The 224546-nt window shown below is 51.9% G+C and carries 247 protein-coding genes, 8 tRNA genes, 4 pseudogenes and 1 other annotated feature (2 of these 260 running past the window's edge); of the genes and pseudogenes, 106 read left to right on the top strand and 153 right to left on the bottom strand.

What is annotated here, in order from left to right; all coding sequences use genetic code 11:
* From sucC to sdhC, 7 genes are all read right to left on the bottom strand, one after another.
* Nucleotides 1–851 carry the 5' portion of an ADP-forming succinate--CoA ligase subunit beta gene (gene sucC, locus EHV07_RS06795; RefSeq protein WP_147196312.1) on the bottom strand. Its footprint begins 316 nt before the window's first position, so 851 of the gene's 1167 nt are visible here — the first part of the coding sequence; the start codon lies at nucleotides 849–851; its stop codon lies off the left edge, out of view.
* 106 nt (nucleotides 852–957) lie between these two features.
* Nucleotides 958–2187 (bottom strand): 2-oxoglutarate dehydrogenase complex dihydrolipoyllysine-residue succinyltransferase, encoded by a 1230-nt coding sequence (gene odhB / locus EHV07_RS06790; protein WP_147196310.1) that lies wholly within the window; start codon nucleotides 2185–2187, stop codon nucleotides 958–960.
* Nucleotides 2188–2201: 14 nt separating this feature from the next.
* Nucleotides 2202–5009, bottom strand: a complete 2808-nt coding sequence (gene sucA / locus EHV07_RS06785) for a 2-oxoglutarate dehydrogenase E1 component (RefSeq protein ID WP_147196308.1) — start codon at nucleotides 5007–5009, stop codon at nucleotides 2202–2204.
* Nucleotides 5010–5175: 166 nt separating this feature from the next.
* The gene (locus tag EHV07_RS06780) at nucleotides 5176–5892 is read right to left on the bottom strand and encodes a succinate dehydrogenase iron-sulfur subunit (protein WP_147196306.1); all 717 of its coding nucleotides are present in this window, start codon (nucleotides 5890–5892) and stop codon (nucleotides 5176–5178) included.
* An 18-nt stretch (nucleotides 5893–5910) separates the two neighbouring features.
* Entirely contained in the window at nucleotides 5911–7677 is a 1767-nt protein-coding gene (gene sdhA / locus EHV07_RS06775; protein WP_147196304.1) for a succinate dehydrogenase flavoprotein subunit, read from the bottom strand.
* Nucleotide 7678: 1 nt separating this feature from the next.
* Nucleotides 7679–8026, bottom strand: a complete 348-nt coding sequence (sdhD, locus tag EHV07_RS06770; protein ID WP_147196302.1) for a succinate dehydrogenase membrane anchor subunit — start codon at nucleotides 8024–8026, stop codon at nucleotides 7679–7681.
* Nucleotides 8020–8409 (bottom strand): succinate dehydrogenase cytochrome b556 subunit, encoded by a 390-nt coding sequence (gene sdhC, locus EHV07_RS06765; protein ID WP_147196300.1) that lies wholly within the window; start codon nucleotides 8407–8409, stop codon nucleotides 8020–8022. The genes sdhD and sdhC overlap by 7 nt, the downstream gene beginning before the upstream one ends.
* Before the next feature lie 618 nt (nucleotides 8410–9027).
* Between sdhC and EHV07_RS06760 the strand changes: the two genes are divergently transcribed.
* Nucleotides 9028–10308, top strand: a complete 1281-nt coding sequence (locus EHV07_RS06760; RefSeq protein WP_147196298.1) for a citrate synthase — start codon at nucleotides 9028–9030, stop codon at nucleotides 10306–10308.
* 43 nt (nucleotides 10309–10351) lie between these two features.
* Here EHV07_RS06760 and nei read toward each other — a convergent pair whose 3' ends face one another.
* From nei to seqA, 12 genes are all read right to left on the bottom strand, one after another.
* Entirely contained in the window at nucleotides 10352–11143 is a 792-nt protein-coding gene (gene nei, locus EHV07_RS06755; RefSeq protein WP_147196296.1) for an endonuclease VIII, read from the bottom strand.
* A 201-nt stretch (nucleotides 11144–11344) separates the two neighbouring features.
* The gene (locus tag EHV07_RS06745; RefSeq protein WP_147196294.1) at nucleotides 11345–12334 is read right to left on the bottom strand and encodes a DUF979 domain-containing protein; all 990 of its coding nucleotides are present in this window, start codon (nucleotides 12332–12334) and stop codon (nucleotides 11345–11347) included.
* Nucleotides 12331–13059 (bottom strand): DUF969 domain-containing protein, encoded by a 729-nt coding sequence (locus tag EHV07_RS06740; protein ID WP_147196292.1) that lies wholly within the window; start codon nucleotides 13057–13059, stop codon nucleotides 12331–12333. The genes EHV07_RS06745 and EHV07_RS06740 overlap by 4 nt, the downstream gene beginning before the upstream one ends.
* Nucleotides 13060–13104: 45 nt before the next feature.
* Nucleotides 13105–13842 (bottom strand): 5-oxoprolinase subunit PxpA, encoded by a 738-nt coding sequence (pxpA, locus tag EHV07_RS06735; protein ID WP_147196289.1) that lies wholly within the window; start codon nucleotides 13840–13842, stop codon nucleotides 13105–13107.
* Complete coding sequence (gene pxpC, locus EHV07_RS06730) at nucleotides 13832–14764, bottom strand: 5-oxoprolinase subunit PxpC (protein ID WP_147196287.1); 933 nt, start codon at nucleotides 14762–14764, stop codon at nucleotides 13832–13834. Before pxpC ends, pxpA begins: the two co-directional genes overlap by 11 nt.
* Entirely contained in the window at nucleotides 14758–15414 is a 657-nt protein-coding gene (gene pxpB, locus EHV07_RS06725; RefSeq protein WP_147196285.1) for a 5-oxoprolinase subunit PxpB, read from the bottom strand. The genes pxpC and pxpB overlap by 7 nt, the downstream gene beginning before the upstream one ends.
* 118 nt (nucleotides 15415–15532) lie before the next feature.
* Entirely contained in the window at nucleotides 15533–16276 is a 744-nt protein-coding gene (locus EHV07_RS06720) for a type 2 GTP cyclohydrolase I (RefSeq protein ID WP_147196283.1), read from the bottom strand.
* Between the two features lie 118 nt (nucleotides 16277–16394).
* Nucleotides 16395–17816 (bottom strand): deoxyribodipyrimidine photo-lyase, encoded by a 1422-nt coding sequence (gene phrB / locus EHV07_RS06715; protein ID WP_147196281.1) that lies wholly within the window; start codon nucleotides 17814–17816, stop codon nucleotides 16395–16397.
* Between the two features lie 12 nt (nucleotides 17817–17828).
* The gene (locus EHV07_RS06710) at nucleotides 17829–18785 is read right to left on the bottom strand and encodes a 2-thiouracil desulfurase family protein (RefSeq protein WP_147196279.1); all 957 of its coding nucleotides are present in this window, start codon (nucleotides 18783–18785) and stop codon (nucleotides 17829–17831) included.
* Nucleotides 18786–18908: 123 nt separating this feature from the next.
* Nucleotides 18909–19115 carry a YbfA family protein gene (locus EHV07_RS06705; protein WP_147196277.1) on the bottom strand — a complete coding sequence of 69 codons (207 nt, stop codon included), beginning with the start codon at nucleotides 19113–19115 and terminating at the stop codon, nucleotides 18909–18911.
* A 301-nt stretch (nucleotides 19116–19416) separates the two neighbouring features.
* A complete protein-coding gene (pgm, locus tag EHV07_RS06700; protein ID WP_147196275.1) occupies nucleotides 19417–21057 on the bottom strand; it encodes a phosphoglucomutase (alpha-D-glucose-1,6-bisphosphate-dependent) in 1641 nt (546 codons plus the stop codon).
* A 32-nt stretch (nucleotides 21058–21089) separates the two neighbouring features.
* Entirely contained in the window at nucleotides 21090–21638 is a 549-nt protein-coding gene (seqA, locus tag EHV07_RS06695) for a replication initiation negative regulator SeqA (protein WP_147196273.1), read from the bottom strand.
* Nucleotides 21639–21882: 244 nt separating this feature from the next.
* Here seqA and ybfF point away from each other — a divergent pair, with 244 nt between their 5' ends.
* From ybfF to fur, 4 genes are all read left to right on the top strand, one after another.
* Nucleotides 21883–22665 (top strand): esterase, encoded by a 783-nt coding sequence (ybfF, locus tag EHV07_RS06690; RefSeq protein WP_147196271.1) that lies wholly within the window; start codon nucleotides 21883–21885, stop codon nucleotides 22663–22665.
* A 129-nt stretch (nucleotides 22666–22794) separates the two neighbouring features.
* On the top strand, nucleotides 22795–23076 hold the full coding sequence (ybfE, locus tag EHV07_RS06685) for a LexA regulated protein (protein ID WP_147196269.1): 282 nt from the start codon (nucleotides 22795–22797) through the stop codon (nucleotides 23074–23076).
* A gap of 141 nt (nucleotides 23077–23217) precedes the next feature.
* Entirely contained in the window at nucleotides 23218–23748 is a 531-nt protein-coding gene (gene fldA, locus EHV07_RS06680; protein ID WP_147196268.1) for a flavodoxin FldA, read from the top strand.
* A 374-nt stretch (nucleotides 23749–24122) separates the two neighbouring features.
* Nucleotides 24123–24566 carry a ferric iron uptake transcriptional regulator gene (gene fur, locus EHV07_RS06675; protein WP_147196266.1) on the top strand — a complete coding sequence of 148 codons (444 nt, stop codon included), beginning with the start codon at nucleotides 24123–24125 and terminating at the stop codon, nucleotides 24564–24566.
* Nucleotides 24567–24632: 66 nt separating this feature from the next.
* On the opposite strand, the gene EHV07_RS06670 is transcribed toward fur, so the two are convergent.
* The 4 genes from EHV07_RS06670 to nagE form a co-directional block, all read right to left on the bottom strand.
* The gene (locus EHV07_RS06670; RefSeq protein ID WP_147196264.1) at nucleotides 24633–27293 is read right to left on the bottom strand and encodes a beta-N-acetylhexosaminidase; all 2661 of its coding nucleotides are present in this window, start codon (nucleotides 27291–27293) and stop codon (nucleotides 24633–24635) included.
* Between the two features lie 64 nt (nucleotides 27294–27357).
* Nucleotides 27358–28776, bottom strand: a complete 1419-nt coding sequence (locus EHV07_RS06665) for an OprD family outer membrane porin (RefSeq protein WP_147196262.1) — start codon at nucleotides 28774–28776, stop codon at nucleotides 27358–27360.
* A gap of 233 nt (nucleotides 28777–29009) precedes the next feature.
* Entirely contained in the window at nucleotides 29010–30677 is a 1668-nt protein-coding gene (gene glnS, locus EHV07_RS06660; protein WP_147196260.1) for a glutamine--tRNA ligase, read from the bottom strand.
* A 147-nt stretch (nucleotides 30678–30824) separates the two neighbouring features.
* Nucleotides 30825–32858 (bottom strand): N-acetylglucosamine-specific PTS transporter subunit IIBC, encoded by a 2034-nt coding sequence (gene nagE / locus EHV07_RS06655; RefSeq protein WP_147196258.1) that lies wholly within the window; start codon nucleotides 32856–32858, stop codon nucleotides 30825–30827.
* A 337-nt stretch (nucleotides 32859–33195) separates the two neighbouring features.
* Between nagE and nagB the strand changes: the two genes are divergently transcribed.
* The 12 genes from nagB (at nucleotide 33196) to EHV07_RS06595 (ending at nucleotide 40073) form a co-directional block, all read left to right on the top strand.
* Nucleotides 33196–33996: a glucosamine-6-phosphate deaminase gene (gene nagB, locus EHV07_RS06650; protein WP_147196256.1), complete on the top strand. Its 801-nt coding sequence runs from the start codon at nucleotides 33196–33198 to the stop codon at nucleotides 33994–33996.
* A gap of 54 nt (nucleotides 33997–34050) precedes the next feature.
* Nucleotides 34051–35199: an N-acetylglucosamine-6-phosphate deacetylase gene (gene nagA, locus EHV07_RS06645; RefSeq protein ID WP_147196254.1), complete on the top strand. Its 1149-nt coding sequence runs from the start codon at nucleotides 34051–34053 to the stop codon at nucleotides 35197–35199.
* Between the two features lie 7 nt (nucleotides 35200–35206).
* Complete coding sequence (locus EHV07_RS06640; RefSeq protein ID WP_147196252.1) at nucleotides 35207–36427, top strand: N-acetylglucosamine repressor; 1221 nt, start codon at nucleotides 35207–35209, stop codon at nucleotides 36425–36427.
* 32 nt (nucleotides 36428–36459) lie between these two features.
* Entirely contained in the window at nucleotides 36460–37212 is a 753-nt protein-coding gene (locus tag EHV07_RS06635; RefSeq protein ID WP_147200552.1) for an HAD-IIA family hydrolase, read from the top strand.
* Between the two features lie 283 nt (nucleotides 37213–37495).
* The gene (gene asnB, locus EHV07_RS06630) at nucleotides 37496–39163 is read left to right on the top strand and encodes an asparagine synthase B (RefSeq protein WP_147196250.1); all 1668 of its coding nucleotides are present in this window, start codon (nucleotides 37496–37498) and stop codon (nucleotides 39161–39163) included.
* A gap of 216 nt (nucleotides 39164–39379) precedes the next feature.
* Nucleotides 39380–39456: transfer RNA gene (locus EHV07_RS06625), tRNA-Met, on the top strand.
* A gap of 12 nt (nucleotides 39457–39468) precedes the next feature.
* Nucleotides 39469–39553, top strand: a tRNA-Leu gene (locus tag EHV07_RS06620).
* 25 nt (nucleotides 39554–39578) lie between these two features.
* A tRNA-Gln gene (locus EHV07_RS06615) sits at nucleotides 39579–39653 on the top strand.
* A gap of 34 nt (nucleotides 39654–39687) precedes the next feature.
* Nucleotides 39688–39762, top strand: a tRNA-Gln gene (locus EHV07_RS06610).
* 36 nt (nucleotides 39763–39798) lie between these two features.
* Nucleotides 39799–39875 (top strand) — tRNA-Met (locus tag EHV07_RS06605).
* 7 nt (nucleotides 39876–39882) lie between these two features.
* Nucleotides 39883–39957 (top strand) — tRNA-Gln (locus tag EHV07_RS06600).
* Between the two features lie 41 nt (nucleotides 39958–39998).
* A tRNA-Gln gene (locus EHV07_RS06595) sits at nucleotides 39999–40073 on the top strand.
* 150 nt (nucleotides 40074–40223) lie between these two features.
* Here EHV07_RS06595 and ubiF read toward each other — a convergent pair.
* Nucleotides 40224–41402 (bottom strand): 3-demethoxyubiquinol 3-hydroxylase, encoded by a 1179-nt coding sequence (gene ubiF / locus EHV07_RS06590; RefSeq protein ID WP_147196248.1) that lies wholly within the window; start codon nucleotides 41400–41402, stop codon nucleotides 40224–40226.
* A gap of 196 nt (nucleotides 41403–41598) precedes the next feature.
* On the opposite strand from ubiF, the gene miaB reads away from it, so the two are divergent.
* The 9 genes from miaB (at nucleotide 41599) to EHV07_RS06545 (ending at nucleotide 50790) form a co-directional block, all read left to right on the top strand.
* Nucleotides 41599–43023: a tRNA (N6-isopentenyl adenosine(37)-C2)-methylthiotransferase MiaB gene (gene miaB, locus EHV07_RS06585; RefSeq protein WP_147196246.1), complete on the top strand. Its 1425-nt coding sequence runs from the start codon at nucleotides 41599–41601 to the stop codon at nucleotides 43021–43023.
* Nucleotides 43024–43229: 206 nt separating this feature from the next.
* Nucleotides 43230–44291, top strand: coding sequence for a PhoH family protein (locus tag EHV07_RS06580; RefSeq protein WP_147196244.1), 1062 nt, complete (start codon nucleotides 43230–43232; stop codon nucleotides 44289–44291).
* Nucleotides 44288–44761, top strand: a complete 474-nt coding sequence (gene ybeY / locus EHV07_RS06575) for an rRNA maturation RNase YbeY (RefSeq protein ID WP_147196242.1) — start codon at nucleotides 44288–44290, stop codon at nucleotides 44759–44761. The genes EHV07_RS06580 and ybeY overlap by 4 nt, the downstream gene beginning before the upstream one ends.
* Nucleotides 44762–44834: 73 nt before the next feature.
* On the top strand, nucleotides 44835–45713 hold the full coding sequence (gene corC / locus EHV07_RS06570; RefSeq protein ID WP_147196240.1) for a CNNM family magnesium/cobalt transport protein CorC: 879 nt from the start codon (nucleotides 44835–44837) through the stop codon (nucleotides 45711–45713).
* Between the two features lie 7 nt (nucleotides 45714–45720).
* The gene (gene lnt, locus EHV07_RS06565) at nucleotides 45721–47250 is read left to right on the top strand and encodes an apolipoprotein N-acyltransferase (protein ID WP_147196238.1); all 1530 of its coding nucleotides are present in this window, start codon (nucleotides 45721–45723) and stop codon (nucleotides 47248–47250) included.
* Between the two features lie 397 nt (nucleotides 47251–47647).
* Nucleotides 47648–48547, top strand: a complete 900-nt coding sequence (locus tag EHV07_RS06560) for a glutamate/aspartate ABC transporter substrate-binding protein (RefSeq protein WP_147196236.1) — start codon at nucleotides 47648–47650, stop codon at nucleotides 48545–48547.
* 99 nt (nucleotides 48548–48646) lie between these two features.
* A complete protein-coding gene (locus tag EHV07_RS06555) occupies nucleotides 48647–49387 on the top strand; it encodes an amino acid ABC transporter permease (RefSeq protein ID WP_147196234.1) in 741 nt (246 codons plus the stop codon).
* Nucleotides 49387–50064, top strand: coding sequence for a glutamate/aspartate ABC transporter permease GltK (gltK, locus tag EHV07_RS06550; protein ID WP_147196232.1), 678 nt, complete (start codon nucleotides 49387–49389; stop codon nucleotides 50062–50064). Before EHV07_RS06555 ends, gltK begins: the two co-directional genes overlap by 1 nt.
* Complete coding sequence (locus EHV07_RS06545; RefSeq protein ID WP_147196230.1) at nucleotides 50065–50790, top strand: amino acid ABC transporter ATP-binding protein; 726 nt, start codon at nucleotides 50065–50067, stop codon at nucleotides 50788–50790. It abuts the gene before it with no gap.
* Between the two features lie 170 nt (nucleotides 50791–50960).
* On the opposite strand, the gene EHV07_RS06540 is transcribed toward EHV07_RS06545, so the two are convergent.
* Nucleotides 50961–51443, bottom strand: a complete 483-nt coding sequence (locus EHV07_RS06540; protein WP_147196228.1) for a zinc ribbon-containing protein — start codon at nucleotides 51441–51443, stop codon at nucleotides 50961–50963.
* A gap of 247 nt (nucleotides 51444–51690) precedes the next feature.
* Here EHV07_RS06540 and leuS point away from each other — a divergent pair, with 247 nt between their 5' ends.
* The 13 genes from leuS (at nucleotide 51691) to lipA (ending at nucleotide 65591) form a co-directional block, all read left to right on the top strand.
* Nucleotides 51691–54273, top strand: coding sequence for a leucine--tRNA ligase (gene leuS, locus EHV07_RS06535; RefSeq protein WP_147200551.1), 2583 nt, complete (start codon nucleotides 51691–51693; stop codon nucleotides 54271–54273).
* A gap of 14 nt (nucleotides 54274–54287) precedes the next feature.
* A complete protein-coding gene (gene lptE, locus EHV07_RS06530) occupies nucleotides 54288–54884 on the top strand; it encodes an LPS assembly lipoprotein LptE (protein ID WP_147196226.1) in 597 nt (198 codons plus the stop codon).
* The gene (gene holA, locus EHV07_RS06525; protein ID WP_147196224.1) at nucleotides 54881–55912 is read left to right on the top strand and encodes a DNA polymerase III subunit delta; all 1032 of its coding nucleotides are present in this window, start codon (nucleotides 54881–54883) and stop codon (nucleotides 55910–55912) included. Before lptE ends, holA begins: the two co-directional genes overlap by 4 nt.
* Nucleotides 55905–56564, top strand: a complete 660-nt coding sequence (nadD, locus tag EHV07_RS06520; protein ID WP_147196221.1) for a nicotinate-nucleotide adenylyltransferase — start codon at nucleotides 55905–55907, stop codon at nucleotides 56562–56564. The genes holA and nadD overlap by 8 nt, the downstream gene beginning before the upstream one ends.
* Before the next feature lie 388 nt (nucleotides 56565–56952).
* Nucleotides 56953–57270: a ribosome silencing factor gene (gene rsfS, locus EHV07_RS06515; protein WP_147196219.1), complete on the top strand. Its 318-nt coding sequence runs from the start codon at nucleotides 56953–56955 to the stop codon at nucleotides 57268–57270.
* 3 nt (nucleotides 57271–57273) lie between these two features.
* The gene (rlmH, locus tag EHV07_RS06510; RefSeq protein WP_147196217.1) at nucleotides 57274–57744 is read left to right on the top strand and encodes a 23S rRNA (pseudouridine(1915)-N(3))-methyltransferase RlmH; all 471 of its coding nucleotides are present in this window, start codon (nucleotides 57274–57276) and stop codon (nucleotides 57742–57744) included.
* A 27-nt stretch (nucleotides 57745–57771) separates the two neighbouring features.
* Nucleotides 57772–59676 (top strand): peptidoglycan DD-transpeptidase MrdA, encoded by a 1905-nt coding sequence (gene mrdA, locus EHV07_RS06505; RefSeq protein WP_147196215.1) that lies wholly within the window; start codon nucleotides 57772–57774, stop codon nucleotides 59674–59676.
* A 2-nt stretch (nucleotides 59677–59678) separates the two neighbouring features.
* Nucleotides 59679–60791 carry a peptidoglycan glycosyltransferase MrdB gene (mrdB, locus tag EHV07_RS06500; RefSeq protein WP_147196213.1) on the top strand — a complete coding sequence of 371 codons (1113 nt, stop codon included), beginning with the start codon at nucleotides 59679–59681 and terminating at the stop codon, nucleotides 60789–60791.
* Between the two features lie 11 nt (nucleotides 60792–60802).
* The gene (gene rlpA / locus EHV07_RS06495; RefSeq protein WP_147196211.1) at nucleotides 60803–61933 is read left to right on the top strand and encodes an endolytic peptidoglycan transglycosylase RlpA; all 1131 of its coding nucleotides are present in this window, start codon (nucleotides 60803–60805) and stop codon (nucleotides 61931–61933) included.
* Between the two features lie 130 nt (nucleotides 61934–62063).
* On the top strand, nucleotides 62064–63275 hold the full coding sequence (gene dacA / locus EHV07_RS06490) for a D-alanyl-D-alanine carboxypeptidase DacA (RefSeq protein WP_147196208.1): 1212 nt from the start codon (nucleotides 62064–62066) through the stop codon (nucleotides 63273–63275).
* A 141-nt stretch (nucleotides 63276–63416) separates the two neighbouring features.
* Entirely contained in the window at nucleotides 63417–63680 is a 264-nt protein-coding gene (ybeD, locus tag EHV07_RS06485) for a DUF493 family protein YbeD (protein ID WP_013201269.1), read from the top strand.
* 150 nt (nucleotides 63681–63830) lie between these two features.
* Nucleotides 63831–64403 (top strand): lipoyl(octanoyl) transferase LipB, encoded by a 573-nt coding sequence (lipB, locus tag EHV07_RS06480; protein WP_371419681.1) that lies wholly within the window; start codon nucleotides 63831–63833, stop codon nucleotides 64401–64403.
* Nucleotides 64404–64625: 222 nt separating this feature from the next.
* Nucleotides 64626–65591, top strand: coding sequence for a lipoyl synthase (lipA, locus tag EHV07_RS06475; RefSeq protein WP_147196204.1), 966 nt, complete (start codon nucleotides 64626–64628; stop codon nucleotides 65589–65591).
* Between the two features lie 135 nt (nucleotides 65592–65726).
* On the opposite strand, the gene tatE is transcribed toward lipA, so the two are convergent.
* The 6 genes from tatE to EHV07_RS06445 form a co-directional block, all read right to left on the bottom strand.
* On the bottom strand, nucleotides 65727–65933 hold the full coding sequence (gene tatE / locus EHV07_RS06470; RefSeq protein WP_147196202.1) for a twin-arginine translocase subunit TatE: 207 nt from the start codon (nucleotides 65931–65933) through the stop codon (nucleotides 65727–65729).
* A 129-nt stretch (nucleotides 65934–66062) separates the two neighbouring features.
* Nucleotides 66063–66830 carry an amino acid ABC transporter ATP-binding protein gene (locus tag EHV07_RS06465; RefSeq protein ID WP_147196200.1) on the bottom strand — a complete coding sequence of 256 codons (768 nt, stop codon included), beginning with the start codon at nucleotides 66828–66830 and terminating at the stop codon, nucleotides 66063–66065.
* The gene (locus EHV07_RS06460; RefSeq protein ID WP_147196198.1) at nucleotides 66827–67801 is read right to left on the bottom strand and encodes an amino acid ABC transporter permease; all 975 of its coding nucleotides are present in this window, start codon (nucleotides 67799–67801) and stop codon (nucleotides 66827–66829) included. The genes EHV07_RS06465 and EHV07_RS06460 overlap by 4 nt, the downstream gene beginning before the upstream one ends.
* The gene (locus EHV07_RS06455) at nucleotides 67798–68685 is read right to left on the bottom strand and encodes an ABC transporter substrate-binding protein (RefSeq protein ID WP_147196196.1); all 888 of its coding nucleotides are present in this window, start codon (nucleotides 68683–68685) and stop codon (nucleotides 67798–67800) included. The genes EHV07_RS06460 and EHV07_RS06455 overlap by 4 nt, the downstream gene beginning before the upstream one ends.
* A 19-nt stretch (nucleotides 68686–68704) precedes the next feature.
* Nucleotides 68705–69493, bottom strand: a complete 789-nt coding sequence (locus tag EHV07_RS06450) for a deaminated glutathione amidase (protein ID WP_147196194.1) — start codon at nucleotides 69491–69493, stop codon at nucleotides 68705–68707.
* 2 nt (nucleotides 69494–69495) lie between these two features.
* Complete coding sequence (locus EHV07_RS06445; RefSeq protein ID WP_147196191.1) at nucleotides 69496–70455, bottom strand: nitrate ABC transporter substrate-binding protein; 960 nt, start codon at nucleotides 70453–70455, stop codon at nucleotides 69496–69498.
* Nucleotides 70456–70585: 130 nt separating this feature from the next.
* Here EHV07_RS06445 and EHV07_RS06440 point away from each other — a divergent pair, with 130 nt between their 5' ends.
* Nucleotides 70586–71944, top strand: a complete 1359-nt coding sequence (locus tag EHV07_RS06440) for a PLP-dependent aminotransferase family protein (protein ID WP_147196189.1) — start codon at nucleotides 70586–70588, stop codon at nucleotides 71942–71944.
* Here EHV07_RS06440 and EHV07_RS06435 read toward each other — a convergent pair.
* The 3 genes from EHV07_RS06435 to pagP all read right to left on the bottom strand — a co-directional run bounded on the left by EHV07_RS06435 (nucleotide 71925) and on the right by pagP (nucleotide 73582).
* Complete coding sequence (locus tag EHV07_RS06435; RefSeq protein ID WP_147196187.1) at nucleotides 71925–72353, bottom strand: GNAT family N-acetyltransferase; 429 nt, start codon at nucleotides 72351–72353, stop codon at nucleotides 71925–71927. The genes EHV07_RS06440 and EHV07_RS06435 overlap by 20 nt on opposite strands.
* 320 nt (nucleotides 72354–72673) lie before the next feature.
* On the bottom strand, nucleotides 72674–72883 hold the full coding sequence (gene cspE, locus EHV07_RS06430) for a transcription antiterminator/RNA stability regulator CspE (protein ID WP_004156612.1): 210 nt from the start codon (nucleotides 72881–72883) through the stop codon (nucleotides 72674–72676).
* Between the two features lie 150 nt (nucleotides 72884–73033).
* Nucleotides 73034–73582 carry a lipid IV(A) palmitoyltransferase PagP gene (gene pagP / locus EHV07_RS06425; RefSeq protein ID WP_147200550.1) on the bottom strand — a complete coding sequence of 183 codons (549 nt, stop codon included), beginning with the start codon at nucleotides 73580–73582 and terminating at the stop codon, nucleotides 73034–73036.
* 553 nt (nucleotides 73583–74135) lie between these two features.
* Between pagP and EHV07_RS06420 the strand changes: the two genes are divergently transcribed.
* Both EHV07_RS06420 and EHV07_RS06415 read left to right on the top strand, forming a co-directional pair.
* A complete protein-coding gene (locus tag EHV07_RS06420; RefSeq protein ID WP_147196185.1) occupies nucleotides 74136–74384 on the top strand; it encodes a hypothetical protein in 249 nt (82 codons plus the stop codon).
* A gap of 465 nt (nucleotides 74385–74849) precedes the next feature.
* Nucleotides 74850–75095 (top strand): hypothetical protein, encoded by a 246-nt coding sequence (locus tag EHV07_RS06415; protein ID WP_147196183.1) that lies wholly within the window; start codon nucleotides 74850–74852, stop codon nucleotides 75093–75095.
* A gap of 36 nt (nucleotides 75096–75131) precedes the next feature.
* Here the strand turns inward: EHV07_RS06415 and EHV07_RS06410 are convergent, their stop codons facing one another.
* The 3 genes from EHV07_RS06410 to EHV07_RS06400 form a co-directional block, all read right to left on the bottom strand.
* Nucleotides 75132–76247, bottom strand: a complete 1116-nt coding sequence (locus EHV07_RS06410; RefSeq protein ID WP_147196181.1) for a hypothetical protein — start codon at nucleotides 76245–76247, stop codon at nucleotides 75132–75134.
* A 335-nt stretch (nucleotides 76248–76582) separates the two neighbouring features.
* On the bottom strand, nucleotides 76583–77899 hold the full coding sequence (gene gntT, locus EHV07_RS06405) for a gluconate transporter (protein WP_147196179.1): 1317 nt from the start codon (nucleotides 77897–77899) through the stop codon (nucleotides 76583–76585).
* A 308-nt stretch (nucleotides 77900–78207) separates the two neighbouring features.
* Nucleotides 78208–78513 carry a LysE family transporter gene (locus EHV07_RS06400; protein ID WP_168199601.1) on the bottom strand — a complete coding sequence of 102 codons (306 nt, stop codon included), beginning with the start codon at nucleotides 78511–78513 and terminating at the stop codon, nucleotides 78208–78210.
* Nucleotides 78514–79227: 714 nt separating this feature from the next.
* On the opposite strand from EHV07_RS06400, the gene EHV07_RS06395 reads away from it, so the two are divergent.
* The 5 genes from EHV07_RS06395 to EHV07_RS06375 all read left to right on the top strand — a co-directional run bounded on the left by EHV07_RS06395 (nucleotide 79228) and on the right by EHV07_RS06375 (nucleotide 84030).
* On the top strand, nucleotides 79228–80652 hold the full coding sequence (locus EHV07_RS06395) for a cytochrome ubiquinol oxidase subunit I (RefSeq protein ID WP_147196175.1): 1425 nt from the start codon (nucleotides 79228–79230) through the stop codon (nucleotides 80650–80652).
* Nucleotide 80653: 1 nt separating this feature from the next.
* Nucleotides 80654–81661, top strand: a complete 1008-nt coding sequence (gene cydB / locus EHV07_RS06390) for a cytochrome d ubiquinol oxidase subunit II (protein WP_147196173.1) — start codon at nucleotides 80654–80656, stop codon at nucleotides 81659–81661.
* A gap of 98 nt (nucleotides 81662–81759) precedes the next feature.
* Nucleotides 81760–81909 carry a DUF2474 domain-containing protein gene (locus EHV07_RS06385; RefSeq protein WP_147196171.1) on the top strand — a complete coding sequence of 50 codons (150 nt, stop codon included), beginning with the start codon at nucleotides 81760–81762 and terminating at the stop codon, nucleotides 81907–81909.
* Between the two features lie 161 nt (nucleotides 81910–82070).
* A complete protein-coding gene (locus EHV07_RS06380) occupies nucleotides 82071–82325 on the top strand; it encodes a CsbD family protein (protein WP_147196169.1) in 255 nt (84 codons plus the stop codon).
* Between the two features lie 364 nt (nucleotides 82326–82689).
* The gene (locus tag EHV07_RS06375) at nucleotides 82690–84030 is read left to right on the top strand and encodes a carbohydrate porin (RefSeq protein WP_147196167.1); all 1341 of its coding nucleotides are present in this window, start codon (nucleotides 82690–82692) and stop codon (nucleotides 84028–84030) included.
* A 57-nt stretch (nucleotides 84031–84087) separates the two neighbouring features.
* Here the strand turns inward: EHV07_RS06375 and fetB are convergent, their stop codons facing one another.
* From fetB to pqqU, 5 genes are all read right to left on the bottom strand, one after another.
* Nucleotides 84088–84855 carry an iron export ABC transporter permease subunit FetB gene (gene fetB / locus EHV07_RS06370; RefSeq protein ID WP_147196165.1) on the bottom strand — a complete coding sequence of 256 codons (768 nt, stop codon included), beginning with the start codon at nucleotides 84853–84855 and terminating at the stop codon, nucleotides 84088–84090.
* A complete protein-coding gene (gene fetA / locus EHV07_RS06365; RefSeq protein WP_147196163.1) occupies nucleotides 84842–85510 on the bottom strand; it encodes an iron ABC transporter ATP-binding protein FetA in 669 nt (222 codons plus the stop codon). Before fetA ends, fetB begins: the two co-directional genes overlap by 14 nt.
* A 94-nt stretch (nucleotides 85511–85604) precedes the next feature.
* Complete coding sequence (locus tag EHV07_RS06360) at nucleotides 85605–86711, bottom strand: ABC transporter substrate-binding protein (RefSeq protein WP_254446344.1); 1107 nt, start codon at nucleotides 86709–86711, stop codon at nucleotides 85605–85607.
* 170 nt (nucleotides 86712–86881) lie between these two features.
* Nucleotides 86882–89275, bottom strand: coding sequence for a glucose/quinate/shikimate family membrane-bound PQQ-dependent dehydrogenase (locus EHV07_RS06355; RefSeq protein ID WP_147196161.1), 2394 nt, complete (start codon nucleotides 89273–89275; stop codon nucleotides 86882–86884).
* A 150-nt stretch (nucleotides 89276–89425) separates the two neighbouring features.
* Entirely contained in the window at nucleotides 89426–91546 is a 2121-nt protein-coding gene (gene pqqU, locus EHV07_RS06350) for a TonB-dependent receptor PqqU (protein ID WP_168199600.1), read from the bottom strand.
* A gap of 489 nt (nucleotides 91547–92035) precedes the next feature.
* Between pqqU and EHV07_RS06345 the strand changes: the two genes are divergently transcribed.
* From EHV07_RS06345 to EHV07_RS06335, 3 genes are all read left to right on the top strand, one after another.
* Complete coding sequence (locus tag EHV07_RS06345; protein WP_174822355.1) at nucleotides 92036–92428, top strand: hypothetical protein; 393 nt, start codon at nucleotides 92036–92038, stop codon at nucleotides 92426–92428.
* A gap of 100 nt (nucleotides 92429–92528) precedes the next feature.
* Entirely contained in the window at nucleotides 92529–93665 is a 1137-nt protein-coding gene (locus EHV07_RS06340; RefSeq protein ID WP_147196157.1) for an iron-containing alcohol dehydrogenase, read from the top strand.
* 163 nt (nucleotides 93666–93828) lie between these two features.
* A complete protein-coding gene (locus tag EHV07_RS06335) occupies nucleotides 93829–94254 on the top strand; it encodes an RcnB family protein (RefSeq protein WP_147196155.1) in 426 nt (141 codons plus the stop codon).
* A 40-nt stretch (nucleotides 94255–94294) separates the two neighbouring features.
* Here EHV07_RS06335 and EHV07_RS06330 read toward each other — a convergent pair whose 3' ends face one another.
* The 8 genes from EHV07_RS06330 to EHV07_RS06295 form a co-directional block, all read right to left on the bottom strand.
* Nucleotides 94295–94504, bottom strand: coding sequence for a hemolysin XhlA (locus tag EHV07_RS06330; protein WP_147196153.1), 210 nt, complete (start codon nucleotides 94502–94504; stop codon nucleotides 94295–94297).
* A 336-nt stretch (nucleotides 94505–94840) separates the two neighbouring features.
* Nucleotides 94841–95314, bottom strand: coding sequence for an RcnB family protein (locus EHV07_RS06325; protein ID WP_147196152.1), 474 nt, complete (start codon nucleotides 95312–95314; stop codon nucleotides 94841–94843).
* A 265-nt stretch (nucleotides 95315–95579) separates the two neighbouring features.
* On the bottom strand, nucleotides 95580–95936 hold the full coding sequence (locus EHV07_RS06320) for a hypothetical protein (RefSeq protein ID WP_254446321.1): 357 nt from the start codon (nucleotides 95934–95936) through the stop codon (nucleotides 95580–95582).
* 284 nt (nucleotides 95937–96220) lie between these two features.
* Entirely contained in the window at nucleotides 96221–97480 is a 1260-nt protein-coding gene (locus tag EHV07_RS06315; protein ID WP_147196150.1) for a cytochrome c, read from the bottom strand.
* An 11-nt stretch (nucleotides 97481–97491) separates the two neighbouring features.
* Nucleotides 97492–99261: a GMC family oxidoreductase gene (locus EHV07_RS06310; protein ID WP_147196148.1), complete on the bottom strand. Its 1770-nt coding sequence runs from the start codon at nucleotides 99259–99261 to the stop codon at nucleotides 97492–97494.
* A gap of 30 nt (nucleotides 99262–99291) precedes the next feature.
* Nucleotides 99292–100017: a gluconate 2-dehydrogenase subunit 3 family protein gene (locus tag EHV07_RS06305; protein ID WP_147200546.1), complete on the bottom strand. Its 726-nt coding sequence runs from the start codon at nucleotides 100015–100017 to the stop codon at nucleotides 99292–99294.
* Nucleotides 100018–100422: 405 nt separating this feature from the next.
* Nucleotides 100423–100917 (bottom strand): DUF1198 family protein, encoded by a 495-nt coding sequence (locus EHV07_RS06300; protein ID WP_147196146.1) that lies wholly within the window; start codon nucleotides 100915–100917, stop codon nucleotides 100423–100425.
* A 127-nt stretch (nucleotides 100918–101044) separates the two neighbouring features.
* Nucleotides 101045–101908 (bottom strand): helix-turn-helix domain-containing protein, encoded by an 864-nt coding sequence (locus tag EHV07_RS06295; protein WP_147196144.1) that lies wholly within the window; start codon nucleotides 101906–101908, stop codon nucleotides 101045–101047.
* A gap of 178 nt (nucleotides 101909–102086) precedes the next feature.
* Between EHV07_RS06295 and EHV07_RS06290 the strand changes: the two genes are divergently transcribed.
* The gene (locus EHV07_RS06290; protein WP_147196142.1) at nucleotides 102087–102992 is read left to right on the top strand and encodes a DMT family transporter; all 906 of its coding nucleotides are present in this window, start codon (nucleotides 102087–102089) and stop codon (nucleotides 102990–102992) included.
* A 38-nt stretch (nucleotides 102993–103030) separates the two neighbouring features.
* Here EHV07_RS06290 and EHV07_RS24870 read toward each other — a convergent pair whose 3' ends face one another.
* The 3 genes from EHV07_RS24870 to EHV07_RS06280 form a co-directional block, all read right to left on the bottom strand.
* The gene (locus tag EHV07_RS24870) at nucleotides 103031–103255 is read right to left on the bottom strand and encodes a hypothetical protein (RefSeq protein ID WP_254446320.1); all 225 of its coding nucleotides are present in this window, start codon (nucleotides 103253–103255) and stop codon (nucleotides 103031–103033) included.
* Between the two features lie 36 nt (nucleotides 103256–103291).
* Nucleotides 103292–103594, bottom strand: coding sequence for a hypothetical protein (locus EHV07_RS24865; protein ID WP_254446319.1), 303 nt, complete (start codon nucleotides 103592–103594; stop codon nucleotides 103292–103294).
* 71 nt (nucleotides 103595–103665) lie between these two features.
* The gene (locus EHV07_RS06280; protein ID WP_147196140.1) at nucleotides 103666–104625 is read right to left on the bottom strand and encodes a chemotaxis protein; all 960 of its coding nucleotides are present in this window, start codon (nucleotides 104623–104625) and stop codon (nucleotides 103666–103668) included.
* Between the two features lie 451 nt (nucleotides 104626–105076).
* Between EHV07_RS06280 and EHV07_RS06275 the strand changes: the two genes are divergently transcribed.
* From EHV07_RS06275 to EHV07_RS06255, 5 genes are all read left to right on the top strand, one after another.
* Entirely contained in the window at nucleotides 105077–106495 is a 1419-nt protein-coding gene (locus tag EHV07_RS06275) for an amino acid permease (protein ID WP_147196138.1), read from the top strand.
* 320 nt (nucleotides 106496–106815) lie between these two features.
* Nucleotides 106816–108174, top strand: a complete 1359-nt coding sequence (locus EHV07_RS06270; protein WP_147196135.1) for a VOC family protein — start codon at nucleotides 106816–106818, stop codon at nucleotides 108172–108174.
* Between the two features lie 184 nt (nucleotides 108175–108358).
* Nucleotides 108359–109333 carry a glutathione S-transferase family protein gene (locus EHV07_RS06265; RefSeq protein WP_147196133.1) on the top strand — a complete coding sequence of 325 codons (975 nt, stop codon included), beginning with the start codon at nucleotides 108359–108361 and terminating at the stop codon, nucleotides 109331–109333.
* A complete protein-coding gene (locus EHV07_RS06260) occupies nucleotides 109327–109938 on the top strand; it encodes an alpha/beta hydrolase (RefSeq protein WP_174822378.1) in 612 nt (203 codons plus the stop codon). The genes EHV07_RS06265 and EHV07_RS06260 overlap by 7 nt, the downstream gene beginning before the upstream one ends.
* A gap of 184 nt (nucleotides 109939–110122) precedes the next feature.
* On the top strand, nucleotides 110123–110332 hold the full coding sequence (locus EHV07_RS06255; RefSeq protein WP_147196128.1) for a DUF1471 domain-containing protein: 210 nt from the start codon (nucleotides 110123–110125) through the stop codon (nucleotides 110330–110332).
* A gap of 177 nt (nucleotides 110333–110509) precedes the next feature.
* Here EHV07_RS06255 and EHV07_RS06250 read toward each other — a convergent pair whose 3' ends face one another.
* Together EHV07_RS06250 and EHV07_RS06245 are read right to left on the bottom strand one after the other, a co-directional pair.
* Nucleotides 110510–111619 carry an S-(hydroxymethyl)glutathione dehydrogenase/class III alcohol dehydrogenase gene (locus tag EHV07_RS06250; protein WP_147196127.1) on the bottom strand — a complete coding sequence of 370 codons (1110 nt, stop codon included), beginning with the start codon at nucleotides 111617–111619 and terminating at the stop codon, nucleotides 110510–110512.
* A gap of 356 nt (nucleotides 111620–111975) precedes the next feature.
* Entirely contained in the window at nucleotides 111976–112251 is a 276-nt protein-coding gene (locus EHV07_RS06245) for a metal/formaldehyde-sensitive transcriptional repressor (RefSeq protein ID WP_147196125.1), read from the bottom strand.
* 506 nt (nucleotides 112252–112757) lie between these two features.
* Here EHV07_RS06245 and EHV07_RS06240 point away from each other — a divergent pair.
* Nucleotides 112758–113078 (top strand): hypothetical protein, encoded by a 321-nt coding sequence (locus EHV07_RS06240; protein ID WP_147196123.1) that lies wholly within the window; start codon nucleotides 112758–112760, stop codon nucleotides 113076–113078.
* 221 nt (nucleotides 113079–113299) lie between these two features.
* Here EHV07_RS06240 and EHV07_RS06235 read toward each other — a convergent pair whose 3' ends face one another.
* Entirely contained in the window at nucleotides 113300–114367 is a 1068-nt protein-coding gene (locus tag EHV07_RS06235) for a mechanosensitive ion channel family protein (RefSeq protein ID WP_174822377.1), read from the bottom strand.
* A 909-nt stretch (nucleotides 114368–115276) separates the two neighbouring features.
* Here EHV07_RS06235 and EHV07_RS24860 point away from each other — a divergent pair.
* A pseudogene (locus tag EHV07_RS24860) lies at nucleotides 115277–115647 on the top strand (hypothetical protein).
* Between the two features lie 290 nt (nucleotides 115648–115937).
* A complete protein-coding gene (locus EHV07_RS06225; protein WP_147196119.1) occupies nucleotides 115938–116345 on the top strand; it encodes a hypothetical protein in 408 nt (135 codons plus the stop codon).
* A gap of 32 nt (nucleotides 116346–116377) precedes the next feature.
* On the opposite strand, the gene EHV07_RS06220 is transcribed toward EHV07_RS06225, so the two are convergent.
* From EHV07_RS06220 to EHV07_RS06210, 3 genes and pseudogenes are all read right to left on the bottom strand, one after another.
* On the bottom strand, nucleotides 116378–117256 hold the full coding sequence (locus tag EHV07_RS06220) for a S49 family peptidase (RefSeq protein WP_254446318.1): 879 nt from the start codon (nucleotides 117254–117256) through the stop codon (nucleotides 116378–116380).
* 33 nt (nucleotides 117257–117289) lie between these two features.
* On the bottom strand, nucleotides 117290–117490 hold the full coding sequence (locus tag EHV07_RS06215; protein WP_147196115.1) for a hypothetical protein: 201 nt from the start codon (nucleotides 117488–117490) through the stop codon (nucleotides 117290–117292).
* A 589-nt stretch (nucleotides 117491–118079) separates the two neighbouring features.
* Nucleotides 118080–118277 (bottom strand): annotated as a pseudogene (locus EHV07_RS06210) (terminase small subunit); the annotation flags it as partial.
* Nucleotides 118278–118302: 25 nt separating this feature from the next.
* Between EHV07_RS06210 and EHV07_RS06205 the strand changes: the two are divergent.
* Entirely contained in the window at nucleotides 118303–118740 is a 438-nt protein-coding gene (locus EHV07_RS06205) for a hypothetical protein (protein ID WP_147196113.1), read from the top strand.
* On the opposite strand, the gene EHV07_RS06200 is transcribed toward EHV07_RS06205, so the two are convergent.
* From EHV07_RS06200 to EHV07_RS06190, 3 genes are all read right to left on the bottom strand, one after another.
* Entirely contained in the window at nucleotides 118737–118949 is a 213-nt protein-coding gene (locus EHV07_RS06200) for a hypothetical protein (RefSeq protein WP_147196111.1), read from the bottom strand. The genes EHV07_RS06205 and EHV07_RS06200 overlap by 4 nt on opposite strands.
* A gap of 322 nt (nucleotides 118950–119271) precedes the next feature.
* Complete coding sequence (locus EHV07_RS25080; RefSeq protein ID WP_147196109.1) at nucleotides 119272–119463, bottom strand: HGGxSTG domain-containing protein; 192 nt, start codon at nucleotides 119461–119463, stop codon at nucleotides 119272–119274.
* A 198-nt stretch (nucleotides 119464–119661) separates the two neighbouring features.
* Entirely contained in the window at nucleotides 119662–119883 is a 222-nt protein-coding gene (locus EHV07_RS06190; RefSeq protein WP_147196107.1) for a hypothetical protein, read from the bottom strand.
* On the opposite strand from EHV07_RS06190, the gene EHV07_RS24470 reads away from it, so the two are divergent.
* Nucleotides 119882–120046 carry a hypothetical protein gene (locus EHV07_RS24470; protein WP_168199599.1) on the top strand — a complete coding sequence of 55 codons (165 nt, stop codon included), beginning with the start codon at nucleotides 119882–119884 and terminating at the stop codon, nucleotides 120044–120046. The genes EHV07_RS06190 and EHV07_RS24470 overlap by 2 nt on opposite strands.
* Before the next feature lie 43 nt (nucleotides 120047–120089).
* Here the strand turns inward: EHV07_RS24470 and EHV07_RS24750 are convergent, their stop codons facing one another.
* From EHV07_RS24750 to EHV07_RS06155, 8 genes and pseudogenes are all read right to left on the bottom strand, one after another.
* Nucleotides 120090–120350: a hypothetical protein gene (locus EHV07_RS24750; protein ID WP_217363424.1), complete on the bottom strand. Its 261-nt coding sequence runs from the start codon at nucleotides 120348–120350 to the stop codon at nucleotides 120090–120092.
* A gap of 18 nt (nucleotides 120351–120368) precedes the next feature.
* Nucleotides 120369–120524, bottom strand: coding sequence for a hypothetical protein (locus tag EHV07_RS24745; protein ID WP_217363423.1), 156 nt, complete (start codon nucleotides 120522–120524; stop codon nucleotides 120369–120371).
* A 50-nt stretch (nucleotides 120525–120574) separates the two neighbouring features.
* Nucleotides 120575–120754: a hypothetical protein gene (locus EHV07_RS06180; protein ID WP_371419680.1), complete on the bottom strand. Its 180-nt coding sequence runs from the start codon at nucleotides 120752–120754 to the stop codon at nucleotides 120575–120577.
* 120 nt (nucleotides 120755–120874) lie between these two features.
* Nucleotides 120875–120979, bottom strand: a pseudogene (locus EHV07_RS24855) (phage terminase small subunit P27 family); the annotation flags it as partial.
* 131 nt (nucleotides 120980–121110) lie between these two features.
* Entirely contained in the window at nucleotides 121111–121455 is a 345-nt protein-coding gene (locus EHV07_RS06170) for a hypothetical protein (protein WP_147196103.1), read from the bottom strand.
* A gap of 61 nt (nucleotides 121456–121516) precedes the next feature.
* Entirely contained in the window at nucleotides 121517–121870 is a 354-nt protein-coding gene (locus EHV07_RS06165) for an HNH endonuclease (protein WP_147196101.1), read from the bottom strand.
* Nucleotides 121871–121909: 39 nt separating this feature from the next.
* Nucleotides 121910–122449, bottom strand: a complete 540-nt coding sequence (locus EHV07_RS06160) for a hypothetical protein (RefSeq protein WP_147196099.1) — start codon at nucleotides 122447–122449, stop codon at nucleotides 121910–121912.
* A gap of 353 nt (nucleotides 122450–122802) precedes the next feature.
* Nucleotides 122803–123357, bottom strand: a complete 555-nt coding sequence (locus tag EHV07_RS06155) for a hypothetical protein (RefSeq protein WP_147196097.1) — start codon at nucleotides 123355–123357, stop codon at nucleotides 122803–122805.
* A 671-nt stretch (nucleotides 123358–124028) separates the two neighbouring features.
* Here EHV07_RS06155 and EHV07_RS06145 point away from each other — a divergent pair.
* Together EHV07_RS06145 and EHV07_RS06140 are read left to right on the top strand one after the other, a co-directional pair.
* Nucleotides 124029–124493 carry a hypothetical protein gene (locus EHV07_RS06145; protein WP_147196095.1) on the top strand — a complete coding sequence of 155 codons (465 nt, stop codon included), beginning with the start codon at nucleotides 124029–124031 and terminating at the stop codon, nucleotides 124491–124493.
* A 184-nt stretch (nucleotides 124494–124677) separates the two neighbouring features.
* A complete protein-coding gene (locus EHV07_RS06140) occupies nucleotides 124678–124884 on the top strand; it encodes a HEAT repeat domain-containing protein (RefSeq protein ID WP_147196093.1) in 207 nt (68 codons plus the stop codon).
* A gap of 16 nt (nucleotides 124885–124900) precedes the next feature.
* Here the strand turns inward: EHV07_RS06140 and EHV07_RS24850 are convergent, their stop codons facing one another.
* The 13 genes from EHV07_RS24850 to EHV07_RS06075 all read right to left on the bottom strand — a co-directional run bounded on the left by EHV07_RS24850 (nucleotide 124901) and on the right by EHV07_RS06075 (nucleotide 134396).
* Nucleotides 124901–125188, bottom strand: coding sequence for a peptidase (locus EHV07_RS24850; protein WP_254446317.1), 288 nt, complete (start codon nucleotides 125186–125188; stop codon nucleotides 124901–124903).
* A 96-nt stretch (nucleotides 125189–125284) separates the two neighbouring features.
* The gene (locus EHV07_RS24845; protein ID WP_254446316.1) at nucleotides 125285–125479 is read right to left on the bottom strand and encodes a hypothetical protein; all 195 of its coding nucleotides are present in this window, start codon (nucleotides 125477–125479) and stop codon (nucleotides 125285–125287) included.
* Nucleotides 125476–125892, bottom strand: a complete 417-nt coding sequence (locus EHV07_RS06125; protein WP_147196089.1) for a lysozyme — start codon at nucleotides 125890–125892, stop codon at nucleotides 125476–125478. The genes EHV07_RS24845 and EHV07_RS06125 overlap by 4 nt, the downstream gene beginning before the upstream one ends.
* A 293-nt stretch (nucleotides 125893–126185) precedes the next feature.
* Nucleotides 126186–128969: a TOPRIM and DUF927 domain-containing protein gene (locus EHV07_RS06120; protein ID WP_147196087.1), complete on the bottom strand. Its 2784-nt coding sequence runs from the start codon at nucleotides 128967–128969 to the stop codon at nucleotides 126186–126188.
* A complete protein-coding gene (locus EHV07_RS06115) occupies nucleotides 128962–129318 on the bottom strand; it encodes a hypothetical protein (RefSeq protein ID WP_147196085.1) in 357 nt (118 codons plus the stop codon). Before EHV07_RS06115 ends, EHV07_RS06120 begins: the two co-directional genes overlap by 8 nt.
* Complete coding sequence (locus tag EHV07_RS06110; RefSeq protein WP_147196083.1) at nucleotides 129315–129647, bottom strand: transcriptional regulator; 333 nt, start codon at nucleotides 129645–129647, stop codon at nucleotides 129315–129317. Before EHV07_RS06110 ends, EHV07_RS06115 begins: the two co-directional genes overlap by 4 nt.
* The gene (locus tag EHV07_RS06105; protein ID WP_254446315.1) at nucleotides 129640–130347 is read right to left on the bottom strand and encodes a host cell division inhibitor Icd-like protein; all 708 of its coding nucleotides are present in this window, start codon (nucleotides 130345–130347) and stop codon (nucleotides 129640–129642) included. Before EHV07_RS06105 ends, EHV07_RS06110 begins: the two co-directional genes overlap by 8 nt.
* Entirely contained in the window at nucleotides 130347–130934 is a 588-nt protein-coding gene (locus EHV07_RS06100; RefSeq protein ID WP_147196081.1) for a BRO family protein, read from the bottom strand. Before EHV07_RS06100 ends, EHV07_RS06105 begins: the two co-directional genes overlap by 1 nt.
* Nucleotides 130935–130947: 13 nt before the next feature.
* A complete protein-coding gene (locus tag EHV07_RS06095) occupies nucleotides 130948–131367 on the bottom strand; it encodes a hypothetical protein (RefSeq protein ID WP_147200544.1) in 420 nt (139 codons plus the stop codon).
* Nucleotides 131367–131564 (bottom strand): AlpA family transcriptional regulator, encoded by a 198-nt coding sequence (locus tag EHV07_RS06090; protein WP_147196079.1) that lies wholly within the window; start codon nucleotides 131562–131564, stop codon nucleotides 131367–131369. The genes EHV07_RS06095 and EHV07_RS06090 overlap by 1 nt, the downstream gene beginning before the upstream one ends.
* Nucleotides 131565–131781: 217 nt before the next feature.
* Complete coding sequence (locus EHV07_RS06085) at nucleotides 131782–132504, bottom strand: hypothetical protein (protein ID WP_147196077.1); 723 nt, start codon at nucleotides 132502–132504, stop codon at nucleotides 131782–131784.
* Between the two features lie 70 nt (nucleotides 132505–132574).
* Complete coding sequence (locus EHV07_RS06080) at nucleotides 132575–133789, bottom strand: tyrosine-type recombinase/integrase (protein WP_147196074.1); 1215 nt, start codon at nucleotides 133787–133789, stop codon at nucleotides 132575–132577.
* A gap of 349 nt (nucleotides 133790–134138) precedes the next feature.
* Entirely contained in the window at nucleotides 134139–134396 is a 258-nt protein-coding gene (locus EHV07_RS06075; RefSeq protein ID WP_147196072.1) for a hypothetical protein, read from the bottom strand.
* Between the two features lie 227 nt (nucleotides 134397–134623).
* Here EHV07_RS06075 and EHV07_RS06070 point away from each other — a divergent pair, with 227 nt between their 5' ends.
* Nucleotides 134624–135994: a DUF2142 domain-containing protein gene (locus EHV07_RS06070; RefSeq protein WP_147196070.1), complete on the top strand. Its 1371-nt coding sequence runs from the start codon at nucleotides 134624–134626 to the stop codon at nucleotides 135992–135994.
* Nucleotides 135995–136021: 27 nt separating this feature from the next.
* On the opposite strand, the gene EHV07_RS06065 is transcribed toward EHV07_RS06070, so the two are convergent.
* From EHV07_RS06065 to EHV07_RS06045, 5 genes are read right to left on the bottom strand one after another with little or no spacing between them, the layout of a single operon-like run.
* Complete coding sequence (locus EHV07_RS06065) at nucleotides 136022–136450, bottom strand: tail fiber assembly protein (protein WP_147196068.1); 429 nt, start codon at nucleotides 136448–136450, stop codon at nucleotides 136022–136024.
* Nucleotides 136450–137769, bottom strand: a complete 1320-nt coding sequence (locus EHV07_RS24675) for a hypothetical protein (RefSeq protein WP_174822354.1) — start codon at nucleotides 137767–137769, stop codon at nucleotides 136450–136452. Before EHV07_RS24675 ends, EHV07_RS06065 begins: the two co-directional genes overlap by 1 nt.
* The gene (locus tag EHV07_RS06055; protein WP_147196066.1) at nucleotides 137759–138433 is read right to left on the bottom strand and encodes a DUF2612 domain-containing protein; all 675 of its coding nucleotides are present in this window, start codon (nucleotides 138431–138433) and stop codon (nucleotides 137759–137761) included. The genes EHV07_RS24675 and EHV07_RS06055 overlap by 11 nt, the downstream gene beginning before the upstream one ends.
* Nucleotides 138430–139668: a baseplate J/gp47 family protein gene (locus EHV07_RS06050; RefSeq protein WP_147196063.1), complete on the bottom strand. Its 1239-nt coding sequence runs from the start codon at nucleotides 139666–139668 to the stop codon at nucleotides 138430–138432. Before EHV07_RS06050 ends, EHV07_RS06055 begins: the two co-directional genes overlap by 4 nt.
* Before the next feature lie 7 nt (nucleotides 139669–139675).
* On the bottom strand, nucleotides 139676–140035 hold the full coding sequence (locus EHV07_RS06045; RefSeq protein WP_147196061.1) for a hypothetical protein: 360 nt from the start codon (nucleotides 140033–140035) through the stop codon (nucleotides 139676–139678).
* A gap of 111 nt (nucleotides 140036–140146) precedes the next feature.
* Between EHV07_RS06045 and EHV07_RS06040 the strand changes: the two genes are divergently transcribed.
* Nucleotides 140147–140617: a hypothetical protein gene (locus EHV07_RS06040; protein ID WP_147196060.1), complete on the top strand. Its 471-nt coding sequence runs from the start codon at nucleotides 140147–140149 to the stop codon at nucleotides 140615–140617.
* Here EHV07_RS06040 and EHV07_RS06035 read toward each other — a convergent pair.
* From EHV07_RS06035 to EHV07_RS05935, 21 genes are read right to left on the bottom strand one after another with little or no spacing between them, the layout of a single operon-like run.
* Nucleotides 140607–141302 carry a Gp138 family membrane-puncturing spike protein gene (locus EHV07_RS06035; RefSeq protein WP_147196058.1) on the bottom strand — a complete coding sequence of 232 codons (696 nt, stop codon included), beginning with the start codon at nucleotides 141300–141302 and terminating at the stop codon, nucleotides 140607–140609. The two genes, EHV07_RS06040 and EHV07_RS06035, sit on opposite strands and share 11 nt — an antisense overlap.
* Complete coding sequence (locus tag EHV07_RS06030) at nucleotides 141302–142159, bottom strand: hypothetical protein (RefSeq protein ID WP_147196056.1); 858 nt, start codon at nucleotides 142157–142159, stop codon at nucleotides 141302–141304. Before EHV07_RS06030 ends, EHV07_RS06035 begins: the two co-directional genes overlap by 1 nt.
* Nucleotides 142156–142467, bottom strand: a complete 312-nt coding sequence (locus tag EHV07_RS06025) for a hypothetical protein (RefSeq protein WP_147196054.1) — start codon at nucleotides 142465–142467, stop codon at nucleotides 142156–142158. Before EHV07_RS06025 ends, EHV07_RS06030 begins: the two co-directional genes overlap by 4 nt.
* A complete protein-coding gene (locus EHV07_RS06020) occupies nucleotides 142467–143270 on the bottom strand; it encodes a hypothetical protein (RefSeq protein ID WP_147196052.1) in 804 nt (267 codons plus the stop codon). Before EHV07_RS06020 ends, EHV07_RS06025 begins: the two co-directional genes overlap by 1 nt.
* Before the next feature lie 2 nt (nucleotides 143271–143272).
* Nucleotides 143273–145123: a hypothetical protein gene (locus tag EHV07_RS06015; RefSeq protein ID WP_147196050.1), complete on the bottom strand. Its 1851-nt coding sequence runs from the start codon at nucleotides 145121–145123 to the stop codon at nucleotides 143273–143275.
* On the bottom strand, nucleotides 145123–145320 hold the full coding sequence (locus tag EHV07_RS06010; protein ID WP_147196048.1) for a transglycosylase: 198 nt from the start codon (nucleotides 145318–145320) through the stop codon (nucleotides 145123–145125). Before EHV07_RS06010 ends, EHV07_RS06015 begins: the two co-directional genes overlap by 1 nt.
* Before the next feature lie 14 nt (nucleotides 145321–145334).
* A complete protein-coding gene (locus tag EHV07_RS06005) occupies nucleotides 145335–145730 on the bottom strand; it encodes a hypothetical protein (RefSeq protein ID WP_147196046.1) in 396 nt (131 codons plus the stop codon).
* 8 nt (nucleotides 145731–145738) lie between these two features.
* Nucleotides 145739–146185: a hypothetical protein gene (locus EHV07_RS06000; protein ID WP_254446314.1), complete on the bottom strand. Its 447-nt coding sequence runs from the start codon at nucleotides 146183–146185 to the stop codon at nucleotides 145739–145741.
* A gap of 10 nt (nucleotides 146186–146195) precedes the next feature.
* Nucleotides 146196–147674 carry a DUF3383 domain-containing protein gene (locus EHV07_RS05995; RefSeq protein WP_147196036.1) on the bottom strand — a complete coding sequence of 493 codons (1479 nt, stop codon included), beginning with the start codon at nucleotides 147672–147674 and terminating at the stop codon, nucleotides 146196–146198.
* Nucleotides 147675–148214 (bottom strand): hypothetical protein, encoded by a 540-nt coding sequence (locus EHV07_RS05990; protein ID WP_174822353.1) that lies wholly within the window; start codon nucleotides 148212–148214, stop codon nucleotides 147675–147677.
* The gene (locus tag EHV07_RS05985) at nucleotides 148211–148588 is read right to left on the bottom strand and encodes a hypothetical protein (protein ID WP_147196034.1); all 378 of its coding nucleotides are present in this window, start codon (nucleotides 148586–148588) and stop codon (nucleotides 148211–148213) included. The genes EHV07_RS05990 and EHV07_RS05985 overlap by 4 nt, the downstream gene beginning before the upstream one ends.
* On the bottom strand, nucleotides 148585–149160 hold the full coding sequence (locus EHV07_RS05980; protein WP_147196032.1) for a hypothetical protein: 576 nt from the start codon (nucleotides 149158–149160) through the stop codon (nucleotides 148585–148587). Before EHV07_RS05980 ends, EHV07_RS05985 begins: the two co-directional genes overlap by 4 nt.
* Nucleotides 149161–149162: 2 nt before the next feature.
* Entirely contained in the window at nucleotides 149163–149606 is a 444-nt protein-coding gene (locus EHV07_RS05975; RefSeq protein ID WP_147196030.1) for a DUF4054 domain-containing protein, read from the bottom strand.
* A gap of 2 nt (nucleotides 149607–149608) precedes the next feature.
* Nucleotides 149609–149935, bottom strand: coding sequence for a hypothetical protein (locus EHV07_RS05970; protein WP_147196028.1), 327 nt, complete (start codon nucleotides 149933–149935; stop codon nucleotides 149609–149611).
* Nucleotides 149936–149938: 3 nt separating this feature from the next.
* Nucleotides 149939–150973, bottom strand: coding sequence for a DUF2184 domain-containing protein (locus EHV07_RS05965; protein ID WP_147196025.1), 1035 nt, complete (start codon nucleotides 150971–150973; stop codon nucleotides 149939–149941).
* Nucleotides 150973–151458, bottom strand: a complete 486-nt coding sequence (locus EHV07_RS05960; RefSeq protein ID WP_147196023.1) for a hypothetical protein — start codon at nucleotides 151456–151458, stop codon at nucleotides 150973–150975. The genes EHV07_RS05965 and EHV07_RS05960 overlap by 1 nt, the downstream gene beginning before the upstream one ends.
* A gap of 3 nt (nucleotides 151459–151461) precedes the next feature.
* The gene (locus tag EHV07_RS05955; protein ID WP_147196020.1) at nucleotides 151462–152775 is read right to left on the bottom strand and encodes a DUF2213 domain-containing protein; all 1314 of its coding nucleotides are present in this window, start codon (nucleotides 152773–152775) and stop codon (nucleotides 151462–151464) included.
* Between the two features lie 12 nt (nucleotides 152776–152787).
* Nucleotides 152788–153474, bottom strand: coding sequence for a phage minor head protein (locus EHV07_RS05950; RefSeq protein ID WP_147200541.1), 687 nt, complete (start codon nucleotides 153472–153474; stop codon nucleotides 152788–152790).
* Nucleotides 153475–153526: 52 nt separating this feature from the next.
* On the bottom strand, nucleotides 153527–155059 hold the full coding sequence (locus EHV07_RS05945) for a DUF1073 domain-containing protein (protein ID WP_147196017.1): 1533 nt from the start codon (nucleotides 155057–155059) through the stop codon (nucleotides 153527–153529).
* A complete protein-coding gene (gene terL / locus EHV07_RS05940) occupies nucleotides 155060–156718 on the bottom strand; it encodes a phage terminase large subunit (protein WP_147196014.1) in 1659 nt (552 codons plus the stop codon).
* A 1-nt stretch (nucleotide 156719) separates the two neighbouring features.
* Complete coding sequence (locus EHV07_RS05935; protein WP_147196011.1) at nucleotides 156720–157292, bottom strand: terminase small subunit; 573 nt, start codon at nucleotides 157290–157292, stop codon at nucleotides 156720–156722.
* A gap of 20 nt (nucleotides 157293–157312) precedes the next feature.
* Here EHV07_RS05935 and EHV07_RS05930 point away from each other — a divergent pair, with 20 nt between their 5' ends.
* On the top strand, nucleotides 157313–157759 hold the full coding sequence (locus tag EHV07_RS05930; protein WP_147196009.1) for a hypothetical protein: 447 nt from the start codon (nucleotides 157313–157315) through the stop codon (nucleotides 157757–157759).
* 127 nt (nucleotides 157760–157886) lie between these two features.
* Here EHV07_RS05930 and EHV07_RS05925 read toward each other — a convergent pair whose 3' ends face one another.
* The 9 genes from EHV07_RS05925 to EHV07_RS05875 all read right to left on the bottom strand — a co-directional run bounded on the left by EHV07_RS05925 (nucleotide 157887) and on the right by EHV07_RS05875 (nucleotide 162136).
* Nucleotides 157887–158267, bottom strand: coding sequence for a hypothetical protein (locus EHV07_RS05925; RefSeq protein WP_147196007.1), 381 nt, complete (start codon nucleotides 158265–158267; stop codon nucleotides 157887–157889).
* Complete coding sequence (locus tag EHV07_RS05920; RefSeq protein ID WP_147196005.1) at nucleotides 158257–158508, bottom strand: hypothetical protein; 252 nt, start codon at nucleotides 158506–158508, stop codon at nucleotides 158257–158259. The genes EHV07_RS05925 and EHV07_RS05920 overlap by 11 nt, the downstream gene beginning before the upstream one ends.
* Nucleotides 158509–158515: 7 nt before the next feature.
* A complete protein-coding gene (locus EHV07_RS05915; protein WP_147196003.1) occupies nucleotides 158516–159403 on the bottom strand; it encodes a hypothetical protein in 888 nt (295 codons plus the stop codon).
* 274 nt (nucleotides 159404–159677) lie between these two features.
* Nucleotides 159678–159914, bottom strand: coding sequence for a hypothetical protein (locus EHV07_RS05905; RefSeq protein WP_147196001.1), 237 nt, complete (start codon nucleotides 159912–159914; stop codon nucleotides 159678–159680).
* 3 nt (nucleotides 159915–159917) lie between these two features.
* On the bottom strand, nucleotides 159918–160214 hold the full coding sequence (locus tag EHV07_RS05900) for a peptidase (RefSeq protein ID WP_168199598.1): 297 nt from the start codon (nucleotides 160212–160214) through the stop codon (nucleotides 159918–159920).
* Nucleotides 160215–160502: 288 nt separating this feature from the next.
* Nucleotides 160503–160940 carry a lysozyme gene (locus tag EHV07_RS05890; RefSeq protein WP_147195994.1) on the bottom strand — a complete coding sequence of 146 codons (438 nt, stop codon included), beginning with the start codon at nucleotides 160938–160940 and terminating at the stop codon, nucleotides 160503–160505.
* Nucleotides 160927–161286, bottom strand: a complete 360-nt coding sequence (locus tag EHV07_RS05885; protein WP_371419667.1) for a phage holin, lambda family — start codon at nucleotides 161284–161286, stop codon at nucleotides 160927–160929. Before EHV07_RS05885 ends, EHV07_RS05890 begins: the two co-directional genes overlap by 14 nt.
* Before the next feature lie 219 nt (nucleotides 161287–161505).
* The gene (locus EHV07_RS05880) at nucleotides 161506–161913 is read right to left on the bottom strand and encodes a type II toxin-antitoxin system HicB family antitoxin (protein ID WP_147195992.1); all 408 of its coding nucleotides are present in this window, start codon (nucleotides 161911–161913) and stop codon (nucleotides 161506–161508) included.
* A 46-nt stretch (nucleotides 161914–161959) separates the two neighbouring features.
* On the bottom strand, nucleotides 161960–162136 hold the full coding sequence (locus EHV07_RS05875; RefSeq protein WP_147195990.1) for a type II toxin-antitoxin system HicA family toxin: 177 nt from the start codon (nucleotides 162134–162136) through the stop codon (nucleotides 161960–161962).
* Nucleotides 162137–162421: 285 nt separating this feature from the next.
* Between EHV07_RS05875 and EHV07_RS05870 the strand changes: the two genes are divergently transcribed.
* On the top strand, nucleotides 162422–162628 hold the full coding sequence (locus tag EHV07_RS05870) for a hypothetical protein (RefSeq protein ID WP_147195988.1): 207 nt from the start codon (nucleotides 162422–162424) through the stop codon (nucleotides 162626–162628).
* Between the two features lie 292 nt (nucleotides 162629–162920).
* Here the strand turns inward: EHV07_RS05870 and EHV07_RS05860 are convergent, their stop codons facing one another.
* The 16 genes from EHV07_RS05860 to EHV07_RS05785 all read right to left on the bottom strand — a co-directional run bounded on the left by EHV07_RS05860 (nucleotide 162921) and on the right by EHV07_RS05785 (nucleotide 170451).
* Nucleotides 162921–163535 (bottom strand): hypothetical protein, encoded by a 615-nt coding sequence (locus EHV07_RS05860; protein WP_147195984.1) that lies wholly within the window; start codon nucleotides 163533–163535, stop codon nucleotides 162921–162923.
* A gap of 169 nt (nucleotides 163536–163704) precedes the next feature.
* Complete coding sequence (locus EHV07_RS05855) at nucleotides 163705–164280, bottom strand: recombination protein NinG (protein WP_147195982.1); 576 nt, start codon at nucleotides 164278–164280, stop codon at nucleotides 163705–163707.
* Nucleotides 164281–164668: 388 nt separating this feature from the next.
* Nucleotides 164669–164839 (bottom strand): NinE family protein, encoded by a 171-nt coding sequence (locus EHV07_RS05845; RefSeq protein ID WP_147195978.1) that lies wholly within the window; start codon nucleotides 164837–164839, stop codon nucleotides 164669–164671.
* Nucleotides 164823–165110 carry a hypothetical protein gene (locus EHV07_RS05840; RefSeq protein WP_147195975.1) on the bottom strand — a complete coding sequence of 96 codons (288 nt, stop codon included), beginning with the start codon at nucleotides 165108–165110 and terminating at the stop codon, nucleotides 164823–164825. The genes EHV07_RS05845 and EHV07_RS05840 overlap by 17 nt, the downstream gene beginning before the upstream one ends.
* Nucleotides 165107–165694 (bottom strand): MT-A70 family methyltransferase, encoded by a 588-nt coding sequence (locus EHV07_RS05835; RefSeq protein WP_147195973.1) that lies wholly within the window; start codon nucleotides 165692–165694, stop codon nucleotides 165107–165109. Before EHV07_RS05835 ends, EHV07_RS05840 begins: the two co-directional genes overlap by 4 nt.
* Nucleotides 165695–165702: 8 nt before the next feature.
* Entirely contained in the window at nucleotides 165703–166077 is a 375-nt protein-coding gene (locus EHV07_RS05830) for an ASCH domain-containing protein (protein WP_147200539.1), read from the bottom strand.
* A complete protein-coding gene (locus EHV07_RS05825; protein ID WP_254446312.1) occupies nucleotides 166077–166397 on the bottom strand; it encodes a hypothetical protein in 321 nt (106 codons plus the stop codon). The genes EHV07_RS05830 and EHV07_RS05825 overlap by 1 nt, the downstream gene beginning before the upstream one ends.
* Before the next feature lie 129 nt (nucleotides 166398–166526).
* Nucleotides 166527–166706, bottom strand: coding sequence for a hypothetical protein (locus EHV07_RS05820; RefSeq protein ID WP_147195965.1), 180 nt, complete (start codon nucleotides 166704–166706; stop codon nucleotides 166527–166529).
* Nucleotides 166703–166981, bottom strand: coding sequence for a hypothetical protein (locus EHV07_RS05815; protein WP_147195963.1), 279 nt, complete (start codon nucleotides 166979–166981; stop codon nucleotides 166703–166705). Before EHV07_RS05815 ends, EHV07_RS05820 begins: the two co-directional genes overlap by 4 nt.
* Nucleotides 166978–167247 (bottom strand): DUF4884 domain-containing protein, encoded by a 270-nt coding sequence (locus EHV07_RS05810; protein WP_217363422.1) that lies wholly within the window; start codon nucleotides 167245–167247, stop codon nucleotides 166978–166980. Before EHV07_RS05810 ends, EHV07_RS05815 begins: the two co-directional genes overlap by 4 nt.
* Nucleotides 167244–167411 (bottom strand): hypothetical protein, encoded by a 168-nt coding sequence (locus EHV07_RS24740; RefSeq protein ID WP_217363421.1) that lies wholly within the window; start codon nucleotides 167409–167411, stop codon nucleotides 167244–167246. The genes EHV07_RS05810 and EHV07_RS24740 overlap by 4 nt, the downstream gene beginning before the upstream one ends.
* A gap of 1 nt (nucleotide 167412) precedes the next feature.
* A complete protein-coding gene (locus EHV07_RS05805) occupies nucleotides 167413–168174 on the bottom strand; it encodes a replication protein P (RefSeq protein ID WP_147195959.1) in 762 nt (253 codons plus the stop codon).
* Entirely contained in the window at nucleotides 168171–168989 is an 819-nt protein-coding gene (locus EHV07_RS05800) for a replication protein (RefSeq protein ID WP_147195957.1), read from the bottom strand. The genes EHV07_RS05805 and EHV07_RS05800 overlap by 4 nt, the downstream gene beginning before the upstream one ends.
* Nucleotides 168986–169816, bottom strand: a complete 831-nt coding sequence (locus EHV07_RS05795) for a DNA-binding protein (RefSeq protein ID WP_147195955.1) — start codon at nucleotides 169814–169816, stop codon at nucleotides 168986–168988. Before EHV07_RS05795 ends, EHV07_RS05800 begins: the two co-directional genes overlap by 4 nt.
* Before the next feature lie 34 nt (nucleotides 169817–169850).
* A complete protein-coding gene (locus EHV07_RS05790) occupies nucleotides 169851–170126 on the bottom strand; it encodes a lambda phage CII family protein (RefSeq protein WP_147195953.1) in 276 nt (91 codons plus the stop codon).
* Between the two features lie 109 nt (nucleotides 170127–170235).
* Nucleotides 170236–170451 (bottom strand): helix-turn-helix domain-containing protein, encoded by a 216-nt coding sequence (locus EHV07_RS05785; protein WP_147195952.1) that lies wholly within the window; start codon nucleotides 170449–170451, stop codon nucleotides 170236–170238.
* A gap of 99 nt (nucleotides 170452–170550) precedes the next feature.
* Between EHV07_RS05785 and EHV07_RS05780 the strand changes: the two genes are divergently transcribed.
* From EHV07_RS05780 to EHV07_RS05770, 3 genes are all read left to right on the top strand, one after another.
* Nucleotides 170551–171180, top strand: coding sequence for a LexA family transcriptional regulator (locus EHV07_RS05780; protein WP_147195950.1), 630 nt, complete (start codon nucleotides 170551–170553; stop codon nucleotides 171178–171180).
* Nucleotides 171181–171558: 378 nt separating this feature from the next.
* A complete protein-coding gene (locus EHV07_RS05775; protein ID WP_147195948.1) occupies nucleotides 171559–171801 on the top strand; it encodes a hypothetical protein in 243 nt (80 codons plus the stop codon).
* Nucleotides 171802–172474: 673 nt separating this feature from the next.
* Nucleotides 172475–172747: a hypothetical protein gene (locus tag EHV07_RS05770; protein WP_147195946.1), complete on the top strand. Its 273-nt coding sequence runs from the start codon at nucleotides 172475–172477 to the stop codon at nucleotides 172745–172747.
* Here EHV07_RS05770 and EHV07_RS05765 read toward each other — a convergent pair.
* Nucleotides 172740–173027 carry a hypothetical protein gene (locus tag EHV07_RS05765; RefSeq protein ID WP_147195944.1) on the bottom strand — a complete coding sequence of 96 codons (288 nt, stop codon included), beginning with the start codon at nucleotides 173025–173027 and terminating at the stop codon, nucleotides 172740–172742. The genes EHV07_RS05770 and EHV07_RS05765 overlap by 8 nt on opposite strands.
* Before the next feature lie 129 nt (nucleotides 173028–173156).
* Between EHV07_RS05765 and EHV07_RS05760 the strand changes: the two genes are divergently transcribed.
* The 12 genes and pseudogenes from EHV07_RS05760 to EHV07_RS05700 all read left to right on the top strand — a co-directional run bounded on the left by EHV07_RS05760 (nucleotide 173157) and on the right by EHV07_RS05700 (nucleotide 179512).
* The gene (locus EHV07_RS05760) at nucleotides 173157–173288 is read left to right on the top strand and encodes a protease FtsH-inhibitory lysogeny factor CIII (protein ID WP_147195942.1); all 132 of its coding nucleotides are present in this window, start codon (nucleotides 173157–173159) and stop codon (nucleotides 173286–173288) included.
* A 103-nt stretch (nucleotides 173289–173391) separates the two neighbouring features.
* Nucleotides 173392–173706 carry a hypothetical protein gene (locus EHV07_RS05755; RefSeq protein ID WP_147195940.1) on the top strand — a complete coding sequence of 105 codons (315 nt, stop codon included), beginning with the start codon at nucleotides 173392–173394 and terminating at the stop codon, nucleotides 173704–173706.
* Entirely contained in the window at nucleotides 173706–174641 is a 936-nt protein-coding gene (locus EHV07_RS05750; RefSeq protein ID WP_147195938.1) for a recombinase RecT, read from the top strand. Before EHV07_RS05755 ends, EHV07_RS05750 begins: the two co-directional genes overlap by 1 nt.
* Nucleotides 174641–175321, top strand: coding sequence for a lambda exonuclease family protein (locus EHV07_RS05745; protein WP_147200538.1), 681 nt, complete (start codon nucleotides 174641–174643; stop codon nucleotides 175319–175321). Before EHV07_RS05750 ends, EHV07_RS05745 begins: the two co-directional genes overlap by 1 nt.
* Before the next feature lie 39 nt (nucleotides 175322–175360).
* Entirely contained in the window at nucleotides 175361–176218 is an 858-nt protein-coding gene (locus EHV07_RS05740) for a phosphoadenosine phosphosulfate reductase family protein (RefSeq protein ID WP_147195936.1), read from the top strand.
* A 114-nt stretch (nucleotides 176219–176332) separates the two neighbouring features.
* Nucleotides 176333–176557 carry a hypothetical protein gene (locus tag EHV07_RS05735; RefSeq protein WP_147195934.1) on the top strand — a complete coding sequence of 75 codons (225 nt, stop codon included), beginning with the start codon at nucleotides 176333–176335 and terminating at the stop codon, nucleotides 176555–176557.
* A 65-nt stretch (nucleotides 176558–176622) separates the two neighbouring features.
* Nucleotides 176623–176790 (top strand): annotated as a pseudogene (locus tag EHV07_RS05730) (DNA polymerase III subunit theta); the annotation flags it as partial.
* Between the two features lie 4 nt (nucleotides 176791–176794).
* Nucleotides 176795–177037 carry a hypothetical protein gene (locus tag EHV07_RS05725; RefSeq protein ID WP_147195932.1) on the top strand — a complete coding sequence of 81 codons (243 nt, stop codon included), beginning with the start codon at nucleotides 176795–176797 and terminating at the stop codon, nucleotides 177035–177037.
* A gap of 69 nt (nucleotides 177038–177106) precedes the next feature.
* Nucleotides 177107–177316, top strand: coding sequence for a hypothetical protein (locus tag EHV07_RS05720; protein WP_147195930.1), 210 nt, complete (start codon nucleotides 177107–177109; stop codon nucleotides 177314–177316).
* A 221-nt stretch (nucleotides 177317–177537) separates the two neighbouring features.
* Complete coding sequence (locus EHV07_RS05710) at nucleotides 177538–178086, top strand: hypothetical protein (protein WP_147195926.1); 549 nt, start codon at nucleotides 177538–177540, stop codon at nucleotides 178084–178086.
* Nucleotides 178087–178124: 38 nt separating this feature from the next.
* A complete protein-coding gene (locus tag EHV07_RS05705; protein ID WP_147195924.1) occupies nucleotides 178125–178454 on the top strand; it encodes a helix-turn-helix domain-containing protein in 330 nt (109 codons plus the stop codon).
* Nucleotides 178349–179512, top strand: coding sequence for a site-specific integrase (locus tag EHV07_RS05700; protein ID WP_147195921.1), 1164 nt, complete (start codon nucleotides 178349–178351; stop codon nucleotides 179510–179512). Before EHV07_RS05705 ends, EHV07_RS05700 begins: the two co-directional genes overlap by 106 nt.
* Before the next feature lie 15 nt (nucleotides 179513–179527).
* On the opposite strand, the gene EHV07_RS05695 is transcribed toward EHV07_RS05700, so the two are convergent.
* Nucleotides 179528–179604, bottom strand: a tRNA-Arg gene (locus tag EHV07_RS05695).
* 182 nt (nucleotides 179605–179786) lie between these two features.
* Between EHV07_RS05695 and folD the strand changes: the two genes are divergently transcribed.
* Both folD and ybcJ read left to right on the top strand, forming a co-directional pair.
* On the top strand, nucleotides 179787–180653 hold the full coding sequence (gene folD, locus EHV07_RS05690; protein ID WP_147195918.1) for a bifunctional methylenetetrahydrofolate dehydrogenase/methenyltetrahydrofolate cyclohydrolase FolD: 867 nt from the start codon (nucleotides 179787–179789) through the stop codon (nucleotides 180651–180653).
* Nucleotides 180653–180865 carry a ribosome-associated protein YbcJ gene (gene ybcJ, locus EHV07_RS05685; protein ID WP_147195915.1) on the top strand — a complete coding sequence of 71 codons (213 nt, stop codon included), beginning with the start codon at nucleotides 180653–180655 and terminating at the stop codon, nucleotides 180863–180865. The genes folD and ybcJ overlap by 1 nt, the downstream gene beginning before the upstream one ends.
* Nucleotides 180866–180970: 105 nt before the next feature.
* Here ybcJ and cysS read toward each other — a convergent pair whose 3' ends face one another.
* Nucleotides 180971–182359, bottom strand: coding sequence for a cysteine--tRNA ligase (gene cysS / locus EHV07_RS05680; protein ID WP_147195912.1), 1389 nt, complete (start codon nucleotides 182357–182359; stop codon nucleotides 180971–180973).
* A 233-nt stretch (nucleotides 182360–182592) separates the two neighbouring features.
* Here cysS and ppiB point away from each other — a divergent pair, with 233 nt between their 5' ends.
* The 5 genes from ppiB to EHV07_RS05655 all read left to right on the top strand — a co-directional run bounded on the left by ppiB (nucleotide 182593) and on the right by EHV07_RS05655 (nucleotide 186709).
* Nucleotides 182593–183087 carry a peptidylprolyl isomerase B gene (ppiB, locus tag EHV07_RS05675; protein WP_147195910.1) on the top strand — a complete coding sequence of 165 codons (495 nt, stop codon included), beginning with the start codon at nucleotides 182593–182595 and terminating at the stop codon, nucleotides 183085–183087.
* Complete coding sequence (gene lpxH, locus EHV07_RS05670; RefSeq protein ID WP_147195908.1) at nucleotides 183087–183812, top strand: UDP-2,3-diacylglucosamine diphosphatase; 726 nt, start codon at nucleotides 183087–183089, stop codon at nucleotides 183810–183812. The genes ppiB and lpxH overlap by 1 nt, the downstream gene beginning before the upstream one ends.
* Before the next feature lie 146 nt (nucleotides 183813–183958).
* Entirely contained in the window at nucleotides 183959–184468 is a 510-nt protein-coding gene (gene purE / locus EHV07_RS05665) for a 5-(carboxyamino)imidazole ribonucleotide mutase (RefSeq protein ID WP_147195906.1), read from the top strand.
* Entirely contained in the window at nucleotides 184465–185544 is a 1080-nt protein-coding gene (gene purK / locus EHV07_RS05660; protein ID WP_147195904.1) for a 5-(carboxyamino)imidazole ribonucleotide synthase, read from the top strand. The genes purE and purK overlap by 4 nt, the downstream gene beginning before the upstream one ends.
* 421 nt (nucleotides 185545–185965) lie before the next feature.
* The gene (locus tag EHV07_RS05655; RefSeq protein ID WP_147200537.1) at nucleotides 185966–186709 is read left to right on the top strand and encodes a LuxR family transcriptional regulator; all 744 of its coding nucleotides are present in this window, start codon (nucleotides 185966–185968) and stop codon (nucleotides 186707–186709) included.
* Here EHV07_RS05655 and EHV07_RS05650 read toward each other — a convergent pair.
* From EHV07_RS05650 to ybbA, 3 genes are all read right to left on the bottom strand, one after another.
* Nucleotides 186671–187252 (bottom strand): acyl-homoserine-lactone synthase, encoded by a 582-nt coding sequence (locus EHV07_RS05650; RefSeq protein WP_254446311.1) that lies wholly within the window; start codon nucleotides 187250–187252, stop codon nucleotides 186671–186673. The genes EHV07_RS05655 and EHV07_RS05650 overlap by 39 nt on opposite strands.
* Nucleotides 187253–187488: 236 nt before the next feature.
* Nucleotides 187489–189906 carry a putative ABC transporter permease subunit YbbP gene (ybbP, locus tag EHV07_RS05645; RefSeq protein ID WP_147195900.1) on the bottom strand — a complete coding sequence of 806 codons (2418 nt, stop codon included), beginning with the start codon at nucleotides 189904–189906 and terminating at the stop codon, nucleotides 187489–187491.
* Nucleotides 189903–190589 (bottom strand): putative ABC transporter ATP-binding protein YbbA, encoded by a 687-nt coding sequence (gene ybbA, locus EHV07_RS05640; protein WP_147195898.1) that lies wholly within the window; start codon nucleotides 190587–190589, stop codon nucleotides 189903–189905. The genes ybbP and ybbA overlap by 4 nt, the downstream gene beginning before the upstream one ends.
* Between ybbA and tesA the strand changes: the two genes are divergently transcribed.
* The 5 genes from tesA to EHV07_RS05615 are packed head-to-tail and all read left to right on the top strand — an operon-like array spanning nucleotide 190560 to nucleotide 194342.
* Nucleotides 190560–191207, top strand: a complete 648-nt coding sequence (gene tesA / locus EHV07_RS05635) for a multifunctional acyl-CoA thioesterase I/protease I/lysophospholipase L1 (protein ID WP_147195895.1) — start codon at nucleotides 190560–190562, stop codon at nucleotides 191205–191207. The two genes, ybbA and tesA, sit on opposite strands and share 30 nt — an antisense overlap.
* Before the next feature lie 4 nt (nucleotides 191208–191211).
* Nucleotides 191212–192009 carry an SDR family oxidoreductase gene (locus EHV07_RS05630; RefSeq protein ID WP_147195893.1) on the top strand — a complete coding sequence of 266 codons (798 nt, stop codon included), beginning with the start codon at nucleotides 191212–191214 and terminating at the stop codon, nucleotides 192007–192009.
* 53 nt (nucleotides 192010–192062) lie between these two features.
* On the top strand, nucleotides 192063–192920 hold the full coding sequence (locus EHV07_RS05625) for a co-chaperone YbbN (protein WP_147195891.1): 858 nt from the start codon (nucleotides 192063–192065) through the stop codon (nucleotides 192918–192920).
* Nucleotides 192921–192975: 55 nt separating this feature from the next.
* Complete coding sequence (locus EHV07_RS05620; protein ID WP_147195889.1) at nucleotides 192976–193887, top strand: SPFH domain-containing protein; 912 nt, start codon at nucleotides 192976–192978, stop codon at nucleotides 193885–193887.
* Nucleotides 193887–194342, top strand: a complete 456-nt coding sequence (locus EHV07_RS05615; protein WP_147195887.1) for an NfeD family protein — start codon at nucleotides 193887–193889, stop codon at nucleotides 194340–194342. Before EHV07_RS05620 ends, EHV07_RS05615 begins: the two co-directional genes overlap by 1 nt.
* 42 nt (nucleotides 194343–194384) lie before the next feature.
* On the opposite strand, the gene cueR is transcribed toward EHV07_RS05615, so the two are convergent.
* A complete protein-coding gene (gene cueR, locus EHV07_RS05610) occupies nucleotides 194385–194795 on the bottom strand; it encodes a Cu(I)-responsive transcriptional regulator (protein WP_147195885.1) in 411 nt (136 codons plus the stop codon).
* A 143-nt stretch (nucleotides 194796–194938) separates the two neighbouring features.
* Between cueR and copA the strand changes: the two genes are divergently transcribed.
* From copA to ybaK, 3 genes are all read left to right on the top strand, one after another.
* Nucleotides 194939–197437 carry a copper-exporting P-type ATPase CopA gene (gene copA, locus EHV07_RS05605; RefSeq protein WP_147195883.1) on the top strand — a complete coding sequence of 833 codons (2499 nt, stop codon included), beginning with the start codon at nucleotides 194939–194941 and terminating at the stop codon, nucleotides 197435–197437.
* Between the two features lie 71 nt (nucleotides 197438–197508).
* Nucleotides 197509–198309 (top strand): TraB/GumN family protein, encoded by an 801-nt coding sequence (locus tag EHV07_RS05600; RefSeq protein WP_147195881.1) that lies wholly within the window; start codon nucleotides 197509–197511, stop codon nucleotides 198307–198309.
* A 181-nt stretch (nucleotides 198310–198490) separates the two neighbouring features.
* Nucleotides 198491–198970: a Cys-tRNA(Pro)/Cys-tRNA(Cys) deacylase YbaK gene (ybaK, locus tag EHV07_RS05595; RefSeq protein WP_147195879.1), complete on the top strand. Its 480-nt coding sequence runs from the start codon at nucleotides 198491–198493 to the stop codon at nucleotides 198968–198970.
* Nucleotides 198971–198983: 13 nt separating this feature from the next.
* Here the strand turns inward: ybaK and EHV07_RS05590 are convergent, their stop codons facing one another.
* Entirely contained in the window at nucleotides 198984–199853 is an 870-nt protein-coding gene (locus tag EHV07_RS05590; protein WP_147195877.1) for a LysR family transcriptional regulator, read from the bottom strand.
* Between the two features lie 86 nt (nucleotides 199854–199939).
* Here EHV07_RS05590 and EHV07_RS05585 point away from each other — a divergent pair, with 86 nt between their 5' ends.
* Nucleotides 199940–200383: a multidrug/biocide efflux PACE transporter gene (locus EHV07_RS05585; protein WP_147195875.1), complete on the top strand. Its 444-nt coding sequence runs from the start codon at nucleotides 199940–199942 to the stop codon at nucleotides 200381–200383.
* Nucleotides 200384–200419: 36 nt separating this feature from the next.
* Here the strand turns inward: EHV07_RS05585 and ushA are convergent, their stop codons facing one another.
* Nucleotides 200420–202132, bottom strand: a complete 1713-nt coding sequence (ushA, locus tag EHV07_RS05580) for a bifunctional UDP-sugar hydrolase/5'-nucleotidase UshA (RefSeq protein ID WP_147200536.1) — start codon at nucleotides 202130–202132, stop codon at nucleotides 200420–200422.
* A 434-nt stretch (nucleotides 202133–202566) separates the two neighbouring features.
* Here ushA and ybaL point away from each other — a divergent pair, with 434 nt between their 5' ends.
* The gene (ybaL, locus tag EHV07_RS05575; RefSeq protein WP_147195873.1) at nucleotides 202567–204249 is read left to right on the top strand and encodes a YbaL family putative K(+) efflux transporter; all 1683 of its coding nucleotides are present in this window, start codon (nucleotides 202567–202569) and stop codon (nucleotides 204247–204249) included.
* Nucleotides 204250–204267: 18 nt separating this feature from the next.
* On the opposite strand, the gene EHV07_RS05570 is transcribed toward ybaL, so the two are convergent.
* The 7 genes from EHV07_RS05570 to dnaX all read right to left on the bottom strand — a co-directional run bounded on the left by EHV07_RS05570 (nucleotide 204268) and on the right by dnaX (nucleotide 212735).
* The gene (locus tag EHV07_RS05570) at nucleotides 204268–205572 is read right to left on the bottom strand and encodes an inosine/guanosine kinase (RefSeq protein ID WP_147195871.1); all 1305 of its coding nucleotides are present in this window, start codon (nucleotides 205570–205572) and stop codon (nucleotides 204268–204270) included.
* Nucleotides 205573–205649: 77 nt separating this feature from the next.
* Nucleotides 205650–206612, bottom strand: a complete 963-nt coding sequence (gene hemH, locus EHV07_RS05565; protein WP_147195869.1) for a ferrochelatase — start codon at nucleotides 206610–206612, stop codon at nucleotides 205650–205652.
* Nucleotides 206613–206727: 115 nt separating this feature from the next.
* Nucleotides 206728–207372 (bottom strand): adenylate kinase, encoded by a 645-nt coding sequence (adk, locus tag EHV07_RS05560; protein WP_147195867.1) that lies wholly within the window; start codon nucleotides 207370–207372, stop codon nucleotides 206728–206730.
* A gap of 499 nt (nucleotides 207373–207871) precedes the next feature.
* A complete protein-coding gene (gene htpG, locus EHV07_RS05555; protein ID WP_147195865.1) occupies nucleotides 207872–209746 on the bottom strand; it encodes a molecular chaperone HtpG in 1875 nt (624 codons plus the stop codon).
* Between the two features lie 95 nt (nucleotides 209747–209841).
* The gene (gene recR, locus EHV07_RS05550) at nucleotides 209842–210447 is read right to left on the bottom strand and encodes a recombination mediator RecR (protein WP_147195863.1); all 606 of its coding nucleotides are present in this window, start codon (nucleotides 210445–210447) and stop codon (nucleotides 209842–209844) included.
* Nucleotides 210447–210776 (bottom strand): YbaB/EbfC family nucleoid-associated protein, encoded by a 330-nt coding sequence (locus tag EHV07_RS05545; protein ID WP_147195861.1) that lies wholly within the window; start codon nucleotides 210774–210776, stop codon nucleotides 210447–210449. Before EHV07_RS05545 ends, recR begins: the two co-directional genes overlap by 1 nt.
* 42 nt (nucleotides 210777–210818) lie before the next feature.
* A complete protein-coding gene (gene dnaX, locus EHV07_RS05540) occupies nucleotides 210819–212735 on the bottom strand; it encodes a DNA polymerase III subunit gamma/tau (protein WP_147195859.1) in 1917 nt (638 codons plus the stop codon).
* Nucleotides 211413–211474, bottom strand: a sequence feature (DnaX frameshifting element). It overlaps the preceding gene by 62 nt.
* A gap of 484 nt (nucleotides 212736–213219) precedes the next feature.
* Here dnaX and EHV07_RS24465 point away from each other — a divergent pair.
* Nucleotides 213220–216783, top strand: coding sequence for an autotransporter outer membrane beta-barrel domain-containing protein (locus EHV07_RS24465; RefSeq protein WP_168199596.1), 3564 nt, complete (start codon nucleotides 213220–213222; stop codon nucleotides 216781–216783).
* 77 nt (nucleotides 216784–216860) lie between these two features.
* Here EHV07_RS24465 and apt read toward each other — a convergent pair whose 3' ends face one another.
* Together apt and EHV07_RS05525 are read right to left on the bottom strand one after the other, a co-directional pair.
* A complete protein-coding gene (gene apt / locus EHV07_RS05530; RefSeq protein WP_147195857.1) occupies nucleotides 216861–217412 on the bottom strand; it encodes an adenine phosphoribosyltransferase in 552 nt (183 codons plus the stop codon).
* Between the two features lie 156 nt (nucleotides 217413–217568).
* Nucleotides 217569–217946, bottom strand: a complete 378-nt coding sequence (locus EHV07_RS05525) for a DUF454 family protein (RefSeq protein ID WP_147195855.1) — start codon at nucleotides 217944–217946, stop codon at nucleotides 217569–217571.
* A gap of 61 nt (nucleotides 217947–218007) precedes the next feature.
* Between EHV07_RS05525 and priC the strand changes: the two genes are divergently transcribed.
* The 3 genes from priC (at nucleotide 218008) to rsmS (ending at nucleotide 219051) form a co-directional block, all read left to right on the top strand.
* Nucleotides 218008–218538, top strand: a complete 531-nt coding sequence (priC, locus tag EHV07_RS05520; RefSeq protein ID WP_147195853.1) for a primosomal replication protein PriC — start codon at nucleotides 218008–218010, stop codon at nucleotides 218536–218538.
* A 66-nt stretch (nucleotides 218539–218604) separates the two neighbouring features.
* On the top strand, nucleotides 218605–218850 hold the full coding sequence (locus EHV07_RS05515; protein ID WP_147195851.1) for a GlsB/YeaQ/YmgE family stress response membrane protein: 246 nt from the start codon (nucleotides 218605–218607) through the stop codon (nucleotides 218848–218850).
* A gap of 33 nt (nucleotides 218851–218883) precedes the next feature.
* Entirely contained in the window at nucleotides 218884–219051 is a 168-nt protein-coding gene (rsmS, locus tag EHV07_RS05510) for a pleiotropic regulatory protein RsmS (RefSeq protein ID WP_147195849.1), read from the top strand.
* Here rsmS and acrR read toward each other — a convergent pair.
* Nucleotides 219048–219689, bottom strand: a complete 642-nt coding sequence (acrR, locus tag EHV07_RS05505) for a multidrug efflux transporter transcriptional repressor AcrR (RefSeq protein WP_147195847.1) — start codon at nucleotides 219687–219689, stop codon at nucleotides 219048–219050. The genes rsmS and acrR overlap by 4 nt on opposite strands.
* A 141-nt stretch (nucleotides 219690–219830) precedes the next feature.
* Here acrR and EHV07_RS05500 point away from each other — a divergent pair, with 141 nt between their 5' ends.
* The 3 genes from EHV07_RS05500 to EHV07_RS05490 all read left to right on the top strand — a co-directional run.
* On the top strand, nucleotides 219831–221015 hold the full coding sequence (locus tag EHV07_RS05500) for an efflux RND transporter periplasmic adaptor subunit (protein WP_147195845.1): 1185 nt from the start codon (nucleotides 219831–219833) through the stop codon (nucleotides 221013–221015).
* Between the two features lie 17 nt (nucleotides 221016–221032).
* Complete coding sequence (locus EHV07_RS05495; RefSeq protein WP_147195843.1) at nucleotides 221033–224182, top strand: efflux RND transporter permease subunit; 3150 nt, start codon at nucleotides 221033–221035, stop codon at nucleotides 224180–224182.
* A gap of 191 nt (nucleotides 224183–224373) precedes the next feature.
* Nucleotides 224374–224546: the 5' portion of a type B 50S ribosomal protein L31 gene (locus EHV07_RS05490; RefSeq protein WP_147195841.1), read on the top strand. It continues 79 nt past the right edge of the window; only the first 173 of its 252 coding nucleotides appear in the window; the start codon lies at nucleotides 224374–224376; its stop codon lies off the right edge, out of view.

Genomic DNA, 224546 nt, shown 5'->3' with positions numbered 1-224546 from the left:
GCTGGCTGGCCACCACTCAGCTTAACGATGTCCATGGTGCCCATTGCCAGGCCCGCGCCGTTAACCATACAGCCGATGTTGCCTTCCAGCGCCACATAGTTCAGTTCCCACTGTGCAGCGTGAGCCTCACGGGAGTCTTCCTGGCTTGGATCGCGCATTTCACGCAGTTCTGGCTGACGGAACAGGGCATTGCCATCGGCACCCAGTTTACCGTCCAGGCAGATCAGATCGCCCTGCTTAGTGATAACCAGCGGGTTGATTTCCACCAGCGCCAGATCGCGCTCCAGGAACAGGTTCGCCAGACCCATAAAGATTTTGGTGAACTGACCAACCTGCTTACCGGTCAGGCCCAGTTTGAACGCCAGCTCACGGCCCTGATAAGGCTGTGGACCGGTTAACGGATCCAGCGCCATTTTATGGATCAGGTGCGGCGTTTCTTCTGCCACTTTTTCAATTTCCACGCCGCCTTCAGTAGACGCCATGAACACCACACGACGGGTGCCGCGATCTACAACCGCGCCCAGATAAAGTTCCTGATCGATATCGGTTGCCGCTTCTACCAGAATCTGGTTAACCGGCTGGCCGTTGGCATCAGTCTGATAGGTGGTCAGGCGCTTGCCCAGCCAGTGTTCAGCAAAAGCACGAATCTCTTCCTTGCTTTTTACTACCTTCACGCCGCCCGCTTTGCCGCGGCCGCCAGCGTGTACCTGACATTTCACTACCCACGGACCGGCGCCAATTTTTGAGGCGGCTTCTTCAGCTTCACGTGGAGTGGTGCAGGCATAGCCGACAGGTGCCGGTAAACCATACCGTGCAAAAAGCTGTTTTGCCTGATATTCGTGTAAGTTCATGTTGTTAATCCATCCAGGTCGGAAAAGACTCGGCCGAATCCGGCAAATGCCGGCGTGTCGGCCACACATAGGGTTGGGTGCGGTAACCGCCCGCACCCGACAGGGATTAAACGTCCAGCAGCAGACGTGAAGGATCTTCCAGCAGCTCTTTGATTGCCACCAGGAAGCTGACGGATTCTTTTCCGTCGATCAGGCGGTGGTCATAAGAGAGTGCCAGATACATCATTGGCAGGATCACAACCTGACCATTCACCGCCATAGGGCGATCTTTAATGGCGTGCATGCCAAGGATCGCGCTCTGCGGTGGGTTGATGATTGGCGTGGACATCAGTGAACCGAAGACGCCGCCGTTGGTAATGGTGAAGTTACCGCCGGTAAGCTCGTCTACGGTCAGTTTGCCATCGCGGCCCTTGATCGCCAGCTCTTTGATTTTCTTCTCGATATCCGCCATGCCCAGCGCATCGATATCTTTCAGTACCGGCGTGACCAGGCCGCGAGGCGTGGAAACCGCAATACTGACATCAAAGTAGTTGTGGTAAACCACATCTTCGCCGTCGATAGACGCGTTCACTTCCGGGAAACGCTTCAGCGCTTCAACCACGGCTTTCAGGTAGAAGGACATAAAGCCCAGGCGAATGCCGTGGCGCTTCTCAAACGCTTCACCATACTGCTTACGCAGATTCATGATTGGCTGCATGTTGACTTCGTTAAACGTTGTCAGCATTGCGGTGCTGTTTTTCGCTTCCAGCAGACGTTCGGCGATACGCTTACGCAGACGAGTCATCGGTACGCGTTTTTCGCTGCGGCCCGCCAGTGAAGGTGCTGGCGCCGCTGTGGCAGCCTGTGGCGCCTTCGCTTCAGCCGGTTTGGCTTCTGGCGCTTTGGCCAGATGTTTTTCCACATCTTCACGCGTCAGACGGCCACCAACGCCGGTGCCTTTGATGGCAGCCGGATCAAGATTGTGTTCCGCAATCAGGCGACGAATAGCCGGGCTGAGCGCATCATTGCTCTCATCTTCTAACGAAGCGCTCTGACGCTGAGCCGGAGTAGACTCTTTCGCCTCCGGTTTCGCTGAACTCTCTTTACCGCCGCTGTTGCCTTCTTTCAGGCGGCCCAGCGTCTGACGAGAAGTGACGGTTGCGCCTTCGTCTTCCAGAATCGCTTCCAGCACGCCATCGGCAGAAGCAGGCACTTCCAGCACAACTTTGTCCGTTTCAATTTCTACCAGTACTTCGTCACGCTGGACGGTATCGCCCGGTTTCTTGTGCCAGGTTGCCACGGAGGCATCGGCAACGGACTCAGGCAGGTCGGGAACGAGGATATCTACGCTACTCATTATTTTTCCTTTAATTAATTAACGTTCAGCGCGTCATTTACCAGATCTTGCTGCTGCTGCTGGTGAACGGACATATAGCCAACTGCCGGGGAAGCCGAAGCGGGGCGACCGGCGTAACGTAATGAAGCACCAAATGGCAACACTTCGCGGAAATGATGCTGACTGCAGTACCAGGCACCCTGATTGAGTGGCTCTTCCTGGCACCAGACAAAATCATGCACGTGCGAGTATTGTTGCAGCTTGTCCTGTACCGCCTTATGCGGGAACGGATAGAGCTGTTCGATACGCACGATAGCCACATCGGTCTGCTCGTTTTTGCGGCGTTTTTCCAGCAGGTCGTAATACACTTTGCCGGAACACATCACCACACGCTTAACGCCTTGCGGATCCAGATCGTCAATTTCACCAATCGCCGGCTGGAAGCCGCCGTTAGCCAGCTCTTCCAGTGAAGAGATCGCCAGCGGATGACGCAGCAGAGATTTAGGCGACATCACTACCAGCGGACGGCGCATACCGCGCAGCGCCTGACGACGCAGCATGTGGTAAACCTGAGCGGGCGTGGAAGGCACGCAAACCTGCATATTCTGTTCTGCGCACAGCTGCAAATAGCGTTCAAGGCGCGCTGAGGAGTGTTCCGGGCCCTGACCTTCATAGCCGTGCGGCAGCAGCATCACCAGGCCACACATCCGGCCCCATTTCTGTTCGCCGGAGCTGATGAACTGGTCGATGACCACCTGAGCGCCGTTGGCAAAGTCACCGAACTGCGCTTCCCAAATGGTCAGCGTGCGCGGTTCTGCCGTCGCATAACCGTATTCAAACGCCAACACCGCTTCTTCAGAAAGAACCGAGTCCCAGACCTTGAACGTGCCCTGGCCGTTATGGATGTGCTGTAACGGCGTCCAGGTCGAACCGTTCGCCTGGTTATGAATAACCGCATGACGGTGGAAGAAGGTGCCACGGCCCATGTCTTCACCAGAAAGACGGCATGGAATGCCTTCATCTACCAGCGTGGCATAAGCCAGGTTTTCAGCAGCCCCCCAGTCGAACGGCTTGTCGCCTGCCGCCATGGCGGCGCGATCGTTGTAAATCTTCGCCACGCGCGACTGCATCTCAATTGCTTCTGGCACGGTACTGATACGTTTTGCCAGCTCCTGCAACCGTTTCAGATCCAGCGTGGAAGGATAGCTTTCATCCCAGTCATGGTTAAGATACGGCGACCAGGTAAAGGAGTGCAGGCTCATCGGACGCCATTCCGGCACCACGCATTCGCCCGCGTCCAGCGCGTCGCGGTACAGGTTGACCATTTCCGTGGCATCTTCCAGGCTGGCGATATGTTCACGTTCCAGCCTGTCGGCATAGAGCTTGCGCGGCGTCGGGTGTTTCTTGATTTTCTGGTACATTACCGGCTGAGTCGCGCTTGGCTCATCCGCTTCGTTATGGCCGTGACGGCGATAACAAACCAGGTCAATAAAGACGTCGCGTTTGAAGGTGTTACGGAAATCCAACGCCAGGCGGGTAACAAACGCCACCGCTTCAGGATCGTCAGCATTAACGTGGAAAATAGGAGCCAGTACCATTTTGCCGATATCGGTACAGTACTGGGTGGAACGGGCATCTTTCGGGTTGGAAGTGGTGAAACCAATCTGGTTATTGATCACGATACGCACGGTACCGCCCACTTCGTAGCCGCGCGCCTGAGACATGTTCAGCGTTTCCTGAACCACGCCCTGACCGGTCACTGCCGCATCACCGTGAATGGTGATAGGTAATACTTTATTGCTGCTCGGTTCATCCAGACGATCCAGACGGGCGCGGACCGATCCCATCACTACCGGACTGACAATCTCAAGGTGCGACGGGTTGAACGCCAGCGCCAGATGCACCATGCCGCCTTCGGTTTCCACATCGGACGAGAAGCCCATGTGATATTTCACGTCGCCGGTACCGAGGTGCTCTTTATGCTTGCCTGAGAATTCGTCAAACAGGTCCTGCGGCTTTTTACCCAGCACGTTAATCAGCACGTTCAGGCGGCCACGGTGCGCCATGCCCAACACCACTTCACGCGTACCGCTTTTACCTGCATGCCGAATCATTTCATTCAGCATCGGCACCAGTGCATCACCGCCTTCCAGCGAGAAGCGTTTCGCGCCCGGGAATTTGGCACCCAGATAGCGTTCCAGCCCTTCCGCTGCGGTCAGCTGTTTCAGGAAACCTTTTTTCTCGTCCGTCGAGAAAGAAGCCTGACCCGCCACCGATTCAATACGCTGTTGGATCCAGCGTTTTTCTTCGGTGTTGGTGATATGCATGTATTCTGCGCCAATCGAACCGCAATAGGTTTGCTTCAGCAAATCAAACAGATCGCCTAAACGCATGGTGTCTTTGCCAAACGCAAAAGATCCTACGTTAAAGGTTTCCTGAAAATCCGCTTCGGTCAGATCGTGAAAGGCAGGATCCAAATCCGGTACCGATTCCTGCTGCCACAGTCCCAGCGGATCGAGATTCGCCAGCTGATGCCCACGGAAACGGAAGGCGTTAATCAGCTGTAGGACTTTAACCTGCTTGGCATTGGTATCGGGATCGCTGACGGAAGAGGTATAGCGCGTGGCGTCTTTTGCCAGCCGCTTGAAATACTCGCGGGTTGTCGAATGGAATTGTTCAGGCCTGACTCCAGCGCCAGGAAGCTGCTGGAACAGCGATTTCCAGGCAACGTCAACAGAGTCAGGATCGGTTAGATAGTCCTCATAGAGCTGCTCTATGTAGGTCTGGTTCGCGCCGGCCAGCCAGGAGGAGTCCAGCCACGGTTTCATCGCGCTGTTCTGCATTGTGATCCCTTAAGCATTTTGTGCTTTTTTTCGCCGTGAAAATTTAACGGAACAAGCATGTCCCGCGCCGCATAAGCGACTTGCCGCAGGCCTTGCTCCGCATTTATCAGCGGGACTCAGCCTGATAAAACAGCCGGAGACCAGCAGGTCTCCGGGTGAGTTACGCTTACGCGCTTCTCTGTAACAGCATCGACTTAATATGGCCGATGGCGCGTGTCGGGTTTAGCCCTTTCGGACAAACGCTCACGCAGTTCATAATACTGTGGCAGCGGAACACGCTGAACGCATCGCTCAGATTGTCCAGACGCGGGCCGGTTTCCGTATCGCGACTGTCGATCAGGAAACGGTAAGCGGCCAGCAGCCCTGCCGGACCAATAAACTTGTCCGGGTTCCACCAGAACGACGGGCAGGAGGTCGAACAGCATGCACAAAGTATACATTCGTACAGACCATCCAGCTTTTCGCGTTGTTCAGGCTGCTGCAAGTGCTCGCGAGCCGGTGGATTTTCCCCATTATTCAACAAGTAAGGCTTAATCTTCTCATACTGAGTGTAGAACTGTCCCATGTCTACTACCAAATCCCGGATTACCGGTAAACCGGGCAGTGGTCGGATGACAATTTTGCGTTTTCCTGCACCCAGAGCAGAGACCGGCGTGATACAGGCCAGGCCATTTTTACCGTTCATGTTGATGCCGTCGGAGCCGCAAACCCCTTCACGGCATGAGCGGCGGAAAGCCAGCGTCGAATCCTGCTCTTTCAGCTGGATCAGCGCATCCAGCAGCATCATGTCCCGCCCTTCTTCCGACTCCAGGCTGTAATCCTGCATCCGCGGCGCGTCGTCCACGTCCGGGTTATAACGATAAACAGAAAATTCGATTTTCATGTTCTTATTCTCCGCAAACTAGTAAGTACGTGCTTTCGGCGGGAAGGCCGCGCGCAGTTTTGGCTGCATGTTCACCTCACGGCGAGTCATGCTTTCGGTTTGCGGCAGATACACGCTGTGGCATAACCAGTTTGCATCGTCACGTTCAGGGTAATCAAAGCGACTGTGAGCACCACGGCTTTCGGTACGATAGTTAGCGGCGACGGCCGTGGCGTAAGCGGTTTCCATCAGGTTATCCAGCTCCAGACACTCAATACGCTGGGTATTAAAGTCAGGCGAACGGTCATCCAGACGGGCATTTTTCAGGCGCTCGCGCAGGACTTTCAGTTCCTCAAGGCCTTTCGCCATTGCATCGCCTTCGCGGAACACCGAGAAGTTATTTTGCATGCAGGTTTGCAGAGCCTTACGCAGTTCAACAGGATCTTCACCGGTCTCGGTGTTGTTCCAGCGGTTGAGGCGAGCCAGCGACGCATCGATCTCGTCGTCGGTAGCGTCCAGCAGTTCGCCCTGCTCCTGGATAGACTGTTGCAGATGCAGACCCGCTGCACGGCCAAATACCACCAGATCCAACAGCGAGTTGCCGCCCAGACGGTTGGAACCATGCACGGAGACGCAGGCGATTTCGCCAACGGCAAACAGCCCCGGCACAACAACATCTTCGCCCTGCTCGTTGACCGTCAGCGCCTGACCGGTCACTTTCGTCGGAATGCCACCCATCATGTAGTGGCAGGTTGGAATAACAGGAATCGGTTCTTTTACCGGATCCACGTGAGCAAAGGTACGTGACAATTCAAGAATGCCCGGCAGACGAGCTTCCAGTACTTCGCTTCCCAGATGATCGAGTTTCAGTTTGATATGCGGTCCCCATGGCCCTTCACAGCCACGGCCTTCACGGATCTCAATCATCATTGAGCGGGCAACCACGTCTCGGCCTGCCAGATCTTTCGCGTTTGGCGCATAGCGTTCCATAAAGCGTTCGCCGTGCTTGTTCAGCAGATAACCGCCTTCACCACGACAGCCTTCCGTCACCAGCACGCCTGCACCGGCAATGCCTGTCGGATGGAACTGCCACATTTCCATATCCTGCACCGGCACGCCGGCACGCAACGCCATGCCTACACCGTCACCGGTATTGATATGGGCGTTGGTGGTGGATTGATAAATGCGGCCCGCGCCGCCCGTCGCCAGCACCGTCGCACGCGCTTTGAAATAGACGACTTCGCCATCTTCAATATTCAGCGCGGTACAGCCAACGATAGCGCCGTCAGCGTTTTTAACCAGATCCAGCGCATACCACTCGGAGAAAATGGTGGTCTTGTTTTTCAGGTTCTGCTGGTAAAGGGTATGCAGTAACGCATGACCGGTACGGTCAGCAGCAGCAGCAGTACGTGCTGCCTGCTCACCGCCAAAATTTTTCGACTGGCCGCCAAAGGGACGCTGATAAATGCGTCCATCGTCCAGACGGGAGAAAGGCAGACCCATATGCTCCAGCTCCAGAATCGCCTCCGGGCCGGTTTTACACATATATTCGATCGCGTCCTGGTCACCGATATAGTCGGAACCTTTGACCGTGTCGTACATGTGCCATTCCCAGTTGTCGTCATGGGTATTGCCCAGCGCAACGGTGATACCGCCCTGAGCAGACACAGTATGCGAACGGGTTGGGAAGACTTTCGATAACAGGGCGCAGGTTTGGCCCGATTGGGAAATCTGTAGCGCAGCACGCATGCCTGCACCACCAGCGCCGACTACAACGGCGTCAAACTCTCTGACTGGCAACTTCATTTTACGCACCCCACACAACTACAGTTCCATAAATCGCATAGACAAACAGCGCCACGACAATCGCCATCTGCAACAGCAAACGGGTCGCCAGATGTTTGACGTAGTCTGTCAGCACCTGCCACATCCCTATCCAGCCATGCATCAAAATGGAGAACAGCGTCAGCAGCGTGAAAACTTTAGTAACGGAGGAGGCAAAAAATCCGCGCCAGATCTCATAGGTTAGCGTGTCCGATATCACCACAAAACCGAGGATGTAGAGCACGTAGAGCGTCATAATAATTGCTGATGCGCGTACCAGCAGCCAGTCATGAACGCCGTTGCGTCCTAATGCAGAAGCGTTGCTTAACATACGAGGACTCCAGCCAGAATTGAAAGCACGACGGTGATACCAAAGCAGATTTGCGCTGAGCGCGTTCCCACCACTTGCGTCTCTGCCAGGTAGCCAAAATCCATTAACATATGGCGAACACCACCGACAATATGATATGCCAGCGCGGTAAGAATGCCCCACATAATGAATTTAACAAAAAAGCTATCCATCACGGCTGACGCCTGCAGGAAGCCTTCCGGCGAAGAGAGTGACAGGCCCAGTAACCAGAGCAGTATTCCAACGGCCACAAAGGTAATGACGCCGGACACGCGGTGGAGAATAGACGCTATTGCAGTAACGGGAAACCGGATCGTTGAGAGATCCAAGTTGACAGGTCTTTGTTTTTTCACGGTTTTGCCCACACAGCCTTTCTTATTTTGCTTCCTCCGGTCCTGAAGCTCAGAACCTTCCACGGGCGTGGTAAAGCTCTGTACCGGCACCAAAACAGCAACATCCAGTGTTAATTGACGCGGTAAAACAAACGCTGGGTGGCTCCTGGTGTCAGGGTATTCCGGAGACCTGGCGGCAGTATAGGTCGATCACAAACTCATTACAATTCCCCTACAAACATCTTGGGAACATTTCGGTGGAACAGTGATCCCACTCACATTTTTCACAATTTATACAAATTTAATTATCTGATTTGACAAAGTTTCAACATTCTTGTTACAAACTCTGCGTGAAAAGTTCTATGATGCACAAAAGTTATGGGGATACACTTTCACCTAAGCACAAGTTATGTAACATTGGTGTGATAGACACACTGAGTATCGGGTACTGATAAGTTACGACCAGACCGAATCTTTAACAACTGCGAAATGAAGCCCGATTATGCCCTCCCGGCCTGCACGTGCCCGTCACTCTGTACCCTGCACATTATAAGATGCCACAGAGTTGATGAATTTATCAGCACACAGCGGTGGGCATAATAGCTTTTCCGGTGTCATAGATTCATCGATAAGGCGCTAAGGAGACTGTAAATGGCTGATAAAAAAGCAACGCTAAACCTGCCGGGTGAAGCGGCTATTGAACTTGATGTGCTGAGTGGCACGTTAGGCCAGGAAGAGATTGATGTCCGTAGTCTCGGCTCTAAAGGATATTTCACCTTTGACCCGGGCTTCACGTCTACGGCGTCCTGCGAGTCTAAAATTACCTATATCGACGGTGACGAAGGTATTCTGCTGCACCGTGGTTTCCCTATCGATCAGCTGGCGCTGCACTCTAATTATCTTGAAGTGTGCTATATCCTGCTGAATGGCGAAGCGCCAACCAAAGAACAGTTTGACGAATTCCGTACTATCGTGACGCGTCATACGATGATCCATGAGCAAATCCACCATCTGTTCCGCGGCTTCCGCCGTGATTCTCACCCGATGGCGGTGATGTGTGGCGTGACCGGCGCGCTGGCGGCTTTCTATCACGATGCGATGGACGTCAATATAGAGCGTCACCGTGAAATTGCTGCCTTCCGCTTGCTGTCCAAAATGCCAACCGTTGCGGCAATGTGTTACAAGTATTCGATTGGCCAGCCCTTCGTCTATCCGCGCAACGATCTCTCCTACTCCGCCAACTTCCTGAACATGATGTTCTCCACGCCGTGTGAAGATTACGTGGTGAACCCGGTATTGGAACGCGCGATGGATCGTATTTTGATCCTGCATGCCGATCACGAGCAGAACGCCTCAACCTCTACCGTGCGTACAGCAGGTTCTTCCGGCGCTAACCCGTTTGCCTGTATCGCGGCGGGTATTGCTTCACTGTGGGGACCGGCGCATGGCGGCGCAAACGAAGCCTGTCTGCGAATGCTGGAAGAGATTAAAACCGTGGAGCACATTCCGGAATTCATCAAGCGAGCGAAAGATAAAAATGACTCTTTCCGCCTGATGGGCTTTGGTCACCGTGTTTACAAAAACTACGATCCACGTGCCACCGTGATGCGCGATACTTGCCACGAAGTGCTGAAAGAGCTGGGCATGAAGGATGATTTGCTGGAAGTGGCGATGGAGCTGGAACATATCGCGCTAAACGACCCGTACTTCATTGAGCGCAAACTCTATCCGAACGTCGATTTCTATTCAGGTCTGATCCTGAAAGCGATGGGCATTCCTTCTTCCATGTTTACGGTTATCTTCGCGATGGCGCGTACCGTTGGCTGGATCGCTCACTGGAAAGAGATGCACGACGACGGCATCAAAATTGCCCGTCCTCGCCAGCTTTATACCGGCTACGATCAGCGCGACTTCACGTCACACAGCAAATAACGCGTGTCGGAAAGATGAGAAGCGCCGCATTGCGGCGCTTTTTTTATTGCTGGCAGCCAGGACACCAGTAAAAAGGCCTTGAGGAGAGCGACGTTTTTTCAATGATCCCACCGCAGCGCTCGCAGGCTTTTCCGGCGCGGTGAAAAACTTTGAAGCTGAACAGTGCGCCATGATGCTTGTTCTCCTTTGCCACGCCGCGCGTTTGATAAGAGAGCCGGGGAATATCCAGCAGCGCCTGCGCCAATACCTCTAACTGCTCCGGTGAAAGATCCTGCGCTTTGTGCTGGGGTGCCAGCGCAGCCTGCCAGAGAATTTCCACTCGCAGATAGTTACCCAACCCCGCCAAAAATGCCTGGTCAAGCAGCAGGCCGCTAAACTGACGCCGCCGGAATTTAGCCGACAGCAGACGTTCTTTCACCTGCTCAGTCGTCAGCGTCATATCCAGCACGTCAGGCCCGACCCGTAGAAGAAACGGGTGCGCGCCCAGCGTATCCTGGTTATGCATTTCAATGTCAGAGGCGCTGTAGAGCAACAGCGTTTTATCTTCCGCGGCCAGCCGAACCCGTAATATTCGATTGCTTTGTGGTTCCGTTCCGCTTTTTACCACGCGCCAGACGCCGTACAGTTGGTTATGACTGTAAAGCGTCAGCCCATTGGAAAAGTGGGTCAAAATGGCTTTCCCCCGCGTTTCGATGGCCTCTACCCGCTCACCGATCAGCGAAGATTCGTACGTTTTCAGCTGCGGAAATGCAAACCAGACATCGGTCAGCGTTTTACCTTTAATCGCCGCTTCCAGTTTATCCGCCGCCCGGCGGATCTCAGGACCCTCTGGCATTTATCACATCCTTCATTATTCAGTGTGTTGCGCCACCTTCCAGCCGACGATCTTCTTCTACCGTTAGTGCAATGCTCAGCGCCATTTCCAGCGCCAGTCTTGTGGTCTGTAGCGGCATGCTGGCGACGCCAGGAAGAATTTATCAGTTCGCCATCAAAAGGTTCGAAGGCGGTGACCAGCACTGTTGTCAGCGCTGCCTCGTCAGAACATTAAAAACCAGAGCAGGAAAATATTCGCTATTAACAATAGCACGCCCGTTGGGATCTGGGCTTTGATCACCGCGTTACGATCCGGCAGCTCCAGCAATGCCGCCGGTACAAGATTGTAATTGGCGGCCATCGGCGTCATCAGCGTGCCGCAATAGCCGGAAAACATTCCGATCGCCGCCATCACGGCCGGATTGCCATGATGTTGTAAAACCAGGATGGGAATGCCGATCCCTGCCGTCACAATCGGAAAAGCGGCAAAGGCATTGCCCATCACCATGGTCAGCAGCGCCATGCCTATCGCATAGGTCGCCACCGCAGCGAAACGGCTGTCCACGGCCAGATACGTTTCCGTCAGATGAGTAATTGCCGTGCCGACGCCAGCGGTGGTGAACAGCAGGCCCAGCGTCGCCAGCAGCTGAGGCAGAATAAACGCCCAGCCGATAGCATCCAGCAGGCGGCGAGCTTCCTGCACCGATTGTGCCGGCCCTTCCCGCGTCAATTTCAATGCAATCAACCAGCTGACAAGACAGCCGATCGTCATCGAAAACAGCGTGATAAGCGTAGCGTGGTTGCCCGCCCCAAACAGTGCCAGTTGCAGACCAGGAAGATTATTGATTAACAGCACACCGGCTACCGTGACCACGGGAATAGCCAAAGCCGGAAGGAATAAGCGGTTACGCAACCGCTGAGCGCTGGCTTCGCGCTGTTCACGGCTGCGCTGGTGATAAGAACCCAGTTTCACACCGCCAAGCCCGGCGATCAGTGCCATCACCACAACAATGACGCCAATAATGATATGCAATGACCGGGCACCGATCAGTTCCGCCGTCCAGTCACCGACAAAGAACACCAGCGCATACAGCGCCCAGAAAAGCCCGGTGGTCAGGCGTCGGGGATTGGCTTTATCCCGCCAGGACATTACCGCCACCACCAGCATCAGCAGGCTGGCCAGCCAGAACAAATATTGCTGCTCAAACATCAGCGTTCCCCTTTTGCTTTCAGCGCCTGTGCGCTAAGCGCGGAGAGTTCGGCAGCCAGCGTTTTATCCAGCCGACGTAAGCGGAAAGCATGGATCAAAAAAGCACAAACGGCGGTGGGGATGCCCCAGATGGCAATTTGCAGCGGGTCGGTCTGGATGCCTGCGGCCTCCTGCATAAAATTATGCATAAAAATAATGGCGCCGAAGGCGACAAAAATGTCCTCGCCGAAAAACAGACCGACGTTATCCGTTGCCGCGGCCATCGCGCGCAGCCGATGACGAACCTCTGGGGGTAGATCGCCATAGCGATTCTCCGTTGTACCTTCCGCCATCGGTGCCAGCAGCGGACGTACCATTTGTGGATGGCCGCCCAGGCTGGTCAGTCCCATCGCCGCCGTCAGTTCACGAGCCAGCAAATAAACAATCAGCAAACGGCCCGCCGTGGCGCTTTTGATCTGCCCAATCCACGCCTGCGCGCGCTCCTTAAGGCCGTGACGTTCGAGCAGGCCAATCACCACCAGCGGCAGCAGCAGGATCAGCGGCAAATTACGGGTATTTAAAAAGCCGGATCCGAGTTTTTCCAAAATATCGCCAACCGGCATATACGCGGCCAGACCGGTAATAATACCGGAGACAATCACCACCAGCGCCGGGTTAAAACGTAACAAAAAGCCGATAATGATGGCGGCAATGCCTGCCAGCGGCCACAAATTTACTGCATTTTCCATGCATCCTCCGAAGTTGCGCGGCATTCTTCAGGCGTTGCGCCTGTTTCAGCGGCTGCTGACGTCAATTTTTTGCGCTGAAAATGCTTCGCGAAGCTGACGGGCAAAAGCCAGCGCGTGAGCGCCATCACCGTGCAGACAAACGGTGTCGGCCTGAACACTGACCCACTCACCCGTAATACTCTGCACTTTTCCCTGCTGGATCATGCTGAGCGTTTGAGAAATGGCCTGCTCATCGCTCTCAATCAGCGCGCCTGGCTGAGAACGTGGTACCAGCGTACCGTCAGCCTGATAGCCCCGGTCGGCAAAAACTTCTTGTTTAGTCGCCAGCCCCAGAGAACGCGCGGCCCGAATCGACTCGCTGTTCGCCAGCCCGACCAGAATCAGGCTGGCATCAACGGCCAGCACCGCTTGTGCTATCGCTTCTGCCAGCTGTGGCTCCTGCGCTGACTGGTTGTAAAGCATGCCGTGTGGCTTAACGTGCACCAGCCTGCCGCCTTCACTTTGTGCAATTGCCTTCAGCGCGCCGATCTGATAAATAACCTGCGCCCGTACCGTTTCTGCCGGAAGCTGCATTCGGGTGCGGCCAAAATTTTCACGGTCGGGAAAACTGGGATGCGCACCAATTGCCACACCATATTCCAGCGCCCAAAGCACGCTCTGCCTCATGGTTTGTGCATCACCCGCATGGAAACCACAGGCGATGTTGGCGGAGGAGACCTGCTGCAACAACGCCCGATCGTTACCGCAGCCCTCGCCCAGATCGGCATTAAGATCAACCTTCATGTTGTAACCCCCAGGCCATTTGCTCAATGACGCGTTGCTGTTCCCGCTTCGCCTGAAGCGCTTCTTCCAGCGAACAGTGGACAAAGTGAATCGGCTCCCCTAAACGGATCTGCGCCAGATGATAGAGATCGGCCTCAATTACGCAGGCGATTCGTGGATAGCCGCCCGTGGTATGGGCATCGGCCATTAACACGATGGGCTGACCGTTAGGCGGCACCTGGATGACGCCGGGAAGAAGCCCGTGCGATAACATTTCACGCTTAGCAGTACGCGTCAGTGCCCGGCCCTGCAAGCGATAACCCATACGGTTACTTTGTGGGTTAAGCTGCCATGACGTTCGCCAGAATATTTCGCGGCTTTCCGGACTGAACTCAGAGTATTCCGGCCCAACCATGGCGCGGACACGGTTGCCAAACAGCAGCTGACGCACGCCGGCGGGCTTATTGAAATGCTGCGCCGGATCGGCAAGCGGCAGGAGGTCACCGTCCTGAATGCGCTGGCCGTTAAATCCGCCAAAGCCCGCTTTAACATCGGTACTGCACGATCCCAACACCTCGGGAACCGCAAAACCGCCATCAACCGCAAGATAGCTGCGCATCCCGCGCTGCGGCATCTTCAGCGTCAGGCGCTGACCTTTTTTTACTGCGGTACGCCAGCCGGTCCAGACGGGTTTACCGTCCAGTTCCGCGTTGCATCCTGCGCCCGTCAACGCGATCCAGCCGTCGCGGCCGAACTCGGCGCAGAACTGCCCCAGGGTGATTTCCAGCACCGCACGGGTTCGCTGATTGCCCACCAGCAAATTGGCCGTTTCCATCGCAGGCCGATCCAGTACACCGCCACAGCTGATACCGTACTGACGCCAACCGGTGCGGCCCGCATCCTGTAGCGTGGTGCTCATCCCGGCACGTAAAATTTTCAGCATATCCCCTCCTTTTGCGGCACAAATCGCACGCTGTCGCCCGGCCGTAAATAGGTCGGAGGCTGCTGTTCCGGCGTGAAAAGCGCGACTGTGGTCAGGCCAATTAGCTGCCAGCCGCCCGGCGCGGAAAGCGGATAAACGCCGGTCTGGCTACCGCCAATACCCACCGATCCTGCCGGAACCGCAACGCGTGGCTCGGCGCGACGAGGCGTATGAATGCGTTCGTCAAGTCCGGCCATATAAGGGAAACCCGGCTGAAAGCCGATAAAATAAACGGTGTAGTGTGCCGCCGCGTGCGCTTCGACTACCTGTCGTGGCGTCAGGCCGCTAAGATGCGCAACTTCATCCAAATCCGGCCCGGCAGCGCCGCCGTAGATAACGGGGATCGCGATCTGCCGCGTGTCCAACTCAAGCGCTTCGCTTTTTTCCCACCCGTTCTGTAGCCATTCGATGGCGTCCAGCGCCGTGTTCTGCGGATCGCTAAGAATGACCGTGATGTTGTTCATACCGGGGATGACCTCGATCACTTCAGGTCGTTTTGTCAGGCGAGCCGACAATCCCCAGATACGCTGCTGGCTGTTGAGTGAAACAGGGGGTTCCAGCTCAAGCACTACCGCGCGTTCGCCTAAAAGGTAACAACGTGCTCGTTGCAAAACACTCCTCCGGGCCTGCTTATCGAGGCCACTCAATTGCTGGACAGCTAGTTATGCGGAAATGTAAGAGTTGTGTCAACAACAGTGATGGGCGGTGGTAAAAACCGCCCGTTCAGGATCAGGCAGGATTGGCAATATCGATAAAGCTGACATCAAGTCCATGATTTTCCGCCAGCCATTCACCCAGCGCTTTGATGCCGCCGCGTTCGGTAGCGTGATGGCCAGCGGCAAAGAAGTGCAGTCCCTGCTCGCGGGCGCTGTGGATGGTCTGCTCGGAGACTTCACCCGTGATAAACGCATCCACGCCAAAAGCGGCAGCGGCATCAATAAAGCCCTGTCCGCCGCCGGAACACCAGGCAATACGGCGGATCAGGCGTGGCGCATTATCACCGCAGTGCAGCGGTTCGCGTCCCAGCACGTTGCTGATACGTTCCGCCAGCTGCTCGCCGGTCAACGCCTCCGGCAGCTCGCCCCATGGCACCAGCGGCATCACCTCGCCCTTAACGGTAATGCCAAACATTTTTGCCAGCTGCGCGTTGTTGCCCAGCTCCGGGTGCGCATCCAGCGGCAGATGCCAGCCATACAAATTGATATCGTTCGCCAGCAGCGTCTTCAACCGGTTGCGCTTCATGCCTTTAATCACCGGCGCTTCGCTTTTCCAGAAATAGCCGTGATGTACCAGCACCGCATCCGCCTTCAGACGGACGGCTTCATCCAGTAAAGCCTGACAGGCGGTGACGCCGGTAACGATTTTCTTTATTTCTTCGCGTCCTTCAACCTGAAGCCCGTTTGGCGCATAGTCGCTGAAGGTCGCGGTATTTAATTGCTGATTAACGATTTGTTCGAGTTCGGTATTTCGCATAACTGTTCCTGAAAGTGCTGGCTGGAATAAATCAAAGCCTTAAGCGAGGGATAACGGCAACAATAGCAGACGGGGCAATCGATGAGAACGGGCGGAGAAAACCGCCCGCTGGGAACGGTTATTTTCTGGCAGCTTCATAAGCCGCGAGCGTTTGCTTACGGGCTTCTTTGTGGTCCACGATCGGATCGGGATAGTCCAGCGAGATTTTCTGCTGCTTTGCCCAGGCATGAGGTTGATGAATATGCTTATCCGGCACCGCTTTCAGCTCGGGCAACCACTGGCGAATAAACTCACCGTCTTTATCGAAACGCTCACCCTGCGTAGTCGGATTGAAGATACGGAAATAAGGTGCGGCGTCGTTACCGGTAGATGCGGCCCACTGCCAGCCACCGTTGTTGGCGGCCAGATCGCCATCAAGCAGCTGCGCCATAAAGTAGCGCTCCCCTTCCCGCCAGTCGATCAGCAGATCTTTAATCAGAAAACTGGCGGTGATCATCCGCAGGCGATTATGCATCCAGCCCAGGCTGTTCAGCTGTCGCATGGCGGCATCCACAATTGGATAGCCGGTTTTTCCCTGCTGCCAGGCCGTCAGATGTTCCTGATTGCGCTGCCACGCCACCTTTTTCGTCCAGCCGATAAACGGCTGGTGCTTACACAGCGACGGCCAGGCAACGAGTAGGTGGCGATAAAATTCGCGCCAAATCAGCTCGTTCAGCCAGGTGAAAATCTGCTGATTTTCCAGCGCGTCGGGATGTTCCCGCAGCAGCCGGTGCAAACACTGGCGTGGTGAAAGCACCCCGATAGCCAGATAAGCCGACAGACGGCTGGTACCATCAACCGCGGGAATATCACGGCGGCTGGAATAGTGGGTTACCGGCTGCTGGCTAAATTCACGCAGGCGATGTAGCGCCGCCTTTTCTCCTGCCGGAAATAGCTGCGGGTCGAACACTTCAAAGGGATAATCAAAAGGTTCGAGCGACGGTATTTTTGCCAGCGGCGCATCTTCGCGCGCGCGTGGCGCAGGCACGCACTCGGGTAATCCCTCGTTCAGGCGCTTAACAAAAGCCCGGCTGAAAGGCGTGAACACTTTGTACATTTCACGATTGCCGGTTTGTACGCTGCCAGGTGCCAGCAACAGGCTGTCATCAAAGCCCTGAACAACAATATCCAGCCCGGAGAGCGCCCGCTCGGCTTTCGCATCACGCTCGCGTTCATTAATTTCATACTGATAATTATAAAAAAGCCGGTCGACGCTGTGCTGCTGGCAAAAATCCGTCAGCGCACCGATAGAATCGGTAAAGTCTTTGCTGTGCAGACAGTGCAGCGCAATCCCTTTTTCAGCCAGCGAAGCCTGTAGTTCCTGCAAGCTTTGATAGATAAATGCCGCCTGTTTGGCTGCCATATGATGCGTCTGCCACTGGGCAGGCGTGGCAATGAACAAAGCAATGACGGTCGCTTTGGCATCCCGGCAGGCTGCGTGTAAGGCGTAGTTATCATGGATGCGCAGATCGTTGCGCATCCAGACCAGATGGGTGGCCATGAAACTCCAGAATTAATGACCGTAGCGCAGACGCAGCGCTTCCGGGTAAGGTTCGAAATAACGCTGCTGCGCCAGATAGGGATCGGGGTATTCCGACATGTAATGTTTAAGCAAGGTCATCGGCGCTAACAGCGGCTGCAATCCCTGACGATAGTGCTCGATCAGCGAGGTGAGTTCCTGCCGTTGTTTACTGTTCAGCTGCGGTCGGAAGTACCCCTGAACGTGCATCATAACGTTAGTGTGGTTGCCTCGCGTCGCTTTGTGCTTCAGCAAGTCCATCAGGCGCTGACGATATTCGATGGCATACTCCTCCAGCGAAGACCAGCTTTCGATGGCCGCGACGAAACGCCCTATTTCGCGATATTCAGGCTGTGAATGCGCCAGCAGTGAGAGCTTGTAACGACTGTGAAAGGCAATCAGCTTGCCGCGCGTTAAGCCACTGCGCCACATTTCATTAAATTCATGCAGCGTATAAACGCGTTCAACAAAATTCTCACGCAGAACCGGGTCGTGCAGGCGACCATCTTCTTCAACCGGCAGCCACGGCATTTGCTTCATCAGCTCGCGGGTGAAGATACCCTCGCCAGCCTTGCGATTGTTGTTGTTGTCGGGCTGATAAACGCGCACGCGCTCCATGCCGCAGCTCGGTGATTTGGCACATACGATGTAGCCGCAAAGGTGATGCAGAGAGGAGATTTTCTTCTCTGAAAAGCGCTGCATCGCGTCCGTTACCGGCTCGCCCTTACCATTGCTAAAGCACAGCTCGACTTCGCCATCAGCCATTTCGGTGAGGCGTAACGCAGGACGAGGCGTAGGTAATCCAATCGCCATTTCCGGACAAACAGGCTCATAACGCATAAACGGGGCGAGATCTTCGGCTGCAAACGCACAGCGCTTGTGACCACCGTCGAAACGGACATTATCGCCAAGCAGGCAGGCACTGATACCCACGGGAATTTTCTCGCTCATACTTGTACAACCTCCTACGTTTTGTAGAAGTTTAAGTGTAGCTGAAAAGTTGCCTTCAGGCCCAGTGATACTGAGAAAAAGTTGAAAGAAAGGCAAAAAAAATCCCGCCGGAGCGGGAGATTATCACCAGAAATCGCCACCTGCGGCTTCTGATTGCGCCAGCCAGACTGGCTGGGTACTGGTCTTTAACCAGACGCAGTGCAGATAGCTATAAAATTTGGCTCTGTCGTGGCGGAAAAGCATGATGGGTAATGCAGCGACACCGACCAGGATCACCGCAAGACGACGCATTAAAATACGGCGTACCGAATAAGGTTGATAAAGGTTCATACGTCCTCCGGGTAAATGGGCTGGGGTATTCTGGCGAAAATGATAACGCTTACGTTGTAATTTTACTACTCATCCGACCACTATTTTGTAGAAAAAATCGCCATTTTTGCCCGTCGGCCGTCATTAAGTTACAAAAAAGTTAACAGGGTGCTTTTGATCACTTTTCATTCACATAAATACCCTGTGCCGAACGTGCTGAATGGTTATCGAGTCGCGCAACGGATAAGGAAGCGGTGAGAAAGGAGGGTAAAAAAGACAAAAAAAAGGCGCTGGATTCAGCGCCTTTCCGTTAAACGGTCAATCAGGCGTTTTTCAACACTTCACTGACAATTTCTACTGCTTCTTTTTCGATCTTCTCGCGATGCTCAGCACCCAGGAAGCTTTCACAATAGATTTTATAGGCATCTTCCGTACCGGACGGACGAGCCGCAAACCAGCCGTTCTCGGTCATCACTTTCAGACCGCCGATTGACGCGCCGTTGCCAGGCGCGGCAGTCAGGCGTGCAGTGATCGGATCGCCAGCCAGCGTATCTGCGCTGACCATTTCTGGTGACAGCTTAGACAGCGCTGCTTTTTGCGCAGAAGTGGCAGAAGCCTGCAGGCGGTTGTAGCTTGGCGCACCGAAACGCTCAGCCAGCTCGTCATAATGCTGCTGCGGATTTTTACCGGTGACAGCCGTGATCTCTGCCGCCAGCAGGCACATGATGATGCCGTCTTTGTCAGTAGACCATGGCGAACCGTCAAAGCGCAGGAAAGACGCACCCGCGCTCTCTTCGCCGCCAAAGCCGAAGCTGCCGTCAAACAGACCATCAACAAACCATTTGAAGCCAACCGGGACTTCCACCAGCTTGCGGCCAATATCGTTCACCACGCGGTCGATCATCGCGCTGGATACCAGCGTTTTGCCGACGGCAACGTCTTTGCCCCACTGAGGACGATGCTGGAACAGGTAATTGATCGCGACAGCCAGGTAATGGTTAGGATTCATCAGGCCAGCAGGCGTGACGATACCGTGGCGGTCATAATCCGGATCGTTAGCAAAAGCGAGATCGAACTTATCACGCAGCGCCAGCAGGCCCGCCATCGCGCTCTCAGACGAGCAATCCATACGGATAACGCCATCTTTATCCAGATGCATAAAGCGGAAGGTCTGGTCGACAGAATCGTTAACGATAGTCAGATCCAGGTTGTAGAATTCTGCAATACGCTGCCAGTAAGCAATGCCGGAGCCGCCTAATGGATCGACGCCAATTTTCAGGCCGGCTTTCTGAATAGCAGGAATATCAATGATTTGCGCCAGGCCCTCAATATAAGGCTGGATCAGATCTTTCTCCTGCAAATGGCCGCTTTCCCAGGCTTTAGCCAGGGAGATACGCTTAACGTCTTTCAGGCCATCTTTGATCAGGGCGTTAGCACGATCTTCAACCACTTTAGTGACGTTAGTATCAGCCGGTCCGCCGTTCGGTGGATTGTACTTGATGCCGCCGTCTTCAGGTGGGTTGTGCGAAGGCGTGATGACGATACCGTCAGCCTGCGCGCCGCCTGCTTTATTATGCTCAAGGATGGCGTTGGAAATCGCAGGCGTTGGCGTATAGCCGTTGTCCTGCTGCACGATGACATCAACACCGTTGGCCGCCAGCACTTCCAGTACGGAAATGATTGCCGGTTCAGACAGCGCGTGCGTATCTTTCCCTACGTAGCAAGGGCCTGTAACGCCATTCTTTTTACGCTCTTCCGCGATTGCCTGAGCAATGGCCAGAATATGCGTCTCATTGAAACTATGACGTCCTGCACTGCCGCGATGGCCGGATGTGCCGAATTTCACCGCATGTTCTGCATTGCCTGGCTCAGGTTGCAGGACATAATACTGCGAAGTTAATTGTGCAACGTTAATCAAATCGCTCTGCTGGGCTGGTTGCCCGGCACGGGGGTGATTGGCCATTGGCGCTTCTCCCTGACGCTAAAGTTTATCAGTTAGAGGGTGCCGCAAACTTTGTCTGCCAGTTCCGTCGGGAACTGCATTGACGACATGATATGTTCAACCATGCTGCGTTTGCGACCTGTGTTGGTATTGGTGATCACCCAGTACGGCGTCCCAGGAATATGCTGTGGCTTGGTATGGGTGCCGTTTTGTACCAGGGTCTGTTGATTACCTGCAAAGTAAACGCGCGTGCGGCCCAGAAGTGATTCTGTCGCGGCGGCAAATCCCTTGGGATCCAGATTGTATAAAGTCGACAAAATCAGCATAAAGCGGTTAACCGCTTTTTTCTGTTCAGCATACTCATCCGACAGCAGCAGCTCGCGAACCGCGCGAACGCGATCCTGCGGACGTGCTTCCTCTTTTACAGGCGCTGCGACTTTCTCGCCAGTCGCGCTGGAAACAGCGACAGGCGCAGCCGGCGCGCTTTGGCCTGCGGAAAATTTAAGCATGCGGCGCAAAATGTCAGAGGCGCTTTCACCAATATGCTGAGTGTGGCTGGCGATATAACGGTAGAGCTCTTCGTCGACTTCAATAGTTTTCATCTTGATCCAGTACGATTATTGCTGATAAGAGCTGATTCGGGCGCACCTCAAGTGGGTAGCGATCGTTCAACTCTAACACGAGGATTATAAAGTTAAATCCTGCCGGGGTGTAGCGCCAGCCCTGTTTGCCAGCAAAAGTCAGAATATGCCGCAAAAAGAGGGTCATGATTCATCTGGTCAGTCCGGCAGAGAATCGTGATTCCATGATACCCTAACCCCTCGTTTCCACTGTAAGAACTTTGCCATGAAATTGAATGCTCGCTTGCAATCTGAACAATCTGCGGTTTCTGACTCGCCCGTCGTGCTGATTCACGGCCTTTTTGGCAATCTGGATAATCTGGGCGTTCTGGCCCGCAGCCTGAAAAACGATCGTCCGGTGATCCAGCTGGACGTCCGCAACCATGGACTTTCTCCCCGTTCTGAAAAAATGGACTATCTGGAAATGGCTCAGGACGTGCTGGAAACGCTGGATGACGCGGGCGTAGAGCAGTTTGCGGTTATTGGGCATTCGATGGGCGGAAAAATTGCAATGGCGCTGGCTTCCCTCGCACCAGAACGCGTTGAACAGCTGGTGGTAATTGATATTGCGCCGGTCGCCTACCCTACCCGTCACCATGATGAGATTTTTGCGGCGCTAAATGCGGTAAGCGAAGCCGGCGTCACCTCGCGTAGCGAAGCGGCTGCCCTGATGCGCCAGACAATCAATGAAGAAGGGGTGATTCAATTCCTGTTGAAGTCCTTTCATGAAGGCCGCTGGCGATTTAATGTCCCTGCGCTGTGGCAATGCTATGATCGAATTATCGGCTGGCAACCGCTGCCTGCCTGGCAACGCCCGGCGCTGTTTATTCGCGGTGAACTCTCCGCTTATCTGGCGGAGGAATATCGTGAAGCACTGCTGAAACAGTTCCCTGCGGCACGCGCACATGTGATTGCCGGCGCGGGTCACTGGGTGCATGCAGAAAAACCTGATGCTGTTTTACGCGCTATCAGCCGTTTTTTTGCTCAGCAGAAACAAAAAGGTTGTTAAAAAGCTAAATCATTGTCGTCACGACTTTCACTGGGGTATGATGGCGCGCTAAAATTTTGTCGCTGCCTCAACGACAGTGACATCATGGCTCAATCCATCAGAACTCCAGCCTTTCAGTATCACGATTCTATGGCAAAAGAAAACACGGACCGCACCACGATCGATCTGTTCGCAGATGAGCGTCGCCCGGGACGACCGAAAACCAATCCGCTGACGCGTGATGAGCAGTTGCGTATCAACAAACGCAATCAGCTTAAGCGTGATAAAGTGCGCGGGCTGAAGCGCGTGGAACTGAAAATGAACAGTGACGCGGTTGATGCTCTGAACCAGCTTGCCGAGCAGCGTAATATGAGCCGCAGCGAGCTGATTGAAGAAATGGTGATGGCCCAGCTGGCCCATCCTGAGCGCTAATACGCTCATACAGCGGCAAAGCACAAAGCGACAAATGCGGACGGATTACTGATTTATCCCCCTGAATCTGTCTGCTATCATTGCCGTTAACACAAGCAGGCTAGCCGCCTCCATTATAAGTTTTAAGAGGTTATTAACATCATGGCAATCGTAGGCATTTTCTTTGGCAGCGATACGGGCAATACGGAAAACATTGCAAAAATGATCCAGAAGCAGCTCGGTAAAGAGGTTGCGGAAGTTCATGATATCGCTAAAAGCAGCAAAGAAGACCTTGAAGCCTTTGATATTTTACTGCTGGGCATCCCAACCTGGTATTACGGCGAAGCCCAGTGTGACTGGGACGATTTCTTCCCTACGCTGGAAGAGATCGACTTCAACGGTAAGCTGGTTGCGCTGTTTGGTTGTGGCGATCAGGAAGACTACGCAGAATACTTCTGCGATGCGATGGGCACTATCCGCGATATCATCGAGCCTAACGGCGCGGTCATCGTCGGTCACTGGCCAACCGAAGGATATCATTTTGAAGCCTCTAAAGGGCTGGCGGATGACAATCACTTCCTCGGCCTCGCCATCGATGAAGATCGTCAGCCGGAGTTGACCAACGAACGTACCGAAAAGTGGGTCAAACAGATTTATGAAGAACTCCAGCTGAAAGAGATTCTTGAGGCATAAGGAAAGGGCCTGATGTGCGAGCTATCTCACATCGGGTCACTGTTTTTTCCTATAGAAGTAATAGGTACATATTTGTAACTTTCATCTGCAAAACTGTAGAATAACGCCATCGGTCACCCAGCTCATCAATATGCCTTACGCCCTGGCGGCGGCAGCGATGAGGCAGCGCGAAATGTTAACTCAGCGAAAATGGGTACTTGCTTTCCCGGACGTAACGACTTTTCATCCTTACTTCCCTCAACGGTTGCGCAATCCCGCTGTGGTTTCTATTTCGAAGCATCAGTTCTATAATGAGACGCTCAGCTTTTGCGTCGACCGATGCTCAGGGCTTTTCAGCCACTTAGTGACTAGCAAAGTAACAGGACAATATCCGCATGACTGACAATAACACCGCATTAAAGAAGGCCGGCCTGAAAGTCACGCTTCCCCGACTGAAAATTCTGGAAGTGCTTCAGGAACCAGAGAGCCATCACGTCAGTGCGGAAGATTTATATAAACGCCTGATCGATATGGGCGAAGAAATTGGTCTGGCGACGGTTTACCGCGTTCTGAACCAGTTTGACGACGCGGGTATCGTGACCCGTCATAATTTTGAAGGCGGTAAATCTGTTTTCGAACTGACGCAGCAGCATCATCACGATCATCTTATCTGCCTGGACTGCGGTAAAGTGATCGAGTTCAGCGATGAATCAATCGAAACCCGTCAGCGTGATATCGCCGAACGTCACGGCATCAAGCTCAGCAACCATAGCCTCTATTTGTATGGTCACTGCGCAACCGGCGACTGCCGCGAAGACGAATCACTGCACGATAAGTAAGCTGTGCAAGTAAAGAACCGGTGAAATTCACCGGTTTTTTTTCGTCTGCTGTTCAGATTTTGTAAATCAGTTTGTCAGCGTTTCACTCCGGCTAAAGCGCTTGCCGTCGCTGCTGACCGCTCTCACCATCGCCTTCCCCTTCACCTCAGGTTGCGCGGCCTGGTCATAGCGCTGCCAGCTTTTTCCCTCGTCAAGCGAGTAGTCGATAGCAATCCCTGGCAATGCGATGTTGGCTTCCAGCTTGCCAGCAACGATGCGTGCGCCCGGCACCGGCAGACGGTAGTGAATACCTGATTTATCCAGTTTTGCCAGCTCACGCTGCCCCAACAGATTAGCAAATCGCTGCCAGTCTTTTCGCTGCGCCTGGTGGTCAACATGCGCTGTTTCCCCACCGATATATTCTCTGCCCGGCTGATAATCCTGCTCCCATGCAGCCCGATGCCAGGCCCGCTCGGCAACCGAAACAACGCGAGGAAAGATCATATATTCCATCTGATCGTCGGTCCGCACGGTTTCGCTCCACAGCTGGGCGGATAAGCCATAAGCGCCCGGCCAGGCTTTATCCGATTTCGCGGAAAAAGGTTTGCCGTCGCGGTCTACGGAGGTTTCTGCGTTTTGTGGCAGGTTATTCGGCGCAAAGCTGAACATTTTACGCTCATCGCTAAAGCGCGTTCCCCAGTAGTAACCGCGCTCCAGCGGATTCACCTCATACGGAAAATCCATATAGACATAGTCCGGGTTAGAGACAATGACCTGATAACCTTTGTTCGCCCAGTCATTGGCTGAATCAAAGCCGCCCCAGTACAGCGTATCCCAGAAGTTAACCGCAACGTGCTCCGTGGCAAAGGCCTGAGAACTTTCGGCATCCTTCAGGCCATCCTGCCACGCCTGCATTCTGCCAATGCCGTGCTGTTTCACCTGCTGACTGACCTGTCGCGCAAAGTAGCTGGGCAAATGTTCCATGTCCTCGACTTTGCCATCTTTGATCATGGCCTGACAGACCTGTGATTTCGCCCACGGCTTATCCTCTTTACTCATGTCGAGCAGGCCGGTTCCCGCAACAGGTTTATTTATATCGGAATAGCCGGTGCCGAAACGAATATTTTTGGCCTCGTCACCGCCAAAGTGCCAGGTGTTGATCGGCTGCCCGGCTTCACGATGCATCGCCTGGATTTCACTGATGACTTTATCGGTGAAGCGCAGGGACGAAGCCAGGCAAGGATTAAGATAGCTGGTACGATCGTAGAGCTGTACTGAAGTCGTATTCGAATTATCGGTCGGATCGACCAGACGATACTGGGAGGCTTCAGCGGTTTTCCCTTGTGCCATTAGCCTGTTATAACGTGCCTCCATTGAGATGACGGCTGCGCGCGCGTGCGCAGGCATGTCGATTTCCGGGATCACTTCAATGCCACGCGCCGCCGCATATTTCACTATCGCGATATAATCCTGACGGCTGAAATAGCCGCTACCGTTGTTATCACTTTCCGGCCCTGAACCCAGCTGCGGCAGTAAACAGCGTTGCTCGCTGAGATCGTGACAGCGTTTACTGCCTACCTCGGTCAGTTCCGGCAAGCCGGGGATCTCAATTCTCCAGCCTTCATCATCACTAAGATGGAAATGGAACACGTTGATTTTCCAGGCCGCCAGCTGGTCTAACATGCGCATTATCGCGGCTTTGCTGTGAAAGTTACGAGCCACATCCAGGAAAACGCCACGATACGCAAAGCGTGGGGCGTCACTGGCTTGCAAAGTGGCGATTTTCGCACTGCCGTCGGCAGGAAGCAGCGAGAGGATTGACTGCAAACCATAAAACACGCCGCTCTGATCGTAACCGACCACTTCCGCTTTTTCTTTGCCGATGGTCAGATGATAACCACCCGCAACCGCCAGCGTTTTGCTCAACGTATCCCCCGCAATGCGGGTGGAAATTTTATAGCCCTTCTCCTGCTCTTTCAGTCCCAGTAGCTCAAAACGTTGTTTTACCGCCAGCGCTTTATCAGCAGAAAGCGCAGCCAGATCAAGCCTGACGCCCTTTGACAGATCGGCATCCTCAGGCAGAATGTTAACCTGTAATGGCGTTGGTACAATCTGCCCTCGCAACGCTGAAGCAGGAAGCGGGATCACATCACTGTTTTTCTCAAAGCGGCTGGCAGCGTCCATCAGTACATTTTTATCATCCGCAATACGCTTCCACCGATCGCCGAAAGGCTCGACAAAATTCGTTAGTGTTTCCGAATCAGTGCTGGTGATAACTTTTGGCCTGGCATCCCCCGACGTGACATACCAGCGCGGCATCACGTCAGTGATAAACAGCTGCCAGTATTCATTAATTATCGGGATTTCCACCGATTCACCCGCCGCAAAACCTTTGAATTTTTCTGTAGGTTCCAGTCGCGTTAAGTCCCCAACGATATGCACCATGCGGAACTGGTCGTTTTCCACCTTCAGCGTTTGATGAACGTTAGACATGTAAATTGCCCAGTCCCGACTGTTTATCGCCGGACCTGGATTCGTTAACGTAATGGTAGCCCGGTTACAGGAGGCCCAGTCGGCACCCAGTGCAGCACAATCCACCCCGTGCAGTGCGGCCTGATTATCGGTGACGTTATACTTCACATCGAATTGACTAATCCGATCGACAATTTTCTGGTCCGCAAGCGCGGCATGAGTTCCTGATACTGACATCAACGCTACTGCAACAAGACTGGCTTTGAACCTGTTCATCCGTATTCCTTGTCCGTGAGTAAGAGATTTATTCGATTTCCTGCGCAACATGCCGCACCGGCGCTTATGGCCTGCCCGGCTCAAAAATAGTGAAAGGTGCCATCACAATGAATTTAAGGTCTTTTTCATCCTGGAAAATGTTGCCGTAGCCGCCGCCCCAGCTTGGGATATCGGAATGATTTTGATAGCGGGTATAATGCAGCTTGAATGAGGTGCCTTTGATCGGCCCTTGCTGCACGTTATAGAGCAGATCCAGATTCCAGGCAGACTCTTTCAGCCGGCTGTGTTGGTCATAAAGCGGATTCGTTGAGGGTCGCGCATCCCAGCCGTAGGCATATGACGTTCCAACCGCCCAGCCCGGCAGCTGCCAGTTTTTCAGATCATACATCACGCCAGCGAACAGGGCTTTTTCACCATTGGCATTGAAATCCGAACGCGAGTCCCACCACACGTCAAGCCGTCCATTCGAGCTGGCATAACCGGGCGTCATGCGTTGCAGAAAAAACCCCTGATTGCCGTTGGCTTTGACCATCGTCCCTTCAAGACGAAAATCGAGCGGACCTGCCGTATAGCCCAGCGTCAGTGCCTGTAACCAGGCCAGCCCGTCATACACGTCGTTAGGGTTAGCCGCCCCGCCATGCTCTTTGTCCTGTGCGCCGTAAAATTGCCAGCTGGCGCGAAGATCGTTTCCTGCAACCGGGAAGGCCCAGGAAACCTTACTAAAATATTGATCCATGTAGTCAGCGGCCTGACCCAGTGCGCCTTCAATAATTAAATTGTTTTTAAAATCATATTTAGCGCCAATGGAGTGCAGATAAGATATGCCGGTTTTTCCGTCAGCTTTACGGAATTGATACATATTGCGATACCATGGCGCTTTATATTCATCGCTCCACATATAGGAAACAGACAGCGCGCCCGCTTCCGCGAAATCATATATTGCACCAGCTTCTATTCCCCGGTAAGTTCCGGGCAGAAAGCTCCAGTGCGGGGCCAGTAATGTTTGCCCAGCGGGCTGGATATAACCAGCACGTAACCAGTAATCCTGAATTTTAACTTTTACCGCCGCTTTATAAATAGTTGCGCCGTTTTTATCACCGCGCCACTTTTCATCCCAGCGGGTTTTGGCATCGCTAAACGCAATCTCGTTAGGTGCCGCTGGCCCCTTCCCTGACATTTCCATTACGCCAAATGCTGCCAGATCTAAGCCAATGACATCTGCTGCATAACCCGATGAGAAGTCGAGACTGCCATTAAAAGTAGAATGATGAAGATTCTGTTGATATTGCCCATAATGGTTACTGGCAGGATCCGTCTCTTTACGTTCACGATGACGTTGCCAGTAATAAAGATTTGCGTTCATTGTGCCATCATCAATAAATCCAGCAGCTTCTGCCTGAGTGGAATAGAGCGTTCCACTAAAAGCGATGACTGAAACGATAGCGATGCCCAAAGAATTTCGAAAAAAAACAGAATGCTGCATATAAAAATCCTTTTTCTTATAAAATATTTAACTAAAAAAAATATTTTAATTCCCATCATGAAAGCTTCCGACATACTATTTTTCGCGGCGCGAATTATCAATTAATAGTGATATTTTAATGAGAAAAATATGACCAAAAACATGTTATATTTTTATTGTAAGAGATGAGTTAATAAAATGAAGTGAAAAAAAACGCGACCCGAGGGTCGCGTTGTTCTGCTCAGCAAGAGTATTTACTCGCCGGTTTTTGTCCAGGTATCACGCAGGCCAACCGTACGGTTAAACACCAGCTTGCTGCTGGTAGAATACAGGCTGTCAGCACAGAAATAGCCCTCGCGCTCAAACTGATAAGGGCTTGAAGGCTGCGCCTGTTGCAGACCAGGCTCGACGAAGCCCTGACGGATAACCAGCGACTCCGGGTTAATGGTCGTCAGGAAATCTTCTGCCGCAGCCGGATTCGGTACGCTAAACAGGCGATCGTAAAGACGGAACTCAACGGGCAGCGCATGTTCAGCAGAAACCCAGTGGATCACACCTTTTACCTTGCGGCCGTCAGCCGGATCTTTACTCAGCGTATCAATATCGCAGGTGCAGAACAGGCAGGTGATATTGCCTTCTTCGTCCTTCGCTACGCGCTCTGCTTTAATCACATAGGCGTTGCGCAGGCGAACTTCTTTGCCCAGCACCAGACGCTTGTAATGTTTATTAGCTTCTTCACGGAAGTCAGCACGATCGATGTAAATTTCACGACTGAATGGCACTTCACGCGTTCCCATTTCCGGTTTATTCGGATGGTTCGGCATGGTGAGAATTTCTTCGTGATTCGCCGGCAGGTTTTCAATGACCAGCTTCAACGGATCGAGAACCGCCATCGCGCGCGGCGCATTTTCGTTAAGATCGTCACGGATGCAGGATTCAAGCGACGCCATTTCAACAATGTTGTCCTGTTTGGTCACACCGATACGGCGACAAAACTCGCGGATAGACGCGGCAGAATAGCCACGACGGCGCAAACCGGAAACGGTTAGCATGCGCGGATCGTCCCAGCCTTCAACCACTTTTTCCGTCACCAGCAGGTTCAGCTTACGCTTGGACATGATGGCGTATTCGAGATTCAGACGTGAAAATTCGTACTGACGCGGATGAGCAGGGATCGTGATGTTGTCCAGCACCCAGTCATACAGACGGCGGTTATCCTGGAACTCCAGCGTACAAAGTGAATGCGTAATCCCTTCCAGCGCATCGGAAATGCAGTGGGTAAAATCATACATCGGATAGATGCACCACTTGTTGCCGGTCTGATGGTGTTCAGCAAACTTGATACGGTACAGAACCGGATCGCGCATTACGATAAAGTTGGAAGCCATATCAATTTTGGCACGCAGGCAGGCAGTGCCCTCGGCGAACTCACCGTTACGCATTTTTTCAAACAGCGCCAGGTTCTCTTCAACGCTGCGATCGCGATAAGGACTGTTTTTACCCGGAGAAGTCAGGGTGCCGCGATATTCACGGATTTGCTCCGGCGTCAGCTCATCAACATAGGCCAGGCCTTTGTTAATTAACTCGACGGCGTAATTGTGCAGCTGATCAAAGTAGTCAGATGAGTAACGGACGTCGCCACTCCACTCGAAGCCCAGCCATTGCACATCGTGTTTGATTGACTCAACGTATTCCAGATCTTCTTTAACCGGGTTGGTATCATCAAAACGCAGGTTACATTGCCCCTGATAATCTTGTGCGATACCAAAGTTAAGGCAGATAGATTTGGCGTGGCCAATGTGCAGATAGCCGTTTGGCTCCGGCGGAAAACGGGTCTGCACGCTTGTGTGCTTGCCGGTCGCCAGATCTTCGTCGATGATCTGACGAATAAAGTTAGTTGGGCGGGCTTCAGCCTCACTCATCTCAATTTCCTCAGGAATGCTAAATTAGTGCGTGAAATAACGGAGTATGATCCACAAAGCCACGAAGGGAAACAACCGTTTGTTAGTATACAGGAAAAAAAAGGGCAGGAATCGCTTCCTGCCCTGGGCATTTCGTTAAATCAGGACTCAGTTTTTAACTTCATAAACAGGCGTTTCTCCGGCAACCACCGTGGTTCCGGCCAGCAGCCTGATTCCGCTGAAGTCGTCAATGTTACTGACCACCACCGGGCTGATCATTGAACGCGCATTTGCATTGAGGAAATCCAGATCCATTTCAAGGACCGGCTGTCCGGTTGTGACCTGTGCGCCCTCTTCAACCAGGCGACTAAAGCCCTTCCCTTCCAGCGCCACGGTGTCGAGGCCCATATGAACGACGACCTCAATACCGCTATCGGTTTCCAGGCAGAAAGCATGGTTAGTATTGAAAATTTTCACTACGGTACCGCTGGCGGGTGAAACCACAGTGCTGCTGGTAGGCTTGATAGCCAGTCCATCGCCTACAGCTTTGCTGGCAAACGCTTCATCAGGAACCTGTTCCAGCGCAACCACTTCGCCGCTAACTGGCGCGACCAGCGTAGCAACCACCCCCGTCACCTTGTTTGGTACAAAAGCGGGTACAACCGGAGCCGCCGCAACCCCGGCCGACACCGGCGCACTCGCTGCGCTAACCGGGCCTGTCGCCAGCACGGTTTTCATCGCCGAGGCAATGGTTTCGGCCCGCGTACCGACAATAATCTGCACGCTCTGTTTGTTAAGACGAATCACGCCCGACGCTCCCAACCGTTTGGCCAGTGATTCGTTAACCGCATTACTGTCCTTAACGTTCAGGCGTAAACGCGTAATACAGGCATCAATGGCAGTCAGGTTTTCGGAGCCGCCTGCGGCGCTAACATAGTGGCGAGCTAACGATTCTGTTTCTGATTCTCCATTGCCCGTCTTATCAACATTTACGTCATAACCATCGGTTTCATCGCCTTCAACAGCCAGCTCGCGGCCAGGCGTTAACAGGTTGAATTTTTTGATAGTAAAACGGAATACCACGTAATAGATAACAAAGAACACTAAGCCCTGCGGGATCAGCATATACCAGTGCGTAGCCAGCGGATTGCGCGACTGTAGCACCATATCCACCAAACCGGCGCTAAAGCCGAAGCCTGAAATCCAGTGCATGCTTGCAGCGATGTAAACAGAGAGACCCGTTAGCACGGCATGAATGAAATACAACACCGGAGCCACAAACATAAAGGAGAATTCCAGCGGCTCGGTGATACCGGTAAAGAAAGCGGCAAACGCAGCGGCCAGCATAATCCCGCCGACTTTGGCGCGGTTTTCCGGACGTGAGCATTGATAAATTGCCAGCGCGGCACCCGGTAAGCCGAACATCATCACCGGGAAGAAACCGGCCTGATAACGCCCCGTAATGCCTACCACGGCTTTACCGCTTTCCAGCGACTGAGCGCCGCCCAGGAAATTAGGAATATCATTAATACCCGCGACGTCGAACCAGAATACGGAGTTCAGCGCATGATGCAGACCAACCGGAATCAGCAAACGGTTAAAGAATGCATAAACACCCGCGCCCGCGGAGCCGAGCTTCTGAATATGCTCACCAAAGCTGACCAGGCCGCCAAAGATTAACGGCCAGACGTACATCAGGATAAAGGCGATTAGAATCATCAGGAAGGAGACCAGAATCGGCACCAGACGACGACCGCTGAAGAAAGAGAGCGCCTTAGGAAGTTCAACATGGCTGAAGCGGTTGTACATTTCGGCAGAAATGATCCCGACCATGATGCCTACAAACTGGTTTTCGATTTTACCGAAAGCCGCAGGCACCTGATCGACCGGGATTTTCTGAATCATAGAGACCGCAGCAGGTGAACACAGCGTCGTGACCACCAGGAAGCCGACAAAGCCGGTCAACGCAGCGGCACCGTCTTTGTCTTTTGACATTCCATAAGCCACGCCGATCGCAAACAGCACCGACATATGTTCAATGATTGCGGCACCGGACTTGATCAGTAAGGCCGCAAAAGCGTTGCCTGCACCCCATGCATCCGGGTCCAGCCAGTAGCCGATCCCCATCAGGATTGCGGCAGCAGGTAGCGTCGCTACCGGCACCATCAGTGCCCTGCCTACTTTTTGCAAATAACTAAGCATTTCCCTCTTCCCCCTGTGAGCCCCGTTGAAGCGTCAAAACCCGTTTCGTTTTTATCATGGTAAAAATGTCATATTGATAACGACAGAATAATGCGGTGGAGTGTAGTGAAAAATTAATTCGTTACGCAAATTAAAACCCTCACTTCTGTGATTTTTATCACCTAAAACCGCTTTTTTATTCGCCTGGCACTGGTCATGCATAGCAACTTATTTTATGATCTAAAAAATCATTACGGTTTTATCCCTCGCGGATATCAGCCCTGACGCGATACGCTTTATCTTAGCAGTAAGGGCACCGTCAGACGCTTTTCAAAATCTGTTTTTAATGAGGTAATACATGAGACTGATCCCTCTGGCAACGCCAGCCCAGGTCGGAAAATGGGCAGCACGTCATATCGTAAATCGCATCAACGCCTTCCAGCCGACTGCTGAACGCCCTTTTGTGCTTGGACTGCCTACCGGCGGCACGCCGCTGGAAGCCTACCGCCATCTGGTTGATATGCATAAAGCGGGCCAGGTTAGCTTTAAACACGTTGTGACTTTCAACATGGATGAATACGTCGGTTTGCCAAAAGAACATCCAGAAAGCTACCACAGTTTTATGCACCGCAATTTTTTCGATCACGTTGATATTTCACCTGAAAATATCAATCTTCTGAATGGCAATGCGCCTGATATTGACGCAGAATGTCGCCAGTATGAAGAGAAAATCCGCGCTTACGGCAAAATCCATCTGTTCATGGGCGGCGTAGGCAACGACGGTCATATCGCCTTCAACGAACCGGCTTCATCGCTGGCTTCACGCACCCGTATTAAAACCCTGACTCAGGATACGCGCCTTGCTAATTCTCGCTTCTTCGATGGCGATGTTGATCAGGTTCCAAAATACGCGTTAACCGTGGGTGTTGGCACCCTGCTGGATGCTGAAGAAGTGATGATTTTGGTGACGGGTCATGTAAAAGCTCAGGCGCTTCAGGCTGCGGTAGAAGGCAATGTGAACCATATGTGGACCATTAGTTGCCTGCAATTGCATGCCAAAGCGGTTGTGGTGTGTGACGAACCCGCCACGATGGAGCTGAAAGTTAAAACGGTTAAATACTTCCGCGAAATGGAAGCGGAAAACGTCAAAAATCTGTAAATCATCGACACACCGTTATCGGGCGTGATGCCTGATAACACCGGGAGAAAATGTATGTACGCTTTAACCCATGGTCGTATTTATACCGGCCACGAAGTACTGGACAATCATGCTGTTGTTATTGCTGATGGAATGATTGAGCGAGTTTGTCCTCTTGAGGCGCTTCCTGCTGGCACAGAAACCCGTGATGTTAATGGCGCGCTAATTGCTCCCGGTTTTATTGACCTGCAGCTAAACGGCTGCGGCGGCGTCCAGTTCAATGATGATATCAATGCCATCAGCGTTGAAACCCTGACCGTGATGCAGCGGGCAAATGAGAAGTCGGGCTGTACCAGCTTCTTGCCTACGCTGATTACCAGTACTGATGAATTGATCAAACGTGCCGTTGAGGTGATGCGTGCTTATCTTGCGCAAAATGCTAATCAGGCGCTTGGGCTGCACCTTGAAGGCCCGTGGCTTAATCCATTGAAGAAGGGGACGCACGATCCCGCGTTGATCCGCAAGCCGGATGCCGCGCTGGTCGATTTCCTTTGTGAAAACGCCGATGTCATTGCAAAAATTACGCTGGCACCAGAACAGGTCGACAGTGAGATCATCACGCGACTGAGCAAAGCGGGCATTGTCATTTCCGCCGGACATTCCTACGCCACCAGCGACGAAGCGCGTGAAGGGATTTCTGCCGGGATCAGTTTCGCCACCCATTTATATAACGCGATGCCGCCTATTACGGGTCGCGAGCCGGGCTTGATCGGCACTCTGTTCGATTCACCTGACGTCTGGTGCGGCATTATCGCTGATGGTTTACACGTCAACTACGTTAATATTCGTAATGCAAAACGCCTGAAAGGCGACAAATTAATTCTGGTTACTGACGCCACTGCGCCAGCAGGTGCAGCCATTGACCAGTTCATTTTTGCAGGAAAAACAATATACTATCGGGATGGTCTTTGCGTTGACGAACAGGGTACGCTCAGTGGTTCTGCCTTAACGATGATCGAAGCTGTGGCGAACAGCGTCGAACATGCGGGCATTTCACTGGAAGAATCACTGCGGATGGCAACGCTTTATCCAGCGCGCGCTATGGGTGTAGAGGATAAGTTAGGTTCAGTTACGGCCGGAAAAGTAGCGAATCTGACGGTTTTCACCCGTGACTATCAAATAATCCAGACTTTCGTTAATGGTGACGAAGTCTTAAGCGAGTAGAAACTGAATGACCACTGGCGGCCAGGCTCAAATAGGAAATGTCGATCTTGTAAAACAACTCAACAGCGCGGCCGTTTATCGGCTTATCGACCAGCAAGGGCCGATATCGCGCATTAAGATCGCCGAACTCAGCCAGCTAGCGCCCGCCAGCGTCACAAAAATCACTCGTCAGCTTATTGAACGCGGGCTGATTAAAGAAGTCGATCAGCAGGCCTCCACCGGAGGCCGCCGCGCTATCTCAATCATCACCGAAACGCGGGGCTTTAATACCATCGGCATTCGTCTGGGCCGAAATGACGCCACGCTCTCCCTGTTTGATCTCAGCGGTAAGTCACTGGCGCAGGATGACTATCCCCTCCCCGAACGAACCCAGGAAACGCTGGAAAATGCGCTGTTTAGCGCTATCGCCCGCTTTATTGAGCAGCACCAGCGTAAGATACGAGAGCTGATTGCCATTTCGGTGATCTTACCCGGCCTGGTTGACCCGGATAATGGCGTCATCCGTTATATGCCGCATATTCATGTGCATCACTGGCCGCTCGTCGCTAATCTGCAACAGCGCTTTAATGTCACCAGCTTCGTGGGACACGATATCCGTAGCCTGGCGCTTGCGGAGCACTACTTCGGTGCATCACGCGACTGTGCGGACTCTATTTTAGTGCGAGTTCATCGCGGAACCGGTGCCGGGATCATCGCAAACGGCCATATTTTTCTTGGCAGCAATGGGAATGTTGGCGAACTGGGTCATATTCAGGTTGATCCGCTCGGCGAGCGTTGCCACTGTGGCAATTTCGGCTGCCTGGAAACGATTGCCGCCAACGGTGCTATCGAAAACCGCGTCCGTCAGTTATTGACTCGCGGCTATCCCAGCATACTGAGTATGGATGACTGCCAGATCGCGAAGATTTGTAAGGCCGCTAACCGGGGCGATGCGCTGGCAGCTGAAGTTATTGAATATGTCGGCCGTCATCTTGGAAAAGCAATCGCTATCGCTATCAACTTATTCAATCCACAAAAGGTGGTTGTTGCCGGTGAGATAACGGAAGCAGATAAAATTCTGCTACCGGCGATTCAAGGCTGCATCAATACTCAGGTGCTAAAAGCCTTCCGAAAGAATCTGCCGGTGGTGCGTTCTGAAATCGATCATCGTTCAGCGATTGGCGCTTTTGCGCTGGCGAAGCGCGCTATGCTGAACGGCATCCTATTACAACATTTACTGGAAAGTTAATGAGCACTCTGACTCTGAATGACAGCGAAAAGATGACGATAAAAAACGTGATCTGCGATATTGATGGCGTGCTGATGCATGACAACACCGCAGTGCCTGGGGCGAATGAGTTTTTGCAGCGTATTCTGGATAAAGGTATGCCGCTGGTCGTGCTGACCAATTATCCTTCTCAGACTGCCCTTGACCTCGCTAACCGCTTCTCTTCTGCCGGTATCGAACTGCCCGAAAGCGTCTTTTATACGTCAGCGATGGCAACCGCCGATTTCCTGCGCCGTCAGGAAGGAAAAAAAGCCTATGTGGTTGGCGAAGGCGCGCTTATTCATGAACTTTATAAAGCCGGTTTCACCATTACCGATATCAACCCGGATTTCGTTATCGTTGGTGAAACCCGCTCGTTTAACTGGGATATGATGCAAAAAGCGGCCTGGTTTGTTGCCAACGGCGCGCGGTTTATTGCAACAAACCCGGACACCCACGCTCGCGGCTTTGTGCCTGCCTGCGGCGCGCTGTGTGCGGGTATTGAAAGAATTTCAGGCCGTACGCCTTTCTATGTTGGTAAACCCAGCCCGTGGATTATGCGGGCGGCACTGAACAAGATGCAGGCTCACTCGGAAGAGACCGTTATTGTTGGCGATAATCTGCGTACCGATATTCTGGCTGGTTTCCAGGCCGGATTGGAAACGATTTTGGTGCTGTCTGGCGTTTCAACATTAAGCGACATTGATGCGATGCCGTTCCGGCCCAGCTGGGTTTTCCCGTCCGTTGCGGATATCGATATCCTGTAAATTCCCGCCCGGCCACTGCGTCGGGTTTTTTTACCTTAACAAGCTGATTAATTATTAACCTGATTTGCAATAAATTTATCGATTCGATAATAAAAAACCCCTTTCATTGAATAATCACTAAAAATATCACCTGGGCAACAGCCTTTTTTCCAAAGAAAGGCTAAAACGCTTGCATCAGGATAGCGATATAGCGCATTTTCTTATCTATCGGGCGAACAAATCGCCGTTCATGATTCGTTATCATCACCATCACCGTTGCGGGATGTCGTTAGGGAGTAAGGCTATGTGTTCTATTTTTGGCGTTTTAGATTTGAAAAGCGATGCTGCTGAGCTACGTAAGGAAGCCCTGAAGCTTTCCTGTCTGATGCGTCACCGTGGTCCGGACTGGTCCGGCGTCTATGCGGATGACCACGCTATTCTGGCGCACGAGCGCCTGTCTATTGTCGATGTTAACAACGGCGCACAGCCTCTTTATAACGCCGCGCATACCCACGTGCTGGCAGTGAACGGTGAAATCTACAACCATCAGGCGCTGCGTGCAGAACTGAGCGATCGTTATACGTTCCAGACCGAATCTGACTGTGAAGTGATTCTGGCGCTTTATCAGGAAAAAGGCGTGGACTTCCTGGATGACCTGCAGGGCATGTTCGCTTTCATTCTGTACGACACAGAAAAGAAAACGTATCTGATTGGTCGTGACCATATCGGTATTATTCCGCTGTATATGGGCAACGATGAGCACGGCAACCTGTTTGTCGCTTCCGAAATGAAAGCCCTGGTGCCGGTGTGTAAATCAATTAAAGAATTCCCGCCAGGAAGCTACCTGTCCAGCACCGACGGCGAGATTCGCCGTTACTGGCAGCGTGACTGGTTCAGCTATGAAGCGGTTGAGCACAACAAGACCGATGCGGCGGCGCTGAAAGAAGCGCTGGAGGAATCGGTTAAAAGCCACCTGATGTCCGATGTGCCTTATGGCGTACTGCTCTCAGGCGGTCTGGACTCGTCTGTTATCTCTGCGATAACGAAAAAGTTTGCAGCAAGACGTGTTGAAGATCAGGACCAGAGCGATGCCTGGTGGCCACAGCTGCACTCATTTGCCGTCGGTCTGGAAGGCTCTCCCGATCTGAAGGCAGCAAAATCTGTTGCCGAGCATCTTGGCACCGTGCACCACGAAATTCATTTCACCGTGCAGGAAGGCCTGGATGCCATTCGCGACGTGATTTATCACATTGAAACTTATGATGTGACAACCATTCGCGCTTCAACACCCATGTACCTGATGTCACGTAAGATCAAAGCGATGGGCATCAAGATGGTGCTGTCGGGCGAAGGCGCAGATGAAGTATTTGGCGGCTACCTTTATTTCCATAAGGCGCCAAACGCGAAAGAATTCCATGAAGAAAACGTGCGTAAGCTGCTGGCTCTGCATATGTTTGACTGCGCTCGTGCTAACAAAGCGATGTCTGCATGGGGTGTGGAAGCGCGTGTGCCCTTCCTGGATAAAAAATTCCTTGATGTGGCAATGCGCATTAACCCGGCCGATAAAATGTGTGGCGCTAACGGCAAAATGGAAAAACATATCCTGCGTGAATGTTTCTCTTCTTACCTGCCAGAAAGCGTTGCATGGCGTCAGAAAGAGCAGTTCTCCGACGGCGTGGGCTACAGCTGGATTGATACGCTAAAAGAAGTGGCTGCAAAGCAAATTAGCGATCGGCAGCTGGAAACGGCTCATTTCCGTTTCCCATACAACACGCCTGGCTCAAAAGAAGGCTATTTGTATCGTGAGATCTTTGAAGAGCTGTTCCCGGTTCCAAGCGCAGCAGAATGCGTGCCGGGTGGCCCATCCGTGGCCTGCTCATCCGCTAAAGCCATTGAATGGGACGAAGCGTTCAAAACCATGGACGATCCTTCAGGCCGTGCCGTAGGCGTTCACCAGTCCGCTTATAAATAATCTGTCTTTTTCAACATCATCGGGCCGTCAGCGGCCCGTTATTGTTTTAAAAGAGCCGTTTTTTTAGCGGGTTTTGTTGATTTAGTCGCCATACTGGTTATAAGCCAGACAAACGAATCATTTAAGATAAAAAACGGGAAAAAACTTGTTGACGCTTTCAGGCCAACTTAGCATAATGCGCCCCGCAACGCCGATGAAGGTAACGCGAAAAAAGAAGGCTACTTAGCTCAGCTGGTTAGAGCACAGCACTCATAATGCTGGGGTCACAGGTTCGATTCCCGTAGTAGCCACCATCTTTTTTTAGCGCGGGAGTGGCGAAATTGGTAGACGCACCAGATTTAGGTTCTGGCGCCGCAAGGTGTGCGAGTTCAAGTCTCGCCTCCCGCACCATTTCTGACAGCGGTATTGCATGTGTTGGGGTATCGCCAAGCGGTAAGGCACCGGTTTTTGATACCGGCATTCCCTGGTTCGAATCCAGGTACCCCAGCCAGTTTTTCTGATGGGTTGTGCTTGTAAGCGGACATTGGGATATCGCCAAGCGGTAAGGCACCGGTTTTTGATACCGGCATTCCCTGGTTCGAATCCAGGTATCCCAGCCACATCAGATGTACTATAGTTGTAACGCAGTAAAATTAGGCTACTTAGCTCAGCTGGTTAGAGCACAGCACTCATAATGCTGGGGTCACAGGTTCGATTCCCGTAGTAGCCACCAATTTTATTGGGGTGTCGCCAAGCGGTAAGGCACTGGTTTCTGATACCAGCATTCCGGGGTTCGAATCCCTGCACCCCAGCCATAAAAAAGACGATCTGTTAACGCGGATCGCACCCAAGAAATTGGGGTGTCGCCAAGCGGTAAGGCACTGGTTTCTGATACCAGCATTCCGGGGTTCGAATCCCTGCACCCCAGCCAATAAGTAAAGAAGCCCGCTTTTGCGGGCTTTTTTACGTCTGTTGCTGGCTGAATATGTCTGGCGGGCTGACTTTTAACCTTTGCCCGGTGTCAGACTTTCCGGTAGCGGCCTCCATGCCGCCGGATCCTGGCCGTTTTATTTCAGCGTCTTTACAGTCCCAGCGCATAACGCAACGCCTGACGTTTTAACACGCCGGAACGTTCCGCAGCCATCAGGCCCAGATTGCGCAAAATACGTAAAGGCGCGGCAGGCGTACTGAACGCAAAATAAAACAGATCCATCCCTCCCTGCATTAACATATTATCTTTCAGCCGCTGGCGCTGGTAGCGTAACAAGACATTCTCCGCCGCCCAATCTTCAGCCCGATCGCGCGAGGCAGTAAGCGTATCGATTAACGCATCCACATCACGATAGCCCAGGTTAACGCCCTGCCCCGCTAAAGGATTGATGGTATGCGCCGCATCACCCACCAGAGCCAGACCGGGAAGAACGTAACGGGTAGCGTGACGCCGAACCAGGGGGAAGGATCCGGCGGTAACGGGCGTAACTCTTCCCAATCGTGCCGGAAAATGCTTTTTAATTTCCGCAGATAACTGAGGCATCGCCATCGTCTGGAGCTGGCGGATTCGGGCAGGACTGTCATACCACACCAGCGAAGCCCAGCCATCAAACAACGGCAGGAAGGCTCTTGGCCCTTCAGGCGTAAACTGTTGCCAGGTACAGTCGCCTGCATCCTGTTCACAGCGAACGCTGATAAGCATGCAGGATTGCGCATAATTCCAGCCATGAATCCCGATACCCGCCAGCTGCCGCACCTGCGAGCTGGCACCATCAGCGCCAACAACCAGGCGCGCGTGCAGATTTTCTCCGCTTTCAAGAGAGAGTTGCCAGCCACCGTTGCAAGGTTGCAGGTCCTTCAGCCGCGCCGGTGAGATCAACGTCACTTCCTGCTGCTGGAGTTGCTGCCAAAGAGCCAGTTGCAGCACGCTGTTCTCAACCATGTAGCCCAGCTCAGGCAATCCCAGTGATTCGGCATCAAAATTCACCTGTGCAGTATGCCACTCCCAAGTTTCCAGCTTGCGGTAAGGCGCGCTGCGCATCGCCTGTACACGAGACCAGACGCCCAGCTGGCGGAGAAGATCGACGGAAGCCGCGCCAAGCGCAGAGATCCTCACATCCGGCGTACTGTTGATATCGAATGCCGCCGGTTCCTGCTGTTCCAGCACGGCAACGCGGAACCCATGAGCTGCCAACCCACTGGCCAGCGCGGCTCCCACCATTCCGCCGCCTACGATAACAACATCCCATTTTTGCGTTTTTTCTGTCATTTTGTTTCCTGTCCATTGGACATTCGTGCGGCTTAGACCTACACACATCAAGGCTAATTCTGTTACCCTAAGTGTACCGGATTTTTGAGGGCTGACAGGCTGTTGCGAACAGAAAAGTCTGCGCACTGGTCACAACAGCAGCGAAACTTTACACTACGCGCCCTGCATTTCTTTCTGCATGACGAATGGCAACCAGATGACAAAAAAACTCTATATCAAAACCTGGGGCTGTCAGATGAATGAGTATGACTCATCCAAAATGTCTGACCTGTTAAACAGCACCCATGGGTTTACCCTGACTGACGTGGCGGAAGAAGCCGACGTACTGCTGCTCAACACCTGTTCAATTCGTGAAAAGGCGCAGGAAAAAGTTTTCCATCAGCTTGGGCGCTGGAAAACGTTTAAAGACACCCGGCCTGACGTTATTATCGGCGTTGGCGGCTGCGTTGCCTCGCAGGAAGGCGAACATATTCGGCAGCGTGCGCATTATGTTGATATCGTGTTTGGTCCGCAGACGCTGCACCGCCTGCCAGAGATGATCAATAGCGTCCGTGGTACCAAAAGCCCAATCGTTGATATCAGCTTCCCGGAAATCGAGAAATTTGACCGTCTGCCAGAACCGCGAGCCGATGGCCCTTCCGCTTTCGTCTCCATTATGGAAGGCTGCAACAAATATTGTACTTTCTGCGTGGTTCCTTATACGCGGGGTGAAGAAGTCAGCCGTCCTTGCGATGATATTCTGTTTGAGATTGCCCAGCTTGCAGCACAGGGCGTGCGTGAAGTAAATCTGCTGGGACAAAACGTTAATGCCTATCGCGGAGAAAGCTTTGACGGGGAAATTTGTACCTTTGCTGAGCTGCTTCGTCTGGTTGCCGCCATTGACGGTATTGACCGCATTCGCTTTACCACCAGCCATCCGATTGAGTTTACCGACGATATCATTGATGTTTACCGTGATACGCCAGAGCTGGTCAGCTTCCTGCATCTGCCGGTGCAAAGCGGTGCAGATCGTGTTCTGACGATGATGAAGCGTGCCCATACTGCGCTGGAATATAAAGCAATCATTCGCAAGCTGATTGCCGCCCGGCCTGATATTCAAATCAGCTCTGACTTCATTATCGGTTTCCCAGGCGAAACGCAGCAGGACTTCGAGCAGACGATGAAGCTGATTGGCGAAATCAATTTCGACACCAGCTTTAGCTTTATTTATTCGGCTCGTCCCGGCACGCCAGCCGCCGATCTGCCTGATGACGTGCCTGAAGAAGAGAAGAAGCAGCGCCTGTGGATCCTTCAGGATCGCATCAATCAGCAGGCGATGGCATGGAGCCGCCGCATGCTGGGCACCGTGCAGCGTATTCTGGTGGAAGGGACCTCGCGTAAAAACGTTATGGAGCTCTCTGGCCGCACTGAAAACAACCGTGTGGTGAACTTCGAGGGAACGCCGGAAATGATTGGCAAGTTCGTTGATGTTGAAATCGTCGACGTTTACACCAACTCCCTGCGTGGAAAAATTGTCCGCACAGAAGAACAGATGGGGCTGCGCACCATCGAAACCCCCGCTTCGGTTATTGCGCGTACGCGTAAAGAAAACGAACTGGGTGTAGGTCTCTTCCAGCCTTGATTCCCCGAAAAATTGCGGCATGCCTCGCAGGTATGCCGCTGCAAATCATCGTCCGACACTTGCTTTGTGCAGACCTCGCCCAAATATCATTTCTGATGCTTGCGCATTGGTGCACTGCCATAAATAATTCCGTTATGGCTACGCCTTTTGCAAAGCCCATACAAATGCCATCCTCAACCTGGCCCTGAGCGACCCAAAGGATTAGTTTGAATATTGAAACACGCGAAATCATCTTAGAACCTGCTGATAATCATCGTCTGCTGAGCCTGTGCGGACCGTTTGACGATAATATTAAGCAGCTGGAGCGCCGGTTGGGCATTGAAATCAATCGTCGCGACAACGCTTTCAAGCTGGTCGGTAAAGCGCTGACTGTCGATGCTGCCGTACGCATCCTGCGTGATTTATATGTCGATACAGCCCCTGTCCGCGGGCATATTCCGGATATCGATCCTGAACAGATTCATCTGGCGATTAAAGAGAGCCGGGTTCTGGAGCAAACCGCTGACAGCGTGCCGGAATATGGCAAGGCCGTGAATATCAAAACCAAACGCGGCGTTATCAAACCGCGCACGCCGAACCAGGCTCAGTATGTTGCTAACATACTTGACCATGATATTACCTTCGGGATCGGCCCCGCAGGTACGGGTAAGACCTACCTGGCGGTAGCAGCTGCGGTCGATGCGCTGGAGCGTCAGGAAGTACGGCGCATTTTACTGACCCGTCCGGCAGTAGAAGCAGGTGAAAAGCTGGGCTTCCTGCCAGGCGATCTCAGCCAGAAAGTCGATCCCTATTTACGCCCGTTATATGACGCGCTGTTTGAAATGTTAGGTTTTGAACGCGTGGAAAAACTGATTGAACGCAATGTGATTGAGGTTGCGCCGCTGGCCTATATGCGTGGCCGTACGCTAAATGATGCCTTCATCATTCTTGATGAAAGTCAGAACACCACCATCGAACAGATGAAGATGTTTCTGACCCGTATCGGCTTCAACTCAAAAGCGGTTATCACCGGCGACGTGACGCAGATTGACCTGCCGCGTAATTTAAAATCCGGCCTTCGTCATGCCATAGAAGTGTTATCCGAAGTCGAGGAAATCAGCTTTAACTTTTTCCACAGTGAGGATGTTGTGCGTCACCCGGTAGTTGCACGCGTCGTTATTGCCTATGAAGCCTGGGAAGCCGCCGACCAAAAACGTCGTGACGCTCAGGCAGAAGAACGTAAGCGTGAGTCACTTGCTCTACAGCAGGCCGCGCAGGAGCATAAATGAGTACCGTAATTCTTGATTTACAGTTAGCCTGCGAAAAGCCAGACGGCCTGCCAGCAGAAGCTGATTTCCGTCGCTGGCTGGAAGCAGTATTACCGCAGTTTCAGGAAGAAAGTGAAGTGACCATTCGTGTGGTTGATGAAGCCGAAAGTCATGAACTGAACCACACTTATCGCGGTAAGGATAAGCCGACAAACGTGCTCTCTTTCCCGTTTGAAGCTCCGCCCGGCATTGAGCTTCCTCTGTTGGGCGACCTGATTATCTGTCGGCAGGTCGTGGAGCAGGAGGCGATCGAACAGGAAAAGCCTCTGCTGGCGCATTGGGCTCATATGGTCGTGCATGGCAGCCTGCATTTATTGGGCTATGACCATATCGAAGATGACGAAGCGGAAGAGATGGAGTCCATCGAAACCGAGATAATGCTTGCTCTTGGGTATAACGACCCGTACATTTCGGAAAAAGATTTCCCGTAAACACCGTCCCTTTCGGCAATCCGTCGGAAGGGATACCCCTTCTCACAACATGAGTGACAGAAACAAAAACGCCATGAGCGATGACCATTCACAGAACAATGACAGTCCCAGTAGTAAAAAGGGATTTTTCACCCTTATCCTCAACCAGCTGTTTCACGGTGAGCCTAAAAACCGCGACGACCTGCTGGAGCTCATCCGCGATTCAGAGCAGAACGAGCTGATCGATCAGGATACCCGCGACATGCTGGAAGGCGTCATGGATATTGCCGAGCAGCGCGTGCGCGATATCATGATCCCTCGCTCGCAAATGGTGACGCTAAAGCGTAACCAGACGCTCGACGAGTGCCTGGACGTTATCATCGAATCTGCCCATTCCCGTTTCCCGGTAATCAGCGAAGATAAAGATCATGTTGAAGGCATTCTAATGGCGAAAGATTTGCTGCCGTTTATGAGCAGCGAATCTGAACCGTTCAGCATGGAAAAAGTGCTGCGTACGGCGGTTGTCGTGCCGGAAAGCAAACGCGTTGACCGCATGCTGAAAGAGTTCCGTTCACAGCGTTATCATATGGCGATTGTGATTGATGAGTTCGGCGGTGTTTCCGGACTGGTGACTATCGAAGATATTCTGGAACTGATTGTTGGTGAAATTGAAGACGAATATGACGATGAAGAAGATCGCGATATCCGTCAGCTGAGCCGTCATACCTACACGATCCGCGCATTAACGCCAATTGAAGACTTCAACGACGTGTTTGAAACGCACTTTAGCGATGAAGAAGTGGATACGATCGGCGGTCTGGTCATGCAGGCGTTTGGTCATCTCCCTGCGCGCGGAGAAAGCATTGAAATCGAAGGCTACCAGTTCAAGGTCGCTATGGCCGATAGCCGTCGTATCATTCAGGTCCACGTCAGAATTCCGGAAAATTCGCCGCAACCGATACTGGAAGAATAATTCCCTTATGGCTATTGCCTCTTTATACCAGCGCCAGCGGGTCCGCCTGCTTTTAGCGCTGCTGACGGGTGCCGCTGGCACCCTGGCGTTTTCGCCCTATGATTTTTGGCCTGCCGCCCTAATTTCTTTAGCGGGCCTGCTGGGCTTAACGCTTGACCGTTCAACTCGCCAGGCGACCGCCATCGGCTTTGTCTGGGGCTTTGGCCTGTTTGGCACCGGCGTTAACTGGGTCTACGTCAGTATTGCCACTTTTGGCGGCATGCCTGGCCCGGTCAATGTGTTTCTGGTTATTTTGCTGGCAGCTTATCTCTCACTTTACACGATGTTGTTTGCTGCACTGCTTAATCGCCTTTTCCCCAAAACTACCCTGTTACGCCTGACGCTCACTGCGCCCGTACTGTGGCAAATTACCGAATTCCTTCGGGGCTGGATACTGACAGGTTTCCCGTGGCTACAGTTTGGTTACAGCCAGATTGATGGTCCGCTGAAGGGGCTTGGCCCTCTGACCGGCGTGGAAGGCATTACGTTCGTGCTGACCATCGTGGCGGGGCTGGCCGTTTATGCCGCAGTGAAACGCAACTGGATTACCGCCGTCGCTGCCCTGGCTCTGCTGCTGCTTCCCTGGCCACTGCGCCAGATTAGCTGGTATCAGGAGATGCCGGAACGGGCAGTAAACGTTGCGCTGGTACAGGGAAACATCCCGCAGTCGCTGAAATGGGATCCAAACCAGCTGATTAACACACTCAGAACCTATACGTCGCTTAGCCGTCCTTACGTGGGTAAAGCGCCGCTAATTATCTGGCCTGAATCAGCAATTCCCGATCTCGAAACGAATCAGCAGCCTTTTCTACATGAAATAGACGAAGAACTTCGTTCACAGGGCAGCGGCCTGATTACTGGGATTGTCGATTCCCGTCTTGAGAATAATCGCTATCACGATTACAACTCGATTATCGTATTGGGTAATCAGAAACCCTACGATTACCACAGCGGCAATCGTTACCAGAAGAATCATCTGGTGCCCTTTGGCGAATTCGTCCCGCTGGAAACGTTGCTGCGTCCGCTGGCACCTTTCTTTGACCTGCCGATGTCTTCTTTTAGCCGTGGCGACTATCTACAGCCGCAGTTAGAGGTGGCGGGCTATAAGCTGACGGCCGCTATCTGTTACGAAATCGTGCTCGGCCAGCAGCTGCGGGATAACTTCCGTCCCGATACTGATTTTCTGCTGACCATTTCAAATGACGCCTGGTTTGGTCATTCCATTGGGCCATGGCAGCACTTCCAGATGGCGCGTATGCGTGCGCTGGAGCTGGGTCGTCCGCTGCTGCGTGATACCAATAACGGCGTGACGGCGGTTGTTGATGCAGCAGGTAACGCAGAAGAGATGATCCCACAGTTTAACGCTAACGTACTGGAGACGCAGGTGACGCCGACGCGAGGCCTAACGCCTTATGCCCGCGTTGGAAACTGGCCAGTATGGATAGCGACGCTGCTGTTTGGTGCCTTAGCTATCCTGTTGGGCCGCAAGCGCCGATAATCCCCTTAACGCTGAATCTCTCCGGATTCAGCGTTTTTTTCTCACCCTACGCTTTTCACCTCGCCGTTCTCTGTCTTAAGTTTATCGCGTGCATAAGCTGGCATGTCTATTGCAAAACATTACGGCGAATTCGCTGAAAAGTAAGCAAATAGCGCGTCAGCGTCCGCCATTGCACCGTTAGCAACCAGCACCTGCTTCACCATGGCGCAACGGTCTGTAAGCTGCGCTAATTTGGTGCGGCGCGGCTCGCAAAAAAGAAACTTTATTGTTTCATTACGTTAACAATCATCTATGTTAAAGCGTAATCAAGCTGTTGTATTTGAATAACGCGTTTGGCCATAAACACTACACCACACTCGGCGCACTATTATGGCGCCTTACAACGAAGGAGTTGGAGATGAAATTACGGAAACTGGGGCTGTGCCTGGCACTGGGCCTTGCCTCCGCGATTGCCCATGCAGAAGAGGCACCGCAAACTACCACGTTGGATAAAATTGCCAAAAATGGCGTCATTGTTGTGGGTCACCGTGAATCTTCGGTCCCTTTTTCTTACTACGATAATCAGCAAAAAGTTGTTGGCTACTCTCAGGCCTATTCCGATGCCATCGTTGCCGCGATCAAAGCAAAACTGAATAAGCCAGATTTGCAGGTAAAAATGCTGCCGATCACCTCTCAGAACCGCATTCCTTTACTGCAAAACGGCACCTACGATTTTGAATGTGGCTCAACGACCAATAACGCAGAGCGCCAAAAACAGGCGGCGTTTTCCGATACGATTTTCGTTATCGGCACCCGCCTGCTGGTGAAGAAAGGGAGCCCGATTAAAGACTTCCCGGATCTGAAAGGCAAAACCGTGGTCGTCACTTCTGGCACCACTTCCGAAATTTTACTGAACAAGCTGAATGACGAAAAGAAAATGGAGATGCGCATTATTAGCGCGAAAGACCACGGTGACTCCTTCCGTACGCTCGAAAGCGGCCGCGCCGTTGCCTTTATGATGGATGATGCCTTGCTGGCTGGAGAGCGTGCTAAAGCTAAAAAACCGGATAACTGGGAAATTGTCGGCACGCCACAGTCAAAAGAAGCTTATGGCTGCATGCTGCGCAAAGGGGATACCGGCTTCAAGCAGCTGATGGATGATACCATCGCTAAAGCACAAACCTCTGGGGAAGCGGAAAAATGGTTCGGCAAATGGTTCAGCCAGCCAATTCCGCCGAAGAACCTGAATATGAACTTCGCCCTGTCGGACGACATGAAGGCGACCTTCAAGGCACCAAACGACAACGTACTGAACTAATAAAGAAAATAAGGGCGGCCGTCGCTGCCCTCTGATTGTTGAAACCTCTCATCAATCTTCAGGGTAGCGTCGCTGCCCTTTTTTCTACCGGAGTTGAAAATGTCAATCGATTGGAACTGGGGAATTTTCCTGCAACAGGCCCCGTTCGGTAATACCACCTATCTGGGATGGCTGTGGTCTGGTTTTCAGGTCACTATCGCCGTCTCGGTCTGCGCCTGGATTATCGCCTTTTTTGTCGGTTCGCTGTTTGGTATTTTGCGTACCACACCTAACCGTCTGCTGGTCGCTATTGGCACCTGCTACGTGGAACTGTTCCGTAATATTCCACTGATTGTGCAATTCTTTATCTGGTATCTGGTGATCCCTGAACTGCTGCCGGAAAATATTGGCATGTGGTTTAAATCAGAACTGGATCCCAATATTCAGTTCTTTACCTGCTCGGTACTGTGCCTGGGGCTGTTTACCGCGGCTCGCGTCTGCGAACAGGTTCGGGCAGCCATCCAGTCTTTACCGAGCGGGCAGAAAAATGCAGGCTTGGCCATGGGCTTGACGCTACCGCAAACTTACCGCTACGTATTGCTGCCGAATGCCTATCGGGTCATCGTGCCGCCAATGACCTCTGAAATGCTCAACCTGGTCAAAAACTCCGCTATCGCTTCAACGATCGGCCTGGTCGACATGGCCGCGCAGGCAGGAAAACTGCTGGATTACTCGGCGCATGCCTATGAATCCTTCACCGCCATTACGCTGGCCTATATCGGCATTAACATCGTAGTGATGCTGTTGATGAGTCTGGTAGAACGTAAAGTCCGTCTGCCTGGCGGCATGGGAGGCAAATAATGTATGAATTTGACTGGAGCACGATTGCTCCAAACCTGCCTTACCTGGTTAACGGCATGATTATCACGCTGAAGATTACCGTTACCGCGGTGGTTTTTGGCATTATCTGGGGCACGCTACTGGCAGTAATGCGCCTGTCGAGCTTTAAGCCCATCAGCTGGTTCGCCAAACTTTACGTTAACCTGTTCCGTTCGGTTCCTTTAGTGATGGTGCTGCTGTGGTTCTATCTGGTTGTGCCCAGTTTTCTCCAGCAGGTGCTTGGCCTCTCACCGAAAACGGATATTCGCCTGATTTCCGCTATGGTGGCGTTTTCGCTGTTCGAAGCCGCTTACTATTCGGAAATTATTCGTGCCGGGATCATCAGTATTGCGCGTGGTCAGGGCAATGCCGCGCTGGCGCTGGGCATGACGCAGTGGCAGGCTATGCAGCTTATTATTCTGCCGCAGGCGTTCCGCGCCATGGTGCCTCTGCTGCTCACACAGGGCATCGTCCTGTTCCAGGACACCTCGCTGGTTTACGTGCTCAGCCTTGCTGACTTCTTCCGCACGGCTGACACTATCGGCATTAATAACGGTACCGAAATCGAAATGGTGCTGTTTGCCGGAGCTGTCTATTTTGTTATCAGCCTTAGCGCCTCGCTGTTGGTCAGCTATTTAAAAAGAAAAAGGACTGTTTAAATGATTACCCTGAAAAACGTTTCAAAGTGGTATGGTCACTTTCAGGTGCTGACCGACTGCTCAACAGAAGTGAAAAAAGGCGAAGTGGTGGTTGTGTGCGGGCCATCGGGTTCCGGTAAGTCCACGCTAATCAAAACGGTCAATGGCCTGGAACCGATCCAGGAAGGCCTGATTGAAGTAAACGGCACGCCAGTCAACGACAAGCGCACTAATCTGGCCCAGCTGCGGGCAAAAGTCGGCATGGTTTTTCAACATTTCGAACTGTTTCCGCATCTCACCATTATCGAAAACCTGACGCTGGCACAGGTCAAAGTCCTCAAGCGTAATAAGGAACAGGCGCGACAGAAAGGATTAAAACTCCTGGAGCGCGTGGGCCTTTCAGCGCATGCCAATAAGCATCCCGGCCAGCTTTCTGGTGGTCAGCAGCAGCGCGTGGCTATCGCTCGTGCGCTTTGTATGGACCCGATTGCTATGCTGTTTGATGAGCCTACCTCAGCCCTCGATCCGGAGATGATTAATGAAGTGCTGGACGTTATGGTTGAGCTGGCTAATGAAGGCATGACCATGATGGTCGTGACGCACGAGATGGGATTTGCCCGCAAAGTGGCGAACCGGGTCATTTTTATGGATGAAGGTAAGATTGTGGAAGATTCTCCGAAGGATGCTTTTTTCAACAATCCCCAGTCCGATCGGGCAAAAGATTTTCTCGCTAAAATCCTGCATTGAGGCCAAAAGCGGCGCAAAAATTCAAAATACAGGCAACGCAGGCACGTTAAGAAAGATTCTCGCGCCAAGGACGGCGCGAGTCAGGCTGTAACGTAATCTCTTTTACATCGTTATAATCGGCTCGTGTTTCTTATGCTGTCACCCGTTTTAGCCTTAAAGATTCAGGCATGCTAGGGCTCGAACGGTTGACGCTGAAACTGGTCGTTGCCGCACTTTGGGCAACGCGTAAGCGTTTCGGGCGTGTAAATGGCGCGCGTAAAATTGCATTGTTCACAGACCAGATTGCCTAATCCCACCACTTCACCGCTCTGATAGACGCCGTGATGATTCAAATCCTGAAACACCTCGCGCCATTCAAGCTGGCTCTTATCGGTAATATCCGCCAGTTCCTTCCAGATACTTTCCCGAATGACCCGCATAAATACGCTGTCGCTGGGTTCATCCTGATTTTCCGTATAGCTGCGGGCAAATTCTTCCAGATCGCGACGCACAGCGCGGGTTACATCATCAATCTGATCGCGGGTAAGTTCGCCACGGTTATTCATTCGCTGACGGGCGCTTTCAACCAGTGCATCAATATCATGCTCGCCTTTATTTATTCTCTCGGTCAGAGAGGAAACCAGTTCCCGATAATACTGAGCCACCTTGTTCATTTTTTCTCCTGTTTCTGCCGACATATGCTGCAATCAGTTTAGCGCTTAACAAATTAATGCGTGACGGCAGCGCTGAATTTTGCACGCTGTCTTCCAGCTTGCAGAGAAATGCCGCTTGTCAGGGCGGTTACTGTTGTTGCGCCGGGGGCGAATCAGCTATGCTATGCGGATCTGAACGAACAAAATGAACAAAAGCCCAGCGCTACTTCAGGTAGCAGGCGCTATTTACAAAGGACCACTGGCTGCCATGCAAGAGCAATATCGCCCGGAAGAGATAGAATCCCGTGTTCAACAGCATTGGGATGAGAAGCAAACGTTTAAAGTGACCGAAGAGGAAGGTAAAGAGAAGTATTACTGCCTCTCCATGCTGCCCTATCCTTCTGGCCGCCTACATATGGGCCATGTTCGTAATTACACCATTGGTGATGTCATTTCCCGCTACCAGCGCATGCTGGGCAAAAACGTGCTGCAGCCCATCGGCTGGGATGCTTTTGGCCTGCCTGCTGAAGGTGCTGCGGTCAAAAACAATACGGCACCCGCGCCGTGGACTTACGACAACATCGCCTACATGAAAAACCAGCTGAAACTGCTGGGCTTTGGCTATGACTGGAACCGTGAACTGGCTACCTGCCAGCCCGAATACTATCGCTGGGAACAGTGGTTCTTCACCAAACTGTACGAAAAAGGCCTGGTTTATAAAAAAACCTCGGCGGTGAACTGGTGCCCGAACGACCAGACCGTGCTGGCCAACGAACAGGTTATTGATGGCTGCTGCTGGCGTTGTGACAGCAAAGTTGAGCGTAAAGAGATCCCTCAGTGGTTTGTTAAAATCACCGACTACGCCGATGAGCTGCTTAACGATCTGGACACGCTGGAGAGCTGGCCTGAGCAGGTTAAAACCATGCAGCGTAACTGGATTGGCCGCTCTGAAGGTGTGGAAATCACCTTTGATGTTGATGCCAGCGAAGAGAAACTGACCGTTTACACTACCCGACCGGACACCTTTATGGGTGCAACCTACGTGGCCGTTGCTGCCGGACATCCGCTGGCAACGCAGGCTTCGGTAAACAATCCGGCACTGGCTGATTTTATCGCGGAATGCCGCAACACCAAAGTGGCCGAAGCCGAGATGGCGACGATGGAAAAGAAAGGCATGGCTACCGGCCTGTTTGCTATCCATCCGCTGACTGGCGAAAAAGTGCCGGTGTGGGTTGCTAACTTTGTGCTGATGGAATACGGCACCGGCGCTGTAATGGCCGTTCCGGCTCACGACCAGCGTGACTGGGAGTTTGCGACTAAATACGATCTGGCGATCAAACCTGTCGTGCTGAACCTTGACGGCAGCGAACCCGACGTGAGCGCTGCGGCGATGACCGAAAAAGGCAGCCTGTTCAACTCCGGTGAGTTCAACGGTCTGGATCATGAAGCGGGCTTCAACGCCATCGCTCAGGCACTGGCTGATAAAGGTGTTGGCGAACGTAAAGTGAACTATCGCCTGCGCGACTGGGGTGTTTCCCGTCAGCGTTACTGGGGTGCGCCAATCCCTATGGTCACGTTGGAAGACGGTACCGTAATGCCAACGCCAGAAGATCAGCTGCCGGTCATTCTGCCGGAAGACGTGGTGATGGATGGTATTACCAGCCCAATTAAAGCCGATGCTGAGTGGGCAAAAACCACTGTAAACGGCCAGCCGGCGCTGCGTGAAACCGACACCTTTGACACCTTTATGGAGTCTTCATGGTATTACGCGCGCTATACCTGCCCGGACTACGATAAAGGCATGCTGGATCCGGCTGCGGCTAATTACTGGCTGCCGGTGGATCAGTATGTTGGCGGTATCGAACACGCCATTATGCACCTGCTCTACTTCCGCTTCTTCCACAAGCTGCTGCGTGACGCAGGCCTGGTGAACTCTGATGAACCGGCTAAACGTCTGCTGTGCCAGGGCATGGTGCTGGCTGACGCCTTCTACTATCTGGGCGTCAACGGCGAGCGCAACTGGGTTTCACCGGTTGATGTTACGGTTGAGCGCGACGAGAAAGGCCGCATTACCAAAGCCACTGATAAAGCCGGGCATGAACTGGTTTACGCCGGCATGAGCAAAATGTCGAAGTCGAAAAACAACGGCATCGATCCACAGGTGATGGTTGAACGCTACGGCGCGGATACCGTACGCCTGTTTATGATGTTTGCTTCTCCGGCTGACATGACGCTGGAATGGCAGGAGTCTGGCGTGGAAGGCGCTAACCGCTTCCTGAAACGCGTCTGGAAACTGGTATTTGAGCACAGCGAAAAAGGCGCGACCGTAGCGCTCGACGTGGCCAGCCTGAACGACGATCAGAAATCGCTGCGTCGCGATCTGCATAAAACCATTGCTAAAGTTTCCGATGACATCGGCCGTCGTCAGACCTTTAATACCGCTATCGCGGCCATTATGGAACTGATGAACAAGCTGGCTCGCGCACCGCAGGAAAGTGAACAGGACCGTGCACTGATGAACGAAGCGCTGCTGGCTGTTGTCCGCATGCTTTATCCGTTCACACCGCATGCCTGCTTCACCCTGTGGGAAGCGTTAAACGGTGCTGGCGACGTAGACAATGCGCCGTGGCCGGAGGCTGACGATGCGGCAATGGTGGAAGATTCTCTGCTGGTCGTGGTGCAGGTTAACGGTAAGGTTCGCGGCAAAATCACCGTTCCCGCTGATGCTACGCAGGAACAGGTACAGGCCCGGGCCGCGCAGGAACATCTGGTCGCCAAATATCTTGATGGCGTCACTATCCGTAAAGTGATTTACGTTCAGGGCAAGCTGCTTAACCTGGTTGTGGGTTAATGTCAGGAGGAATTGTGCGACATCTGATAATGTCTCTGGTCGCTGGCCTGGCGGTGTTGATCACCGCCGGCTGTGGCTATCATCTGCGTGGGACGACTTCGGTCCCACCCGAAATGAAAACAATGATTGTGGATACGGGCGATCCTTACGGACCGCTGGCTCGCGCTGTTCGTGAACAGCTACGACTGAATAACGTAACCATTCTCGACAAGCCGGGCATGCGTAAAGACGTGCCGTCGCTGCGCCTCGGCACCGAAAGCCAGGGTCGTGATACCGCGTCAATTTTCCAGGACGGTAAAACAGCAGAATATTCACTGATGATGACCGTTTCCGCTCAGGTCCTGATCCCGAATAAAGGTATCTACCCGATTAGCGCAACCGTTTATCGTTCCTTCTTCGATAACCCGCTGGCCGCACTGGCGAAGGACTCTGAGCAGGATATTATTATCAGTGAAATGCGTACTCAGGCAGCACAACAGCTGGTACGCAAACTGCTGACTGTCCATGCGGCAGAGAACGACAGTTCGATCAATACGCTGGATGCTTCACCACCGGCTATCGACCAAACTTCGCCTCGCAACACTCTGCCTGATACTTCTTACGCCAAATGATCAGGATCTATCCTGAACAGCTTGGTGCGCAGCTCCATGAGGGGCTGCGCGCCTGCTACATTCTGACCGGCAACGAGCCGCTACTTTTGCAGGAGTCGCAGGATGCTATTCGGTCGAGCGCCCAACAGCAGGGCTTTACCGAGCATTTCAGCGTAGTGATTGATGCCCATACGGACTGGGACGCTATCTTTTCTACCTGCCAGGCACTCAGCCTGTTTGCCAGTCGTCAGACGCTACTGCTCACCCTGCCTGAAAATGGGCCCAATGCAGCCATTGCTGAACAGTTGCTGACCCTCTCTACCCTACTGCATGCCGATATCTTGTTGATGCTGCGTGCCAGTAAACTGACCAAAGCGCAGGAAAACAGCGCCTGGTTTAAAGCACTCAGCGCTCATGCCGTTGTGGTTCCTTGTCAAACTCCCGAGCAGGCACAGCTGCCACGCTGGGTAGCGACCCGCGCCAAAAGTATGAAACTGGCTGTCGACGATGCGGCGATTCAGCTGCTTTGTTATTGCTATGAAGGCAACCTGTTGGCTCTGTCACAGGCGCTGGAACGTCTTTCACTGCTGTGGCCTGACGGCAAACTGACGCTGCCCAGAGTAGAACAAGCGGTTTTTGATGCTGCGCATTTTACACCTTTCCATTGGGTGGATGCATTGCTGGCAGGTAAAAGCAAACGGGCACAGCATATTCTGAAGCAAATGCAGGCTGAAGATAACGAGCCGGTTATCCTGTTGCGAACGGTGCAACGAGAGCTGATGATGCTGTTAACGTTACAGCGCCAGATGACAACAACCCCGTTGCGAACGCTGTTTGACCAGCACCGCATCTGGCAAAACCGACGTCCGCTATTTAGTGATGCGCTACAGCGTCTGTCGGCCACTCAGCTGACGCAGGCCATTCATCTGTTGACCCGCATAGAGCTGACCCTTAAACAAGACTACGGGCAGTCCGTGTGGTCGGAACTGGAAACATTATCGCTGCTGCTATGCAGTAAATCTTTCCCTGAGAGTTTCTGCAATGTCTGAGCCACTAACATTCCAGGCCCTGTTTGGCGGCACCTTTGATCCGGTGCATTTCGGCCATTTGCGCCCCGTGGAAATGCTGGCCACTCAGCTGGGACTGCAGCAAATTACCTTATTGCCTAATAATGTGCCGCCGCACCGCCCTCAGCCAGAAGCATCTTCTGAGCAGCGGGTAAAAATGTTGTCGCTGGCCATTGCCGATCGTCCGCTGTTCAATGTTGATTGCCGCGAAATGGCCCGCCAAACGCCCTCTTACACCATTGAAACACTTGCTGAAGTGCGGGCCGAGCGCGGTGAACACCAGCCGCTGGGCTTTATTATCGGGCAGGATTCCTTGCTAACGCTGCACAAATGGCACCGCTGGCAGGAGCTGCTGAATTATTGCCATCTTCTGGTCTGTAAACGGCCAGGCTATGCCACAAAAATGGAAACGCCCGCCCTGCAACAATGGCTGGAAGACCATCAGACTCAGGATATCGATCGTCTGCATCAGCAGCCTGCCGGTTCGGTTTTTCTTGCCGATACGGCCTTGCTGCCCATTTCCGCAACGGAAATCCGTCAACGCTTTCACGCGGGCCTTTCCTGCGACGATTTGCTGCCCGCTTCGGTTATTAGCTGGATTAACCAACAGGGACTTTATCAGCGTCGCGGATAATTATTCTCCGCCAGATAAAATCGGACGTTCCTTTCATTAATCAGCCGTTACGGTTATTGCCGCGGCTCTGATTAACCCACCCGATTTTACTTTTATTCCGTTTTTTAACATCGATATCGCGCGGTCGCTTATCCCCTTTTATGACGACTTTACCCGGGATAGCCGCCTTTAGCCGCACCATGTAAAACTCTGTCAGGATAAGCGTGACGGCCATTGACACTCAGGCCAGGGCTGTTATTCTCCGCTGCCAGGTTTTTCCTTGATGCAAATTCAGCATTGATACACAGAAAGCCGGGAAGACGACTCACAGAATAGTTAAATGGTCGTGAATCTCAAACGCCGTCATGGGATAATGACGCGATAACTCATTTACTCAAAGGGGAACCTTTTGCAAGGTCAAGCACTCCAAGACTTCGTCATTGATAAGATTGACGATCTGAAAGGCCAGGATATTGTTTCTGTTAACGTTCAGGGCAAATCCAGTATCACCGACTGCATGATCATCTGCACCGGTACTTCAACCCGTCACGTTGCGTCTATTGCAGATCACGTGGTGCAGGAATCCCGTGCCGCAGGCCTTAAGCCGCTGGGCGTGGATGGTAAAGCAACGGCAGATTGGGTCGTGGTCGATCTCGGCGATGTCATTGTGCACGTTATGCAGGAAGAGAGCCGTAAGCTCTACGAACTCGAAAAACTCTGGAGTTAACCGGTGAAGTTGCAGCTGGTCGCCGTCGGCACCAAAATGCCGGATTGGGTGCAAACCGGATTTCTGGAATATCTGCGCCGCTTTCCTAAAGATATGCCGTTTGAACTGACTGAAGTTCCGGCTGGCAAGCGCGGTAAAAATGCCGACATCAAACGTATCCTTGATAAAGAGGGCGAAATGATGCTGGCAGCCGTTGGCAAGGGCAATCGTATTGTCACGCTGGATATTCCGGGTCAGCCGTGGGAAACCCCGCAGCTGGCCTCTCAGCTTGAACGCTGGAAACAGGATGGTCGCGATGTCAGCCTGCTGATTGGTGGACCAGAAGGCCTTTCTCCCGCCTGCAAAGCGGCGGCGGAGCAAAGCTGGTCGCTCTCCAAACTTACCCTGCCCCATCCGCTGGTTCGCGTGCTGGTGGCAGAGAGTTTGTATCGTGCCTGGAGCATTACCGCCAATCACCCCTATCATCGCGAATAAGCTCAAACGGATACACTTAAGCAGCGGATGAAATTACAACGTAACTCCTTTCGTGACTATACCGCCGAGCAAACGCTGTTCGTTCGCCGCGCGATGATCGCTTTTTTAGGCATTTTACTGCTTTCCGGTATCCTGGTGGTCAATCTGTACCACCTGCAAATTATTCGCTACAACGATTACAGTACCCGCTCAAATGAAAACCGCATTAAGCTGGTGCCTGTTGCACCCAGCCGCGGCATTATTTTCGATCGTAATGGCATTCCCCTTGCGCTGAACCGAACCATTTATCAGATTGAATTAGTTCCGGAAAAAGTCGATGACCTTGAAAAAACGCTGCTGGCGCTGCGGCCAATTGTCGATCTCACCGACGAAGATCTGGTCGCCTTCGAAAAAGAACGAAAACGCTCCCGCCGCTTTACCTCGATTCCGGTCAAAACAGGCCTGAACGATGTGCAGGTTGCCCGCTTTGCGGTTAATCAATACGCTTTTCCCGGCGTGGAAGTGAAAGGCTATCAGCGCCGTTACTATCCCTACAATTCTGCCCTGACCCACGTGCTGGGTTACGTCTCTAAAATTAACGATCGTGATGTCGACAGACTGGATAAAGCCGGAAAATGGCCAAACTACGCCGCCACTCATGATATCGGCAAGCTGGGCATTGAACGTTATTACGAAGACTTATTGCATGGCAAAACCGGCTATGAAGAGGTTGAAGTTAATAACCGTGGCCGCGTAATTCGCCAGCTGCATGAGCAGCCGCCGCAGGCCGGACAGGATATCTGGCTGACCATCGATCTAAAATTGCAGCAGTATATCGAAACGTTGCTGGCAGGCAGCCGTGCCGCCGTCGTGGTCACCGATCCACGCAGCGGAGAGGTTCTGGCGCTGGTCTCCATGCCCAGTTATGACCCAAACCTGTTTGTCGACGGCATCAGCAGTAAAGATTACAACATGCTGTTGCAGGACCCCAATCGTCCGCTAATCAATCGCACCACTCAGGGTGCCTATCCACCGGCGTCAACGGTCAAACCTTATATTGCCGTATCTGCACTCTCGGCTGGCGTGATCAACCGCAATACCAGCCTGTTCGACCCCGGCTGGTGGCAGCTGCCAGGTTCAGAAAAACGTTTTCGCGACTGGAAACATTGGGGCCATGGTCGTCTGAACGTGACTAAATCACTGGAGGAGTCGGCAGATACCTTCTTCTACCAGGTTGCTTACGATATGGGCATCGATCGTCTCTCTGAATGGATGAGCAAGTTTGGCTATGGTCATCTTTCCGGCATCGACCTGACTGAAGAAACGCCGGGCAACATGCCAACTCGCGAATGGAAGATGAAGCGCTTTAAAAAACCCTGGTATCAGGGTGATACCATCCCTGTCGGCATCGGTCAGGGTTACTGGACTGCTACGCCGGTGCAGATGAATAAAGCGATGATGATCCTGATTAACGACGGTATTGTTAAAACGCCGCATCTGATGATGGCGAGCGCAGAAAACAACGTGAAAGTGCCCTGGCGTGCGCCGGAGGTACCGCCGGTGGCCGATATTCACTCGGGTAACTGGGAAATTGCCAAAGACGGAATGTATGGCGTAGCGAACAGGCCAAACGGCACTGCCCGCAAAAGCTTCGACGATGCCCCCTATAAAATTGCGGCAAAATCAGGTACGGCTCAGGTGTTTGGCCTGAAAGCCAACGAAACCTATAACGCCCATAAGGTGTCCGAGCTGCTGCGAGACCATAAATTAATGACCGCTTTTGCCCCTTACGACAAGCCTCGCGTAGCCGTAACCATGATTCTGGAAAACGGCGGCGCAGGTCCGGCTGTCGGCACCATTATGCGTCAGATCCTCGATCACATTATGCTCGGGGATAACAATACAAACCTGCCAGATGCCGCCCCGGTGCCGTCTGGCTATGAAGGTGAATAACCATGAACGACCGTCATCAGAAGCGTACGATCTGGACCCGAATTCATGTCGATCCAACATTCTTTATTCTGATTTCTGCCCTGCTGGTCTACAGCGCGCTGGTTATTTGGAGCGCCAGCGGTCAGGACCCTGGGATGATGGAGCGCAAACTCGGCCAGATTGCGATGGGCATTGTCATGATGCTGGTAATGGCGCAAATCCCGCCGAGAGTTTACGAAGGATGGGCGCCCTATCTCTATATCCTTTGCGTGGTATTACTGATTGCGGTAGATGCATTCGGCCATATCAGTAAAGGCGCTCAGCGCTGGCTGGATCTTGGCGTGGTGCGCTTTCAACCCTCGGAGATCGCCAAAATCGCCGTGCCGCTAATGGTGGCTCGCTTTATTAACCGTGATGTCTGTCCGCCGACGCTAAAAAATACCGCCATTGCGCTGGTGCTGATCTTTATGCCAACGCTGCTGGTTGCGGCTCAGCCTGACCTGGGAACCGCTATTTTGATTGCGGCGTCCGGCCTGTTTGTGCTGTTTCTTTCCGGTATGAGCTGGAAACTGATCCTTGTGGCTGTGCTGCTGGTCGCCGCGTTTATTCCGGTACTGTGGTTCTTTCTGATGCATGATTACCAGCGCGACCGTGTCATGATGCTACTGGATCCGGAAAGCGATCCGCTGGGTGCCGGATATCACATTATTCAGTCAAAAATCGCTATCGGCTCAGGTGGCCTGCGCGGAAAAGGCTGGTTGCACGGTACACAGTCGCAGCTGGAGTTTTTACCCGAACGCCACACTGACTTTATCTTTGCGGTTTTAGCGGAAGAGTTAGGGTTAGTTGGCGTACTGGTGCTGCTGGTCCTGTACGTGCTGGTGATTATGCGCGGCCTGCTGATGGCGGCGCGGGCACAGACAACCTTTGGCCGGGTGATGGCCGGGGGTCTGATGCTGATTTTCTTTGTCTATGTGTTCGTGAATATTGGCATGGTCAGCGGTATATTGCCGGTGGTAGGCGTGCCGTTGCCGCTGGTGAGTTATGGCGGTTCCGCACTGATTGTTTTGATGGCCGGATTTGGCATTATTATGTCGATCCATACCCACCGTAAACTGTTGTCGAAAAGCGTATAAGAGGCTTATACATGCGTAAGGATTGGCTCTGGATTGGCCTGGCTACAGCGATGCTGGCAGCCTGCAATACTACTGAACAACAGCAGGCACCCGTGACTCAGCAACAGCCCGCCTATAACGGGCCTGTTGTTGAAATCGGCGGCGTGGAACCTCGCTATGAACCCCTTAATCCTGGCGCAAATCAGGATTATCGCGCCAACGGCAAAAATTATCGTGTCATGAAAGATGCATCTAACTTTAGCGAAACGGGGCTGGCGAGCTGGTACAGCGAAACGGCCAACGGCAGTCGTACCGCCACCGGCGAGCAATACGATCTTGAAGCATTGACCGCGGGTCATCCGACTTTACCATTGCCTTCTTATGTGCGGGTTACTAACCTGGCAAATGGACGTCAGCTGGTTGTACGCGTTAACGATCGTGGCCCTGCTCAGCCTGGCCGTATCATCAGCCTGTCAAAAGCGGCAGGCGATCGTCTGAATATTTCCAATAATACCCGCGTAAAAGTGGACTTTATCAACGTCGCACCCGACGGTTCCCTGTCGGGACCGGGAACAATAGGCACCACGGTTGCGAAACAGAGCTATGCCTTACCGGCGCGCCCGGACATTGCTGGCGGTATGGTCGTGATGGGTGCTGGCGCGGATCAAACTTCGGCACAGCCGACAATGAGTTCGCCGCAGGAATCTGAATCCCGCCCGGTTGATAACAGCAGCCTGAATAGTGATGACAATATGGGTGCGCCCGTACGTAGCAGCGGTTTCCTCGGTGCACCGCAGCCATTACGCAACGGCATACTGGAAGGCAACGAACCGGCTCCGGTTACCGCACCTGAGCCAGCACCTGCGGCGATATCCGCGCCGGCTGCCGCCTCGTCGCCAGTCGCATCCGAAGCAGCAACGGCTTCCGGTACAGGATATGTTGTGCAGGTCGGTGCCCTGAGCGATGCCAGCCGCGCTCATCAGCTAATGAATTCATTAAGCAAGCAGTTTGGCGTACCCGGTAAAGTAGACAGTCGGGGAAATGTTTACCGCGTCCAGCTGGGTCATTTCAGTTCGCGTCAGCAGGCCAGCGCGTTGCAGCAGCGGCTTTCCAGCGAAGCCAGCCTGACGTCCTTTATTACCGTCGCACCAGGCAAAATGTGATGCTGTCCCGGCCTTTGTCTTTTATCTGCAATGACTTGTCTGTCACTCAGGTAAAGACGGATGCCGGGCAGAACCGCTTTTGCTATAGTGAGTCACTTTTTTAACTTAGCCACGGATGTTGTAGTCCTACATGAACAATCTCACCTCTTTCCCACTGCTTAAACGCCTCACGGCAGGCTCGCTGATTGCCCTCAGCCTGACCAGCTTCGCTCACGCTGAAGACGTAAATATTAAAACAATGATCCCAGGCGTTCCGGATATTGATGCTGAAGCCTATGTCCTGATCGACTACAACTCGGGCAAAGTATTAGCAGAGAAAAATGCCGATGCGCGCCGCGATCCGGCCAGCCTGACTAAAATGATGACCAGCTACGTCATCGGTCAGGCGGTAAAAGCAGGTAAAATTCATCAGGAAGACGTTGTCACCGTGGGTAAAGATGCCTGGGCAACCGGAAACCCGGTGTTCAAAGGCTCTTCACTGATGTTCCTGAAGCCGGGCGACCGCGTGCCGGTTTCACAGCTGACCCGTGGTATCGTGCTGCAATCGGGTAACGATGCATGCGTGGCGATGGCGGATTATGTGGCGGGAAGTCAGGATGCGTTTGTTGGCCTGATGAACAACTACGTTAAAGCGATTGGCCTGCAAAACACCCACTTCCAGACGGTTCATGGCCTGGATGCTGACGGACAATACAGCTCCGCACGCGATATGGCGTTGATCGGTCAGGCACTGATTCGTGATGTGCCGGATGAATACGCAGTTTATAAAGAGAAAGATTTTACCTTTAACAATATCCGCCAGACCAACCGCAACGGCCTGCTGTGGGACACCAGCTTACAAGTTGACGGCATCAAAACCGGTCATACCGAGGCGGCTGGCTATAATATTGTCGCTTCTGCAACGGAAGGCCAGATGCGCCTGATCTCAGCAGTGATGGGCGGACGTACCTTTAAAGGGCGTGAAGTTGAGAGCAAGAAGCTCCTGACCTGGGGCTTCCGTTTCTTTGAAACCGTGGCGCCGCTGAAAGCAGGAAAAGAGTTTGCTTCCGAGCCGGTTTGGTTTGGTAACAGCGATCGCGTTCAGCTCGGCGTGGAAAAAGATGTTTATCTGACCATTCCTCGTGGCCGCATGAAGGATCTGAAAGCAAGCTACAGGCTGTCCAATACCGAACTGCATGCACCGCTGGCTAAAAACCAGGTGGTGGGTACCATCAACTTCCAACTGGACGGCAAAACTATTGAGCAACATCCGCTGGTGGTGCTTAATGAAATGCCTGAAGGTGGATTCTTTGGCCGCATCGTGGATTATATTAAGCTGATGTTCCATCACTGGTTTGGCTAAACCCTGACGCCATCAGCGGCAATATGCCTTGAAACAGGTTGTATTGACCTCTTGATTTCGGCGTTAATGCACCCCATATTGAGATTATCTGTAGGCTCCCGCGTACGCGGGAGTCTTTGTTTTGGCGTTACCGGAGCCCTTATGAAAACCAATCTTAAAGAACTACTCGAATTTCCAACTCCCTTTACTTATAAAGTAATGGGTCTGGCACAGCCAGAGCTGGTGGATCAAGTGGTTGAAGTTGTTCAGCGCCACGCGCCGGGTGACTACTCTCCGGACGTAAAACCGAGCAGCAAAGGCAACTACCACTCGGTTTCTATTACCATCACGGCGACGCACATTGAGCAGGTAGAAACGCTGTACGACGAGCTGGGTAAAATCGAAATCGTTCGCATGGTGCTGTAGGCGCCATGCCTGACAGGAGGCGACTGGTTGTCGTCCTCTGTCAGCGTTATACTGCCCGTCTGACTCCTTCACCGGACCGCCATTTTGCCGCACGAAACTCTGCTTATTCGCCAGCTTGGCCTACAGCCATGGGCGCCTGTCTCTCAGGCAATGCACGACTTTACCAATCAGCGCGACGAAGATACCCCCGATGAAATCTGGCTGGTCGAGCATCTGCCGGTATTCACTCAAGGTCAGGCCGGTAAAGCTGAGCATCTGCTTGGTCCAGGGGATATCCCGGTGATGCAGAGCGACCGCGGCGGTCAGGTGACTTACCACGGTCCAGGCCAGCAAGTTATGTACGTGTTGCTCAACCTTAAACGCAGGAAAACCGGCGTTCGCCAGCTGGTTACGGCTATCGAGCAGACGGTGGTTGAGACATTGGCGCATTTTGATATTGAAGCGGCAGCGAGGCCTGATGCGCCTGGCGTTTACGTCAGCGGCAAGAAAATCTGCTCATTGGGATTACGTATCCGCAACGGCTGCTCTTTCCATGGACTGGCGTTGAACGTTGATATGGACCTCTCCCCTTTTCACCGCATCAATCCTTGCGGCTATGCGGGCCTGGAAATGACTCAGGTTTCCGATCTGAAAGCAGGCACCACGCTGGCAGACATTCAGCCGTTACTGATTGAACATTTTGCCCGGCAGCTTTCTATCCCTGCCGTCCGCTGGATATCGTAATGAGTGCACGGGTGCGAAGCGGGCAGCAGAGTTATTGGACGCGTTGATATTATTGCGGGAAGAATGGCGTTAAATTTACAATTCTGTCACATTTTCTGCCTTCAGCAGGCTGAAACCTGGCACCTGAGATGATATAATTTTCGTGCTTTATCAAAAAAAGTTTAATACTACAGCTCGTTTTTGCGGATGATTAGCGCATGCCAACCTGGAACTTGCAAGATTATGAGTAAACCCATTCAGATGGAACGCGGCGTCAAATACCGCGATGCCGATAAAATGGCGCTGATCCCGGTAAAAACCGTGGTCACAGAACGCCCAGAGATCTTACGTAAGCCGGAGTGGATGAAAATCAAACTCCCTGCCGATTCCAGCCGCATTCAGGGCATCAAAGCCGCTATGCGTAAAAACGGTCTGCATTCCGTCTGTGAAGAGGCTTCCTGCCCTAACCTTGCTGAATGTTTTAATCACGGCACCGCAACCTTTATGATCCTCGGGGCAATTTGTACCCGCCGTTGCCCGTTCTGCGATGTGGCGCATGGCCGTCCGATCCAGCCTGATGCTAACGAACCCGAAAAACTGGGTCAGACGATCGCCGATATGGGCCTGCGTTATGTGGTTATTACTTCTGTCGATCGCGATGATTTACGTGACGGCGGCGCACAGCACTTTGCAGATTGCATTACGGCTATTCGGGCAAAAAGCCCCAATATCAAGATTGAAACGTTAGTGCCTGACTTCCGTGGCCGTATGGATCGTGCGCTGGATATTCTTACCGCCACGCCGCCAGACGTCTTTAACCACAATCTGGAAAACGTGCCGCGTGTTTATCGTCAGGTTCGGCCGGGCGCTAACTATGAGTGGTCGCTGAAATTACTGGAACGTTTTAAAGAAGCGCATCCGGATATCCCCACGAAATCAGGCTTGATGGTTGGGCTGGGCGAAACCAATGCGGAAATCGTCGAAGTGATGCGCGATCTGCGCCGCCACGGCGTCACCATGCTGACACTGGGGCAATATTTGCAGCCAAGCCGCCATCATCTCCCCGTACAGCGTTACGTCAGTCCGGCAGAATTTGATGAGATGAAAGAAGCGGCAATGGAAATGGGCTTTACGCACGCAGCCTGCGGCCCGTTTGTACGTTCTTCTTATCATGCAGATATGCAGGCGAAAGGATTGGAAGTGAAATAATGCGCGGCAAAACGGTTCATAGCGGACCGTTTTAATCCGACAGATCGTTTCAGAAGTTATAAAATTTTACATTTTGGTAACAGAAACTAAAAACGGATGACAGGTCATCCGTTTTTTTATGGTGCCAGCTGAGAATTACTCTTTGTGTGCAACTTGCTCAGCAGGTTTTTCTTCAGCGACCGGCGCTTTTTTCGCGGAAGTGTCGTCGTCGCTCATGGCCTTTTTAAAGCCCTTAATTGCTGACCCCAGATCGCCACCGAGAGATCGTAACTTGTTGGTTCCGAACAGCAATACGATCAGAGCACCAATAATCAGCAGCTTGGCAATACTGATACCTTCCATACACACCTTCTTTATTTTAACCTGACCCTAAAGGCCAATAACCATAAAGTGTATTAACGCGCAGATCGCTGGTCAATACAACCGCAATCTGTAACAGAGTAATATCTGCACAACGGCACACCGATCATATCAGATAAAACGGCTCAGGAAAGCCTGAAATCGCGGATGTTTTGGGGCAACCAGCACCCGATCCGGCGGCCCCTGCTCTACCACTACGCCCCCGTCCATAAATACCACCCGATCGGCAGCCTCACGGGCGAACCCTATTTCGTGAGTCACAACCACCATCGTTAATCCCCGATCCGCCAGCGTACGCATCGTTGCCAACACTTCACCGACCAGCTCGGGATCCAGTGCCGAAGTGGGTTCATCAAACAGCATCAGCTTAGGACGGATTGCCAGCGCTCTCGCAATCGCTACGCGCTGCTGTTGCCCCCCAGAGAGATGACGTGGCCAGGCATCAGCCTTATCACTCAGCCCGACCGTCGCCAGTAATTCTCTGGCGTAACGAATCGCCTCTTCCCGCGGTTGCTTGTGGACGCCTGTTGGCGCTTCAATGATATTCTGCAACACGGTCATATGCGGATAGAGGTTGAACTGCTGAAAGACCATGCCGATTTCCTGCCGCTGTTTAGCGATTTTGCGCGCAGAAAGACGATGCAACATCCCCTTTTTAAGCTCGTAACCCACCTGATGTTCACCGATCATAATCGACCCGGCATTCATATCTTCCAGATGATTGATGCAGCGTAAAAAAGTCGATTTTCCCGAGCCGGAAGGGCCAAGGATCACTACCACTTCGCCCGGCATTACATCAAGGTCGATCCCCTTCAGCACCTCATTATCACCGTAGCTTTTCTGCACATTTCTGGCACGTATCAGCGGCATCGGGTTCATACATCTTCCTTATGCAGTAAAGGACGGTTAACCAGCGGACTGGCTTTAGTCTCCGCCGAGGGCAAACGGCGTTTCGTTGCTGATGATGAACGACGTATCCCACGTGAGTAGTAGCGTTCAATAGCCGATTGCCCGATATTCAACACCGAGGTAATCAGCAGATACCAGATCACGGCAACCATTAGCATTGGGATCACTTCAAAAGTGCGGTTATAGATCGACTGCACCGAATAGAGCAGATCGCCCATTGCAATAACGCTGACCAGAGAGGTCGCTTTAATCATACTGATCAACTGATTACCGGTTGGCGGAATAATCGAGCGCATCGCCTGAGGGATAATGATACGGCGCAGTGCGCGAGCACGGCTCATGCCAAACGCCTGAGTGGTTTCTACCTGACCGCTATCCACCGACTGCAAACCTGCACGGATAATCTCGGCCATATACGCCGCCTCGTTGAGCGCCAGCCCGGCGATAGCCGCGGTTAAGGGTGTGATCAAATCGTTGGTGTTCCAGCTGGCCAGAATCGGGCCGCCTAAAGGAATACCCAGCGTAATAGTGGGAAACAGCGTAGACATGTTGTACCAGAAGATTAGCTGTACCAGCAGCGGCGTGCCGCGGAAAAACCAGATGTAAAGACCCGATAATCCTCTGAGCAGACGGTTTTCCGACAGGCGGGCAACGGCCAACAGCAATCCTGACAGCGTGCCGAGCACCATTGAAACGAGCGTCAGGCCAAGCGTGACCTGCAACCCCTTCAGCACCGAGGCTTCGGTAAACCATTTCAGCACGACCTGCCATTCGAAATTGGGATTGGTTGCCACCAGCCAGCTCGCGTTGGCGGCAATCAGCAGCACCACAATCCAGCTGGCCAGGCGACCGTAACGCGGTACGCTACGGGCAAAAGCCACGTCGCGCTGTTGCACGTCTGCCCTTTCCCTGGCCCGTGAATTCGTGGTACCCGTCGTCATTTTCCTGTCCCCTTAGCCAAATTGAATCCAGGCTGCGGGATAGTGTTGCCGTCCAGCTGCCATTTTTTCATGATTGCCGCATAGGTTCCGTTGGCAAACAGCACGTTGTAGCCGTCCAGCACCACCTTGCCCAGCGCTGAGTCTTTTGGCACTACGGTTCCCTGAAAAATATCACCAAAGCCATTTTTCTTGCCTTGCCCGGTGAGTTCCAGCTGGCCATGCGCCTGCTGAACAAAATACACCAGCGGGGCTTGAGAAGAGAAAAAGGCATCAGAGCGTTTTGAGCGGACGGCTAAAATAGAGGAAGGCTGATCGGTAAAAGACTGCACCGTGACGGCAGGTTTGCCTGCATCCGTACACACCAGGGACTGTTTGCGGATCACCTGCTCGGCAGAGCCTGCGGCCATAACGGCAATTCGTTTCCCGCAGGTATCTTCCAGCCCGTTAATGTGCGCCGGATTCCCTTTTTGTACGGCAAACACCACAAACTCCTGCACGTAGTCGATAAAATCGTTTTTTTGCTGCCTGTCGGGATAGTCGCCAACCGGACCGATGGCCAACTGATAGCGGCCCGATTTGATCCCCGCCAGTACGCCCGACAGACCGCTGACGGTTGCGTGTTCAATTTTGATGCCCAGCAGCTGGGCCAGCGCTTCGGTAAGATCCGCAGAAGCCCCACTCATCGACGTGGGTCCTTCGACGATCTCGTACGGCGGAAAAGATCCGTTGTTCACGGAAATCATCTTGCCAGCCTGTTTGATATCGGCCGGTAAACGGTCGTGCAGTGCAGGATCGACGTTCTGTACCGGAATGCTCTCTGTGGCCTGCGCGCTGCTTGCTATTAAGCCCATCGCCAAAGCAATAGCCGTTGCTTTCATCTTCATCAATAGTTTTCCCGCGGTTTTAGTTGAGTTCAGGGCGAGCAAAACGGCGATTTTCCAGTACCGGTAAAACCTGGCGCGCGTGCGCAATACGGGCGGGATCGACATCGGCGAAAACCAGCGCTGGCGCTTCGGCCGCTTTTGCTATCGCCACACCCAGCGGATCAACAACCAGGCTGTTGCCGATATTGCGCGGGCCACATTCTCCAACGGCAACCAGATAGCAGGTGTTTTCAAGTGCACGAGCGGTCACCAGCACTTCCCAATGCATCTCTTTTAGCGGCCCTTTTACCCAGGCGGCGGGCAATACCAGCACATCGGCACCGTCCAGTACTAACCGGCGCGCCTGTTCGGGAAAGCGCACGTCATAGCACGTCATCAGGCCGACTTTCATTCCTGCGACCTCAAGCAGCGGCGGAACCTCATTGCCTGCGGTGACGTTGCGGGACTCCTGCATGGCGAAGGCATCATAAAGATGCAGTTTGTCGTAACGGGCGACGATCTCACCATTGCGCACGGCGATGAGCACGTTCAGGGCTTTACCTTCATCCGTCGGTACGTGCACGGTCATAATAGTGGTCAGATTATTGCCGCGACTGGCCGCGTAAATGTCACTGAGGAATGGACCGTTCAGCGGCTGGGCAGCTTTCAGAACCAGGTCCGGATCGGCGATATCGCGTGCCAGTACGCCTTCCGGCAATACCAGCAGCTCTGCCCCACCCGCCTGTGCCTGCGTCATTAAACTGATGCAGGTTGCTGCGTTATCCTGCCATTCACGGCTGACCGCAAACTGTCCTAAGGCAACTTTCATCGTTATGCTCCTTTCAGTGCAGCCGGGAAGAGATCCTCCGGCGTAAGGCGTTGAGAAACAATTCCCTGCTCGAAAAGCTCGGTGGCGAAATCGCCAATCATCTTGCGATTGGCCTCAAGGCCATTAGCCTGCCAGTTCGCCGGTAAATCCTGCGCGGTACGGCGCAGATCGTCGAGCAGCCAGGGGGTGGTATCCGCGTATTTTTCCCGCTTCTCGTACCAGAGTCGGGCAGAACGATCGATAAGTTCGCTCAGCGCCTGGGGGACGTCAGGATGCGCCAGCGCCAGCTCAGGTTTGCATGCCAATACGTGATGACCGGGGATATAACCAACACGCTGAAAATAGGCTAGTTCTGCCTGGCGGAAATCGGTTTGTAGCTGACGCAGGCCGGAGTCTGGCAGGAAAAATCCCTGGGGCATAAAGGGCGTAAAGATAGCGTCCAGCTCTCCCGCTTTCAGCAGATCGATCAGGGGGTGCTCGCCCGGTGCGGCTTCGATACGTCCGGGACGACCAAAACCATTCAGACGGTCAACGATCGGATGTTCGGCGGTTAAACGTCCTGCGAACCAGTAAGCGGCGTTGATATCAACTCCCGCTTCACGCAGCAGCGCACGAGTCCAGGTATTACCGGAATCCTGCCAGCCTGTAACGCCAATATTTTTACCTTTTAGCTGTTCCAGCGAGACGATTGGGCTGTCTTCAGTAGTAATGATGCAGCGCTGACGAAACCCCCGCATTAAAAAATGCGGCAGCGCCAGTAATGATGTGTCCCCTTTTGCCCTGAGTTGAGCATAGCGGCTGAAGGAGACCTCCGCTGCGTCATAGTCCGGGCTGGTAGCTAACTCACCGACCAGCGTTCCTACGCGATGAACTTCCAGCGCAAAGCCTTCAGGCTTGATGTCACCCAGCGCCAACGGCGTGAAATAGTCCCAGTCCCGAACGGCCAGTCTGATCGTAACCATTTTTTCTCTCGTGTCAGTCAATGCGTTTGCAAGGCAACGCCGGTAAAAAATCATTTTGTACAATTTCGATACTACGACCAGGATATTATCTGTACAATAATTTCTTTGTTACTGAACAAATGGATTTCTTATGACCCCGACGCTGGACCCTGACTGGCTGGCAGCACGCATTAATGACGTTTCCATTAAAGGCATTGCCGCCGCGGTTGCTGAACTGATTCGATCTGGGGAAATCCCGCCAGGAACTTCTCTGCCGCCGGTACGCACGCTTGCAGAGATTTTAACGGTAAGTCCGGCTACGGTTTCAGCCGCGTGGGGGCAACTCAAGCGTCAGAAAGCGATTGCCGGAAAAGGCCGCAGCGGCGTCTGGGTATGTGGCGATAACCTCACGGCAAGACCGGTACGTTTTGAGAAGATTGGTAATTATGGCAGTAATATTCGCGCCGACCTTGCTATGGCTTCGCCCGATCCTGCCCTGCTACCGGACCTGCGAGAAGCGATGCTGCAAGGCATTCAGTGCCCTCAGTTGAACAGCTATCAGCGTGAGGCTATCGCCCCTGGATTACTGGCGGCAATCCAACCCGGCTGGCCTTTTCCGGCGGAGGCCTGGCTGGCGACGGATGGCGGATTCGATGCGATGAACTGTATCGCACAAACGTTATTTATGCCGGGAGACAAAGTCATTATTGAAGATCCAACGGCAACGAGGCTGCTGGATATGCTCGACAACATTGGCGCAGAAGTGATGCCGCTGGCCTGTGACGAACAGGGGCCGTTACCTGGCGCACTAAAAATGTTGCTGAATAAAGGCGCGACGGCGCTGATCTACCAGCCCGGCACCCATTCCGCAACCGGTCATGCTGTTAGTAAAACTCGCAGTGAGGAGCTGGCGCAGATCCTGGCGGGCAGCAATACGCTAATCATCGAAGACGACGGCATTGGTGAACTGGCAGCGAGGCCAGCACAAAGTCTGGGGCACCATTACCCTGATCGAACACTGCATGTGCGCTCCTACTCAAAAGCCTATGGCCCGGATTTACGTCTGGCCGTGCTTTCCGGCCCGCAGGCATTGATCAAACGCATTCACTCCTGGCGTAATTTTGGCGCCAGCTGGACCAGCCGCATTTTGCAACAGGCAGTGGCATGGATGATTAACGATAGCGGCACGCAGCAGCAAATCCAACGGGCCAAAGCAATTTATCGGCAACGTCGTCGCAGCCTGCTGGATGCGCTGGCTAAGCGAGGGCTTGATCTTCCCGATCGTGATGGTTTGAGCCTTTATATTCCGGTGCAGTCTGAGCAGTTTGCCATGATCACACTTGCCGCAAGAGGGATCGCCGTGCTGCCTGGTGAAAGGTGCCGCAGCGGCAGTAATCAGTTTATACGCGTCAGTACCGCCAGGTTAGCCAGCAACGAAATCGACAGCATTGCAGATGCGCTGGTGCTGGCAAGCGGACTGGACTCGAGCGCTATTCGCTCAGATCTTTAATCAGATAACGGGGGGACTCGCTGTATCCTTCCCGCTCATAAAAGGCATTGGCCTTGAGTCTGCGCTGGTGGCAATGGACTTCCATCCGGTCGCAGCCTCTTTCTTTAGCCAGCTGTTCCGCATGCTGTAGCAGCTGGTGGCCCATGCCTGCGCTTCGTTCTCCCTCAGCGATACAGAAGTAGCTGACACGCGCAAAATCTCCTGCCAAAGCCAGCTGTGGAATGAAATGCAGCGAGAGAAAGCCTAAAACGATACCGTTATATTCAGCCACAAGCAGCCTTTCAGTGCGATCGTTGATCAGCTGGGCCAGACGCCTTTCAATAAAGGTTTCGGTATTCTCATAGCCCAGTTCGGTTAACAGGGCACTCAGGGCAAAACTGTCCCCGGCCTTCGCCAGACGAATCTTCATTATTCCTCCTGTGGATTTAAGCCTGCGATCTCAGCGTTGGGCTTCACGACGTACAAAATTTATAGCCAGCCTGACGCAATAAGCAAACGCCTCATGTTACATAAAACGCTCAAGGAGATACGCGGCCAGCGGAAAAGCGAGTCACGCCAGCTATTGCGGAGAAACATTAATGTTTCTTGAATAATTTTTTGCCACAATCTTTACGCAAAGCGTGAAAGAAGAAAATAGCGTTCACAAAAAGCGGCGGGGAGCGCGAGGGGAGAAATTGAGGTTAAAAAAAACCCGCCATCAGGCGGGTTTTTAAAATTCTGTCTGATAACTTAAATAGCGGCAACGTTAGCAGCAGATGGGCCTTTGGCACCGTTGGTGATTTCGAACTCTACACGCTGACCTTCAGCCAGAGTTTTGAAACCGTTGCTCTGGATGGCAGAGAAGTGTACGAACACGTCTTTGCTACCATCTTCAGGAGTAATGAAACCGAATCCTTTGGACTCATTAAACCACTTAACGCTACCTTTAATCTTAGACATCTATATTACCTTTACATGAAAAATGGACACTAAACTGTGTCGGCAGTTAGTACAGCAATTGCCGAGGCTTTTGTCCAGTGGCCAATCGCGAAAAAGTGATAAATATCGCCTTTTTTGCAATAACAATATAATTTCAGATAACTTCCGCCGTTAAAACTGCCATCTGAACCAGGCAAAATAGACGTTGCCATTGTTGTAACTACCTGGAATATAAGTCATCTGGAAGGTGGCCTTGCGGTAACCCACTGAAGCAAGCGGCAGGAGAGCCGGAACGGGGATATACTTCCAGTTATCACGCGCCGTCACCCCGGCTGTATAACCGATTCCCAGCCGAAAGTTTTGATCCTCCAGCGGACGCCAGATCTTTTCCCAGCCATAGCCACCAAAAGGTTCCCATTTATTATAGGAATCTTTGAAAGCCATCAGATACAAACCGTTCCAGTTGCCCTGGTCATCATAACGGGAAATACCGCCACCCGCGCCCCACGGGCGCTCATTATAGCTGTTGGTTTTGTCCCGGTCGTAGGTCCAGCGGTTATGCCAGGTGATTGCAGGTACATAAAGATCGTAACCCTGCGGATCGTTCCATGTCGTGCTGACCCTGTTGCTGAAGCCCTGCCAGCCGCTTGAGATAGCACTACCCAGCGTTTGCGCATGCCCCGGACTACTTAAGGCAATGCAACCAGCAATGCCCAGCATAATGAGAGAAGATTTGTCTGATTTCACTTTTATCTACCGATAACCAAGAGTGTTGACAAAATGCACGCCACCGCCGGGAAAAGTAAAAAAACGGGGGTGCTGCTGTTACGCCATTATTGTAAACATCAGGCTTAAACGGTTCCTGAATGACCGTGAACAAAAAATCGCCGGAGGGTTTTTATAGCGCTGGTTCAATAAACCTGATTCAAGTCAAAAAATAACTTGCAAAAAAGTCAAAAAAACAAATTTTTTATTAAGCCTGTTTAAACTTTAATTTCTCGTTTATCGGATACATTAATCAAATATTGATCTAAATCATCTCTTTTGCGCAATTAATGCTTATTTAAGCAAAAAGAAAAATAAAGTGATTGAAACGAGTGCTTTTCATCGTCAGTTCTAATGAGCCAGGCAAAGCAGTTACAATTTGATGTTAGTAATCATGTTGTTAACGGTTAATATCAATATACGCAACTGATAAATAATATTTATCGATCTAAGTTTTTTTTTTGGTAAGATTAATCTCATTCAGAAGCATACAGAAAGAGGAACCGGCATGAGAATACGTTGCTGGAAGTGTGGTCATGCGGGATTTATATTTACCACCAGTGATGGCCATTTTGGTAAACATCATGGTGCGGTCTGCGCTAATTGTCAGAAACCTGTTACGTTGAAGGATTGTCTTTTCAGAACGAAAGCCATGGGAACGGTGCATGGAGAAGAGGAAGAGTGCCGCATCACGGCAGAAAAAACTAAACTACCGCAGCGGCTGACCGAGCTTTTTGGCCCGACAGGCAAAAGGTGACAATACAGGTACACGCACTGCCACCCAGAGCTTTATCAGAACAGGACTTTAAAGACACCAGTAAGCGTCAGCAGGCCGACAATAAAGATAATCGCGATAATCCAGAGAATAATTTTCATTCCATTTCCTCAGCCATATTGAAAAAAAGCACTACGATGTAGTGACTTGAGTATAGAAGAAGTTCTGCCACTCTGCTTTCAGACCCGCAAAAAATGCCAGAACAGTGGCCCAACGCCTGTCGATTTACGCTATCGCCCCTTTTTTTGTATAGTCATCAAAATCAATAACTTAAAAAAATAAACCGGTCGGGCTTTTTTTCGCAATTTTTTTGCGATTGCGATCGCAAACTGCGTTTTCTTTACAGAGAATGTTTAGGCACGCTAAAAGCCACTCGTTAAAATAACTGCGTCGTTGGTTATAAACTCACTTGCTATGACTTTCCCTGATGGTTAACAAGGAGATCTTATGAGCACAATTAATAGCAGTTTGGGCCGATACAGCCTGAAAGCAAAAGATAGCGGCAATCACATCAGAGGTACGATTGCGATTAATGATGAGGGCGGTGCTGAAGTGACCTGCCAGGAATTTAATGAGCACTACCTTGATGACGTGATCAACAACGTGGTTTACCCGGTGACGGGCGGTAATCACACCATTACTAACGCGTTCCGGGACGAAATGGTGAAAGCCGGTTTTCAGCAACCCCATTAAAACCACTGACGCAGGGCCTTGTTAATGGCCCTGCGCTTACGCCGCTGGCGTAGTCGGAGGTGATTCCGTTACTGTTTCAGGCTCTTCCAATGCTTCTGGCGCGACAGATTCAGGTTGATAAGCACGATGATGCCGTTTACTCACCAGGAAAACCGGCGTCGCAATGAACAGTAACAGGCTGCCAGCCATTCCGCACAGCAGCATACTCAGACCGCCCATCCAACCCTCTCCCGTCGTTAATCCTGCGGCTACCAGCGCCACCAGGAAGAAAAACGAAAGCGTCATGTTTACAGGCCAGATATTAGTAATATCCATATCGCTCAGCGCCATTTTGACCGGTTTTTTCGCTCTTTTTTCCATTTCCTTTTCTGCTTTCATGCGGGCTTTCACCGCCGCCAGATCGACACAGGGCGCAATGAAGTTTTCAGCGGGTTGCGGGTTATGCAACTCTTCGAAAATACGCTCCACAGGCGGAAACGTCAGGGGCCAGCTGCCGCTATGTACGCCATACGTCGTCAGCGCGGGCAACGTGATTCGTGGCAGGTGAATCTGCTGGAGATAGCGATCGTTCATCACGATCCAGCTTTGCCGCGTTGCGCCTCTGGTGACGTGATAAAGACGAAAACGATCGGCAGGAGGATAATCAAGATGACTGATCCGGGCCGTTATATAAGGAATATGATGTTGGCGGCAGTAGTTAACGCGGCTCTGACCTTGTGCTGCCAGAAGCACACCAAGCGCAGGTAAAAAGTACCAGGAAGTGCCTTCTGCCGCAAAAGGGCCATTAAGGTGTTCCCGCAATTTTGCTTCGCTGTTGCCGTTCAGGTGATCGGGCCACCATTGACCGCTACGGCTAATCACCCGCTCGGTCGGAACATTGAACACGCCTAACGGTTCAGTCTCCGCCGGTAGCATCGCAAAGGGGAAAATTTTGCTGAAAAAAGTCAACGCATCGTCCGGGCCATCCCATTCACCACTCGGTTCGAGTCCGTGCAGATTTGCCGTCAGTTCAGCCCAGCCATTTTTTCCTAAAATATCGATTTGATATTTCATGTCGGCCAGATGCTTACCCAGCCGAAGAATGGTAGAAGGAATGCCCTTCAGCGACAGTTCGGGTACCGTCGCGTTGATATCTGAGTGTTGATTTTCCAAACTAAATAATCCCCAAGGCTAATGCCTGCCAACCAATAAAAGTGAGAAACCGAAAAACAGCGTTTTAGACGTTAAGGCCTGCTGGCCTGCGCCAGTAATAAAGCAAAACAGCCCTGAGGAAAAAGAAGAGTCACTCTCAGAAATTTGACTTAAGTCTTAAAATATAAGCAATTCAAGGAGATAGTATACTTACCCGCTTTGGTTATTGGCAACTTTCTCTTATTTATACTGGTGAGGAAATAAATTTTTCCTGTGAAATTAAGGAAGTAAAACGGCGAAATGAATTATGCGGACTAACCGGAAACCCCTCGTTTCCGATTAGTCGACGGACGCGCTTAAATCACTGCCTGCATCAGCAGGCAACCTGCCAGACCGCAGACGGCAATAATGGTTTCCAGTACTGACCAGGAACGCATCGTTTCCCCGATCGTCAAATTAAAATATTCTTTAAACAGCCAAAAACCCGGATCGTTAACATGTGAGAAAATCACGCTGCCCGAACCCACTGCAATCACCATCAGTTCTGGACTGACGCCGGTAGTGGCAATAATGGGCGCGACAATCCCACCCGCGGTAATCGCCGCAACCGTTGCTGAACCCAGCGCAATGCGCAGCGCGGCAGCGATTGACCAGGCCATCAGGATCGGCGAAACGGCACTGCCTTCCATCAAACTTGCGATGTATTTGTCCACGCCGCTATCGACCAGCACCTGCTTGAAGGCCCCGCCGCCGCCGATAATCAGCAGCATCATTGCAATAATCTTAATGGAATCGGTAAGCGTATCCATTACCTGATCCATGGTGCGGCCCCGATTGAGTCCAAAGGTGAAAAGTGCGATTAATACCGCAATCAGCGTTGCCATGATCGGATCGCCAAAAAACTCGGCATAAGGCAGCAGCGCATGGCCTTTTGGCAACACCATTTCCGCTACGGCTCTGAACGCCATAAGCACCACCGGAACCAGCGCAGTCCAGACGCTGACCGCAAACGAAGGCATTTCCGCTTCGGTAAAGGTTTTTGGGTTGTACAAACCTTGTGGGATCGGTTTATCGATTTTCTTTAAAAAGCGTGCGAAGACCGGGCCGGCGAGGATTACCGTAGGAATACCTAACAGCGTACCGAACAGCAGAGTTTTGCCCATATCAGCATGGAACAGCGTCGCGATAGCCGTCGGGCCAGGATGCGGCGGTAAAAAACCGTGCGTCACAGAAAGTGCAGCCGCCATCGGGACGCCAACAAACAGCAGCGGCACGCGGGCCGCAGCAGCAATAGTCAGCACCAGCGGCAGCATCAGCACGAAGCCCACTTCATAAAATAATGCGAAACCTACGGTGAATCCGGTAAGCACTACCGCCCACTGGATATGTTTTTCACCAAACCTGGCGATAAGGGTAGTGGCAATGCGCTGTGCGCCGCCGCAGTCGGCCAGCAGTTTGCCTAACATGGCACCGAAGCCCATGATCAGCGCCAGGCTACCCAAGGTTCCGCCTACGCCAGCTTTGATCGACCCAATAACCTTATTGACCGGCATGCCCTGCATTACCCCGACCGCCAGTGCAACCAATATCAGGGCAATAAACCCATTTAGCTTAAAACGGATCATCAGCAGTAGTAGCAGCACTACGCCAATAGCAACGATGATTAACGGCATGAATTTCTTCTCCAGCAGACGGCGCGCCTCAAGGCAGCACCTTGATTGTGTTCCCGCCTTTATCATGGCAGGTAGTAGTGACAGAGAAACAGGTCAAAAATGCTTCACTCCAGCGCTGGCATGTTAACGGTAACATGACGAAACTAATACGCCCTGCGGCCGGGTAATTTACATTTTGAGAAGAAGATCAAACTTTTGACATATTGTCAGCAGAGGCAAAGCGTCATGAGGAGAGGCGCCAGAAGCAGGCGAATCAGGGATAGCGTTAGGGTGCTGCTCACCTGATAACAGGTGGCAGCGGAGTAACTCTACTGGCGGGAGAGCAACAGCTTGATACCTGCGGCACCGAAAAACAGGGCAAACAGGCCTTCAATACCCCGGCGGGCTTTTATATAGACCCGATTCATCGTCACGGTTGAAAAAACTAACGCATGGCTACCAAATACCAGCACGCCTAAAAGTGCACAACCAGTCACCATCAGCGGCATTACATAGTCGGGGGCATGGGGATGCGCGCCCAATGACAGAATGGCCAACCAGACCAGCACGGCTTCAGGATTAGAAAGATGAAGTAACAGTCCACGCCGGTATAAGACGGCTTTCGACGCCGGCATTGTCATTCTGTGGAGGGGTTCACTCACACAAAAAATCGCCAGGTTTTGACTTTCGACAAGAAATTTGACTTTAGGGCAAAGCAGAATGTAACAAAATGATTCAGCATGAATCAAGATGCGTTTTTCTTGTGTAACATTTACATTGCTTTGCACAGGAAATGGTTACACGGCGTAACTATTCATCTCGCATAACATTCTTAAGCGTAATATTTAAACCCACACTCCCCACATGGTAACATTATAATAACATTAGCGAATAAAGGGACGTTATTCCAGCGTTTGAAATGTTGTTGAGTATGATATCCCCCTGCCAATTTGCGCCAAAAAGTTATGGCTGGCGCCAGATATATAAATAAAACGACCGAATAGGCTTTTTTTGCTTCTGTTTATTTTTACCTTTTAAAGCAGCATGAAAACGTTTCCAGGGCATAAAAAAACTTTATTTTTACAAAAATGCATCATTCGGCAATCCATATTTAACAGTTCGCATAAATAATTTAACGAGGCGATGAAACAATTCATCGCAAAGATCTATGCTGTTATATGCAAGAACACGATTATTGTTGCTGCTCCTTCTCCTGATTTGGTCTTATGATCAAACTTCTGAAAACCGCATAACAGAGTCCACATTGCGCCTGCGTAATTATGTGGCTCGTTTGTTAATTGTTGGTAAATAAAAAAGAAAAGGCAGTTTATGTTAGATCGAGGTAAGCAATGTTCGGATTAGATGCGTTCCACCTGGCGAGGATACAGTTCGGGTTTACCGTTTCCTTCCATATTCTCTTCCCGGCTATCACCATCGGGCTCGCCAGCTTTTTGGCGGTGCTGGAAGGTCTGTGGCTGAAAACCAGAAACGAGGACTACCGTGACCTCTACCATTTCTGGTCGAAAATCTTCGCCGTTAACTTCGGTATGGGCGTGGTGTCCGGCCTGGTGATGGCGTACCAGTTTGGTACCAACTGGAGTGGATTCTCGCAGTTTGCCGGTAGCATCACTGGTCCCCTGCTGACCTATGAAGTGCTTACCGCGTTCTTCCTTGAAGCTGGCTTCCTGGGCGTGATGCTGTTTGGCTGGAACCGCGTAGGTCCTGGTCTGCACTTCTTCGCCACCTGTATGGTTGCGCTGGGAACCATCATCTCGACATTCTGGATCCTGGCGTCTAACAGCTGGATGCAAACGCCGCAGGGCTTTGCGATTCAGAACGGTCTGGTGATCCCGGTTGACTGGTTTAAAATTGTCTTTAACCCGTCGTTCCCGTTCAGGCTTCTGCACATGTCTACCGCGGCCTTCCTGGCCAGTGCCTTCTTTGTTGGCTCTTCTGCGGCCTGGCATTTGCTGCGCAAAAACGACACGCCTGCCATCCGTAAGATGCTTTCAATGGCCCTGTGGATGGCGCTGATTGTCTCGCCGATTCAGGCAGTACTGGGTGATGCCCACGGTCTGAATACGCTTGAGCATCAGCCGGCTAAGATTGCCGCGATTGAAGGTCACTGGGAAAACCCACCGAACGAACCTACTCCGCTGATCCTGTTCGGTATTCCGGATATGGAGCAGGAAAAGACCAAATATGCGCTGGAGATTCCTTACCTGGGCAGCCTGATCCTGACGCACAGCCTGCATAAGCAAGTACCCGCGCTGAAGACCTTCCCGAAAGAAGACCGTCCTAACTCGCTGGTGGTGTTCTGGTCATTCCGCATCATGGCAGGTCTGGGCATGCTGATGATTCTGCTGGGTGTGGTAAGCCTGTGGTTGCGCTTCCGTGGCCGCCTGTACACCTCGCGTCCGTTCCTGTGGTTTGCGTTGCTGATGGGTCCATCTGGTCTGATTGCACTGCTGGCTGGCTGGTTCACAACTGAAATCGGTCGTCAGCCATGGGTAGTTTATGGCCTGCTGCGTACCAAAGATGCGGTGTCGGCACATGGCGACCTGCATATGAGCATCAGCCTGATTGCCTTTATCGTCGTTTACTCGTCTGTGTTTGGTGTGGGCTATACCTATCTGTTCAATCTGATCAAGAAAGGTCCACAGCAGGGCGAAGGCCATGAAGAACATGAAGGCGGACCGGGTACTCAACATACTCAGGCGCGTCCGCTGTCTGCCGTGAAAGAAAAGTTAAACACGCAGGAAGAGGATAAATAACGTGGGCATTGATACTTCAATTATCTGGTTCACCATCATCGTCTTTTCAACGTTGATGTATATCGTGATGGATGGTTTCGACCTCGGTATCGGCATTCTGTTTCCTTTCAATAAGGACGCCGCAGAGCGCGATATGATGGTTAACACCGTTGCGCCGGTATGGGATGGCAACGAAACCTGGCTGGTGCTGGGTGGTGCGGCGCTGTATGGCGCCTTCCCGTTGGCTTATGCCGTTATCCTTGATGCGCTGTCGATTCCGCTGACGCTGATGCTGATTGGCCTGATCTTCCGTGGTGTGGCCTTTGAGTTCCGCTTTAAGGCAACGGAAGAACACCGTCCATTCTGGGATAAATCCTTTATTGCCGGTTCTTTCCTGGCCACCTTCAGTCAGGGTGTGGTTCTGGGTACGTTCATCAACGGTTTTGAAGTAACCAACCGCGCTTACAGCGGTCCGGAACTGGTTTGGCTGACGCCGTTCGCGTTGTTCTGTGGTCTGGGTCTGGTCGTCGCGTACGCGTTGCTGGGCAGCACCTGGCTTATCATGAAAACCGAGAACGAACTGCATCGCAAAATGACCGCGCTGACCAAGCCCCTGCTGCTGACGCTACTGGCCATTATCGCCATCGTCAGCATCTGGACGCCGCTGGAACACGCCGACATCATGCACCGTTGGTTCACGCTGCCTAACCTGTTCTGGTTCCTGCCAGTGCCGGTGCTGGTGCTGCTGACCTCAATGGGACTGCTGCGTGCACTGAAGCGTCATGCTCATTACTCGCCGTTCCTGCTGACGCTGGCGCTGGTGTTCCTGGGCTTTACCGGTTTGGGTATCAGCGTATGGCCGAACATCATTCCACCACACATCACCATCTGGGATGCCGCGTCACCGCCGCAGAGCCAGGGCTTTATGCTGGTGGGTGGACTGTTGATCATCCCGGTCATCCTGGCTTACACCTTCTGGAGCTACTACGTGTTCCGCGGGAAGATCAATCCGAACGAGCATTACCATTAATTCGTTTTCAATAATTGGCACATTGTTTACCTGACAGCGTTACCCCGCAGAGCGGCAGTTAATGCCCCTGCGGGAAGAAAGGTAAAACGGAGGAAAGTATGGTTGAAACACAGCAAGCGCCTAAACTCCCGGCGTGGAAACGCATCCTGTGGATGGTCGTCATTTACGCAGCGAGCGTGATGGCGCTGGGCGTCGTCGCGACACTGTTTCGCTTTATGATGACCGCTGCTGGCATGAAGTCACACTGATACTCTGATTGCCAGTTCATTGCTGAAGGGGCCGATATTTATCGGCCCCTTTTCTTTACATTGTTCATAAATAGTCACATAACCGCAGCGGCAACTCTGATTTGATGGTCTATGCTTTAGATTCGTTCATGAGGAAATCATGCCATCAAGAAGGAGACAGTATGAGTTTATTAGACAAAGCCAACGATAAAGCTGACGAAGCGCTGGGCAAAGGCCAGGAGCAGTTTGGTAAGACTGCCAATTCTCCTGAGCATGAGTTAAAAGGTAAAGTACGTCAGGGCGCAGCAAAAGCTTCTTATGCCGTTGACGACGCACTGGACTGTGTTAAAACCAAAACTCAGGACTCGCCGTTTGTTTCGCTGGCTATTGCTGCTGGCGTCGGTTTTCTTGCCGCGAAGATTTTCGGTCGCCGCTAAACCGCCAGGCGGCAGCTGATGTCGCTACCAATCAGGGCCGGTCTCCGGCCCTTTTTGCTGTCTGCCTGTCAGCCCCACTTCCGCCAGCTGTAGTCCCCTCCCCTTTTTCCCCTCTTAAAGCGTGATCAACCTAAAGTTTTTAACTTATTTAGCAAAAACAAAACGACTTCAGCACTATTTATAACAATTAAATTCCTGATTAGTGGTTTCATTCTGCTGTTCTGGCCGTCATTCACGCTTAAAGTTAGCGGTTTCCCCCTGTTGCTTTGTTATACACCGGAGATAATGCTGACAAAAGCGGAGGACCGCCGCAATTCTGTCCGGGGTCACCAGACAGCGTTATCACTACAACAAGGTTAACATCATGAAAAGCATCTTCCCGCAAACCACGTTAACAAGAACTGTGGCGTTCTGTGGTTTTGGCTTACTGCTGGCCTCAGGCCAGGCGCTGGCAGACAATGCACCGCTCAGCGTTGATTCTCCCTATGCTTTCGGCGACTGGGACGGTTATCGCAGCCAGCTGGAGAATGACGGCGTCAAGTTTCAGGTCAACTACACCATGGAATCCGCCAGTAACTTCTCCGGAGGCTACAACCAGTCAACGTCGGCGCGCTATACCGACCAATGGGGATTCGGTACAACCTTAGATTTGGAAAAATTACTCAACTGGGACGATACCCAATTCCAGGCCACCATTACCAGCCGTAACGGTCAGGATTTAACGCAGTATATTAACGATCCGCGCTCTGGAGGCTTATCTTCCGTACAGGAAGTATGGGGACGCGGGCAAACCTGGCGTCTGACCCAGTTCTGGCTGAATAAGGGCTTCTTCGATCATAAAGTGGAGATCAAAGCGGGGCGGGTCACGGTAGGCGAAGATTTCGATAACAAAGACAGCAATTTCCAGAACCTCGCGTTCGGTGGCGGTCAGGCGGGTAACTGGCGAGGCGACCGCTGGTATAACTGGCCGGTTTCACAATGGGGCGGCCGTGTGAAATTCAACTTTACACCGGAAGTGTTCTTCCAGGTAGGCTTCTATAATCAGACCGCATCCAACTATAATACCGGCAACGGCTTCCGTCTTGATGGCGGCCATACCGAAGGTAATCTGGTACCGGCTGAATTAGGCTGGCAGCCGCAGCTCGGTGCCGAAAAGCTACAGGGGAATTATCGCGTCGGTATGTACTACTCCTCCGTCCGTGGGGATAACTACAGCTCATACAGTAACGGTCAGTATGGCGAACAGGACCATTCTTATGGCGGCTATTTGCTGCTGCAACAGCAGCTGACCGCAATGGATGGCGATAATCAACGTGGTTTAGGCATTGTGGCACAGGCCGTAATGAACGATCACAAAACCTCAAAAACCGATAACTATCAATCGCTGGCGCTGGTGTGGAAAGGTCCGTTTGATGCGCGGCCAACGGATGAGATTGGGGTGGGCGCCGCACGCATTCACGTCAACGACGACTACGGTAAAATGCTGCGTCAGACCAACCAGGAAAATGGCGTGAACGACTACAATAATCCGACCTATTTACCTGTTCAAAGCGGCTCGGAATATAACTATGAAGTCTATTACAATGCGCGCCTGACCAACTGGATGAGCCTGCGACCTAACCTGCAATACGTTGCTTCTCCAGGTGCGGTCAGCGAAGTGAAGGATGCGTTTATTGGCGGCATCAGCGCCAATATTAACTTCTGATAGCCCGATACTGGCAGGCAAATTATCGTCCTGCCAGTTATTATCCCTCTTCTGCGTTTAATCCATTGCTTTCAGCTGCGCTCTGGCATTATAGAACCGGCGACTGGCGAGATATCCTGCGATAATTGTCGACACGCTGGCGGTGCCCAGCAGCATAAACGTCACCATGATCTGGTATTTGATCGCTTTAATCGGATCGATGCCGGCAAAAATCAGCCCTGACATCATGCCCGGTAAACTCACAATACCCACCGTTTTTGCCGCATCCACCGTCGGGATCATCGCCGCACGAATGCTGTCGCGGATAAGGCTCCCCGACGCCACTTTTATTGAAGCGCCAAGACTTAGCATCTCCTGTATCTGCTGTCGATTATCGCGAAAGCGCTGGTTAAGATTGCTGTAACATAACCCCACTGCAACCATTGCATTGCCAGCAATCATGCCGGAAACCGGAATTACCTGCATGGGCGTAAATTCAATTGAACCACTGAGAATCAGGATCGCCAGCGTCAAGGTCGTACTTAAGGCGATTGCGATAAAGGACAGTTTAAAAGCATGATCGATATTGCGGCTGCGTTTGCGGGCGTTAAGTGCCGCGTTCACACAGATAAACAGCACCATCAGCACGGTAAGCCAGGCATTATTCAGTTCGAAGATATATTTAAGTACGTAGCCGACAATCACTAACTGAATAATGGCGCGTGAGACGCTCCAGACCATCTCCTTTTCCAGCCCCAGCTTCTCTTTACGACTAAAAAATAACGCCAGCAATACCAGCATTAACGCCAGCCCCAGCGACTCATTAGTAATATTATGCTGATTCATGCGCGTCTTTCCTGTCTGGCGGCGACAAAGTGATGACCCGCTGCGCCTGAGCGATGTCGGCTATGTCGTGGCTGATGCAAATCACCGCCACTCCCTGCTCGTTTACCCGTTCGGCAATCAACTGATTAATGAGCTGCTTATTTTCTTTGTCTAAGGCGCTGGTGATTTCATCCAGCAGTAAAACGTCCGGCAGAAATTGCAGGTTACGCAATAACGCAACACGCTGTTTTTCCCCACCGGAAAGCTGCTCCGTTTTCTTATTTAGGATCTCTTGCGGTAAATTGACCCGCTCTAACCCGTTGTTGAGCGCGACAACATCGACTTTTCTCTGCCGAATCGTCCACGGCAGCGCCAGATTGTCAAAAACCGTTGTTCCAAACAGTACCGGCGTCTGAAAGCAGTAGGAAACTTGCTGCCGATACTTTTCCGGCTTGAGTTGCGTAAAGGAAGTGCCTTTAAAAAATATCTCACCGCCAGAGGGTTCCAACAGCGAAGCAATAATTTTTAATAAGGTACTTTTGCCGCTGCCTGACGGGCCGGTCAGTAAGATCCGTTCTCCGGCATTAAGCGTGAATGAAATCGGCGCCAGCCGTGTTTCGTCACCCTGTTTCAAACAAATATCCTGCACATCAAGCAGGTGTGAAGACTCTGACATCGCAAGCCAACCTGAAAATAAAATTGCGGAGATCATAAGGTGAAAAGGCGACAACGTGCCGCCTTTTTTCTGAAATCTGGTGCAATAACGCAGACTATTTTTGCTGCGGAGAATAACTCAGCGTGACCGGGGCGTCGGGTAATTGAGTAAAACGGGTAATGATCTGGTGGAAATCCCCCGTCGGGTTCAGTCCGGCAAACTGAGTCGGATAAAGATCTTTGGCCAGAATTTCCATCCCGATAATATTATAAGGGTGGTTGTAAAAATGATGGTAAACACCATACACCTTCCCTTCTTGCACCGGCGTGATTTGCTGCAATCCATTACGGCGGATGAGCTGATTAAACGTTACGCCAACCTCTTGCGGCGAAACATTAAAACCAAACGGCAGAACATTATTATTGGGCCGCTTCGAACCGGACATAATATAAACATCCGGCTTCATGGCGATAATTTTTTCCAGCGCCACAAATCCTGATGCGCCTGGCAGCAGGCTTGAACCTATGTTTTTGCCGCCGACCGCTTCCACCAGTCCGCCCCAGCCGTTATGCCCATGAGTAAAGCAGCAGTTGTCGCTGTTACCCGCGATAGGCTCAATAAATACCGTTGGCTTCTGCTTAACCTGCGCAATTTTCTGCTGCATGTTGTTCCAGTGCTGCTGGTAGAAGTCGGTATATTCTTTCGCATGCGCTTCCTGATTAAGTACCTTGCCCAGTAACGTGATGCTGCGGGCGGTGTTTTGCGCCGGATGCAGTTCGTAATCAAGGAAAACCACTGGAATATGCAATCTTTGCAGAGTATCCAGCACGCCCGTTTGTTTCAGCGCGGGTTTCGCCCGCAGCTGCGCAACCATCAGGTCTGGCTTCTGAGCAATGACGCTTTCAAGGTTCACTTCCCCCCGATCGTTAAACCCCATGTCGATAATTTTTGTGGCTTCAGGCCAGATTTTTTTCAGCAGATCCCAGGTTTGCGGATCCTGCTTTTTCGGCAGGTTATTCCATGCCACCACGCGTTTAAAGGGATTATCACGATCTAACAACGCCAGCGCTAAAATATCGCGACCATCCTGGAGGATCACATGTTGAGGCTCTTTGGGCAGGGTGATCTGCTGATTATCCATATCGGTAATCTGTAATGGATAAGTGGTCGCCGCGCACCCCGCAGACGCCACCAGGGAACCAAGTAAAATCCAGGAACGAATCGTCACACAATGTCTCCATGGGAATAAAAATAATAGTGATAATCATTCACTATGATACTGATAAGCGTGCCGCTTTGGCAAAAAAAAGGCAACCGCTGAACGGTTGCCTTATGTCGATACGCCGGCTAAAACCGGCGTTGTCAGGCGGCAGATAGCACGCCCGTTATCGCTTATTTTTTAGCATCATCTGGCAGTGCGTAAGCAACAATATAGTCGCCCAGCTTGGTGCCGAAGGAGCCATGACCACCCGCTGCGATCAGCACGTACTGCTTGCCGTTCACTTCATAGGTCATTGGCGTCGCCTGGCCGCCCGCTGGCAGACGAGCTTCCCACAATGGTTTACCGTTGGTCACGTTGAAGGCGCGCAGATAGTTATCCGCAGTCGCACCAATAAACATCACGTTACCCGCCGTAGAGATTGGGCCGCCCAGCATAGGCATCCCCATCTTGAACGGCAGTGGAACCGGTGAGCTGTCGCGAACGGTACCGATGCGCTTTTTCCACACGATATCGTTAGTTTTCAGGTCAACCGCAGAGATATAACCCCATGCTGGCTGTTTGCAAGGGAAGCCCAGCGGTGACAGGAACGGGTTCAGGGTCACGCCGTATGGCACGCCATACTGTGGCTGAACGCCAGTCTCGCTACCGCTGCCGCCTTTGTCTTTCTCATTTGGCCACATCGGGTTGTTCGGACCACGTGGGATCAGACGAGAAACAAACGGCAGCGCCATTGGGTTGGTAATCGCGATCTGACGATCGGTATTAACAGAAATGCCGCCCCACTCGAACATGCCCAGGTTGCCTGGGAATACCAGGGTACCCTGCTCTGAAGGTGGTGTGAACGGACCTTCATAACGCATGCTGTGGAACATGACGCGACAGATCAGCTGATCATAAATTGTCGCACCCCACATATCCGCACCGGTCAGCTTGTTCTTCGGACGGTAGGTCAGTTCGGAGAAGTGCTGAGTAGGAGATACGTGGTCGCCTTTAGCCGCGCCCTGTGGCACTGGGGTTTCCGGAGCCGGAACCACTTCTTTACCGCTACGACGATCCAGAACGAAGATATCACCCGTTTTGGTCGGCACGTAGATTACCGGCACGCTGTTGCCGCTCTTATCAGTAATGTCTGCCAGCGTTGGCTGAGCAGGCACGTCCATATCCCACAGATCGTGGTGAACAGTCTGGTAGAACCAGGCAACTTTACCTGTCGTCGCGTTCAGCGCCAGCAGGCCGGTCGCATAACGTTCGATTTCTGGCGTACGGTTGCCGCCCCAGATATCTGGCGTCGCTACACCGATTGGCAGGTAAACCAGATCCAGTTTCGCGTCATAAGCCGCAGGTGCCCAGGAGTTTGGTGAGTTCGGCACATAGTGCTGCTCGCCTTCCGGAACCACGTTTGGATCTTTCGCGCCTGGATCGAATGCCCACAGCAGTTTACCTGTGTTGACATCAAAACCACGCACCACGCCAGATGGCTCTTTGGTTGAGTAGTTATCGGTTACCGCACCGGCAATCACAATCACTTTATCAGTGATAACAGGCGGTGAAGTTGGCTCATAAGCACCCGCACGCGCGTAAGGCATGTTCTGCTGCAGGTTCAGTTTGCCGTTTTCAGCAAATTCCGGGCACAGCGCGCCGGTTTCTGCATCCAGTGCATACAGGTGACCATCGTTCACCGGCAGGATAATGCGACGTGCGCAGAGTGCTGGTTTACCGCCCGCTGGCGTGGCTGCTGCGGCTGGGGTTTCATGATAAGAAACGCCACGGCAGGTCACGTGCTGGAAGGAAGGATCGGTCTTCATCTTCGGATCGAACTTCCACTTCTCTTTACCGGTAGCCGCGTCCAGAGCAAACAGGATCTGGTGAGGCGTACACAGGTACAGGGAATCACCGATTTTGATCGGCGTGACTTCATCAGTCAGTTCGCCCGGATCGGTTGGGCCTTTCATATCACCGGTACGGAAAGTCCATGCTTCTTTCAGCTGACCCACGTTTTTGTCGTTGATTTGCGTCAACGGCGAGTAACGGGTTCCAGCCTGAGTACGACCGTAAGCAGGCCAGTCGCCCGCTGCAATGCCATCAGCAGATTTGTTGACGTTTGCAGCCTGTTCCGGGGTCAGGGAACCATTGATTTCCTGCGGATCGTTAAACACTGAGTAAGCCAGTGCAATCACCGTGACCACCAGTACCGCACTCAGTGCGCCACGAGCGAATTTACCCTGTGACAGACCACGGTAAACAAACGGCAGAACCAGCCACAGGCCGAGGAAGAAGGTGACGTCAAGACGCGGCGTCAGCGCCCAGAAATCAGAACCCACTTCCCACAACGACCAAATCAGGGTCGCCAGCAGGAATACCGCATACAACAGCAGCGCTGAAGAACGGCGACGGAACAGCAGCCAGGCAACGACCAGCTCAATCACACCCGCGATGATGTAATAGAACGAGCCGCCGAGTCTGGCCAGCCAGATACCGCCAATCAACAGGTACAACCCGCTGAGGACGGCAAATACAGCCGTAAGAATCACGAGGATCCGTGATAACGGTGCTTTACTTTGCATAGTATGGACCTTACCAAAATTTAACGTCTTCGATTAAGCCACATAAGCTCAATCGCAAAAAACACCCGGTTTCATACTGACTTATCCACCCCGATGTTTCGAACCTGCCGTAGGGCATTCGCTCTGCGGCAGGCTGTTCTGGATTCTTTTTTACATAAAGGTATAAGTGAGCGTTGCGCCAATGCCGTAGTTACGTCCCGGCGCCGGCTCGTAATAACGCCCGTTGCCCTCGTTGACAATCACTGAACCGACATACTGTTTATCGAACAGGTTGTCGACACGCGCGAAGGTATCGAGCGACCACTTATCCCAGTTAAAGCGGTAGCCGCTGTTCAGGCTGGTCACCGTATAAGAAGGGGCTTTGGCATCGTTTTCGTCATCGGCCTGAATACTGCTCATATAGCGAATTTCAGCGCCCGCGTGCCAGCCCTCTTCCGGCACCCAGCCTAAGGAAGCATAACCCATATTGCGCGCGATGCCTGGCAGACGGTTGCCCGACGGCGTACAGCTGCCGCTGTCGTCACAGGTTTCATTACGATAAGTGGCATCCAGCAGCGTCCAGGCCATTTTCATCTGCCAGTTTTCCGCGAACTGCTGATCCAGCCCTAATTCCAGGCCGCGACGCCGGGTTTTACCCGCGTTTTTGTAGACTGAGCGACCGTTACTGCTTTGCGCCACCACCAGTTCGTTGTCGGTATTTGTCTGGAACAGCGCGGCGGTTAACAGGCCGTAGCCGACACGGGTTTTGCTGCCCAGCTCGAAGGTGTCGCTGGTGGAGGGCTTCAGGCCCAGATTCAGTCCGGTCTCATTGCCGCTAATTGAGCGGTAGGAGAGTTCATTAATGGTTGGCGTCTCAAAGCCGCGACCGGCCGAGAAATAGACGTTCCAGGCATCGGTGACGGCATAGTTCAGCGAGCCCATCGGCAACAGTTTGTGATAACGCTTGCTGCCGCTGTCATCGCCGTTGCCGGTGGTGACGTAGTAATCGGTGGAATCGAAGCTGACCGTGCTGTAGCGCATTCCGGCATCCAGCGTCCATTTCGGCGTCAAATTCCAGCTGGTTTGCAGGTAAGGATCGAGATTCCACATCACGTTCTTCTCGTTCCGGCGTAAATCGCCCTTCTCTCCCAGCGTCGTGCTACCGTTTTCGGTCACGAAGTTCTGAAATCCCTGACGGCGTTCCGTCATGGTTTCATAGTCCAGACCGCCGGTGATGCTGAACGGAACGGAACCGATTTGATCGTCATGCTTCCAGCGGGTATCCACGCCGGAATATTTACGTTCCAGCACAATCACGCCGCCAGGATAAGCAGGGCTGCGAGTCTGCACGGCTACGGGGATAGACTGATATTGCGTGGTATGCCGCTCGCCGTGCCAGGTCGTGAGCGTCAGTTTGTCGTTTTCGCTCATATCACGCTGATAACGCAGGCCGACCTGGGTCTGGTCAAGGCTCTTACGCGTATTGAATGTATCGCCACGTGGAGACTGACGCGGCGCATCTTTCCACTCTGAACGGGTAAGTCCACCGGGATCGTTTGCATCAACGGATACGCTGTTGAACATCAGCGTCAGGGTGCTGACATCATCGAGGCGTACGCCAAGCTTGCCGTTACCCAGGTTTTTTTGCGTCCCGCTGTGGTCGCGAAAACCGCGAGTGGTGAAACGTGAACCAGAAATCGTGTAATTCACGTCGCCAGCGTGTGTACCGTCGCCCGTTGATCCGCTGGCTTTAACGCTGTTGCGCCAGCTGCCATAGCTGCCGTAATAGGTGCCCGCTGATAGCGTTGTTGGCTGACTGCCGGTTTCGGTATCAATATTCACCACGCCGCCTGAGGCGTTACCGTACAGCGCCGAGTAAGGCCCGCGCAGCACTTCTACTTTATCAATCGAATTGATGTCGATATTCGACGTCTGACCCTGACCGTCCGGCATGGTGGCTGGAATGCCATCGACATAGACACGCACGCCGCGCACGCCGTACATTGACCGGCTGCCAAACCCGCGAACGGAGAGTTGCAGATCCTGTGCGTAATTCTGCCGGTTTTGAATTTGCAAACCCGGCACGCTGCCCAATGCTTCTGAAAGATTAACCTGAGCTGTATTGCTGCGCAGAGCCTGCCCGCTTACCACGCTGACGGCGGCAGGCGTATCCAGTTCGGATAAGCCGCTGCGCTGCTTAATCACCATCAGCGATCCGTCCTGAGACGAAGCAGAGGTTGTGGCGCTCGCAGACGAGGTTGCGGACTGTGCGTAACTGACTGCTGAAGGCATTAAAAACAGCGGTGCTAAGAAAAGAGCTGAAGTTTTGTTGTTCACAGGATCGGTTCGATTGATAAATTTTTCGCCAATTGCTTCACAGCCTGACGCCCGATAACGAAATTGCTGTCCGCCCGGACGCCGCACGGTGAAGCGCGTATACGTCATTGCAGAAAAAGTATACAAGCAGTTTCAGAACTTGCCCGCTTAATCCCCTAAAAAACCAGGGTTATAGCGCCTTCAGTCGAAGAAAACGGCTGTTTCAAAGCGGAGAATAAGTGGAAAGTATCAAAAGCGGCAGAATTGTAGCACTCAATAATGCGTTTGCGAACTGTTGTTACCTATTTGGCTGAATTGATTCAGTCATATCACACGAAATGATAATACCCTTGTAACAAGCAGGGTTGGCGGGCCTGCGACCGGTTTGACAGCGCCATACAATGCTCATCCGTTCCTGAAACGGATGACTATACTTAGGCCATTCGCTATTTATCAGGACGTATTATGCGCAGGCAGGAATCCAGACGTTTTTTGCGGGTCGCTCCCGCGATTTTTATCCTTACAGGCACACTGCTTGCCTCACTTTTTTTGCTTAGCGGCTGTTCATCGCGAGAAAAAGGAACGCTGTGTGAAGGAAAAGTGCAAACCCTGGCCGGACAGTCCTTAGGCAATACGGAAGGCGAAATCATCGACCATTTTACCTCGTTCCGGGTGCGGATGGACAAGCTGCAACTGGAAAGCGGTGCGCTTCAGTCAGCCGATCCGCAAAAGTACATTCCGTCTGCCGTGACGAAAGAAGGCTGGCTGGCTCAGCGACTCTCCGATACGCGTTTTAGCGTGATCAACGCACCCCAGGACAAGATGATCACCTTTAGCTGCCCTTCCCGCACGCTCTGATGCGTGCTTCTGGATAAAAGAAAGCTTTGATACAGGGCGATCTTTTCACCTAAAGTGAGTCACCTTCATTCAAGACCGCCTCATCCGGTAAGGATTCGCTATGATCGCCAGCCAGATTGCTAACCGACAAACCTTTTTTGGCCGTGGGAGCCTGCGGGAACTTCTGCCGCTGTTGTGCAATGCGCCGCTACCCACGCTGCTGTTTTGTGGTCACTCCTTTTTGAAAAGCCCGGCCTGGCAGGCGCTGGAAGCCGATCTGGCACCGCAGTTTATCGGTATGGAAATCGTCAGCCATGAAGCCTCACCGAATGAAATTGATGCCTGGGTTGCCCGCTGGCGTGGCAAAGTCCAGCGCGTGGTCGCCATTGGCGGCGGAAGCGTGCTGGATGCAGCCAAGGCATTTGCTGCGTTAAGCCAGCATCCATTGAACACGCTGCGCTATCTGGAAAAAGTGGGTGATACCGCCATCAGTGGAGAAACTCTGCCTCTGATCGCTGTTCCAACCACGGCTGGCACAGGGAGCGAGGTGACGCAGAATGCAGTGGTCACGGAGAAAGTGGAAACTAAAGTCAAAGCCTCATTGCGCCACGCCAACTTTGTTCCACAGATAGCGATTCTCGATCCCGATTTGCTGCGCGGTGCATCCGATCGGGTGCTGGCGTGCTGTGCTATTGATGCTTTTACTCATCTGTTTGAAGCTTACCTGTCCGCCAAAGGCAATATTTTTACTCGTCACACCGCCCTTACCGGCATGCGCGCTTTTATTAGCGCCTGGCCACATCTGAATCGTGAAGATGAGCAAGGTAATGTTGCCCGGGAACAGATGATGATCGCTTCGTGGCAGGGAGGATTAAGCCTGAGTATGGCAGGGCTGGGCGTGATCCACGGTATCGCGGGCGAGCTGGGCGCGATTAAAAATTATCACCACGGCGAAATTTGCGGCCGTTTACTGCTGCCTTTCCTGCAACTCCTCGGGGAAAGCGATAACGCAGAGCAGCAGCAACTGATGGACGAGCTATCCACCGCACTCTTTCCAGGTTTTACGCTGCCCCCCGCCACAATGCTGGCATCCTGGCTGAAGGATCAGGCCATCACCCCTTTCTGGCACGACCCTCAGCCGCTGACGGAGGCTGAAGTTGAGTGGATTCTGGCAAGGTCCAACAGTAAAAATTCGCGGGTGAATTACACTGAGCAGCAGCAGCGCTTTATGCTGGAACAGGCTTTTCACGTGCGCTAAAGCTTATGACGTCGCGCCATGCGGCGTCAGATTATTGCCAGGAAAGCGTAAATATTTCGTTAATCAACCTCTTCTTCAGATTATTGATATTGTTACAAGCCGCTTTCGCCCCCAGATTGACCAGAATCAGATCACATTTTTCGACCTGCAAGGAACCATTACAATGAAAAAATCAGGAATTATTGCCCTTTCCGCGCTGCTGTTTGCCACCACCAGCCTGAGCGCTTTTGCCGAGGGTCCACAGCAGGGTCCGGATGGCCATCAACAGCAGCCCGTCAAGCGTCCGCCTCAGAACAATCAGCATGGCGGTCAGCCAAATGAGCAGCACGGCGGCCAACAGCACGACCAACGTGGTCACGAGCCACAGCCTCAGCATAACGCAGAGCATCGCCCTGCTCAGCATGGTGACTTCCGTAAGGGACGTCCTCTGCCGGAAAAATACCGTGGGGAAGGTTATCAGGTGAACGACTGGCGCAAACATGGCCTGAAAGCGCCACCGGCGGGCCATCGCTGGCAGAACATTGATGGTAACTACGTGCTGATTGCCGTGGCCACCGGCGTCATTACCTCGGTGATCGCTCACCACTAATTGCCCGGAGACAGGGGCTGGCAAACCGGAGACGTTGTCTTCAGAACAACAGTTTTGCGATGCCCAGCCCCAATCCGGGCAGAAGAAATAAAGCCGCGATAAACCATTTTGTTTGCGCAGTAATCGAAGAGCGAATTTCCCTTCGTACGCTTTCAATATCCACTCGGGTGGCGTAGTCCGCTTTAATCACCGCTACATCAATCAGCAGAGTTTCTACTTTACTTTCCAGTAGCTTCATTCTTTCAATCATCTCCTTCCCCTCCTGAGAACGCGTAAATCCTTATTTGCATGCCATTATATTGCATGCAGCTAAAACAGCCAGCGGCAGAGCCCGTAAATAAGGCGTGACCGCTCGAAAAACCGGATGAAAAATAATGTAACAAACCAGCATGACTATTTAATAACATCAAGAAGGAAGTCAGCGCAGCTTAATACGGTAAAATGTAACAGGGGTACGTTATAGACAGGATTACGTTTTAGTGAGAAGAGGATAAATAACGAAATTTAGAAAGCGAAGCAAGGGAATAATATTGTAGAGGTAACTGGAAAGACTAATGGCTGGCACCCGCAGATGCCAGCCCAAAACTTAATGGAACGCGTTATTTAACAGAATGGAGGTAATCACACCCGTTGCTGCGGCAATCAGAACATAGTTGCCGTCAATATAAGCCCAGTGCTCACCACGTGGCGGTGCACCCAGGCCGCGATCGCGCCAGTCGTTTACGCGATAATCATTGCCGCGGAAGTGAGGTGGCAGCGGTTCACCGCGGTGGAACTCATGTCCCTGCCAGGCGAAACGGTCACGCTGCTCGAAATGGCGATCGTGTCCACGATCGTCATGACCCCGGAAATCGCCCCGGCCGTCATGACCACGATCCGGGCCACGGCCAGGACCATTATGTCCTTCAGGACCACCATGTCCCTCAGGACCACCGTGCCCGTCATGGCCGCCCTGCTGATGCCAGGGTTGTCCCGGAGGGCCTTCAGCCTGAGTCACGGTAGAAAACAGGGTACTGGCTGTGAACACAGTCATTAAAAGTGCCAGCGTCGTTTTTTTCATGGTTATATCCTCGATTTGCTCCCGGCTTCTGTAGCGCCGTTGCAGGACACTATCGTCTAACCGAGGCAGTAAGAATATATCTAACAGTCTTAAAACTGCTGGTATTACTGTACTTTACCCGACCTTAACCCTTCCTTAACACTATGAATAAATTGTGCACCTTCCTCCCGGGTCTTATTTGTGTTAAGTGATGAAATTCCGCCCAGTCACAGGTCATTGGATAAAAAAATCTGCACGGAAGCAGCAGGGGAAATCATTTCATCCTTTAAAACAGCACTTTTGCCAGCCCCAGACCTGCCCCTAACAAAACAAAAAGCGAAGAGACAAACCAATATGTTTGCCGGGAAATGACCTTATAAAGCTCCACCCGCAGCCCTTCAATATTGCGTTCCACCCCGGCAATATCTTCTTTCGTTGCATAGTTTGATTTAACGATGGCCATGTCGATTTGCAAATGTGAGACATCTGTTTTGATGAGTGAGACATCCTTTTTAAGTTCAGCAACATCCTCCTTTAAAATCGAGACATCTTTTTTCAGCAGCGAAATATCCCCCTTCAATGTAGAGATATCCTGCTGCATCAGATCATTTTGGGCTTCGACTTTTTCAATCCTGTTTTCCATGCTCTCTTCCTTGTTAAAAATATCCATTGTTGGGTTGATGAGCAAAGAATATGGCGAAACTCTGCAGGCGGCAAGTTCCGATTCGCCCCTAAAATGCGGCATATCCTGGAAAATTAATATGTAAACAATGAAACAAGAATAACAGCAGCGGGCAGGAAGAGGGTTCTGATAAAAGAAGCGGCGCTATGCCGCTTCCGGTGACATCAGGTTTTAAGCGCCAGGGTTAGCCTCAATTTGGCATCCGGATCGTAAATGGTCCTTATCGCTCGCGCTAACCTGTGCAATTACTCTTTACTCTTCAGGCTTTTGCGTACCTTCTCTACCCGATCAGCACTGACCGCGGCGGCTTTATTACTCCAGCCCTGACGAATAAAGGTCGCCAGCTGCGCCACGTCGTCATCGCTCAGACGGGAAGCAAAGCCGGGCATTGCCAGCGTTGACGGTGCTTTCGCGGTGGAGGGTTGCTGCGCACCAGCGAGGATAGTGTGAATCAACCCGCCAGGATCGTCAGCATTCACGATAGTCGCCTGATCCAACTGCGGGAACACCCCGGGTGCGCCTTTGCCGGTAACAAAATGGCAGGCACCGCAGTTATCGAGGTACAAACGTTCTCCGGTAGAAAGATTTTTCGCCGCGGTTAGTTTATTTTCTGTCGCTGTAACGGCTTTTTCATCAACAGCGGGCGCTGGCGGGTTGCCGCCAATAAACTTCAGATAAGCCGTAATTGCTTTCAGATCGCTGTCAGTCATATATGAGGTGCTGTGCTCGACAACGGAAGTCATCTCTCCGCCCACGGCAGCTTTGTCATTGCGGCCTTTCGCAAGATAATCAACCGTTTCCTGCCCGGTCCAGCGCGGTAAACCGCGCAGCGAAGGTACTTCCCAACCGTTCAAATTACCGCCAGAAAGGAATGTTGCATCACGGCTGTCGAGGGCTTTTTCATTCATACCCAAACCGCGAGGCGTATGGCAACTGCCGCAGTGCCCCAAACTTTCTACCAGATAGGCGCCACGATTGACCTCAGCCGTTGCGCCGCCAATTGGCTGGAAAGGCTTGTCAGAGACAAATGCCCAATTCCAAAAACGCATGCCCCAGCGCTGGCTGAACGGGAAACTGAGATCGGTTTTTGGCGGTTTTTCGGCACTCGGTTGCACACCCTTCATAAACCAGGTGTAGAGCGCATGCATATCTTCATCGCTAATTTTAGCGTAATCAGGGTAAGGCATCGCCGGATAAAGGCGCTTGCCATCTGGCAGCACGCCTTTACGCACGGCATCGGAAAACTGCTGCTCGCTATAATTGCCAATGCCCTGTTCTTTATCGGGCGTGATATTGGTCGAATAGATAGTGCCTAAATTAGAGTCAATCGCCAGACCGCCGGAAAAAGCGGGCTTGCCCGGAATCGAGTGGCAGGCACTACAGTCACCCAGCCGTGAAATATATTCGCCCTGCTTCAGCAGTGCCGCATCGTCTGCCTGAACCGTGGCGTTATAGCCCGCGCTCAGCAGTACAGCATTCGCGATAAAAAAAGGTAGCTTGTTCATTTTCATCTCGCTTATGCCTGTACCAGAGGACCGGGATTTTTCAGGTAGCGATCTTTAATCGCCGCCGCTGCCATTAGCGTCAATGCGCCGATGGTATCCGTTGGGTTAGCCTGAAAATTCTGCGGGAAGGCGTTGCCGCCAGGCACAAAGACGTTATGCACATCCCAGCTTTGCAGATATTTATTCAACGCCGAGGTTCTCGGATTATCGCCCATCACCGCGCCGCCCACGTTATGGGTGGAAACGTATTTGGTCAGGTCAAAGTGCGCGTCCATCGGCAGGAAGCTTTCGCTATAGCTGTCCGGGTTCAGTTCCTGAGTAATCTTGCTAACAACGCCTTTCAAATACTGTTGCAGCCTGAGTTCGTTCTGTTTCCAGTCAAACGTCATGCGCAGCAGCGGGTAGCCATATTCATCTTTGTAATTCGGATCCAGATCGAGATAAACATCACGATAAGACTGGCAGGTCGTGGTGATGCTGATCTTCATCGAATGGCCGTACCATTCTTCAAGCCCCTCTTTCCAGCCCGTCCCCCAGGCCGGCGTGCCTTTTGGCAGTGACGTACTGATTGGTGTTCCGGTAGCCTGAGAACTGTGGATTTTTGCTCCGCCAATAAAGCCCAGCGACGGCCCGTCAAAATTGCCCGGCGAGATATCGTTAAACATCTGTCCGGTCGCGCCAGCGGTGGCAAACGGGTTGAAGTTTTTATCTTTAAAGAACAGCGTCGAACCACCGTTGCTCAAAAAAGCATAATTTCGGCCAACCACGCCCTCTTCCGTAATCGGGTTATACGGCTGACCAATCCCTGAAAGCAGCATCAGGCGCACGTTGCAGAACTGGAAGCTGCTGAGCACCACAATTTTGGCGGGCTGGAAGCACTCATTGCCCTGCGCATCGATGTAGATCACCCCTTTGGCGGTTTTCTTGTCATCGTGCAGCACGACTTTCATTACGTTGGCATGCACTTCATACGAGAAGTTCTCCATGCGTTTAAGCGCATCCATCACCGCCGTTTGCGGTGAAGCTTTGGAGTAGTTCAGGCAAGGATATTTACTGCAATACCCGCAGTAGTTACAGGGCGCGATCTGGTTGCCATAAGGATTGGTCCAGGCGCGAGAAACGCAGGCTGAGGGGTTAGGAAACGGATGATAGCCGAGTTTTTTGGCGGCTTTGACGAACATCGTGTTATTGAGCGTATCTTCAAGTGCCGGCAACGGATAAGGCTCCGAGCGCGGCCCTTCAAAGGGATCGCCGCCTTCCAGTATTTGTCCGCGCAGGTTGCCAGTATTGCCTGACTGGCCGCAGATATGCTCAAATTTAGTGTAATACGGCTCGATTTCATCCCAGCTGAACGGGAAATCCATGATCCGCATATCTTCCTGTAAAATGCCAGGCTTATACGCCTGGTCGGCGTAGGTTTTCAGCTTCAAATCGGTTGGCGTTGGCCGAATCAAAACGGCCGTCCAGTGCAGCCCCGACCCGCCTACGCCGGTTCCGGGTGCAAAAGCGCCCCACTTGCGGGTTGGTAAGGCGGTTTGACTCATGTTGTAGCGCACCGTCACCGCCGCTTCTGCCGGTGTTGCCATCACTTTATTACGCACGCCGTAAGCATATTCATCAGCGGGTTTAGGATAGGCAAATTCTTCGTAACCCCGATCGCCACCACGCTCAAGCGCACGGACTTTTAAACCTGCCATCGCCAGCTCAATACTCATCAGTGAGCCAGCCCACCCCAGGCCGACCACAACAACGTCGACTTCTTCTTTATTTACTGTTGCCATTTTAAATCCTGCCAAACTTGATAAGGGAACTCAGGCGCGGTCGCCCCTGATGCCGATCGGACCGAGCGGATACGGGACATTGTGCTGTTTGACCCATTCCGTATAGCTGGCGCGCGCGCCGGGGAAGCCAATGGCAATCCACGCCTTCATCCCCTTGTTGCCGCCGTACATCGGATCGGCAAGATAGCCATGTTTGGTGTCCGAAAGCAGTTCGCTGAAGAACTGCGAGCCTTTTAGTGAGTTCTCTCCAAGCTCGGCAAAATTGACCTCGTTTTTCTGCACGCTGGTCAGTACCGCGTCTCTGTCTGCATCTGAGAGCTGATGAAAGGATTTTTGATGATGTTGTTCACACCAGGTGTTAACCAGCTTGATGCCGGTTTTATAAATTTGCTGAGGGCGGAAGGGAATCTGATAGCCCATGGTGGCTGGCGCGTGCACGTCAAACGGCCCCTGCATATAGATTTCGTCGCCAAAATCGCCATGCATTTGCTGATCGATAAAAATGGGCACATTGGTTTCCAGTGCGCCTGGCGCTTTACCTTTGCCACCGGCGGGGATCAGGCGATCGCAGGCGGCCATAATAAATTGCCATTCATCGCCTGCGAAAAAAATCGGTTGATAATCGAGCAGTTCAGGGGCAGCCATTTCTGCTGCCTGTGCTGCCGTTAATCCTTTAAAAACCATATCGCCCAGCGGCAGCGCTAACAGCGATCCGAGTAAAAACTTTCTGCGGGTAGTTTCTTTTTGAAGAAGCATCACATTACGACTCTCACATGATAATAAAATGTAATCGGAGTTAATAAATATCGTTATTAGAAAAGGCAAAAGTAATTTTATTGATATTTATATTTCAAAATGTAAGCAAAAGACGTGTTATGTTTAATGTTAAGTTTTTGTAATATTGTTAATTTCTTATTAAACTCGCCCAGGGCCATTTACGCTTAAAAAAAGCGCAACCGCCCCTTTTTTGTGCTGATTCCGACTCTTTTCCCTTCATAATCCTTTGTGTTTAATCAATGCAGGTGATAGTAACCACAATAAATAAATGGAAAAAACTCCGCAAAAAAAATGACACGAAGGAAGAGAAAATTAAGGGGCGGGAAAGGTGAAGAGGAGAAATAAAAGACGCGCCGCAGTTATCAGCGCATCCCTGAGAAGAAGCTAGTGCCGGTTAAGCCGGGAGTGAAGCGGAATAACGTTGCTGGGAGATTCAGATAAAATCGTTTCATCGGCAGCAAAACGCGCATTGTAACGCTGACGAAAATCGTTCATTTCATAAGCATCGGGTTCCAGTTCACGCAAAAACACCATAGCCAGCCGGACATGCTCATTGGATAACTCGAGCGGCAGATAGGCTTTACGTAAAACGCCGCGCCAGAAAGCGAGGCTCTCATCAGATTCATCAACAATAAATACCTGATAGATCAGCAGTACGCTGGCAGCATTACTTAAATGCGCTTCGCTATCGCGTGAAAGATAGTCAACAAACTCCTCGCCCGCTTTACGCCCCATCAGGCTGATGAGCGATTCGACATAAACGGGATCGAGATTCAGCCGTTTCGTTAAGGCACGTGACGCGCGTCGGGCTTTAGAGTTAAGTACGCGAAAACCAATAATAAAAACCACAACAAGCGTGGCAAGCATCAGCCAGATCATTCATCATCCTGTGAAACCAGATCTGCATCCGGGGAAAGTGATCGAGGGCATCAGATTAACAGCAGGGCGCGGCGCAAAGCAATCGAGCGCGCTGAAGCGGCCTGAGAAGGGGCAGGAACCGCCTGCCTCAGCGGCGCAGCGCAGAAGGCGCTATGCCATAGACGCTTTTAAAACGGTTGCTGAAGTGGCTGGAGGAGTGAAAACCGCACTGTAGGGCAATCTCGGTCAGCGGCAAAAGCGTGTGCCGCACCAGCTGCTCGGCCTTCATCATTCGCTGCTGCATGACGAACTGATGTGGCGCAAGCCGGGTCGACTGTTTAAACATGCGGGCGAAGTGGAATTCACTCAGGCAGGCCTGCTGCGCCAAATCTGCCAGCGTCAGCGGTGAGGCCAAATGCGCCTCAATATAAGCGAAAATATTGCGCAACACGCTGGGTGCCAGACCGCCACGCACGTCAGGCAGCCGCCAGTTAACCTCGCTGTAATGTTGCAACAGATGCGTCAGCAGCAGGGTTGACGCACTGCTCAGCGTCAGATGATTAGCGTTATTACGCCAGTCGCAGCCGAGTAAAAAATGCCGGTAAAGCTGCGTGATACGGCTGTCCTGCTGAAAAACCTGCATATCCAGAGAAATCGTGGCTGGATGGCGATCCCAAATCTGTTCAGCCAGATGGCGCAGGTGCGCATCGGTGCAGTATAAATGCACAAAGCTGAATTCTCCCCGCACATCCCACGTCGATTCACTGTCTGCAGGCAACAGGCAAAAACGATCGGGCGCGCCGCCGTTTTTCCAGCCTGCTGGCGTTTTATGCCAGGTATCAAAGCCCCCTTCAACATACATACTGAGCGTATGATGATCGCTAAGTTGCGTCACCCGATCGAAATTATTACGCCAGGCCGCCAGCTGGATACCCGATCCAAGCTGTACGCTTTCCTGAAGCCGCGCACGATGCTGGCTAAGATTTTCAAAAGCGTGATAAGTCTTGTTCATGGTGTTCCACTGTCGCTCCCGGAAACCTCAGCTTAATGAAGGCAGCGGGCAGAAACCAGCCCTTCTCCGGCCCGCAGTGAAATTAAGCGCAAGAATTTGCAAATCAGCGCAACGCCCTGCAAGCCCACCTGACGCAAAAACGCCACACTGTGGAAAAAGGGTTAGGTTGGGAGAGAGTATGAACGCCATTTTATATTTGTTGGTGGTGGTTATTTGGGGAACAACCTGGATAGCGATTGTGATGCAACAGGGCGTAGTCCCGGTAACGGTGTCGATTTTTTGGCGTTTTTTGCTTTCGGCTGTGGCGATGATGGTGGTATTGCGCCTGCTGGGACGCTTACGAAAAATCAGCCTGCGCGATCATTTTTTTTGTCTGTTGCAGGGCTGCTGCGTGTTCGGCTTTAATTTTGTCTGCTTTTACCATGCCGCTGCCTGGATCAGTAGCGGCCTGGAGTCGGTGATCTTTTCCATGGCGGTGCTGTTTAACGCCGTTAACAGCATGATTTTTTTTCGCCAGCGTCCTCATCCACATCTCCTTCCCGCTGCGCTTGCGGGCATCGTCGGCATTGTGGCGCTGTTCTGGCACGATGTAACGGCCGCCAGCCTGACGCCTTCACTGCTTGCCGGTATTGGCCTTAGCGCGCTGGGAACGTTAGGGTTTTCGCTCGGCAATATGATTAGCACGCGGCATCAGCGCCATGGTCTTGAGATTCTCTCGACCAATTCTTATGCCATGCTGTATGGCGCGCTGGTCATGGGCGCTATCAGCCTGGTAAAAGGCGAAAACTTTATGCCGGAAATCTCCCTGCGCTATCTGGGCTCGCTAGTTTACCTGGCTATTTTTGGCTCGGTGATCGCCTTTGCCGCCTACTTTACGCTGGCAGGACGCATCGGTGCTGGCCAGGCGGCCTACAGCACGCTGCTGTTTCCACTGATTGCGCTGACGCTTTCCACGCTGTTTGAAGGGTATGTCTGGCACGCCAATGCGGTTATTGGTCTGGTGTTTATTCTGGCAGGAAATCTGGTGATGTTTGCGAAACCGTTTAGCCTGCGGCGCGTTGTCGCCAGGCCAACATCTTCCTGACCGCCAGCTGTCGCGGCCAGAAAAAACGGCGGTTAGCGTCAGTACTGGCAGTCCATCGCCGATTGCGGCACTTTTGCACCCGCTTTTAGCTTGATAATCAGCTGCACATTAGGCTCGGTGCCAACGGTGCGGCTGATATGCCCGTTATGACCGCCCTTGCCTTTTGCGCCGTGATCGCCGTTAAACTGCATTTCGCCCGGCCCCTGCACCAGCTTGCTGCCGTCTGAGGATTCGACCGACCATTTGCCAGAAAGCGTAATCACCCACTGCGGGCCCGGTGCGGAATGCCAGCTTCCGACTTAGCCCGGCGGCAGAACCGCATAAGCGATGCTTTCAACCTGGTCAGGCGATACGCCAATCCACTGCGGCGCAGCCGGAGGCGCATAGCTTTTATAATCCAGCCCTTCTAACCGACAATGGCCGATATGGGTTTCGCCTTTATCATCGGCCCACAAATTGGCATAGCTCACCGGCGGCTGGATTTTGCCCTCTACAGTCGTCCTGACGGATGAATCAGCCGGAACGGCTTTGACTTCAGATTGCGCGGCATAAGTGCACAGCGGCAGACACATAGCGGCTGCCGCAATCAACGATCGCTTCATAACTTTCCTCAGTGTTAACAATGCGGCATAAGCATAGCAGTGATAAAAGAGGGCCGATATTTTGCGACAAATTAACGTACTGCTTCTTCCAGCACTTTATGAATAACCGCGGAAAGTTCATTAATTTCAAATTTCGCGACGTAGCCATTAGCGCCGACTTTCCGCACGTGATCTTCGTTAGCGCTGCCAGACAGCGAGGAGTGGATCACCACAGGAATATTTTTCAGCAGCTGATCGTTTTTAATATTACGGGTTAACGTAAAACCGTCCATTTCCGGCATTTCCAGATCGGTCAATACCATGGAGATCTTGTCATGGATGGAGACACCTTCCGCCTGTGCCTGCTGAGAAATCAGCTTAATTTTTTCCCAGGCCTCTTTACCGGTAATGTGCATTTCCGCCGGGATACCCATCACTTTCAGACCCTGCTCCAACATCTGACGCGCTACCTTCGAGTCTTCGGCCACGATTGCGATTGAACCCGGCTTGATGTTGAAGGCTTTGAGCTTGACGTCGCTTTCTTTCACATCACGAACGGAAGGGATAACGTCATGCAGGATTTGCTCAACGTCCAGTACCATTGCCATGCTGTTGGTTTTGTCATCCAGGCAGGCGATGCTGGTAATATTACGGCTGCTGATACCGGATTCAGCGGTATGAATTTGGTTCCAGTTAAGACGAACAATGTCATCCACCGATTCCACGGCAAATGCCTGGGTACTACGCGCGTATTCCGTTACCAGCAACAGATTCAGACCCGTTTCCGGCGTGCAGCCAGCAACCGCAGGCAGATCGATCACCGGGATAAACTGCCCGCGAATGTTAGCCATACCCAGCAGGGGCGATTTCATTCCGGCCGCTTTGGTGATCGGCGGCATTGGCACGATTTCACGCAGTTTGAACACGTTAATACCGAACAGCTCTGATTTTGCATCGTTCTGATCTGAACCGAGACGGAATAACAGCAGCTCAAACTTATTGGATAAGGCGAGATTCGCTCTCTCATCAATCTCTTTCTGGAAATTATCCATCACTACCTCTGGGTTGCCTTGCTGATTGTACGGTGAGAAAGCCGGGCGCCATGTTGCACCCGGCTCATCATTCTGAATGTGTTATCGGCAGCGGCGAAGAAAAGTACAGGGGAGTGATAAAAGAGTTGTTACGCAGAGGCAAATTCCAGGATGCGCATTTTGATGCCGGTTTGCGCCCTGAACAGCGACAAAAGTCATTAACTCATTCCCATTTGTCGTTTGTATGATTTTTGTTCTAACCAGATACTCAGGCCGGACAGAGTGGGAAATAATATGACTTATCATGAAGATAAGAAAAAACTATGACAAACCACCCCTAAAGCTTTTACTCCCATCTTTCGGCGGGTCAGAATCGAATAAGGACAAAAGCGGTGATAATTCAAATCACTGGAAAAAGGGAATTTAAAAAGGAGTGAAGCCTTAACATCACCACCAACATGCAGGATAAGCTATGAGTTACTCACCAAAAGTGCAGTCTTCTCTCGGCGACGGATTATCCAGTCGTCAGGTCACCATGATCTCTGTAGCCGGTATTATTGGTGCCGGGTTGTTTATCGGTTCGGCCAGCGCGATTGCCACAGCAGGCCCTGCCATATTAGTTTCTTATGCGCTGACCGGCTTTCTGGTCTTACTGGTAATGCGTATGCTCGGCGAAATGGCCGTGATGCATCCAGACTCCGGTTCCTTTTCGACTTATGCCGCACGCGCGCTGGGCCCCTGGGCAGGCTTTACCATCGGATGGTTATACTGGTGGTTTTGGGTGCTGGTTATCCCGGTAGAAGCGATAGCCGGCGCCAATATTCTCCACTCCGCTTTCCCCGCCCTTCCCGCCTGGGTTTACACCGTTTCCATCATGACTTTACTCACCGTCACTAACCTGTTTAACGTAAAAAACTTTGGCGAGTTTGAGTTCTGGTTTTCAATTATTAAAGTCGTCGCCATCATGGCATTTATTGTGGTTGGCGTACTTGCCGTAACCGGTTACTGGCCGCTGGCACAGATTAGCGGTTTCTCCCGCCTTTACGATCATGGCGGATTTATGCCGCACGGCGCTGGCGCAATTTTGTCGGGCGTGTTGATTACCATTTTCTCTTTCTTTGGGGCGGAGATCGTGACGATTGCCGCAGCCGAGTCGAAAAATCCAGGCCAACAGATCCGCCGTTCAACCAATCTGGTCGTCTACCGTATTGCCCTTTTCTATCTGCTGTCGATTTTTCTCGTTGTCTCTTTAGTCAGCTGGAACGATCCACAACTGAAAGAACAGGGAACCTTTCAATATGTGTTGAACGCGCTAAACCTGCCTGGCGCTGAATTTATCGTCAGTGCCGTGGTCTTTGTCGCCGTTTGCAGCTGCATGAATTCCGGGCTTTATACTGCCTCACGCATGTTCTATTCGCTGGCCCAGCGTGGCGATGCCCCTCAATCCGGCACGAAAGTGTCTGCGGGCGGCGTACCACAAGTGGCGGTATTAAGCTCAACGCTGGCTGGTTTTGCTGGCTGCCTGGCTAACTATGCGTTTCCGGGGAAAGTCTTTGATTTTCTGCTTTCCACAACCGGTGCCATTGCGTTACTGGTCTACCTGGTTATTGCCGTTTCTCAGCTGATCATGCGTCGGGCAATGGAAAATAAAGGCCAGTCTCCGGATTTCAAAATGTGGCTGTTTCCCTGGCTGACGTTATTTACCATTGCCATTATTCTAATGGTGTTAGGTTACATGTTTATTTCACCGGATTATCGTTATGAAACGCTGATGACAACGGCAGTGACGCTAATCATGTTAGCGTTAAGCTTTTATGTTACCCGCAATCGTAAAGTATCCCGCGGTGTAAGCAGCAAGCGTCGGGCTGAATTGCAAAGCCGAACGATTTAATGCGCTAAAAAGGGTTCCCCAGTGACCTGAAGAACCCTTTATAAAGGCGCTTGCGGTGCGGCAACATCATCCGTGCCTGAATAAGGCGGAGAGGACTCTCCGCCTCCAGGTTGCCACTTAGCGGATTCGTAAGCTATGAAAGCCGCTGCCTCATCACTATCTGGAATTAACTCTGGCGCTGGATAGCTTTGTGCCATCTGCCTGGCCGTGATGAAAACCCTGAACGATACTCATCTCAGGAAAGGGGTAACACTAAACCAACGGGCGCCGTGTACCCTTCGCGCTAAATCCCTTCACAGTCGTGACCATAAGGGCTACTTATGACCCAGCAGAACGTTTCACCGGATACCATCCGCGATCGGTTTTCTAAAGCGATGTCGCTGATGTACCAACAGGAAGTGCCGCAGTACCGTACGCTGTTGCAGATAGTGAAAGAAGTCAACACGCTCTATTTGCAGGCGCATCCGGATACTTTTGCCGATTCTGACGATGCAGAAGAACTGAACCGGCTGGATGTGGAACGCCATGGCGCCATTCGTCTTGGCAAGCCGGAAGAGCTGGCAACCATGCGCTTGTTGTTTGCCGTAATGGGCATGCAGCCGGTTAGCTACTATGATTTGTCCGCCGCGGGTGTACCGGTACACGCCACCGCTTTCCGGGCAGTCGAAGAAGCCTCACTGCAATACAATCCCTTCCGCGTTTTTACGTCTCTGCTGCGGCTTGAACTGATTGATGATGCGGCTCTACGGCAAAAAGCGCAGCAGATCCTTGCTCAACGCGATATTTTTACGCCGCGCGTGCGCGAACTCATTGCTCTTAACCAGAAAAATCAGGGGCTCGACGAGACGCAGGCAGACGAATTTGTTCAGGAAGCGCTGAAAACATTCAAATGGCACAGCGAAGCGCAGGTTGATGTCGCAACCTATCAGTCGCTGCTGGCGCATCATCGTTTGATTGCCGATGTGGTGTCGTTTAAAGGCCCGCATATCAATCACCTGACGCCCAGAACGCTGGATATTGATGCGGTGCAAAAGCTGATGCCGCACTATCAGATCGCAGCAAAAGAAGTCATTGAAGGGCCGCCGCCTCGCCAGGTTCCCATTTTGCTCAGGCAAACCAGTTTTAAGGCACTCAGTGAGAAAATTACCTTCGCCGATTCATCCGAAGGGCTGCATACCGCGCGCTTTGGTGAGATCGAACAGCGTGGTCTGGCGCTAACGCCTCAAGGCCGCGCTTTATACGACAGGCTGTTACAGCAGGCTTCCGACGATGCCGACCACAGTCAGGAGGAGACTCATGACGCGCAGCTGGCCCGATGCTTTGCGGCTTTCCCGGATAACGTGACGGATCTGCGCCAGCAGGCGCTGGGCTATTTCCGTTACCGCCTGAAACCCGGCGCAGTGCTGCCTGAAGCCAGAGCCTCACGGGCGCATCTGGAGGCCTTAATCAGCGAGGGCATTGTTCAGGCAAAACCGATCATTTACGAAGATTTTCTGCCCGTTAGCGCAGCGGGAATTTTCCAGTCAAACCTCGGCAGTGAAAGGGGTGCGGTACATAAAGGCAATCCCAACAAACTGGCTTTCGAATCGGCGTTGGGTTGCCCGGTGATCGATGAGTTTTCGCTTTATCAACGTCTTCAGGAAAATTCGCTGACGGAGATTTTTGGCGAAAATCGATAAGTTATGGCGATGGCAGGCAGATCTGCTCCCGCCGGAATCGCCAGCACACTTCACTGAGACGACTTCCGTTCAGGATGATTATTTCCTTTTTGGAAACAATCATCCTCAATTCAGCCGTATAATCACCATTATGGAAATAAGCTATCCTGACTTTTTTGTATTTTAAAAAGAGCAGGAGAAGCTTATGTTGGTTAACGGAAAATGGACCGCAGACTGGCACCCGGTGCAGGCTAAAGATGAGAAAGGCGGCTTCGTTCGCCAGACCTCCAGCTTTCGGCACTGGGTAACACCGGACGGTTCGCCAGGGGTTACCGGTGAAGGCGGGTTTAAGGCCGAGCCGGATCGCTATCACCTTTACGTAGCGCTGATTTGTCCATGGGCGTCACGCACGTTAATTGCCCGCAAGCTAAAAGGCCTGGAAGAGATCATTAGCGTATCGGTCGTTGAACCCTGGCTGTTGGATGAAGGCTGGCATTTCGGCGACTATCCCGGCGCTAATCGCGATGAGCTGAATCAGGCGGAATGGCTGCATCAGCTTTATACGCGAGCAGATGATACCTATACGGGCCGCGCCACCGTGCCGATATTATGGGACAAAAAGAAACAAACTATCGTCAATAATGAATCCGCGGATATCGTGCGTATGTTCAACGCCGGTTTTGGCGATCTTGCCCGATCGGAACAGGATCTTTATCCCGCCGAATTGCAAAAAGAGATCGATGCGCTGAATGCTGAGATCTATCCTGCACTCAACAATGGGGTTTACCGTGCCGGTTTTGCCACCACGCAAATCAGCTATCAGGAAGCCTGTCATGATGTGTTCGCCATGCTGGATAAACTGGAGAACAGGCTGAGCGACGGCCGAAAATTCCTCTTGGGTGAAAAGATAACCGAAGCGGATATTCGGCTGTTTGTCACGCTGATACGCTTTGATGCGGCCTATCACGGCCTGTTCAAATGTAATCTCCGTCAGCTTCGTACTTTTGCGGCGTTATTTGGCTTTACCCAAAGAATGTTGGCTGTTCCCGGCGTACGTGAGACAGTTAACCTTGATCATATTAAACAAGGCTATTATTCAATCAAAGCGCTGAATCCAAACGGCATTGTGCCCGTTGGGCCGGATTTGAGCGATTATGGCTTTAGCGAGGGAATATCATGAAGAAACTGGTGGTTTTACTGCACGGCGTGGGAAGTTCAGGCGCCGATTTGGAGGGACTGGGACACTATTTTCAGCCCTCTTTTCCGGACGTTATTTTTTCTTCGCCGAACGGCACAGAAAAGTTTGATGGCGGCGGCGCGGGATATCAGTGGTTCAGCGTAACGGGCGTTACCGAGGCTTCTCGTCCGGGACGCATCGTCAATGCCCGGGCAGCATTTGATGCCGCGATACAGCAGATTTTTGCAAAACACGCCATCGATCCTGAACAGGATCAGGTGATTTTTCTTGGCTTTTCTCAGGGGTCGATAATGGCGCTCGATGCATTAGTCAGCGCTCGCCTGCCGCTGGCGGGCGTCGTCGCGTTTTCCGGACGTTTATCTTCACCACAACCCTATGCTACCGCGAGCAACACGCCAGTTCTGCTGGTTCATGGCCAGGCCGATCCGGTTATTCCGTGGCAGGAAAGTGAAAGCGCAGCGGCAAAATTGAGCGAGGTTGGCATCCCGGTAACGACCTTCTTCGAAACCGCCCTTCCTCATACCATTTCGATGGACGGTATCAATAAGGCAACGGCTTTTATCAGCCAGTGTTTCAGTAAAGCTTAATTTTTTTCTGGCCTTTAGCGCTTTACAGCCTGTAAGGTCAGATTCTCCTACCTGCCTTTGTCAGTCAATTTTTTTGAGTGAGTTTAGCAAATAGTTCCGCTTACTCTTTGCACATATCACGCGTAATATTTATCCCATCGAGACAGACCGTCTCTCACTTTAAAAGTAACATCGGGAATTTATTATGAACATCATCAAAAAAATTGCAGTATCAGCGCTGTTTTCTGGCGTATCATTTGCGGGTTTTGCTCAGACCGTAACGGCCTCTGCCGATACGCTTGACGGCGCAGAAGCAAAAATCGCGGCTCAGGCAGAAAAAGCCGGTGCGTCTTACCAGATTACGGAAGCTTTCTTCAATAACCATGTCCATATGACCGCTGAGCTGACGAAATAATATAGGCGCTATTCACTGAGGCTGTTGACATAGCTCAGGCGCGAGGAACGCTGGCCCTTCATAAAGATGCAAAAAACGGCATCCGTGCCAGCCCCGTCCGGGCCGTCCATGGCCCAGGACGCTTTGTTCCAGGCCAGCATTCCTCATGCTTTAGGTTTGTCAGCAGTCTGACTCCCCTCAATAATGAATAACGGAACGAATAGATTTTCCTTCATGCATTAAATCGAAGGCTTCGTTAATTTTGTCCAGCGTCATGGTATGAGTGACAAAAGGCTCCAGCTCAATTTTTCCTTTCATGGCGTCTTCCACCATGCCCGGCAGCTGGCTACGGCCTTTCACGCCACCGAATGCAGAACCTTTCCACTGCCGTCCTGTCACCAGCTGGAAGGGACGGGTCGCAATTTCCTGCCCCGCCCCTGCCACACCGATAATGATTGACTGGCCCCAGCCACGGTGAGCACTTTCCAACGCCGCACGCATCACATTGACGTTACCGATACACTCAAAAGAGTGATCCACGCCCCAGCCGGTCATTTCAACAATCACTTCCTGAATCGGCCTGTCGTGATCTTTTGGATTGACGAAGTCTGTCGCGCCGAACTTCTTCGCCAGTTCAAATTTAGCCGGATTGGTATCGATAGCGATAATGCGCCCCGCTTTTGCCTGACGTGCGCCCTGAATCGCCGCCAGACCGATGCCGCCTAAACCAAAAATCGCCACCGAGTCGCCTTCCTGAACGTTAGCGGTGTTGTGAACCGCACCAATTCCGGTGGTCACGCCACAGCCAAGCAGGCAAACATGTTCGTGATTGGCTTCAGGATTGATTTTGGCCAGCGACACTTCCGCTACTACGGTGTACTCACTAAAGGTTGAGCAGCCCATGTAGTGATAAATCGGCTGGCCATTGTAGGAGAAACGCGTGGTGCCATCTGGCATTACGCCTTTTCCCTGCGTCGCACGGACAGCGGTACACAGGTTGGTTTTGCCTGACTTACAGAACAGGCACTCGCCACATTCCGCGGTGTAAAGAGGAATAACATGATCGCCAGCCTGTACGCTGGTCACGCCTTCGCCAACTTCTACCACCACGCCAGCCCCTTCGTGACCCAACACAACCGGGAAAAGCCCTTCCGGATCGTCGCCCGATAAGGTAAAGGCATCGGTATGGCAGACGCCGGTATGGCTGATTTTGATTAACACCTCACCGGCGCGAGGGGGTGCAACGTCTAATTCGACAATCTGCAAAGGTTGACCGGGACCAAATGCAACAGCAGCACGGGATTTCATAACATGTTCTCCAGGAGGGGAATATTCACGCCAGAGCCCTTCTCTGACGGCTGACCTCAGTAAAACCTGGCGGTCATTTAGTGGGGGGGACTATACCGAATATACCCCCCTGGGGTATATATATTTACGGAATTTTTTGCGCTGTATTCGCCAAATTATGCCTGCTGGCACTTTTATCCGCACATATCTGGCAGGGGGTGTTCTGTTAATACGTTGATAAATAGTTAAATAAAAGAAAAGCCAGCGCGTAGAGGCGGTTTAAATAAGGGCTGTTTGACAGAGTTGGGCGTGACGTCGCGAATATGCAAAATCGCGGCTGAGTGCATATCGACGACGCACTCAAATTTGCTGTGGGATCATTTCATATAAGAACGCATCAGACCAAGAAATTCGGCAATTTGTTTTTCGGACAGACTTTGTTCACCCGTCTGACCAAGAAATTCTTCGCGAACGTAGCTTTCCAGAATCTCAGACATCAGGCCGCTCAATGCGCCTTTCGCTGAAGCAATCTGCTGCAAAATCGGCGCACAGTCAGCACCCGCTTCGAGAGAACGCTGTATTCCTTCACATTGACCCTGAATACGTTTGATACGGTTAAGCGCTTTTTTCTTGTCTTCGGCTGAGTGCGGCATAAAACCTCGTTATTCAATCTTATTAATGTTTTCTCATGATAATCTGAAGCGCTGGCGACCGGGCAACCACATTTAAGCTGCGAAAACAGCAAACGGCGATTGTTTTTTTGGAATTTTTTAACGCCCCGTGCGGTTCGATCGGCTCCCTGCCAGCGGCCAACATTCTGCCAGATTTTCCCCGGATAACAAATTTCAGGCGAAAAATACCGCCTTTTAACCCACCCCAGGACTTGTCTTAGTCTGGCACTGTCATGCTTTTTTGTGATCTATGTTAAGAAATAAAGGTAATTTTACTTTACTGTGGACGATGTTCTACAAAAGATAACTTCTGTTTTACTTTGCCCGCGTCCCCCCGCGGGCCTTTTTTATGCTTTCTGGTTTTATGCTCATTTCTTCCTGAAAAAATGGGGATCTCGCCTCTTTGCCGGAGGAACATTCCGGCTAACCGGTTCTCATGTCATCAACTGCTCTCCATTTTTGGGTGAGCAGAACAGAAGGTGCATACCATGTCACGTTCAGTCAGGCTTATCGCTCGCAATCAGCAAGGTCTTTCTCGCTGGAACTGGAACTGGGACGCAATTAATAAACGATCGGCCGTTATCATTACCGCCGCGGAGTGGGCAGCGGGTACCGACCCTACCGATTCAACCGGCAGACCGCATTTAGGGGATGCGATAATTTACGTGACCAATATCGGGCCGCACGATCCCGAAGGCGGTCCCGGCGGCGTTGAATTTTATCTGCACGTCGACTGGAAAACACCGTTACACGTCCAAATTACCATTACGGTTCTCGATCAGGTTGAAGACGTTCGGGTTGTAGGTTGACGCGCTAAGTCAGGCAAATGGCCAGATTGCTCGGTTCGGTGCGATCTCAGCGCCATTCATGCGCATTCACGCAAAGAGCCAGGCAGGAAAATTGCCTGGCTCTGTAAACCGGTACGATAACGGCGTTACTTCGCGCGTCTTCATCTCCATCGGGTAGTCCCGCCATGACACTCCCTGTTACCCGACTGGCTAAATACCTCTAACTTACTGAATTTTTCCAACTATAAACTGCCAGGATCGGTCAGCGTCGCCCTTACGTGAGGAAGACTCTGGGGATAATTTTGCTGAATAAACTCAATCATTTTTTCCCGCACGTGACAGCGTAAATCCCAGGCCGTTGGGGAATTCTGTGCAGTCATTAATAATCTGATAGTCATGGTTTTTTCAGTAGTATCAGTTACCTGGAGAACCTGAGTCTCCTGGTCCCAAAGTTTTGTTTCACTGAGTACTTTTTCAAAATGCTTACGCAAAGGCTCGAGTGGCATTGAATAATCGAGGTAAAGAAAAACCGAGCCTAATATTTGTGCGTTATTGCGCGTCCAGTTCTGGAAGGCATTTTCTGTAAAATAGGTAATGGGAAGAACCAGTCTGCGCAGATCCCAGATACGCACAACGACATAAGTCAGGTTTATCTCCTCAATCCAGCCCCATTCCTTTTCAACGACGACAGCATCATCGATTTTTATGGGCTGCGTGAACGCTATCTGAATTCCGGCAAACAAATTGACAAGCGACTTTTGAAGGGCAAACCCAATTATTATTCCGGCAACTCCGGCACCGGCCAGAATGGTAGTACCGAATTTTCGAACACCAGGGAAACTCAGTAAAATCAGAGAAACACAGAATGTCACGAGAACGACGATAACGACTTTTTTCACATACATTATCTGGGTGCGGACTTTGCGGGCACGAAGATTATTTGAAAGATTAATATCGTAGCGTATAAAAAGCATATCCTGCGCTACATTAGTTAAGCGAATTAAAATTGAGCAAAATGATAATATAATAAATATATTAACGGTCGTTGTAATAAAATCTAAAAAGTCTGGCTTGATGTTAATATAATTAGCCCCTACATTTATTAACAGTAAGGGGATGAAAAGAAACATTGATCCACGAAGATGCTTTTCAAGTGATTTGAACAGCTTTCGGTCACGATTTTGCCAGTAGCGGATGAACCTGAGAAGGATAAATCGGGCCAGAGAACCCACTAAGAATGAGAGAGTGATGAGCAATACGGCAGGCACCCACGGTGGAGCGCCAGATAACTCACTAAATATCAATGGCATCATTTTCCCTTATGTTCAGCTAACAACCTTTAGTTGTCAGATAAGTCAAAAAAAGCAGTAACCATTCTCTTAGCGGTCATCTGCGGATTAGCTGATTAACAAATATTAGTATATGAAAAATTTAGCAATCTGACCTCCCAGAGACTAAAAAACCTCAGCCTGTTTTAGCAACCTGTTCCTGCATGCACCAGGTTAAGGTGTTCTTCTGTTTACCCGTTTTGCTTCTTCAACATGTTATGCTCGGCAGAAGTCTGGCCAAAAAATCATCTCCAGGCGCGATAAGAGCTAAATTCAATCATATCAAGCTAACGGAAATTTCAACTGCCGTGAGAAAGAATCCTGTCGTGCCGAAAACAACTCCCGAAAAAACGCTGAGATATATAAGATAAATTTATGCTATTAACGATGCGCCTACAGGTCTTCTGTATTCTCATACATTGAATGAAGATTAAGTGAATAAAAATGAATATTACTTATTCTCTCGTGGCGCGTTTAAAAGAATTATGGGTGTCTGAGACAAACAGGAAGGGATGACAAGCACATGTTTGTTCACGTTGAAACTGCATAGCGGCACGGAAGCGACAAGTACGTGAAATTGACTCGCTTTTGGGGAGTGACGACACAAATCTGTCCCATGGAGAAAATCTGAAGGTTGGGAAAAGCGGGTAATGTATTGAAAAGTAATGGCCCCTACAGGATTGAATAATAACTAACAAGCCAATGTTAAATAACAGTATTTATCAGTTTAAAAATAACACATACCCCCAAAGATACCCCCAAATGTTTTTGTGACAACCTATTTTGGCTATTTTTTATCCACAACAGGCGCATTCAACTCGCTGTATAACGCGATAAGCTGAAACCCTTATTGTATGATAGATCTCTCCTACATTAAGGAAGCCACCAGCCATGAGAATGACCAGCCGTAAAAAGAGATACTGAGTTTCTTCGAACTTGAGCACCGCGAGTGGGTAACGGGTGAGATTGGTGCGCTGCCGTTCGATGTATCCGGGGTCGCATATCTGCTCAGTGGCATGGACTCATTCAAATCACGACATCATTTGGAATCAGCCAGACGAACGCTAGGGGCGATGGTTAATGATGGGCTGCTGGAAAAGATCACCAGCTATGAGCAGCGGCAGGACAGCACACAGTCAGGGGCAGGCAAAGGCGTATGGTGTAACTGCTCCCGTTACGGCCTTCCCGGTTTATGTTTGGTTATGCGGGACGATAGCGGCAAGCTAAACGAGATTGACGGGGAAGCGGTTCGGGTAGGTTAGAAGATAACGCAGTAGTCAGAACGGATTATTAGCTTTGCTAATGACACTTCCTTATTGTAGGAGGGATGCGGATTTTTCTCTCTATATAATTAACCAAAAACGTGTCGTTCAGTTGGTTCAGTTGGTTCAATTTGTAAAGGCGGTTGTTTTAAAAGGATTAATTTCAAAAAAGTGAACCAACACACCCCCCAATTGAACCAACAACGGGGCTACCTGAACCAACACATTTTCATGTCTTACACTGTCTTACAATGATAAAATAGCTATCTATTCCCTGAACCTGGTGGCTTATGAGCAAATCCCTGTCTGTTACGTTCCGCGTACCTGCTGAGTTAAGCGGTGATTTCAGCGATGCGATTATCGCTGCTGGTGGTGATAAAACAGCATGGCTGGTCGATGCTATTCGGCAGAAACTGAACCGGCCAGGCAGTAACCCTGACGCGCGCATGATGGCACTGGTGGAACGCATGGAGGTGGCCGCTGCTGCTCTGATCGTCGGTAAGCAGGGCGTGCCGGGCTTGCTATATGATGAAGGTGCGGTAATCCGCATCGTTGCGGAGACTATCAGGCAGGGCTTTGACAATGGGCGCATCATCGCAGAGCGGCTTAACGAGGCTGGGTATCAGACAAAGGCTGGGAAGGCATGGGATAAGGATATTTACAGTGCTTGGAAAAGGAAAGTTAAGGGTGGTAGGTAACCACGCCCCCTTCACTCATAGAGGGCATGATTTTAGTTCTGATTGGGAACATTCCACATCATTGTACTTCCGTTATGATTTTCAATGATCTTACATGCCGCGCTACTACCAAACGTATGCATGTAACTATGATGAATTGTTAGCACCAAATCTTGGAAGGACTGATCATCTTCAAGGTCTATGACCTTTAGACCAATGGATTTTGCTTTCTCAGCATGTAAGTGCCGCGCATGCGTATAGGTTGTCGCATGATTATTCAGCTGGTCACAGATATTTTTTGCCTTATCTGCCGCATCATGTTCACCGGCAAACATACCCGTTATCAGCCATTCATGTACTATCTCTGACGCCCATCGAATGGCTTTTTCACATTCACCGATTAAGGTGGGATGAAGTTTTTGCAACGAGAATTGCCACCATGCTAAAGCTGCTGGGTTGGATGTGATTTCCCGCTTAGCCCGTTCGTATTCTTCCAGAATACCATGGACTGGCATACCGCCCATCTGCGGATCAAAAGGTCCGATATTTGATTGTTTACCCATTACAATCTCTTTGGCACAGCATGCGAGCATAGTTCCACATGACATAGAAATCATGGGCACGATTGCACGGATATCTGTTCCAAACTTCGACCGCAGATACTTCCCTATCGACTCTAGAGCCGCGATATCACCGCCTGGGGTATGCAGTATCAGATCCAATCCTTTTGATGTATCAAGGCCATGAATGGCCGACATTAATCCGTTTTTGTCATCGTCAGTCATTGAAACGAGATTTGTTACTTCTTGGCCGTTTTTTTGAAGAAAGCCAGAGTAGTAAGAAATAACGTTACGTCCTGTATGGTTAGCAAGCTCACCTAAATATTTTTTTCGGACTTTGTCCAAGGGGCTGCTTTGGGCGAGAATCGTCATCTCGCCCAGTACGTCTATCCAATTTGGCATAAATTAGTATGAATAAAGGTTATAAGTTTCTGATTTTCCAGTATTGTTTTGCTGTTTAGTACCATATGAATACTCAACTTCAATGTGGCTACTTTGGTAATAGCTATGACCGGCAATGCGCTGAGCATACTGCTCTACGGTCTCATGCAACTTAAATTCTTCAGGTTCAATGCCGTTGGTTTTGTAGAATTCGGTGACAGTCATAAATCCTCCAAACTACATATAGCGTTTATTTTTGTTGTTAACTACCACATGTAGTGCTTGTTTACTTTTAGATACGAAAAGAGCCTCTAAAGAGGCTCTGATCAGGTGCTACTGTTGTGAGCATTTTTATATCAAATAAAATATTTGAGCAAGAAAAAAACTGTACTAAAGATGCTCAAGCCACAGTATCAGACCCATCTCACAGGTAACTATAGAACACATAGTTAGTATCGGCTTCCTTTATAGAAACATTAGCTTATTAGAGTAAAACTTCATGTTGTTGTGAAATGCTCGAGGTACGGCTGTAAAAAATTAATGAAATTCCAAGTCTTATGTTACATGGAAGTCGAAGCATTTGAGGTTTCCCCGATGATACTCAGGGGTTCCGGCCCTGTGCTTGTGACACTCTTGTGGCTGTAGGGCTTACGAAACGCTGGTGCAGATAATGAAAAGAGTATGCCTGCAGAGTAGCTCATCGCACTAAATGCCGATCTGTTTTTTCGCCATTTCTTCGTTTGCTGTTCAATCAGCTCGCACCTTCCTGTTTACAGTGAATGTTCAGGTATTCTTTATGCTAAATGCGGCTGGCGGCGTCAATCTGCAAGCGACCATTGCTATCAGCTTTGAGTTCAGCGATTCTGTTTTGGATGTCAGGTTTTGACAGGTTTTCGGATGCGGTACGGTTCGCGGTGTTCTCGCTGTACTCCGCCCGAATGGCCGCTTGCGTGGCGTTCAAATCGATGAGGTACTCGCGACAAAAAATTTCTTGTTTGTCGGTGAGTGCCATGTAACCTCTACTTTAAGGATTAAAAATGAGTGAACTTGGGCTTGCTGAATATCTTCCTGCGATAAGGAATTATCGAGAGATGCTTGAGGACAAGCAGTCTGACTTTTGGGATTATTTGGTTGGGAAGACAAGGGCAGACAGAAGCTACACTGGTGTTTTTGAATTCGACGATGGTCCTCCAAATAAAATAATCCTAAACGGCGTCGCAATCACGTTAGTTGCCTCAGCTAGGATTGTTTTTCAAGACAAACAACCAGTTTCTCTTCAAGAGTTCTCTGTTGAAAGAGATAAGAAATTAATTCCTATAGTAAGGCTTTACTCAACTTTGGAGGGGGAGTTTTACCTTGGTGACATTTCAGATGAAGGATACATCGATACTCATCTAAAAAAACTCTATCGGGAGTTTTTCGATGAAGCAATTAGAAGTTTATCTAAACTTGGGTTTATTTCATTACCAATTTAGATCAGCAACTTCTGCCACCTTTCCTCTTCATCGATAACCGGCTCATACTCCGTCTTAAGCACGTCATCCGGCGCGAGGTATACCCACGCGCCATCTTCTTTGGCTACACCGATGAAGCTGTTAACCATCTCAGGCTGAGATCGGTTCATCAGGCCTTCGTGGGTTTCACCTGACTTAGTGGTTACTGTAATGCGGTAGGTGTCAGGCATAATTATTCCAATTAAATTTCTTTTAATTTCAAAGACATGAAAAATATTTTCATAAAAAGTATGTTTTTAGGCCGAGGCTTCAACTCAAAACGCTAATTACTTGCTCTATGGTTTTTCGGAGCAGGAAATGAAATCTCTTAACACATTAGCTTTAGTCCTTTTGTTCATGCTTTTTTCCCTTGTCATGCCGGAAAAGAAATTGGACTATGTCGTGCAAATTTTGAGCCTGGTTTTACTTATCGTTAAAGCGTTGAAGGATAAATAGGGGCGCTGAATCTATCCGATCATCATCAGACGCACTCGTAAATGCGCCTTGTGATGGTCACGCTCCCTTTTCTCGCTGCCAACGCCGATAGCCTTCCAGCTGACGGGCTTTACCCTCTGCAGTTATTGCTCCCGTACTGTGGCCACCATGATACTTGCAGCGCCCATTGCTGTTGATGTCAGTACGCTTGCATGGTGTTCCGGCTCGGGTTTTGGCTGCGCATGGGATATGGCGCAATTCTTCAGGCATCGGCTCATGGACGGGCTTTAACTCGTGTCGATACCCTGACGCCTGCCAGCGGTCAAAGCGCTCTCTCTGACGCTGGTGGTAGGCTTTCAGCTTCTTTAGCTATGCCGCTCTGCTGTCCATCTCATTACGCCTCAAAGTTAACTTTTGTCAGGTATCCATGGGGTAGGGCAAGGAGTGCGAACCCAAGTGCCGATCTCGCTATGTCTTTTCGCTGCCGTCACCCACCAGCAACGCCCTCAATTCTGAGGACTGCGGAAAGCTATGCCCGCGCAGTGACAGGCGCTCTATGGCCTTCTCATACGCTCCTGAAGGGGCATTGCCTGCTAACTCATCCATCAAGGCAGAAATTACCTGCATATCACCATCTTTCGGCGTCATGGCCTTTTCCAGCCGGTTTAGTTGTGCCAGCAGACTACCCATGATGATCACCCTTTTGAGTAAGCTCATTATGGCGCTGTGCTTCTTCAGCCGTGGCGTTGCGGAAAAGCCCTTTATCCTTCACCCAGCCGCCACCACACTGGCGGAACCATCAGGGCTGACGCCAATCAGCCAGATTTCATCGGGGCCGCTGCTGGTGGTTTGAGCGCCGATAGTGGCCTCCAGTGCTTCGATTCGCCGTAACAGGCTTATTGTCCGCCCCCCTGAGTTTTCTCCAGCTCAGCGACACGCTCAGCCAGCTCAGTGATTTCGATAATCTTCGCCACGTTCGCCAGGCCATCCAGAATCATTTTCCCCTGGTCGGCCGGCAGTTCTCCCGCGGCAATTGCTTTGACCACAGAGCGGGCCGCTGCTGGTAAATCGCTATCGTCCAATTCGAAAGAAACAGGCTGATAAACCGGCTTACTCGGTGGCACTACTCTGTCTAGGATGAGGCGGCAGGCAGCCATATCGCCTTCTTTAGCCGCTTACAAAATGGTTTTAACGGCATCATCAGCGCCGCCTTCCAGCGCGCGCCTTAGTTCAGCCGCTTTACTGCTTCGCCCGCCGGGATTACCCGATGCGCCTTTCTTCCATTTGCCACCTTTGTCACGGCTGGCCTGTTCTTTCGTGCTGTCAGGCATCTTTCTGCCACCTTGCGCTATTTCTCATACCCGTTTCACCTTGACCAAACTCAATAGGATTGTGACTCCTGACCCAGCTGAGTGAGCGCTTTATCTAACAGGCCGCGAGCTATGACGTGGATAGTCGGCGCGATGCCTAAAGACGATTTGGCGCGTTCCTGCTCCTGAATTTTGCGCAGGGCTTCGATTTGTTCAGTGCGGATAAGGACAGGTTTCACGGTTGTCTGGATCACTATAAATTCTCCTGGGCGGTAATAGAGCAAGTCATTTCATATATTGGGATAATGATTTTTTTGTTGCTATTTATGAAATGTTTTTATACGAATTTTTGTTCAGTACCCTGAATTATTAGGTACCCCTTTCTCTGGCTTAGGCTCGCTCTCGTTTACCGGGCGCTTGGATGGGTTCCCCCTCACCAAAACCAAGTGTGACGGGGTTTTCGGTGGTCCTGACATGGGGGAAACTCCACTGAGAGGGTACGTTGGGGGTACCCATAAAAAAGTTTTCTAACCTGCGGCGATGCGAGAAAAACTTAGGCGGCGGTCCTTTGTGGCGCAGGCTCTGAACTCTTGACCCGCCCTACCCGTTACTTCAAAGTTTGGGTTAAAGTGACGACAGTAATTACCAATGCGCTGATACAACTAATGATGGTTACAAAAGCGATTATTGATGCATGAAATCCCGGCATAAAACCTTTCCTAGGATTTTTAAAGCGTCGACATTGGTCCAGCACATTAGATATCCAATACCCGAGCATTATTATCGCGCTTACTCCATAAATTACGGCCATTACTTTCCCTGCTCCAGGATAGCCACGCTTATCAGTCAGGATGACTATAAATGTCATGGCTGCTATCAGGGTTACATAGCTCGCTGTATCGTTAACCATCTTGGTCATAAATGCAGATGCTTCACCTCGTTGTAAACTCATAGCTTTCTCCTTTGTTTAATAAGGGAGTTATCGTCTGTGAGTTTTTAAAAAAATAAAATAGCTAAGTTCTGGATTTTTCTTTCGCCGTCTTAGCCTTATGGCATGCCCAGCACAACGATTGCAGGTTGCTGTCGTCGTCTGTCCCGCCATGGGCTTTAGGTTTGATGTGGTCAACGGTGGATGCAGGTACAGGCTTACCGTTCTTCAGGCATTGCTGGCAGATGTGCCGGTCACGTTTCAGGATACGGGCGCGGATAATGTCCCACTTACTGCCGTATCCTCTCTGGTGTCTGCTCTGTCCACGCTGATGCTGCTGCCAGCCTTCATTGCGGTGGTCATCACAGTAACCGGAGCGATCGATTGTCGTCTTACAGCAGCTGAGCTTACGACATGCGCTAGGGATAGCTGATGGCATGCTGCTCACTCCAATAAAAAACCGCCCGGAGGCGGTTCGCTAAACGCTTTTAAGAGTTTCGAGGAAGCCTTTATCAACTTTAAATTTCTTCTTATGTTGAGTAGCCAGGCGCACAGAAATACAAAGCTTATTTACGTCACCATGCGCTTTAGCTATATCATTCTTCAATTCTTTCAAAAACTTATTAAAATCCGGTGTTTCAATGATAAAAAGCGCAGACTCGCCATGCTCAATCTTCTTTGGCAATTTCGTAGAATATGGACTTGGGAAAAGGTTAAAGATTTGATCTCTTCCCCCGAACTCCCAGGTTATCGAACTTATCATAATGGGAGTGAGGCCTACATTAGCTACGTCAATCATTATTGCCTGAAAGCACTGTCCATTTGGAGCAATAAGCCCTACTGATTGCGAAACTACGAATTTAGGGACCGGTTTTCTATTTGCAATATACAGAGAAGTGACAACGGCCATAAAGGTCGCAGCTCCCGCAAACCAAGTCGCAAACATCATCCAAAAAGTCCATTTTGCTGTTTCTTGTGTGGCAATCATGGTTTCAAAAGAAGTTAGATCAGCATCCATTATTGAGTTCCTGAGTAATACTCGTGAACTCACATTTTACTGCAAACACCAATTTATAAGTACTGCTACAACCCTGACACTTGCATTCCAACGAGTTCAGCTCTGCTTCTGTCAGTGAAATAATCTTGCTCAGCGAAGTCAGTAATTCCGAAGCTGGACGCATCATCGGGCGCATTCGTAAATGCGCCTTGTGATGACATCCGCAGTCAGTCTCTGTTCTTTCGGCAGTCGGCAGGCAGCCAGACACCACTGCATGACTTCGCCCCGATTACCGGAGCATTCGGGGTTTTGATCATGATTGTTCCAATAAAAAGACCGCTTGGAGGCGAGCGAGTGGGTGCTGAAGCTGGTGATTATTCATCGACGTCATCACAGGAGGTGTAACCGCCGGTCTCGCTATAGAATGACTCACAGATTACGCCGTTACCCCATGAGCGCGTCATGATCGAGCCGTCCGGTAGCTTTTCCGTAGATGAGAAATATCCTGGGGCCCTGGCAGCTTGCTTAAGGCGCTTATAATCTTCTGCACCCTGTCTCGTCGCTTCATCGCTCTGAGCCTTTGAAAGCTGTTCATAACGCGCTTGCGATGTTTTATCGCCATAACGTCCTCTCACGAACATTGCTTCCATTTCCTTACACACAAAGTGATAAGCCGCTGGCTCCACCTTCAAATAATCCTTTTCCGCTTGTAGGCGCTGTAAATCCTTTTCTCTAAGCTCAGGAATAGCAAATGCTTTCGCATTACAAAACCTGTTAGCCTTTGCCTGTGCATCCTGCAAGGTGGCTGAGTTGAATATGGATATAGAGTCAATGTTGCGGTCATAGTAGTCATCACGATGATAAATCACCTGCTCATGTGAACAACCAGCTAAAGCCATAACAGCCATTAGCGCGGAAAATATTTTCATTTCATTACCTTCAGCCAACGCTAGCAGTGAGGAACTATCGCAAAATGCAGATTTCTATATAGTTATATACGTCAAATTATCTTAAAACTTTAAGGATAGTTTCGCTAATAAAAAAACCGCCCGGAGGCGGCTTAGCATTACTTCGTAAATATTTGCAAATGTCGTAAAAAACATACTTTGGGATCATAGCGGAATTCGCAATCTTTCTGACTGCTGCAGGCGAATTGTTTGCTCAAATAACCCAGCTCGCCAATGCCAGAAACTGGTTCTGACACTGTGATGATAGTAATCGGTAATTCCCGGGTTCGGCAGTAGTGTGGAGTCGTTTTCATAGATAAATCCTCATGTTTATGAGGTACCTATCCTGCTATCACGACAGTGAATCGATGAACTTTTTATTTTTACCCCATCATCAGGCGCACTCGTAAATGCGCCTTTTGATGATCTCAGCAATCGTCGTCTAGTTGGAGCACGATACGAGAACATGTAGGCTTTCACCCCCGGCAAGCAGTGAACAGATGGCAGCAGCCACCTCTGGTAGATAATCAGAAAGGCGGCCATTTTTTTGGTGGTCGCCATTTTTCATCCTGTACTTATGAAATAACAAGCCTTACTAATGTTTCAGGTAATGTTGCCGATAACTGATTACAGCTTTCAGAAAAGGAGAATTTATGAGCAATTACACAAATCCATCTTTCGAGGAAATAGCTTTAACTATTGGAAAGTTTATACTCATTTGTGGAGAGATTGAATTTGGAATCACTGCCACCTACCCTATTTTTACAGGTAGACAGTTATCTTCCACATGGATGAGTGATACATTTTTCAATAAAATCAGCAAGCTCCAAACTGCATTGGATATTTCTTATCCAACACACAAGGCTTATCATGATCTTCTGAATAGACTCTCCAATTATCGAGATTTGAGAAACCACCTTTCACATGGGTTTGTTGCAATTAATGCAACTTCTTCAATTCCTAACTCTTATACATCTATCAAAATTGGTACCGACAACACCACTTACGAAGTGAGCGATCTTATAAAAGAACTCAATAAATTGATAGCTCTGCGACAAGCCTTAAATACAGCTAATGCTGAGGCCGCTATCGAAAAAAACCAAGGGCATATGTTGTAATTTATTTGCCTTCTTGTTACAGGCTTGCCATCAGCATGCATTACTATGCAATTTTTGCATGACCAGCTTCGTGACACCTCACAACGTGACTAACCGTTATCCATTGCCAGAGGGTAGAGGTAAAAAAAACTTGGTTAGGATTAATCCTAGATGTATAAGTATTCTTTCTTGATAAGGAGGTTTTATGAATTCTGAAGTAACCAGATGTCTCTTAGACGCATGCGATGACCCACATATTGATATCAAAATTTCCGCAGCCTATGCCCTTGGCGAAAGTGGAAAGCCAACCACAGAAGTGCTTAGAAAATTGCTTGATCTAAGCCACAACCCTTACAACGAGGTTAAAATTGTTGCGTTAAAGGCTCTGGGCCGGATTCATCGCAATAAATAATTTAATACTGAGGGGTTTAATTCATCCCCTCAATTTTCCTAATGGAGGCACGGTCAATGTTGGCCTGCCCCAACAGCCCGTACAGTTCAGCGGATAACTCCACCGCCTGGCCAAACGTCATGTTGTCCGGCACCAGCGGCACTTCAATCGGGCTGGTCAACTCAGCGGGTATCGGCAGACTTGGCTGGCTGATTGTCCGATACTCTACCAGCGTTTTTTGCTGCGCCCCGCAACCGGTCAGCAGCGCCAGCGGGAACAGGAGCAACAGCACACTTGTCCGCCGCAAGGTAACGTTTAATTTCACTCTGGAGCTTCCTGTTTTGCTGTGCTGTTTCTGCCCGTTGCTCGACTACCTGAGACATGACGGCGTTTTGCTTATTCACTGCTGTAACTAGGTCATTTACTGAAGATGCCGGCCATCGTTTTTAGGGCGCAGATCGTTAATCTGGTCGTCTTTGCTGTTTGCGAGCTTTTCCAGCCGTTCGTTGGTGGCCGTCAGCTGGGCGTTGCAAGCATTAAGCCCCCACAGGCAAACGCAAATCAGGCCGATCACAATGAGGTGCGAGTAATTACGGATAAAGCCGATAATTTTCATGTGATGAACAGCTCCCTTTCTCGCTTACGGCGCTGCAAAAGCAAATCCGCAATGCTACCGGCCCGCTTCCACTGTAAGAGCTGGTCAGCGGCGCCTTTGTAGTCCTTCCTGTTGAGCTTTTTAAGCAGCGTGGAGTTAACAAAGGCTGTCAGCCCCACATTGAAAACGAAGCTGCACAGCGCGTCGTACTGGTTTTGCTTCAGCGGGACTTTCACATTGCCATTAATGGCTGATTCTACCCAGGCCAGATCGCTTAACAGCAGAATGTTGGACTGCGCTGGCGTAATTGTCATTCCTTTTGCTATCGGCTTGCCGTCCACAGTACCGGTATGACCTACGCCAATAGTCCAGACGCCAACCGAATCCAGATAGGCCAGGAGCCCTTCCCCTCTCTTCGTCTTGATAAGAATCATTCTAGCCTGACGGTATTTTTTACATTTCAACAGGTTGTTAATGGATGTGCTGATACCGGTTTATCGTACCCGTCACATTCTTCCAGCCAGTAAGAAGCTGCTTTTCCGGGCCGCCTATGAGCTACAGATTCTCACGTTATCAGGCTGGCAGGTAAATTTGTTGGTTCAAAAAAGCCGTTTGTTGGTTCAGTGTTGGTTCATTTTCTGAATTAAAATCCTTAAAAATCATTATCCTTTACAAATTGAACCAACTGAACCAACTGAACCAACATTATTTCTCTCATGTGTGAGATTTATTCCTCGGCTGATTCATCCTCTGGGCGGTACTGGATCACATAGACGTTGTACTGCCGCTTGTTAATCCTCGGTGACTTCCTCTGGTAGCCTCTGCCGCTGGCTGGTGGTGTCAGCATCCCGCTTTCCACCAGCACACGGGCAAACTGCTTGGGATTGAATCCGCTGGCGATCTCCTGCTCAAAAGTTGCCGGGAAGGTGTAGAACATAATCGGATCATCGTCATGGCTGCCGCTGGCACGATAACCCGCCATATCGCGTACAGGCAGCGATTGAGGGTCATACGGGAATGGCGCAAACCGGCTGTAGCCGTTGGCGTTAAGAAACGCCTCACACTGGGCGATGATTTGCTGATGCTCTTTGTTGCCGGTACCGAACTCTCTCACCCAGGCGTTATAGCTGTGCTGAATGGCATCCCGGCACGTCTGCTCGTCCCACCCGGTAATAACGCGGCCCAGCAGCAGTGAAGCCTCAAGGATGGCAAAGCGAGCGCCTACGCGGTGAACCTGCTCGCCGTATTCTGCCGGTATCAGGCTGCGCCAGCGTTCCTCAGCTTTCCTGACCGCCTCCATAGCCAGATGCTGATTACCCGCTAACCACTTAATCCATTCCTTACCCGCTGCGCCGTGGTGGTTCTGCCAGGCATCTTTAAGCGCGTCAGCGTGCTGTTTACCGTTCGCATGCTGGTGGAATCGCACCGCCTTACTCAGCGGAATGTTCAGCAGTCTGACCAGCTGGCCCGCTTTGGCTTTTCGTCCGGCCATAGCGATGAACGTTTCTAAATCCATCTCACCTGTGCTTATCGCTACAGTGCGCCAGCGCTTCAGGTCACGGTTGCCGCCTTCTTTAGCTCCCTGCAGTTTCCCCACACCGTTGAACAGCGCGTAGGCTGACTGTGAGACGCTGACTGGATCAGCGCCCTGACCCACCTCATCCAGCGGCATCAGCGCATCGTTGTGGGCGGCGGCCTCATTAGCCAGCCCCAGTGCGGTGCCGTACCACGTCAGGCGCAGCTGGTCAGGATTACCGTAGAGGCTGCTGGCAACATTTGCGGTTGTGGTTTTGCCGGCGCTGGATTGCTCATAGAAGTGAATGCCGAAGCCATCCGCGCCCGCCAAGCCAATCAGGGGCGCAGCCAGCGCGGCAGCAATGCCCGTCATCATCGAATAGTTACCGGCAGCGAGCGCCCCAACATTTTGACGCCAGCTCTCTGCGCTTCCCCGGCAGGTGTAACCGGCTGCGGCAGAACTGCGACCGCTGAAAAGTACTGGCTTATCGGGTGTGCCGATGACCTCCCCATCCGGCATGATATAAGCGCCGCACTGCCACCCTGTAGCGTGCGCCACTCTCCAGACTTCTCTTGACCCGTTACGCTGTAGCCAGTCCGCCAGAATCGCTCTCAGCCCGCTTTTGGTGGTGACGTTCACGCCACCAGCTTTGAGCGTTCTCCATCCCTCACGTTCGCCAATGTCAGCCAGCGGGATTGCCTGTACAGTTTCACTGTCTGAACCCCATGCCTCCCAGCGCAGAATCAGAAACTGGTCTTTATCATCGCGCCCTGTGCCGATTACCTGCAGGGGAGAGCACAGCCAGCTTTCACGATTGATGATCTCCCCGGTTTGCTTATCGGTGTTTGGCTCAACCCAGTACACACCATCCTGACGGCTTTCAATGCGTGGCTTGAGCGCATCACGATCCGGCGCTGCTGTTTTGCCGCCTTCAATCACTTCCAGTTGAGCGCCCATGTTTTCCTCCTGCAGTTGATACATTCCAGATGCAAAATATTTTGCTGCTGCTTCCAGCCCGCTCTGCTGGCGGTAATCATCCCAGTCGGCTTTGTAGCGGGTCGGTGGTAATGACACTGAGCCATTGACGGCTTCGGCGGCTCTTTCAGCGAACACCTTGCCGCTATTTACCTTCGGCTTACCGTTGGCATCAAGTTCCCCTGGCTCATGCCAGTCGTTATCACCGGCAATGATGAATGTGGCATTCGGATACAGGCTGCGCATAGCCTTCGCAACGGGCGGTAGATTACCGGCGTCAAGCGCCACCGCTGCCAGCGCATCAGGCCGCATCAGGTGAGCGGTGAGGGTTGTCGCCAGCCCTTCACCAATGATGATTTCCTTTACTTCCTGCGGCTGGTTAACAAGGTGCCACGCTCCGCGCTTGGCTGAGCCATAGAGCACTTTCTTTTCCCCCTGCGGTGTGATGGTCTGTGCTGCGGCCACATCGCCGGATTCATCCACCAGCGGCAGCAGAATTGAACCATCGGACAAGCAAGGCAGCGTGAAACCGTTTAGCCCTCTGGCAATCAGATATTCGCTTTCGCCTGCCCTGGTTTGCGCTGCGAGCCTCTGATAGTGGCTCACAAAGCTGTCGCGGCGCTGTGCTGCTTCTGCTGCCTCCTTCTGCTGGCGCTCCTGCTCATGCTGGTGACGCTGCTCATCCAGCTGCTGCCTTCTCTGGCTGGCAGCTTTCTGGTCTGTTTCTGTTGCCCGGTAATCAATACCCAGCACATCAGCCGCCATGCGGGCGGCCTCAGTGGTGCCGCACTGATTAACCTTCTGGATCAGGTCTAAGCCATCTCCCGCGCCACACTGGTTGCAGAAAAAGCTACCGCGCCCTTTATCATCGAAACGGAAGCGATCTTTACCGCCACAGGCGGGGCACGATGCGTGCTGGCGGGGTGAACGGGGGACGTCAATGCCCAGCTGGCTCAGTACCATCGGCCAGCGGTCAGCCGCGGCGGTCGTCGTCTCTCGAATAAGGTCATAGTTACGCATGGAAACTCACCTCCCCTTTAGAAAGAGAGGTGCTCATGTCATTAATCATGCTCTGCCAGATGCTTTCACCGCGCTCAGTGAGGCTGCCGCCGTCTGTGCAGAGGGTCAGCAGATTGCCCGCCAGTGCCTCCCAGTGCGGATATTCCTGCTTTATCGGCTCAAGCAGATAGCTATCCACCAGCAGCCTGATACCGGCTGAACCGTCCACAATGGCAACCTCAACCCGCTGGCCCTTGATTTCCATCGGGAACCAGTCGCCATCGTTCTGCCGTTTGAGATGGTCATAAATTGCTGCTGAATACTGGTTCGCCAGCGCATTAAGTCGGAAGTTTTGGGTAATGAGCGTCATTGTTTGGCCTGCTCTTCCTTGTTTTTAGAATTGCGGCCAGCATCTACTGACACTTTGTGCGTCCTGGATTCTCTTTGCGCATCGCACTCTTCAAAGCGGGTCAGGTTATGGATTTCTTCCACCCAGCGATAAACCTCTTCACGCAGAAGCTCGGGGGATGTGTTGGGGATCACTTCCGTCAACAGGTGGCATAACCCGGCCTGCGCACGCAGCAGTCGGTCGCGTGAAATGTTCTCTGCCGTGGCGGGAACAGGCGCAGATTCACGGCCAACTACAGCCAGAACGTGGCGCAAATTGTCTTTGTATGAAGAGAGGTTGTTATCACGCATGAGCTACCTCCTGAACCGGCTGACGGGCAGCTAATGACAGGATGAAATGGGGTGCCAGAACGCGGCGGGCTTCTTTCTCGCTGGTGGCTTCAACGGAGACGCGGCAAGGTTTAGCCAGCATGTCAGCGCGTGACAGAGCCAGAAAGCGAAACTGAAATTTGGGTGTAGCTTGGGTGAGGGTAGTAGCCATGATGGCAGCCTCCGATAACTGGTATTTTATACCACCACCGAAGAGACCAATCTTGCTGGTGGTGGACTGAGCGGAGTTGGTCTTACCGGCGTTATCGGAAACCGGCGCTTCCGAAGAAGCCACCACCCAGCCCACCATTACTTTGTGAGCGGCACGGATTATAACCGCATCGCTGAAAAAAGGGTGAGACAGATTGAAGACACAAAAAAAGACGCCAGGCGCGTCATGTGTCGCCGATAACATATCCGGGAGACCAATCCCGGCACTGGATTTTGCCAGTGCAAGTTGAGGATAATCCGAAGTTTGTGGAGAGGGCAAGCAGTTTTTTAAGTGCTTGTGATAACCCGCACTACCAGTGTAAGACACTGCCTTACACATCAGGACGCTATCTTTTGTTATATACAAAGCCAAATTTTTGGCTGAGTGGATGTTAGGTATTGTCAGGTTCCCAAGGCTAACTTTTGCTAACAGGCCAGCCAGCGAGCAGGATCCTTTCTGGAAGGCGTTCATTAGTGAACCTCCGGCAACTGAGGTTGGTACTTCAGCCAAAGCGCGGCCTCTTCAACAGCAAGGCTAGCTTTCTCCCCCTTACACGCCTGCAGGTCTTTACCGCGCTTGCTGGCCTTCTTGTCATACGCAGCCTGGCGCTTACTGTGATCGTTCAGGAATGCGAATGGCACGCCGTATGAGCCGGTTTTACGGATTGATGGGATAACCTCACGGAATACCCAGTTGCTGAAGCGGTGGGCGAATGTGCCAGGCGTGGTGGCCTTGCGGCTACGTGCGATCAGCTTGTAAAAGCCGGATTCACCAACCCTACGCATAAGCTGCTGGCCTCCGGGGGTGGGTGTTAAACACTCCCCCTTCTCATCATTATCTAATCGACGCAATGCGACTTTGTGATCGGAAATTTCCAGCGCTTCACAAATATCTTTGGCAATAAACCAAGGCTCACCGCAGACGCTGACGATTCGCACCGATTTACCCTCGAATTTAATCACCGAAATATTATCTTCATCAGCAGTGAAAATAGCTGTCATGCTAGTGGCGGGCTGAGGGGCGGCCTCAGAAATTAATCTGCTTTTTTTAGTTTTCATTTATCAGGCTCCGTTAAGCGGCATTGAACGCATCCGGGTATAGGGAAAGAATGTAGTTAATCTCACGCCGAGACAGGCCGGTATATCCACCAGCAGCGGCATTACTATTAACCAGTTGAATCACTCGCATCACGTCAGCGCGGCAGGTAATCCGGTAACGGAAGTGGCTACCGATGCCATCACCATTAGGCTCGTCGATGCGCTCCAGGCGAATATCAAGCCTTCTTTCCAGTTCTGTCGCGTAGTTACGGGCGCTGGACAAGCGGCAGTAGCGAAGGATCTCGTTCTCAGTGAAGCCATTAACGCCGGTACGTATCATGTAGACGCGAGCGCGGTGTTTCTTTGGGGTTATCTTAATAACTGTGGCAGGCGTAATATCAGAGGCGTCAGCTCCCTGATTAGCCGCCTGAAATGGGCGGTTTTTCATTTTCATCATGCCACCTCGCCGCGAGATTCAGCGATGCGCTGATTAATCCACTCGTCAATTTCACTTTCGATAAAAGCAATGGCACGGCTACCAATTTTGATGGAAGAAGGGAAGCGTTCTTCTTTGAGTAAGCGATATATCCAAGCCTTACTGTAGCCAGTGCGGCGTTGTACTTCTGATAAGCGAATTAATGATTGAGACATATTTACCTCGTAACGTCTATTGCGGTTTACGAGATAATTACACTAAAAAAACAGTCAATATAGATGGGTGTTATTTTTCCGTGTGTCCACCATTAGTTCGAGGTAAAAAGATAAAGGGGCCTACCGTTTCTAAGTTTAACGGCGGCCAAAATGGATTGAAATTTTGCGCTAATCAGATTGGCACCCCCCCTTTTCTTAGCAATAGTGGCACCATTTATCATTTTGATTTCTTTGACCTTCTTCCGATCCCTTGTAGGTGAGAAGGGCGCAGCACAAGGTTAACAGCATCTGCCATGTTTTTACCTGCCCCTCTTCCGGTGAGGTAATCAATTACTTCGTTTTTTGTGGGGGCTGTCTGAGGATTATCTTCGTCATAAGTAGACCAAAGTTCTTTTATTGCGTCTTGAACAAATTCTAAGCCTTCGCTGTGATGATTATATTGTGAAAGCATCAAGACACTTTGCTTTTCTTCTTCGGGATTCACATCAATAACTACTTCTGCCGAATGACTTCGCCAACCATTTTGTGACCGTGATGGAAGATTAAGTGTTTTTGGTAATGGCTTTCTGGCTATATCAACCTTTTCTGCCCTAACCCATGCAAATAATGAGTCACGCGTGATTATAGTCTTATCTTTACTTAATTCGTGCCCTCTTTCAGTTGGTTTCACCTGATAATATTCATCTGGGCTATTCCATTCCTCATAACGCCGAATCGCAATACATTCTACGGGAGTTAATACACCCCTTCGTATAGCGCTAAGCATGCCATCTGAAAGACCCCAAGCCAGTTTCCATCTTGGATGGTTCTCAGTTCTGACTTCTATCAAATTGCGTTCATAAGGATCTATACCAGAACATAAGAGTGCGGCTTGCTCAATGCTAAATTCTTGAACCGTTCGCCAGTGGGTCAGATCAGGCAGATCATCATATACAGGCATGTACACCCCCCAAGTCACATAATGTCCAGAACAGTCTACTGTGGTCTACTGAGGCTGTCTATTCATCCAGTTAAGCGCGTTTCCCAAACGAACCGTGAACCACGTTATCGCCCTTTTCCAGCGCATCCATATAGTCGGCATACCACTGAAGCATTTCACGGCGACCTTCCAGATATTGGGCATGGTTATAAGTACCGCGAATGCTGTTCTTATCGGCGTGAGCCAGCTGCGTTTCAATCCAGGCAGTGTTGTAGCCCTGCTCATGCAGAATGGTGCTCATGGTGTGCCGGAAACCGTGACCGGTAGCTTTACCGTCATAGCCGATACGTTTGATCACCTGATTGATACTGGCTTCGCTCATTGTCTTACCGGCATCGTTGCGCCCTGGGAATACAAAGCGCCCTCTTCCCGTCAGTTGGTAGATTTCTTCAAGGAGAGATTTAGCCTGGATGGAAAGCGGCACTACGTGAGGACGGCGCATCTTCATCCGTTCTGCTGGTATCTGCCAGATTCCTTTCTCTAAATTGAATTCAGCCCATTCAGCAGCACGCAATTCAATCGTGCGCGTGCCAGTAAGCATCAGTAGCCGGGTGGCGTTCTGTGTAACCTTACTGCCCGTGTATTCACTGAGTGCGCGAAGAAAGCCGCCAATTTGCTCGATAAGAAGATGAGGAAAATGTTTTTGCTTTGGCGCTTTGAGTGCGCCGGCGAGATCGGTCACAGGGTTATGCTCTGCCCTGCCAGTGATAACGGCATAGGTAAAAATCTGGCGACAAGCCTGGCGGGTTTTCTTCAGCTTATCCAGAACGCCACGCTGCTCCATCTTTCTGAGCACCAGAAGCATTTCTGCTGCTTTGATTTCTGCGATGGCATTCTTACCGATAAATGGGAACACATCTTTTTTCAGGTACTCCAGAATGTCACTGGCATAGCCCTGTGACCAGTTAGGGCGTTTATGCTCATGCCATTCAATCGCCAGTGCCTCAAAGCTGTTGCTGACGGCCAGAATTTTGGCCTGTTTCTCTGTCTGTTTAACCTGGCCCGGATCACCAGCAGCAGCCAAAGTGCGTTTTGCTTCATCGCGCTTTGCCCTGGCATCCGCCAAAGACACATCAGGATATACCCCCAGTGCCAGAAGCTTTTCTTTTCCTGCAACGCGATATTTTAAGCGCCAGTAGCGTGAGCCATTAGTGTTAACCAGAAGGTACAAGCCACCGCCATCAGAGAGCTTATAGGCTTTATCTTTGGCCTTTGAAGTGTCCACTGTGCGGGCATTGAGTTTCAATTTGGGGGTATCTCATTTCATTGAACAGAACTATACCCCCAAATGTACCCCCACACGGTTGTTAATTTCAATAGATGTTAGTAGACGTTGAGATAACTGGACTAGCGGGAAAGTGCTTACTGGCTGGGGTTTTGTGGACTTTAGTAGACGACGGGAGAAGTAAGAATGGTACGCCCTACAGGATTCGAACCTGTGACCTACGGCTTAGAAGATAGTAGGACTTAATTTAACACACTGTAAATACTGCTAAAATCCATGCTCGCAACATGATTTGTGTCGTTGAGTGTCGTTGAGTGAAGTCCACTGGCATTCGCCTGCAAAAATCTGCGACACACCTACGACACACCCATCACCCGATCAGCTCAAAGTCATCATCGAACTGATCGCCGTTCCGCACACTGTCCAGGCTCAACAGATACAGTATCCCAACCGACAGCGATGTCGGCCGCTCAAACTCAAGCCAGAAACAATCAGAATACGCCCGGCCCAGCCACCAGCCGCCGCCGCAATGTTTCGGACGCTGGAAGAAGACCCATTCACCCTCTCGCGTGAACAGGAGGGATTCTCCGCGGTAAACCACTTTGTAATTGTCGTCTTTGCCGCCCATGCGCACCTCACGTAAATACTGTTTTTATATACAGCAGTTCAGGTGGCGGCGCGATGGCAACTGGCGGAAGGGTTAGGAATGAGTAGTTCGGGTTAAAGCTAATTACGGCTTGGGTAGGAAAACATGACTGATTTGCAAGGATTTAGTTAAGATAAGTCTTATAAAAAATTATTAAGTGTGGTAAAAATGTAGACAAAGCGATTAAAGTTCATATTTGAGGTAATGGAATGAAAGGGTTATTTTTAGGTCTATTTAAGGAAGGCGGGCGGGGAAATTATTTGCTTATTTTTTTTCTTGCTCTAAGTTCGTTTTTTTATATTAATACCTCAAACCCTCCAATGTCATCTCCTGATGAGCATTACCACATCGTTAGGGCTGATACATTATCCAGAGGGGAGATACTGCTTGAAAATGAGCATGGAAAGATTACCGGAACAACCATAGATAGCTCTTATGTTGAATTTATGGGATTATTTACCATGCTTGGATTTGATAAAAGCAAAATATCTATGGCAGATCAAATTAATAGATCTAAAAAAATTAATTGGAGTGATAACAGAGAGTACCTTAAAGCACCAAATGTTTCTCTTTATTTCCCCGCCATATACTTGCCACAATCGTTAGCATTATTTTCTGGTAAATTATTAGGACTAAGCATATACAAAACCTACATGCTCGCGAGAATATTTACATTTCTAACCAGTATATTAATTATTTTATTTGCGTGGCGTATCCATCGCATACCGGCGATAGCTTTAGCCGTCATGGCTTTGCCAATGTCTGTGTTTCAGTTCTCATCGGCAAGCATTGACGGAACAGTAATTGCCATCACAGCGCTTATTATGTCTCTGTATGCGTCACTTACCAAGCAAAATGGTACGGAAAGATCACGTAAGTGGCAAACAGCTCTTATCTACTTTCTTATATTTATCGTAGGAACCTGTAAGCCTAATCTAGCCGCACTAATTTTGCTGCCATTCAGCCTTGCATTTATAACCGGAAACAGAAAGCATATATTATATTCTTTTGCCACAGCATTGCCTATAGTCGCATGGACAATAATAGCCATCCTAAATACTAATGATGGCGGAGTTAGGCATGCCGGGATATCTAATTCAGGAATATTCTCTCACTATATCCATCACCCTATAGAGATGATAAATATCATTTTAGGGACGATGCTTGACCCATTTTTTATAAACTCATTTATGCATCAACTTGTTGGTGTTTTGGGGTGGCTTGATATTTATATACCTGAATGGGTTTTTAGGTTATTTGTCATAATTTCACTTTCAATTTTAGTTATGTCCCTTAAATCATTCCATCCCAAAAACAACAAGTATTTTTATATTGCAATAACCTTAGGATTCCTATTAAGTATAGTTTTGATATTTTTTGCTTTACTTATTCAATATAGCCCACTCCCGACCACTAGGGTAATAGGGATTCAGGGACGGTATTTTATAATGCCAGCTATTATAATCGCTTACATTTTTAGCGAAAACAAAATGTCTCATAAAGATTCGGTTGTAATCTTTATTATGTTCACTACATCAGTACTTATGGTCAAAGATTTGCTACTTAATCATTATTTTTAAGAATTAGGGGCGCAAGCCCCTTGATTTTTATAATGATGGCTTTTCTGGCCATTTAATGGCCTGATCGGTATTAGCATCTATTCTGCTCAAAATTACCCGATATTTCTTCCATAGTGGAAGCGCTGCTGCCTCTTCTTCTGTTGCCTCATCCAAATCGACGGCATCCTGTAAAGTATCCCTGCGCTGCGTAGCCTCTGCCATAAGCGACTCTTTGAGAGATATATTGCTGCTGATAGCCCTCTGTTTTTGTTGCTCAACCTCTTCTGCCGTAAGTGCCGGCGCGAGGAATTTGCCGTCTGCGTATGTAAAGCCTGGTCCAGCAGCAACACCCTCCTCTATCAAGATTGCCTGATTACCATCCGCTTTCCCATAATCGAAATCTGGCTGATCTTGACGATCCCACGCGATGGCGTTTATTACCTGGCCATCTTTGTTCACAATTGCATATGCACCCATTATGCGTACTCCCGAATAATACAAATACCGTTGGCACCTTTTCCGCCTATTCGAGCCGGTCCACCACTTTCATCATGTGAACCCCCACCGCCAGCCCCTGGGTTTACAGCAGATATACCGTCTGATTTATATACCCCGCCCCCACCGGGGCCAAAGATAGAATCCCCACCCTTACCTGACCATCCGCTACCGACAATGGCTATAGTTCCATAAGAACCCTGCCCGCTTTTAAAGTTAATATCTCCACCTGTTGCGATTTCTGTTGCGGCCGCGCAAGCACTCACTACGGCAGAGCTACTCGTTAATGTAACCTTCAGCCCCCCTTTACCACCTGGGGCGGATATTATCGTGCCGAAGGAGGATGCCCCACCAGCAGAACCCGGATTATCTCCAATGCCGCCTGCGCCACCAATACCTATAACCACGCTTGTAATGACAGGGTTTAAAATCCTCTTTTTAGCTGCCGCCCCAGAATTACCACCAGACGCAACTGCAGCGGTACTGGATGAAGTTGCACCGGTACCGCCGCCGCCGCCGCCAGCTCCTATGATTTCTATCTCAGCTACTTTGGTTCCAGGCGTTGGTGTATAGGTTCCACTGGTGGTGAATATTTGAGGAGAGCCCAGCAGAGATCCTGGAGCGGCAGCTTGATTGATATTTGTTCCATCACCCTGAAGTCTCGCATTTGATCCGGTTGGCACAGCAACACCTGTTCCTGCTGGTGTTTTAACGGTTACTGAATATGCTCCGGTACAGTTATTAACGATCTCCCATGTCTTTAACCAGGCAGGAGCGATAAGGTTGATATTAGAGGTAAGTGAACCCGCTAGTATGATCGTGTTTTTTGATGCTTGTAGAGTTGTAAGTGTTACGCTGGATGAAGACAGGCCAGTGATAGCTGTAGATCCGTACGAGTTAACCGGAACCCATCCTGTAAGAGCCGCTGTGGCGTTTTCAGGTGAGTTGCTATTTGCATCTGTTGTGTTCAGCCAGAATCCGTCACCAACAGAGTTAGGTAGTAAAGCGCCTTTTGGGTAACCGGAGATTGAGGTAGCGAAGCTTGAATCGAAAGCATATCCTGCACCTGCATTGCCCCAACGAATAGCCGCTGTAATCTCATTCAGCACGCCGTTAAAATCGGTTCCGAACGGAGGGATACCTCCTGCACTTAAAGGCGTCCTGGTTAATGGTGGAAATCCGGTCGAGTAAGAAGCGCGGCCGCCTGTAATGCCAACCTGTGATTCAACGGGGATTGTTTGCTTATCGCCGTTGTCAGCAAAAGGAACAGGTAGTTTTTTTGGAACTGAGCTAATTTGCATTTTTTATTCCTGAATCAGGGAAGAACGTTCCGACTTCGAAAGGTTGAAGGCTGGCCTCGTTAAATCCGAATGTGTTATTGAAATCGACCGTCATTAAATCAACGGAGACGCCCGCTGGTTTGGTTACTGCGTTTGATTTGAGGAGAATGGCGCTTTCTACAGGCGTCAACTCAAAGCCGAAAACATAGCGAATTGCCATGACCCCAGTTACCGCCACGAACACATCACCGCGACCGCTAAACAGGTAGCGAAGCAGGCGGTTTATGTTGGGGATCGTGCAGTCGGTAATGTTGGCCATTGCTTTAGCCATGATCAGCGTGCGGTATGCATCATCTGTGAGCCTGAATGTTGTCGTCAGGCCGACGCCCTCATAGAATGGTGCCTGGTCAAATGGTTTGGGGGAGTTAGCGTTTGATGATATATAAGCTTCATCAAAGCCAAAGGCTGTCTGTTCTTCCTCAACATTGAGAAAGCGTGAAACGTTCACAATCTTTCCCCACACGTCCAGCCCGTAGCCTTCTGCTGTTGAGACGTCCCATATCGCCTTTAGAAATTCCTCAGTAAACGCATCGATATCCATCGCCGAGTTAAAGGTTTCGACCAGGCCACGCAGCTTAGGACTTCCGGCGTATTGCGTTAAAATCGTGTCGGTTACATTTTTCATACAAGCGTTACCGATATATCGGCACTGTCGAGCGTAGGAACTTGGTCCACTCCGTACTCCACTGATGGAGTGAAGGTTTTTCCATCAAGACTAACCAGAACGGAAAGCACGTTAATGCTGCTTTTATCGATATAGTTCACCACGGCGTAATAGCTACCAGCAAAGAGCTTGCTGGCGATACGAGCTTTTGAAACGCTGTCGCTATTCCCCGTAAATGCAGAAGCTACCGCATCACGCACCAGATCGACGATATTAGAAGGGACCGCATCAATCTTCTGGATTTGCACCTGAAAATAAGTTCTCGCCGCGGTAGGTGTATTCCAGGTTATTTCGTATTGCGGCGGGGTCAGCGAGCCAGAGGATGTGTCTTTTACCGTATAGCTGGTGTTGCCTGCCATACCGGCACCTACCTGATTTTTGGTGTAGATGGCCTGCGCAATGTCAGCCGCTTTGCCACCATAAACAGCGACATAAACTGAATGAGCTGGGACGGTATAACTTGTAGTGCCGATCTGCACCGCCGTACCTTTATGGTTTGAGTAAACATATGCATCCGAAACGCCATCGACTGCTAGCACCGCGGCATAGATAGACTCAGGGGTTCCTTTGGCGTTGAGCGCAACAGACTGCTTACGGCGATATTCGAAATTGGCACGCGTTTCCACATCGTTGCCGGGTACGCCAGCACTGGCATTGTTAACGCCAGACCATCCGGTTACAGCGCGATAAATGGTATTCAGCGACCCGATCGGACACGCAATGGCTCCGGTTGTCTGGTTCTGGAAAACCACATCCACCGATCCACCAGTGCCTATTGTCGCGTCAGCCAGAGAGGAATACAGGTAACCAACATCGTCCTGGGCAACGCTTCCTGCTGGAATTAACGTACCTACAAGCCCGGTGCATGTTGCGGTAACCGTCGTTCCCAGTGCGGCAATGCGGTCTATAAAATAAATGCGGCCGATAGCGTCCTGGAATCGGCCTGATGAGTAGTCAGGGTTGATCGCGTTAGTGATAAACAGCAGCTGGTCGTTTTTATCAGCGATTATCGCTGTTTCGCTCATTGCGATTTGGCCCTGCGGCGTCGTCAGGGATTTACTCATCCCGCCGCCCATCGCCGTGTCTAAATCCGTCAGGCGACCATTAAGGATATCCAGCTCATCCGGCACGGCCAGACCGGTATCAGAAATGGTTATGGCCGGTACGGAAGTCGTAACGGTTACTGTATCTGCCATGATTGCCTCAATATTGGATTGTGCTGGTAACGTTGTTCGTATCGGTGATTGTCATAACGCCGGTCGCCGCACGGTCGCCGTTTCCTACGGTTGTCGTGCAAAAGGCAGACTGAACGTAATCGAGTTTTTTCGCCTCGCTGGCGTATTTGGTGTTGATAAGCTGAGTGCCTGGCCAGTGTCCGAGGATCCGCTGGTAATAAGGGATGCCGAGTGTGGTGTCGTACCAGACCTCGCCAAGGAAGGTAGAGCAGGCGCAGGCCACGTCCTGAGCCACGGCATAAGGATTTTTAGTAATAGCAATGCTGCCGGAGTCATCGAGGGACAAGTCCCACGATGCTGTTTCCAGCTCGAATGATTTTGTAAGCATGGTTTCTCCGGGCGTAAAAAAACCCGCCGGAGCGGGTTGATTACATAAATTGCATGCTATTGCAGCAATTTACAGATAGCATATTTAGAAAGAAATTATTTAAGGTGTTATATGAAAAAGCTTGCATTTTTAGTCTTATATTCTGCTGTCATCTCTGGCTGCTCTTCCCCTCCGCATCAATCTGCGAATAGCAAACAATCTCAATATGAGATGGATCGCGCCAAGGCAGTTAAAATAGAAAATTCCATGCGCGAGCAGAAGATTAAAGCAGATCAGGAACTCGACCTTAAAGCATTTAATTCTGGATGCGCAAAGCATGCCATTGAGTCTTCAAAGCAGTATTTCAGCATGGCGAAAAAATACTATGGAACCAACTCAAGCACGGTCACGGAAACTCCTCAATCATGGGCAATGGCCGCTACCGAAGCTTGCGTTTCAGGATATGATGCAGGTGTAACTAATCAACCACAATCCATGCTAGATAGATATCTCTATAGCATTAGAGGGGTTATAGACAACCCATTCCAATACAAAGCAATAGCAGACTCCATGTATTGGGGGTATGGTCGCTCTATACGTTAGGATTCCCGGTATTTGCACTGCCGCTCTGAACTCCACTATGTGTATGGGTTGAGAGCTTGACGCCTTTACTAGTCACTTCCCCTGTGGCAGTAATGTTACCGGCAAAGGTAAAGTCTCCGGAGTTACTTCCCGCACCCTGACTCACCGGGCCATTGAGAATAATATTCGGCGAGTTAATGCTAAAAGATGAATCAGCATCAATTTGCACAGAAGGCGCGGCGATGCTTACCAGTAGCGGAGACACAATATCAATTCCGTCATTTGAAAACTTCACGTACTGGCTTGGTTCGGCATTAAGAACGCCTCCAAGGTAAATGGCATCAGCGTAATTATGCGTTCGGTTTGAACCTGGCAGCGAGTTTTCTTTGGTTGCCTTTACGCCACTAATGTCCCGATCGCAAATAGCTATCAAACCGATATCACCGACAATAGGGGGCATAATTACCGCGCTTGCCCCGCGCTGCAAACGCCAGACCGGCACGCCATAGATTATTGTTTTCGGGATGCGATCTCCTGCACCGGTGAAGCCATCAACCAACGGCTTTACAGCCAGTATTTCGCCATTCACTTCAGCAACCATCGCCAACGTGATGAAAGCATTGCTCATCAGCATTTTTTGCATCATAAATGCCTGGGCGTTTGTATCAGTTGCCACGTCCTGCGGGCGAGTGGTGAAAAGGTTCATTATTGCCTCACTTCGATAAGCTGACCGATAGAGGCCCACGCCTGAGTAACCCACGGGCCACCTTCCGACCAGGTAGATAAATGGTGCGTCGCTTGCTGGATGTTATAAACCCCGGAGGCGTTTGGTAGAGAGGTTTCCACTTTCACATTTCTCCCGCGAATAATCAGATCGCTGTACTGGCACTGGAATGTTATCCCGTAATTACTGAACACCGGGTAACCGATAAGGCCGGTCTGCGGGGATATAAATGGCACGTTGTCATCCACCTGCTTTCCCTGTGGCCAGATATAGATAACCTGTAACCGAAAATCCACGTTAATCCCCGCGGTATGGGCGCACTGATTGATCTGCTCTATCGGGTTTCCATCAAAATACGGGTTTTCAATCTGTGAAGTTACGCCGTTATTGATTACCTCGTAACCGATACTTTTTGCGATCGAGGTAATAATGTCAGAAACATTCGCTATCCCGTTTTTCGTAAACGGTGGTGTAGGGATAGACTGGTCAAAACCGGTAGCAAAGGCGCTTATAATTAGCGGCGCGTCCGGCATTTGATTCATGTCTGAAAAACAGTTGGTGATTGAACCGTAAAATATCGGCACCCCATCAGCCCACACCTTCATCAGGTTTTGCTTGGCGCCGTTTAACTGGATTCCTTTATAACTCAGCATAGCCATTTGGTTAATACTGAAGCCAAAAACCCTGGCCTCCAGCGATGTTCCTGATGTTCCACCATAAGCGCCTATTTCTACTTCCGCCTTCACATTATCGAGGCTCAGAATATCGTTTCCCTGTTCATCGAATGCGCCATCTTTAAGAGTGAACTGAAATTTCAGGCTGCGTTTTTTGTAGGTCATGTTGCTGTTTCCATTTCGTCGGCGCTGGCGTAAAACAACAGGAATCTGGTTCCCAACCCTGAATAATCCGGGTCATCTGATCCCTTCGTGTCAGCGAAAAACAGTTCACCCTGAAATTTTAGATAGGGATAGCGGATCAGCCTGCTACAGTTCTGGCAGAGCACGCCTTGTGCTATCCATTTATCAGCCAGGCCAATATCGATATAGAGACCGGTAGACCGCTGGTTAATCCTGAGCGTAACGCTCTGACCTTCGAGCGTCACAGATACCTCCTGAGCCTTCAATGGCTGAAGCGTTATCGTCTGCATTACGAGAGTCCTGAAACGAGCTGTGTGACGCTCTGAGAGAGTTTGTTAATGGATGACGTGGCAGCGCCATTAATCGCGCCGGTGGCACCGGATGTTGCATTGCTTACTGTCGTGCTGATTGAGCTGGCCACCTGCGTACTGGCACTGGAAACAGAGTTTTTCAGTCCCGAAAGAGCCCCCCTCACATCGGACAGCGTTGAACCGCTTGCCGTGGAATTAACCTTTTCCGTAACCACGCTGGATGCTTTACTGGTCCCGTTCGCGGCAGTGTTGTCCTGGGCAGTGGTGCTGGTCAGAGTAACCTCGGCCTCTACGAGCACGGCCTGAAATATCGCTTCCACCGTCAATAGCGTAACGTCACGTTCAGACGTACGGTAGTTGTAGCGGATCAGGTCATAGTCTTCGTAGGTCGTGTCTGGCGTTTCAATATCGTAGGTGTTTGCTTCATTCACCATCGCATCCAGATCGGCCAGCATATCTGCACGGCTGGTCAGGGACAGGTTAGTGAGGTTGGGCAGTGAACCGGAAAACCCTGACCACCCCTCAAGGGTAAAAAGCACACGGATGATCGGCGGGCGCTTCACTTTGTTATAAGAGCTGTAAGAACCTTGCTCTATAGGCGCTGAAACAACAGCGGCATCCGCGCCATACTCAATACCCAGAAATGACGTTGGCGACAACGCCTTGATGCCGCTCTTCAGGTAAATACCATAACCAGGCGAAAGCACGCTATTCACAACAGAAAGTAGGCTGCCGCTGTTTATGGCGCTCAGTATCGTGGTTTCGTTAAGATTAAAGGCCATGATCACCCCTGCCCTGACATCATCGGTGTTACCAGGCTATTGCGGCGAATGTTGCGATTCATGTCTTCACCCAGCGCGTTAGCATTGCTGGCTGATGTCTGCATGTGCATTTCGCCAATATGGATATCGGTTTTGTTTCCTGCGCCAGCGCTTCCACCACTCGGGCCATTTCTCATCGCTGCTGCACCTGATCCAAGCTGAATACCCCCCATGATGTCAGCATCCGTGAGATAACCTTTGCCGTTCTCGTGGTTGATTATGCCCTTCATCAGCTTGAAGACGGTATCAGTATCTTCGCCAGATATTTTATCGCTGGCGCCTTTACCGGTAGCGCCGACTAACTGCTGGATATAGGCGGCAACGTTATTGTTATCACCGGCAGGAGCATACTTATTGACAATGGACTCAATAGTGTTAACGCCTCGCTTCATGTAAAGTTGCAGCTGCCGATAAAGCGCAGCAACGCCTTCACCCATATTGCTAAACACTGCAAAGCGACCGTTTTCGCCGCCTTCCTTGGTAGCTCCGGCCTGGCCAGCGTAATTCAGGTTACCTGGGTTGTTGTTGCGGATGCCACGAGGCTGACTGAGCACTGCCGGAAATCCAGCTTTATTGATGGCATTCTGTGCGGCCTGTTGCTGCGGCGACAAGGCAATCGACGAACTATTGCCAGATAAACTATTCCACCACGAAGCGATCCTGTCGCTTATTGTTGCGCCTGAGCTTTCATTGGCTTTTTGCTGGTCGTGCATCTTTTTGACAAGATACTCGCCTGTGGACATGCCTGATTTTTTGGCTTCTTCCTGAGCTTTGCCGATCTTGTCCCATGAGCTTACTGCCGCTATAGCTACAAGAAGAGGAGCAAACCCCGATCTCACTTTTGCTATACCAGACAACATGCGAAGCGCCCAGCTACCAGCCACGAAAACAGCAAGCAACTCAAGAGCGTTATGCCACCCACCAACAGCGTCGACAACTTTATTAACTTCACCCGCTGATTCCGAGAAGAATTTATTAATCTCCGGCCCGTGCGTTGAAATCCAGACCCCAACCTTTTCAATGATTGGGATAAGCTTTTCAATGTAAGGAATTATCGCCTCGTAAAGCACCTGCGAGGCTGCGGAGAAATTTTGTTTCATCTCCACCAGGCGACGATTGAATGCCTGGGCTTTATCAGTTGCGTTCTCAGTGGCTTTGGAAGTTTTGGCAAATCGATCTGCATCCTGCACAAGGTTGCCATTGGTCAAACCCTGCTGTGTAGCATTGTCAAAACCAAACATTCCGCCAAAGCGACGTTGCGCATCTTTGCTTAACTTCGACCAGTTAGCGGCAATCTTCCGCATGATGGCTTCAGAGTTATCGTTTTGATAGTCGAAGTTCGCGCCAGTGGCACCCGCGAAGGAAGACAGGGCCGCATAGAGCGGATTATCCTGTCCTCCACCCGTGCGGATCTGTGTCAGGGCATTCTGGAAGTTACCCAGCGTGCCGGTAATTTTCTCAGCACTTGACCCGGCCGCCTCTGCTGCTCGCTGCCACCCATCCAGAGATTTTGCTGACATGTCCAGCGAACGGGACGATACCCCCAATTCCTGAAGGTTACTCGTCATGCTGGTAATGAAAGATTTAATGCCCTGGGCGGATAGCGTTACCCCCACCAGCGCCAGCAACTCAGTGCGGATAGAGCCAAAAAAAGAAGCAGCACGTTTACCAGCCGCCTCCATGTCCTTAGCTGTCTGCTCTGACTCCTTGCGAGTGTTCTGCAAGCCCTCTTTGGTTTCCTGCTGGCCCTTTTTGAACCCAGAAGAGTCGAGGCCGAGCGTAACGACCAGAGCATCGATAATTGTTCCGGCCATCAGCTTCCCTCTTGTGATTTATTCACAACCATGCGGTTGTAGTTATCTACTGTGATGATTTCGAGCAACCGCCACATATCCTCTACCCCATAAACCGAATCCAGCTCGAAAAGCGTGGCCAGCTTTGAAGAGATGACGGTAGCGATCGTTTTCGGCACGTTGACGTAGTCCGCCAGCCCGACGATATCGCTGCCCATTTGGGGCGGAATGTCTATTGGGCGACGGACTGTAAAAAAGCTACGTGAAGCTTGAATACCTCAGCGCGAATTTTCAGGCGTGTAGCGACCTCTTCGATGTCATCTTCGATTAAGGCTCGCTTTACGCCCTGGCTCGGCACGGCCTGCACACATTCCATCAGTTCAGCCAGTAAAGGCCTGGCCTCATCCAGTGGGATTTTTGCAACCATACTAAGGCCGGTCGTCGCCATTGCCGCCATACCCATATCAGCGAAGTTCTCCGGCAACTCAACGCCGTTGCGGGCCATCGCCATACCGGCGCGGATAGCCCACCACTCAGCCTGTGATGCTGACATTTCGCGGATAAAGAAGGTTTTCCCCGCATCACGGTCTTTACTGTCTACCGTGTAATTAATCTCTTTGCGTGCCATATCTGACCTTATGCGTTGTAGGCTTCAGAGGTGACCGTTTCCCAGTTGATCTGGTAGGTCATTTGCTGCAATACGCGGTTAGCGTCCGGGATTGCTTTGGCACGCTGCAAAACACCATTTGTCATGGTGAACTTGCGGCCGATGGCCGGGAGGATGATCGTGGCGTTGCAGCGAAAAACAGCTTTAGACGTTTGCGTAGTCAGCTGCCATGTTTCAAAAATCTGGCGGCTTGGGCTGTCCGGCATAATCGTGATGGTCTGAAGATATTCGCCGAAGACGAAGCCAGCAGACAACTTGCCATCCGCACCACGGACAGAAACCGCCATCTCGGTATCGCCCAGAGCAAACATCGCATCAGCAGCGTAGCCTTCCAGCGTTTGTGCGCTCGGGTACAGGTTTGTCACAGTGAGAGCAAAAATAGCGTCAGCACTGGTAATAGTGTTATTTCCGGCCATTTACGGCTCCTTACTGGACTTCAATTGAGGCGAGAGTGATTTTCTGAACGCATCCGCCATCGCAGTACCAGAAGGTCATACTTGGGCTGGTGCGGGCCGCTCGTTGTTCTGCTGTGGCGTCGGCGATATAGAGGTAATACCCTTTTGCCAGCAGTGAAGCGGAAATATCCGTTCCGACAGCGTTGGTAATTTCTGACTGCTGAGCGCTGGACAGCGTCACGCCGGTACGAATGCCACCAAACAACACGCCCTGAGCAATCGTGTCAGCGAATGAAGCTTCAATGATCGCTTTGCCGCGGGCGTTGTAAGGGATAGAGCGATTGGACTGGAACAGCTCGATAGCATCCTGTGCCAGGTTAGCGTTAAGCCAGATCTGGAAGCAGAACGAGTCCAGCCAGGTGAAATCACCGGTAATAGTGCCGTCAGCCCAGTATGCGGTCGAATAGTTGTTCGCTGTGTAGGCGCCGTAGAAGTTGTATCCGTTGGCGATCAGCGCGTCGTAGTCAGATGAAGTGGTGACATCTGCGGACAGGCCGGATACAGATCGGAACTTAAACGGCACGCGACCTTCCTGTCGCTCAAAGTCCAGCGCAGCGGCGTAACCGAGAGCGCTGGCGGCTTTAACTGCGTCGCCATAAACCAGCACCACATTTGCATAGTCGTTTGTTGTAATAACCTGATATGCCAGCGCGTCGGTGCTGCCCGGTACCAGTGCGACCCCCTCAAGGGTGTGTGCGGCGTAACCGAACCGGTAATTCTCAGCCGATACCCACGCGGACAAAGCCAGATGCTGTGCGGTTGTCGCTTCGAAAGAGGTAGTAAACATCGCCCAGTCCTGTGACTGAGCAAGAACACCGGTCATATAGTCAGTTGCTACAGCAGATGCGGCACCCTGCGACAAAACGGCACCGGTGGACGATGTCAGCTTAAGCCCGGCAGACAGCGTTCCGGTTGCATAGGTGATGGAGCTTGTGGCGCCTGTTTTAGTAGACTTGATGATGAAAGCTTTTTGCGTGGTGTCGAATGTCACATCGACCGTGTTACCGATACCAGTCTTAATTGCTTCCGCAGCGGCTGCAAAGCTGTTGACTCCGCTGAAGTCAATATTCGTTGACGTCCGGGACGTCCCGTCTACCGACAGGGTTAAAACTCCGCTCATCAGCTTAAGCTGATCGATAGTGACTTTAGCCATTGACCCGGAGCGCAGGAATGCAGCGACAGGATCGGAGTTGAAGCGCGAGAAAAGCAGAGCGCCTGGCGTTTTACTGGAGTTGTCATAACCGGTGAAGTAAATCACAGCCATATTGTATTCAGTGGACTGGTTACCAAAGTAGCTGGCCACGTCTTCTTTACTGGTGAACGTCAGTAATGCCCCGACCGGAGCATAAGCGCTGTCGGTAAGGATAAGGCCGTTCAAATCAACCGCCGATCCGCCAGCAGGCAGCACGCCAGGGTTAATCTGTACGTCTTTACGTAATGGGATTGCCATTTATGCACTCTCCGGTGGGTATTTTAAATCTGCGGCAACAGTGCCAACAGTGATGCTGCCCATGAAATCCAGAGGTGTGGAAATCACGGCGTTGAATTGTGCGATGAAATCGAGCGTCCAGCGGCTTTCATACTGCTGCTCTGCGTTGATCATCGTTGTTTGGTGTGGCTCTCCCGCATAAAGCGGGGTTACCGGATAGCTGTTCTGGCGAAACCAGTTAGCGGAATATTCAGAGCGGATCATGGTGCCTACGATGGCCGCCATTTCCTGTGCTGATTTACCGTAGAAATCCAGCTGGCATCGCCACTGATTGCTACGCTGCGTTAGCTCACTTCCCTGGCCGGCACCCGGGTCGTTATATGCGACACGGTTTGTAGACAGGCCGGTGATAAACATTGGCGTCATGGTGACGAAATCACCGTTCGGCATTGGCGTGTTGTTTTCCTGCGAAAGAAAAACTTCTGCGTCTATCAGGGACAATAAAAAACCGCGCAAGGCGGTTGTCAGATCATCCTGGGTAATGCTTATTGTCGCGCTCATGTCGGCACCTGTAATCTGACAGCTATCCGACACCAGTCTGTCCACTGCTCCAGAACCTGAACGGTAAGCCATTCCTCGCCAGTGCTTTCAATAACAACCCGATCTCCGCCTTTCTGCTTGAGCCTGTTAACCCCTTCAAAACTGCCGTTGAGGTGAATGGACTTCATATATCCCTGCAAATTGAGGTTATCGAGATGCTTTAGGTCATCAGAGCTGATCGGCTGAACCTGCCCCATCACATCAACCGGGTCAGCGTATGAAGGAACACGCTTACCAGCGGCTGTTGTTGTTGTTCCTGTGCTGATATAAATCGCACACTTCACATCAGGGTTAACTGTGTTAATGGCGCGGCGCACAATGCCGTGTAGGTTCATTCTTCCACCTCATAATCAACACTTGATTGCATGTGTCCCGAGTCGATCAGAGGGTTATTGAATCCCTTCTTTCTGACGGTAGATGTAGCGTTTGGCGGCTCAGCCATGGTGGTAATGGATTCCCTCAACTGTCCGGCAATCCGCTCACCCATGAGAGAAAGTGTTTTCTTGGCGTCATAGTCGCTGGACTTCATGATTTCCGCCATATCCGAACCCCAGGAAGGACTCTTCTCAGCCAACATTTGACGGAAAAAAGGTCGTGATGGGATGGTAATAGTATGGGCTGGAACCTGCACTGTTTGAGCAAGGTTGGCCCTGGAAGCTTTAACAAATCGGTAATCATCGATGTTGCCAGTGCGCTCATTGAATCGGCGGTAGATAGTCTGCGTTCTGGCTGGAATATCGATTGAACCACCAAACTCCTGCACTGCTGCCACCATGGGAACCGAAGTTCCATCTGGATAGGTTGCCCCTTCAAGAAACCCAACCTTGAGGCCAGCACCGGAACTGAGGTTGCTCTCAATCTCCTCAAGGTATTTTTGCAGCTTCTCTCCGCCTGTTAGATCCGACATAACTACCTCCGGCAATAACCTCTGCGGTTGTAGTGATAGGGATACATTGACGGCGAACCGCCGGGCAGGTAACGCATAGTCCGGTAAGGGGCTGTTATCTGCCAGTACTGAGCGCCATAAGGCGTCTGCATGTACCACCATGAGGATGCGGATGACGGTCCGGCATCAACGGAAACAGAGACAGACCCCTCGGAAGCGCTCGTTACCCGCCCCACTAACCCTGACGCCGCCTGCCCACCAACGCCGCTATTTAACGCAGCCAGATGAGCAACCAGCATGTTCAGTAAAACTGCCCGCTGATTCACATCAGTGACCGGGCTTGCATCGGTGTTATTCAGGTAAATCGTTGCCTCTGAAAAATATGCATTCAGCAACGAGTCATTTACCGTATCGAATTCCGGGTAACGCGTGCGGAACACGGCAATATCAAAAGCAACAATAGCCATTTTTACTTACCGTCTGATTTGGTTACGCCCGGCGCCGGGTTGTCCTGCGGCAGGCCTTCGAGACCGGATTTAACGTCAGCATTTTCTTTTGCTTTCGACTCAGCGCTGTTGGTTTTAGCCTGAGCAAAAACCAGTTCATTTTTTACGTAAGCCTGATCGCCATGAGCCTTGAGCCACTTATCGAAAGCAGCCTTATCGACGTTCTCGGTCAGGCCGTAGCCTCCAACGATATTTGAGGAGTTAGCACCGTTCAGCGTGACGGTGTAGCCATCGATATCAATCACCAGGCCATTTGGCAATTTGCAGCCAACGGTTACGACTTCAGACATGATTTAAACTCCCAGCATTGTCGCGATAGCGAGCGGTTGACGAATGATTGCACCCCAGGTGCCGCCAGATTTTTTCTGCTTCCAGGATGATTCTTCAGTCACCACAGCATGTGCGCGCATCTTCTCAGTGAAGGCGGCGTAAGCGGTGTCCTGCTCACCCAGGCGATCTGCAATCAGCTGAACCATCTCACCGGCCGGAGTTGAGTATTCAACTGCAGTCTTGATAGTCAGGTTCGGGAAGTTTTTCTTCAGCAGATCGGAGACGTTGACGTTGTACATATTCGTCTTAGTCAGAGCCACTTCAGCAGTTGGCGACATTGCCAGCGTCATTGGAGAGTCGCGCTCAATCAGGCCTTTGGTTTGTGCAACCAATTGACCGTAGAGTTTCGCGATATCGTCATAGACAGCCTGACCGTCTTTTGTTGACCATATAACGCCGCTGCCGGTGCCGGTTGCATTTGGCGTGATCGATGCCGGCAGAGACGGGTCATTCAGCAGGCCATAGTTTTGCAGACCGGAAATGCCGTAGAAGTAGGATTTGTTCTGGAACTTGTTCAGAACCAGAGCAGAAGCCACGTTCAGTTCGGCCGCATAACCGATACGCGCTGCGCCGTACATATCCAGCTCACGCTCACCCCAGCGGGTATGGGTCTGGTAGTGGTAAGACTGACGGGCTACCCAGTTGACGTTAGCCGCGGTCATGCCGTTGTGGTTGTAGTCACCATAGGAGCTGGTTTCACCTGCTGATTCCACGATCGGGAATTGCGCGGTAAGCGTGGTCCAGTCACCTTTTTTCACTTCACCGATGATTTCAGCTGCTTTCATCGGAGTGACCAGAACGCGGATCAGCTCAGGGTCAACGTAGTTGGTGAAGTAAGCCGGGATACCTGAGCTGCCGGTGGTAACCATGGTTGGCTGAGCATCCATCGCCAGGGCGAAGTTATCCGCGAATTCCGGCTTCAGGTAGTCTTTCGCACCCGGCAGCACGATGCCGTATTTACCGCTCGCTGCGGCGTAGTGCTTCTGAAATTCGTTCATTAGTTGCTCCAGGTGCTGATTTTGACAAGCTCGCCCGCATCACATGCGCTACCGGCGGCAAAGTTTGTTTCGACGTATCCATCGATGGTTGCACCAGTTGCCCCGGTCTGAACCTGTCCGGTGGTCAGTGATGCGAAGATTTTCTGACCGCGAGTTGCCGCGGTAGAAGTGCGCGCCCAGAAGTCGCCACGTGTCATCAGTGTTACTTCACGACCGGACTGAATGACGTTAGAGTCGCTGCCCAACCAGGTAGTAATTGCCGCCTGGCCGTCACGGTGCACGAAGCCAGAAGGTGCGCCGGTTCCAGTATTGGATGCGACGCCATTAACTGCCCAGGCAAAGCGCCCAACAGTCAGTCCGTTCGTACCAGACACCAGGGCCGCCTCGCCAGCGAGAAAGGTCATGTGATCGTTAGTGCTAGCGAAACCACCTTCAACGCCCGGGGCTGGATACTGGTTAATTACGCTCTGAAAAGTGTTAGCCATTTCTTAGCCTCGTTTTAACTTGCCAGCGGTCGGGAATGCTTTCTCGAAATCGCTGATAGAAGCGGAATCCTGAGCAATGACAGGACGTTTGTTTTCTTTCTGGCTAATCGCCATTTTTACCAGCGAAGGAAAAGCTGATGGATGCACGCCAGCGATATCTACTTCAGCCTGCTCAAGAGCAGTGCGGTAAACGTCCTCAGCGGAGTCCATAGCCACCACATCGCCAATCAGCGGCCGCACAGCCTGCTCTGCTTCACGCACTTTGCGGAAGTTCTCAGCAGCTGCTTTGGTTGCACTGTCCTGCGCCAGGCGAATAGCGGAGTCCATAGCAGTTTTGGACACCTTGTCTTTTTCGTCTTTCTTATCGTCGTCTTTGTCTTCATCTTCGGCGACGGCAGGTGACAGGGCAGCAGCGATTTTGGCAATCACCTCTTCGGGCACGCCAGCTTCACGCAGCAGGGAGATGATCGACTCGTTGTCGTCATCGCCAGCCACTTTCGGTTCTTCTTCCGGCTCGATGCCTTCAGCGGACGCTTCGATGATTTCAACCAGCTCTTCAGGCTCCAGCTCCATGTCGGCGGCCAGCTTGGTTTTGTATTTTGCGATAATGGCCTGAGCGATCGTCTTTGGTGATTTGTTCGCATTCAGGATGGCGGTGAGGTCTTTGGGTGCAGCATCCTGAGCCAGGCGCGGCTTCAGAAACGCTCCCAGCGCGGCACGTGCGGCAACGCCTTTGCGGTCTAACTTCATGTATTTAAGCTCCAGTGGGAGTGAATCAGCGACCAGTACGTCGCTACCTGCGCGGCCGGTTTCGACCAGTGCAACGTGGTTCCCGACGATGTCACGCATGACGCCATCAAATGCTTCGCCGTCTGGTGTTTCGCCGGGAGTCATGTCAGCGACGTACTGATACGACGATGACAGTTCTTTCTGCTCTTCAGTCTCGATACCCGCGATGGCTGAGTTATCCCAGACGGACAGGCCGTTGCAGAGATAGGTGCCATCGAAATCACAGCCAGAGTGAGTCGTACCTACGCGATATTCGCGAGGTGGGTCACCGGGGAAGTCAGGGGTATGGATGCAGAGAACAGGAATGTTGTTGAATGTTGGTGCGGCTTTCTTCAGTTCGTCAGGGTGGCGATACAACCGGTAAATCTTGTCCGGCTCTAAACCCAGTGCCTCGGCATCGGGAATCTCTCGCCCATAGTAGGGGCAGACATTCGCCTTGCTGATGTTGCTCTTCGTGACCTGAAGCCTGCCGTTACCATCGAATGAGCGCACGGATGCGCGGTCAAACGCTAACCGTTCGATAGTCATGTGTGCTTCCGTTTAATTGAGTCCAGGAATTACCGGGGACCAAGTGCAGCGGCAGTTAATCTCTTCACCCGGAAGAGTCCACTTGCCATCAAGATAAAGGCCTTCCGACAGATCGAACTTCTCGCCATCGGCCTTAACGTGTGACTTGCGAGGCTCTTTACCTGCGTGAGAGTGTCGCCAGATGCCCTCAGTTATGCCGAGCGACTGCTGCCTGGCTGTCTGCATAACCGCAGTAGCTTTGTTATTCTGATCGCGTGCGATAAGTGCTGCACGGCGGCGGGTAATTCCGTATCGCTTTTGCAGCTCATCAGCCACCGTCGAAAGGTCACGCCCACGGCTTACAGATTGCATAACCAGCGTCTGCACCTGCGTGAGGTATTGCTCAGGGATGCTGCGTATCAGTCCAACATTTTCAGCAATGGTGGCCTGCAATGCGTTGTTCATCGCTGGCGTCATCTTGAATGGAACAGTGAAGCCCGCTGTCTCCAATGCGTTATAGAGAGACACATCAGAGTTCTTCTGCGCCTGACCTGCGAACCGGTCAGCGAGTTTGGCGGCCACATCGTCGAAGCGCTTCTGCCACCGCTTAGCCAGCTTATTCATCGCATCACGCATAAACACCGCGGGCGATGCGTCCATTGCCATAGCGCCGGATGCCCGGTAGTTCGCTTTCAGCCAGTAGACTACCGAGTCGTTCATTTCGGTGATGAGTGAATCCAGCTTGCGGCGGTACCAGGCCTCAACCCCTGCGTTAGGTTTTGTCGGGCGGATCGTCTTGCTCGCCACCCTCCTCGTTTTCGTCGAGGTCGTCTTCTTCGATTTCGAGGTCATCGCTTAGATCCAGTGAGTGATATGGGCTGTCAGGGTCATCAGCAATCTTCTCGCGCACCTCATTGGCAGACAGCGCCTGCACTTGGGTGACATACACCGCGTCGGTCTGCGCATCCACCAGGCGGATATCTGCTCTTTCCTTCGCGCTCATTTCGTAAAGCGGCTCGAACTCGAAATAGATATCAGGGTCGATGTCGCCGAATTCCGACAACTGAATAACATCCAGCACGCGCTTCAGAGGCTCTTTGAACATTGCCTGCTGTAGCGAGTGGATATAGTCGTAAAAAACGCGGATTTCGCCGTCTGATGAAGCATTAAGGCCGTTCGGTGTGATACCCAGCAACTTAACCAGCGGGATGCCGGACACGGACGCCATATGCTCTTGCGACTGAGCCTGTAATGTGTCGAGGCCAGACAGTGGAGCATTGACGAACTCAACCGTCTCCGGATTAGTTGCGTCATTGTCTTTTGCGAACGCCCCACGGTTATCGCGGCATCGGTTGAAAAGCTCAAGGCGGTACAGCACCGGATCAACAGAACCGCCGGTCAGAGCGTTGCCCATATTCGTACCGATGACCGGGATACTGAATGAGTGGATCATGTCGCTGACACTGTCACGCGTGCGCAGCCAGTTGTTCACGTAAGGCTCTGCCATCTGCACCAGTGAAAGCCCACGGAAGTTGTAACTGGCCTTCAGCAGGTCAGGCACCTGACGCGACACGAAGTCGATCATGCGGCTGGCGTGAACCGTTTTTCCCATGACGAACCACTGCGTCGGCTTGTAGAAATCCGGGCTTAGAGGGTTCTGTGCGTTGTAGACGCCTGGATAAGTCCAGACGGGTTCGATAACTTGAAACCCTTGCAGGCTACCTTTTGTTATCTTCTTGTCACTGATGAATAGCTTGCTCTGAAGCTCGTTATCGTCCGTCCATGCTGAAACTTTTTTCGGTGACAGAACGTCGATATAAATCTGCCCGCCGCCGAAATAACCATCATGTTCAGCAGCCTCTCGGAATTTCTCCCGTACATTGAAGCGTTCCAGCGCATCGGTAATGGCCTTGACGCGGTCTGACTTGTCGTCATCGCCAACCGTGCGGAGCTTTATCCACTTGCGCGTCATCTCTTCAGCGATTGTGCCAACCATCTTCCGGTATTCAGGCTTCTGCGCCATCATTGCCAGATAAGGATACCCAGGAAAGCTGTCAAAGCTGCCGTATCCCATACCCATCGCGTAGGCGTCGTTAATTTCACCGTACGGCGTTGAGTCCATCGCCAGAATGGCGGATTTAATTGCTTCGGGAATAACGCCCCTGGGTGGTTCGTATCGCTGGAATTCACGCTTTGGCTTTGGCTGAATAGACGCTACGGCCTCCGGGCTAATCTTCATCTGAACCTTTTCAGGCTCTTTCACCGGCTCAGGCGCGGCGTCAATCTTCTTTTTAAACGGCCACACTTAAATTCTCCTGAGTTGGTTTGGATCGATAGTCATCGGTGCGCGACCAGATATTAAGTTGTCGTCAATGGCATCCATCCAGGTATCCAGAATGTCGTCGTTATCGTGACTGTCATCAGCAGAGAACGCTGCGCACTCGGTCATTGCGGTGAGCACCCATGAGGTGTTTCCAGCGATCGAGTTATCTTCGTAATAGGTGTGCATCACTGCGGCGCCGCTGCTGTCATGCGTCGCGGGCACAAACACTTTGCCGGTCTTAATCTGCGGAATGACGTTAAGGCATCGAACCAGCTTGTTCTGTCCGATGCCGCGAGGTATTTCTTTAACGGGGATGCTCTGCCGTTTCTTGAGCGTGGTAATCAACCCTTGCCCGGCCTGTTTCTCTTCGATTGCCATGTGCCGCATTGGCATCATGCGGAGTGATCCGCTTGCACTCCACTTCGACCAGACCTCTTCTGCCTTTTTCAGCAGGTCTTCCGGGTCCCAGCGTCCGCGCACCACATCAATGATGTAGAGGTTGCCATCAACGCCCATGCCAGCAAGTGTGAATACCGTATAGTCGAGCCAGTCCTCTACCTTGCCGCTGTTTGTATCGACGTATACGCAGCGATACTGAAGCTTTGGCAGGCGGGTGTAAGTCTGGAACCAGTCGGTTTCGAGAATGCCGCCGGTAAGTGCCATCGGATTTTGCTGGTATTGGGAAAGGAATGTGTAGCGGTCGCGCTCCCAGAGGGCTACGAGGTCGTTCACATCTTCCATCTGCGGCCAGTATGACCAGTAGCGCTCACCAGAAACGATAACGCTTTCGGTATCCTTCACCGTTTCCCAGCATAGTGATCGCCAGGGTTCAGCCAGCGACTGAATGTACTTCTCGTTTATCAGCGCCGGAATGGCAACGTGATGAAAGTTGACGCCCATCCCGCCACTGAGCATGAATCCTGTAGCGTCATCGGTATGCAAGCGCTGCTGAATGCTCACAAACGGCGTTGGGTGCTCTTTCGACTTATCACCGCGACGTGAGCGGATAGTGTTGACCAGCAGAGTGTTGGCGCTGTTGCGCTTCGTCTCACTGAGCATATCGACGGGCTTGTTGTAGTCGTCCAGCATGACCATGCCGGAAAACATCTCGCCATAGTAGCCACCACGGCCACCGGTAATCTGCCCGTTACTGGAGCGTGATACTGTCTGCCCTGTAGAGCGGCCTTTGCTGTCGAGTATTTCCCACTCTTCAGCCTGATTGACGCCGAACGAGCACGGCCACAGCTCCTGATACTCTTTGCTGCTGATAATGTCGCGGGTGCGTCGTGAGTTGCGCTTAACCAGCGTGTCAGCAAACGAAATATTCAAATTTCGGAAGCGATTTAATCTCTTCTCCTGCACCAGGGCGTTAACGTAGGCGGGCAGGTGAATGGAGAAGAATTCTGTTTTCGTTCCGCCTGGCGGGATGTTGATAATCAGGTTGCGAGGCTGTAATCGACCGGCGATCAGGTCATCAATCTTTGAAGCCATCAGGCGGTGATGCCAGTTAACCAGTAACCTGTCACCCTGCACCATCTCAAACCAGATCCGGGTGAAGTTGAGAAACGTCTTAGTCGATTTGGATTTAATGGCAACGCGCTCAGGGAAGGTTAAATCCTCCCATTCAATGACTTTGCTCATATCAGTCCAATCCGTCTAATTTAGCCTCCAGCTGCTGTTGTGCTGCTGCATAGTCGCCAGGCGTGTAATTGACTACCTGCACCGTTCCCGATTGCTCAGTCTTCACATTCTCTTTGAACGCCTGGACGGTCACATGCTTACCAAGCAGCTCAAGGTTCTTGACCTTATCCGGCCACTTAATCTTCTTCAGGATGCCAGCCAGTTCACGCGCTCCATCCTCACCTGTATTTTCAAACATCTCCGCAACATCGAATCCGGAGATGTATCTACGCCATGTCGCGGGCCATTCAGTTACAGGCTTTAGAGAGAGGTCATCCTTCACGATGTCGAGCACGTCCATCTGGTCAATCTCAACCAACCGGCGAAGCACATAAGCGGCGTCAATGTTTAATTGCTCATTGCGTTCAGCTTTTAGTTGCGCAATTCGCTCTTGCACATTAGGTTTTATGAGGTTTTCGCATGCGATAGTCGGTGCGGTCTTTTCGCTGTACCCCGCCCGAATGGCCGCTTGCGTGGCGTTCAAATCGATGAGGTACTCGCGACAGAACATTTCTTGTTTGTCGGTGAGTGCCATTTACTTTTCCAAGGGATGCTATGTCTGAAATGATTAAAAGGTCTACCAAAAACGCAGGTAATGCCGGAGAGTATTACGTTGCTTATATGCTATCCCGACTGGGTATCAGTGCCGCTTTAACTACAAGCGGTTCAAGCGCTGTCGATATCATTGCTACCATTGATGGTTCAAAAAGCATCAGCATTCAGGTTAAAGGATCGTGGGCCAGAAGTGCCCCACGCCAATGGATGGTAGGCAAGCATATTCCAGCCGTATCACCTGATTTCTTTTATGTGTTCTGTAACATGTCTGAAGACATTAACAACAATAATGTTCCTGAGATTTTTATCGCCCCAAGCTTAACCGTTGCAAACAATTCCACTTGGCACCATAGTGCGCCGCTTTTCAAAATAGCTAAAGGTGAGGATGAGCAGTACCTGGACCGCTGGGACCTTATTCAATCGGCTCTGGTACATCACCCAGTTTGATTACATAATCAGGCGCAAGTATCCCCGAGCTCCACCTTCATAAGCGTCGTATTCACCCCAATAAAAAAACCGCCCGGAGGCGGCATTTTTTGTAGTTTATGAAACGGTTGTAGCCAGAGTAAAGCTATTAGGTCGGCTTGCTATAAAGCCCTGCGGCGAAATCCCTGCCTAAACTAGCAAATTTCAAGCTGGTCTCATCATAGTCACGCTGTGCTTTGTCTCTTGCTGCTTCAGACATTGTTTTATTTTTAATACATTTTTTAAGCATTTTTAAATCACGCTTAAACTTACCTTTGATACTAGCCATCTCTGGAGGCTCTACGAATCGGTTGTAACACCAAACTGATAGCCAACTAATGAAGGGGCATATGTAGGGAATAACTTGAGTGTAACCGTGCCTGTATTGCTCAGGTAAAAACTCACTACAGCTTGTCAAAAATGCCAGAAGTGTTGTTGTTACCCCTGTACCAATACCTACTCCAGCTTCTGGAAGAGACTTACCAGCCACGTTCAGCCTCCCTTATCTTTCTGAGCTGTTCAACAAGGGGTTCGGCACTTTTAACGTCGATTTGAACAGATGAAATCAATCTATCGTTATGATACCGATTTAACGTAACGTAACGCTCAGGAAAAAAAGTGTTACCAATCCAGCGTACAGCTGCATATCCAAACACGGCACAAAATGCCGTTAAGGGTATCCAGCTGAGTCCCTGAATGAATTGGATCATATGAGGAAGATTGGTAAACATGGTTTCCTTAAACTAAGCGACGTTCTTCATCAGCAAAATGATGAAGCACTTGCTCAATAGCATAAGTGGTTTTTACAGTATTGTCGGGCTTTTCTACAGTTTTAATTCTAAGCATAACTCTGTATAGATCACCCTTTACAAAAGCTGCCTGATTATTAAGCACGCGCTCCATAAATGCAGTGTCTTCCATCTTAACCGCGCGATCTTCGTCCAAGTATTTGATACGCCACCCTGTAGAAGATGTAAAATTCACTTGGGTTAATGCGACTGTAGTATCAAGACGCTCAGTGTGGTCGAACGTAAGAGATTTTTTAGGCAATGGTGCAAACTCAACATCATCAACTCCGTCTAATCGTAAGACCTCTTCACCCTCAATCTCGACGCGAAAAACAGGGGCGTCTTTGTTGATCAATGGTTGAGTAATGATTTCATTGTATGCCTCTCTAATCACTGGATCAGTAGCAAGCAATGCTTCATCTTTACGACAAGCTATATCTTCCTGCCTACCACGATACTCTACTGTTATGACCGCATCATCGCTATTGTCCCAAGTCTGAACATTGATGACTTTGCGATTGCGAAGTTGCTGAGTTACAGCTAAAGCACCACCACCAAGAAGACCAAGCGCCGGTAGAACCTCACGAAAATTGTTATATGCATATAATGCAAACTCTACAGCAAATGACCCTTCTTGGGCTGGCACAGTGACTTTGACATCAAGGTCTGCTTCGTTTGGGTTTAACAGTCGCCCCGCCTGCTTAACCATCAAGCCTACTTGCTGGATTGCCTGACCGAGAAAAATAGCATCCATTTTATGCTCAGAGAGCTCATTGTCGTCAGCATCATAAAAAATACTGAAACGCTCGACTTCATGCAGTCCTGCATCCCCACTCATGCAAACCCCAAAAATATTAATGTAAGATTGGGGGTGGAGATTATATCTATGTTGGCTTTTAGGCAATATCCTATTGCAAATTAAGACTATGCAGAGGCCGATTAATAATGCTTAATATTAATTAAACTCGCTAATCCTCTGCGTCAATTTTTCTAACAGCAGCTCGATCAATATTGCACTGCGCAATAATGCCATGCAGCTCAGCATTCAGCGCCACGCTGTCACCGAACGTCATATCTGATGACGGCGCTGATAATACAATCTGGCTGGTCACTTAGCAATCATCATCCGGCTGAGCCACTGCACGGCAGGCGAACATGCAAGCTTTCTGCATCTCCGTTTTAGCCATGGCAATCCAGCGCGGATTTGCGCCAGTTTCTTTGGACGTCTCCAGCAGGTTCAGAAAGTGGCGGCTTACATCTTTCAGCCGGTTCATTACCTCAATGTCACCTGCCGTTAATGTGCGGTAGCCCTTAACGGTGCTGCCGTCCTGCGGTTTTGCTTCGCTCATTGGTTATTTACCTTGTCGGGTTGATTCAATCTGCCGGATAGCGGCCCGGTCGATGTTGGCTTGCTCAATGACGCCGTACAGTTCAGCAGACAGCTCTACCGCCTGGCCGAATGTCATATTGTCCGGCACCAGCGGCACGTCAATCGGGCTGGTTAGCTCAGCGGGAAGCGGAAGGTTTGGCTGGCTGATTGTCCGGTACTCCACCAGCGGTTTTTGCTGCGTCGCGCAACCGGTCAGCAGCGCCAGCGGGAACAGGAGCAACAGCGCATTTGTCCGCCGCAAGGTAACGTTTAATTTCACTCTGGAGCTTCCTGTTTTGCTGTGCTGTTTCTGCCCGTTGCTCAACTACCTGAGACATGACGGCATTCTGGTTTTTCACTGCTGTGACCAGGTCATTCACTGAAGATGCCAGCCCATCATTTTTAGAGCGCAGATCGTTTATCTGCGTGTCTTTACTGTTTGCCAGTTGCTCAAGGCGCTGATTGGTTGCCTCAAGCTGTGAGCTACGAGCGTTCAGCATCCAGAGCGCCAGGCAGATGAGACCAATAACGATGGCTGGGCCAAAGTTTTTGATTAGTGTTAAAGGGTTCATGAGTTAAACAGCTCCCTTTCTCGCTTGCGGCGCGGCAGAAGCAGATCCGCGATTGTGCCGGCGCGCTTCCACTGCAAAAGCTGGTCAGCGGCGCCCGAGTAGTCCTTCGCGTTAAGCTTTTTCAGCAGCGTGGAATTAACGAAGGCTGTCCGGCCAACGTTGAAAACGAAGCTGCACAGCGCGTCGTACTGGTTCTGCGTCAGCGGCACTTTCACGTTGCCGTTAATCGCTGATTCCACCCAGGCCAGATCGCTTAACAGCAGGCTGGTTGACTGAGCGGGAGTGATGGTCATCCCTTTTGCGATCGGCTTGCCCTCTACTGTGCCGGTGTGACCAACGCCGATAGTCCAGACGCCAACCGAATCCAGATAGGCCAGCAGCCTCTCTCCCTCTTCGCGCTTGATAAAGGCAATGCCTGAATTACTGAGTTTCATCCGCGCCTCCAAATTTCCGATCGGTAAGCTTCTTGAACCGGAACGAGATGTAATCGACACCGATGAAGCCGATAAGAATTGCCGCCACCCAGGCGAAGTCGTCCCCGACATTCCAGCCGAAGATAGAGATGATCACCTGTAGAGTTGGCTTGACGAAAAAGGCGAACATACTGCACATAGCGGCATCCATTAAGCGGCGCGGCCATGTGTCTTTACCGAAATACGACGCCCTGAGCAGAGCCATAGCTCCGGCCAGTGCCGCGTATCCTGATTCACTCTTATGGGCATAAAGCCAGGCTATCAGGCTTGCCCAGTAGCCCGGATCTTTATCTGGCATACGTTTCATTTCCACCCCCGGATACGGGGACTCGCTTTAGGATTTGATGAGATTGTGAGCTGCGCGAGTCCGGTTAAACTTCTCAATGTCACCTGAGAAATCTTCCCGCTGTGCGTCAGTCAACGATCAAAATCCATGTAAAAAATCGCCCCTGTCACATGGGGAAATACTGAGTGGGCGAAAAAAGAAAAGGCCCACCGAAGTGAGCCTTTGAAATATTATTGCTGATTAGACAGCGGCCAGTTCCAGCCGCTTGCCCAGCGCCGATAGCGCCTTCTGGATAGTGTCGATTTTGGTCGAGTGATGCAGATCAAACACCCGTGTAATCTCTTGCGGGCGCGTATCTATCATGCGGGCCAGCTCGGCGTTGGTTACGCCAGCCTGAACCACGGCATTGAGCAAAAGCACCTTGGCAGCTACGCTTGCCGGCACTTCTACAAAAGCCTCACCCTCTGACGATGGCGGCGGCACTTCACGACGATCTTCAAAATAGAAATCAAATGCAGTTACCAGAGCGTCTTGCGCCATTGCTAACGCCTCTTCTCTGGTATCGCCGCCCGTCACCGCTTCCGGGATGTCAGGAAACAGCACTGCGCATCCCGTATCGTCACAATCTAATGTTACTGGGTATCTCATAATGAACCAGTGAACCTCTGCGAGTACCAGCCCCGAAGGGCTGGTTTTATTTAAGACCGAGTTGCTTGAGAATCGCTTTTCTCAGCGGCTCCGGTATTTCCTTCCCCGGATGCCTCGGCATTATCGTCTGCTTGTCGTTCAGGTAGATTTTAAGGTGGTTTGTGCCGTTCTTAAATTCTGCCCCTTGCGCTGCAAGCCAACGTTGAAACTCGCTTTGCTTCACTACTCCTCCTGTCTGTTTAAGTTGAGATAACTATAAACATTTTTGTTTATACAGTCAACAGGAGAATAAACATTTTTGTTTATACTAGCCACCACAACGGTCAAGAGCAATCAGCGCCTCTGTGGTGCGCCAGGACACCCGCCGACAACTCTTGCCGTTGCGCAGAAAAAAAGGCCGCTCTATGGCGACCTTCATTTTTGTGAAACTGATCACTTACATGTAATCATTTTTTGATTACATTAGTTCCATCGACAGGCAATACCGCCTACAAACGAGGGAATGACAATGACTACCATTAACGCCACCTACACCAGCAAAGACGAAAATTTTCCGGATGGAGCAACTGTTTACTGGTTTGACGTAGATTCTGAATCTTATGGGGTTGTTATTGATAAGGACGGTAATTCACAGGTCGTTGATTGTGACGGCACACCTACCAGCGATTTCACTGTGGATCAGTTTGAAATCACTAATGAGAAGATTTCAGAGTAATGCCGCTCACCGAATACATTGCCGCCAGATTTGGCGGCAACCAATCAGAGTTTGCACGACATGTTGGCGTCAATCGTCAACAAGTAACCCGCTGGATAAATGAGGGGTTTATTGTCGTTGACGGCATACTCTACAGCCCCCGCAGGAATATCACCTGAGAAACAAAAAAGCCCCAACCGGTTAAGGTCAGGGCTTTCTTTAATTCTGTTGCTCAACTACTTGTGTCACGAGCATATCAGAAAAGTACCAGGCTCACGTCTCGTTTTCAAGTTATTTTTGCAATATTTAGCATTTAAGCAGCAATTTTGTGAATTTTCCCATTCATTTCCTGCATTATCGAGTGATATACGGACGCCTCAAGGAGTTCACGGCACCACCTAATGCGCTTCCTGCTGGATTCAACATGGATACCTGTCAGGCGAGATAGCTCATACGCAATATCTTGCGAGCATTTGCGCTCGCAGTAATGCTTAATAGCCACATGCCGGATCGGATTATCTGGTGCGAATATCCGGGCGATAATGGATTCCACAAGGTCGGCATCTTCCTGTTCGTTGGCGCGGTCGAGAAGATTGCTGACTGAGTTTTGCGGGTTAATGATCTGCTGGGCCTTCAGGAAAAGTTCGTTCCCCTTGTAGCCCTGCTTGTGCAGGTTATCGACCACTTCCATAATGCGGGCTGATTCCCGGTCGTTCCACTCTTTGCGAACCATCAAACGACCGATGACGCTGGTCTTTCCGCTGTCTGGCCCGACGCTGCCGCCGTACTTTTCGCCCCAAACATCTAGCAGGCAACGTACCCAGGCGGATTGCAGTGGAGTAATCAGCTTTACCGGCTTCAGATATCGCTTCTTCAGATCGGATTTGCGCATTACCTGGGCGAGTTGTGCGAGTGCGTCGCTATTCATGCTGACCTCCTATTGAGCCTTTTTAACACCTGATATTTGCTAATAAATCGATGACCTTTATTTATGGCCCTGAGCGATCGCATCCGCTTTTTATGCCTCAGATAGCTGCGCGGCAACCATACGAACAGGAAAAATGCCCAGGCAAACACTGTGAAAGCCACATCCCATTTCATGCTGCCTCTCTTTGTTTAATCAGCGCCCGCAATTTAGCCCTATACAACGCACGTAGCGCGTCCAGTTCTTCGCGGGTGTATCTGTGAGGGTTGTTATCAGATTCGAGCGCTACGACGCGCTGAAGGCCGATTTTATCGATAAGGTTGATACGGTATGGCCCGATGTTGCCGGAGTGATGCGTATTGCACGCTGAACACTGGCTGTGGACGTTATCCTCGTTGAACCTAAGCTGCGTTGCCGCCGCCGTCGTTCGGTAATGCCCGGCGTGATAAGCGATCGCCGTTGTGCTGCCGCAGCTGATACAGATTTCCCCGTCCCGCGCCCGAATGTAGTCGTTGAATGCCCGCTGGGTCATGTTCATCCAGTGGCTTAACGGTTTCGTATCGGCCTTGCGCTTATTCCATTCCGCGCGCTGCAACTTCTCCAGGCGTTTTTGCTTGCGCTCGGATTGCTGGCTGGCGAGTTGGATGGCGCATTTAACTGAGCAGGTAGTGTGAAGGCTGTTGCGGGGTGTGAATCTTGTAGGGCAGCATTTGCATTTACGGGGTTTCGGCATTGTGCCTTTAGCCATTTGGAATACCCGCCAGTTGATTGCACTCGGTTATGAAAGCATCCATCTTGCGCTCTTCCCTATCGGCCCAAACTAGCGCGGCAGTTAAACGAAGGAGTTTCCCACGCTTTGTTTTCATTGGCAGTGAGATGATGTCCTCGTATTCACGGCATCGCGCTGAATAGTTAAGATGAATTCTCGCCCATTGGCTTCCGCTACTCACTATTGTCTCCAGTCATATCAAAGTTGGGATCAAGCAGCGTTGCACTGCACTCATCACATACGTGAGCCTCGTCTGGTGAGAGCGGTATGCCGCATTCAGCGCAGCATCCGCACTTACACGGATCATCAGGCGGCGAGAAGCTTTTGCATTTATCGCACCAGATGCCGGGCATGTAGTTGTGCATTGTCATCGGGCTTTCCTCCGGTTCCATTTGGCCTGCAACAGCCCCCAGACATAATCGAACGTCTGTACCTGACTGGCGGGTGGGATGGTTTTTCGTTTGCTGCGGCTGCGGGGTGTAGGCTGGAATATCAGATTATCGAGGGCTTTCTGGGTAACGCTAACTTGTCGCCGCATTGTCCTTCTCCTTTTTGTGTCCGTTGCACAGGCGCCCTTGGATAAATAGTTGGCCGTTTACTACAACGTGACGCGATAAATCCTGATCGCTCTTGTACTTAGTGACCGTGCATCTGTTTGCACCCAGGATTTCAGAAACTTTAGAAATGTTGCCGCTGAATTCAGCAAGCATCGCCGGGATTGTTGTTACATGTACGCACCGTTGCGGCATTACGGCGTTGAACCATGCCATCCGGTCAGTAGTGCCAAATCTGCTTTGTGAATTGCTCATGCTGCTTTCTCCGCTGTATTTTTCACTGCCACGCCGGGCAGCAGGTCGAATGCCCGATCGCACTGATTGCCCCACATATCCCACCCCGGCACGCTGTCACGGCTGAATAACTCGCAGCGCGGCACGTCGCCCAGCAGCCTTACCAGCAGATCGCGAAAAGCTGGCGGCTTGGCGCTGTGCTCCATCCGTGGCGCTGTAACGTGCTGGCAAATTGAGGCATCAAGGCGTTCCGGCAGCTTGCCGCGAACCGCAAACAGGCAGTCTTCGCTATTAGCCCGCGTCATGTGGCCCATGCCTATCGCACTGTTGCCTTTGTGCTTGTTCGTTTTGTGCCAAGTGAAGCCTTTCATCGTCATCAGCCGGAAGCCCCAGGCATCCATAACCTTCAGCGCTTCGGCTGGCTGCGTTGGCACCCACCACATTGCCAGCAGGCAGTTTTCAGCAGCCAAATCCCATACCGGCAACCGGCAGATATCGGGAATGGTCATTGTCTGGTATTTGTGCCCGGCTCCGCGCTCACCGTCGTTGGCTTTATCGCGGTACGTCCACGGCGGATCGGCATAAATCAGGGTGTATTTCTTCATGCTGCATCTCACGTAATTGGGTTGATACCCGTTTCGAAGAAACTCAGCTTGCCTTTCATTGGTACGAACGGCAGCGGCTTGGCATCGGCCAGGTTGAATCCCTTTGGGCCGAAGAACCACGGAGATAAACTGGTATCCACACAGCCGATAATACTGGCGACACCGACGATCCCACCTTTCATAAGATCATCAGGGTGCGGAAGCTGCACGCCGGATAAACTGGCAATCTCGCTTGCCATCAGATAATCCTCTTTGTACATCGTTTGGCCTGCATGGATGAGTACCGGACCGCGATACTTTGTATTCCAGCTGCGGTTCTCAATGTCTTTGTATCCGTTGACGATTAACCACGCCCACGGCTGTCTTATTGATAATGCTTTCATCATGCCACCTGCCTTTGCCTGAGTTGCATAAACTCAGAATCGTTGGGGATAACAATGGGAACACCTTTGTCCAGGCACCATTGCTCGTGAAGCTCCATTAAGTGGAGCATACGGCCTTTGTCCATTTTGCTTGTCTTCTCCCGATCTCCGTGCTCGTCACGGCCCAGCCAGTGGCCAACGTAGTAATCGTGTACCTCTTCGTTGCTGATTGGCCTGCTGAGAACTACCTTTCCGCTACGGCTGCGAATATCCACGACAACGCCACGCGCACGAAGCCAGTCGCCTGTGGTTTCTACCCACATTCGCCATGTGCGATTCATTGGAATTGTTCGGAGGTCACGCCATTCGGTGAATTTGATGCGGTATTTCTTGCCGGAAGATACGAGGTCGAAGATTAACTTAGTGAACTGGCCCAGGGTTGATTTGTGCAAACAGAAGTCCTGCACGGCTCACCTCCGGTTTAGCTGCTCCAGCAATTTTGCAGTGTGGATCTGGCCTTTGGTTATCACTTCGTCGATTACCTGCTGGCTGTGGCCGCCTTCCATGTTGAATAGCTTAAGCAGCAACAGTGCGCTGTTGATTTCGTTCAGATGGTCGGGCTGTTTAATTGGGGTGATTTCAGCTGTCATTTTTCCTCGCCTGTTGCGAAATGCTGTTTAAATTTTTCATCAATCACGCTGTCAGGCGTACTGATTGAGATAGACAATTGAGCATCATTGCTCTCCTGTTTGGCGCGGGCCATCCATGCTGTACGCATATCGAGAACAGATGCTTTGGCGCTGTGGATCACCTCATCTTCAGCTTCATCCCAATGATATGCCAGGTGGTATATTGCTGGATTTTCTTGCTCCAGCCATTTATTGAACGACTGTATCTCGCGCCGCTCCAGCTCATCGTTGGTCATGATCCGCTCCCATTTTTATTAGTGATCACCTCGTCGTAGGAGGTGGTGCGATTCTTTCCGTTGTTGCGCGAATAGCTGCTGTTTGTCTGGCCGGGGCAATTTGTGAAGTAAACGTTACGTCCACCATCCGCGAACCGGTAAACGGTGCAGCCATCAACCGTGAATAACTTTCCGACTCTGAAATCTGATCCGGCCATCTGTACCGACTCTGGCTCCTTGTCGCAGCCAACGAGCAAAACCGCTGCCAGCAAAATTATCTTTTTCAAAACCCGCCCCCTCGTGGCTTGCCCTGCTGCTGGCGTGAATCGCGCTCCGCGCGCGCCGCTGCCGCCTTGACCAGAATTGTCGTTACCGCACCGGCCACCAGTGATTTGTTAAAAAACTGCGCCATCAACTGCTCGCGGGTAAGCCCGTAAATTACCTGAGTCATATCACACCAACCCTACCGCTTTGCGGCGTTTGTATTCGGCATGTAGCCATTGTGCCGGAGTTACCGAGCCGAGAACGCGAGCATCGGGCATCCAGCGCATTTTCAAATCGTCACCAGTGGGCTGATCGCTTACCGGCATCACGTCCCGTCTCACTTCCAGGCTGACAACCGGATCGGGAATGCTTTGGCCCGACGCGACTTTTTTCGACCATTCATCCAGCTGCTTCGCGGCGTACTTTTCGACTTCAGCCTCGCTGAGCTGGCGCTGGTACATGGCGCGGCGGGTATCGCAGACAATCCAGTACATGACGGGTTTCGACCATGGGAAGCGCTCCGCGCCGCCAGTGTACAATCCCTTATCACGGCTGTAGCGGTGGAACTCCTGCATGACCTCTTCCACGGTCACGCCGAGGATTACCGAACTGTCTTTGCACCAGCTGATGAATTTGCCAGGCGACGGCCAGAAGTCGGAGTTGCTCGCCCTGGCGTGCCGCACGCCTGCCGCCAGCTGGTCACGGGTCTTAATGCCGTTTTCGGCAAAGGCGGCGATCCACTGGCGCTTGGTGGTTTTCTCTTCCGCTTCGCTGCGCAGGCTGGTGCTGACCGCTGCCGGAAAGATTTGCTTCAGCTGGCGAAACAGCGAGTCAACCAGCTGTTCAGCTTCGCTGCTGATGATTTTTTCAGGTTCGTAGCTTCCGCCAGCCATGCGGGCCATAGCGGAGCCGTCACGATTGTTGATCGCCTCTACGAGTTGCAGGCTCATATGAAATCCTCCCAGCCTTCACGGCTGTTCCAGTGTGGGGTTTGCGGATTGGCTTGCTGCTGCTTGCGATTTTGAAACTTCGGCTTGAACAGGCCCTGATAGCCGTTCGCGATACTGGTGTTAATTACTTCCGCCGGGTCGTGGCCTTCGTCAAAACATTCTTTCAGCAGGTTGAATGCCTTGCTGACCGTCAGTGCCGTTTTGATAGGCTTCTTCGACTGGCTGCGGTACTGAACCCATTCCTTCCAGCCTTGTTCGTTTAGCCATTCAGGAATTGGAATATCGAGAGGGTCGAACTTTTCAAGTTTTTCCCCTTGGGGAATTAAGGGGGTATTGGTGTTTTCTTTTTTATTTAAAGAGTTTCTTTTGTGTGTCTCTAACTTCGAGACTTCTTGTGTCTCTATCTTAGAGACAACTTTTGTCTTCAACTTAGAGACACTGTCTCTTTTTTGGAGACTATTGGTAAAAATCCATGCTGAAAGCTCTTTGTTTGGCCCAATCTTGTTGCCTTCCACTGTCAGGCAATTCATTGAGATAAGCTCCCTTTTTGCCTTGTTAACGTTCTGCCTGGAGAGGCCGGTGATCTCAGCTATCTGTATATCGGCTATCCTGTCGAGCTTTTTTTGAAACCCGTAAGTTTTCCGAATTACAGCGATCATCACCTTCAACTGCCGCGCAGTTAAATCAGCTCCTGCAATGGCCTCAAGCAGCTCGTTAGCGATTCGGGTATATCCTTCATCGGTATCAGCCACTCTTTGCTCCACGACCCGCAGAGCGGGTTTTATGGGGGTTACATTGTCATAGGCGAAGCTCATGCTGCCTCCCCGCCGTTAGTTGGAATGCCAGCTCGGTACTCAGCCAGGATGCGCTGAATTTCGTCGGCCGTGCCATGCGAGAGGATCAGATGGTCGAAATCTCCATAGCGCGCGTGCTTCGCATCAACCAGCAACTCAACCAGGCGACGTGCTTTCTTCGCGCTAAACTGCGGCATGGCGTCGCTTTTGGTCAGCTTCTTCTTTCCGGCGGCACGGGCTTTATCCATCTGCGCCAGCGCTACTGATTCCGCTGCGGCACCGTGCTGTTGAGAAAGAGCAACCGCCGTTGTCGGTGCCACCTCGCCGGATTTGACCATTGCGATCAGGCCGTCGCCGCATTCCAGCAGTTGCAGGTGATAATTCACGTCAGCCACGGAGCGCTTCACCTTCTTCGCTATCTCCGCTGACTCCCAGCCCTGATTGCTGAGGCGCTGATATGCCGCTGCGCGCTCCAGCGGCGCCAACGCTTTACCCTGCGAGCTGGTGACCATGAAAGCGATGCGATCGGCTTCGGTACCAACGAAATCCTTGCACTCCAGGCGGGCGACCTCATGCCCGGCATCGGTAGCCATCTTTGCACCGTAGTAGCGGTGATGGCCGTCGATAACCTTCACGCCCTGCTCTGTTACCTGCACCGCCAGCGGCGGAACAAACTCGCCAGCGATAAATGCATCGCGAAATTCAGTAGCATGCTCCTGGTCGATTTCGCGCACGTTATAGCCCGGCTCGACATACAGCTCGCTCAGCGGCACCAGAAACGTTTTTTTAACGGTCGTTTCCGTGCCGTTTTTGTCTTTTGCCTTGTAAAGCAGTGATAAAGAACTCATAATTACTCCTGTAAATTGATCCAGTCTTTTCGCATCAGGCCTCGAACGTTACAGCGTTTGGGGCTTTTTCTTTTGTCAGAAGCAGTGCTACCTGTTTTGCCAGGCTCGCCAGTTCCTCGTCCTCTACACCCCATTCCAGAACAGCCAGTAGCATGCTCATCTTCGGAATGAAGCTGTCTTTCCATCGCGTGATCTGCGATTCGTTAATCCCTAATGCCGACGCAACGTTCCGCTGACCTCTCATCGCTATGCGGTTGAGAATGTTGCTTGTAATTGCGGTGGCTTTCTTGCGGGTACTTGTAATTTCCATTGCTTATAATTTTCTTGTTGAGTTAGTTACATGTCGGCACCGTGGGGTGCCACATTTGGTTTTCCCTGGTATTCCGAGGGAGGGTCAGATTGATAAAGAGCGGTATTGCTTATGCTGCTTTGTTACGTTTGGTGCCGTGCATCAGCCAATTAGCATCACACTGAAGCGCGGCAGCCAGCTCAAACAGAAAGCGCGAACGCTTTGTTACGCCGGACTCGATAGACTGGATAGACTGCTGTCGCATGCCTGCCTTATCAGCCAACTGCGCCTGGGTCATATTGCGTTCCAGCCGCTTCTGTTTGAGGCGTTGAGAAAAAGTATCCATTGTTTCACCTCCACAGTTTTAACTGTATTCTCCAACAGATAAATCTGTTTGTCAAATACAGTTTTGCCTGTGAGGATTGATGCAAATGGAGAGGAGCCTATGAGCCTTGCAGATAGAGTAAAAAAACGAAGATTGGAAATGGGGATTTCACAGGCTGAGGCGGCTGAAAAAGCAGGTATCAGGCAACAATCCTGGGCTAGTATTGAAGATGGTAAAACTCTTAAGCCTCGCAATATTGTCGGTATCGCAGAGGCGCTTAAATGCGATCCCGCTTGGCTTATGAATGGTGGAGTCTTCCTTCCGGTCAGCGAGGTCAACACAAGGAGGATTCCATTGATCAGCTATGTTCAGGCGGGTGAACTCGCAGTTAAAAGCCCAATAGAAGCGCTGGATGGCAGCTTTGAGTATGTCATGACGGATATGGACTGGTCACAGTACACGTTCGCCCTGCGCATCGTAGGGGACTCAATGGAGCCTGATTTTAAGGCGGGAGACGTTATTATCGTTGACCCGGAGATCGAGCCGCACCCGGGTGAGTTTGTTGTTGGAAAGAATGGTGAGCATGAGGCCACATTTAAAAAATACCGACCAACAGGAATTAAGGATGGGGTGCAACACTTTGAATTGGTTCCACTAAATAACGACTATCCCACAATGAATAGCGCTGAACGTCATATCACTATTATCGGTACAATGGTAGAACACCGCATTTACCGCCGTAAACGCTAGCCCCGCCATACCGAATAAGCCGCCTACGGGCGGTTTTTTTTCGCCTTTACAAAATTAAATCTGTTTCCAATACAGCAACATACAGTTTTACCGTTAATTAATACAGTTTTACCTGTTGACCATTTAACAGTTTTGTCTGTATATTTTATCCCATCAGCACGACACACCGCTACACAGTCTGCTGATTCTGCTCTTTAACAATATGACCCTGTGAATACACAGGCCGAGGCGAGTGCTTCGGGGTGAGGTGTCCGAGCCTAAAAGTAACGCGGATTGCTTCTCAGAGCATGAGCGAATCGGGATGGCAGTCGGCGCAGCTGAGACCAGAGCCACAATGTCACGCCACCTCACCACCCAAGCACTCATTGAGGAAAACCCATGAACAGAAATCAACGTCGTATGGCGGCATTCAACGCAAAGAAAGCAGCTGAGCAAATTGGACAGCAACGTTTCGAGCGGCGCATTGTGACCATGTTATCCAGCTGCAACCAGAGAGTCGAGAAGGCCTTGTCAACTCCATCACCCCGTGATGCCAAGACAAACGGCGCGGTCTGTATGGCAGAGGTAGCGCTTTACAGTGCGGGCCATCGAAAGGTGGTCGATACTGTGACTGCCAGATAGCAACCCTTGTATGTGAATATTCAGTCGCGCAATTCAACCGTGCTATGGCGACTGATAAGAAAAAGAATTAAGGTTGTTTCAAACTCACAATCTGGTGGATATATGGTCAAGATAATTGTGAAGCCTGCAAAGGATAATGCCCGAAACAGGCGCAGAGATGAGCGCCAGCGTCAGCGAGACCAGCGAAGCTCAGAAGCTTCGCTTGAGCGACGGATTGCAAATGAATTGACTGGTAGCAGGGCTGCAACACTTGCAGAAAAAGCGAGCGGGGGCATTGAGAACATCACCAAAGACCCGATTCTGGAAAGTGGCGGAGGTGATGCGATGCATTCAGTAGTAAATCACGCTCACCAACGAGACCCGCGAAAGAAATGGTCCTAACAATAACCCGCTTCGGCGGGTTTTTTATTGCTCTCTATTAGGCGTTGATGGGGTTTGTCTCCGCCGAAATGCGGGGAACCAAAGTCAAGTTGGCTTTGGTGGGCGGTAGCTCAGTGTTAACCGGTAATCGGCCATTCTAGATGGCGGTGACGGTTGCAATAGCTGAAGGATAGTTTCTCAGAGTGCGCACGATGAGAGGCTGGATGTCGGTAAAGCTTAGAGCACCACGATGAGATCGTGGAGGTCACCCATAGAGGGTCTTCCCAACCAAAGCCAATTACCGGAGGTAGTCATGACAATAGTAATCACCTATCTGGCCTCTGATAACGCCAGAAATCGCCGCAGAGCAAAACGTGCAGCTGAGCGCCAAACATCAGTGACCGGCTGCTCTGATCGCGTCAACAAAGCAATGAACAGCACTGAGTACAAGATGAAGCTGCGCAGCAAGCCAGTTCCGGAAGCTGTGACTCGCGAGAACCCACAGTACCGCAAGGTGAATAACCCTTACGGCCAGATCACAAATGCCCGCCAGAAGATGCGTGGGAAAAGTATTCCCCTTATTTGATAGCTAAAAAATCAATATCCGTTATTTTTTTGCAATCCAATACTGTTTTACCGCTTTCGATTTTCTGAGTGATGTCAAGATGGTGGCCATTATTACGAGCATCTAATGCTTCATGAACTAAGGCTTCTCGCATAGTAGCCCATTCGTTTATGAGTCTTTTGATGACAATTTTGGAAATTACAAAATTACCGCACGTTGCGCAAAAAACCTTGAAAGCATTGTCTTTATCAACAGGTTTTTGATTAGCAATGCCATCACATAAAGGACATGAATCCGTCATTTTTTTACCCCATCAAATAAAAAATATACATTACCACCAACCGCCCACTGAGGCGGTTTTTTTTCGCCCATAACAAAGCGGCTTCACAGAGGCCTCTCCGTTATGCAACCAAATAACCAAGGAATAGCTATGCAACAGTTTGCCGTTGCAGGGTGGCCTGTTGCTGGCCGCTCTGAATCACTACTCGAAACTATTACACGTCGCCTTCGCACAGGATGGCGCAACCTTATCGACGCTTTAATGCAGCCCGGGAGGCCGTAATGGAAAGCATCAGCATCGCACGTAGCATGGCCCGGGTAGCTGTCATGACTCATGACGCAATGATGTGGATCGCAGCACACAACATGGCGCGGAGGTGCCTTTTATGCAGCTGAATTTCAAAGACCGTCAGGAAATCGAATCCATCATCGCTGCGTTTACCGAGACGGAGCACGAACAGGTTTATGCCACCGTTGAACAGGAAGTTGAGCGCATCAAGCACAACCCTGTGGAGTCCGCTATGGCTGTTTTCCTTGTCAGTTCTGGCAGAGATATCGATTTAGTTGGCCGCGCTCAGGATGGCGTAGATGCACAGGAAATGGCGCACAAATTCTTTTGGGATTATCTGACGAAGTTCGAAGAGCAGGCACTGGCCGAGCGCATATGGAAATCCCGGTATTCTTATAACGAGGTAGCGTAATGAACCAGCAACTGGTTAATCAGGTATTCGAGATCGTTAAACCGCTCAAAGCAGAGTTTGAGCAGGTTTGTAAGGAGCCTTCGCTGACGTTCAAGCGGGAGCTGGAATTTGCAATGCAGATATTCGCCAATAACGATTTTCTGGCCAAGGTGGCCGCGCAAAATCAGGTTACCACTCGCAGCGCTGTAATGAATATCGCAGCGATTGGCATCACGCTTAACCCTGCACAGAAACTGGCGTATCTGGTGCCGCGCAAAGGCTCCATTTGTCTCGATATTAGCTATATGGGCCTGATGCACATTGCCCAGCAGTCCGGCGCGATTAAATGGTGCCAGTCTGCGATCGTCAGAAAAAATGACAGGTTCATGCGAACCGGAATCGACCGGCCGCCTACGCATGAGTTTAACGAGTTCGACACCATCGAGCAGCGCGGGGATGTGGTTGGCGCCTATACGGTCGTTAAAACCGATGAAGGGGATTACCTCACACACACCATGCGCGCGGAGGATATTTTTTCCATCCGCGATCGCTCAGAAGCCTGGAAGAAATACCAACAGGACAGCTCGAAAAAATGCCCGTGGGTGACTGACGAAGAGCAAATGATCCTTAAGACGGTCGTGAAGCAGGCGGCGAAGTACTGGCCGCGCCGTGAGCGCCTAGACGCAGCTATCGACTATGTAAACACCGAAGGCGGCGAAGGTATCAACTTCAATCAGGATAAGACTCCAGAGCGTGACGTCTCACCAGCCAGCGAGCAGACCATCCAGAGCATCACCGATCTACTTTTAGCGATGGATAAGACGTGGGATACCGACATGCTCCCGCTGTGTTCCAACATATTCCGGCGTCCTATCACCTCTCCGGCGGATATGACCGAGGTGGAGGCTGTGAAAGCTCTGGACTTCCTTCAAAAGAAATCTAAGGCGGCAGCATGATAGAAACCGATCTGATCCTACAGCGCACCGGCGTTGATGTTCGGGTTATCGAGCAAGGAGGCGAAGACTGGCAACGCCTGCGCCTGGGCGTTATCACAGCCTCCGAAGTTTCAAACGTCATCGCGAAGCCCCGAAGCGGCACGAAGTGGCCAGACATGAAAGCCTCTTACTTCCATACGCTGCTGGCCGAAGTCTGTACCGGCGTCGCGCCAGAGGTTAACGCGAAAGCGCTGGCGTGGGGCAAGCAGCACGAAGAATCAGCGCGGGTGCTTTTCGAGTTCACATCAGGCGTTGATGTGACAGAAGCGCCGATCCTATACCGCGATGAAACCATGCGTACCGCTTGCTCGCCTGACGGCCTGTGCAGTGACGGGCACGGCCTTGAGCTGAAGTGCCCCTTCACTTCCCGCGACTTCATGAAATTCCGCCTGGGCGGATTTGATGCCATTAAATCGGCGTATATGGCTCAGGTGCAATACAGCATGTGGGTAACGGGAAAGGATGCCTGGTATTTCGCAAATTACGATCCGCGCATGAAGCGCGAAGGTATTCATCACGTCATCGTCGAACGCGACGAAAAATATATCGCCAGTTTTGAAGAGGCAGTGCCGGAGTTCATCGAAAAGATGGATTTGGCGCTGGCAGAAATAGGTTTCGAATTTGGCGACCAGTGGAAATAACCCTCCCCGGCCAGCTCGCCTGGCCCAACAGGAGCAGGTATGACTCATGTCGTTAGTTTCTCAGGCGGCAGGACGTCTGCCTATCTCGTTTACCTAATGGAGCAGCGCAGAAAGGCCGGTGAAGATGTTCACTACATTTTCATGGACACCGGCGCAGAGCACCCGATGACGTACCGGTTCGTGCGGGAGGTCGTGAAATTCTGGGATATCCCACTCACCTGCTTACAGGTTGAGATAAACCCGGAGCTTGGAGAGGGGAACGGCTACACAGTCTGGGAGCCGAAGGATATTCAGACCCGCATGCCAGCCATGAAGCCATTCATGGATATGGTCAAAAAGTACGGCACGCCTTACATCGGCGGCGCGTTCTGTACTGACCGGATGAAGCTCCAGCCGTTCAGGAAATATTGCGAGGATACTTTCGGTAAAGGGAATTACACGACGTGGTTGGGCATCCGGGCAGATGAGCCACGCCGCTTGGCAAAAAAGGATGGCATCCGTTTTCTGGCTGAAATTTCCGACTTCGAGAAACAGGATGTTCTCGACTGGTGGAAAACCCAACCTTTCGATCTGCAAATACCCGAGCACCTCGGCAACTGCATTTTCTGCATCAAAAAATCCACCCACAAACTTGGCCTGGCAACTAAAGACGAGCCGGGAATGAAGCTGCTTTTTGAGAAATGCGTAACCGGCCGGCACGTTCGTGACGGGCATCGCGCAACGCCGAAAGACGTTATGTACCGCGGACACCTGTCGCTCGACGGCATCGCCAAGATGTATGCCGACCACGATTACAACGACTTGCTGGAGCGCATGATCCGCGCAAAGAAACTGGACACAGGCAGCTGTTCGGAATCGTGCGAAGTGTTCTCAAGTCAATTAGAACTCGAATTTTAGGAGCTATAAAATGACTGAATACAATGTTAGTGGCGTTATCGAGAAAGACGGCGTAATTTGATTGTACAGAAGTCATTCAGTAAGCGATATCCCTAGTCAAGGAGAACGACGCCTATGTCCAGAAGCATAAGAAAAAAAGAAAAAACTCTTATTTCTCAGATGACTCCCGCAGAGAGTCATCGATACATGCTTTCTAAGTACAGTCATATCAAACTGCAAATTGATACAGCGAATGGCGAAAAATTTTCCAACGGAATGGTCAAAGCAGCTGATACGTACAGGTCACCATATGACTTGCGGAAAAAACGAGGGCGCACAGCAGATGGACAGCAAAAGTAACGCTCCATAACTTAGCAACACGCAGTAGAAAAGAGCGCGACAGAGTAAACGCGGATTTAGCTGTTTCAGGCATCCCTCAAAAGAAGTGCATGAAAAAACCGGTTATCTATAAGCAAGTAGAGATGCAACAGCCGGGATCACTTAAGAAATATTTCAGGGACAGACTCAAGTTTTACCGTGGAGAGTCGATGAGGTTTGCACGGGAATCAACCCGGTCTACCGGAAGGAAATGAAAGAATGGATGATTGTATAGTTTTTGATGATGCTGGTAACTCTTTTAAAATGAAAATTAAAGAAGGGAGTCAAGTACTAAGTAACGAGGATGAAAATACTGGACATGTCGATCATCGAAGGATTAAAGCCTTCCTACATAATGACGGGAATGAATATTTAGTGGCTCATTTCATGAGCAGAAGTCTAAATGACCATGAAATAAAAAGCGCCATTATTCAGCATAATCCAGAACCATACGTCAAATAACGCAGTCTCAACTAATTGAAACCACCCAAGCGGTGGTTTTTTTACGCCCAAATTTTAGGAGTAACAGATATGCACGCTGATATTTTAGATGAAGCAGCTGCCCGTGAGCAGCAGATGATTGAAGTTGCCCTGGCTAACCGGCCGGTGCCTAAAATGGTTTACACCGGCGAGTGCCACTGGTGCGAGGAACCGATAGCATTCGGTCACTATTGCGACAAGGATTGCCGCCACGACCACGAGGTGTTTTTGTGGGCTGAAAGTCAGCGGCGTATAGCATGAATGGACGCGCCGACTGAAAACGCCCTGCGGTCAGTCGCCCGAAATTGCCGGGCCGAGATAGTCAAAGCCACAACCGGCAAGCCCCGATCCGAGCACGACCGCATTACTACCCTTCTGTTAGACAAATACACCAAACTAATCACCGCGCTGCCGCCTGGCAGATACCCGGCCCGTCAATGGCTGGTCTACTTCGTGCGCGTGGTGGATAAGGAGATGAAAGCATGACTTTAGCGACTGGCGACAAGCTTACACCCGAAACATTCGCCGATTTTGTAAGCCGCCTTAAATACCACTGCGAGGGAGAGGGAGTCAGCGACCATTGTACTGCTGATGCGATTTTTATCGTTGAACGCAGGCGGCTGGTGAGCGGCATTGACCCCGACTATACGGATCAGCTGATGATTTATTGTGACGATAATCACTGGCTCAGTATCCAGGAATACTGGGATGATCTGGACTATGAATCACAGGTTGAACTTAATAAAAAATCGCAGGACTGGTGCGATAAGCAATTTATGAAAGCCGAAGACCGGGATCAGTGGTATCTGGTCGGTGAATTGGATGACCATACCGTGACCGGCTACCAATGGGAATGGGATTACGTTAATAGCCATTTCACCCGCGAAGCAGCAGAGGCCTTCATCGCCCGCAAAAAGCATGATTATCGTGATGGTCTGCGAGTGTACGTGGACGCAAATATTTATTGTTGGGAATTCAACACTATTAAACAGGCCCTGATAAAAGGTGACTTAATTCTCCGTCAGCGCTAATCACTCTCCCCCACATCATCGCAACCAAAGAGGCCGCTATGGCAAATGATGAACCGCTCACCCTGGCGGAAGCCGCCGCATTCCTTAAAGTCTCGCCGCGCACGGTCAGTAATATGATAAAGCGCGGTGATCTTGTCGGCCGGCAGACTGGCGGAACGTCCGGCAAGTACCTGGTGCTCCGTTCTGCCTGTATTGATTATCTTTCCAATCCACCTCAGAATCGCCCGGCGAGCATGGGTGATAGCGCCAAAGGAGTAGCACTATGTCAATCACCCTCAGAGGCGGAGTATGGCACTGTCATTTCTTTACCCCGGCAGGCAAAAGAGTTAGGCGCTCGCTTGGCACTGCGGACAAGAAGCAGGCCTTAGAGCTTCACGACAAGCTAAAGGCGGAGGCCTGGCGGGTCGATGAGATTGGAGATTTACCGACACGGACGTTTGAGGATGCCTGTCTGCGCTGGCTGGACGAAAAAGAGCATAAGCGCAGCCTTGACGATGACAAGGTAAAGATGGAGTTCTTCGTCGGGCATTTCTCGGGCCGGGACATATCCACCATCACAGGCGAGGAAATACAGAAGATCGTCAGCAAGATGGTGAACCGCAATCACCGCCGAAAATGGGAAGTTCAGCGTGACGCGGCATTACGGGATGGGAAGCCCGTGCCGGATTTCAAGGATAAGCCGGTCAGCGCAGGAACCAGAAGCCATTACCTTTCATTCATGCGATCGCTGTTACGCGCCGCGGCAAATGAATGGGGGTGGATAAAAACGGCACCGGTTATTAAAACGAAGAAGCCGATCAGCAAAAGGATACGCTGGCTGACCCGGGAAGAAGCGAACAGGCTCATTGACTGTGCTCCGGACAGCATCAGGCCGGTAATCGTGTTTGCGCTTTCTACCGGCCTGCGCAGGTCAAACATCATCGATCTGGAATGGACTCAGGTGGATATGCAAAGGAAGGTAGCCTGGATAAATCCAGAGAACGCCAAAGCGGGCAAGGCTATTGGCGTGGCTCTGAATGATACGGCGTGCAGGGTACTGAAGGAGCAGATAGGGAAGCATTCCCGATGGGTGTTTGTCCACACCAAAGCGGCCACCAGACACGATGGAACGAAAACGGCCGCTGTCAGGAAGATGCGACGTGATGATAACACGTCATGGCGCCTGGCACTCAAGCGGGCCGGGATTGAGGATTTCCGTTTTCACGATCTGCGACACACCTGGGCGAGCTGGCTGATACAGTCCGGCGTTCCGCTTTCTGCTTTACAGGAAATGGGTGGCTGGGAGTCGATAGAAATGGTGCGCCGGTATGCGCATCTCGCACCGAACCATTTGACCGAGCATGCGCGTAAAATTGACTCACTTTTGGGGAGTGACGACACAAATACGACACAAGGCGGAAATCAGGTGGGATTGAAACTAGCGTAAGCTATTGAAAAGTAATGGTACGCCCTACAGGATTCGAACCTGTGACCTACGGCTTAGAAGGCCGGTGCTCTATCCAACTGAGCTAAGGGCGCATTGGGAACTGGGTCGAATTATACGGTGCGAAGCGGTCGAGTCAACGATTTTGCTTACCAGGTCATTCTATTGCTGCACTATTAAGCAGCCAGCGCCGAATCTGTGCCTGACAGCGGCGTCCGCTTCTGACAAAATAGACCGCATACTCCGTTTCAACTAACCCAGATGGATCCCCTCTCTGATGGCAGCAAAGATTATAGACGGTAAAACGATTGCGCAGCAGGTGCGCCTTGAGGTTGCCGGGAAAGTGCAGCAGCGTTTGGCAGCGGGTAAACGCGCCCCCGGCCTGGCGGTAGTGTTAGTGGGTGAAAACCCGGCTTCGCAGATTTATGTTGGCAGTAAGCGCCGTGCCTGTGAAGAAGTCGGCTTTATCTCCCGCTCATATGATTTACCCGCGTCGACCAGCGAAGCAGAACTGCTGGAGCTGATTGACAAGCTGAATAACGATGGCGCAATCGATGGCATTCTGGTTCAGCTGCCGCTTCCGGCAGGTATTGATAACGTTAAAGTGCTGGAGCGTATCGCGCCATCGAAAGATGTCGACGGTTTCCATCCTTATAACGTGGGTCGCCTTTGCCAGCGCGCGCCTAAACTGCGTCCGTGCACACCTCGCGGCATCGTTACGCTGCTCGAGCGTTATAATATTGACACCTTCGGCCTGAACGCCGTGGTGGTTGGCGCATCAAATATCGTGGGCCGCCCAATGAGCATGGAACTGCTACTGGCAGGTTGCACAACAACGGTGACGCACCGTTTTACCAAAGATCTGCGTCATCATATTGAGCATGCCGACCTGCTGGTGGTTGCAGTAGGTAAGCCTAACTTTATTCCTGGCGACTGGATTAAGCCTGGCGCAATCGTGATTGATGTGGGTATCAACCGTCTGGAAAGCGGTAAAGTGGTCGGCGACGTAGATTTTGCTGCAGCTTCCGAGCGGGCAGCTTATATTACGCCGGTTCCAGGCGGCGTTGGCCCAATGACCGTGGCGACGCTGATTCAGAATACCCTGCAAGCCTGCGAAGAATTTCATGATGGAGCAGTACAATAATGGCAACTTTTTCTTTGGGTAAACATGCCCACGTCGATTTATGCGATCTGCTGAAGCTGGAAGGTTGGGTAGAAAGCGGCGGCGCGGCGAAAGACGCAATCGCGGACGGCCAGGTAACGGTGGACGGTAAAGTGGAAACCCGTAAACGCTGCAAAATCGTTGCGGGTCAAACCGTTAACTTTGATGGCAACAGCATCACCGTCGCTGAATAAAGCCAGCGGCAGGCTGCACTTTGAAAGCTGCGCCGCCAGTAAATAAAAGTGCGACGCCAGCGCTAAAATAATTCAGGAGCCACTCGGCTCCTGAAATTTTTTGGCTTATTTACGACGCCAGCTGGTCCCCTGTGGACCGTCTTCAAGTACGATCCCCATCTCGACCAGCTTGTCGCGCGCAAGATCCGCCTGAGCCCAGTTTTTCTCTTTACGTGCATCCAGGCGCATTTTAATCAGCGCTTCGATTTCAGCGACCTCATCATCATTCCCCTGCGCGCCGCTTTGCAGGAACTGCTCAGGATCCTGTTCCAGCAGACCCAGCACGCCAGCCAGCTGACGCAGTTTCGCCGCGAGGCCGTTGGCCGCCGCCCTGTCTTCCGTTTTCAGCCGGTTCACTTCGCGAGCCATATCAAACAGCGCAGAGTAAGCTTCCGGCGTGTTGAAGTCGTCGTCCATCGCCTCACGGAAACGCGTTTCAAACGCTTCGCCGCCAGTGGCTTCTGCATTGGCGTCCGTATTACGCAGCGCAGTATAGAGACGCTCCAGCGCAGAACGCGCCTGCTTCAGGTTATCTTCACCGTAGTTCAGCTGGCTACGATAGTGCCCGGACATCAGGAAATAACGCACGGTTTCCGCGTCGAAATATTCCAGTACATCACGCACGGTAAAGAAGTTGTTCAGCGATTTAGACATCTTCTCACGGTCAACCATCACCATGCCGGAGTGCATCCAGTAATTGACGTAAGGGCCATCGTGCGCACAGGAAGACTGCGCGATTTCGTTTTCATGATGGGGGAACATCAAATCAGAACCGCCGCCGTGAATATCGAAATGCTCACCCAGCTGCTTGCAGTTCATCGCTGAACATTCAATATGCCAGCCCGGACGGCCCGCGCCCCACGGCGATGGCCAGCTCGGCTCATCGGCTTTCGACATCTTCCACAGCACGAAGTCCATTGGATTGCGTTTTACGTCTGCCGCCACTTCCACGCGCGCACCCGCCTGAAGCTGTTCAAGATCCTGGCGCGACAGCAAACCGTAATCGGGATCGCTGGCAACAGAAAACATTACGTCGCCGTTGCTGGCGACATACGCATGATCGCGATCGATCAGCTTAGCCACCAGTTCAACGATTTCACTGATATGGCGCGTGGCACGAGGTTCCAGGTCCGGCGGCAGAATATTCAGCGCAGCGAAATCCGCATGCATTTCGGCAATCATTCGGTTGGTCAGTGCTTCGACGCTTTCGCCATTTTCATTGGCACGTTTGATGATCTTATCGTCGATATCAGTGATATTACGCACATATTTCAGCGAATATCCCAGGTAACGCAGGTAACGCGCCACGACGTCAAAAGCCACAAAAGTACGTCCATGGCCGATGTGACAGAGGTCGTAAACGGTAATGCCACACACGTACATGCCAACACTGCCAGCATGAATAGGTTTAAATTCCTCTTTTTGACGACTCAGGGTATTAAAAATCTTAAGCATTGAGACATTCCGTTTTTAGCGTGTGCGACGTTAGCGAGTGAAACTCATATTCTGCCGTATTGTTAACGTAACCGCCACGCAAAGCAAGGCTATGCCTGCCTCCGTTTATGCGGCGATACTGACTCATCATCACTTTTTGTGATATAAAAGCCCTCTATCTATAGCGGTCGTGCGCCTGCGTGAGCGCCGACGGCGACGCAATCTAAACCCTTCAACCTTGACAGGATGAGAATATGGTCACTTTCCAGACTAACCATGGCGATATCGTTATCAAAACTTTTGATGATAAAGCGCCAGCCACTGTTAAAAACTTCCTGGATTACTGCCGTGAAGGTTTCTACGACAACACCATTTTCCACCGTGTGATCAACGGCTTTATGATCCAGGGCGGCGGCTTTGAGCCGGGCATGGCGCAGAAAGCAACGAAAGAAGAGATCCGTAACGAAGCGAACAATGGCCTGAAGAACACCAAAGGTACGCTGGCGATGGCCCGTACTCAGGCGCCTCACTCTGCAACTGCACAGTTCTTCATTAACGTAGCCGACAACGACTTCCTGAATTTCCGTGACGAAAGCCTGCAAGGCTGGGGTTACTGCGTGTTCGCAGAAGTTGTGGAAGGCATGGACGTGGTTGAGAAGATCAAAGCCGTGGCAACAGGCCGCAGCGGCATGCATCAGGACGTGCCAAAAGATGACGTTGTGATCCAGAAAGTCACCGTCAGCGAATAATGTCTCACACGCTGTTTATCGCAGATTTGCATCTGTGTGCAGAAGAACCGGCAATTACTGCCGGTTTTCTTGCTTTTTTACGGCGTGATGCGCGGCAGGCCGAGGCGTTATATATTCTCGGCGATCTGTTTGAAGCCTGGATCGGCGATGACGATCCCGATCCGCTTCACGCTGAAATAGCCGCCGCATTACGTGAATTACAGCCGCTCAACATCCCCTGTTATTTTATCCACGGCAACCGTGATTTTTTGCTGGGCAAACGCTTTGCCGCCGCCAGCGGGATGACGCTGCTGCCGGAAGAGCAGGTGCTGGAAATCCACGGACAACGGATTTTGATCATGCATGGCGATACGCTTTGTACCGACGACGAAGGCTATCAGCGCTTCCGTCGCAAAGTACATCAGCCCTGGCTGCAAAAACTGTTTCTTTTATTGCCTCTGTTTATTCGTCAACGCATTGCGCTAAAAATGCGGGCGGGCAGCAAGCAGGCTAACAGCAGCAAAGATTTCACCATTATGGATGTCAATGCCGCCGCCGTTCAGGACACCATGGCTCGCCATCAGGTACGCTGCCTGATCCACGGCCACACCCATCGCCCGGCGGTTCATCAGCTTAGGGTTGATAACCAGCCAGCAGAACGCATTGTGCTCGGTGCCTGGCACAGTGAAGGGTCAATGATTCGGGTCAGTGAGAACGAAACCCGACTGATTTCCTTTCCCTTCTGAGCCGGCGAAAAGTCGTTATAAGCCGCGTTTAAGGCCAGAGCAAACGTTTTCCTGGCCCCACAGTCATGATATTCTCTCTCTCCTTCCCATCTGGCGGCCAGCAGGCTGGCAGATGACGTATGTACAATCACAGGAGTCAGACCCGCATGTCTTCCAACGCCGCACCGGCCCGCATTGCTATTGTTATGGGATCCAAAAGTGACTGGGCAACCCTGCAATTTGCCGCGGAAATTCTCACCAGCCTGGCTGTTCCTTTTCATTGCGAAGTGGTTTCAGCGCACCGTACGCCGGATAAGCTGTTTAGCTTTGCCGAGCAGGCCGCAGAGAACGGCTTCGACGTGATTATCGCAGGTGCCGGCGGCGCAGCGCATCTGCCGGGCATGCTGGCCGCTAAAACGCTGGTGCCGGTACTGGGCGTGCCGGTACAGAGCGCAGCGCTAAGCGGCGTCGACAGCCTGTATTCTATCGTGCAAATGCCACGCGGCATTCCGGTAGGCACACTGGCAATTGGTAAGGCGGGCGCGGCTAATGCAGCCCTGCTGGCGACACAGATTCTGGCGCTGCACGATGCAGATCTGGCAGGTCGGTTGGCGAACTGGCGTCAGGCACAGACCGATGACGTGTTGAATAACCCGGATCCGCGGGAGGAAGCATGAAGCCGGTTTGCGTATTAGGAAATGGCCAGCTGGGCCGGATGCTACGCCAGGCGGGTGAGCCGCTGGGTATCGCCGTTTATCCTGTCGGCCTGGATGCCGAGCCAGAAGCCCTCCCCATTCAGCAGAGCGTAATCACAGCAGAAATCGAGCGCTGGCCTGAAACCGCGCTGACCCGCGAGCTGGCAAGCCACACCGCCTTTGTTAACCGCGATATCTTCCCCCGTCTGGCCGACCGCCTGACGCAAAAGCAGCTGCTGGATCGGTTAGGACTTGCTACCGCGCCATGGCAACTGCTGGCCGACGGAGCAGAATGGCCGCAGGTTTTTGCCCGCCTGGGCGAACTGGCTATCGTTAAGCGCCGCACCGGCGGCTACGATGGCCGGGGACAATGGCGACTGCGTGCGCATGAGACCGATTCCCTCCCTGCTGATTGCTATGGCGAATGCATTGTAGAGCAGGGAATTAACTTCTCTGGCGAGGTGTCGCTGGTAGGTGCACGCGGGCACGATGGCAGCACCGTGTTTTATCCGCTGACGCACAATTTGCATCAGGATGGCATTCTGCGTACCAGTGTTGTGCTGCCAGAAGCCGATGCTGCGCGACAGAAGCAAGCTGAAAGTATGCTTTCGGCCATTATGCACGAGCTGAACTATGTAGGCGTGATGGCGATGGAATGTTTCGTTGTGCCAGAAGGCTTACTCATCAACGAACTGGCACCGCGGGTACACAACAGCGGACACTGGACGCAAAACGGCGCTTCCATCAGCCAGTTTGAGCTGCATCTGCGCGCTATTCTCGATCTGCCTCTGCCGAAACCTGTGGTGAGCACGCCCTCAGTAATGGTGAATTTGATTGGTACCGCATTCAACGTGGCATGGCTTAATCAGCCGTTGGTACGCCCTCACTGGTATGAGAAAGAGGTTCGTCCTGGCCGTAAGGTAGGCCACCTGAATCTTAATGATGTCAGCGTCGAGGCCCTACAAGCTGCGCTGAACGATTTAGTCCCGCTGCTGCCGACAGATTATGCCAGCGGTATAGCCTGGGCAATCACTCATCTGAAAAAGGACAGTGCTTAACTGTACTTAAGTATGGCTATCATTTCTGGAGTGAAAGTCGTATTGTATCGGCGAACACAATAAGAAATACATAGTACTATTAAGTAATTAGAAGTTTTGTTTGCCAACACCAAGGGAACCAGCTCCAGGCAGTAAGGATAATTACGTTAGATTTTTTCACCATTAACGTTGTTTCCGCCAGGAACTGGTTATCCCTGCTCTCCGCATCTTCTCTCTTTCCTCACCTTTTCGGGTGCTGCTTCACGTCGATCTTTACCTAAACCGCATTCGCATTTTACTGCCGGCTATTATTTGAACTTTCAGAGCAGATTTGACTCAAATTGACAAGTTTTAGTGATGTGTAGCCATAGGCTTGGTTTGCAAAGCATGGTAGAGTCAGGGATTGACGATGGAAGCCTCACTTTCTCAGGGAGATAATGACATGTCTAAATTGTTTTTTGGTAATATGTTGATCAATTCCTCCATACAGGATTACCTGGAGAGAAAACTGCTGCAATTTAATAATATTAAATACGCCTATGCGATCATGAGTAAGCGCAACCCGGCTGATTTTTGTATTATTTCAAATCGGCAGGAATGGTTTGAAGTTTATAAGGAAAATAACTTCCAGTTTATCGACCCTGTGTTAATAACAGCGCTTTATCGCGTCTCTCCCTTCTCATGGGATGAGAATATTATGCTGAACAAAGGCGTTAAGGTTCCTAAGCTGTTTGATATGGCACGCAATCATAACATCATTAATGGCTATACCTTTACGCTGCACGATCAGAATAACAATCTTGTTGTCCTGTCAATTATGATGGATGAGCATTGTGATGATAACATTGAAGAAATAATTCAGAATAACAAAGATAAACTTCAGATGTTGTTAATTACCACACATGAAAAAATGACCACGCTGTATCAGGAGCAATCCCGGAAGTCAGAATTTGAAGAAATGAATACCCGTGAGATATTTTCAAAACGTGAAAATGAAATTATCTACTGGGCCAGCGTCGGAAAATCTTATCAGGAAATTGCATTGATACTGGGAATAAAGCTGACTACCGTAAAATACCATATTGGTAACGCGGTGAAGAAGCTTGGCGTTACCAATATGAAGCATGCCATCAGGCTCAGTATTGAACTACAGCTTATCAGGCCGGTTCTCACTGACGGGGATTGACAGTGGCCAGGCATCCAGCTTGATATTTAACCCGGGTGCCTTCAGTTTTACCCGCTCAATCAACGTGCGCTGATTATCATCGTCAATCGGCATAAAGATGAGCCAGATACTTTCCTGCTTTTCAGAAACCCCCTGTTTTACCACAGAAATATCCCAGCCCGACTGCCTGAAAATGCGATACATCGGATTACTGACAACCGCATAAATCCCTTCATATTTGTAATGACGTGCATAGTTGATCATTGAAAGAAAAAGCAGAGCGCTCACCGGTTGCTGGCGTAACTCAAGTGCGTTAACCCGCTCTTTATCTATAAATAATCGGCTGGCCTCAACATAATTACCCTCAGGCAGTTCAACGTTATCAAACCAGGATTTGAATGTACCGGTAATCATATTGGGATATTTAATTTCTATAAAACGAAGGCTGCAAACGCAACGCTCGTGGTAGACGCCAAAGATGTAGGCGGTATGATGATTATCGTATTCATCAAACTCCATATTGTTTTCACTTTTCACCATCCAGTTAAGGCGATCTTTAAACACTTTTTTTCTTAACGTAAAAAGTTCATTTGATTTCAATTCAGTGAGGAAACGATATTTTATATCCAGCAAATCTAACATTTAAGATATTTCCCTGTTATACGTTATACAACACCTTTATCATTAGCCCGCCAAAAAATACACCAATCCTGAATGAATTCTTTTCAACCTGAGCTTCCTGGCGGTAATGCATCACCGAAAAAAGCCAATGATAAAGGCCGGCGTAACCGGCCTTTATTCTACGCTGCGTTATAGCCCCGAAACAATGCATTTCCTTTCAGTAACCGGATCCCTAACCAGCCACCACAAAGGGAAAGTAGCACCGCACCCGTTATTGGCAGAATAATCCATAACAAATAATCCGGCTGCCAGGGGAAATCAAAAACTTTCGTCTGTAATCCCCATAATGCCGCTTCTGCGCCCGTGGCAGCCGCAATGCCTGAAACCGCTCCCAAAAGCGCAAATTCGCACCATAGCGTTCCCCGCAACAGCTTTTTACTGGCGCCAAGCGTCCTGTAAACCACCAGCTCCTGTCTGCGCTGGCGCATCCCGACCTGAATCTGCGCCAGCAGCAGCAGGACGCCACAGGCGGTGACCAGCACGACCATAATTTCCAGCGCCTGACTGACCTGGGTCAGTACCTGCCCTATTTGCTGTAAAATGCTGCCAATATCCAGCAGGCTGAGCGTCGGAAACTGACGATTTAACTGCGCCAGCAGCGCGCTATTGTTATCCACGCGAAAACTGGTCAGCCAGGTTTGCGGCTGATCGTCCAGCGCACCAGGTGGAAAAATAAAGAAAAAGTTTGGCTTCAGGCTTTCCCAGTCTACTTTTCTCAAACTGGTGATGGTGGCGGAAAACGCCTGCGTATCACCAGTAAAGGTCAGCGTATCGCCGAGACCCACGCCTAACCGCCCCGCCAGCGCCTCTTCCATAGAGACCTCTCCTTTTGCCGGTGGCCAGTGTCCCGCCGTCAGCGGATTATGGTCGGGCAACTGCGCAAGCGAAGTCAGGTTGAGTTCACGGTTGAGCGCGTTATCCTGCGAGGGATCTGCCGGTTGATGATTGATACTGGTCAGGCGGACTCTGGCAACAGGATAAAACGTTTGTGGCGTAACCTGGTGCTGTTGCAGGAAGGATTGCACCTCCGGCACCTGATCGTGGGTGAGGTTGAGCAGAAAATAGTTAGGGCTGTCCGGCGGCAGCTGCTGCTGCCAGCGATCCAGCAGATCGCCGCGCATCACCAGCAGCAACGCCAGCAGCATAAAGGATAAGGAAAAGGCCGACAGCTGGCTGAGCGTCGTCCAGGGCTGGCGCAGCAGCCGGTTGACCGCCAGCCGGAAAGCCAGATGGCGCACGCGCAGCCGACGTAACAGCAGCAATCCACCCCAGCCAATACCTGAAAGCAGCAATGACAGCAGCACAATGCCGCCAATCAGCGCCCAGAGCAGTTTACTTCCCCCGACCAGCAGCGCGAGCAGCACGACGACCACCAGCGCCATCGCGGGCAGGTAGTACTTCAGCGGCCAGACATTCGCCACCACATCGCGTCGCAGCACGCGTAAAGGCTGAGTTGCCAACAGCAGACGGTAAGGCCGCAGACCTATCAATAGCGAAATAACAAACAGCGAGCCGATAGCCCAAACCCACGGCCATCCGCTGGCTGCCGGCAGCTCACCCGGCAAGACGGGTTTGAGCATTTGCAGCAATATTTCCTCGAATCCTTTACCGATAATGCCGCCGCATATCGCAGCCAGCAGCAGCACCGCCAGCCACTGGCCAACAATCAGCTTACGGAGCGCCGCGCGGTTAGCTCCCAGCGTCTTCAGCACGGCGACCAAATCGTAGCGGCTTCGACAGTAATGGCTCATGGCTACCGCAACAGCCGCAATCGCCAGCATCAGCGTCAACAGCGCCGACAGCAGCAGGAACTGCTGGGCACGCTGCATCGATTTCCCCAGCGCATCTTCAGCGTTATCTACGCTAATCCAGCGCTGATCGGGCTTGATTTGCGCCGTAATAAAGCGGTCATAGCGCGCCAGCTGCTCTGGCGTTCCGGCAAATTTATAGCGCCAGGTCAGACGGCTGCCCGGTTGAATAGCGCCGGTCTTCGCGACATCCGCAAGGTTCATCAGCAGGCGCGGTGCGGTCTGAAAAGGATTAAAACCCGCGTCCGGCTCCTGAATGACCGATCCTGAAATACGCAGCGTGGTATCACCGACGTCCAGATCTGCGCCAGCCTTGAGGTTAAGCAAAGCCAGCAGGCGCGGAGCGGCCAGCACGGTTCCGGCAGCGGGCTTTAATCCGGCAGGCTCGGTCGCCAGCTCGCCAAACATCGGATAGCGATCGTCAACCGCCTTTACCGAAGCCAGCTGGGGCGTGTCACCGGCAAAAGTCATGGTCATAAACGTGAGTTGACGGCCAACTTGCAGGCCGTCTCGCCGGGCTTCATCCAGCCACGCCTCTGGCACTTCACGCGAGCTTTGCAGCGTTCTGTCTCCCGCCATATAGTCGCGGCTTTGCTGCGTCAGCCCTTTTTCCATGCGGTCGCTCAGCGAACCAAGCGCAAGCACGCAGGCGACCGCCAGCGTCAGCGCCAGCCAGACAATCAGCAGCGAAGGCGATTTCCACTCTCGCCAGAACCAGCGCCAGATCATGCTTCCTCCCACAATTTACCGTCCCTAACCCGTAACCGCCGATCACAGCGGGCCGCCAGCTGCTCATCATGCGTAACCAGTATCAGCGTGGTGGCAAAGTCACGGTTAAGGGAAAACAGCAGATCGACAATACGCTCGCCGGTTTTACGATCGAGATTGCCGGTAGGTTCATCTGCAAACAGCAACGCAGGCCGACCGCTAAACGCTCTTGCCAGCGCAACTCGCTGCTGCTCCCCCCCGGAAAGCTGAGAAGGTAAATGGCCGAGACGCCCGGCGAGGCCAAGCTGGGTAAGCAGGTTTTTCGCCTGCTCCCGGCTTTGGCTGTCGCTCTCTCCTCGTAACAAGGCCGGCAGCTGGACGTTTTCCAGCGCGTTGAGCGTGGGCACCAGCATAAAAGACTGAAAAACGAAGCCGACGCTTTTCGCCCGCAGTTCGGCCCGCTGTTCCTCGTTCATCTGGTGCAGCGGCTTGCCCAGCAGAAACACCTCCCCTTCGCTACCGTCATCCAGCCCGGCGAGGATCCCTAACAGCGTTGACTTACCAGAACCCGATTCACCAATCAGCGCGATGGTCTCCGCCGGTTTGACAACCAGCTCAACTCCGGTAAGGATGGAAAGCTGATGCTCACCCTGACCTACGGACTTATTAAGACGATGAACTGCAAGAATGTTTTCCGCTGGCATTACCTTGTCCTGTTATTTTTGGCGCTGATCGCGAAAGCGACGGCGGCAGATAAATTGCTGGTGCTTGGTGACAGCCTCAGCGCGGGTTACAGAATGTCTGCAACCGCGGCATGGCCTGCCTTACTTAATGAAAAATGGCAAAATTCTCCAGATGTTATTAACGGTAGCATAAGCGGCGATACTGCAACGCAGGGATTGGCTCGCCTGCCGGCACTGCTTAAAACGCATCAACCGCGTTGGGTACTGATTGAACTGGGCGGAAACGATGGCCTGCGCGGCTTTCCACCCCAGAAACTTGAGCAGGATCTGCAACAGATCATCAAACTGATCAAAGCGGCCAACGCGCAGCCGCTGCTGATGCAGATTCGTATTCCCGCTAACTATGGCCGTCGGTATACCGAAGCGTTTAGCGCTATTTATCCCAAACTCGCAGAAACCAATGCTATTCCATTGGTGCCTTTTTTCATGGAGCAGGTTTATCTGAAGCCGGAATGGATGCAGCAGGACGGGATCCATCCCAATCCCGCTGCCCAGCCGTTTATTGCCGCGCTGATGGCCAGGGAACTGGCACCCCTCGTTAACCATGGTCAATCGGCTTTGAAGACGGCGGACAGGTAAAGTTATGCAAAAAATAGTTGTTATCACTGGCTGCTCCAGCGGCATTGGTCTGGTCGCCGCTAACGACCTGTTGCGCCGGGGTTATCATATCTTCGCCGCCTGCCGGAAACCGGACGATGTACAGCGGATGGCACAGCTGGGATTCACCGGTATTGAGCTGGACCTGAACGACAGCGAGAGCGTGGAGCGCGCCGCGGCGCGGATCGTTGAGCTGAGCGGCAACCGCATCTATGCCTTATTCAATAACGGCGGCTACGGCGTGTATGGCCCGTTATCCGCCATTTCGCGTCAGCAAATGGAGCAGCAATTTGCCACCAATCTGTTCGGTACACATCAGTTAACGATGCTGTTACTGCCTGCTCTGCGAGCCAGTGGCGAAGCGCGAATTGTGAATACCAGCTCCGTTATGGGGTTGGTCTCCACGCCAGGGCGAGGTGCCTATGCGGCCAGTAAATATGCGCTGGAAGCCTGGTCTGATGCGCTGCGTATGGAGCTGCACGGCAGTGGTATTCGCGTCAGCCTGATTGAGCCGGGTCCGATTAAAACCCGCTTCACTGAAAACGTAAACCAGACTCAACAGGATAAGCCGGTAGAAAATCCCGGCATCGCGGCCCGGTTTACGCTACCACCCGAAGCCATTTTACCTAAGCTACGGCATGCGCTGGAAAGCCGTCATCCGCGCCTGCGCTATCCTGTGACGCTTGTCGCACATGCACTGAGCATTCTGCGACGTTTATTACCTGGCTGGATGATGGATCGCATTTTGCGCGGTAAACAGGCGGATAACAGCAATAAACCTTGAAGCCTGGCGGTCCGCCCCAATAGAGTAAGAAACCCTGAAAAAGAGACGAATTCATGTCACCACAAGCTGCCATTGTCACCATTAACGAAACCAATCTGCACCAGACGCTTGAGCAGTCGATGCAGATCCCGGTCCTGTTTTATTTCTGGTCAGCACGCAGCCAGCACTGTCAGGAACTGACGCCGCTGCTCGAGCGTCTGGCACAGGAGTATGCCGGTCAGTTCATTCTGGCAGAGCTGGACTGCGACGCAGAACCTGCCGTGGCCCAGCAGTTCGGCCTGCGCTCCATCCCTACCGTTTATCTGTTCCAGAATGGTCAGCCAGTCGATGGCTTCCAGGGCCCGCAGCCGGAAGAAGCGGTACGCGCCCTGCTGCATAAGGTGCTACCAAAAGAAGAAGAGTTAAAAGCGCAGCAGGGAATGGCGCTGATGCAGGAAGGCAACGTGCTGGAAGCGCTGCCGCTGCTAAAAGAGGCCTGGCAGCTCAGCAACCAGGAGAGCGAAATCGGCTTTCTGCTGGCGGAAGCGCTGATTAAGCTCAATCGCAGCGATGAGGCTCAGGCAGTGCTGGACGTGGTGCCGTTGCAGGATAAAGATACCCGTTATCAGGGGCTGATTGCGCAAATCGACCTGCTGAAACAGGCTGCCGACACGCCAGAAATTCAGCAACTGCAACAACAAATTGCTGCGGAACCCGACAATGCCGAACTGGCCACTAAACTGGCGCTTCAGCTACATCAGGTTGGCCGCAATGAAGAGGCGCTGGAGCTGCTGTTCAGTTATTTGAAAAAAGATTTAGGTGCGGCAGAGGGTCAGGCGCGTAAAATCCTCCAGGAGATTTTAGCGGCACTGGGGACGGGCGATGCACTGGCGGCAAAATACCGCAGGCAGCTCTACTCGCTGCTCTACTAATTCAAGCGATACGGGCCGAATGAATCGGCCCGATGAGTAACAATCCGGAGGTTATATGATAGTGATTCCCGTTATTATTCTTCTCGCGCTGGTCGTCGTCTGGTCCGGCATAAAAATCGTCCCTCAGGGCTATCAGTGGACGGTGGAGCGCTTTGGTCGTTACACCAAAACCTTGCAGCCTGGCCTTAATCTTCTGGTGCCGTTTATGGATCGTGTCGGTCGTAAGATCAATATGATGGAGCAGGTGCTGGATATCCCATCGCAGGAAATCATTTCTAAAGATAACGCCAGCGTCACTATTGATGCCGTCTGTTTTATTCAGGTTGTCGATTCGCCACGGGCCGCTTATGAAGTCAGTAATCTTGAACTGGCTATCGTCAATCTGACCATGACCAATATGCGTACGGTGTTGGGTTCGATGGAGCTGGACGAAATGCTGTCGCAGCGTGACAACATCAATACCCGGCTGCTGCGTATTGTTGATGAAGCGACCAATCCATGGGGCGTGAAAATTACCCGAATTGAAATCCGCGACGTAAGGCCTCCGGCGGAGCTGATCGCTTCAATGAATGCACAGATGAAAGCGGAGCGAACCAAACGCGCCGACATCCTTGAAGCGGAAGGGGTGCGCCAGGCGGCGATACTGCGTGCAGAAGGGGAAAAGCAGTCGCAGATCCTGAAAGCGGAAGGTGAACGGCAGTCTGCCTTCTTACAGGCAGAGGCGCGAGAAAGAAGTGCTGAAGCCGAAGCTCAGGCCACCAAAATGGTTTCTGAAGCGATTGCTGCTGGCGATATTCAGGCGATTAACTATTTCGTGGCGCAAAAATATACCGATGCTTTGCAGCAGATTGGAACCTCCAGCAACAGCAAGATGGTGATGATGCCGCTGGACGCTTCCAGCCTGCTCGGATCAATTGCCGGTATTTCTGAGCTGCTGAACGAAACCAAAAAAGATCGGGGCGCATAATGCTGAGCGAACTGTTGGCAACGCCTTCCTGGCTGTGGCTGACGCTCGGCGGCCTGCTGCTGGCGGCTGAAATGCTGGGTGCCAGTGGCTATCTGCTCTGGAGCGGCGTCTCGGCGCTGTTGGTTAGCCTGTTGGTCTGGCTGGTGCCCTTATCATGGGAATGGCAGGGTATCGCCTTCGCGCTGTTAACGGTTCTCTCCGCGATAGGATGGTATTACTGGCTGAAAAACCGCGACCGCAGCTATCCGCCCTCTTCCCTTAACCAGCGCGGCAACCAGTTAATTGGCCGTCAGTTAACGCTGGAAGAAGCGCTGGTCGACAGAATTGGGCATGTGCGGATCGGCGACAGCAGCTGGCGGGTTGAGGCCAGCGAAAACTTTCCGGCAGGAACCCTGGTGACGGTCATCGCGGTTGAAGGCATTACGCTGCTTGTTGCCAGACGGGCAGCAGAGTAGCAAGGGTAAGAGATACCTTGCGCTCGTGCAGCGTAAGGTATCTCAAACGCCGCTTTTGCTGCGGCAGCAACCCGACAGATTATCAATAATCGGGCACTCGGCGCTGTCGTCGCCCGGGCAACTGTCGGCAAGCGCCAGCAAACGTTCACGCATCAGGTTCAGCTCGCTGATATGCGTCTCAATCTCAGCGACTTTGCTTAGCGTTCGTGCTTTTACATCGGCGCTGTGGCGCTGCGGATTGTTAAACAGAGAAACCAGCTCGCGGCACTCTTCCAGGTTAAAGCCAACCTGCCGCGCCTGCCGCAGAAACGTTAGTTCTTCCAGATGCTTTGTCGTATACGCGCGATAGCCGTTCTCGCTGCGCATGGGAGCAGTCATTAGCCCTTTTTCTTCGTAAAAGCGAATAGCTTTGCTGGTCAGCCCGGTTTTTCTCGCCACGTCGCTGATATTCATTTTTGTCCCCGCTGCAAGCCTTTGGGAAATCTTAGCACTGTATCAGGCTGCGCAGGCCAATAACTTGACCTTCCCCTTGAGGGAAGGTTTATCCTTGATTACGGTTACAAAAGCCTGCGGGTTAACGCGAAACAGGAGCATTTATGTCACAAACTACGTTACTGGCGCTGGAAGGACTCTCCTGCGGCCACTGTGTGAAACGAGTTAAGGAAGCGCTGGAACAACGTGCTGATGTTGAAAAGGCTGATGTTTCAATTAGCGAAGCGCGTATTAGCGGCAGCGCCAGCCCTGACGATCTGATTGCTGCCGTTGAGCAGGCAGGATATCAGGCCCAGCTTGCGCAGGACAACGCTCGCCCAAAGCCTGAACCGCTGGCAGCTCAGCCGGAAGCGCTGACAGCGGAACCTGAAGGGCTTCCGGCACAGGAAAGCGAGAGCTTTCACCTGCTGATTGACGGTATGAGCTGCGCAAGCTGCGTAAACCGTGTGCAGAGCGCCCTGCAACAGGTGCAGGGCGTCAGTCAGGCACGCGTCAATCTGGCGGAACGCAGCGCGCTGGTGCTGGGTGAAGCCACGCCAGATGCGCTGATCCAGGCCGTAAAAGAGGCGGGTTATGATGCCGAAATTATTGAGGACGATACCGAGCGGCGTGAAAAACAGCAGCAAACGGCGGATAAGGCGATGCGCCGCTTTCGCTGGCAGGCCGCCGTCGCGCTGACGCTCGGCATCCCGCTGATGTTGTGGGGCATGGTCGGCGACAACATGATGCTTACCGCCGCCAACCGCAGCGGCTGGCTGATCGCAGGCGCGCTGACGCTGCTGGTGATGATCGTCGCAGGCGGGCATTTTTATCGCAGCGCCTGGCGTAGCCTGCTTAATCGCAGCGCGACCATGGACACGCTGGTGGCGCTCGGGACGGCTGCCGCCTGGCTTTACTCCATCACCGTCAACCTTTGGCCAGACGCTTTCCCGCATGAAGCCCGTCACCTTTATTACGAAGCCAGCGCGATGATTATCGGGCTGATCAATCTGGGGCATATGCTTGAGCAGCGTGCACGTCAGCGCTCATCGCAGGCGCTGGAGCGTTTGCTGGATCTCACGCCGCCAACGGCACGAGTGGTCACAGAACATGGCGAACAGGTCGTTGAACTGAGTAACGTGCAGACCGGCATGACGCTACGGCTGACAACCGGCGATCGCGTCCCGGTGGATGGTGTGATTACGCAAGGTGAAGCCTGGCTGGATGAAGCCATGCTGACCGGGGAAGCGCTGCCGCAGCAAAAAAGCAGCGGTGATAAAATTCATGCCGGAACCATGATGCAGGACGGCAGCGTACTGTTTTCCGCCAGCGCCGTCGGTAAAAATACCACGCTGTCGCGCATTATTAATCTGGTACGCCAGGCGCAGAGCAGTAAACCGGAAATTGGCCAGCTGGCGGATAAGATTTCGGCGGTATTTGTGCCCAGCGTGGTTGCTATCGCCCTCCTGAGCGCGGCAATCTGGTATGTATTCGGCCCTGCGCCGCAAATTGTTTATACCCTGGTGATTGCCACCACCGTGCTGATTATCGCCTGCCCCTGCGCGCTGGGTCTGGCTACGCCCATGTCGATCATTGCTGGCGTAGGTCGTGCCGCCGAGTTTGGCGTGCTGATACGCGATGCCGATGCCCTGCAACGCGCCAGTACGCTCTCTACGCTGGTTTTCGATAAAACAGGTACGCTGACCGAAGGCAAACCGAAAGTGGTGGCTATTACGTTGTTTAACGGAGCGCAAGAGCAGCAGGTTTTAACATGGGCCGCCGCGCTGGAACAGGGTTCCCACCATCCACTGGCTCGGGCAATTATCGAACGTGCGGATGCTGCCCAGGTTGAGGTATCCGGTTTTCGTACGCTGTCGGGCCAGGGCGTCAGCGGCACCGCCGACGGCAGAGAATTGTTATTGGGTAACAGCGCCCTGATGGCGCAGCAACAGATCCCGCTTACCGATGCGCAAGACCAGATTGCCGCTCAGGCAAAACAAGGTATAACGCCCGTTCTGTTAGCCGTCGATGGCAAAATTCAGGCGATGTTTTCTATACGCGATCCCTTGCGAAGCGAGAGTGTCGCCACGCTGCAACGTCTGCGAACAATGGGCTATCAGGTAGTCATGCTGACCGGTGATAATCCGGTGACCGCGCAGGCTATTGCACAAGAAGCGGGTATGGATAACGTTATCGCAGGCGTGCTGCCAGAGGGCAAAGCTGAAGCCATACGCAAACTTCAGCAGCAGGGACATCAGGTTGCGATGATCGGTGATGGTATTAACGATGCGCCAGCGCTCGCCCAGTCTGACGTGGGTATTGCGATGGGCGGCGGCAGCGATGTGGCGATCGAAACGGCAGGCATTACCCTGATGCGTCACGATCTGCATGCGTTAGTCGACGCGCTGGCTATCGCAAAAGCAACGTTAAGAAACATGAAGCAGAATCTGCTGGGTGCCTTTATCTATAACGCATGCGGCATCCCCATTGCCGCAGGCATACTCTACCCACTAACGGGCACGCTGCTCAGCCCGGTAGTTGCAGGCGCCGCGATGGCACTCTCTTCCATTACCGTGGTCAGCAATGCCAATCGTTTAATTCGCTACCGGCCGCCGCGGGCGTAGCGTAACCCGGTTCTCATCTGTTCTTCAGTCCGCTAAACCGTTAGCATGGGGTGATAACAGATGAGGAGCCTATGGGAAAATTATTGCGTGAGATGGCGGCTCTGTGGCGAAAACTGTCGCCGGTGCGCTATGCCTATCCGGCGCAGGATGTCGCCCTCGGCCACAGTCAGCTGCATCTGGTTGGCAGTATCCATATGGGCACGCAAACAATGATGCCGCTGCCCGCAGCATTACAGGCAAAGCTGGCGCATGCTGATGCCCTGATTGTGGAAGCCGATATCACCTCCGGCGCCTCTCCTTTCAGCGAAAGCGAGATTTGCCTGCCGCTGGCGGAACGGCTCACCGCTGAAGAACTGTTCCAGCTGCGGCGGCTATGCCATGAAGTTGGCATTGATCCTGACGTCATTGACCTGCTACCAGCATGGCAAATTGCGCTCATGCTTCAGGCGCAGCAGGCGCAACGCCTGGGACTGCGCGCGGATTACGGCATTGATTTTCAGCTATTACAAGCCGCGCGGGCACAGCAGAAGCGAATCATCGAACTGGAAGGGCCGGAAACTCAGCTGGCGCTGCTGAAGGCGTTGCCGGAAAACGGTCTGTCGCTGTTGCAGGATACCCTGAAGCACTGGCATACCAACGCCAGGCTGCTACAGACGATGATTGGCTGGTGGCTGGAGACGCCGCCCGGCAACAATAAAACCGTGCTGCCCGGCACGTTCAATAACGCATTGAATGATGTACTGATGCTGCAACGCAACCAGCGCTGGAGCGAGACGTTAAGCGAGTTACCGCCAGGGGATTACGTGGTGGCCGTGGGTGCACTGCATCTGTATGGCGAAGGTAATTTACCCGCTTTACTGAAAAAAAGCTGAAAAAAAAGGCCAATATCGCTATCAGCCCGTCAATGAGGAATTTTTTATGATTTTAGTTAGCCGTCAGCAATCGGGTTGCTAACGGGGCGATGATTGTCGCTCAAAGCCTGAATTTTCGCCAGTACTTTTCTTCATCAACCCCGGTTATTTACCGTTCACTTTTTGCAGAAGGATCGCTTTTATGACCCCAGCAGTAAAACTCCTCGAGAAACAAAAGGTCAGCTTTCAGCTTCATGCTTATACGCACGACAGCAGCGACACCCATTTTGGCGATGAGGCGGTGCGTAAGCTCAATCTGGATGCGAATCGGGTCTATAAAACGCTGCTGGTCGCGCTTAACGGTGACAATAAAATGCTGGCGGTGGCGGTGACGCCGGTTGCCGGACAGCTGGATTTAAAACATGTTGCCAAAGCTTTTGGCGCAAAGAAAGTTGAGATGGCCGATCCGCAAATCGCCCAGCGTACGACCGGCTACCTGTTAGGCGGCATTAGCCCGCTGGGGCAAAAAAAGCGTTTGCCCACCGTGGTCGATAAGCCCGCCCAGGATTTTCCCACTATTTTTGTCTCGGGTGGCCGTCGGGGGTTGGAAATTGAACTGTCACCGCAGGATCTGGCGCAGCAGCTCGGCGCTGTATTTGCAGATATTTCGCGGCGAGATTAACCCACCCACGATTTTAGTCGTTGGTTTGCATTAGCAGCTGATCGACCATCCAGCGCCCCGCCGGCCCCGGCGGTGTATGCCGGGACCAGGCCGCATCGACTGAAATTTTTTGCGGCCAGCCGCTGACCGGCAGCTCACGCAGCACCTGATGACCGAACTGCTGTACCAGCCAGCGCGGTAAAATAGACCAGCCAAAGCCCTGTTCGGCCATTTCCAGCAGCAACAGATAAGAAGGCGCTGACCAGACGCCCTTTCCTGACGGGTAACGACCCTTTTCAATCCAGGTATTGAGGCTGAGCTGCCGCACGGTTTTCAGTTCGGCTTCGTCAACCCGTGGCTGCTGTGCCAGGAAATGATCCTGATGCAGATAGATCGCCATTTGCACCTCAACCTGCAATCGTGAGGTCGCGATCTCAGCAGGATAGCCAGACTGAACGCGGATTACGCCAATATGTGCCCTCCCCGCCTGAAGCAGTTCGATCACATCCGCATCTTCGGCGATCATGCATTCAAATTCGATCTGCGGATAGCGGGCAGCAAATCGCTTCAGTAGAGATTCGTGATAGTCCGCCTGCCAGAAATCGGAAATGGCCATGCTCAGACAAGGCTCGACTTCCCCTGCCAAACGCACAGCCAGTTCGTCCAGCTGCGCACTGGCCGCCAGGATCTCTCTGACCTGCGCCAGCGCCCGCCTGCCATTTTCCGTTAATACAGGAGAACGCGCCTCCCGGTTAAATAAGGTGAAACCAAGATCGGTTTCCAGGTTGGCGACGGCGGTGCTGATTGTGGACTGACTTTTTCGCAGCACGCGTGCCGCGGCGGAAAAAGAGCCGCATTCCACTGTCTGTACAAACGCCAGCAAAGATTCGGGAGAATAACGCACAGAAGTATCGCTTTTTTAGATGGGTTCTCACTTTATCTTATCAAACCAGGCCGGGAAAATAGCAGCTTATTAATTGAGGAGCTGTTATGCATACCCGCACGTTGAAAGAACGTATTTTCCATGCCGTAGGCTTTGAAGCGTTGGCAATTCTGCTGGTCTCGCCTCTTGCTGCCTGGGTGATGGCGAAGCCGCTGTTTCAGATGGGCACGCTGGCCATTATGCTTTCTACCGTGGCGATGATCTGGAACGTGATTTACAACGCAGGCTTTGACCGCCTGTTCCCCCGCTCCGACATCCCTCGTAGATTGCCACTGCGCATTGTTCACGCGTTAGGTTTTGAAGGTGGTTTTATCGGCATTGGCTTACCGATTGCCGCCGGGATGCTGGCTGTTTCACTGTGGCAGGCTTTTTTAGTGGAAGTGGGTTTCTTCCTGTTTTTCCTGCCTTATACCGTGGCCTATAACTGGCTCTGGGATACGCTGCGTGAGAAATGGCTGCGCCGCAAAGCCTGTGAGCTTAATGCACGATAGAAAAAACACCGCCAGCAAGGCGGTGTTTTTGTTCTGCTAGCGCATAGCCGTTTCCATTTTGACCATGCGCCATATTTTATGCAGCGTCGACGGCTCAGATTCTTCCGCCGTTTTTTGCTGCCCGACCGGCGTTTGTTGGTAAATGATTTCACCTTTTGGCGCATAAGCGGCAGCATCGAGCGGCGAATGTTTCTGAATGTACTGTTTCAATACCTCAGCATCCACAAAACCGGTATTCACATAGCCCGGTAGCTGATTCACCGTTGGATAGCCGTCGCCTCCCAGCGCGTTAAAACTCAGCGTCGCCATACGGTAAGTCTTCCCGGGCTGTAGCGGTTCGCCTTTGATTTTAATTTCACTGACGCCTTTACCGTCGGCTGTCAGGCTGACATTGGCAAATTGTGCATAAGCGCCCGAATCCACCTGCTTGTTCGCCACAACCGCCAGGTACTCCGCTACCTCGCTGCCTTTCATATCGACATAGGTCAACGTATTACCGAACGGCTGAACTTTCAGCACGTCTTTATAAGTAATTTTCCCGGCTTCAATGGAGTCGCGCACGCCGCCGCCGCTCATCACCGCAAAATCGGCGCCAGCCCGCTCTATCTGCGCGCTAAGGATCAGCCGCGCCAGGTTGGTTTGTACAAAACGAACCTTGCTACGATCGCCTTCCAAATGTCCGTTAACGCTGCCGATATTAACCCCAAGCTGCGCTTCACCTTTTTTCTGGAAAGGCGTGAGCAATTTCATCATCGCCGGGTTTTTGGCAATTTCCTGCGTGTAATTCACCCAGCTGCTGCTGCCGTCGGCATTAGCGATCTTATGACGTAAGTTTATTGGCACCAGCTCGTAATGTTGCAGCGTCAGTTTACCGTTCAGGAAAGTGAAGTCCGCACGGCCAATATATTTACCCCACTCGTGCGCCTGCACTATCCAGGTTCCATTCTGTTGGTCTGGCTGGCAAGGCGTTCCCGGCACGTAATCCACCTGTTTAACGTTTTCTTTCGCCATACAGACCGGATCCTGCGAGTGGCCGCCCACGATCATATCCAGATAGCCAGCGGGCAATTCACGCGCCATTTCTACATCGCCTGGCGCATTTGAACCATGGTTGCCGTTGTCATAATGCCCCATATGGGTGGCGGCGATGACCACGTCGGGTTTCTCTTTCTGCCGCAGTTCTTCCACCACCGCTTTCGCTTCCGTCGCCGGTTTATGGAAAACGATATCGTTAAAGTATTCCGGATTGCCGATTTTTGCCGTGTCGTCGGTGGTCAAACCAATGACCGCGATTTTCAACCCCATGCGGTTGAACAACGCATAGGGTTGAAACAGGCGTTTGCCGGTGCTTTTCTGGTAAATATTGGCGGAAAGCAGCGGGAATTTGGCCCATTTTTGCTGCTGCCGAAGAACAGATAACGGATTATCAAACTCATGATTGCCGATTGCCATGGCATCGTAACCAATCAGGTTCATGCCGCGAAAGTCAGGCTCGGCATCCTGTAAGTCTGATTCAGGCACGCCAGTATTAATGTCGCCGCCCGAGAGGATCAGTACCGCGCCGCCGTGAGCCTGCACGTCATAACGGATCTGGTCCATCATGGTTTTTTGCGCGGCCAGGCCATATTCATCACGATCGTTCTGCCAGAAGCGTCCATGGTGATCGTTGGTGTGTAGCACGGTGAATTTATAGACTCGGTCTTTAACCCATGCCTGCGCCATCAGAGGGGTGCTGAGCAATGCCAGCATTAATATCAGCGATTTTTTCTTCACTTTAAGCACGTTGAATCTCCTTGTTTGGCGCCATTGGGCGAGGGTCAAATTTACTACAGGCCAGCCGAATAGCAAGCGGGCTGTTGTTACCCGGCGAGGGTAAGGTAATAAGGAATAGATGCAGGTTAAAATCGGGCTTAGCTGTGATTTTTATATCTTGCGGCCCTAATTGCCTGTGGTAAGCGCATAAATCACAGCAATGTAACAAAGATAATTGCAATCACTAAGCTGATATCTCTGCAATAAATCAACATGGAAAAGCGATAACTCTCAGAAATCTCGCTTACGTCTCATTTTAAGTCATGACCTCTTTTTTTTTACTATTCCATCCCAATATTTCAGGCGAACCCGTTAATTATGCCATACACTTAAAACTTACAACCGGACACATTTACACACAGGAGAGAGGCATGCATCATACTACCCCGCTTATCACCACCGTTGTTGGCGGTCTTGTTCTCGCTTTTTTCCTTGGCATGCTCGCTCATAAGCTGCGTATCTCTCCCCTGGTCGGTTATCTTCTTGCTGGCGTGCTGGCTGGTCCTTTTACTCCCGGTTTTGTGGCCGACACGAACCTTGCTCCTGAACTGGCGGAATTAGGGGTAATTCTGCTGATGTTCGGCGTGGGCCTGCATTTTTCACTGAAGGATTTGATGGCCGTGAAGGCTATTGCGATCCCCGGCGCGGTCGCACAGATTGCCGCCGCCACGTTGTTAGGAACCGGGCTTGCGCTGGCTATGGGCTGGCCGTGGCTAAACGGGCTGGTGTTCGGGCTTTGTCTCTCTACCGCCAGCACCGTGGTCTTGCTACGTGCGTTAGAAGAACGCCAGCTGATTGACAGCCAGCGCGGTCAGATAGCGATTGGCTGGCTGATTGTGGAAGATCTGGTGATGGTATTAGCGCTGGTCCTGTTGCCCGCCATTGCGGGTATGTTCGAAGAAGGCAATGCCAGCGTCAGTATGCTGCTGTGGGATCTACTGCTGACCATTGGCAAAGTGGTGGCCTTTATGGTGCTGATGATGGTGGTAGGCCGTCGTGCAGTGCCGTGGATTCTGGCACGCAGCGCCGCGACCGGCTCCCGTGAACTGTTTACGCTTGCCGTTCTGGCATTGGCGCTGGGCATCGCCTTTGGCGCGGTGGAATTCTTTGACGTTTCATTTGCGCTGGGCGCGTTCTTTGCCGGCATGGTGCTGAACGAATCGGAACTCAGCCATCGTGCCGCACATGACACGCTGCCGTTAAGAGACGCCTTTGCGGTGCTGTTTTTTGTGTCGGTCGGCATGCTGTTCGACCCGATGATCCTACTTGATAAGCCGCTGGCCGTGCTGGGGGTACTGGCAATTATCGTGTTGGGTAAATCACTTGCCGCACTGCTGCTGGTGCTGCTGTTTGGTCATTCGCGGCGTACCGCGCTGACAATTTCCGTTAGTCTCGCGCAGATTGGTGAGTTCGCCTTTATCCTGGCGGGCTTGGGCATCTCCCTTAATCTGCTGTCCAACGAGGGGCGTAATCTGGTGCTGGCCGGTGCGATCCTGTCGATTATGCTTAACCCGATTCTTTTTGCGTTGCTGCAACGCTATCTCGACAAGACCGAAACCATCGACGATCAAACCGTCGAAGAAGCGATGGAAGAAGAAAAACAGATCCCGGTAGAGCTCTGTAACCATGCGATCGTGGTCGGATTTGGCCGTGTTGGCAGCCTGCTGGGACGCAATTTAATCGAAAGCGGCGTTCCAGTCGTTGTGGTAGAAAACAGCCGTTCACGCGTGGAAGCGCTAAGAGAGCAAGGCATCAGCGCGGTGTTAGGCAATGCCGCCCGTGCGGATACCATGGATCTGGCACGTCTCGACTGCGCGCGCTGGCTGCTGTTGACCATTCCGAATGGTTATGAGGCGGGTGAAATTGTCATCGCCGCCAGGGAAAAGCGCCCTACCATCGACATTATTGCCCGCGCTCATCACGACGATGAAGTGAACTACATTATTGAGCGCGGGGCAAACCGGGTGGTGATGGGCGAGCGTGAAATTGCTAACAGCATGCTTACTCTGATGCAGACCGATCTGCACGCAGCGCCGCAGGCGAGTCCGCTTTAGACCAAAGCGGACTTGCTGCTATCTTTCCCAGTATGACTCTTCCAGGCTGTCTTCACGCTCTGGCAGGCCGCGCGTCAAACGCGGCGAGTGCTGGTTGAGAACCTGATAACTCACGCGGTTAGCATATTTGCAAACCTGAGCCAGTGAAGAGTAGGTCAGGTAGTTACGACCGTGCTTGCTGGAATTAGGCACGTTCTGGCGATGGTAATCGTTGGCAGTAATATCATGCAGCACAGCAGCCAGCGCACCATCGCCTGCGCCGTTGGTGTTCATAATCTTCTCCGGCCCGCCCATATAAGGCGCGATATGCGAGAAAATACGTAGCGGCTGCTGACAATCCTGATGACGCATCGCGCGGCTGAATTCGTACTGGTTGAATTCCGGGATTGCGCCTGGCAACAGCGGATGCTGCGTTTTGCGTTTACCCTCTTCTTCGGTGAAGCCGGCCATGTACAAGCCGTTCGGTCCCGCCGTACACAGAACTAAATCCACCCAGTCCAGCGCCATATTTGCCGCCTGCAACGGGTCGCTCAGGCCGGTAAGCGCTTCGCCCTCTTCCTCGTTCATCGCCACGATTGACACGTGATCGCGCAGGAAATCCCGCCAAAACTGCGGATTGTCGCCAATCACATATTTGGTACCAAGCGTCAACACTACCGGAACATTGTGCTTTTTCGCCCAGGTAATTGCCTGCATCGTGGCATCAGCAATCGGCTCGCCGGGCTTACAGCGGATCAGGTAAGAAGTCAGCAACAGTGCAGACGCACCGGCAATCACCTCTTCCGGGATGGCTTCTTTGGTCAGCAGGTTCATCATGCCTGGGCTGATCGCAAAGGTACGCTCGCCATGTTCACCAATTAGCGTAAAGCAACGGCCAATCGCGCCATCCACGCCATGCAGATAGTTAAGATCGGTACGGCTGGAGGTGTTGCACAGATAGCGATAGGCATAGCTGCCAATCTGCACATTCCGACACATCACGCCCAGCAGCACCGACCGGTCATCGGCCAGCACCGAGTAGTTGTGCAGCGTATTGCCGATGGTGCCGCCAGCAAACTGATGAGTAATCAAATTGTTCTTCGTCAGCTCATCATATAAAGCTTCGGCAACGTCATCCTCAATCACCAGCGAATGTCCGGCGCTCAGGCCGTAGCGAGCGATAAACGCATCATCCACCTTCGCTTCAATATCAACCATGGTCTGGTCGATGCCAGCAATCCAACTGGTTGCCGTTTCGCTTTCTGGCTGTGCCTGCTGCAGCAGCGGATCGCGAGCGCTGACGGGAAAATAGTGTTTGGATTTGCGTTTGCCGGGAAATTTCATGTTGCTGACTTCAGGAAGGGGAACAGGCGGGGAATGATAACAGGGATGTGGCTGACTGCCCACATCCCTGAATGCGGTTATCCGCGCTGGCTGTTGACCAGCTCCACCATCATGTCGATGTGTAAGGCATCGTCATTCAGGGCAGGAATATATTCAAACCTGGTGCCGCCAGCGTGCATGAAGATCTCGCCGTTCTCCTCGCTGATCTCTTCCAGCGTTTCCAGACAGTCGGCAGAGAACCCCGGGCTCATCACCTGCACATGCTTAATGCCTTTCGCCGGCAGCGATTTCATCGTCTCGTCGGTATAGGGCATCAGCCACGGCTCACGACCGAAACGCGACTGGAACGTCAGCATCGCATTCTGGCTGGTCAGTCCCATTGCCGCCATCAGCGCATCAGCGGTATCGCGGCAGCGCAGTGGATAGTCATCGCCTTCATTGGCGAAGCGCTGAGGAATACCGTGGAAGGACATAACCAGCAGATCGGGCTTGCCGTGTTTAGCAAACGAACGTTCCACAGAGTCTTTCAGTGCGGCGATATAGGCCGGATGCTCTGCGTAATCACGAATAAACTGTACTGATGGCAGGCTGCGATAACCGGCGAAAACCTCGGTGATGCCATCCCATACCGCTGCAACGGTCGAGCAGGAAAACTGCGGATAGAGAGGCAGTACGATCAGCCGCGTGACGCCCTGCGCCATCAGGCTGTCGAGCGCGCTTTTCAGGCTGGGATTGCCGTAGCTCATGCCCAGCTCAACCGGCATATCCAGTCGGGCAGCCAGCGCGTTGCGCTGACGTTTGCTGTAAACCATCAGCGGTGAACCTTCGTCCATCCACACTGACGCGTACAGTTTAGCGACCCGCGGTGAGCGAATCGGCAGAATTGCACCATTCAAAATCGGCCACCACAACCAGCGTGGTGTATCCACGACGCGTTTATCGCTAAGGAACTGTTTCAGGTAGCGTTTAACAGCAGGCGTGGTTGGCGCGTCAGGTGTCCCAAGGTTCACCAGCAGTACGCCAGGTTTATCTTGCCTCATTGTTATTCCTTCTCTGGGCATTTCAGGTGATGAAAACGAGACTTATTCTAGCGGAAAATCGGGGAGGGGAAACCAATTGCTGTAGTAGGGCCAGGTTTAGCTGGCCCTGCGGGACTTAACCGAAGATTTTTTCCAGTTCGGCGCTGACTTCAGACACTTTACGGGTGCCGTCAATTTTGTGGTAAGCGGTGTTACCGGCTTCCGCTTCTTTGCTGTAGTAAGCAATCAGCGGCGCGGTCATCTGATGATATTCTACCAGGCGCTTACGCACGGTCTCTTCCTGATCGTCTTTACGCGTGGTCAGCTCTTCGCCGGTCACATCATCTTTGCCTTCCACTTTCGGTGGATTGAATTTTACGTGATAAACGCGGCCAGATGGCGCATGAACACGACGACCCACGATGCGGTCGATAATCAGCTCGTCCGGTACGGCGAACTCCAGCACGTTATCAATTTTGATACCGGCTTCCTTCATGGCATCAGCCTGAGGAATAGTGCGCGGGAAACCGTCCAGCAGGAAACCGTTACGGCAATCTTCCTGCGCGATACGCTCTTTTACCAGCGCGATAACCAGCTCGTCAGTCACCAGCTTACCGGCATCCATCAACTCTTTCGCCTGCTTGCCCAGCTCGCTGCCAGCTTTTACCGCTGCACGCAGCATGTCGCCCGTAGAGATCTGCGGAATACCGTATTTCTCCATAATGAACTGAGCCTGAGTTCCTTTACCTGCACCCGGTGCACCGAGCAGAATAATACGCATTGCGTAAATCCCCTTGCGAATCGCTTAAATGATCAAGTTATGTAGGGCAAGAACATACCATCATGGCCCTTTATCCACAAGGAACCCGGCGGTTAACCTGCTGCCCCACGGCATGCCGTAGACGCTCGACAGCGAGCATAAAGCCGCTATCCGATTATCGTTACTACAATCAGTGCGCCGATGATAACCGACTGAATAGAAAGTTTTTAATCCAAAAAATTCGTCCTCTACCGCGAGGCAGACGCGGTCACTCATCGCAGAAAAAGAGCAGGATTGGCGGGCAAGACGTAACGGATTGATAATGCGATGAAACTCAGGGCGTGCCGCATGATTGCCGTCGCCCGGGTCACTTAGCCGCCATACCGGCTGAAAGTGAGCGTTTTCAGACTATGTGCTACATAAGCGTCATTCATCAGGACGCCAGCTTTCGCGACGCGGGTAGCGAGAGATGACAAAGGGAGCAAAATGCTCCCTTTGTCGATTGAACCTGCGTTAGCGATTAAGCCAGCAGCAGCTGGTTCATCCGGCGGATAAACTGGTTAGGATCTTCCAGCGTGCCGCGTTCAGCAAACATCGCCTGATCCAGCAGCAGCTCAACCCACTCAGCAAAGCGAGCCTCGTCGGTTGTGTCCGCTACGCGTTTAACCAGCGCATGGTCAGGGTTCAGCTCAAACAGGTATTTCACTTCCGGCACGTCCTGGCCCGCTGCCGCAAACAGCTTCGCCATTTGGGTGCTCATGTCGTTCGCTTCCGTGGTGACAATGGCTGGCGTATCGGTCAGGCGATGCGTCAGACGCACTTCCTTCACGCGGTCGCCCAGCAATGTTTTCACGCGCTCAACAAACGGCTCCAGTGCCTTTTCGGCTTCCTTCTGCTCTTCGCTATCTTCGTCGGCCAGCTTGCTCAGCGCTTCATCCGCCTTGCTGACAGACTGGAAGGTTTTGCCGTCAAACTCGGTCAGGTAGCTCATCATCCATTCGTCGATGCGGTCGGAAAGCAGCAGCACTTCAATGCCTTTCTTGCGGAACAGTTCCAGGTGCGGGCTGCTCTTCGCGGCGGCATAGCTGTCGGCAGTGATGTAGTAAATTTTCTCCTGCCCTTCCACAATGCGGCTGACGTAATCTTCCAGTGAAACGGTCTGCGCCGACCCTTCGCTGCTGGTGGAGGCAAAGCGCAGCAGTTTAGCAATGGTCTCTTTATTAGCGCTGTCTTCTGCCGGGCCTTCTTTCAGCACCAAACCGAACTGCTGCCAGAATTTCTGATACTGCTCTTCGTCATCCTTCGCCACTTTTTCCAGCATCTGCAATGCGCGTTTGCTCAATGCGTTACGCAGATTCTGAGTGATGCGGCTGTCCTGCAAGATCTCACGGGACACGTTCAGCGGCAGATCGCTGGAATCGATCAGGCCCCGGACAAAACGCAGGTAGTTCGGCATGAACTGCTCGGCATCATCCATAATAAACACGCGCTGCACGTACAGCTTCAGGCCGTGCTTATGATCGCGGTTCCACATGTCCCATGGCGCCTGAGACGGGATGTACAGCAGGCTGGTGTACTCCTGCTTACCTTCCACACGGTTGTGGCTCCAGGTCAGCGGATCGGCAAAATCATGGGAAACGTGCTTGTAGAATTCTTTATATTCTTCGTCGCTGATGTCAGCTTTATTACGCGTCCACAGCGCCTGTGCTTTGTTGATCTTTTCCCAATTTTTGCTGTCGTCTTCTTCATTGTGTTCTTCAATTTCGACAGGCAGGGCAATGTGATCGGAGTATTTGCTGATGATGCTGCGCACGCGCCAGGCATCCAGGAACTCATCTTCGCCTTCGCGCAGATGCAGGGTGATTTCGGTGCCGCGATCCTCTTTGGTGATATCGGCAATGGTGTATTCGCCTTCACCCATGGATTCCCAGAACACGCCTTCGTCAGCGCTGGCCCCCGCTGCACGAGTACGCACGGAAACGTTGTCCGCCACGATGAACGCAGAATAGAAACCGACGCCGAACTGACCGATCAGCTGGCTGTCTTTCGCCTGATCGGATCCCAGTGATTCCAGGAACGATTTGGTGCCCGACTTGGCAATGGTGCCCAGATTTTCAATGACTTCGTCTCGCGTCATCCCGATACCGTTGTCGCTCAGCGTCAGGGTGCGATTTTCCTTATCAACAGAAACCCGTACGCGCAGATCGCCGTCGCCCTGATACAGATCCGGCGAAGACAGCGCGCGGAAGCGCAGCTTATCAGCAGCATCGGAAGCGTTGGAAATCAGTTCGCGCAGGAAAATTTCTTTATTTGAATAGAGGGAATGGATCATCAGGTGCAGAAGCTGTTTTACCTCTGACTGGAAGCCACGCGTCTCTTGTCCTTTCATGGTCATTGCTACCTCAACTAAACAGGGGGTTTACGTTGAGAGTAAGATGGGGATGCCTGCGGGGATTTCAAGACGGCACGACGGATCGTGCCGTTGACTGACTAAAATATAATCTTGTGACGCCCGGCCAGAGAGTGCGACAGCGTGGTGCCATCGACCATTTCCAGCTCACCGCCAACCGGCACGCCGTGCGCAATGCGGCTGGCGTCAACGCCATATTGCCCGCACAGCTCGGCGATATAGTTGGCCGTTGCCTCTCCTTCCACCGTTGGATTGGTCGCCAGGATCACTTCCTGAATCGTTTCCTTTTCCAGCCGTTGTTCCAGCCGGTCCAGGCCGATGTCAGCAGGACCAATACCGTCCAGCGGCGAAAGGTGGCCCATCAGCACAAAGTAGCGACCGGCAAACTGCCCGGTTTGCTCAATAGCGTGAATATCAGCCGGGCTTTCAACCACGCAGATCAGGCCGGTCTGCTGCCGACGTGGATTGGCGCAGATGGTGCAGATTTCCTGCTCGGTAAAGGTCCGGCAGTCTGCACAGTGCCCAATCTCAGACATGGCGCGAGTCAGTGCCTGAGCCAGGCGCATTCCACCGCTGCGATCGCGCTGTAACAGCTGAAACGCCATGCGCTGCGCCGACTTCGGCCCAACGCCCGGCAAACAGCGCAGCGACTCCATCAGGCTTTCAAGGAGCGGGCTGGTCTGCATCAGAACGGCATCTTGAAGCCAGGTGGCAGCTGCATGCCGTTAGACACGCCAGCCATCTTCTCTTTCTGCGCTTCCGCTACGCGGCGAGCTGCGTCGTTAAACGCGGCAGCAACCAGATCTTCCAGCATGTCTTTGTCATCTTCCAGCAGGCTTGGATCGACTTCCACACGGCGGCAGTTGTGCGCACCGTTGATGGTAACTTTAACCAGGCCTGCGCCTGATTCACCGGTTACTTCCATGGCGGCGATCTCTTCCTGCACCTGCGCCATTTTGTCCTGCATCTGCTGGGCCTGTTTCATCAGGTTACCCAGTCCGCCTTTTCCAAACATAGTTTTCTCTCTTAAGAAGGGCCGTAGCCGTGCTACAGCGTTTCAAAGGGGGCGAATGCTCTCTTCATCCACGTCCGCATCAAAGAAGCGACGCAGTGTCTGAATATGAGTATCCGCGATTATCGACTGACGCGCCTGCGCCAGTTTCTCTTCGTAAATTTTCTGCCGCCATTCCAGCGGCGTTAGCACTGCTGGATTATCGTCTTCAATTAGCGTGAGTTCAACCGGCTGCCCCGCAGCACTGCTTAATGCTTCACTCAACACTTTCTGGGCCGACGGCGAGTTCAGATGCCGCTGGCTGGAACGCAGATGCAGCGTCACGCCGTTTTCCGTCTGTTCTTTCCAGGCATTTAATGCCAGCTGCTGGACCAGCTTCGGCAACGTCAGCCCGGCTATTTCGCCAGCCCATGCGTCACGCAGCTGCGCTTCGCTTGCCAACTTTGCCATCAGTTCGGGGGTTTTCTCATGCTCCAGCGCCGTACGCAAGGCTTTTGGCGTGGCAACCGGTTCCGCCTTGACCTCCTGAACCTGGGCCTTCCAGCGATAGGCCTCTTTTTTTACCGGCGCGTCAGATTCAGCGGCAGGCTGCCGCTTCTGAGCACGCTCGGTAACTGAAGCCAGCCGCTCCAGTGCCGAACTTGCCGGCCGCGCACTTTGCGCCGCCGGCTCACTCTTTTTTGGTTTGGTCGCTCCCTGCTGGCGCATTAACTGTGTTCGCGCCTGCAGAAGCTGGCTGGTGGTATCGGGCAGATGAGCGGCAGGCTGCACCGTATGCGGCGGCGCTGAGCCTGCTGGCGGCTCGGCCGGTTTTTCCTGCACGGGCTGCGCCTGCGGCGTCATTACCGGCCGGGCGACCGGTTCGGCAATCACCTGTTTAGGATGAAAAGCCAGCGCACGCAGCAGCGTCATTTCCACGCCCATACGACGATCCGGTGCCAGCGGCAGCTCTTTTCGTCCGGTGAGCAGAGTCTGATAGTAAAGCTGCACATCAGCGGGCGGCAGAAGGCGAGCCAGCTCACGCAAGCGCTGCTCCACGATGGCAAAATCCTCGCCCAGGGCGGAAGGAAGCAGCTGGATCATCGCCACGCGGTGCAACAACGTCAGCATCTCTACCAGTAGCGCTTCCCATTCAACGCCTCTGGAGGCAGCCTGATCGAGCAACGACATGACCTGCTCGCCTTCGGCATTCACCAGCGCTTCCACCAGCGCCAGCGGCTGCTCATCATCCAGCGTGCCGAGCATGCTGTTGACCGTTGCCGTGGTTATCTGCCCCTGCCCCATGGCAATAGCCTGATCGGTCAGGCTGAGGGCATCGCGCATGCTGCCATCCGCTGCCCGGGCAAGCAGCTGTAAGGCGCGCGTTTCCGATTCTATCTGTTCTTGTTGCAGCACATGTTCCAGCTGCCCGCGGATCTGGCCCACATCCAGCGCTTTCAGATGAAATTGCAGACAACGCGAGAGGATCGTCACCGGCAGCTTCTGGGGATCGGTCGTTGCCAGCAGGAATTTGACGTGTTCCGGCGGCTCTTCCAGCGTTTTTAACAACGCATTAAAGCTGTGCCGCGAGAGCATATGAACTTCATCAATCAGGTAAACCTTAAAACGACCCCGCGCAGGCGCGTACTGCACGTTATCCAGCAGATCGCGCGTATCCTCTACTTTGGTACGTGAGGCTGCATCAATCTCGATCAGATCGACAAAGCGTCCCTGTTCGATCTCACGACAGTTATCGCATTGGCCACAGGGGGTGGCGGTGATGCCGGTTTCGCAGTTGAGTCCTTTCGCCAACAGGCGGGCAATGGTGGTCTTTCCGACACCTCGGGTGCCAGAAAAAAGATAAGCGTGATGGATGCGGCCAAGAGACAAACCGTTAGCCAGTGCGGTCAGAACATGCTCCTGACCAACAACATCAGTAAACGCTTGAGGACGCCACTTGCGGGCCAGTACCTGATAGCTCATTAATACTTCATCATTGATTTATATGGAATAATTCATCTAAACACCGTTGGATCGCGGTTTAGCCTCTTTGCAAAATACCCTGACAGTGTACCAGCACGTCGGATGCCATTCCTATCACTTTGAGCAAAACGGTACGCCAAACGCTGCCGGGATAACCAGCCGATAATCATTTTTGCCGCTTTTCAGAAAAAACATTGCCTCCGCCGCATCAGATTTTTATTCAGCACTAAGAGTAAATGCCAGGCCAATATTCTTAATTTTCAACTTTTCAACCTGAAATGGATTTACCGCCAAAAAAGCTGGGTATTTAATGAAGAGTGACACATTCATTCCCCTCATTGATTCATCAAAAAAACAGGAAGAAAAGCGCCAAAGAAGAGTACGACCTCAAAAAAAATATAAGCACCTGTTTTTAGATAATTATTATCTATAAACGCTTTAGTAAAAAACCTAAAACCTTGTTAAAAAATAATGGAATATAAAAATGAACAGTAAGGATAAACATGCTTTACCCCCCATTCCTGTACGTATAAAAAACCAAAGGATCATCAAGGCAATAAATATACTGGCGATTATTACCCTGCCAACGTTTGCAGGTTTAAATATTGCCCAGGCCAGCGAGGATATTAATATTGGCACACCTGGCGGTAGCGGCGGCAACGGCAGTTCAGGCAGCCAGGCAGGCGCGGCAAGCAATGGCGGTAACGGTAGCAACGGCGCGAATGCTTCAGGTAACGGCAACGGTGGCAATGGCAACAGCGGTGCCTCGGGCGGCAGCGGTGCGAATGGGACGGCTGGCACCGACGGATCTGCCGCTACCGAAGGAGCCAGTACGACAGCCACTATTCGTAACGTCAAAGGCCAGGTGGGCCTGTTGCAAATTGGCGGAGACGGCGGCGCAGGCGGCACGCCTGGCGAAAGCTCTGCCGGTACAACCGGCGGGGATGGCGGAAAAGGCGGCAATGGCGGCAGCGGTGGTATAACCGGCATCGGTGGCGATGGCGGTGACGGCGGTGACGGCGGCACAGGGGGGAATGGGTCAAATGGCGGTAGCGGCGGCAACGGCGCGACGGGCGGCATTGGCGATTTGACCATTAATCAAAGCAACTTTTCCACCACCACCATGACCCTCGGCGGCAGTGGCGGCATTGCCAGCAACGGCGAAGAGGGAGGAGCTGGCGGAGACGGTGGTAAAGGCAACAGCGGTGGCAACGCGGGCGTCGCGGGCGTACAGGCCGCTGGCGGTTTTCCGGGTTCCGGTGGTCAAGGTGGTACGGGGGGAAAAGCGGGGAATGGGGGCAATGGCGCGCAGGGTGGGAACGGCGGTAGCGGTAGCCTGACGCTGAATAACACTACGCTCTCCGTCAAAAGCGCCCTGACCATTGGCGGCGCTGCGGGCGCGGGTTCAAACGGCGGCAATGGTGGCAATGGCGGCTCAGGGGGTGATGCAGGTCAAACCTCTGCCAGCAATATCACTGGAGAAGCGGGCGACAGCGGCCAGGGCGGCAACGGCGGCGCAGGAGGCAAAGGCGGCCAGGGAGCCAGAGGCGGCGACGGCGCACAAGGTTCGCTAACGTTGAATAACAGCGTGCTGACCGTACAGTCGCTGGCGATCGGTGCGGATGGCGCAAACGGTGGTACTGGCGGCAACAGCGGTGCCAACGGCAAGGCAGGCACGGCTGATTCGCTTGCCGCAGGCGGTAAAGGTGCAGCTGGCGGTCAGGGCGGTCAGGCGGGCGATGCGGGTGCTGCGGGAACGGGCGTGCTAACGGTGGAAAACAGTACGCTGACCTTAACCTCCGGCTTACAGATTGGCGGCAACGGCGGTAATGGCGGCACCGGGGGGAATTTGCTGGGCAGCGCTTCAGCCGGTAATGGCGGCAACGGCTCGGACGGCGCAGAGGGAACGCTGCAATTCAACAGCGGTGTTATCAATAACAGCGGTGCATTGGTCCTGGGCGGTAGCGGCGGCGATGCGGGCGATGGCGGCGTAAATAATGGCGTCCGTGGGCGCTCAGGTAACGGCGGCAGTGCCGGTAACGGTGGCAGCGGAACCGCCATTTTTACAAACGGCAGCGGGCAAATTGGCACAGAAATACAGCTGGGCGGACAAAATGGCAGTCATGATGGCACGCTGAACAGCAGCGCTTACGCGAAAAATGCCGGAACCGGTGCCGCAGGCACGCTCGACATTCGGGGCGGCGCTTTTACCGGCGGCGCGCTGACCATCGGCGCAGCTACCGTCTGGAGCGCTTTAGCCGGCACGACCTCAGCAGAAGAAAACCAATATCGTCAAAGCGGCGGATCGTTTCAGGTTAGCAGCACTGAACTGAATAACGGCAGTGTCATCCTCAGCGGTGGGCTGTTCGCCAGTAAAGCTCTGGAGGCCAATCTTGGAACCTTTATTGTTAGCGGCGACGGCACGGCGATTTTTGGTTCCACTGAACTGAATGCTGATAACTGGCAGGAAAGCGTTGCTCTTTTACAGCAGACCCAGCAGGTGACTTATAACGGTACGCTGGTACTGAGCGGCGACACTACGCTCGACCTTTCCAGCAGCGATCTGAGCTGGCGTGTCGGTGGAGAGGCTGCTACTCAAGGGTTGGGGGCTTCGTCGCTCACCGTGCTGACGGCCAAATCCTGGATTGATTCCGGTAATGCCGCGCTGGCAATGGGGAGTGCACAAATTGATAGCGGTGCACAACTGCTGGTGCTGACCAATGAGGGCGTTAGCGCAGGAGAAAGTTTTACTGCGGTAACAGGATCGGCGATAACCACCCAAACGGCTCCGACATGGGCTCAAAGCCAAATCAGCACCACCAGCCGCCTGCTCACTGCGACGGCTTCTGCCGCAGCGGGCAGCACGCTGCTGACGCTGGATAACGCCGATCTCAGCACTACAGCACCAAAAATTTCTGGCCGTTCGGTGAAATTACTCCGAGCCATGACCACGCAGATTGGCGTGGACACCACCTCCGACAACGCAGCACAGCAGTTTGTGTCGCAGGCGATGGATGTACAAACCGTTAGCGATACAGATACGGCGGCCCGCCTTGTCGAATCGGCAATTAACTTTGCTTCTATCGCTAACGTCGCGGGGAGCAGTTTCCAGGTGATGTCGGCAACCACCAAAGCCATTTCACAGCATCTGTCGCAGGGAGAGCATTTCTTTAAGGGCACGCCGCTGGAGGAAGGGTTCAATCTGTGGACGTCCCTGCTCTACAGCGACAGCACGCTAAAAGGCTATAGTTCTGGCGGTTTCAACGCCAAAACAGACACCTGGCTTGCGGGCGTTTTTGTGGGCGCAGAAGACACGTTAATCACAAAAGAAGACGCCATTCTGAAAACCGGCGGCGCACTGAACATCGGTAAAGGAAAAGGCAATTCTTCCGGAAATGTGTATCCAGTGAAGGACGATCTCGATTTCTGGGGAGCGTCGCTTTATGGCAGCTGGCTGAATAACAACTGGAACTTAATCGCTGATGTTAACTATTCACGTGTCAGTCACGATATGAAGCAGTCCCTGTCGGCAGCGACGCCTTATACAAAACTGTCAGGAGAGACTAAATCAACCATTCTGAGTGGCGGGCTGACCGCCGAGTATAGCGTTGAGAGCCCTTATGCCGACATCATTCCCCATGTTGGCCTGCGTTATACTTTATTGAAAAACCGCAGTTTCGATGCAATGAGTAACGGCAAGTCCCTGTTCAAAAATGGTGACAGCTCGGCTTCCCTGTGGTCAATGCCGCTCGGCGTGATGTTCAGTAAGGAGTTTAAAACGGCGTCGGGCTATACTCTCAAACCGGCGCTGGATCTCGCTTATATTGTCACCACGGGCGACACGACAAACGGAACAAGGGTGACGATGGCGGGCGTTAAGGGTTCGGCCTGGAGCGAATCACGCCTTGCCGACCGCTCTGCCTTCAGCGCCAGGACAGGACTACAGGTGCAGAAAGAGAATATGAGCTACGGGCTTCATTACGATGTGCAAAAATCGGCACATGAAACGAGCCAGGCCGTTGCCGTCTCGGTAAATATTAAGTTCTGATAAAACAAAAACCCCACGTCAGAACGTGGGGTTTTATCGTCCGGCAAGATGAGCGGATGCCCGCTTGCCGCATCGTCTTAGTGGCCCGGGAAGTTAACCAGGCTGTAGCAGTTAATACCCAGCGCGTTCAGGCGCGACTCGCCACTCAGATCGAACAGGTTGATGATAAAAGCCGCATCCTTCACTTCACCACCCGCACGGCGGATCAGTTTGGCCGTCGCTTCGATAGTTCCGCCCGTTGCCAGCAGATCGTCCACCACCAGCACAATATCGCCCGGGCCAATTGCATCACAGTGCAGTTCCAGACTGTCGGTGCCATATTCCAGCTCGTAGCTTTCGGTATAGGTCTTGCGTGGAAGTTTGCCCGGTTTACGCACGGGAACAAAACCAACACCCAGACCTAAAGCGACCGGGGCACCGAACAGGAAACCACGTGCTTCAGTACCCACGACTTTCGTGATACCCGCATTACGGTAGCGTTCAACTAACAGTTCAATGCTAAGCGCATAGGCCTGCGGATCTTCCAGTAAGCTGGTCACGTCACGGAACAGAATGCCCGGCTTAGGGTAATCCTCAATGCTTTTGATACTGTTTTTAAGAAATTCAAGCTGCTGCGCAGTTGCGGTCATAATGTTGTGCCTGGTAAATACAAATCTGACTCGCGCAGCTTCGGTGCTCTTGCAGACAAATTAGCAGAGCAAAACAGGAGTGTCTGGGGGAAGCCGCGCACGAAAACGACCAAATCTATGCAAACCGTCCGACAATTGCAACCGCTGGAAGCAAATTCACGGTTTTTGTTGCCCTTCATCAATGACCGGCAACCGTAACATAAAGAGAATGAGTACACCGAGCATACAAATTAATAACAGTCGCACCCAAATAATTTTAACCAGCCAAAGCGAAACAGCAAAGGTGATCAGCGTTATCGTTATTGCCCGCCCTTTTGTTCCGGGCGGCACGGCCCGATACTGTTGCCAGTGACGCAGATAACGCCCAAAGATCGACCGGTTCAGCAACCAGTCGTGAAATCTCGGCGAGGAACGAGCAAAACACCACGCGGCCAGCAGCAGAAATGGCGTAGTGGGCAATAAAGGCAAAATAATGCCCAGCGTTGCCAGCCCCATCGCCAGCCAGCCCGCTATCAGTAAGAGGATACGTTGCATAGATGCCCTTTTCTTTTGCTGAACACGTAGTATAAACGGTGCATTCACCGGAGAGAACACCATGAAAAGTGCCCACCTGCTTCAGCAGCTGGAAGAAAAGCTTGAAGAGCTGGCTCAGGCCGTTGCTCCCCATACGAATAAACGTACGCCCAAAGCTCGCTTTGACGATCAACTTTTTCGCAGTCACAGCACCCGCCTTGGCGATTATTTGCAGGAAGTTCAGCACAGTTTCACGCTGCTAAAACAAAGCGTAAACGGCCAGCGTACCGAACGGGTCGCCTGGATGGCAGAACGCGTCGTGCTGCAAATAAGCGCGCTGCAACGGGAGCTGGCGACGCTGAAACTTCGCACGGCCGAAACGCGCGAGGAGCCACAACAGGAGAATTTATACGAAAAGCTGGCGAAACATCAGGATTATGAACGCCGGCTTAAATCGATGATCGCCGATCGTGAAAGCCAGCTTGGCGCGCAGCAGACGTTAGCACAGCAGCAGACCCTACAGCGAGAAATTGCGGCGTTGGAAGGACGGTTACAACGCTGTCTGCAAGCGCTAAAACGTATTGAGCGTGCAATAGAAAAACGCGAGCAGTAAGGGTACGCCTAATCGACCGGAGCAACCTTGCTATACTTGCTGAATAATGCTGACTGGAGGCAACGGATGGGACTTCTTTCGTGGATAATCATCGGGATATTGACCGGCTTTTTGACCCGGCGCTTTTTTCCCGGACGGCCAGGCGGTTTGATCCCCACGCTGGTGCTGGCCATCGTTGGGGCATTAATCGGGGGCTATATTGCTGCCTTTTTCAACTACGGAACCCTGGCGCAAAGCGATCCCCGAGCCTTACTGATTGCGCTGGCGGGCTCATTGCTGATGGTGTTAGTGATCAAGAAACTGCGTATTTAACCGGGCTGGCTTTATACAAAAAGGAGAAAGAATATGTCACTGGACACCGCGCCTGAAGAGGTCAGGCTGGCTGTGGATTTGATTATGCTGTTGGAAGAAAACCAGATTGCTCCCCAAACCGTTCTCAATGCGCTGGCTATTGTGCAGCGAGACTTTGAAAAAAAGGTGTCCGCTGCACCGGACGAGGAAGCAAACCGTTAATTTGCCGGCAGGCGCAGCGCCAGGCTATGCCTGAGCATATCAATCAGCACCTCGACCAGTTGCGTTGCGTCGGCGGCCAGATCGAAGCTTTCCGGCATAAACAGCCAGTTTTCCATAATCCCCGTGATATATCCCCGCATGACAACTGCCGTGCGTCGGGTATCCAGGTTTTCGGGTAGCTGCCCTGCTGCCATACACTGGCGCAGGACATCTTCGATCTTCTCGTAGCACTCCAGATACAGCGTTTGCTGCATCATCTGTAAAGTGGTCATTTCGCCGACAAACTCGCACTTATGAAAAATAATTTCCATAAGTGAACGTCGGCGAGCGTCGTGTACAGTGGCTTCAAGCACATACGTTAGCATGGCGCGCATGACGGAGAGTGGATCAGATGGGTGTTTTAATTGATACTCAAGCTCTAAGTTTTCCAGTCCACTTTCTGACTGGGCCCAGATTTCATTGAGCAAATCAGTTTTGTTTTTGAAATGCCAGTAAATTGCGCCACGCGTTACGCCAGCCGCCGTTGCAATATCGGCCAGCGAAGTTTTAGCTACGCCATGCTCGGAAAACCTTGCAATCGCCGCGTCAAGGATGTGATTTCGCGTTTCTAACGCCTGCTGTTTGGTTTTTCGTGCCATAGGGTGACTTTTACAATCAGGGTAGACTTACATACATTTGCGAATGTATGTAACATAGCACGACCATAATTTAAACGCAGCAATGGGTTTATGGGTTTGTGATCCATTGAACAATCGATATCGGACACTCGAGGTTTATTTATGAACAAAAACAGAGGGTTAACGCCTCTGGCGGCCGTTCTGATGCTTTCAGGCAGCTTAGTGCTAACAGGATGTGATAATAAAGATGCGCAACAGGGCGGTGAGCAGAAAGCCCCCGAGGTCGGTGTCGTCACCCTGAAGAGCGCTCCGCTAAAAATTACTACCGATCTTCCGGGCCGTACATCCTCGTACCGCGTTGCCGAAGTTCGCCCTCAGGTTTCAGGCATTATCCTGAAGCGTAATTTTGTGGAAGGCAGCGATATTAAAGCGGGACAATCGCTTTATCAGATCGATCCGGCCACTTATCAGGCCGCTTACGACAGCGCCAAAGGGGATTTAGCACAGGCTCAGGCTAACGCACAGATCGCGGCATTGACCGTGAAGCGCTATAAGCCGCTGCTGGGTACTAAGTACATCAGCCAGCAAGACTATGACAACGCTATTTCCACGCAAAGCCAGACTGCCGCCGCAGTTCAGGTGGCGAAGGCCAGCGTTGAAACAGCTCGTATCAACCTTGCTTATACCAAAGTGACCTCGCCTATCAGCGGCCGCATCGGTAAATCTTCCGTCACGGAAGGTGCACTGGTGCAGAACGCTCAGACCACTGCTCTGGCCACAGTTCAGCAGCTCGATCCTATTTACGTTGACGTGACCCAATCCAGTGAAGATTTCACACGTCTGCGTGAAGAGCTGAACTCTGGCAAGCTGCAGCAGGCTGACGGCAAAGCTCAGGTTAAGCTGCTGATGCAAAATGGTAGCGAATATGCTCAGAGCGGAACATTAGAATTCTCTGATGTCACCGTTGATGAAACGACCGGCTCCATTACGCTGCGTGCGGTATTCCCGAACCCGGATCACGCTTTACTGCCCGGCATGTTTGTGCGTGCACGTCTGGAAGAAGGCACCAACCCTGCGGCGCTGTTAGTGCCACAGCAGGCGGTGACCCGTACGCCAACGGGCCAGGCAACGGCAATGGTTGTTGGCGCAGATAATAAAGTGGAATCCCGTAATCTGACGACGGATCAAGCTATCGGCGACAAATGGCTGGTAACGGCTGGCCTGAAGGAAGGCGATAAAGTGATTACCACCGGTATTCAACGTGCCAAAGCCGGTGCGCAGGTGACGCCGCAGGAAGTGAGTGCAGACGATGCCGCGCAGGCAAAATCTGAACAACCGCAGTCTTAAACAGGAGCCGTTGATCCATGGCTAAGTTCTTTATCGATCGCCCCATCTTTGCGTGGGTTATCGCCATCATTATTATGCTGGTGGGCGTGCTGTCGATTCTAAAACTGCCGATTGAGCAATATCCTAATGTTGCGCCACCGGCCGTACAGATTCGCGCTACCTATCCAGGCGCCGATGCAAAAACGCTGCAGGACTCCGTAACCCAGGTTATTGAGCAAAACATGAACGGTATTGATGGCCTGATGTATATGTCATCAAACAGCGATTCATCCGGCACCTTACAGCTAACGCTGACTTTCCAGTCGGGTACCGATCCGGATATCGCGCAGGTTCAGGTGCAGAACAAACTGCAGCTGGCAACGCCGTTGCTGCCGCAGGAAGTACAACAGCAGGGGATTCAGGTTCAAAAATCCTCCAGCAGCTTCCTGATGGTGGCCGGTTTCGTTAGCGATGACGGCACCATGACGCAAAACGACATTGCGGACTATGTGGCGTCGAATATCAAAGATCCTATCAGCCGTACCCTCGGCGTAGGTGATACTCAGATATTCGGTGCGCAATATGCAATGCGTATCTGGATGGATCCGCACAAGCTGAATAACTATCAGCTGACGCCGGTTGACGTTATCAGCGCGATCACCGCGCAGAACGCCCAGGTTGCAGCCGGTCAGTTAGGGGGCTCCCCGCCGATCCCAGGCCAGCAGCTTAACGCCTCTATCATTGCTCAGACGCGTCTGACCTCAACGGATGAGTTTGGCAAAATTCTGCTGAAAGTTAACTCAGACGGTTCGCGCGTGCTGTTGAAAGACGTGGCGAAGATCGAGCTTGGCGGTGAAAACTACGAGATCGTTGCTCGCTATAACGGTAAACCTGCCTCCGGTATCGGTATCAAGCTGGCGACCGGTGCTAACGCACTGGATACGGCAGCCGCGGTAAAAGCGGAGCTGGGTAAACTGGAACCGTTCTTCCCGGCCGGTCTGAAAGTGGTTTATCCGTACGACACCACGCCGTTCGTTAAGATCTCCATTCAGGAAGTGGTTAAGACCCTGGTCGAAGCGATTGTGCTGGTGTTCATCGTCATGTATCTGTTCCTGCAGAACTTCCGCGCCACCCTGATCCCAACGATTGCGGTGCCCGTAGTTCTGTTAGGGACTTTCGGCATTATCAGCGCGTTTGGTTATTCGATAAACACGCTGACGATGTTCGGGATGGTGCTGGCGATAGGCTTGCTGGTTGATGATGCGATCGTGGTGGTGGAAAACGTCGAGCGCGTGATGGCCGATGAAGGCCTGCCGCCAAAAGAAGCTACCCGCAAGTCGATGGGGCAGATTCAGGGCGCGCTGGTGGGGATTGCCCTGGTGCTGTCAGCCGTATTTATCCCGATGGCCTTCTTTGGTGGCTCAACCGGTGTGATCTACCGCCAGTTCTCCATCACCATTGTTTCAGCCATGGTGCTGTCAGTGATCGTCGCGTTGATTCTGACGCCGGCGCTCTGTGCCACGATGCTGAAGCCAATCAAGCAAGGCGATCACGGTAAAACCACCGGTTTCTTTGGCTGGTTTAACCGCCTGTTTGAAAAAAGCACCCATCACTACACCGACAGCGTTGGCCACATCATTCGCAGCACCGGCCGTTACTTGCTGATTTACCTGGTGATCGTGGTTGGTATGGCGTACATGTTCGTGAAGCTGCCAAGCTCCTTCCTGCCGGAAGAAGATCAGGGTCTGCTGCTGGCTCAGGCTCAGCTGCCGGCTGGCGCAACGCAGGGCCGTACGCAGAAGGTGCTCGACCAGGTAACGGATTACTTCCTGACCAAAGAAAAAGACAACGTGCGTTCCGTGTTTACGGTTAACGGCTTTGGCTTTGCGGGTCGTGGACAGAACACCGGTATCGCCTTCGTCAGCCTTAAGCCGTGGGAAGAACGTAGCGGCTCGGAAAACAAGGTTGAAGGGATTGCCGGTCGTGCCATGCAGGCGTTTGGTGCGATCAAAGATGCCATGGTTATTCCGTTCAACCTGCCGGCAATTATCGAACTGGGTAACGCTACCGGCTTCGACTTTGAGCTGATCGATCAGGCTAACCTTGGGCATGACGCGTTGACTAAGGCGCGTAATCAGCTGCTTGGCATGGCTGCGGAGCATTCTGATACCATCGTTGGCCTGCGTCCAAACGGCATGGAAGATACGCCGCAGTACAAGCTGACTATCGATCAGGAGAAGGCCGAAGCGCTTGGCGTCTCTATCTCTGATATCAATACAACGCTGGGTGCATCCTGGGGCGGCTCTTACGTTAATGACTTTATCGATCGCGGTCGTGTGAAGAAAGTTTACGTCATGGGCCAGGCTGATTCCCGTATGTTGCCGGACGACATTAATAAATGGTACGTGCGCGCAACAAACGGTGAAATGGTGCCGTTCTCCGCCTTCGCCAGCGCAAGATGGCAGTATGGTTCGCCACGTCTTGAGCGCTATAACGGCCTGCCGTCCATGGAAATTTTAGGACAGGCTGCACCGGGTAAAAGCTCAGGCGATGCGATGAACCTGATGGAAGAGCTGGCTGGAAAACTGCCACAGGGGATTGGTTATGAGTGGACTGGAATGTCCTATCAGGAACGCCTCTCAGGTAACCAGGCACCAGCACTTTATGCCATCTCGCTGATTGTGGTGTTCCTCTGTCTGGCGGCGCTGTACGAGAGCTGGTCTATTCCTTTCTCAGTTATGCTGGTGGTTCCGCTTGGGGTCATAGGTGCGCTGCTGTTTACTACGATACGTGGACTGAGTAATGACGTTTACTTCGTGGTAGGCCTGCTGACAACCATTGGGCTGTCGGCGAAGAATGCGATCTTAATCGTAGAATTCGCCAAAGACCTGATGGAAAAAGAAGGCAAAGGCCTGGTGGAAGCCACCCTGGAAGCGGTTCGCATGCGTTTGCGTCCAATTCTGATGACCTCACTGGCCTTTATCCTCGGCGTACTGCCGTTGGCAATCAGTACCGGTGCAGGTTCTGGCGCGCAGAACGCAGTAGGTACCGGCGTAATGGGCGGCATGGTAACAGCCACCATTCTGGCTATCTTCTTTGTACCGGTATTCTTTGTGGTGGTACGCCGCCGCTTCGGTAAGAATAAAGAAGAGCTTGAGCCTTCAACGACAAACGAATCTCACCATTAAATTTGGGTGATACCTCAAGAGGCCGCAATTGCGGCCTCTTTTTTTTGCCTTTTTTCTCCCTACAGACCGGTTTTCCCCCTTTCCTCTCTGCTGACGCATTGCTTTAGCAACAGACTCACCCTGTTGCAATTCCAGCCTGTGGTGGGCATAATAATGTTATGTTATAACATACGAATCAGCAAAGAGGATTTATGAAAGAAAATATTCATCCGGTTTACCGTACCGTGGCTTTCCACGATACCAGCGCTGACACTTACTTTATCGTCGGTTCTACCATCAAAACCGATCGCACCGTCGAGCTGGATGGCAAAACGCTGCCCTACATCCCTCTCGATGTTTCATCTGCTTCGCACCCGTACTACAC

It is taken from the genome of Pantoea sp. CCBC3-3-1, assembly GCF_007981265.1.
In the GTDB taxonomy this organism is placed as follows: domain Bacteria; phylum Pseudomonadota; class Gammaproteobacteria; order Enterobacterales; family Enterobacteriaceae; genus Erwinia.
This window is presented reverse-complemented; position numbering and strand designations above follow the sequence as displayed.

Coding starts and splice junctions, on each gene's coding strand:
- EHV07_RS06205 (WP_147196113.1), top strand. CDS start 118,303: ATGAGTGAACTTGGGCTTGCTGAATATCTTCCTGCGATAAGGAATTAT.
- EHV07_RS06165 (WP_147196101.1), bottom strand. CDS start 121,870: ATGCCATCAGCTATCCCTAGCGCATGTCGTAAGCTCAGCTGCTGTAAG.
- adk (WP_147195867.1), bottom strand. CDS start 207,372: ATGCGTATTATTCTGCTCGGTGCACCGGGTGCAGGTAAAGGAACTCAG.
- EHV07_RS06120 (WP_147196087.1), bottom strand. CDS start 128,969: ATGCGTAACTATGACCTTATTCGAGAGACGACGACCGCCGCGGCTGAC.
- EHV07_RS05855 (WP_147195982.1), bottom strand. CDS start 164,280: ATGGCTAAAGGCACAATGCCGAAACCCCGTAAATGCAAATGCTGCCCT.
- EHV07_RS06460 (WP_147196198.1), bottom strand. CDS start 67,801: ATGACGACGGGTACCACGAATTCACGGGCCAGGGAAAGGGCAGACGTG.
- EHV07_RS05960 (WP_147196023.1), bottom strand. CDS start 151,458: ATGGCTAACACTTTTCAGAGCGTAATTAACCAGTATCCAGCCCCGGGC.
- EHV07_RS06040 (WP_147196060.1), top strand. CDS start 140,147: ATGAAAAAGCTTGCATTTTTAGTCTTATATTCTGCTGTCATCTCTGGC.
- EHV07_RS06720 (WP_147196283.1), bottom strand. CDS start 16,276: ATGCGAAATACCGAACTCGAACAAATCGTTAATCAGCAATTAAATACC.
- ybbA (WP_147195898.1), bottom strand. CDS start 190,589: ATGCCAGCGGAAAACATTCTTGCAGTTCATCGTCTTAATAAGTCCGTA.
- hemH (WP_147195869.1), bottom strand. CDS start 206,612: ATGAGGCAAGATAAACCTGGCGTACTGCTGGTGAACCTTGGGACACCT.
- EHV07_RS06010 (WP_147196048.1), bottom strand. CDS start 145,320: ATGGGCAGCGATATCGTCGGGCTGGCGGACTACGTCAACGTGCCGAAA.
- EHV07_RS06105 (WP_254446315.1), bottom strand. CDS start 130,347: ATGAACGCCTTCCAGAAAGGATCCTGCTCGCTGGCTGGCCTGTTAGCA.
- EHV07_RS06005 (WP_147196046.1), bottom strand. CDS start 145,730: ATGGCACGCAAAGAGATTAATTACACGGTAGACAGTAAAGACCGTGAT.
- EHV07_RS06330 (WP_147196153.1), bottom strand. CDS start 94,504: ATGATTGAAAGAATGAAGCTACTGGAAAGTAAAGTAGAAACTCTGCTG.
- EHV07_RS06085 (WP_147196077.1), bottom strand. CDS start 132,504: ATGCCTGTATATGATGATCTGCCTGATCTGACCCACTGGCGAACGGTT.
- EHV07_RS05970 (WP_147196028.1), bottom strand. CDS start 149,935: ATGTCTGAAGTCGTAACCGTTGGCTGCAAATTGCCAAATGGCCTGGTG.
- EHV07_RS06375 (WP_147196167.1), top strand. CDS start 82,690: ATGAAAAGCATCTTCCCGCAAACCACGTTAACAAGAACTGTGGCGTTC.
- EHV07_RS06225 (WP_147196119.1), top strand. CDS start 115,938: ATGAGCAAATCCCTGTCTGTTACGTTCCGCGTACCTGCTGAGTTAAGC.
- tesA (WP_147195895.1), top strand. CDS start 190,560: ATGAACTGCAAGAATGTTTTCCGCTGGCATTACCTTGTCCTGTTATTT.
- EHV07_RS06265 (WP_147196133.1), top strand. CDS start 108,359: ATGTTGGTTAACGGAAAATGGACCGCAGACTGGCACCCGGTGCAGGCT.
- EHV07_RS05585 (WP_147195875.1), top strand. CDS start 199,940: ATGCATACCCGCACGTTGAAAGAACGTATTTTCCATGCCGTAGGCTTT.
- EHV07_RS05975 (WP_147196030.1), bottom strand. CDS start 149,606: ATGGCTATTGTTGCTTTTGATATTGCCGTGTTCCGCACGCGTTACCCG.
- EHV07_RS06345 (WP_174822355.1), top strand. CDS start 92,036: ATGCGCAGGCAGGAATCCAGACGTTTTTTGCGGGTCGCTCCCGCGATT.
- EHV07_RS06560 (WP_147196236.1), top strand. CDS start 47,648: ATGAAATTACGGAAACTGGGGCTGTGCCTGGCACTGGGCCTTGCCTCC.
- pqqU (WP_168199600.1), bottom strand. CDS start 91,546: ATGCCTTCAGCAGTCAGTTACGCACAGTCCGCAACCTCGTCTGCGAGC.
- EHV07_RS05820 (WP_147195965.1), bottom strand. CDS start 166,706: ATGACAGCTGAAATCACCCCAATTAAACAGCCCGACCATCTGAACGAA.
- ppiB (WP_147195910.1), top strand. CDS start 182,593: ATGGTCACTTTCCAGACTAACCATGGCGATATCGTTATCAAAACTTTT.
- EHV07_RS05630 (WP_147195893.1), top strand. CDS start 191,212: ATGCAAAAAATAGTTGTTATCACTGGCTGCTCCAGCGGCATTGGTCTG.
- EHV07_RS05860 (WP_147195984.1), bottom strand. CDS start 163,535: ATGAATAGCGACGCACTCGCACAACTCGCCCAGGTAATGCGCAAATCC.
- nagB (WP_147196256.1), top strand. CDS start 33,196: ATGAGACTGATCCCTCTGGCAACGCCAGCCCAGGTCGGAAAATGGGCA.
- EHV07_RS06335 (WP_147196155.1), top strand. CDS start 93,829: ATGAAAAAATCAGGAATTATTGCCCTTTCCGCGCTGCTGTTTGCCACC.
- EHV07_RS06000 (WP_254446314.1), bottom strand. CDS start 146,185: ATGGCCGGAAATAACACTATTACCAGTGCTGACGCTATTTTTGCTCTC.
- EHV07_RS05495 (WP_147195843.1), top strand. CDS start 221,033: ATGGCTAAGTTCTTTATCGATCGCCCCATCTTTGCGTGGGTTATCGCC.
- EHV07_RS05725 (WP_147195932.1), top strand. CDS start 176,795: ATGGATGATTGTATAGTTTTTGATGATGCTGGTAACTCTTTTAAAATG.
- EHV07_RS06435 (WP_147196187.1), bottom strand. CDS start 72,353: ATGAAGATTCGTCTGGCGAAGGCCGGGGACAGTTTTGCCCTGAGTGCC.
- nagE (WP_147196258.1), bottom strand. CDS start 32,858: ATGCTTAGTTATTTGCAAAAAGTAGGCAGGGCACTGATGGTGCCGGTA.
- EHV07_RS06295 (WP_147196144.1), bottom strand. CDS start 101,908: ATGAACAAGACTTATCACGCTTTTGAAAATCTTAGCCAGCATCGTGCG.
- EHV07_RS06300 (WP_147196146.1), bottom strand. CDS start 100,917: ATGATCTGGCTGATGCTTGCCACGCTTGTTGTGGTTTTTATTATTGGT.
- EHV07_RS24675 (WP_174822354.1), bottom strand. CDS start 137,769: ATGCAAATTAGCTCAGTTCCAAAAAAACTACCTGTTCCTTTTGCTGAC.
- sdhD (WP_147196302.1), bottom strand. CDS start 8,026: ATGTTAAGCAACGCTTCTGCATTAGGACGCAACGGCGTTCATGACTGG.
- asnB (WP_147196250.1), top strand. CDS start 37,496: ATGTGTTCTATTTTTGGCGTTTTAGATTTGAAAAGCGATGCTGCTGAG.
- EHV07_RS06250 (WP_147196127.1), bottom strand. CDS start 111,619: ATGAAATCCCGTGCTGCTGTTGCATTTGGTCCCGGTCAACCTTTGCAG.
- EHV07_RS06555 (WP_147196234.1), top strand. CDS start 48,647: ATGTCAATCGATTGGAACTGGGGAATTTTCCTGCAACAGGCCCCGTTC.
- pagP (WP_147200550.1), bottom strand. CDS start 73,582: ATGCTGGGCATTGCTGGTTGCATTGCCTTAAGTAGTCCGGGGCATGCG.
- EHV07_RS06540 (WP_147196228.1), bottom strand. CDS start 51,443: ATGAACAAGGTGGCTCAGTATTATCGGGAACTGGTTTCCTCTCTGACC.
- seqA (WP_147196273.1), bottom strand. CDS start 21,638: ATGAAAACTATTGAAGTCGACGAAGAGCTCTACCGTTATATCGCCAGC.
- EHV07_RS06090 (WP_147196079.1), bottom strand. CDS start 131,564: ATGTCTCAATCATTAATTCGCTTATCAGAAGTACAACGCCGCACTGGC.
- EHV07_RS05705 (WP_147195924.1), top strand. CDS start 178,125: ATGGCAAATGATGAACCGCTCACCCTGGCGGAAGCCGCCGCATTCCTT.
- EHV07_RS24745 (WP_217363423.1), bottom strand. CDS start 120,524: ATGCCTGACAGCACGAAAGAACAGGCCAGCCGTGACAAAGGTGGCAAA.
- gntT (WP_147196179.1), bottom strand. CDS start 77,899: ATGCCGTTAATCATCGTTGCTATTGGCGTAGTGCTGCTACTACTGCTG.
- EHV07_RS06220 (WP_254446318.1), bottom strand. CDS start 117,256: ATGACGATTCTCGCCCAAAGCAGCCCCTTGGACAAAGTCCGAAAAAAA.
- lipB (WP_371419681.1), top strand. CDS start 63,831: ATGCACGACTTTACCAATCAGCGCGACGAAGATACCCCCGATGAAATC.
- sdhA (WP_147196304.1), bottom strand. CDS start 7,677: ATGAAGTTGCCAGTCAGAGAGTTTGACGCCGTTGTAGTCGGCGCTGGT.
- copA (WP_147195883.1), top strand. CDS start 194,939: ATGTCACAAACTACGTTACTGGCGCTGGAAGGACTCTCCTGCGGCCAC.
- EHV07_RS06450 (WP_147196194.1), bottom strand. CDS start 69,493: ATGAAAGTTGCCTTAGGACAGTTTGCGGTCAGCCGTGAATGGCAGGAT.
- EHV07_RS06760 (WP_147196298.1), top strand. CDS start 9,028: ATGGCTGATAAAAAAGCAACGCTAAACCTGCCGGGTGAAGCGGCTATT.
- EHV07_RS06140 (WP_147196093.1), top strand. CDS start 124,678: ATGAATTCTGAAGTAACCAGATGTCTCTTAGACGCATGCGATGACCCA.
- EHV07_RS05785 (WP_147195952.1), bottom strand. CDS start 170,451: ATGGATACTTTTTCTCAACGCCTCAAACAGAAGCGGCTGGAACGCAAT.
- EHV07_RS06160 (WP_147196099.1), bottom strand. CDS start 122,449: ATGGATGCTGATCTAACTTCTTTTGAAACCATGATTGCCACACAAGAA.
- ybaL (WP_147195873.1), top strand. CDS start 202,567: ATGCATCATACTACCCCGCTTATCACCACCGTTGTTGGCGGTCTTGTT.
- EHV07_RS06045 (WP_147196061.1), bottom strand. CDS start 140,035: ATGCTTACAAAATCATTCGAGCTGGAAACAGCATCGTGGGACTTGTCC.
- EHV07_RS06115 (WP_147196085.1), bottom strand. CDS start 129,318: ATGACGCTCATTACCCAAAACTTCCGACTTAATGCGCTGGCGAACCAG.
- EHV07_RS06385 (WP_147196171.1), top strand. CDS start 81,760: ATGGTTGAAACACAGCAAGCGCCTAAACTCCCGGCGTGGAAACGCATC.
- terL (WP_147196014.1), bottom strand. CDS start 156,718: ATGAGCAAAGTCATTGAATGGGAGGATTTAACCTTCCCTGAGCGCGTT.
- EHV07_RS05775 (WP_147195948.1), top strand. CDS start 171,559: ATGAACAGAAATCAACGTCGTATGGCGGCATTCAACGCAAAGAAAGCA.
- EHV07_RS06640 (WP_147196252.1), top strand. CDS start 35,207: ATGACCACTGGCGGCCAGGCTCAAATAGGAAATGTCGATCTTGTAAAA.
- EHV07_RS06545 (WP_147196230.1), top strand. CDS start 50,065: ATGATTACCCTGAAAAACGTTTCAAAGTGGTATGGTCACTTTCAGGTG.
- EHV07_RS24865 (WP_254446319.1), bottom strand. CDS start 103,594: ATGAAGCGATCGTTGATTGCGGCAGCCGCTATGTGTCTGCCGCTGTGC.
- priC (WP_147195853.1), top strand. CDS start 218,008: ATGAAAAGTGCCCACCTGCTTCAGCAGCTGGAAGAAAAGCTTGAAGAG.
- fetB (WP_147196165.1), bottom strand. CDS start 84,855: ATGAATCAGCATAATATTACTAATGAGTCGCTGGGGCTGGCGTTAATG.
- nagA (WP_147196254.1), top strand. CDS start 34,051: ATGTACGCTTTAACCCATGGTCGTATTTATACCGGCCACGAAGTACTG.
- ybbP (WP_147195900.1), bottom strand. CDS start 189,906: ATGATCTGGCGCTGGTTCTGGCGAGAGTGGAAATCGCCTTCGCTGCTG.
- fldA (WP_147196268.1), top strand. CDS start 23,218: ATGGCAATCGTAGGCATTTTCTTTGGCAGCGATACGGGCAATACGGAA.
- EHV07_RS05800 (WP_147195957.1), bottom strand. CDS start 168,989: ATGAGCTTCGCCTATGACAATGTAACCCCCATAAAACCCGCTCTGCGG.
- EHV07_RS06635 (WP_147200552.1), top strand. CDS start 36,460: ATGACGATAAAAAACGTGATCTGCGATATTGATGGCGTGCTGATGCAT.
- EHV07_RS05920 (WP_147196005.1), bottom strand. CDS start 158,508: ATGTTTACCAATCTTCCTCATATGATCCAATTCATTCAGGGACTCAGC.
- EHV07_RS06155 (WP_147196097.1), bottom strand. CDS start 123,357: ATGAAAATATTTTCCGCGCTAATGGCTGTTATGGCTTTAGCTGGTTGT.
- corC (WP_147196240.1), top strand. CDS start 44,835: ATGAGCGATGACCATTCACAGAACAATGACAGTCCCAGTAGTAAAAAG.
- ushA (WP_147200536.1), bottom strand. CDS start 202,132: ATGCTGGCATTGCTCAGCACCCCTCTGATGGCGCAGGCATGGGTTAAA.
- EHV07_RS06325 (WP_147196152.1), bottom strand. CDS start 95,314: ATGAAAAAAACGACGCTGGCACTTTTAATGACTGTGTTCACAGCCAGT.
- EHV07_RS05955 (WP_147196020.1), bottom strand. CDS start 152,775: ATGACTATCGAACGGTTAGCGTTTGACCGCGCATCCGTGCGCTCATTC.
- dacA (WP_147196208.1), top strand. CDS start 62,064: ATGAACAATCTCACCTCTTTCCCACTGCTTAAACGCCTCACGGCAGGC.
- phrB (WP_147196281.1), bottom strand. CDS start 17,816: ATGGCCACCCATCTGGTCTGGATGCGCAACGATCTGCGCATCCATGAT.
- odhB (WP_147196310.1), bottom strand. CDS start 2,187: ATGAGTAGCGTAGATATCCTCGTTCCCGACCTGCCTGAGTCCGTTGCC.
- EHV07_RS05890 (WP_147195994.1), bottom strand. CDS start 160,940: ATGAAACTCAGTAATTCAGGCATTGCCTTTATCAAGCGCGAAGAGGGA.
- pgm (WP_147196275.1), bottom strand. CDS start 21,057: ATGGCCAATCACCCCCGTGCCGGGCAACCAGCCCAGCAGAGCGATTTG.
- EHV07_RS06270 (WP_147196135.1), top strand. CDS start 106,816: ATGACCCAGCAGAACGTTTCACCGGATACCATCCGCGATCGGTTTTCT.
- EHV07_RS06070 (WP_147196070.1), top strand. CDS start 134,624: ATGAAAGGGTTATTTTTAGGTCTATTTAAGGAAGGCGGGCGGGGAAAT.
- EHV07_RS06305 (WP_147200546.1), bottom strand. CDS start 100,017: ATGCTTCTTCAAAAAGAAACTACCCGCAGAAAGTTTTTACTCGGATCG.
- EHV07_RS05770 (WP_147195946.1), top strand. CDS start 172,475: ATGACAATAGTAATCACCTATCTGGCCTCTGATAACGCCAGAAATCGC.
- EHV07_RS24465 (WP_168199596.1), top strand. CDS start 213,220: ATGAACAGTAAGGATAAACATGCTTTACCCCCCATTCCTGTACGTATA.
- EHV07_RS06415 (WP_147196183.1), top strand. CDS start 74,850: ATGAGCACAATTAATAGCAGTTTGGGCCGATACAGCCTGAAAGCAAAA.
- EHV07_RS05830 (WP_147200539.1), bottom strand. CDS start 166,077: ATGAAAGCATTATCAATAAGACAGCCGTGGGCGTGGTTAATCGTCAAC.
- EHV07_RS06355 (WP_147196161.1), bottom strand. CDS start 89,275: ATGCAAAGTAAAGCACCGTTATCACGGATCCTCGTGATTCTTACGGCT.
- fetA (WP_147196163.1), bottom strand. CDS start 85,510: ATGTCAGAGTCTTCACACCTGCTTGATGTGCAGGATATTTGTTTGAAA.
- sucA (WP_147196308.1), bottom strand. CDS start 5,009: ATGCAGAACAGCGCGATGAAACCGTGGCTGGACTCCTCCTGGCTGGCC.
- EHV07_RS06380 (WP_147196169.1), top strand. CDS start 82,071: ATGAGTTTATTAGACAAAGCCAACGATAAAGCTGACGAAGCGCTGGGC.
- EHV07_RS05995 (WP_147196036.1), bottom strand. CDS start 147,674: ATGGCAATCCCATTACGTAAAGACGTACAGATTAACCCTGGCGTGCTG.
- cueR (WP_147195885.1), bottom strand. CDS start 194,795: ATGAATATCAGCGACGTGGCGAGAAAAACCGGGCTGACCAGCAAAGCT.
- EHV07_RS05845 (WP_147195978.1), bottom strand. CDS start 164,839: ATGCGGCGACAAGTTAGCGTTACCCAGAAAGCCCTCGATAATCTGATA.
- EHV07_RS06465 (WP_147196200.1), bottom strand. CDS start 66,830: ATGAACCCGATGCCGCTGATACGTGCCAGAAATGTGCAGAAAAGCTAC.
- EHV07_RS05915 (WP_147196003.1), bottom strand. CDS start 159,403: ATGAGTGGGGATGCAGGACTGCATGAAGTCGAGCGTTTCAGTATTTTT.
- EHV07_RS06125 (WP_147196089.1), bottom strand. CDS start 125,892: ATGATTCTTATCAAGACGAAGAGAGGGGAAGGGCTCCTGGCCTATCTG.
- EHV07_RS05515 (WP_147195851.1), top strand. CDS start 218,605: ATGGGACTTCTTTCGTGGATAATCATCGGGATATTGACCGGCTTTTTG.
- ubiF (WP_147196248.1), bottom strand. CDS start 41,402: ATGACAGAAAAAACGCAAAAATGGGATGTTGTTATCGTAGGCGGCGGA.
- EHV07_RS06455 (WP_147196196.1), bottom strand. CDS start 68,685: ATGAAGATGAAAGCAACGGCTATTGCTTTGGCGATGGGCTTAATAGCA.
- EHV07_RS06255 (WP_147196128.1), top strand. CDS start 110,123: ATGAACATCATCAAAAAAATTGCAGTATCAGCGCTGTTTTCTGGCGTA.
- EHV07_RS06400 (WP_168199601.1), bottom strand. CDS start 78,513: ATGCCGGCGTCGAAAGCCGTCTTATACCGGCGTGGACTGTTACTTCAT.
- nei (WP_147196296.1), bottom strand. CDS start 11,143: ATGCCAGAGGGTCCTGAGATCCGCCGGGCGGCGGATAAACTGGAAGCG.
- EHV07_RS05815 (WP_147195963.1), bottom strand. CDS start 166,981: ATGACCAACGATGAGCTGGAGCGGCGCGAGATACAGTCGTTCAATAAA.
- EHV07_RS06445 (WP_147196191.1), bottom strand. CDS start 70,455: ATGGTTACGATCAGACTGGCCGTTCGGGACTGGGACTATTTCACGCCG.
- htpG (WP_147195865.1), bottom strand. CDS start 209,746: ATGACCATGAAAGGACAAGAGACGCGTGGCTTCCAGTCAGAGGTAAAA.
- EHV07_RS05760 (WP_147195942.1), top strand. CDS start 173,157: ATGCAACAGTTTGCCGTTGCAGGGTGGCCTGTTGCTGGCCGCTCTGAA.
- EHV07_RS06190 (WP_147196107.1), bottom strand. CDS start 119,883: ATGGGTAGTCTGCTGGCACAACTAAACCGGCTGGAAAAGGCCATGACG.
- EHV07_RS06145 (WP_147196095.1), top strand. CDS start 124,029: ATGAGCAATTACACAAATCCATCTTTCGAGGAAATAGCTTTAACTATT.
- EHV07_RS06780 (WP_147196306.1), bottom strand. CDS start 5,892: ATGAAAATCGAATTTTCTGTTTATCGTTATAACCCGGACGTGGACGAC.
- EHV07_RS05985 (WP_147196034.1), bottom strand. CDS start 148,588: ATGAACCTACACGGCATTGTGCGCCGCGCCATTAACACAGTTAACCCT.
- EHV07_RS06310 (WP_147196148.1), bottom strand. CDS start 99,261: ATGGCAACAGTAAATAAAGAAGAAGTCGACGTTGTTGTGGTCGGCCTG.
- lipA (WP_147196204.1), top strand. CDS start 64,626: ATGAGTAAACCCATTCAGATGGAACGCGGCGTCAAATACCGCGATGCC.
- EHV07_RS06200 (WP_147196111.1), bottom strand. CDS start 118,949: ATGCCTGACACCTACCGCATTACAGTAACCACTAAGTCAGGTGAAACC.
- EHV07_RS05570 (WP_147195871.1), bottom strand. CDS start 205,572: ATGAAATTTCCCGGCAAACGCAAATCCAAACACTATTTTCCCGTCAGC.
- ybeY (WP_147196242.1), top strand. CDS start 44,288: ATGAGTACCGTAATTCTTGATTTACAGTTAGCCTGCGAAAAGCCAGAC.
- EHV07_RS06035 (WP_147196058.1), bottom strand. CDS start 141,302: ATGAACCTTTTCACCACTCGCCCGCAGGACGTGGCAACTGATACAAAC.
- EHV07_RS05835 (WP_147195973.1), bottom strand. CDS start 165,694: ATGAAGAAATACACCCTGATTTATGCCGATCCGCCGTGGACGTACCGC.
- tatE (WP_147196202.1), bottom strand. CDS start 65,933: ATGGAAGGTATCAGTATTGCCAAGCTGCTGATTATTGGTGCTCTGATC.
- ybfE (WP_147196269.1), top strand. CDS start 22,795: ATGGCAAAAGAAAACACGGACCGCACCACGATCGATCTGTTCGCAGAT.
- EHV07_RS05655 (WP_147200537.1), top strand. CDS start 185,966: ATGTCTAAATTGTTTTTTGGTAATATGTTGATCAATTCCTCCATACAG.
- ybfF (WP_147196271.1), top strand. CDS start 21,883: ATGAAATTGAATGCTCGCTTGCAATCTGAACAATCTGCGGTTTCTGAC.
- EHV07_RS05720 (WP_147195930.1), top strand. CDS start 177,107: ATGCACGCTGATATTTTAGATGAAGCAGCTGCCCGTGAGCAGCAGATG.
- EHV07_RS06055 (WP_147196066.1), bottom strand. CDS start 138,433: ATGAAAAATGTAACCGACACGATTTTAACGCAATACGCCGGAAGTCCT.
- EHV07_RS05615 (WP_147195887.1), top strand. CDS start 193,887: ATGCTGAGCGAACTGTTGGCAACGCCTTCCTGGCTGTGGCTGACGCTC.
- EHV07_RS06100 (WP_147196081.1), bottom strand. CDS start 130,934: ATGAAAACTAAAAAAAGCAGATTAATTTCTGAGGCCGCCCCTCAGCCC.
- EHV07_RS05805 (WP_147195959.1), bottom strand. CDS start 168,174: ATGAGCCTGCAACTCGTAGAGGCGATCAACAATCGTGACGGCTCCGCT.
- rlpA (WP_147196211.1), top strand. CDS start 60,803: ATGCGTAAGGATTGGCTCTGGATTGGCCTGGCTACAGCGATGCTGGCA.
- pxpC (WP_147196287.1), bottom strand. CDS start 14,764: ATGCTGAAAATTTTACGTGCCGGGATGAGCACCACGCTACAGGATGCG.
- EHV07_RS06420 (WP_147196185.1), top strand. CDS start 74,136: ATGAGAATACGTTGCTGGAAGTGTGGTCATGCGGGATTTATATTTACC.
- ybcJ (WP_147195915.1), top strand. CDS start 180,653: ATGGCAACTTTTTCTTTGGGTAAACATGCCCACGTCGATTTATGCGAT.
- EHV07_RS05950 (WP_147200541.1), bottom strand. CDS start 153,474: ATGAACGACTCGGTAGTCTACTGGCTGAAAGCGAACTACCGGGCATCC.
- EHV07_RS05795 (WP_147195955.1), bottom strand. CDS start 169,816: ATGAGTTCTTTATCACTGCTTTACAAGGCAAAAGACAAAAACGGCACG.
- EHV07_RS06170 (WP_147196103.1), bottom strand. CDS start 121,455: ATGAGTTTACAACGAGGTGAAGCATCTGCATTTATGACCAAGATGGTT.
- purK (WP_147195904.1), top strand. CDS start 184,465: ATGAAGCCGGTTTGCGTATTAGGAAATGGCCAGCTGGGCCGGATGCTA.
- EHV07_RS05935 (WP_147196011.1), bottom strand. CDS start 157,292: ATGGCACTCACCGACAAACAAGAAATGTTCTGTCGCGAGTACCTCATC.
- EHV07_RS06710 (WP_147196279.1), bottom strand. CDS start 18,785: ATGAGCGAGAAAATTCCCGTGGGTATCAGTGCCTGCCTGCTTGGCGAT.
- EHV07_RS06235 (WP_174822377.1), bottom strand. CDS start 114,367: ATGCCATTGATATTTAGTGAGTTATCTGGCGCTCCACCGTGGGTGCCT.
- EHV07_RS06075 (WP_147196072.1), bottom strand. CDS start 134,396: ATGGGCGGCAAAGACGACAATTACAAAGTGGTTTACCGCGGAGAATCC.
- EHV07_RS05825 (WP_254446312.1), bottom strand. CDS start 166,397: ATGAATCGCACATGGCGAATGTGGGTAGAAACCACAGGCGACTGGCTT.
- EHV07_RS06440 (WP_147196189.1), top strand. CDS start 70,586: ATGACCCCGACGCTGGACCCTGACTGGCTGGCAGCACGCATTAATGAC.
- holA (WP_147196224.1), top strand. CDS start 54,881: ATGATCAGGATCTATCCTGAACAGCTTGGTGCGCAGCTCCATGAGGGG.
- ybaK (WP_147195879.1), top strand. CDS start 198,491: ATGACCCCAGCAGTAAAACTCCTCGAGAAACAAAAGGTCAGCTTTCAG.
- EHV07_RS05710 (WP_147195926.1), top strand. CDS start 177,538: ATGACTTTAGCGACTGGCGACAAGCTTACACCCGAAACATTCGCCGAT.
- EHV07_RS06705 (WP_147196277.1), bottom strand. CDS start 19,115: ATGAACCTTTATCAACCTTATTCGGTACGCCGTATTTTAATGCGTCGT.
- EHV07_RS06030 (WP_147196056.1), bottom strand. CDS start 142,159: ATGACCTACAAAAAACGCAGCCTGAAATTTCAGTTCACTCTTAAAGAT.
- EHV07_RS06395 (WP_147196175.1), top strand. CDS start 79,228: ATGTTCGGATTAGATGCGTTCCACCTGGCGAGGATACAGTTCGGGTTT.
- EHV07_RS05620 (WP_147195889.1), top strand. CDS start 192,976: ATGATAGTGATTCCCGTTATTATTCTTCTCGCGCTGGTCGTCGTCTGG.
- EHV07_RS05840 (WP_147195975.1), bottom strand. CDS start 165,110: ATGAGCAATTCACAAAGCAGATTTGGCACTACTGACCGGATGGCATGG.
- EHV07_RS06290 (WP_147196142.1), top strand. CDS start 102,087: ATGAACGCCATTTTATATTTGTTGGTGGTGGTTATTTGGGGAACAACC.
- EHV07_RS06215 (WP_147196115.1), bottom strand. CDS start 117,490: ATGACTGTCACCGAATTCTACAAAACCAACGGCATTGAACCTGAAGAA.
- EHV07_RS06095 (WP_147200544.1), bottom strand. CDS start 131,367: ATGAAAATGAAAAACCGCCCATTTCAGGCGGCTAATCAGGGAGCTGAC.
- cysS (WP_147195912.1), bottom strand. CDS start 182,359: ATGCTTAAGATTTTTAATACCCTGAGTCGTCAAAAAGAGGAATTTAAA.
- acrR (WP_147195847.1), bottom strand. CDS start 219,689: ATGGCACGAAAAACCAAACAGCAGGCGTTAGAAACGCGAAATCACATC.
- rsmS (WP_147195849.1), top strand. CDS start 218,884: ATGTCACTGGACACCGCGCCTGAAGAGGTCAGGCTGGCTGTGGATTTG.
- EHV07_RS06050 (WP_147196063.1), bottom strand. CDS start 139,668: ATGGCAGATACAGTAACCGTTACGACTTCCGTACCGGCCATAACCATT.
- EHV07_RS06275 (WP_147196138.1), top strand. CDS start 105,077: ATGAGTTACTCACCAAAAGTGCAGTCTTCTCTCGGCGACGGATTATCC.
- EHV07_RS06665 (WP_147196262.1), bottom strand. CDS start 28,776: ATGCAGCATTCTGTTTTTTTTCGAAATTCTTTGGGCATCGCTATCGTT.
- folD (WP_147195918.1), top strand. CDS start 179,787: ATGGCAGCAAAGATTATAGACGGTAAAACGATTGCGCAGCAGGTGCGC.
- EHV07_RS05885 (WP_371419667.1), bottom strand. CDS start 161,286: ATGAAACGTATGCCAGATAAAGATCCGGGCTACTGGGCAAGCCTGATA.
- glnS (WP_147196260.1), bottom strand. CDS start 30,677: ATGAGTGAGGCTGAAGCCCGCCCAACTAACTTTATTCGTCAGATCATC.
- EHV07_RS05735 (WP_147195934.1), top strand. CDS start 176,333: ATGTCCAGAAGCATAAGAAAAAAAGAAAAAACTCTTATTTCTCAGATG.
- EHV07_RS06740 (WP_147196292.1), bottom strand. CDS start 13,059: ATGGAAAATGCAGTAAATTTGTGGCCGCTGGCAGGCATTGCCGCCATC.
- EHV07_RS05500 (WP_147195845.1), top strand. CDS start 219,831: ATGAACAAAAACAGAGGGTTAACGCCTCTGGCGGCCGTTCTGATGCTT.
- EHV07_RS25080 (WP_147196109.1), bottom strand. CDS start 119,463: ATGCCTGAAGAATTGCGCCATATCCCATGCGCAGCCAAAACCCGAGCC.
- EHV07_RS24470 (WP_168199599.1), top strand. CDS start 119,882: ATGATGATCACCCTTTTGAGTAAGCTCATTATGGCGCTGTGCTTCTTC.
- EHV07_RS06020 (WP_147196052.1), bottom strand. CDS start 143,270: ATGGCCTTTAATCTTAACGAAACCACGATACTGAGCGCCATAAACAGC.
- cspE (WP_004156612.1), bottom strand. CDS start 72,883: ATGTCTAAGATTAAAGGTAGCGTTAAGTGGTTTAATGAGTCCAAAGGA.
- lpxH (WP_147195908.1), top strand. CDS start 183,087: ATGTCTCACACGCTGTTTATCGCAGATTTGCATCTGTGTGCAGAAGAA.
- EHV07_RS06315 (WP_147196150.1), bottom strand. CDS start 97,480: ATGAACAAGCTACCTTTTTTTATCGCGAATGCTGTACTGCTGAGCGCG.
- gltK (WP_147196232.1), top strand. CDS start 49,387: ATGTATGAATTTGACTGGAGCACGATTGCTCCAAACCTGCCTTACCTG.
- fur (WP_147196266.1), top strand. CDS start 24,123: ATGACTGACAATAACACCGCATTAAAGAAGGCCGGCCTGAAAGTCACG.
- recR (WP_147195863.1), bottom strand. CDS start 210,447: ATGCAGACCAGCCCGCTCCTTGAAAGCCTGATGGAGTCGCTGCGCTGT.
- EHV07_RS05625 (WP_147195891.1), top strand. CDS start 192,063: ATGTCACCACAAGCTGCCATTGTCACCATTAACGAAACCAATCTGCAC.
- lnt (WP_147196238.1), top strand. CDS start 45,721: ATGGCTATTGCCTCTTTATACCAGCGCCAGCGGGTCCGCCTGCTTTTA.
- mrdA (WP_147196215.1), top strand. CDS start 57,772: ATGAAATTACAACGTAACTCCTTTCGTGACTATACCGCCGAGCAAACG.
- EHV07_RS06670 (WP_147196264.1), bottom strand. CDS start 27,293: ATGAACAGGTTCAAAGCCAGTCTTGTTGCAGTAGCGTTGATGTCAGTA.
- EHV07_RS05600 (WP_147195881.1), top strand. CDS start 197,509: ATGGGAAAATTATTGCGTGAGATGGCGGCTCTGTGGCGAAAACTGTCG.
- EHV07_RS06240 (WP_147196123.1), top strand. CDS start 112,758: ATGTCACGTTCAGTCAGGCTTATCGCTCGCAATCAGCAAGGTCTTTCT.
- EHV07_RS06340 (WP_147196157.1), top strand. CDS start 92,529: ATGATCGCCAGCCAGATTGCTAACCGACAAACCTTTTTTGGCCGTGGG.
- EHV07_RS06280 (WP_147196140.1), bottom strand. CDS start 104,625: ATGGATAATTTCCAGAAAGAGATTGATGAGAGAGCGAATCTCGCCTTA.
- EHV07_RS05750 (WP_147195938.1), top strand. CDS start 173,706: ATGAACCAGCAACTGGTTAATCAGGTATTCGAGATCGTTAAACCGCTC.
- miaB (WP_147196246.1), top strand. CDS start 41,599: ATGACAAAAAAACTCTATATCAAAACCTGGGGCTGTCAGATGAATGAG.
- dnaX (WP_147195859.1), bottom strand. CDS start 212,735: ATGAGCTATCAGGTACTGGCCCGCAAGTGGCGTCCTCAAGCGTTTACT.
- nadD (WP_147196221.1), top strand. CDS start 55,905: ATGTCTGAGCCACTAACATTCCAGGCCCTGTTTGGCGGCACCTTTGAT.
- ybeD (WP_013201269.1), top strand. CDS start 63,417: ATGAAAACCAATCTTAAAGAACTACTCGAATTTCCAACTCCCTTTACT.
- leuS (WP_147200551.1), top strand. CDS start 51,691: ATGCAAGAGCAATATCGCCCGGAAGAGATAGAATCCCGTGTTCAACAG.
- pxpA (WP_147196289.1), bottom strand. CDS start 13,842: ATGAAGGTTGATCTTAATGCCGATCTGGGCGAGGGCTGCGGTAACGAT.
- EHV07_RS05880 (WP_147195992.1), bottom strand. CDS start 161,913: ATGAGATACCCAGTAACATTAGATTGTGACGATACGGGATGCGCAGTG.
- mrdB (WP_147196213.1), top strand. CDS start 59,679: ATGAACGACCGTCATCAGAAGCGTACGATCTGGACCCGAATTCATGTC.
- EHV07_RS05905 (WP_147196001.1), bottom strand. CDS start 159,914: ATGAGCGAAGCAAAACCGCAGGACGGCAGCACCGTTAAGGGCTACCGC.
- EHV07_RS05780 (WP_147195950.1), top strand. CDS start 170,551: ATGAGCCTTGCAGATAGAGTAAAAAAACGAAGATTGGAAATGGGGATT.
- EHV07_RS24740 (WP_217363421.1), bottom strand. CDS start 167,411: ATGACTCAGGTAATTTACGGGCTTACCCGCGAGCAGTTGATGGCGCAG.
- EHV07_RS06015 (WP_147196050.1), bottom strand. CDS start 145,123: ATGGCCGGAACAATTATCGATGCTCTGGTCGTTACGCTCGGCCTCGAC.
- apt (WP_147195857.1), bottom strand. CDS start 217,412: ATGACCGCAACTGCGCAGCAGCTTGAATTTCTTAAAAACAGTATCAAA.
- EHV07_RS06025 (WP_147196054.1), bottom strand. CDS start 142,467: ATGCAGACGATAACGCTTCAGCCATTGAAGGCTCAGGAGGTATCTGTG.
- EHV07_RS05755 (WP_147195940.1), top strand. CDS start 173,392: ATGCAGCTGAATTTCAAAGACCGTCAGGAAATCGAATCCATCATCGCT.
- EHV07_RS05740 (WP_147195936.1), top strand. CDS start 175,361: ATGACTCATGTCGTTAGTTTCTCAGGCGGCAGGACGTCTGCCTATCTC.
- EHV07_RS05790 (WP_147195953.1), bottom strand. CDS start 170,126: ATGGAAATTACAAGTACCCGCAAGAAAGCCACCGCAATTACAAGCAAC.
- purE (WP_147195906.1), top strand. CDS start 183,959: ATGTCTTCCAACGCCGCACCGGCCCGCATTGCTATTGTTATGGGATCC.
- EHV07_RS24750 (WP_217363424.1), bottom strand. CDS start 120,350: ATGGCTGCCTGCCGCCTCATCCTAGACAGAGTAGTGCCACCGAGTAAG.
- EHV07_RS06245 (WP_147196125.1), bottom strand. CDS start 112,251: ATGCCGCACTCAGCCGAAGACAAGAAAAAAGCGCTTAACCGTATCAAA.
- EHV07_RS06320 (WP_254446321.1), bottom strand. CDS start 95,936: ATGGAAAACAGGATTGAAAAAGTCGAAGCCCAAAATGATCTGATGCAG.
- EHV07_RS05980 (WP_147196032.1), bottom strand. CDS start 149,160: ATGTCGGATCTAACAGGCGGAGAGAAGCTGCAAAAATACCTTGAGGAG.
- EHV07_RS05525 (WP_147195855.1), bottom strand. CDS start 217,946: ATGCAACGTATCCTCTTACTGATAGCGGGCTGGCTGGCGATGGGGCTG.
- EHV07_RS05990 (WP_174822353.1), bottom strand. CDS start 148,214: ATGAGCGCGACAATAAGCATTACCCAGGATGATCTGACAACCGCCTTG.
- EHV07_RS05765 (WP_147195944.1), bottom strand. CDS start 173,027: ATGACGGATTCATGTCCTTTATGTGATGGCATTGCTAATCAAAAACCT.
- EHV07_RS06110 (WP_147196083.1), bottom strand. CDS start 129,647: ATGCGTGATAACAACCTCTCTTCATACAAAGACAATTTGCGCCACGTT.
- EHV07_RS24845 (WP_254446316.1), bottom strand. CDS start 125,479: ATGAAAATTATCGGCTTTATCCGTAATTACTCGCACCTCATTGTGATC.
- EHV07_RS05965 (WP_147196025.1), bottom strand. CDS start 150,973: ATGAACGAATTTCAGAAGCACTACGCCGCAGCGAGCGGTAAATACGGC.
- EHV07_RS05700 (WP_147195921.1), top strand. CDS start 178,349: ATGTCAATCACCCTCAGAGGCGGAGTATGGCACTGTCATTTCTTTACC.
- EHV07_RS05870 (WP_147195988.1), top strand. CDS start 162,422: ATGACTACCATTAACGCCACCTACACCAGCAAAGACGAAAATTTTCCG.
- EHV07_RS05545 (WP_147195861.1), bottom strand. CDS start 210,776: ATGTTTGGAAAAGGCGGACTGGGTAACCTGATGAAACAGGCCCAGCAG.
- EHV07_RS06065 (WP_147196068.1), bottom strand. CDS start 136,450: ATGGGTGCATATGCAATTGTGAACAAAGATGGCCAGGTAATAAACGCC.
- EHV07_RS05930 (WP_147196009.1), top strand. CDS start 157,313: ATGTCTGAAATGATTAAAAGGTCTACCAAAAACGCAGGTAATGCCGGA.